Source organism: Streptomyces sp. CB01201 (assembly GCF_002803085.1).
Classification (GTDB): Bacteria; Actinomycetota; Actinomycetes; order Streptomycetales; family Streptomycetaceae; genus Streptomyces; species Streptomyces hundungensis.
Genome location: NZ_NNBJ01000003.1, coordinates 1 through 213,742 on the forward strand (window position 1 = coordinate 1; position 213,742 = coordinate 213,742).

Genomic DNA, 213,742 nt, shown 5'->3' on the forward strand with positions numbered 1-213,742 from the left:
GCTTCCCTTCGGTATTTCGTGTTCCCGACTCTATCAGACTCTTTCGTGTCCGATTCCCCGTCGGAATGGGGTTCGCTTCGAGATCTTCGCTTTCGCGTTTCCCTTTCGGCGTGACCACTACTTTAGCGGGTTTCCCCGGCCATTCATAATCGAGTCATTCGAGTTCGAATTAAGGCATGCCGAAATTCGCACCCGTTGGGGTTCGATCGTAGGTAGTGGATGGCCGCTTGGGGATGCTGAACAGCAGGGCCCGTCTCAAGCGGCTCGGGCTACGTTAGGCCTCGCTTGAGGCCGAGTCAAGTTCGGCGTTTGCGGGGCTGATGCGCGCGGTAGGGGCTGACCGTCGGGTCGTCCGAGATCCAGAAGCGCCACGGGTGCGGGGCGCCATCCCCGCCCACCCCGGTGCGCGGGCCGCTGCGCACCTGGTCGGGCGGCACGGGAGTACCCGTAAGCACGGAGAGAGGGGCGTCGGGGCCGGCGCAGGCGTCCGTGCCGTTCAGGGCGCGGCCCACGTCGAGCGCGGTGGCCAGGCGGGCCGGACCCTTGGCCAGTTCTTTGTCGTGCCGGGCCGAGAGTCGACGCTTGCGGGCCAGTTCCGCGCCCACCCGGACCTCGCCCGCCCTCAGCAGCACCCCGCTCGCCCGGCCTTCGGGGCCGCACACCAGATTGAGGCAGTGCCACATTCCGTACGTGAAGTAGACGTACGCGTGTCCGGGCGGCCCGAACATCACGTCGTTGCGGGGTGTGCGGCCGCGGAAGGCGTGGGAGCCCGGGTCGTTCGGGCCGTCATAGGCCTCGACCTCCGTCAGGCGCAGTTCGAGGGGGCCGTCGTCGGTGAGGCGGACGAGCGTGCGGCCGAGGAGGTCCGGTGCGACCTCCAGGACCGGCCGGTCGAAGAAGTTCCGGGTGAGTGGCGTACGTTCGGTGCCCGCGATCATGGCGTCCGAGGGTAGTGGACGGGCGGGTGGAACCGGGTGGGCCGGTTGCGCGTTCGTAGGGGTCGAGGTCGAGAAGACGTCGAGAAGACGCAGACGTAGGCATCGGCCTGGGCGATCGGCCTGGGCGTGGATGACGTGGTCGTCCGTGGGGACAGCGGACAGGGACATAGGGGAAGGACTGGCATGGGGTTCAAGCGGCTGCTGGCGAGCTTGGGGGCCGGCGGGGCGTCGGTGGAGACCGAGCTCACGGAGACCAATGTGGTGCCGGGTGGAGTCGTCCAGGGCGAGGTGCGGATCCAGGGCGGGTCGGTCGATCAGCAGGTCGAGGGCCTCTCGGTCGGCTTGCAGGCGCGGGTCGAGGTCGAGGGCGGTGAGCACGAGCACAAGCAGGACATCGAGTTCACGAAGCTGAGGCTGGGCGGTGCCTTCGAGGTGAAGGCGGGTGCGGTGCACGTGGTGCCGTTCGGCCTGGAGATCCCCTGGGAGACGCCGGTCACGACGATCGACGGGCAGCAGCTGCGGGGCATGCACATCGGGGTGACGACGGAGCTGGAGATCGCCCGGGCGGTGGATTCGGGTGATCTGGACCGGATCCAGGTGCATCCGCTGCCCGCGCAGCAGGCGATCCTGGATGCGTTCGTCCGGCTGGGGTTCCGCTTCAAGAGCGCGGACATGGAGAAGGGGCAAATCCGCGGGACGCGGCAGCGGCTGCCCTTCTACCAGGAGATCGAGTTCTATCCGCCGTCGCAGTACCGGGGTCTGAACCAGGTGGAGCTGTCGTTCGTCGCGGACGACCGTGAGATGGACGTGGTCCTGGAGATGGACAAGAAGCCGGGCCTGTTCAGCGAGGGCAGCGACTCCTACCGCTCGTTCCGGGTCGGTCTGAACGATTTCCACGGGACGGACTGGTCCGGGTACGTCAACGAGTGGCTGGCCGAGGTCGGCGGGCGGCGGGCCTGGTTCTGAGCGCGGACCGCCTAGGCTCGGGCGTACCAGTTGCCGACGAATCAGGAGGTGCCGACGTGAGCGAGCTCAAGAGGCCGCCGCTTCCCCATGACTTCCACCCCGAGGTGCCGTCGTTCACGGTGGTGAGCGAGGACGTCGAGCCGGGTGCCGTGCTCAAGGACGCGCAGGTCTATGCGGCCGGGAACACCTCGCCGCAGCTGCGGTGGGAGGGTTTCCCGGCCGGTACGAAGAGCTTCGCGGTGACGTGCTTCGACCCGGACGCGCCGACGGGCAGCGGGTTCTGGCACTGGTCGGTGTTCGATATCCCGGCGTCGGTGACGGAGCTGCCGGCGGGTGCGGGCAGCGGGAAGTTCGAGGGGCTGCCGGCCGGCGCGGTGCAGGTGCGCAACGACTACGGGTCGAAGGACTTCGGCGGCGCCGCGCCGCCCGCCGGGGAGACGCACCGGTACGTGTTCACGGTGTACGCGGTCGACAGCGAGAAGCTCGGTCCGGACGCGGAGGCGTCGCCCGCCGTGGTGGGTTTCAATCTGCGCTTCCACACGCTCGGGCGTGCCCAGCTCATCGGTGAGTACACGGCTCCCGCGGAGAGCTGAGCGTTCGTTTTCCGTTTGCCCTGCCCTGGTCTTGGAGAGATCAGGGCAGGGCATTTTTCTGTTGTCGGTCCGGGTTCACCGCCGGGGCGGGCGCGGATATTGCGTTGTCCATCGTGGCGAGCCCGGCCAGAGTTGATCCCAGCCCGCGTCGGTGGGCCGGCACTACGGAGGTGGGCAGGATGCGGGACACGCTGGTACTCAACGCGAGCTTCGAGCCGCTGTCGACGGTGACGCTCAACCGTGCCGTGGTGCTGGTGCTCCAGGACAAGGCCGTGGTCGAGCAGTCCCATCCCGAGCTGCGGATGCGTGCGGCGACGATGGACATACCGGTGCCGCGGGTGATCCGGCTGTGCAGATATGTCCGGGTGCCCTTCCGAAGACAGGCTCCGTGGTCGAGACGGGGGGTGCTGATCAGGGACCAGCACCGGTGCGCGTACTGCGGGCGGCGCGCGACGACCGTGGACCACGTGGTGCCGCGGGCTCAGGGCGGCCGGGACGGGTGGCTGAACACGGTGGCGTCCTGCGCCGAGGACAATCACCGCAAGGCGGACCGGACGCCGGAGGAGGCGGGGATGCCGTTGCTGCGGCAGCCGTTCGTGCCGTCGCCCGCCGATGCGATGCTGCTCGCGATGGCGGTCGGGGACCGCTCGGAGCTGCCGGAGTGGCTGTCCACGGGGGCGGTGCCGGCGGCGTAGGGGACGCTCCGGCAGGAGTGGCGTAGTACGGGGTCGACTTGTTCGCGGGAAGCCCGCCTTCGGATCGAAGGCGGGCTTCGTGGTGTGTCTATGGGGCGTACTGCCGTTATTTGAGGGTGAGTTGGAGGATCGCGACGATGCCGACGACGATGATCACGCCGCGCAGTACCGCGGGCTTGAGGCGGCGGCCGACCTTGGCGCCGATCTGGCCTCCTATGGTCGAGCCGACGGCGATGAGCAGGACGGCGGTCCAGTTGAACTCGGCGACGAAGAGGAAGAAGACCGCCGCGATGCCGTTGACGAGAGCGCCGAGGATGTTCTTGACGGCGTTGATGCGTTGCAGGCTCTCGGAGAGGAGCAGGCCCATCAGGGAGAGGTAGAGCACTCCTTGTGCGGCGCCGAAGTAGCCGCCGTACATGCTGGCGAGGAAGAGGCCGACGAGGAGGGCGGGGCCGCCTTCGGGGTGGGCTTCGGTGCCCTGGGCCTCGCGGCGGCGCTTGATGGCGGCGGCCAGGCGCGGCTGGAACAGGACGAGGACGAGGGCCAGGCCGACCAGGACGGGGACGATGGCGTCGAACGACGAGGAGGGCAGGGCGAGCAGCAGGGCCGCTCCGGCGAGCCCGCCGGCGAGGCCGACGCCGCCGAGGCGCAGGACGCGGCGGGTCTGGCCGCGCAGTTCGTGGCGGTAGCCGATGGCACCGCTGATGGAGCCGGGGACCAGGCCGAGGGCGTTGGAGACATTGGCGGTGATCGGCGGCAGGCCGGTCGCCAGGAGCACGGGGAAGGTGAGCAGCGTGCCGGATCCGACGATCGTGTTGATGGTGCCGGCGCCGATTCCGGCCGCGAAGACGGCGAGTGCTTCCCAGATGGACAAGGCCATCTCCTTACACGTTCAGTGAGTCGCCTCCCCGCCATGGAGGTCGAGGGGCCGCACTGATCATGCATGAACCGTGTACGGGGCAGTCAACTGGCCCCATACCACGGGTCGTTCTGGGTGGCCGGCCTGGTGCGCGGATGGCCGGGTCGGGTGTGGCCCGGCCGCGCGGGGGTCCTGGTCCGGGTCGTGCGGGTCAATCGACGGGGGGTTCCTCGCGGCGCTCGACGGCGCCGTTGCCCTTGTTGCCGGTGTTGAAGCCGGGCATGCCGCCGCCGAGGTTGCCGAAGGCGCCGGAGAGGCCCTTGAGGGCGTCACCGATCTCGCTGGGCACGATCCAGAGCTTGTTGGCGTCGCCTTCGGCGATCTTCGGGAGCATCTGGAGGTACTGGTAGGAGAGCAGCTTCTGGTCGGGGTCTCCGGCGTGGATGGACTCGAAGACGGTGCGGATGGCCTGGGCTTCGCCCTCGGCGCGCAGGGCGGCGGCCTTGGCCTCACCTTCGGCGCGCAGGATCGCGGACTGCTTCTCGCCTTCGGCGCGCAGGATCTCCGACTGCCGTACACCTTCGGCCTGGAGGATCGCGGCGCGCTTGTCGCGGTCGGCGCGCATCTGCTTCTCCATCGAGTCCTGGATGGAGGTGGGCGGCTCGATCGCCTTGAGCTCGACGCGGTTGACGCGGATGCCCCACTTGCCGGTGGCTTCGTCGAGGACGCCGCGGAGGGCCGCGTTGATCTCCTCGCGGGAGGTCAGGGTCCGCTCCAGGTCCATGCCGCCGATGATGTTGCGGAGGGTGGTGACGGTGAGCTGCTCGATCGCCTGGATGTAGCTGGCGACTTCGTAGGTGGCGGCGCGGGCGTCGGTCACCTGGTAGTAGATGACGGTGTCGATGTTGACGACCAGGTTGTCCTGGGTGATCACCGGCTGGGGCGGGAAGGGGACGACCTGTTCGCGGAGGTCGATCCGGTTGCGGATCGAGTCGATGAACGGGACGACGATGTTCAGGCCCGCGTTCAGTGTCCGGGTGTAGCGGCCGAAGCGCTCCACGATGGCGGCGCTGGCCTGTGGGATCACCTGGATGGTCTTGATCAGGGCGATGAAGACCAGCACCACCAGAATGATCAGGACGATGATGATCGGTTGCATCGCTTATCCCCGTGCCCTTCTTGCTCTCGGATGCTCCGGAAAGCGTTGGCGTTTACCGGACTTGATGATCCTGGCATGGTTCACATGACGATGGCAGTGGCTCCGTCGATCTCGACGACGTCGACCTGGTGTCCGGGCTCGTACACGGAGTCCGTGTCGAGTGCGCGGGCCGACCAGACCTCGCCGGCGAGTTTGATCCGGCCGCCTTCGGCGTCGACCCGTTCCAGGACGGTGGCTTGACGGCCCTTCAACGCCTCGGTGCCGGTGGCGAGTTGGGGGCGGCCGACGCTGTGGCGGGCGGCGATGGGGCGTACGACGGCGATGAGGGCGACGGAGACGGCGATGAACAGGAGGACCTGTCCGACGGGTCCGAGGCCGAGGCCGGCGCCGATGGCGGCGGCGCCCGCGCCGGCCGCCATCATGCCGAACTCCGGCATGGCGGTCAGCACCAGGGGGATGCCCAGTGCCACCGCGGCCATCAGCCACCACACCCACGCCTCGATGTTCACCAGGTCATGGTAGGTCGGGGCGTCCCCCGACCGACAGGGCGCGAAGGCCCTGACTAGCTCATCGGGAGCCCGGTGGCCGTGTAGCGGTCGCCGCGGTGCTCGACGAGGAGGGGCAGGCCGAAGCAGAGGGAGAGGTTGCGGGAGGTGAGTTCGGTCTCCATGGGGCCGGCGGCGAGGACCTTGCCCTGGCGGATCATGAGGACGTGGGTGAAGCCGGGGGCGATCTCCTCGACGTGGTGGGTGACCATGATCATCGAGGGCGCGTACGGGTCGCGGGCGAGCCGGCCGAGGCGGCGGACCAGGTCCTCGCGGCCGCCGAGGTCGAGGCCGGCGGCGGGCTCGTCGAGGAGGAGGAGTTCGGGGTCGGTCATCATGGCGCGGGCGATGAGGGTGCGCTTGCGCTCGCCCTCGGAGAGGGTGCCGAACTTGCGGTCGAGGAAGTCCGTCATGCCGAGCCGGTCGAGGAAGGCGCGGGCGCGGTCCTCGTCGACGGCGTCGTACTGCTCCTGCCAGGTGGCGGTCATGCCGTAGGCGGCGGTGAGGACGGTCTGCAGGACGGTCTGGCGCTTGGGGAGCTTGTCGGCCATGGCGACGCCGGCCACGCCGATGCGCGGGCGCAGCTCGAAGACGTCGACCCGGCCGAGCTGTTCGCCGAGGATCCGGGTGGTGCCGGTGCTCGGGAAGAGGTAGCTGGAGGCGATGTTGAGGAGGGTGGTCTTGCCTGCGCCGTTGGGTCCGAGGATGACCCAGCGCTCGCCTTCCTTGACCGACCAGGAGACGTCGTCCACCAGAGCGCGTCCGTCGCGGACCACGGATACGTCCACCAGCTCCAGTACATCGCTCATGAGCGCGTTGTCTCCCCATGCCATCGTCTTGAGTTCGCGAGTGCGTTCCGGGACGCGCCGGTGGGCGCGGTCCCCAGGGAAAACCTACGCCACTGGCGAAGTGATCCCGCCTCTAGGTCCGGTCGCAGGGTTTCCCTAGGCTGGAGTCCATGTTCTCGGAACCACGTTCAGGTCGGCTGGCCGCTTGGGGAAATGCCCTGTTGGCCGGAAATGTCTCACCGGACGACGCGGCGCTCGCAATCGTCGGGGACGATGCGGTGCACCGCGTCGAGGGGCTGCCGGGCGAGTCCGCGCCCGTGGGGCTCACCTTCGCGCTCGGGCGGCTGCGCACGCTCGGGGTGAGCGGGTGGCGGCTCGCGCTCCCGGTGGCCGGGCATCCGCTGGGGCTCAGCGGTCCGGCGGAGTTCAACGCGCGGGCGCTGGAGGCCGAGGAGGCCGTGGTCGGGTTCGGGGCGCCGTACGGCCTGGTGCCCGAGGTGTACGAGGCCGGGCCCGCCGGGGACGTGCACGTGGAGGTCGTGTGGCACTGCCTCGCGGTGCGTGAGGCGCCGCCCGCGGACGTGCCCTCGCTCGGCGAGGCGGAGCGCGAGCTCGCGGAGGGGCTGCGGGACGCGACGGCCGCGCTGACCCGGCTCGACGTGGCGGGTTCGGGTCCGGCGGCGGCCGCCGCGATCGACGCGTACCGCTCGCGGGTCGAGGGCCCCGACGAGGAGGTGCTGGCACCGGGGTATCCGCCGCGTGCGGTACGGGTGTTGGAGCTGGCCCGGCGGGTGGCGCTGCTGGTGTCGCTCGCGTACGAGAACGGGCACGGGGGCGCGGTGAGCGCTTCCGAGATCGCGGCGCGGGGCGAGGTGCTGCGGCCGGTGGAGCGGGTGGCGCGGCGGGCCCGGGTCGCGGCGTACAACGCGTATGTGGAGGAGCGGCAGCGGGGCTGAGCCCGGGAAGCGGGGCGGGAAAGGGGACGGCCCCCGGGTGGGACCCGGGGGCCGGAGGTCACCGCGTGGGCGCGGTCAGAAGTTGGAGCTCTGGTTCCCGAAGACCGGGTTGAGGACGCCGATCACGCTGACCGCGTTGCCCGTGGCGTTCACCGGCACGTGCACCGGAACCTGGACCAGGTTGCCGGAGACGGCGCCCGGGGAGTTCTGGGCCTTGCCGTCGGCGTCGGCCCCGCCGTGGGCGGAGGCTGCACCGGTCGCGGCGGCGAGGGCGCCTCCGGCGAGCACGGTGACGGCGAGAGCCTTGTTGAGCTTCATGTTCTGGATCCTCCTGGTCGTCGCCGCGGCCGGGCCGGCGCGGCATGCCATGGAGAACGCCGGGTCGCCCCGGGGGGTGCGCTATGTGGGTGACATCCACACGACGGTATGAATCTTCTACCGGACCCTGACGGTCCGCTTTCCTGTTCGGTTCGCCGTTCGGTTCGCCGCGTTTCAGCCGGTCACACCGTGCCGCACGGCCCACAGGGCGGCCTGGGTGCGGTCGGCGAGGTCGAGTTTCATCAGGATGTTCGAGACGTGGGTCTTGACGGTCTTCTCGGACAGGACGAGGTGGCGGGCGATCTCCCGGTTGGAGCGGCCGTCGGCGATCAGCGCCAGGACCTCCTTCTCGCGTTCGGTCAGGGTCGTGCCGCGCCCGGTGCCGCCGTATCCCTCGTCCTGGCTGAGCAGGGCGCCGGCGACCTCGGGCTGGAGCAGCACATGGCCGGCGTGCACCGAGCGGATGGCTCCGGCCAGCGCGTCGGGGTCGACGTCCTTGTACACGTAGCCGGAGGCGCCGGCGCGCAGGGCCGGGACGACCGTGCGCTGCTCGGTGAAGCTGGTGACGACGAGGACCTTCGCCGGGTTGGCGAGCTCGCGGAGCTTGCGCAGGGCCTCGATGCCGTCCATGCCCGGCATCTTGACGTCCATCAGGACGACGTCCGGCTTCAGCTCCTGGGCGCGGGCGACGCCCTCGGCGCCGTCGGAGGCCTCCCCCACCACCTCTATGTCGTCCTGTACCTCCAGGAACGTACGCAGTCCTCGGCGGACCACCTGGTGGTCGTCCACGAGCAGGACCCTGATCACCTTGTCAGCCACCGGGGACCTCCATCTCGATCGTGGCGCCCTCGCCGGGTGCCGATTGCACGGTGAGCCGGCCGCCGACTCCGCTCGCCCGGTGCCGCATCGAGACCAGGCCGAGGTGGCGGCCCGCGCGGCGGACCAGGCCCGGATCGAAGCCCCGGCCGTCGTCACCGATCCGCAGGAGGGCGCCCTGGCCGCTGCGCTCCAGGACCACCTCGACGCGGCCGGCCCCGGAGTGGCGAAGGGCGTTGTGGAGGGCTTCCTGGGCGACGCGCAGCAGGGCCTCCTCCTGGGCCGGGGGCAGGGCGCGCACGCCCCGGTTGGCGAAGGTGACGCGGGCCGCGTGCGCCCGGTCGAGGACCTGGATCTGGGTGCGCAGGGTGTGCACCAGGCCGTCCTCCTCCAGGGCGGCGGGCCTCAACTCCACGACGGCGGCGCGGAGTTCGTCGGCGGCCTCGGCGGCGAGGGAGGCGACCTGCTGGAGCTCGCCCTTGGCGCGGGCCGGGTCGCGGTCGATCAGTGCGGTGGCGGCCTGGGCGGTGAGGCGGAGCGAGAAGAGCTTCTGGCTGACCGCGTCGTGCAGTTCGTGGGCGAGCCGGGAGCGCTCCTCGGCGATGGTCAGCTCGCGGCTGCGCTCGTAGAGGCGGGCGTTGGTGAGGGCGATCGCGGCGTGCTGGGCGAGCAGCCGCAGCAGTTCCTCGTCGTGCTCGGTGAAGCCGCAGCCGCCGCCGGGGCGGGGCCGGGGGCAGCGCTTGTTGGCGAGGAAGAGGGCGCCGAGCGTCTCGTCGCCGTCGCGGATCGGCATGCCGAGGAAGTCGGACATGTCGGGGTGGGCGGCGGGCCAGCCTTCGAAGCGGGGGTCCTTGCGGACGTCGTCGAGGCGCTCGGCCTTCTCCTCGTGGAGCATCGCGGCGAGGATGCCGTGCTGGCGCGGCAGCGGTCCGATGGCCCGCCACTGCTCGTCGCTGACGCCGTCGACCACGAACTGGGCGAAGCCGCCGTGGTCGTCGGGGACGCCGAGCGCGGCGTACTCCGCGTCCAGGAGTTCGCGCGCGGACGCGGTGATCGTCTTGAGGACGTCCCCGACCTCCAGGTGCCTGCTCATGGCGAGCAGGGCGGTGCTCACGGCGGCGAGGCCCGCGCTCGGGGACGGGCTCTGACCTGCTCCGGCGGGATCGGCGGGACGGCTCATGTGGTCACCGTACCGGCGGGGTGCGACAGCGCGCCTCGGCCTGTGGACGGCCACCGCCTAGGGCGGGCGGCCTAGGCCGGAGTGCCCCTGAGGGGCCGCCGGCCCTAGGGCGAAGTGCCTTCCCGGGCCGGGCCCCGCGTCCGAGGCGGCGCGGCTGCGCCCGGAGCCACGCTGAATCCGTCGACGCGTGCGGCGGCCGACCGGTCGGCGGACGGTCCGGGAGAACGGGCCGCCCCGCACGCGGCGCGAGGCGACAGCACCTCGGGCAGAGCCCGACGGACGGAACAGAGGGGTCGGACATCATGCCGGTTGCGATCATCACGGGGGCCTCGAAGGGGCTCGGCAGGGCATTGGCCGAAGGGCTCGCGGAGCGTGGCTGGGACCTGGTCCTGGACGCCCGGACGGCGCCCGTACTGAAGGAGGCGGCGCGCGGCCTCGAACCGTACGGCACGAAGGTCGTGGCGCTGCCCGGGGACGTCACCGACGCCGGGCACCGGGCGGATCTGGTGGCCGCGGCGCGGGAGCTCGGCGGGCTCGATCTGCTGGTGAACAACGCCTCCGCGCTGGGCGCCGAGCCGCTGGTGGCGCTCGCGGAGCTGGGCCTCGCGGGGCTGCGGGCGGCCCTGGAGACCAATGTGGTCGCGGCGCTCGGGCTCGTGCAGGAGGGGCTCGGGCTGCTGCGGGCGGCCCCGGCGGGTGCGGTGGTCGCGGTCAGTTCGGACGCGGCGGCCGAGGCGTACGGGACGTGGGGCGGGTACGGGGCGTCGAAGGCGGCCCTGGACCAGCTGGCCGCGGTGCTCGCCGTGGAGGAGCCGGGCCTGCGGGTGTGGGCGGTGGACCCGGGCGACATGCGCACCGATCTGTACGCGGCGGCGGTGCCGGACGACGACTCGGGGCGGCCCGAGCCGTCGGCGGTGGTGCCGGGGTTCCTGCGGCTGCTCGACGAGCGCCCGCCGAGCGGCCGGTACGGCGCTCCCGCGCTGGTGGCCGGCCGGGAGGCCGGTGGCGTGGACGGCCAGGCGCAGGCCGGTCCCCCCGGTGATCGCGCGCAGACCGATCTCGGGGGCGGCCGCGGGGAGGCCGGGCGATGACGGCGCCCCTGAGGGTGCGGGTGCCGGACGGCCTGCTCGCCTCGGTGCCCGCGGAGGTGCGCGGGGCGGGGCGCGACGACGTGCGCCTGATGGTGTCGCGCGGCACGGAGGTCTCCCACCACGCCTTCCGCGATCTGGCCGGGCAGCTGCGGGCCGGTGACGTCCTGGTGGTCAACACCTCGCAGACGCTGCCCGCCGCGGTCGACGGGGCGGTGGCGGGGGCGCCGGTGGTGGTGCACTTCTCGACGCTGGGCGCGGACGGACGCTGGGCGGTGGAGCTGCGCACACCCACGGCGTCCGGGAGCACCGAGCGGCGCACCGGGGACCGGGCCGAAACGGCCGTGGCGCTGCCCGGCGGACAGCGCCTGGTGCTCGACGAGGCGCTGAGCCCGGACCGGCTGTGGTGGGCGCGGGTGTCGGCCCGGGACGTGCCGGGCCTGATGCGCCGGTACGGGCGGCCCATCCGGTACTCCTACACCGAGCGGGACCAGCCGCTGGCGGCCTACCAGACGGTGTTCGCGCTGCCCGCGCCCGACGGGCTCGGCTCGGCGGAGATGCCGAGTGCGGCACGGCCCTTCACGGCCGGGCTCGTCGCGGATCTGGTGCGGCGGGGCGTGCGGTTCGCGCCGGTCACGCTGCATACGGGGGTGGCATCGGCGGAGGCCCACGAGCCGCCGTACCCGGAGCGCTTCGAGGTGCCGCGGTCGACGGCGCTGTTGGTGAACGCGGCGCGGGCGGGTCGGGGAAGGGGCGTGCGCGGTGCTTCCGCGCAGGGGCGGCGGGAGACGGGTGGGCGGATCGTGGCCGTAGGGACCACGGCGGTGCGGGCCCTGGAGTCGGCGGCCGGGCCCGACGGGGTGGTGCGGGAGGCTGCCGGGTTCACGGATCTCGTGGTGACGCCGCGGCGCGGGGTGCGGGTGGTGGACGGGCTCCTGACGGGGCTGCACGAGCCGGAGGCCTCGCATCTGCTGATGCTGGAGGCGATCGCGGGGCGCGAGGCGCTGGCCGTCGCCTACGACCAGGCGCTGAGCCGGCTCTACCTGTGGCACGAGTTCGGGGACGTCCATCTCCTCCTCCCGGAGGAGAACCCTCACACTGCGCATTGCTCCAGCAACGTCTGGTGATTCTGTTACCTGCCCGATGTGAGCCCGAGCATAGGACGCACATCACTTACGAAGCCGGCTAGTGGATGGATAAAGGGCGTGTGAGCCCGTCGGGAGTGGGTACGAGGCGCCTTTTGTCGGCTCCTGATCCACTACCCGGCTTCGTATGTAGCAGCTTTGCCACGAGATTTTGCGGCCGCTAACAATGGCTCTCGTCGCACAGCGCTGCGGCCAACCGCCGCGGCGCTTCACTGCGCCGTCCCCAGTCATTCGGAAGAGGTCCAACAGCCATGCCCGAGTCCAGCAACCCTGGTCACAGTCGTCTGCCCCAGACGCACAAGATCTCGATTGCCGGTGTCGCCGTCCTCGGCGCCGCCGCTCTCGCCCTCTCGGTCTTCCCCGGGACGGGTCAGTCGGGCAACGCCGCGACCATAGCCGCCGAGCCCGCCGCCTTCTCGGCGACCGTCGCCAGCGCCAAGACGGTCTCGCAGAACGTCGCCAAGCAGCACGTGACCGCGGACAAGCAGGCCCAGGTCGCCGCGAAGGCCAAGGCCGCCGCGGACGCCAAGGCGAAGGCCGAGGCCGAGGCGAAGAAGCGCGACGAGGCCGCCGCCGCGAGCCGCGCCGCCGCCCGCAAGCCGGTCTACGCCAACAACCTCGACGGCTGGATCCGCCAGTCCCTCGACATCATGAAGAGCAAGGGCATCCCGGGCACCTACGACGGTCTGCACCGCAACATCATGCGCGAGTCGACCGGCAACCCGAACGCCATCAACGGCTGGGACATCAACGCCATCAACGGCATCCCGTCGAAGGGCCTGCTCCAGGTCATCCAGCCGACGTTCAACGCCTACCACGTGCCCGGCACCTCGTGGAACATCTACGACCCGGTCGCCAACATCACGGCCGCCGCCAACTACGCGGCCGACAAGTACGGCTCGATGGACAACGTCAACAGCGCCTACTGATCCCTTTCGGGGGCTGGGCACCAGGGCCGGTGAGCGAAGTGCCAGGGCCGGTGAGCGAAGAAGGGCGGCACCCCGTGCGGGGTGCCGCCCTTCGCCGTGACCGGGTCCGGTCAGCGGCCGGTCACTTGCGCATGACCTCGGGCTCGTGGCGGCGCAGCAGGCGTGCGACGACGAAGCCGAGCGCGATGCCGATCACCAGGAGCACCGAGATGTCGGTGAACCACTGCGTGGCGTCGTGCTTCCACAGCGGGTCGAGGTTGGTCGGATCGCTCTGGTCCATCGGCGCCATCAGGTGCGAGAGGTCGAGCGTCGTGCCGACGCCCGCGATGGCCCAGCGCGACGGCATCAGCCAGGCGAACTGCTCCAGGCCGAGCGAGTCGTAGACCTTGAACAGGATGCCGGTGAAGACGACCTGGACGATGGCGAACATGACCAGGAGCGGCATGGTCTTCTCGGAGGTCTTCACCAGCGCCGAGATGATCAGGCCGAACATCATCGAGGTGAAGCCGAGCGCGATCACGACCAGGCACATCTCGACCGCGGGCGGCATCACCAGGCCCTCGGCGGGCAGCTTGCGGGTCGAGAAGCCGATGACGCAGAGGATCACGCCCTGGAAGGCCGTGATGACGCCGAGCACCAGGATCTTGGACATCAGGTACGCCGAGCGGGACAGGCCGGTGGCCCGTTCCCGTTCGTAGATGACCCGTTCCTTGATCAGTTCTCGTACGGAGTTGGCCGCGCCGGAGAAGCACATGCCGACCGCGAGGATCAGCATGATCGTGCCGGCGTCGCCGTTGAACCGGGACGGCGGGGTGGGCGGCGCGAGGCCGAACTTCGCCGGGATGACCACGCTGACCGAGCCGATCACCGCCGGCAGGGCCACCGACAGGGCGAGGAAGCCCTTGTCGGAGGCGATGACGGAGACGTAGCGGCGCATCAGCGTCCACAGCTGGGAGACCCAGCCCTGCGGCTTCGGCGGCTTGATCGCCTGGGCCGGCGGCATCTGCACCGACTGCGGGGCGACGGCGTCGATGTCCGCGGCGTACATCTGGTAGTGCTGCGAGCCCTTCCAGCGGCCCGCCCAGTCGTAGTCGCGGTAGCTCTCGAAGGCGGAGAAGACATCGGCCCAGGTGCCGTAGCCGAAGAAGTTCAGCGCCTCCTCGGGCGGCCCGAAGTAGGCGACCGAACCGCCCGGGGCCATCACGAGCAGCTTGTCGCAGATCGCGAGCTCGGCCACCGAGTGGGTGACGACCAGGACGGTGCGGCCGTCGTCGGCGAGACCGCGCAGGAGCTGCATGACGTCGCGGTCCATGCCCGGGTCGAGGCCCGAGGTGGGCTCGTCGAGGAAGATCAGCGACGGCTTGGTCAGGAGTTCAAGGGCCACCGAGACCCGCTTGCGCTGGCCACCGGAGAGGGAGGTGACCTTCTTCTCCTTGTGGATGTCCAGCTTGAGCTCGCGCAGCACCTCGTCGATGCGCTGCTGGCGCTCGCTCTCGGTGGTGTCGGCGGGGAAGCGCAGCTTGGCCGCGTACTTCAGCGCCTTCTTGACGGTCAGCTCCTTGTGCAGGATGTCGTCCTGCGGGACCAGGCCGATGCGCTGGCGCAGCTCGGCGAACTGCTTGTAGAGGTTGCGGTTGTCGTAGAGGACGTCGCCCTTGTTGGCGGGCCGGTAGCCGGTGAGCGCCTTGAGCAGGGTCGACTTTCCGGAGCCCGAGGGGCCGATGACCGCGATGAGGGACTTCTCGGGGACGCCGAAGGAGACGTCCTTGAGGATGTCCTTGCCGCCGTCGACCGTGACGGTCAGATGGCGGGCGGAGAAGGAGACGTCACCGGTGTCGACGAACTCTTCGAGCCGGTCGCCGACGATGCGGAAGGTGGAGTGGCCGACGCCGACGATGTCCTGCGGGCCGAGCAGGACGCTGCCGCCCTTGGCGATCGGCTGGCCGTTGACGTAGGTGCCGTTGTGGGATCCGAGGTCGCGGATCTCCATCCGGCCGTCCGGCGTCGCGTGGAACTCGGCGTGGTGGCGCGAGACCTGGAGGTCGGAGACGACCAGTTCGTTCTCCAGGGCACGGCCGATGCGCATGACGCGGCCGAGCGCGACCTGGTGGAACGTGGTCGGGCTGCGGTCGCCGTAGGCGGGCGCGGCCCCCGCCGGGCCGCCCTGCTGCGGGAACTGCGGCTGCTGGGGCGGCGGTTGCTGCCACTGCTGCTGCGGGACCTGCGCCTGCTGGGGTTGCTGGGGCTGCTGCGGCTGGGACCAACCGCCCTGCTGGGGCGGGGTCTGCTGGGGTTGGGGTTGGACGGGGGCGGCCTGCGCCTGCTGGGCGGAGGGCTGTGCGTAGGCGGCCGCGGCGGCGCCGGTCAGATTCAGCCGCGGGCCGTCGGTCGCGTTGCCGAGGTGGACCGAGGAGCCGGGGCCGATGTCCATCTGGTGGATCCGCTGGCCCCGCACATAGGTGCCGTTGGTCGATCCGTGGTCCTCGATGACCCAACTCCGGCCGCTCCAGCTGAGCGTGGCGTGCCGCCACGAGACTCTGGCGTCGTCGACCACGAGGTCACCTTGCGGATCACGCCCGAGGGTGTAGGACCTGGACGGATCGAGCGTCCAGGTGCTGCCATTCAATTCCAGTACGAGTTCCGGCACTCCAGCCCCACTTGTCGTCCCCCGAAAGACCTCCGCACCGGAGGCCTGTGACTCCCGACACAGGGAGTCTAGGGATGGTGAACATCGTGGGGAACTATTTCAGGCCCAGGCTCGTATCCGAAACCCGGGCCTTGTGAATTACCGGCACAGACCGTGCACAGTACGGTCCCGTTCCTGCAACAGGCCCTGAGGGCCTGCCCGTTGACGGGTGCCAAACACGCCCCGAGAGTAGTAAGAACCCATGAGTGCGTATGGATCATGATGTCCACGCATAAATGATCTGGCTCCGGATGAAAACGCGCTCTCGGTAGGGAATGGGGCAAGTCGGCTCGTATCGGGGGGCTCTGATGGGCAGGGGCGGCACCGTGTTCCGGGGCGCGATCCGCTGGGGCGATGTCGCGCTCGCCTCGATCGCGTCGGTGAGCTGGGCCGTGGTCGCGATGGCGGGCACGGCCGCGCTGGGGCTGCATCTGCTGGGGGCGGACGCGGCGGGCTCGCTCGGTCCGATGACGGCGGCCGTGGTGGTGCTCGGTGCGGGCGGCTCGGTCACCCCGTCCGGCGATGTCTCGGCGTTCGGCCTGAGCGGCGCCGAGGCGCGGACGAACGTCGATTTCACGCCACTGGGTGTCGGTCTGGCGGGTGCCCTGCTGCTCGCCCTCTTCTTCCTGCGCTCACTGCGGGCGGCCGGGGCCACGGTCCCCGGCGCCGAACTGGCGGCGCGCGCGGCCGCGGTGGCGGCGCTCTTCGTCGCCGTCGTCGCCGGTCTCTCCTGGGCCGGGCACGACCTCGTCACGCTGGACGGCACCCGGCTGGGCCCGAGCGGGGCGGACGGGCCGGCGGTGCCGGGCGTCCCCGGCCTCGGGGACATCGCCGGACTGCTGCCGGGCCGGCTCGCCGGCCTCGCGGGCGCCAGGGCGCGGGTCGGCTTCGGCGTGGACACGGGGCACTCGCTGGCGGGCGCGGCGTGCTGGGTGGCGGCGGTCCTGGTGGTCGCCCTCCTCGCCTCGCGCCGCACACCGCTGCCGCGCGCCTGGTCGGCGCTGCACCGGGCGGTACGCCCCGCCGTGTCCGCCGTGGTGACGGTGGTCCTGGTGGCGGTGGCGGCGGGGCTCGCGGCGGCGGCGTACGCGGCGGCCGGGGACGCCCGTCCCGCGCGGATCGCGGGCGCGGCGCTGCTCGGGGCGCCCAACGCGGTGGGGCCGGCGATCCCGCTGGGCCTGTTCGTGCCGTGGAGCGGGCATGCCACCGGCGCGCTCGCCACCGTGCTCCCCGATCCGGTCGGACGGCTGCTGAGCACCGGCTCCGACCGGCCCCTGACCCTGGGGCGGCTCGCCCAACTCGACCAGCGGGTCTGGCTGTTGGCGGTCGCGGCGGCCTGCCTGATGCTGTGCGCGGGGGTGCTGGTCGCGGTCCGGACTCCGGTGGGCGGGCATCCGGGGGGCGCCTTCACGGGGCGGTGCGCGCTGTCGCTGGCCGCCGTGGGCGCGGTGGCGCTGCCCCTTCTGGTGTGGCTCACCGAGGTGTCCGCGAACGCCTCCCTTTCGGTGCTGGGCTTCGACACGTTCGGGGCGGGTCTGGAGCTGCACGGCGACGCGGGCCTCGCTTTGCCGCTCGGCGCCGCGTGGGGCGCTGCGGCGGGCGCCCTGGGCGCGCTGCTCGCCCGGCGGTCGGGGGCGGCGGGGCGCGGCGCGGCAACGCTGGCGAGGCTGAGCCGGGCCGGGGCGGCCGGGCCCCGCGCGGCGACGCCGGGCGAGGTACCGGCGGCAGCCGACGAGCGCGTACCGAGGCAGGCCCACTCGCCCGCGCTGCCCGACCGCGCACCGGGGCCGAACCACTCGCCCGCACCGCCCGACGGCCGCGCACCCGGGCCGAACCTCCCGCCCGCACCACCCGACGACCGCGCACCGGACCCGCACCACCCGATGCCAGAGGGCGCGCCCACGCCGCCCGGCGAGCGGGTACCGGGGCCGTATCGCCCCGCGCCGCCCCACCGCCCGCCGAACCCGGACACCAACCCGTATCTGAAGCTGCCCCCGGACCTGCACGGCTCCCCCACCCTGCCGGAGGGGCCCCGGCGGCGGCCCCGGCCCCGGGCGCGTCCCGAGGAGGGGCCGCCTCCCCCGCCCGGTACGCCGAGGGGGCGCGGCTGAACCGGGCGGGCTGGGGCGGGGCCGCACGGGGGCGGCCCTGTCCGCTGGGCGGGACGCCGTGCGGCCCGGGCGCCGCGTGCCGATACGGTGGGATCACCATGACGCCATCGCCCCTGCCCCCCGCCGGCCAGGGCTCCGACGCCGGTCAGAGCTCTGACGTACCGACCCTCCTCGTCAAGATCTTCGGCAAGGACCGCCCCGGCATCACCGCCGGACTCTTCGACACCCTCGCCGCCTACGCCGTCGACGTCGTCGACATCGAGCAGGTGGTCTCCCGTGGCCGGCTCGTGCTGTGCGCACTGGTCACCGAACCGACCGTGGCCTCCCAGGGCGAGCTGCGCGCCACTGTGCACAGCTGGGCCGAGTCGCTCCGCCTGGAGGCCGAGATCATCTCCGGCACCGGTGACAACAGACCGCGCGGCAGCGGCCGTTCACATGTCACCGTGCTCGGCCACCCGCTGACCGCGGAGTCCACGGCGGCCATAGCGGCCCGTATCGCCGGCACCGGCGGCAACATCGACCGTATCTTCCGGCTCGCCAAGTACCCGGTCACGGCAGTGGAGTTCGCGGTGTCGGGCGTCGAGACGGCGCCCCTGCGCACCGCGCTCGCGACGGAGGCCGCGGCCCAGGGCGTGGACGTGGCCGTCGTCTCGGCGGGGCTGCACCGGCGGGCCCAGCGGCTCGTGGTGATGGACGTGGACTCCACGCTCATCCAGGACGAGGTGATCGAGCTCTTCGCCGCGCACGCCGGCTGCGAGGCCGAGGTCGCCGAGGTCACCGCCCGCGCGATGCGCGGCGAGCTGGACTTCGAGCAGTCGCTGCACGCCCGGGTGGCGCTGCTGCGGGGCCTGGACGCCTCGGTCGTGGACAAGGTGCGGGCCGAGGTCCGCCTCACCCCGGGCGCCCGCACCCTGATCCGCACGCTCAAGGCGCTCGGCTATCAAGTGGGCGTGGTGTCGGGCGGGTTCACCCAGGTGACCGACGACCTCAAGGACCGGCTCGGGCTCGACTTCGCCTCCGCCAACACCCTGGAGATCGAGGACGGGAAGTTCACCGGCCGGGTCACGGGCGAGATCGTGGACCGGGCCGGCAAGGCCCGGCTGCTGCGCAGATTCGCGGCCGAGGCGGGGGTGCCGCTGGCTCAGACGGTGGCGATCGGCGACGGCGCCAACGACCTCGACATGCTGAACGCCGCTGGTCTCGGCGTCGCCTTCAACGCCAAGCCGGTCGTGCGCGAGGCCGCACACACCGCGGTGAACGTGCCCTTCCTCGACACCGTGCTCTATCTGCTCGGCATCACCCGGGAAGAGGTCGAGGCGGCCGACGGCCTCCTCGACTGAGAACCGCCGTACCGAGACGGGCGTACCGGAGCCGTAGCGGGACGCACCTACGGGAAAGGCCCCGGCGCGCGGTGTGCGCCGGGGCCTTCGTCGCGTACGGGACAGGGGGCGAGCCGTCAGTCGTGCGGGGCCCAGAAGTCGACGAGCGTGGCGACGCCGTGCTCCACGGACTTCCAGGAGCCGTTGAAGCTGAGCACGGCGATGGACGAGGTGGGGAAGCCACTGCGGTTCATCCGCGAGAGCGCGTCGCCGTCGGCGTCGCCCGCGAGCGCGTCGGCCATGGCGTGCATCCCCGGGTTGTGACCGATGAGCAGCAGATCACCGACGTCTTCGGGGGTCTCGTTGACCAGCGCGATCAGCTCGCCGAGGGACGCCTCGTACATCCGCTCCTCGTACACCGTGCGCGGGCGCTGCGACAGTTCGTGGACGGCGAGCTTCCAGGTCTCGCGGGTCCTGACGGCGCTGGAGCACAGGGCGAGGTCCGGGGCGATGCCGGTCGCGGCCAGTCGGCGGCCGGCGGCGGGGGCGTCCGCCCTGCCCCGTTCGGCGAGCGGCCGGTCGTGGTCGGACACCTCGGGCCAGTCGGCTTTCGCGTGCCGGAGAAGGACGATCCTGTGCGGTGTATCGACGCTCATGGTTCCCAGCTTCGCATGAATCGCGCCACCGGGCGCAGGGTGTTGAAGGCTCGGCCGGAGGGGTGAGGCGCGTGCTCGGGGAGCCGGGCCGGGGTCAGCGCGCCAGGCTGTGCTGGATGCGGTCGACGAGGTGGGTGAGGGTGCCGTCGCCGGTGGCGGCGTGGGCGTCGCCCGAGCCGATGACGAGGGCGAGGAGCACGAAGAACGCGACGGCGGGCAGCACGACGCCCCACCACGGCAGCTTGAAGTCGACGCCACCGGCGCCCTGTTGGGGGGACCTGGGGTGGGTGTGGGCCGACATGACCGCCTCCGTGAGGTGCTGGGTTCGGGCTCCGCGGGCGGACGGGGTGTCCGTCGCGGTACCTCAGAACCTACGGATGCGAGGGGGGTCGTCCCATCCGGTGACCCACCCACTTGACCCTGACCCTGACCCCCTAGGGGATGGGGGGCCAGCACCACCACGGCCCGGCCGGGCCGTGGTCAGGGGGAGGCGAGCGTCGCGATGACGGCGACCACGACCGTGACGGCGAGCATCGCGCCGAGCACGAGCAGGAGCTTCTTGTGGCTGTTCTGCGGATTGGGTTCGAGCACTGGCATGCGGTCAGTGTCGCATCCCGGTTTGGTCCGCTATCGCCGGGCCCCGGCCTCGTCCTCGATCGTACGGTCGCGCCCGGCCAGGATCCCGACGACGATCTGCGGGACCATCAGGCCCGCCATCAGGGCGATGGGCAGGTCCCAGCCGCCGCTGCGGTCGTGCAGCACGCCGACCAGGAGGGGGCCGGGTATGGAGAGCAGATAGCCGACGCACTGGGCGAAGGCCGACAGGCGCACCACGCCCGCATGGCTCCGGGACCGCTTGCTGATCATCGTCAGGGCGAGCGGGAAGGCGCAGTTGGAGACGCCGAGCAGCAGCGCCCAGGCCCAGGCGCCGGAGGCCGGCGCGAGGTAGAGCCCGGCGTAGCCGGCCAGGCCGCAGGCGCCGAGTGCGACCACGATCGGGCCCTGGCTGCGCAGCCGGTTGACGAGCCACGGGATGACGAAGCCGAGCGGCACGCCCATGACCATGGTGATGGACAGGAGCAGCCCGGCGGTGCCGGCCGAGACGCCCGCGTCGCGGAAGATCGTCGGCATCCAGCCCATGGTGATGTAGGCGCCGGTGGCTTGGAGGCCGAAGAAGCAGGCGAGGGCCCAGGCGGTGCCGCTGCGGGTGATGCGCAGGGCGGGGGCCGCCTCGTCCGTGGCGCCGATGGCCGGGCCCGCGCTGCCGGAGCGGTCGCGGGTCAGCGGGATCCAGACCGCCACGGCGACGACGGCGAGCAGCGCCCAGATGCCGAGGCCCTGGCGCCAGCTGCCGCCGAGCGCGTCGGTGAGGGGCACGGTGGTGACGGCGGCGAGCGAGGTTCCTGCGGCGAGCGCCATCGAGTAGAGCCCGGTCATCGAGCCGACCCGGTCCGGGAAGTACCGCTTGACGATGACCGGCATCAGGACGTTGCTGAGGGCTATGCCCATCAGGGCGAGCGCGCTGGCCGCGAGGAAGGTGACGGTGCCGCCCGCGAAGGAGCGCAGGAGCAGGCCCGCCGTGATGGCGGCCATGCCCGCGAAGACGACGGCGCCGGGGCCGAAGCGGCGGGCCAGGCGCGGCGCCATGATGCCGAAGACGGCGAAGCAGAACGCGGGCACCGAGGTGAGGACGCCGGCGATGCCGCCGCTCATGTGCAGCCCGCCGGTGACCTCCTTCATCAGCGAGCCGAGGCTGGTGATCGCGGGGCGCAGGTTGACCGCGGCGAGCACCAGCGCGAGCGGCACGAGCCAGCGCGTCCACGTCGGCACCCGGGCCGCGCCGGCGGGTGCGGGGGCTTCGGGGGGCGCGGCGGGGACGGTGGGCGCGGGGCTCAGCGTGGTGGTCTCTTCGTCGGGCATGATGCCATCATAGAATCATGGGATGATTGGTTGTCCAATCGATGCAGGTTAGTTTTCCGGTATCCCACCCCCTCTCGGACTGGAGCACCATGACGCTCAGCTCTCCCCGGCGATCCGCCCTCGCCGACCAGGTGATCGCGCAGTTGCGCAACCAGATCACCTCGGGCGAGTGGCCGGTGGGCTCACGCATCCCCACCGAGCCCGAGCTGGTGGAGCAGCTCGGGGTGGCGCGCAACACGGTCCGCGAGGCGGTCCGGGCCCTCGCCCACAACGGGCTGCTCGACATCCGCCAGGGCTCGGGCACCTATGTCGTGGCGACGAGCGAGCTGGCCGGGGTGATGCACCGCCGCTTCGCCGACGCCGATCCCCGCCATGTGGCCGAGCTGCGCTCCACACTGGAGTCGTCGGCGGCCAAGCTGGCCGCCGAGCGGCGCACCGAGCGCGAGCTCAAGCAGCTCGACGCACTCCTGGAGCGGCGCGAAGAGGCCTGGGCCTCGGGTGACCGGGAGGCGTTCGTGGCGGCGGACGCGACGCTGCACCTCGCGGTCGTGGCCGCCTCGCACAACGACGTACTGACCGAGCTGTACGCGGACCTCGGTCATCTGCTGCGCGACTGGCTGCGGGACGACGTGGCTCTGGAGATGACGCCGGAGAACCACATGGACCACGCCCGGATGGTCGACGCGATCCGGCTCGGGGACGCGCAGACGGCCGCGTCCGAGGCCGCGGCCCATGCCTTCATCTGCCTGCCGGACCGCCTCGAAGCCCACTGAGCGCGGCGCCGTCGGTCCTCACCGCGCCGCCGAGCGCGGTGCCGTCGGTCCTCACCGTGCCTTCTGGTGGCTCACCCACACCGCGCGCACGTCCTTCCAGCACCGGTCGGTGAGCCGCACGGTCTGCCCCGGGCCCACCCCCACCGCGGCCGCGTCCGCGTCCAGGTCCCACCAGTTGGCGCAGTCGGTGTGCAGCCGCACCAAGTCGGTGTCCGGGTAGGGGTTGTGGCAGTACGCGGTCACCTGCGAGCCGTGCACGGAGGTGTGGCACGCGGCGCCGAACGGCTCGGGCGCGGGGGCCGCGGGCGGGGCCTCGGGGGCGGTGGCCGCCCGCACCACGGAAGGCGCCGCGAACCCGGCCGCCGCCAGCAGCAGGACGAACAGCAGGGCCAGCGCCCGCCGCTGTCCGACCCTCAGCGGGTGCGCGAGCGGCGGGCGCCGGACCCCGCGCGGGCCCCCCTCGTCCGGGGGACGTGCTCGCGAGGCAGCCACACCCCCACCTCCTCCCCGACCGATCGCCCGACATGTCCGTTTCGATCAGTCTGCGGGGAAGTCGCGGCGCACGCACGGCGGCCGCCCGCCGGAAGGCTCCGGTGGGCGGCCGCGGAACGAGCTGTGCGGGGTCAGGCACCCACGGCGTGCAGACCGCCGTCGACGTGGATGATCTCGCCCGTGGTCTTCGGGAACCAGTCCGAAAGGAGCGCGACGACGCCCTTGCCGGCCGGCTCGGGGTCCGACACGTTCCACTCCATCGGGGAGCGCTGGTTCCACACGTCCGCGAGCTCGCCGAAGCCCGGGATGGACTTGGCGGCCATGGAGCCGATCGGGCCCGCCGAGATCAGGTTGCAGCGGATGTCGTCCTTGCCCAGGTCGCGGGCCATGTACCGGGAGGTCGCCTCCAGGGCGGCCTTGGCCGGGCCCATCCAGTCGTACTGCGGCCAGGCGTACTGCGCGTCGAAGGTGAGACCGACGACCGCACTGCCCGGCGCGAGCAGCTCGCGCAGCGACATGGTGAGCGACTTCAGCGAGAACGCCGAGACGTGCATGGCGGTGGCCACCGACTCGAACGGCGTGTTGAGGAAGTTGCCGCCGAGCGCGTCCTGCGGGGCGAAGCCGATGGAGTGCACGATGCCGTCGAGGCCGCCGAGCTCCTCCTTGACCAGGCCGGCGATCCGGTCCAGGTGCTCCTGGTTGGTCACGTCCAGCTCAAGGACCTTGGCGGGCTTGGGGAGCTTCTTGGCGATGCGCTCGGTCAGGGTCGGCCGCGGGAAGGCGGTCAGGATGACCTCGGCGCCCTGCTCCTGAGCCAGCTTCGCGGTGTGGAAGGCGATGGAGGACTCCATCAGCACACCGGTGATCAGGATGCGCTTGCCCTCAAGAATTCCGCTCATGGTGATCAGTGACCCATGCCCAATCCGCCGTCAACCGGGATGACGGCTCCAGTGATGTACGAGGCGTCGTCCGAGGCGAGGAACTTCACCGCGGCGGCGATCTCCTCGGGCTGCGCGTAGCGGCCCAGCGGCACCTGGGACACGATGCCCGCGCGCTGCTCCTCGGTGAGCACCTTGGTCATGTCGGTGTCGACGAAACCGGGTGCCACGACGTTGAAGGTGATGTTCCGGGACCCGAGCTCACGCGCGAGGGACCGGGCGAAGCCCACCAGACCGGCCTTGGAGGCGGCGTAGTTGGCCTGCCCCGCCGAGCCGAGCAGCCCCACGACGGAGGAGATCAGCACCACGCGGCCCTTCTTGGCCCGCAGCATCGCACGGTTGGCGCGCTTGACCACGCGGAAGGTGCCGGTGAGGTTGGTGTCGAGGACGGAGGTGAAGTCGTCCTCGGACATGCGCATCAGGAGCTGGTCCTTGGTGACGCCGGCGTTGGCGATCAGGACCTCGACGGGACCGTGCTTGTCCTCGATCTCCTTGTAGGCCTGCTCCACCTGCTCGGTGTCCGTGATGTCGCACTTGACGGCGAGGACGCCCAGCTCGGTCAGGGCGGCCGGCGGCTCCCCGGTGCGGTACGTGATCGCGACCTTGTCGCCGCTGTCGGCAAAAGCGCGGGCGATGGCGAGGCCGATGCCCCGGTTACCTCCGGTGATGAGAACCGAGCGGCTCAACGGATCACCCTTTCGATAGGCGGATTCGTACTCCACGCAAACTATCGGTACCGCCCGACTTACGAGGAATCGGGCCCTGACAGTGGCGTGGAACGAGCGCTGTCGGGTCCCTACAGAAAGGCCGTAGTCATGAGGCCGGTCGGCGCGACATGATCGGGGGCGACCGGTCTCGTACGACAGGGGAGACAGCTGTGCCATCAGGGACCCATTCCATCGACGACGCCTTCACGGCGCTGCCGCTGCGCGCACTCGCCGACGCGGCGCTCGCGCGGGCCCGCGCGCTCGGCGCCGATCATGCCGACTTCCGCTTCGAGCGGGTGCGCAGCGCCGCCTGGCGGCTGCGGGACGCGCGGCCCGCCGGCTCCTCCGACACCACCGACCTCGGCTACGCGGTGCGCGTGGTGCACGGCGGAGCCTGGGGGTTCGCCTCGGGCGTCGACCTCTCGATGGACGCGGCGGCCAAGGTCGCCTCCCGGGCGGTGGCCATGGCCAAGCTGTCCGCTCAGGTCATCAAGGCAGCCGGGTCGAACGAGCGGGTGGAGCTCGCGGACGAGCCGGTCCACTCCGAGAAGACCTGGGTCTCGTCGTACGAGGTCGATCCCTTCGGCGTGCCGGACGAGGACAAGAGCGCGCTGCTCGCCGACTGGAGCGCGCGGCTGCTCGGCGCGGCCGGGGTCGAGCACGTGGACGCGTCGCTGCTGACGGTGCACGAGAACAAGTTCTACGCGGACACCGCGGGCACCGTGACCACCCAGCAGCGGGTGCGGCTGCACCCCCAGCTCACCGCGATCGCGGTGGACCGCACCACCGGCGAGTTCGACTCGATGCGCACCCTGGCGCCGCCGGCCGGGCGCGGCTGGGAGTACCTGACCGGGACCGGCTGGGACTGGGACGCGGAGCTGGAGGAGATCCCGGCGCTTCTGGCCGAGAAGATGCGGGCCCCCCGCGTCGAGGGCGGCCGCTACGACCTGGTGGTGGACCCGTCCAACCTGTGGCTGACCATCCACGAGTCGATCGGCCACGCCACCGAGCTGGACCGCGCGCTGGGCTACGAGGCGGCGTACGCGGGCACCTCGTTCGCCACGTTCGACCAGCTGGGGAAGCTGGCGTACGGCTCACCGGTGATGAACGTGACCGGCGACCGGACCGCGGAGCACGGGCTCGCCACGATCGGCTACGACGACGAGGGGGTGGCGGCGCAGTCCTGGGACCTGGTGAAGGACGGCACCCTGGTGGGCTATCAACTCGACCGCCGCATCGCGAAGTTGACCGGTCTGGGCCGTTCCAACGGCTGCGCCTTCGCCGACTCCTCCGGGCACGTCCCGGTCCAGCGGATGGCGAACGTCTCGCTCCAGCCGGACCCGGGCGGGCTCTCCACGGAGGATCTGATCGGCGGGGTCGAGCGCGGCATCTACGTGGTAGGCGACCGCTCGTGGTCGATCGACATGCAGCGCTACAACTTCCAGTTCACCGGCCAGCGCTTCTTCCGCATCGAGAACGGGCGCCTGGCGGGCCAGCTCCGCGATGTCGCCTACCAGGCGACCACCACCGACTTCTGGGGCTCCATGGAGAAGGTCGGCGGCCCCCAGACGTATGTCCTGGGCGGCGCCTTCAACTGCGGCAAGGCCCAGCCGGGCCAGATCGCCGCGGTCTCCCACGGCTGCCCCTCCGCCCTGTTCCGCGGCGTCAACATCCTCAACACCACGCAGGAGGCGGGTCGATGAAGCACGGGTCCCAGCACAGCGCCCCCGGCCGGGGGTCCGGGGGGCGTCCCCCGGGTCAGCACAGTCTCAACACCACGCAGGAGGCGGGTCGATGAGCTCGCGTACGACCGTCAAGCCGCACGAGATCGTCGAGCGGGCCCTGGAGCTGTCCACCGCGGACGGCTGTGTGGTCATCGCCGACGAGCAGTCCTCGGCCAATCTGCGCTGGGCCGGCAACGCGCTGACCACCAACGGCGTGACCCGGGGACGCACCCTCACCGTGATCGCCACGGTGGACGGCGCCCAGGGCACCGCCTCCGGTGTCGTCTCGCGTTCGGCCGTCACCGCCGACGACCTGGAGTCCCTGGTGCGGGCCGCGGAGTCGGCCGCGCGCGGGGCCGGCCCCGCGGAGGACGCCCAGCCGCTGGTCACCGGCGTCCCGGTGGCGGCGGACTTCACGGACGCCCCCGCCGAGACGACCTCCGCCGTGTTCACCGACTTCGCGCCCGCCCTCGGCGAGGCCTTCGCGCGGGCCCGGGCCGGCGGGCGCGAGCTGTACGGCTTCGCCAACCACGAACTGAGCTCCACCTACCTGGGTACGTCCACGGGGCTGCGGCTGCGCCACGACCAGCCCAACGGCACCCTGGAACTCAACGCCAAGTCCCCGGACCGGACCCGCTCGGCATGGGCGGGGCGGGCGACGGCGGACTTCAAGGACGTCGACCCGGGCGCGCTCGACGAGGAGCTGGCCCGCCGCCTCGGCTGGGCCGAGCGCCGCATCGACCTGCCCGCCGGGCGGTACGAGACCCTGCTGCCGCCGACCGCGGTGGCCGATCTGCTGATCTACCAGATCTGGTCGGCCGCGGCCCGGGACGCCGCCGAGGGCCGGACCGTGTTCTCGAAGCAGGGCGGCGGCACCCGCCTCGGCGACACCCTCTCGCCGCTCCCGCTCACACTGCGCAGCGACCCGAACGAGCCGGGCCTGGAGTACGCGCCGTTCCAGGTGGCGCACTCCTCGGGCGACACGGAGTCGGTGTTCGACAACGGGCTCCCGCTGACCGCGACCGACTGGATCCGCGGGGGCCGGCTGGAGAACCTGGTCACCACCCGGCACAGCGCCGCCCTGACCGGCCTGCCGCTCGCCCCCTCCCCCGGCAACCTGATCCTGGACGCCGGCGGCGGGCGCACCCTGGACGAGATGGTCGCCGCCACCGAGCGCGGGCTGCTCCTGACGTGCCTGTGGTACATCCGCGAGGTGGACCCGGCCACGCTGCTCCTGACCGGTCTGACCCGCGACGGGGTGTATCTCGTGGAGAACGGCGAGGTGGTCGGCGAGGTGAACAACTTCCGGTTCAACGAGTCGCCGGTCGACCTGCTCTCGCGGGCCACCGAGGCGGGCCGCACCGGCAAGACCCTGCCGCGGGAGTGGAACGACTACTTCACCCGGACCGCGATGCCCGCGCTGCGCGTCCCCGACTTCAACATGAGCTCGGTCAGCCAGGGTGTGTGACCCGCCTAGACTGGCGTTCCCACCCCCATCACCACAAGGAGACCCGGAACCGTGACGGACATCGTCGACGAGCTGAAGTGGCGCGGGCTTTTCTCGCTGTCCACTGACGAGGACGCATTGCGCAAGGCTCTCGCGGACGGTCCCGTCACGTTCTATTGCGGCTTCGACCCGACCGCGGCCAGCCTGCACGTCGGGCACCTGGTGCAGGTCCTCACCGTCCGCCGGCTCCAGCAGGCCGGGCACCGGCCGCTGGCGCTCGTGGGCGGCGCGACCGGTCAGATCGGTGACCCGCGCCCGACCGCCGAGCGCACCCTGAACGACCCGGAGACGGTCGCGAACTGGGTGAACCGGCTGCGGAGCCAGATCGAGCCGTACCTGTCCTTCGAGGGCGAGAACGCGGCCGTGATGGTCAACAACCTGGACTGGACCGCGGGCATGTCCGCGATCGAGTTCCTGCGGGACATCGGCAAGCACTTCCGGGTCAACAAGATGCTCACCAAGGACTCGGTGGCCCGCCGCCTGGAGTCCGAACAGGGCATCAGCTACACGGAGTTCAGCTACCAGCTGCTCCAGGGCATGGACTTCCTGGAGCTGTACCGGCGCTACGGCTGCACCCTCCAGCAGGGCGGCAGCGACCAGTGGGGCAACCTCACCGCCGGGCTGGACCTGATCCACCGCCTGGAGCCGGACGCCGAGGTGCACTGCCTGGCGACGCCGCTGATGGTCAAGGCGGACGGCACCAAGTTCGGCAAGACCGAGGGCGGGGCGGTGTGGCTCGACCCGGAGATGACCACGCCGTACGCGTTCTACCAGTTCTGGCTGAACGTGGACGACCGGGACATCTCGACGTACATGCGCATCCTCTCCTTCCAGTCCCGCGAGGAGCTGGAGGAGATCGAGAAGCTCACCGAGGAGCGCCCGCAGGCGCGGGCCGCCCAGCGGGCGCTCGCCGAGGAGCTGACCACCCTGGTGCACGGCGCGGACCAGTGCGCGGCCGTCATCGACGCGTCCAAGGCGCTGTTCGGCCAGGGCGAGCTGGCCGAGCTCGACGAGGCGACGCTGGCCGCCGCCCTGTCCGAGCTGCCGAACGCGAAGGTGACCGAGCTCGGCCCGGTCACCGACCTGTTCGCCGAGGTGGGCCTGGTGGCCAGCAAGTCGGCGGCCCGCCGCACCGTGAAGGAGGGCGGCGCCTACGTGAACAACGTGAAGGTGACGGCCGAGGACGCGGTGGCCACGGCGGAGGAACTCCTGCACGGGCGCTGGCTGGTGCTGCGCCGGGGCAAGAAGAACCTGGCGGCCGTCGAGGTCGTCGGCGCCTGACCGTTCACGGCACCAAGGGGCGCCTGACCGTTCCCGGCACATGGGCGCCCTGACCGCCGACAGCACAAAAAAGAGGGCGGCTCCTTCGCGGAGCCGCCCTCTTCGTGCTGCCGTCAGGCTCTCTGCCTGTTGCCCCGCACCGCCATGTAGAGCATGTCGCCCAGGAAGACGATGACGACGGCGGCCGCGATCTGGAGTCCGTGCCGGCCCCAGTCGATGCCCTTGGTCTCGGCGATCCCGATCGCGCGGGCGATCGAGTTGCCGACCACGCCGCCGATGATGCCGAAGATGGTGGTCAGCCAGAGCGGACTGTGCTGCTTGCCGGGAATGATCGCCTTGGCGATGAGACCGAGCACGAATCCCACGATGATGGCCCACAACCAGCCCATGGCTGCCTCCTTGTACGGCTCGACGTGAGCAGGTTCAGCCAGTGTCGGCCCGTCCTCGGTACGGCGCATGTCGGATACGTCCATACGTGGTGGGTACTGGGGCATCCGCGCAGGTTGAAGCCGCCCCGGTCTCGAACCCGGCGGACCCTCGGCGTACGGTGATAGCAGTCCGGGCCGGGGAGAGCCCGCCGTGGAATTCGGGTGGTGGAACGTGATGCGGAAGCAGAGCAGCGGCCAGGTCTTCCGGATCACCGGAGCCCGCCGGTCGCTCGACGAGGACGTCCGGGGCCGGCAGCGGCGCTATGTGATCTCGATGTCGATCCGCACCCTGTCGGTGGTGCTGACCGCGGTGCTGTGGAACGTCGAGCGTCCTGTCGCGATTGTGACGCTGGTGCTCGGCGCGCTGCTGCCCTATGTGGCGGTCGTGTTCGCCAACGCGGGCCGGGAGAACGTGACTTCGCTGCCCTCCACCTTCATTCCCGCACCCGTCCGGCCGGCGCTCGGCGCGGCCCCCGTGGGCGGCCCCGCGGAATCCCCGGCGGAGGCCGGAGACGGTGACCCGCAGTGGCGTGCGCACGAGCACGGCTGATTCGTCACCGTCCGCGAAGCTCAAGAAAACCTCAGATCAATCATGAAGTTCCGGTGCACCACACCGGGTCCCCCATGACATACTTCGTAAGCGCTCCGCATCCCCCGTCGGAGCGACGGACCGACGCCGGGCAGCTCCCCCCGTGGCTGCTCGGCGTCGCCTTTGTACGGGGCAGTGGGCCGCTTCGCACCAGGCCGCATGCCGCACAATTGTCTCTGTGAGTGACGAGACCAGCGACGAGACCCCCATCTGTTCCGCCAAGGGCTGCCGTGCCGACGCCGTGTGGGTGCTGGCGTGGAACAACCCGAAGATCCACACGCCGGAGCGCCGCAAGACCTGGCTCGCGTGCGACGAGCACCGCGAGCACCTGTCCCAATTCCTGGGCGTGCGGGGGTTCTTGAAGGACGTGGTGACGCTCGCCGAGTGGGAGTCGTCAGCCGCCGATCGCTGACATCGGGCGGTCGGGCTGGAGGAAGGAGGGGTCGTCGAGGCCGGAGCCGGCCTTCTTGCCCCACATCGCCAGCTTCCACAGGCGGGCGATCTCCTCGTCCCCGGCGTCCGAGCGCAGGGCCGCGCGCAGGTCGGACTCCTCGCGGGCGAACAGGCAGGTGCGCACCTGGCCGTCGGCGGTGAGCCGGGTCCGGTCGCAGGAGCCGCAGAACGGGCGGGTCACCGAGGCGATGACGCCCACGGTGTGCGGGCCCCCGTCGACCACCCAGCGCTCGGCGGGCGCGGAGCCCCGCTCGTCCTCCCCCTCGGGCGTCAGCGTGAAGCGCGTACGCAGCGAGGCCAGGATGTCACCGGCGGTGATCATGCCGTCGCGCTTCCAGCCGTGCTGGGCGTCGAGCGGCATCTGCTCGATGAAGCGGAGCTCGTAGTCGTGCTCGACGGCCCAGGCCAGCAGGTCGGGGGCCTCGTCGCCGTTGAGGCCCGGCATCAGGACGGTGTTGACCTTGACCGGGGTCAGACCCGCCTCGCGGGCGGCCTGCATGCCCTCGATGACGTCCTTGTGGCGGTCGCGCCGGGTGAGCGTCTTGAAGACCTCGGGCCGCAGGGTGTCCAGGGAGACGTTGACGCGGTCGAGGCCGGCCGCCTTCAGGGCACCGGCGGTGCGCTTGAGGCCGATGCCGTTGGTGGTGATCGACATCCGGGGGCGGGGCTCCAGGGCGGCGCAGCGCTCGACGATTCCGACCAGTCCGGGCCGCAGCAGCGGCTCGCCGCCGGTGAAGCGGACCTCGGTGATGCCGAGGTCCGTGACGGCGATGCGGATGAGGCGGACGATCTCGTCGTCGGTCAGCAGATCCGGCTTGGCCAGCCACTGCAGGCCCTCTTCCGGCATGCAGTAGGTGCACCGCAGGTTGCACCGGTCGGTGAGCGAGACGCGCAGGTCGGTGGCCACCCGGCCGTAGGTGTCGATGAGCACTTGTGGGCCCCCTCCCCTGTCCGTCGATGTTCGCCCGGAGTTCGGTCGAACGTCTGCCGCATGTGTATACACCCGAGCCTACGCGAGACCTGTGACAACGGGAGGGGCCGATTGTCACGAGGTGCGGCGAGGCCGTGTCGTAGGGTCCTACGACACGGCCTCGGCCATCCGCCGTGCGGATGTACGTCGCGGGCGGCCCTCAGTGGGCGCCGATGCCCGTCAGGGACTTGACCTCCAGCTCCGCGTACTTGCCCCGGTCGGGCTCCTCCTTGGAGAGCAGCGATCCGATCCAGCCGAGCAGGAAGCCCAGCGGGATCGAGATGAGGCCCGGGTTCTCCAGCGGGAACCAGTGGAAGTCGACGCCCTTGAACATGGACGTCTTCGGGTTGCCGGACACGACGGGCGAGAACAGCACCAGGAACACCGAGCTGAACAGGCCGCCGTAGATCGACCAGAGGGCGCCCTGGGTGGTGAAGCGCTTCCAGAACAGGCTGTAAAGGATGGTCGGCAGGTTCGCGGAGGCGGCCACCGCGAAGGCCAGCGCGACGAGCCCGGCCACGTTCATGTCGCGGGCGAAGGCGCCGAGCAGGATCGCGACCGCGCCGATGAAGACGGTGGCCCAGCGCGCGGCCCGCATCTCCTCCTTCTCGGTCGCCTTCCCCTTGCGGATCACATTGGCGTAGATGTCGTGCGCGAAGGAGGACGACGAGGCGAGGGTGAGGCCGGCGACGACGGCGAGGATGGTCGCGAAGGCGACCGCCGAGATCACCGCGAGCAGAGTCGCGCCGCCGGTGGTGCCGACGCCGCCGCCGAGGTATTCGGCGAGCTGCGGGGCCGCGGTGTTGCCCGCCGGGTTCTGCGCCTTGATGGCCGCGGGCCCGACCAGGGCCGCCGCGCCGAAGCCGAGGGCGATCGTCATCAGGTAGAAGGCGCCGATGATGCCGATCGCCCAGTTCACCGACTTCCGGGCGGCCTTGGCGGTGGGCACCGTGTAGAAGCGGATCAGGATGTGCGGCAGGCCGGCGGTGCCGAGCACCAGGGCGATGCCGAGCGAGAGGAAGTCCAGCTTGGAGGTGCCGTTCACGCCGTACTTCAGGCCCGGCTCCAGGAACGCCGCGCCCTTGCCGCTCTTCTCGGCGGCGCTGCCGAGCAGGTCGGAGACGTTGAAGTGGAACTTGAGCAGCACCAGGAAGGTCATGAGGAGCGCGCCCGCGATGAGCAGCACGGCCTTGACCATCTGCACCCAGGTGGTGCCCTTCATGCCGCCGATGGTGACGTACACGATCATCAGGACGCCGACGAGGGCGACGATGAGGATCTTGCCGGCGTCGGTGGTGATGCCGAGCAGCAGCGAGACGAGGACACCGGCGCCGGCCATCTGCGCCAGCAGATAGAAGATCGACACGACGATGGTGGAGGCGCCGGCCGCGGTGCGCACGGGCCGCTGCCTCATCCGGTAGGCGAGCACGTCGCCCATCGTGTAGCGGCCGGAGTTGCGCAGCGGTTCGGCGACGAGCAGGAGCGCCACCAGCCAGGCGACCAGGAAGCCGATGGAGTAGAGGAAGCCGTCGTAGCCGAACAGGGCGATGGCTCCGGCGATGCCGAGGAAGGACGCGGCGGACATGTAGTCGCCGGAGACCGCGAGGCCGTTCTGGAACGCGGTGAACTGACGGCCGCCCGCGTAGAAGTCGGAGGCGTTCTTGGTCTGCCGGCCGGCCCAGACGGTGATGGCGAGGGTGGCGGCGACGAACACCGCGAACAGGGTGATGATCAGGGGCCGGTGCTCGGTGGTCGAGGCGGCCGCGGCGAGCGGGACGAGGACGGGGCTCATACGTCGGCCTCCATACGGGACTTGATGGCCTCGGCCTTGGGGTCGAGCTTCGCCGCGGCGTGCCGCGAGTAGAACCAGGCGATGAGGAACGTGGTCAGGAACTGGGCGAGGCCGAAGACGAAGGCCACGTTGATGTTGCCGATGACCTTGGTGCCCATGAAGCCGCCCGCGTAGTTGGACAGCAGCACGTACAGCAGGTACCAGATGATGAAGGCGATGGTCAGCGGGAAGGCGAACGAGCGGTGGGCGCGGCGGAGTTCAGCGAATTCCGCGCTCTGCTGCTCCGCGACGAATGCCTCGGTGCTGGGCTGGACTGGGCCGGGGGCCGCCCCGGCTTCGGGCGGCGGCGCGTCGGTGGCCACGGAATCTCCTCGCGATGCGGAAGCGGATCCGGATGGTGCGGATGCGGACGGTGCGGATGCGGATGGTGCGGACAGTGCGGATGCGGACGGTGGTGGGGACGGGGATGCGGCGGGCACGGACAGGTCGGACATGGGGTCTCCGCCGGGGATGGGATGCGGTCCCCCTGACAACGGCACGGGGCGCGGGCCGTCTCGGTTCAGTCCGGCCGTTTTTCTCCTTGGCGGATCCCGGACGGGCGCGTGGCGCGTTCCGTGCTCCCCCTGGCGCGAACCGCGTGACTTTCCGCGCGAACTCGGCGGAAGGCGTTGATCCGCCGAGTTGATCGGCGATAGCTTCACTGCTCCTCCTTCCGTTTCCTCCTTCCGTTACGTACCGAGAGTTCCGCCAACCCCATGGAGACCCCATGCCGTTGCACATCTCCCGTACGCGCCGCGGCGTCGCGGCCTCGGCGGGCCTGGCCACCGCCGTCGCGCTCGCGCTGCTCCCCGGCACCGCTTCGGCCGCCCCCACCGCTGCCGGAGCCACCCCCGCGAAGGCGGCGGCGACCGCCGGTCCCGAGCTGAGCTACATCGTCAACGTCCGCCCCGGGCAGGGGAATTCGGCCCGGGTCCAGAGAGCCGTGGCGCAGGCGGGCGGCTCGGTGCTCCAGGCGTACGACCGGATAGGCGTGCTCGTCGTGCACTCCGCGAACCCGGACTTCGCCAAGACGATCCGCACGGTGCGGGGCGTCGACTCGGCGGGCGCGACCCGCACCGCGCCACTGCCCGCGCAGTCCACCACCGATGTGGGCAGCCCGAAGCACCTCACCGCCGAGGACCTCAAGGCCGCCTCCGCCAAGGCGGCGCCGGGCGAGGATCCGCTGGAGCCGCTCCAGTGGGACCTGAAGGCGATCAAGGCGGACAAGGCGCACGAGAAGACGCTGGGCAGCTCCAAGGTCACGGTCGGCGTGATCGACACGGGCGTGGACGACACCCACCCCGACATCGCGCCCAACTTCGACCGGGCCAAGTCGGTCAGCTGCATCACCGGCAAGCCGGACACCACGGACGGCGCCTGGCGCCCGTTCACCACCGGCGGCTCCCCGCACGGCACCCATGTCGCGGGCGAGATCGCGGGCGCCAAGAACGGCGTGGGCATCACCGGGGTGGCGCCCGGGGTGAAGGTCGCGGCCATCAAGGTGTCCACGCAGGGCGGCAGCTTCTTCTACACCGAGGCCGTGGTCTGCGGCTTCATGTGGGCGGCCGAGCACCACATCGACGTGACGAACAACAGCTATTACACCGACCCGTGGTACTTCAACTGCAAGAACGACCCCGACCAGAAGGCACTGATCGAGGCGATCACCCGGGCCTCGAAGTACGCCGAGTCCAAGGGCACGGTGAACGTGGCCGCGGCCGGCAACGAGAACTACGACTTCGCGTCCGACTCGATCACCGACCCCGCGAGCCCCAACGACACCACCCCGGGCAGCCGGGTGATCGACCCGCACCAGTGCCTGGACATCCCGACCCAGCTGCCGGGTGTGGTAACGGTCGCGTCGACCGGCGCCAAGGGCATCAAGTCGTCGTTCTCCAACTACGGGCTCGGGGTCATCGACATCGCCGCCCCGGGCGGCGACTCGACCGCGTACCAGCCGCCGCAGGCCCCGGCCACCAGCGGTCTCATCCTCGGGCCGGTGCCCGGCGGCACGTGGGCGTACATGGCCGGAACGTCCATGGCGACGCCCCATGTGGTGGGCGTGGCGGCCCTGTTGAAGTCGACGCACCCGCATGCGTCGGCGTTCCAGATCAAGGCGCTGCTCGCGCTCCAGGCGGACCGGACCCCGTGCACCACGCCGTACGACATCAACGGTGACGGGAAGGCGGACGCGGTCTGCCAGGGCGGCAGGTTCTACAACGGCTTCTACGGGGCGGGCATCACCAACGCCCTCAACGCCGTGCAGTAACAAGTGGATCAAGGCAGTTGAAGGGGGCCGCCCGCATCGCGGACGGCCCCCTTCGGTGTGCTGTGGCCCGTTACGGCTTGACGAGGACCTTGAGAGCGGTGCGGTCGTCCATCGCCCGGTAGCCGTCGGGCACGCCCTCGATGCCGACCGTGCGGTCGAAGACCGGGGACGGGTCGATGGTGCCGTCGAGGACGTCGGCGAGCAGCTCGGGGATGTAGGTGCGCACGGGGGCGACGCCGCCGCGCAGCGCGATGTTGCGGTCGAACATGACGCCGAGGTCGAGCCCGGTGCCGCTGCCGTGCGGGACGCCGACGTAGCCGATGGCGCCGCCGTCGCGGGTGATGTCGACGGCGGTGCGCATGGACTGCTCGGTGCCGACGGCCTCGATGACGGCGTGCGCGCCCTGGCCGCGGGTCAGCTCGCGCACCGCGGCCACGGCGGCCTCGCCGCGCTCGGCGACGACATCGGTGGCGCCGAAGAGCTTCGCGATGTCGGTACGGACCTGGTGGCGGCCGAGCGCGATGATCCGCTCCGCGCCGAGCCGCTTGGCGGCGAGCACCCCGCACAGGCCGACGGCGCCGTCCCCGACGACGGCGACGGTCGAGCCGGTCCTGACGCCGGCGCCGATGGCCGCGTGGTGGCCGGTGCCCATGACGTCGGACAGCGCGAGCAGCGCGGTGAGCAGGCGGTCGTCGGAGGCGGCTTCGGCGGGGAGCTTGACGAGGGTGCCGTCGGCGAACGGCACGCGGACGGCTTCGCCCTGGCCGCCGTCGGAGCCGACCGAGCCCCAGAACCCGCCCTGCGGGCAGGAGGTGGTCAGGCCCTCGGAGCAGAAGTCGCAGGTGCCGTCGGACCAGACGAAGGGCGCCACGACGAGGTCGCCCTTGCGCAGTCCGCGCACCTCGGAGCCCGCCTCCTCGACGATGCCGAGGAACTCGTGGCCGATGCGCTGGCCGGGCTGTCGGGCGGACTCGCCGCGGTAGGCCCACAGGTCACTGCCGCAGATGCAGGCCCGCAGGACCCGGACGACCGCGTCGGTGGACACCTGGATGCGGGGGTCCGGCACCTCCTCCACCCGGATGTCGTGGGGGGCGTGGATGACGGTGGCGCGCATGCTACGGGTCCTTGCCGGTCAGGGGGTGGTTCGGGACTCCTCACGGTACGCCTGTGCGAGAAGTGCCTGCGCCCCGAGATAGGTCAGCATGATCCAGAAGTCGGGGCGGGGCGGCTGCGGCCAGTTCGCGACGCCGGTGGCGATGAGGGTGTCGGAGAGCAGGAACAGGGCGCCGCCGAGGCCGACGATCGGTCCGAGCCGGGAGGAGCGGTAGGCCATCGCGGTGAGCAGCAGGCTGTACCCGGCGACCGGGATCCGCAGCCCGGCGGGCAGGTCCGGCCAGAGCGCGGCGACGGTGGCCAGGAGTGCGATCCCGTACGCGGCGCCGAGCCCGGGGTGGGTGCGGCCGCGCCCGAACAGGACGAGGTAGCAGACGTGCCCGGCGGCGAAGCAGCCCATGCCGAGCAGGAAGGCGGCATCGGCTCCGGAGAGCAGGAACACGTCGCCGCCCCAGCCGCACAGCAGCGCGGCGATGAGCAGTCGCGGGCCGCCCCGCGTGTACACGTGCGCGGCGAGCAGGGGCATGAGGAGCGGCTTGGCGATCAGGTGCCCGGGGTGCCACCCGGCGAGCAGCGCGATCAGGTCGAGGGCGCCGGCGGCCGCGAAGGCGAGGAGGAGCGGGGCGGCCGCGGCGGGGTGCCGCGCGCCCGTGCTCAGCGGTGGCCCGAGCGGCACGGCGTCCGCGCGCGGTCGCGTCATACGGCGCGCTCCGCCACGGCGGCGCCCCCGGCGACCGGCTCGGTGGCGGTCGCGTCGGCGGTGGCCGGCTCGGTGGCGAGTGCCGGGGTGGCCGTCGCCGCTGATGCCGCCAGCGCCGCCGCCACCACTGCCCGCGGCTGCCAGCCCGGGCCGCGGAAGATCCGGCCGGCCCGCTCCGGCCAGGTGCGGGCGGCGCGTACGTCGCGGGCGATGGCGGCGTATTCGTGGGTGGCGACGCGCAGCGGGTTGTAGGTGGCGATGTTCTTGGTGAGCCCGAACACGGGCCGTTCGGTCTCGGCGGTGAACGAGCCGAACATCCGGTCCCAGATGATCAGGATGCCGCCGAAGTTCCGGTCGAGGTAGCCGCCCTGCGAGGCGTGGTGCACCCGGTGGTGGGAGGGCGTGTTGAGGACGAACTCGAAGGGCCGGGGCAGCTTCCCGACCCGCTCGGTGTGCACCCAGAACTGGTAGACGAGGTTCGCCGAGGAGCAGAACGCGAGCACCGCCGGGTGCACGCCGAGCGCGATGAGCGGCACGTAGAAGGGCCACACGGTCCAGCTCGTCCAGGGCTGGCGCAGCGCGGTGGTGAGGTTGAACTTGCGGCTGGAGTGGTGCACCACATGACAGGCCCACAGGATCCGGATCACATGGTGGCCGCGGTGCGACCAGTAGTAGAAGAAGTCCTGCCCGAGCAGCATCAGCGGCACGGTCCACCACAGGACCGGGATCGCGAGCGGGGTGAGGGCGTAGACCGCCGTGTAGAGGGCGACGATCGGAATCTTCCACAACGCGTCGAAGACCAGGCTGCCGAGCCCCATGCCGACGCTGGTGGCGGCGTCCTTCGTCTCGTACCCGGCGGCGTCCTCGTCCGGATGGAGCCGGTAGCTGACCATCTCGACGACGGTGAGCAGCACGAAGGCGGGTATCGACCACAGCACGACATCGGGCAGGTTCGGCGACATGTCTGCACCGTAGGGGCGGGGCGGCGGCCCCGGCTAGATGTTGTTACCGACAAGTATGCGAGACGCGTTGTCAGCAGGCTTTGGTGAGTTCTGCCAATCCGAGCGAGCGGGCGCGGCGTACGATCGCTGGCACCGGTGCGCTCTGGGGGAGGCAACTGCGGTGCCAGGCTTGGAAGTTGTGGTGGTACGTCTCGCGAGCACGGTGGTCTCGACGGTCGCGAAGTCGATCCTGGCCCCCCGGCCGGGCGCGGGCCTGGTGACGGGGCCGCTGCGCCCCCTGCCGAAGCCGGCCTCGCCGGACCGCCTCGCGAAGGTGCTCGGCCACCGCTTGGACGAGGCGTATGCCACCCTCCCCGAGCACGAGCGGACGGCGGCCGCCGACGCGGTACGGGACTCCTTCGCGGCTGCGGGGACGCTGGACGCGGACCGCCTCTTCGCGCTCGGCCTCGCCCCCGAGCGCCTGGCCGCCGAACTGCGCCGCCCGCACCCCGGCCCCGGCGAGGCCCTCTACGAGGAGCTTCTGGCCCTCTGCTGCGCCCATGTCCTGGAGCAGCTCACGGCGCACCCCGCGTTCGCGGCGCGGGCCGCGGTCGAGCAGACCAGGGCGGCGGACGCGGCACGGGAGCTGATCGAGGACGTACGCGACCGGGTGGGCCCGCACCCCGAGGCGGCCGCCCTCGCCTTCGAGGAGAGGTACGCGCGGTACGTGGCCCAGGCGCACGGCCGGCTCGAACTGTTCGGCCTCACCCTCGGGCGCTCCGCGAGCGAATGGCCACTCGACACGGCGTACATCAGCCTGACCGTCAGCGGCGAGCCCCGTCAGGCGATGGGACTGCCCGACACCGGGGCCGCGACGGTGAGCGTGGAGCAGGCACTGGCCGGCACCGACCGGCTGCTCCTGCGCGGCGCGGCGGGCTCGGGCAAGTCCACGCTGATCCAGTGGCTGGCGCTGAACTCCGCCCGCCGGACCTTCGGCCCCGAACTGGCCGACTGGAACAGGTGCGTTCCCTTCGTACTGCGCCTGCGGGCGTTCACCGCGGCCGAGTCACTGCCGATGCCGGAGGACTTCCTGCGCTCTGCCGGGGTGCCGTTCGCTCCCCCGCCCGGCTGGACCGAATCCCTCCTGTCCGCAGGCCGGGCGCTGGTCCTGGTGGACGGCGTGGACGAGGTGCCGCTGCGCCTGCGGGCCCGCACGGAGACCTGGCTGAAGTCCCTGGTGACCGCGTTCCCCCGGGCCCGGTACGTGGTGACGACCCGGCCCTCGGCGGTCTCGGAGGACTGGCTGGCGGGCCGGGGGTTCGTCGCGCACTCGCTGCTGCCGATGGAGCGGGAGGACGTGCGCGCGTTCGTGGCGCACTGGCACGGCTCGGCGCGGCTCGGCTGCCCGTCGCCCGAGGAACGCGCCCGCCTCGACGCCTACGAGGCCGCCCTCCTGAGCGCGGTGACCTCCCGCCGCGATCTGGGGCGGCTCGCCACCAACCCGCTGATGTGCGCGCTGCTGTGCGCCCTGAACCGGGACCGCCGCATGCAACTGCCGCGCGCCCGCAAGGAGTTGTACGACGCGGCGCTGGACATGCTGCTCGTGCGCCGGGACACCGAGCGGGAGATCACCGGCGTCGAGGGCGTCACCCTCACCCGCGACGAGCAGACGGCCCTGCTCCAGCGGCTCGCGTACTGGCTGATCCGCAACGGGCTCGCGGAGGCGGACCGGGACGAGGCCGCCGCGATGGTGACGGAGTGGCTCGCCGCGATGCCGCAGGTGACGGGCGAGCCCGGCCAGGTCTTCGCCCACCTCCTCATCCGCAGCGGGCTGCTGCGCGAGCCGGTCCCGGGCGCGGTCGGGTTCGTGCACCGCACCTTCCAGGACTACCTGGGCGCGAAGGCGGCGGTGGAGGACCGGGACTTCGGGGTCCTCGTACGCAACGCGCACGACGACACGTGGGACGACGTGGTGCGGATGGCCGTGGGGCACGCGCGGGTCGACGAACGGGCCCGGCTGTTGCGCCAGTTGCTCCGCCGAGCCGACCACGCGCCGCGCCTGCGGCACCGCCTGGTCCTGCTGGCCGCGGCCTGCCTTGAGCACGCGCCGGAACTCGACCCCGCGGTGCGGGCCGATGTGGAGGCGCGGGCGCGGGAGTTGATGCCGCCGCGCACGTGGGGCGAGGCGGAGGCCCTGGCCAAGGTGGGGCCGCTGGTGCTTGAGCTGCTTCCCGGGCCGGGCGAGCTGAACGAGAGGGAGGCAGCCGCCGTCGTGCGGACCGCCGGGATCATCGGCGGAGATGCGGCGCTGGAGGTCCTGAAGGGGTTCGGTGCGGAGGAACGCTCCATGGTCCGGGCTCAACTCAGCCTCTTCTGGGACAGGTTCGACGCAGCGAGGTACGCGACCGAAGTGCTCGGCAGGTCGGCCGGGTGGGACAACGTCTACCTCAACGTGCGGACCGAGGAGCAACGGGCGCAGCTGGGGCGGCTGCACGGGATGAGGCTGATCACCCTGGAGGGCGACCAGCCCCTCGCGGATGACGTGCTCTCCCTCCCGAACCTCATCCACCTGGTGCTCGTGTCGAACAATGCCGTCGCCGATCTGAGCCCGCTGAGCCGACTGCCCGCCCTGGAGCGGGTAGGACTCGACACCTGCCGGGAGGTCCGGGACATCGGGCCGCTCTGCGACCTTCCCGGGATGCGTTCCCTGTCCCTGCTCAATCTCGGCCCCGGTCTGTCCCTCGCGCCGCTGTCCCGGCTCGGCCGTCTGACGGGCCTGATGCTGGGAACTCCCGGCGAGACGCGCAGCCTCGCCGAACTCCCGCCCCTGGAAGGGCTTGCCGTCCTCGGGCTGTACCGCCGGTCCGAAGGGATCAGCCTGGACGGCATCGAACGATGGCCGCATCTGCACACACTGACCATCACGGGCGTGACCCAGGCGAAGGGGCTCGCCCGGACGCCCGTGCCGCAGGAGCTGATGTCGCTCCAGGTCCTCGACCACCCGGACCTGAACGTGTCGGACCTGACTCGGCACTCCGGCCTGAAGTCACTCCAGCTCAGCGGGTGCCACCTGGTGGGCGGCCTCGCGGCCCTGCGTGAACTGCCGGAGCTGCGCCATGTGAGCTTCTACAACTGCACGGGCCAGGTCGATCTCAGCGCACTCGCCCTGCTGGACAGACTCCGCATCCGCACCCAGCTCACCCCGGTGCGAGGAGCCGAACAGATCCCGCCCGAACGCCTGCAACAGGACTGACCCTCACACCCCCACCGCCCCCAGCAGCACCCCCGCCGCATAGGTGACCCCCATCGCCACCGCACCCCCACCCACGTTCCGCCAGATCGCGCGGCCCGCCGGGGCCGAGCCGAGGCGGGCGCTGCCCCAGCCGGTGAGGGCGAGTGCGGCCAGGACCGAGCCGACCGTCACGTAGAGGCGGACGGCGGCGGGGGGCAGCACGATCGCGAGGAGGGGGAGCAGCGCGCCCGCCGTGAAGGCGAGGAAGCTGGCCCAGGCCGCGTGCCAGGGGTTGGTGAGTTCGTCGGGGTCGATGCCGAGCTCGACGCTGGCGTGGGCGCGCAGCGCATCGCGTTCGGTGAGCTGGAGCGCCGCCTCGCGGGCCACCTCCTCACTGAGGCCGCGGTCGGCCAACAGGCCGGTCAGCTCGGCGAGTTCGGCCTCGGGTGACTCCTTCAGCTCGCGCCGTTCCTGGGCGAGCGCGGCCTTCTCGGAGTCCCGCTGGGTGGAGACGGAGACGTACTCGCCGGCCGCCATGGACATGGAGCCGGCGAGCAGTCCGGCCAGGCCCGCCGTCAGGAGGGCCGAGCGGGAGTCCGTCGCCCCGGCCACGCCGACGACGAGACCGGCGGTGGAGACGATCCCGTCGTTGGCGCCGAGGACCGCGGCCCGCAGCCAGTTGAGCCGCGAGCCGAGCGCCCCGCTGTGCGCCTCGTCGTGCTGGTCGGTTGAGCTCATGCGGGGCAGGGTCTCACCCCGCCCCTCACCACACGCGCACCGACCCACCCAGCGCGAACGCCGGGCTGGACGCCTCGGCCGGGATCTCCTTCAGCGGCTCGGCGACCTCCGCCACCGTGGGGCCGACCCGGGCCGCGACCTCGTCCAGGAAGGGGAGGTCGAAGCCGTAGACGCGGGCCGCGTTGCCGCCGACCATCGCCGCGACCTCGTCGCTCGGCAGGCCCGCGTAGGCGATGCGCAGGCCCTCCCGGGAGAAGGGGGTGGTGCCCTCGTCGTGCGGGTAGTCGCTGCCCCACATGATCTTGTCGAGACCGATCCGGTCCCGCAGCGGCACCTCGTGCGGCCGCATGAAGCTGGCGCCGACGAAGCAGTTGTCCCGCCACACCTGCGAGGGGCCGCGGCCCATGGACTCGGCCAGGCCCGTGCCGAACTTGGACTCGGCCGTGGAGGCCTTCGTCGCGGCCGCCATCAGACGCCCGTGGTAGTAGTCCAGCATGTCCAGGACGCCCGGGATCCAGCCCGAACCCTGCTCGGTGAGGACGAGCTTGAGGGAGGGGTGGCGGTCGAAGGCGCCGCCGAAGATCAGGTGCCACAGCGCCCGGTGCGAGAACCACGTGGTCTCCACCATGAAGACCGCCCGCGCCGCCGGCTCCTCCCCCAGCGGCGGGGAGGCGGACCCGCCGTGGTGGTTGACCGGTACGTCGAGTTCGGCACAGACCGCCCAGATCGGGTCGTACGCACCGGAGTACAGCTCGGGGATTCCGGAGCCCGGCGGGGCGCCCGGCAGCATGATGCCGCCGGTCAGGCCCGCCTCCTTGGCCCGGCGGATCTCGCGCACCGCCTCCTGGACGTCGTTCAGGAGGATCTGCGCGACGCCCGCCCGGCGGCCCGGAGCCTCGGCGCAGAAGTCCGCGAGCCAGCGGTTGTGGGCGCGCAGGCCCGCCCAGCGCTGCTCGAACTCCTCGCGGGTGGGCGCGGGAGCCATGAGGGAGGCGGAGGGGAAGAACGGCGGGATCGTGTTGGGGAAGACGACCTCCGCGACGATGCCGTCCTCCTCCAACTCGGCAAGCCGGCGCGCCGAGTTCCAGTTGCGGTCGGCGGTGTCGGCCATCAGGTCCTCGTACGGATTGACGTAGGTGGCCGCCCATGCGTCGAAGGCGTCGTGGTACTTCGACTCCAGGTAGGGCCGGTAGTCCAGGAGGTCGGCCCCGGCGTGGCAGTCCGCCGAGACGACGGTGTAGCGCTCGGCGGTCACCGGTCCACCCCCAGGACGGGGAAGTCGTGTTCGGTCAGCCAGTGGCGGCCCACCTCGCGCGAGCGCGCCCAGGACGCCTCGACGGTCAACTGGTCGTCGGGCTGGCCCAGTTCGGCCGGTGTCGGACCGATCCGGCGGGCGATCGGCGCCAGCTTCGCGGTGTCGAAACCGAAGACCTCGGCCGCCGCGAGGCCGAGCATCCGCCGGGTCTCGCTCACCGGGATGTCGTGGAAGGTGTTCTTCAGCCACTCACGGGTGTTCGGCCACGTCCCCTCCGGGTGCGGGAAGTCCGAGCCCCACAGGATGTTGTCGACGCCGATCTCGTAGCGCTGGGCCAGCTCGCGCCGCTTGGTGTTGGTGGCGCAGATGAAGATCTGCCGGTCCAGGTAGTCGCTCGGCGGCCGTTTCAGCTCGGCGAACGGCGAGAGCTTCTTGCCGCCGTGGGCGCCGAGGTAGAGGCGGTCCATGAACCACAGCAGGTTCGGCAGCCACCAGCAACCGGACTCCGCCACACCGAACTTGAGGCCGGGATGCCGCTCGAAGACGCCCGACCACAGCAGGAACCACAGGGGGCGGGCGGGCCACCACGTCACCTCGGACACATAGATGCCCAGGTGGTCGCCGTACTCGTGGCGCGGCGCCGCGCCCGAGTGGGTCACCAGCGGCATCCCGGTCTCGGCGGCGGCCGCCCAGACGGGGTCGTAGCGGCGGTCGTGGTAGGGGGCCCGGTCCACCCACATCGAGGGGATCATGAGGGCGCCGAGCCCGGACTCCTTGGCCCGGTGGATCTCGGCGACGACCCGGTCGACCTCGCCCGTGACGGGCAGCAGGGCGACCCCGCAGTGCCGTTCGGGGTTCTGTCCGACGAACTCGGCGAGCCAGCGGTTGTGCGCCTGCGCGCCCGCCATGCCGAGGTCGGGGTCCTGGTCGCCGGAGAGGCCGAGGCCCACGCCGAAGGGGGCGGCGGTGCGGCTGTCGACGGCGTCCGCGTCGGGGAAGACGACCTCGGCGGCCACTCCGTCCCCGTCGAGTTCCTTGAGGCGCTGCACCGCGTCCCAACCCCCGCGCAGGCCCTGCTCGTTGTCGCTGAACCAGCGGTCGGCGAAGGCCTCGTTGCGTACGCCGAGCCGGGTCATCTCCTCGCGGCGGCGGTCGCGCCCCGCGAGGAACTCGTCGAACTCCCGGTGGAAGCGGGCGTCCAGGTAGGGCCGGTACTCCTCGGTGGGGAGCCCGGCGTGGCAGTCGGAGGAGATGATCAGGTACGGGTCGTTCTGCGCCGATGCGCGTGCTGCGTTCTGTGCTGTCATCGCACGTCCCTCGTCAGTCCAGAATGAAGCTTTCCAGGTACGCCGGGTTCGCCCGGTCGAGCATCGACTGCGAACGGGCTCTGATCTGCCGGTCGCTGTGCTCGCTCGCCGGCAGCATCCAGAACCGGTCGGCGCGGATCCCGTCGACGACCTCGGCCGCCACGGCCTCGACCGGGGTGAACTCGATCTCGTGGCCGGCCGCCCTCATGGCCGCCTCCCACTGGTCGAGGCTGCGGTAGGGGGTCTTGCGCGGCCGCTCCTTGGCGAAGCGCTCGGGCCGGTTGCGGTGCGACTCCCACAGGCCGGTGCGCAGCATGTGCGGCCCGGGGAAGAGCACCGAGGCGCCGATCGGGACGCCCTCCGCCTTCAGGTGGGCGTACAGGGACTCGGTCATGGTCACGACGGCCGACTTGGTGACGGCGTACACGGAGGCGGTCGGCAGCGGGGCGATGCCGCCGTCGCCGGAGGAGGTGTTGACGATCCGGCCGGGCCCGCCGCCCGCGATCATCCGGGGCACGAAGGCCTGGATGCCGTGGAAGACGCCCCACACATTGACCGCGAAGGCCCACTTCCAGTCGTTGGCCTCGTGCTCCCACATCCGGCCCTCGGCGCCCGAGCCGACCCCGGCGTTGTTGCACAGCACGTGCACCGCCCCGAAGCGCTCGTACGCGGCGTCCGCCAGCGCGAGCACCGAGTCCCGCTCGCTGACGTCGACGGTCCGGGCCAGCACCTCGGCCCCGTCCTCGCGCAGCTGCCCCGCCGCCTTCTCCAGGGCGCCCTCCTCGACGTCGGCGAGGACGACCTTCAGCCCCTCGGCGGCGAACCGCCGGGCCATCGCGAGCCCGATCCCGCTCGCCGCGCCGGTGACCACGGCGACCTGCCCCTGCCCGAGCTCCATGGTCAGACGCTCCCCTCGGGCGGCCCGTCGAGGATCTGCTGGGGGTCGTCGTAGCGCTGGTGGATGTAGGGCAACAGGGCCTGGGCGCTGACCCGTTCGGCCACCGTGCCCTTCTGGTCGGTGGTCTTCTCGCCGATGGTGATCTCCACCAGGCGGCGCACCGGCAGGTCGGCGACGGGGTCGTACATCGACTCGCGCAGCACCACATCGCCGGTGATCTTCTCCAGTTTGCGCACCTTCTCGTTGCGTACGCAGTGGACGAGGACGGGGTCGGCGTCGAAGCCCGCGCCGTCGACGGCCGGCAGGAACTTGAAGTAGAAGTCGGTCTTGCGCGTCGGCTCGGGCAGCGGCAGCGGCCCGTCGACAGCGCCCCGCACCTCGACGAACGCGATGCCGTGCCGGGCGAGCGAGGCCCGCACGACCAGGCCGTCGCGCTCGACGTCCACCTCGCCGAGCTTCTTCGGCTCGCCGAACACCTCGCGCCCGCCGATCAGGGCCCGCTCGTGGGTCATCGGCATGACCAGCGGATACCAGCCCTCCTGCCCGTCGTGCACGGCGGCGACCGCCACCGAGCCCGCGCCGAGCGGATAGCCGGGCAGGTCGACCTTGCTGATGTTGGCCCGCACCAGCGGGCGTTCGGCGGGCTTGAGCGGCGGCGGCAGGACGGCCGCGACCGCGTCGGGGTCGCTCTCCCAGACCGCCACCACACCGGTCGACCAGATGTCCGGGAGCTTGGCGCTCGCGGTGCGCGCGGCCTGGATCTCGGCCTCGGTGCGCGCCCCGTACCGTACGCGTGCCATGTCGTACCACCCTTCGCAGGCTGTTCTCTTCCGGGGGTCTGTAACACAGTTACACCGAGCGCGATGAAGGGTAAAGAGCCGTGCACCCACCTGAATTGATGGAGCATCAGATATGGCGCGTACGTCACTCACCCGCGAGGAGGTCCTGATCGCGGCCGGATCCCTGGTCAGGCAGCACGGGCCGGCCGCCCTCACGATGCGGGGGCTCGCCGCCGAGCTCGGCACCGCGGTCACCTCGATCTACTGGCATGTCGGCAACCGCGAGTCGCTCCTGGACGCGCTCGTCGAGCGGACCGTCGCGGAGCTGGGCGAGATCCGGCCGCACGGGCGCACCCCGGCGGCACGCGTGCTCTCGGTGGCCCGCGCCCTGCGCCGCGAGCTGCGTGCGCGCCCGCACCTGATCGCGATGGTGCACGAACGCGGTCTGACCGACCGGATGTTCCTGCCCGCCCAGCAGGCCCTGGTCCACGAGGTGCACGCGGCGGGCCTGCGCGGCGCCCGCGCGGCGCAGGCGGTACGGGCCATCCAGTTCCAGGTGGTCGGTCACGTCCTGATCGAGCGCAACCGTGAACGGGCCCCCGTCCAGCGCCCGGCGGAGGAGGAGCTGTGGGACCCCGGCACGGCCGAACAGGACCCGGCGCTCGCACGCGCGCTGGCGGGGGCGGTGGACCAGGACCGGCTGTTCACCGACTCGGTACGGGCGCTCGTGGCGGGACTGCTCCCGGGGGACCCGGACCGATCGCTCCGCGGCGCGGACCGGGCGGCCCCCGAGGACCCCAAAGGGATTGACAGCACGGCAGGTTGACAGCTTCCGACCGCCGGTGACCGCGACCGCCGGGCCCGGCGTCCGACCGGCCCCGGCCCGGACTGTCAGTGAGGCCCCGTATTCTCTGTGACCATGCTCGACGACCTGACGACAGCAGCGACGTGGCCGGCCGCCTACCCGCAGGGGTACGCGGTCGTCGACGTGGAGACCACCGGACTCGCTCGCGACGACCGGATAATCTCGGCTGCCGTCTACCGCCTCGACGCCCAGGGCAATGTCGAGGACCACTGGTACACGCTGGTCAATCCCGAGCGCGACCCCGGCCCGGTGTGGATCCACGGGCTGAGCAGCGATGTGCTCGAAGGCGCCCCGCTCTTCCCGGAGATCGCCGACGAGTTCGCGGCGCGGCTCGACGGGCGGGTCCTGGTCGCGCATAACGCGATCTTCGACTGGCAGATGATCGCGCGCGAGTACGCACGGGCCAGGAGCACCGCGCCGGTCCGTCAGCGGTTGTGCACCATCGCCCTTTCGAAGGAACTGGCCCTGCCCCTGCCCAACCACAAACTGGAGTCGCTCGCCGCGCACTACGGCGTCGTGCAGCAGCGCGCCCACCACGCGCTCGACGACGCGCGGGTGCTGGCCGAGGCGTTCCGGCCGAGCCTGCACGCGGCGGCGGCCGGCGGGGTGCGCCTGCCGCTGCTCGAATGCCGGCCGCTCACCGAGTGGACGGACACCCCGGCCACCCCCCGCATCGGCTACCAGGCCTCCTACCGCGGCGGCTCGGGGACATGGCGGGCCTCGCGCAAGCGCCCCGCCTGCCCGTACCCCAACCCGGGGCGCTACGAGCCGGACCGGCCCCTGAAGCAGGGCATGCGGGTGGCGTTCTCCGGGGACACCTCCGTCGACCGCGAGCTCCTGGAGGACCGGGCCGTCGAGGCGGGCCTGCACGTGGCGACGAGCGTGTCGCGGCTCACCAGCCTGCTCGTCACCAACGACCCCGACTCGGCCACGTCCAAGACCGTCAAGGCGAAGTCCTTCGGCACCCCGGTCGTCGACGAGGCGGCCTTCACCCAGCTGCTGCGGGATGTGACACCGGCAGACGGGTGAGTGCCGGGGCGCGGCGCCCACCGCGTGCGCCGGTCAGCCTCCACCCTGTGGCGCATGGCACGTTGCGAGGTCTGCGGAAACGACTACGGGATGTCCTTCGAGGTGCACGCGCAGGGCGCGGTGCATGTCTTCGACTGCTTCTCGTGCGCCATCCACCGCATGGCGCCCATCTGTGAACACTGCCGGGTCCAGATCATCGGCCAGGGGGTCGAGGTCGAGGGCTCGTGGTTCTGCGGAGCGCACTGCGCCCGCGCGGAGGGAAAGGCGGGCATCGTCGACAAGGTCTGACCCCCCTCCCCGGCCGACCCCTTCCCCGGCGGTTCGCCGCCACCCCACCCGGCGCACCCCGTGACCCGAGTTGTACGGTCATGGGGTGTACCGCTTCCTGTTGTCCCGGCAGTGGGTGCTCGTCACCCTTCTGGCCCTCGCTCTCATCCCCACGATGATCGAGCTGGGTTTCTGGCAGCTGCACCGGCACGAGCACAAGGTCGCCCAGAACTCGCTGATCGCCGACAACCTCAAGGCCGAGCCGGTCCCGGTGACCGACCTCACCTCCCCCGGCCACACCGTCCCGCGCGCGGACTACTGGCGCCAGGTCACCGCGACCGGCAGCTACGACACCGCGCACGAGGTCGTCGTACGGCGCAGGACCGCGGCCGACGGCCGGGTCGGCTACCACGTGCTCACCCCGTTCGTCCTGGCCGGCGGCGGCCCCACCGTGATGGTCAACCGGGGCTGGATCGCCGACAACGGCAACCAGACGGACTTCCCGAAGATCCCGGCACCGCCCGTCGGCAAGGTCACCGTGACCGGCCGTCTGATGGCCGACCAGACGACCGCGGCCAGCGGCATCAAGGACGTCAAGGGCCTGCCGCCCCGCCAGGTCATGCTGATCAACAGCGCCGAGCAGGCCAAGGCGCTCGACCGCACGGTGCTCGGCGGCTACATCGAGCAGACCGCGCCCGAGTCGCCCGACAACTCCCCCGAGCTGATCCCGGCCCCCGACGACAGCTCGATCGGCCCGCACATGGCGTACGCCGTCCAGTGGTGGCTGTTCTCGGCCGCGGTTCCGGTCGGCTGGTTCATCCTCGTACGGCGCGAGAAGCAGGACCGCGAGGCCGCGGCGGCCGAGCCCGCCGCCGCGCCCGAGCCCGTGACCGCCGCGTAGCGGTCCACGGTGGTCCGGCGATCTTCCTCTGCTTAGCAATTTGCGCGGCCGGGAACACGCCTTGGCGTGACCCAACGTACTCAGCGCATCGAGGACTACGCCCTCATCGGCGATCTCCAGACCGCCGCCCTGGTCGGCCTCGACGGATCCATCGACTGGCTCTGCCTGCCCCGCTTCGACTCCGCCGCCTGTTTCGCGGCGATGCTCGGCGACGACAACAACGGCCACTGGCGGATCGCCCCGGCCGAGGCAGGCCCCTCGGGGCGGTGCGAGCGGCGCGCCTATCTGGATGATTCGCTCGTCCTGGAGACCTACTGGGAGACCGGCACCGGCACGGTGAAGGTCATCGACTTCATGCCGCAGCGCGACAAGGCCCCCGATGTCACGCGCATCGTGGAGGGCGTCAGCGGCACCGTCGAGATGGGCTCGGTGCTCCGGCTGCGCTTCGACTACGGCAACGTGGTGCCCTGGATAAGGCGTTCCGACGGCCACCGGGTGGCGATCGCGGGCCCCGACTCGGTGTGGCTGCGCAGCGAACCCGAGGTCAAAACGTGGGGCCAGGACATGAGCACCCGCTCCTCGTTCACGGTCCACGAGGGGGAGAAGGTCGCCTTCGTCCTCACCTGGCACCCCTCGCACGAGCCCCGTCCCGACCTCATCGACCCGTACGAGGCCCTGGAGCAGTCCCTCGCCGACTGGCGGGAGTGGGCGGCCCGCTGCCAGTACGAGGGGCCCTACCGGGACGCCGTGATCCGCTCCCTGATCACGCTCAAGGCGCTCACCTTCGCCCCCACCGGCGGCATCGTGGCGGCCCCCACCACCTCGCTCCCGGAGGAGATCGGCGGCATCCGCAACTGGGACTACCGGTACTGCTGGCTGCGGGACTCCACCCTCACGCTCGAAGCACTGCTCTCGGCCGGCTATCTGGAGGAGGCCGCGCAGTGGCGGAACTGGCTGCTGCGCGCCGTCGCCGGGGATCCGGCCGACCTCCAGATCATGTACGGCCTGTCCGGCGAGCGCCGCCTGCCCGAGGTCGAACTCCCTTGGCTGAAGGGCCACTTGGGGTCGGCGCCGGTACGGATCGGCAACGCGGCGGTCGAGCAGCTCCAGCTCGATGTGTACGGAGAGGTCATCGACTCGCTCTATCTGGCGCGCGAGGCGGGCCTCAAGAGCGAGACCCACGCCTGGAACCTCCAGCTCAGCCTGCTCGACTTCCTGGAGGCGCGCTGGCGCGAGCCGGACGAGGGCCTGTGGGAGGTACGCGGGCCGCGCCGGCACTTCGTGCACTCCAAGGTGATGGCGTGGGTGGCCGCGGACCGCGCGGTGCGCACGCTGGAGTCCGACCCGGAGCTGCGCGGGGACGCCGGGCGCTGGCGCCGGATGCGCGACGAGGTGCACAAGGAGGTGTGCGAGAAGGGCTTCGACCCGGTCCGCAACACCTTCACCCAGGCGTACGGCTCCGAGGAGCTGGACGCGGCGACCCTGCTCATCCCCCGGGTCGGCTTCCTGCCGCCGGACGACCCGCGGGTGATCGGCACGGTCGACGCGATCCACGCCGAGCTCGGCGGCAGTGGCTTCGTACGCCGCTACACCACGGACGCCGCGACGGTGGACGGGCTGCCCGGCGCCGAGGGCACCTTCCTGGTGTGCTCCTTCTGGATGGCGGACGCGCTGCGCCTGACCGGCCGGGTGAAGGAGGCGCGGGAACTGTTCGAGCGGCTCCTGACGCTCCGCAACGACGTCGGGCTGCTCGCCGAGGAGTACGACCCGTCGGCCGACCGCCAGCTCGGCAACTTCCCGCAGGCCTTCAGCCACATCGGCCTGGTCGCCACCGCCTGCGCACTGGAGCCGGGCTGCGGGAACGAGGCAGGATAGCCACCATGGATCTTGGACTGAAGGACCGTGTGTACGTCGTCACCGGGGCCTCGCGGGGCCTCGGCCTCGCGTCCGCCCGCGCGCTCGTCGCGGACGGCGCGAAGGCCGTCATCACCGGCCGCGACGAGAAGACGCTGGCCGACGCCGCCGCCGAACTCGGCCCCGGCGCGTTCCCGGTGACCTCCGACAACGCCGACCCGGAGGCGGCGGCCCGCCTGATCGCCGCCGCCCGCGAGCACTTCGGGCGCTTCGACGGCGTGCTGATCAGCGTGGGCGGCCCGGCGCCGGGCTTCGTCGCGGACAACACCGACGAGCAGTGGCAGTCGGCGTTCGAGTCGGTGTTCCTCGGCGCGGTACGCCTCGCGCGGGCGGCGGCAGCCGAACTGGAGGAGGGCGGGGTGATCGGCTTCGTCCTGTCCGGCTCCGTCCACGAGCCGATCCCCGGCCTGACCATCTCCAACGGCCTGCGCCCGGGCCTCGCGGGCTTCGCCAAGTCGCTGGCGGACGAGCTCGGGCCGCGCGGCATCCGCGTGGTGGGCCTGCTGCCGTCCCGTATCGACACGGACCGGGTGCGGCAGCTCGACGAGCTGTCCGGTGACGCGGAGGCGACGCGGGCGGCGAACGAGGCCCGCATTCCGCTGCGCCGCTATGGCACGCCGGAGGAGTTCGGGGGCGCCGCCGCGTTTCTGCTCTCGCCGGCGGCGTCGTATCTGACCGGCGTCATGCTGCCGGTCGACGGCGGCGCGCGCCACGGCTTCTGACCCGCCCCGGGGCAGGGGGCTGGGGCTGGGCGCGGGGCGGCGGCGCCCCGCCCCCACCCCCCTACAACCGGGGCCCGTTGAGCCAGTCCGCGCAGTTCCCCGCGCCCCTAAACCCTCATACGGCTGCGGACCGTAGGGGCCGTTCGCGCAGTTCCCCGCGCCCCCAAAACCCGTCTCCGGCCGCACCACCGTGCGTGGTTGCTCGCGCAGTTCCTCGCGCCCCTAAAGCCTCATACGGCTGCGGACCGTAGGGGCCGTTCGCGCAGTTCCCCGCGCCCCAAAACCCGTCTCCGGCTGCACCGCCGTGCGTGGTTGCTCGCGCAGTTCCTCGCGCCCCTAAAGCCTCATACGGCTGCGGACCGTAGGGGTCGTTCGCGCAGTTCCCCGCGCCCCCAAAACCCGTCTCCGGCTGCACCGCCGTGCGTGGTTGCTCGCGCCCCTGTAGGTGATCCGGAACCCGAAAGCATTGGTGCGGGCCCGCATCGGGGCATTTCAGCCCGTCATGGGGGTCCCCCTGGACCTCAAGGCCTTGGGGGAGTTTGAGGACGAGCGCCCTTAAGGCGCGAACGGGGTCTGGGGCGGAGCCCCAGGGTCACTTCAACCCCCGGAGGGTTGGGGGAAGGGGCGGGGTGGGGAAAGGCCTCCGGGGTCTGGGGCGGAGCCCCAAGGGGAGCTCGGCCGGCCGCACGACCCTGGTCACGTCACGCGGTGCGCCCGGTGTTTGACGGCGCGGAGACGAACCTCCGCAGGGAGCACGGACAGCCCCGCCGAGTCCCGGGCATGCGCCAGGGACTCGGACTCCAGCCGGCCGAGTGCCACCGCGGGCTGCGCGTGCGGCTCCAGAAGAAGGGCCACCCGCGCGGCCGGCGCGGAACGACGCCCCGTCAGGGCCACCTGCGCCCGGGCCACCCCGTCCAGCTCCTCCGCCTCGCCCGCCAGGGCGGACTCCAGCGCCCGCCCCCGCAGCACAGCCCCCTTCCCGTCCCCCGAGTCCACCAGGATCTCGGCGAGCCGGGCCCGGCGCAGCTGGGCGAGCAGCCACCACAGGGCGAGCAGCACGACCAGCGCGAGGGCGGCGATGACCGCCGGCCACCACCAGCCCTGGTCGTGCCAGTGGAAGCGGCGGGACCGGCTCAGCAGGACGTCGTGCTTGGTGCCCCAGGGCCACCAGGACGGCACGCCGAGGCCGAGCCCGACGGCCAGCACCGCCCCGCCCACGAGGAGCAGCACAAGACCCACGAGGCCCAGCACCACCCGGTTGACCGTCCTCAGCATGGTTCAGCCCTTCCGTACCGAACGGCTCACATGGACCGCGAGCCCGGGCGGCCCGGCAAGGCCGAGTTCCCGGATGCCCGCACCCAGCGCCGCGTCCAAGTCGGCCCGTACGTCGTCGAGTTCGCGGAAGTGCGACAGGGCCTTCACCACCACGCGCCTGCGGCCCAGGCGGACCCGCGCCGACTGGATGCCGGACACCTCCATCGCCCGGTCGCGCAGCACGAGGGCCGCCGCGGCCCGGTCGAGCCCGGCGCGCACGGCCGAGGAGCGGCGCCGCATCGGCAGGATGCCGCGCAGGCCGGGGGTGAGTGCGAGCACGATCAGCCAGAGGCCGAGCAGTGCGACGACCGCGGCGCCGGCGAGCACCGCCACGTCGTCGACGGAGTGCTGCGCGAGCCAGTCGGCGAGCCCGGACCGCCAGCGCATGGCCGAGTGGTGGGCGCGGACTGCGGCGATGTCGTAGAGGAAGATGCCGGCCGCGGCGAGGATCAGGAGTGCGCAGAGCCCCGCGGGCACCCGGCGCACCGACCAGAAGCGGCCCGCCCTGCCGCCGTCGCCCTCGGCGAGGACCGGCACGGCGTCGTAGTCGGCGGCCGAGGCCGACTGGTCGAGCCCGGGATCGGCGGCCGCGTGGGGGCCGTGCTCGATCACGGGAAGTCGCTGTGTGCTGTGCTCGCCCTCGTACGGCCCGCTCATCGGATCCTCCCCCGGTCCGCCGCGCCCTCGGCGTGCAGACGCTCGATCTGCACGGCCACTTCGGGCACCTCCATGCCCGCCAACGCCCTTACCCGCTCGGCCACTTGGCGACGCACCGCGCCGCACTGGCCGCCCAGGTCCCCGGGGTAGCCGAGTTCGAGGCTGATGCGTACGCGGGCGGAGTCCTGATGGACGGTCACGGTGGCACGGGGCGGGGCACCGTCGTCGGGGACCCGGTCGAGGGCCTCTCTGGCCGCCTGTGCGGCGATCTTCGCGACGACCCGGTCGGCGATCCGGGTGGCGCCGCGCCGGGCGGGCTCGATCTGTTCGGCCACCGCCATCGGTCAGCGCCGCCGGTCGCCGCGGTCGCGGGGGCGGAAGAAGTCGCCCGGTTCGAGATCGCCGTCCACGAAACGGCCGACCACGAAGCCGATCGCGCCTAGCGCCGCGACCAGCAGGAAGGCTCCGAACCCACCGAAGTATCCGGCGAAACCAAGTGCCATGCCGGCCATCAGGCCAACCACCGCCATGCTCATGCCGAACTCCTCGGTCCGCTGAGTCGGGATCAGTTCCAAGTCGAGATCAATTGCCGATCGGCGCCGCCGCTACTGGAGCCTGGACTCCGGCTCGTCGTCCTCCTCGTCGGGCAGCTTCACGTCACTGACCGCGATGTTGACCTCGACGACCTCAAGGCCGGTCATGCGCTCCACCGCGGAGATCACGTTCTCCCGCACGTCCCGGGCGACCTCGGCGATGGATACGCCGTACTCGACGACGATTTCGAGGTCGAGCGCGGTCTGCACCTCGCCCACCTCCGCCTTCACGCCGCGGGAGACGCCCGACTTGCCGCCGCCGGGCACCCGGTCTCTGACCGCGCCGAAGGTACGGGAGAGGCCGCTGCCCATGGCGTGGACACCGATGACGTCTCGCGCCGCGAGGCCCGCGATCTTCTCCACGACGCCGTCGGCGATCGTGGTGCGGCCGCGGCCGCCCGCGTCCGCGCCGCCGCGCTTGGTGACGGACGTCTTCTTCGCCTGCTCGGCGGATTCGCCGGCCGACTCGTTCCCGGGTGCACCGGGCCGGTTGCGCTGTGCGCTCGTGTCGCTCATGACCGTTCGTCCCTTCGCCCTTGGACTCCATTGCCCACATTAAGTGCGCTTGCCCCGACTCGCGCCCGGGATGCGGCAGGCTGGGGTCATGACGGGTGACGCATGGAGTGCCGCGGTACGCCGCCGGCTGGGCCTGGGCCGACTGCTCGCGCTGGGCGGTCCGCGGGACGGATCGTGGATCACCGAACGGGCCGCGGTCGCGGTCCTGGGGGCCGCGGCGGCCACCCTGCCGGGCCTCGCGACGACATCACTGAGGCTGGGCCCGGCGGACCCGGAGGCCAGGGCGGAGCCGCTGGTTCCGGCCCCGCCGAGCGCCCTGGCGCCGGTCCCGCTGCGGGTGACGGCGCGGCTCGCGGCGCTCGGCGGACTCCCGCTGCCGGAGCTGGCGGTGGCGCTGCGGGAGGTGCTGTTCACCACGGCGGACGAACGCCTCGGCCTGATCGTGTCGGACGTCGATCTCCAGGTGGCGGAGCTGCTCGACGCCCTTCCGGAACCCCCGGATGGCGGTCCCCCGGCCGGCCCAGCCGAGCCGCCCGCGACGGCCGCCGCGGCGGCCGCCCTCGCCACCCCCGGAGTGGCCCATCTGACGGCCGAGCTGGGCGCCCCGGTGCATGAGGCGGACGGCCATGTCCGCGTGGAGCTGGCCACTACGGGCCACCCCCTGGAGGTGGCCCGAGCGGTGCGCGCGGCGGTGGCCCGGGCGGTGCCGGGGGCGGATTCGGTCGGGGTGCTCGTCACGTGGGCCGGCCCCTAGGGCCGGTCCGGGCCCGCCGGGCCCGCCCGGGGGTCAGTCGGAGAGGCCGGCCAGGTCGCGCAGGCGGCGGGCCTGCGCGGCGCGCTCGGCGCGGCGCTGCTCCTCGTAGTCCCGCCCGGGCGCACCGCGCAGCAGGGCCTTCGTCTCGACCACGGCGTCCCGCGGCGCGGCGAGGAGCGCCCCCGCCAAGTCCCGTACGGCGGAATCGAGTTCATCGGCGGGCACGGCAAGGTTGGCCAGGCCGACGCGCTCGGCCTCGTCGGCTCCCACGAACCGTCCGGTCGCGCAGATTTCGAGCGCGCGGGCGTATCCGACGAGCCCGACCAGCGGGTGCGTGCCGGTGAGGTCGGGGACGAGTCCGAGGCTGGTCTCGCGCATGGCGAACTGCACGTCCTGCGCGACGACCCGGAGGTCGCAGGCGAGGGCGAGCTGGAAACCGGCACCGATCGCGTGCCCCTGGACGGCCGCGATCGACACGATGTCGTTGCGGCGCCACCAGGTGAACGCCTCCTGGTACTCGGCGATGACCCCGTCGAGCTCGTCGTCGGAGCCGCGCGCGAGATCGAGGAAGGAGGGCTCGCCGTCGAAGCCCTCGGGGGTGAAGGCCTGGCGGTCGAGGCCGGCGGAGAAGGACTTGCCCTCGCCGCGCAGCACAACGACGCGAACGCTGCCCGGGATTGACCGTCCGGCCTCCGCCAACGCCCGCCACAGAGCGGGAGACTGGGCGTTGCGCTTGGCCGGATTGGTCAGGGTCACCGTGGCGACCGCGTCGTCGACGGAGAGCCGTACGCCATCCTTGTCGAATACCTCATGTACGGATACGGGCGTAGCCATGGGGCGCCTCCGGGTCAGTGGCCGTCATCGAGCGACCGCCTCGGCGGTCGCTAAGTGACTGCACAGTAACCACCCGGTCGACCGCACGGCCGACCGGGTGGCCACCAGGGGACCCGGGGGGCCACAGGTGCCGTCCGGAACGCCTCGGTCAGGCCGAGGTGGCCTTCTTGCCCCGCGTCGCTCCGCCGCGTCCACGGAGAGTGACCCCGGACTCGCTGAGCATCCGGTGTACGAATCCGTAGGACCGGCCGGTTTCCTCGGCCAGCGCCCGGATGCTCGCACCGGAGTCGTACTTCTTCTTCAGGTCTGCCGCGAGCTTGTCGCGCGCGGCGCCGGTTACCCGGCTGCCCTTCTTCAGAGTCTCGGCCACCCGTGCCTCCTCATGGGAAGTGCGCTCTGGACTTCTCATGATCACCCCTTCCCGGCTTCCTGGCCACCCATTCGGCAAGGTCCGTCCAACAAGCTTGGACTCACCAGGCGTGAGGAAGCCGGCCGGAATATCGCATTCCGGCTGGCCACGCACATATCCCGGCCCGAAAGTCGAGACGAAGCGCCAGGTCAGCGCTGTGTTCCGGGTCACATACGGGAAAAGGCCCGTCCCACGAGGGACGGACCTTGATCCCGCACCCGACACTCCGGGGTACGAGACGCTCTCACTCAGATTGAGGATCACGCGTAGGCCGAATGATCCAGCGGCAGTGGATCAACGGATGGATCATGCACCGATGACGCCCCGGCCCGTTCGCGCGGCCGGTCAGGCGAGGGCGACCAGGTCCGCGTAGTCCGGGCCCCACAGGTCCTCGACGCCGTCCGGCAGCAGGATGATCCGCTCCGGCTGGAGCGCCTCGACGGCGCCCTCGTCGTGGGTGACCAGGACGACCGCGCCCTTGTACGTACGCAGTGCGCCGAGGATCTCCTCACGGCTCGCGGGGTCCAGGTTGTTGGTGGGCTCGTCGAGCAGCAGCACGTTGGCGGACGACACGACGAGCGTGGCGAGCGCGAGACGCGTCTTCTCGCCGCCGGAGAGGACCCCGGCGGGCTTGTCGACGTCGTCACCGGAGAACAGGAACGAGCCGAGCGTCTTGCGCACCTCGACGAGATCGAGGTCCGGCGCGGACGAGCGCATGTTCTCCAGGACCGTGCGGTCCGGGTCGAGCGTCTCGTGCTCCTGCGCGTAGTACCCCATCTTCAGGCCGTGGCCCGGGGTGACCTCGCCGGTGTCCGGCTTCTCGGCCCCGGCGAGCAGCCGGAGAAGCGTCGTCTTGCCGGCGCCGTTGAGGCCGAGGATGACGACCCGCGAGCCCTTGTCGATGGCCAGGTCGACGTCGGTGAAGATCTCCAGCGAGCCGTACGACTTGGAGAGGCCCTCGGCGGTCAGCGGCGTCTTGCCGCAGGGCGCGGGCTCGGGGAAGCGCAGCTTGGCGACCTTGTCGGAGACGCGGACCGCCTCAAGGCCGGAGAGCAGGCGCTCGGCGCGCTTGGCCATGTTCTGCGCGGCGACGGTCTTGGTGGCCTTGGCGCGCATCTTGTCGGCCTGCGAGTTGAGGGCCGCGGCCTTCTTCTCGGCGTTCTGGCGCTCGCGCTTGCGGCGCTTCTCGTCCGCCTCGCGCTGCTGCTGGTAGAGCTTCCAGCCCATGTTGTAGACGTCGATGTGGGAGCGGTTGGCGTCCAGGTAGAACACCTTGTTGACGACCGTCTCGACGAGGTCGACGTCGTGGGAGATCACGATGAAGCCGCCGCGGTACGTCTTGAGGTAGTCCCGCAGCCAGACGATCGAGTCGGCGTCGAGGTGGTTGGTCGGCTCGTCCAGGAGCAGGGTGTCGGCGTCCGAGAACAGGATGCGGGCGAGTTCGATGCGGCGGCGCTGGCCACCGGAGAGCGTGTGCAGCGGCTGGCCGAGCACCCGGTCGGGCAGGCCGAGCGCGGCGGCGATGGTGGCGGCCTCGGCCTCGGCGGCGTAACCGCCCTTGGTGAGGAACTCGGTCTCCAGGCGCTCGTACTTCTTCATCGCCTTCTCCCGCGTGGCGCCCTTGCCGTTCGCCATGCGGTCCTCGTTCTCGCGCATCTTGCGCAGCACCTCGTCGAGGCCGCGGGCGGAGAGGATGCGGTCGCGGGCGAGCACGTCGAGGTCGCCGGTGCGCGGGTCCTGCGGCAGATAGCCGACCTCGCCCGAGCGCGTGATGGTGCCGGCGGCCGGGATGCCCTCGCCGGCCAGGCACTTGGTGAGGGTGGTCTTGCCCGCTCCGTTGCGGCCGACCAGGCCGATGCGGTCGCCCTTGGCGACGCGGAAGGATGCGGACTCGATGAGGACTCGGGCGCCGGCGCGCAGCTCGATGCCGGTGGCGGTGATCACGGAAAGACTCCAGGGCGGAATGGACGGCGGACAGGACGGGGTCGCGGAGGTCGACGCCGCCTAATGCACAAGGAGAATTGCCATGGGGTCAATTCTAACTGGGTCGCGCAACCCGGTTTCCGCCACGGTCCGAGCGCCCCTCACCTGGGAGGTCGTTGCCCAGCGGGGTGCGCCCCGGGGTGATCTTGCCGAGCCCGTCGACCGCGGTCAGTTCCTGGCTCCACGCCTGGTTCCGGGCGTCCCGGCCCCGGCAGGGCTGCGCGAGCAGCAGCACCCCGCGCAGGTGCGCGGTGCGCGCGGGATCGAACGCACAGCCCTGCTTCGCGGGCAGCAGCCAGCGCAGATCCCCGTCGTCGGCACGGAAGGCGCTGACGCGTTCGGGGGTGACGACGGCCAGCATGCGGGCGTCCGCGTCGAGCGGCTGGAGCACTCCGGCGGCGCGGTCGGGCCGCCCGGCCAGCCAGGCGCCGAGGCCGGGCACCGCCCGGTGCCAGCGGACCCGGCGCGGGCCGGTGTCGGTCACCATGCCGTCGGTCCACAGGGCGAAGGCGTGGCCGGGTGCCCGGTACAGGGCGAGCGGCCTGCTGCCGCGTCTGCGGTACGTCCAGCGCCGGGCGCCGGTGTCCCGGTCGTACGCCTCGACGGCCGCGCCCCGGACGCGTACCGCGGCGGGGGCGGCAGGGGGTGCGGCAAAGCGGGCGAAGCGGTCGCCGTACGGGGTCCGGTCGGCGTGGTGGGCGGCGGTGACCAGCGGGAGAGCGAGTACGGCGGCGACGGCGGTCAGCGCGAGACGGGTCCGGTCCATGACGCGCCGAGCGTATCGGCCGACGTAACAAAACGGGCGTAGCGCAATGAACCGATTGATACTCGGGGTGACTTTCCCGATACTCGGGGTCACCTTGAGCGGGCTGCGCCGTGGCGGCCCGGGCGGAGCAGAGGGTGGTGGGGCCATGCAGTTCGACGACGACGCCGATCTGGACACGTCCGAGGTCAAGGACGTGCGCAGCAGCCGGATCCCGGGCGGCCGGGCCACCGTCGGAGGCGGCATCGTCGGCGTCATCGCGCTGCTCCTCGGCCTGTTCTTCGGGGTGGGCCCCGAACAGCTCGGGCTCTCCTCGGGCGACACCACGCCGGGCGCGACCTCCTCGTCGCAGGCGCAGGTGAACCAGAGCTGCCGCACCGGCTCGGACGCCAACACCAAGGAGGACTGCCGGATCGTCGCGGTGGTCAACAGCGTGCAGGACTACTGGAGCCAGGAGTTCCCGCGGCGCGGCGGCCGGTACTCCCCCGCCTCGACGGTCTTCTTCACCGGCCGGGTCAACACGGCCTGCGGGACGGCGACTTCGGCGGTCGGGCCCTTCTACTGTCCGGGCGACCGGCAGGTCTATCTGGACCTCGGGTTCTTCGACGAGCTGCGCACCAAGTTCGGCTCCAGCGGCGGCCCCTTCGCGCAGGCCTATGTGGTGGCGCACGAGTACGGCCATCACATCCAGAATCTGATGGGCACCCTGCAGAAGTCGCAGGACGGGCGGCAGGGCGCCGGCAGCAACGCGGTGAAGGTGGAGCTCCAGGCCGACTGCTACGCCGGGGTGTGGGCGCACCACGCGACGACGACCCCGGACAAGGCCACCGGGCGGCCGCTCATCTCGAAGCTCACCGACCAGGACATCAAGGACGGCCTCGACGCGGCGGCCGCGGTCGGCGACGACCGGATCCAGGAGAAGTTCCAGGGCCGGGTCACCCCGGAGACCTGGACGCACGGCTCGGCGCAGCAGCGCCAGCAGTGGTTCTACACCGGGTACCAGACGGGCGACATGGCCCGCTGCAACACCTTCGCGTCCCGCTGAATCGGCCTGTCGAGTCCGGCCCGTCCCAGAAGGAGTGATCGGCATGAGCATGTATCCGACGATCCTGTACGACGACGCGAAGGCGGCGATCCGCCGGCTCAAGAACGCCTTCGGCTTCACCGAGGTGTGCGTGTACGAGGACGAGGACGGCAGGGTGGCGCACGCCGAACTGTCCTACGGGACGGGCCTGGTGATGGTCGGCTCCCGGGGGCGCGCGGGCGTCTTCGCCGAGGCCATGGCGAACGGCGGCCCGGTCGGGGTCTATGTGGTGGTCGGCGATGTGGACGCGCACCACGCCCGCGCCGCGGAGCAGGGCATGGAGATCCTCATGGAGCCCGCGGACCAGGACTACGGCTCGCGGAACTACACGGCGCGGGACACGGAGGGCAACGTGTGGAGCTTCGGCACGTATGCGCCGGGCGGCGGGGAATGACGCCCTCCCGCCACCAGCGCCGGTGCCTCAACGAAGCCGGAGCGGGGCTCACGCCCCTCAACCCCCTGTCGGCTGCGGACCGCGGGTGGCTCGTCGCGCCCACCGCGGCGGAGCCGCGCAAAGGACACGGCCCCGCGCCCCTGCCCCTCGGAGGGCGCTACACGGACCCGGTGTGGACCTGGAAGGCCGCGCGGCGTACCGCCTTGGCCAGGGCCGGGTCGGGGTGGGCGGCGGCAAGCGCCACCAGGACCTGGACCGTGCGCGGATGCCCGACGGCCCGTACCTCGTCGAGCAGCGCGGGGACCGTGCCCTGCACCGCCGAGTCGAGGTGGCGCACCAGGAGTTCGCTCTCGCCGTGGTCGGCCACCGCGGCGGCCGTGTCGACCCACAGCCAGGTGGACTCCTCCCGGGTGAGCACGCCGAGCACGTCCTCGGGATCGCCGCCGTCGTACTCGGCGAGCCACAGCAGGGCGTAGGGGCGGAGGCACGTTTCCGTCACGGCGGCGCGCACCCCGGCCTCGGCGGGCGGCCCCACGACCCGCAGCGCCTCGAAGGCGAGCCCGCGCAGCAGCGCGTCGTCGCCCCGGGCCACGTCGAGGAGCTCGGTGACGGCGCTGCCGACGGTGCGCGCGGCGGTCCACGCGCGGTACTCGGCGCGGGCCGGGCCGGGGGTGAGCCCCGCGCAGCCGCGCAGCATGTCCTCGGCGGGCTGCTCGATGTTGCCGGCCGGGCTCTGCGCGGCGACGCAGATCTGCTCCAGCTTGACCCAGACCGCCCAGTTGCCCAGCGGGGTCAAGGTGGCCTGGTCCTCGCCGAGGACGAGCGCGCCGACCGCGGCGAGGCCCGCCAGCGCCCAGTCGAGGAGGTGGGGAAGCAGCGGCGGCAGCGAGACGGGGTCGGGCTGGGGCCCGTAGGGCACCTCGCAGCGCTCCTCGCGCAGCTCGGCGACCCGCTGTTCGAGCAGGTCGAGCAGGGCCGGCACGAGGACCGGCCCGTTGGAGAGCTGGAGCAGGGAGAGCACCTGGGGGACGGCCTCGACGACCTCGGCGACCGCGGTGGGGGCGATGTCGGGCGCGGGGTGGACGAGGGACCAGGCGTCGAAGAGGGCGACCCAGCCGCGCAGGACCGCCGCGTCGTCGCGGTCCCAGGCGCGCAGCCGCCAGCCCGGCCGCACGGTGGCGCCGTGCAGTTCGACGAGCCCCGCGAGCCGGGCCCGGTCCCAGCCGGCCCGCACCTGAGAGGCCGTCAGGCCCAGTGCGGCGGCCGCCCGCTCGGTGACCGGCGCGGGCAGCGGTCCCGGCCGGCCGGGGCCGGGGGCGCCGGCGCGGGCACGCTCGGCGTCGGTCCAGCGGGCGACGCGTACGGCGTCGGCGAGCACCGCCCTGGCCTGGCGGGCCAGTTCGGCCTCGGCCGGGGTGCCCGCGGGCGGCCGCGGGGCCGGCCGGGTGCGCCGGTCGGTCGCGGCCCTGCGGGCGGCGGCAAGGGGTCGGGCTTGCATCGGGTGCGGAGCGCGGACAAGCCGCAGTCTGGAGTCGCGCGGCAACTTCTCTTCAGGCTTCCGGGACGTCACGCATGCAGTCTTCCCGGTCACTGCCCGAAAGCCCAAACGGAACCGGCCGTCGAAGACCCGCCAAGGGCGCCGGGGGCGGCCGGGCATCGAGGGACCGCCGCCACGGTGAGCGAGCCCCGGCCCTGCCGCGACGGGCAACCGGAATGAGCCGCGACCGGCCGGAACGGACCGCCGGAACCGAGCGGTGGCCGGGAGTCGCCCCGCGCGACCAACACGGCCCGGTGACCGCCCGAACGCGCAAGCGGAACCAGCCGTGCCGCAGCGCGGGACTGACGGAGTGTCACATGAGGGGGGTCAGGAACCGGCGCAGGGTTTCTTCGTATCCGGCCGGGTCCGCGTTCCACATCGAGCCGTGCGGGGCGCCCGGCACCGGATGCAGGGTGATCAGTTCCGGCCGCCGGTCGGCCAGTTCGCGCGAGGGACCCCAGGGGGCGAGGGTGTCGTCGGGGCCGTGCAGGAGCAGGGTCGGCACCCGCAGCGCCTTGGGGTCGACGCCTTCCTGGAGCCGGTCGCCGTGGCGGCCGGTGCGGCCCTGGGCCGCCCGGACCGCGAGCGGCAGCAGCGGACCCGGGGTGCGGCGGGCCGAGGCGAGGGCCTTGAGCGTGAACTCCCAGTCCAGGACCGGCGAGTCGAGCACGATTCCGGCGATCCGCTCGCGCAGCGCCGAGTGCGTTGCGGCGTGCAGGGCCATGGTGGCGCCGGTGGACCAGCCGTGCAGGATGACGCGCTGGGCCCCGGAGCGCAGGGCGTAGCGGATCGCCGCGTCCAGATCGCGCCACTCGGAGTCGCCGAGGTGGCCGAGCCCGTCCGGCGAGCGGGGCGCCCCCTCGTCGCCGCGGTAGGAGGGGATGAGGACCGGAAGGCGCTGGCCGCGCAGGAACTCCACGATGTTGAGGGGGTGTTCGCGGGTGGTGCCGAGCCCGTGCACGGCGATCACCCAGGTCGGGCGCTCGCCTGGCACCAACCAGGCGGGCAGCGGCCCGAGTTCGGCCGGGATCTCGACGTCCCGGTGCTCGATGCCGAGGGCGGTGTTCGGAGTGCCCCGGTGCGTCTGCGGGGTGAGCCGCAGCCGGTCTCCCGGGGTGAGGGCGCCGTGGGTGACCCGTTCCAGGCGGCGCACCACCGTGTCCGCGGTGTGCGGGGCGCCGTCGAGGACGGGCCCGACCACGGCGTGGACGCCGTCGCCGACGAGCCCGTAGGTGCCGGGGCGCAGCGCGGCGAGCGAGCGGGTCAGGGTGACCCGGCCGGGCTCCAGGGCGTGCACGGTCAACGGGGGGTCGGCGGGCAGCGGGCTGCCCGGCGCCGCCTTGAGCGCGGCGTCGCTGGCGATGCGTCCGGCGACGACCGCTGCCGCCCCGACGCCGAGGAGTGTGGTGACGGCCGCTGCCGTCTTCGTAGCGGGGCGCACGCGTTCAGTCTCGGGGCGGGGCGGCGGTGATGCCAGTGGGCGTGGCCCATCGGTGCGGCGGGCCCCTGGGCGTGCGGCTCCGGGGCCGCTAGGGCTGTCCGTAGCCGCGCAGCTTCTCGCCCACCTCGTCGAGCTGGCCCGGGGTGAGGAGCGAGGGGGTGCGGCCGGGCAGCGCGGCGGCGGTGAGCCAGAGGCGGCACATCCACTCCAGCTGCGCGGTGCGGTCGTAGGCCTGGGCGAGGGAGGTGCCGTAGGTGACCGTGCCGTGGTTCTGGAGCAGGCATCCGGTGCGGCCCTCCAGGGCGCGCAGCATGTTCGCGGCCAACTCCTCGCTGCCGTACAGGGCGTACTCGGCGACCCGGACCGGGCCGCCGAGCGCGGCCGCCATGTAGTGGACCAGCGGCAGCTCGGGGACCAGGGTGGAGACGGCGGTGGCGTGCACGGCGTGGGTGTGGACGACGGCCCGGGCGTCGGTGCCCCGGTACACGGCGAGGTGCATCGGGATCTCGCTGGTGGGCCGCAGCGTGCCGAGGACCTGGCGGCCTTCGAGGTCGACGGCGACCGTGTCGGCGGGGCCGAGCCGGTCGTAGGGGACGCCGGTCGGGGTGACCAGGATCAGTTCGCCGACCCGTACCGACACATTGCCCGAGGTGCCGACGACCAGTCCCTCGGCGGCGGTTCGCCTCGCGGTGTCGATCAGTTCGGCCCAAGCCGCGGCCGTCGCCGCCTCGTCGTCGCTCATGCGGGCGATCCTGCCAGCCGAAGGCGCCCGTACGGCGGATCGGGCGGTGATCTTGGACTAGCCTCTGGGTGCTTTGTTCCGTACACCGGGTTTTCGGGGGAATGCATGACTAGCGGCCGTAATCCACTGCTTCGTCGGGTCCGGTCGCGGGTCGCGCTCGCGGGATCCCTGGCCGCGCTCGTCCTCGGCTGTGCGGCGCTCGCGGCCCCGCCCGGGGCGGCGGCCGAGACCAGGCCCGCGGGCCACGACGTCTCCTCGCACCAGGGACGCGTCGACTGGACGGCCGCCCGGAGCCTCGGCGCCTCCTTCGTCTATGTGAAGGCGACCGAGGCGACGACGTACCGCAATCCCTACTTCGGCCAGCAGTACGACGGCGCCCGGAGGGCGGGCCTGATCCGGGGCGCCTATCACTTCGCGGTTCCCGGCCAATCCTCCGGGCGGGACCAGGCCGACTACTTCGTGAGCAACGGCGGCGGCTGGTCGGGCGACGGCTGGACGCTGCCGCCGGCGGTGGACCTGGAGCACAACCCGTACGGCAAGGGCGCCAAGGACACCAAGGACGGCAGCTCCGCCAGGTGCTACGGGCTGAGCCCGGCCGCGATGACCGAGTGGATCGCCGGGTTCAGCGACGAGGTGCGGCTGCGCACCGGCCGCCGGCCGGTGATCTACACGACCGCGGCCTGGTGGAACGACTGCACCGGCCGCAGCCGCGCCTTCGGCCCGACCCACGCCCTGTGGCTGGCCCGGTACGCCACCACGCCGGGCGCGCTGCCCGCGGGCTGGTCGTACTGGACCCTCTGGCAGTACGCGAACGGCAGCGGGACCCTGCCGGGTGACCAGAATCTCTTCAATGGGACTTTTGCGCAGTTGAAGCGGTTCGCGGCCGGGCGCTGAACGGGCCCCGGCCGTCGGCGGGGAGCGAGAAGCGGCCACGGTCACCACTGCGCCCGCCCCAGTTCACCTTCCGTTCACTCAGGTTACTTACGTTCGTCCCGCCACTGACGTCGAACGATTGCCTGGGTAAATGGAACACATCACGCTGCTGCTCGCGATTGTGGTCGTGACAGCTCTCGTGTTCGATTTCACGAACGGTTTCCACGACACCGCCAACGCGATGGCCACCACCATCTCGACCGGCGCCCTGAAGCCCAAGACGGCGGTCGCCATGTCCGCCGCGCTCAACCTGGTCGGCGCGTTCCTGTCAGTGGAGGTCGCCAAGACGATCTCCGGCGGGATCATCGACGAGAAAGGCATCAGAACCGAGGTCATCTTCGCGGCCCTGGTCGGTGCCATCCTCTGGAACCTCCTGACCTGGCTGCTCGGACTGCCCTCCAGCTCCTCGCACGCCCTGTTCGGCGGCCTCATCGGCGCCGCGGTCATGTCGGCCGGCTGGGGCTCGGTCAACGGCTCCACCGTCGTCACCAAGGTGCTGCTCCCCGCCGTCGCTGCCCCGATCGTCGCGGGTGTCGCCGCGATGCTGGCCACCAAGCTCACGTACCGGATCAACCGGAACACCGACCCGAAGGCCACCGCCAAGGGCTACCGGGCCGGCCAGATCGCCTCGGCCGGGCTCGTCTCGCTCGCCCACGGCACCAACGACGCCCAGAAGACGATGGGCATCATCACCCTCGCCCTGGTCACCGGCGGTGTGCTGCACCCGGGCGCGAACCCCCCGCTGTGGGTCATCGTCTCGGCCGGTCTGGCCATCGCGATGGGCACCTACCTCGGCGGCTGGCGCATCATCCGCACCATGGGCAAGGGCCTGACCGAGCTGCGCCCGCCGCAGGGCTTCGCCGCCCAGACCGGTGCCGCCACCGTCATCCTGGCCTCCTCGCACATCGGCTTCTCGCTCTCCACCACCCAGGTCTGCTCCGGCTCCGTCATGGGCGCGGGCCTCGGCCGCAAGGGCGGCGTGGTGCGCTGGTCCACCGCGAGCCGCATGGCCGTCGCCTGGGTCCTCACGCTTCCGGCCGCCGGTCTGGTCGGCGCGGGCGCCGAGTTCCTCACCCAGCAGGGCACTTGGGGCATCGCCGCCGTCGCGATCCTCCTGATCGCCGGCTCGGGCGTCATCTGGAAGCTGTCGCGCCGCCAGCCGGTCGACCACCACAACGTCACTTCCGACGCGATCGACGAGACTCCCGTGGCCGAGCCCGCCGGTGTCATCACCACCGCGATCGCCGCCGTCACCCCGCCGCCCACCACCGGCATCGCCGCGGCGGCCGCCGACCTCAAGGCCACGATCCAGTCCCCGGCCCCGGTGGCCCCCGTCGACCCGCCCACCCCGGCGACGGTCTGACCCCGCGCTCCGGCACAGCTAAGGAATCCTCATGCACATCGACTGGGCAGCTCTCGGCTCCGTCTTCGGCGTCAGCCTCGCGGTGACCGTCGGCCTGGTGGGCCTGTTCACCCTCGGCATCGTCGGCCTCACCAAGCGGGAGGCCGCGGCCTCCGGCACCGCGGGCAACGTGGCGATGGCCCGCACCGGCGCCTACGCCTGCTTCGCGCTCTGCGCGGCGGCCGTGGCGTACGGGATCTATCTGATCGTCGCCTGACGCCCGCGTGCCGCGCCGTGCGCCCCCAGCGCACCGCGCCGCCCGCCCCGCACGCACCACCCGGACCGCCCCGTGGCACCCGCCGCGGGGCGGTCCCACGTGATGCCGGGCACTCTCACGCACCGCAGGTCAACAGCAAGTTGACGGGTGTTCTCGCAGCGTGGTGGACTGCACCGGCCAGCTACGGCGGCAGAAGAGGAAGCCGGTGCGAATCCGGCGCGGTCCCGCCACTGTCACCGGGGAGCGATCCCCGCGAAGCCAGGAACTCTCACCGCCGGTCACGTCGTACCAGGGCGCGGACACCCTGAGTGAGGACACACCGCCATGCGCGCCTGCCCGTCGAGATCTTCCGGCCCCTTCCGCGACGCCACGGCGCGCTGACCATGCGGGCCGATCGCACCTTCGCCTACGGCGCCGCCGCCGGGCTCCTCGGCGACCTGCTGCTCGGCGACCCCCGCCGCGGCCATCCGGTCGCCGCCTTCGGCCGGGCCGCCGCCGCCGTCGAACGCGCCCTGTGGCGCGACGACCGCGGCCGGGGCGCGCTGCACACCCTGGTGTGCGCGGGCGGCGCCGCCGCTGCCGCCGCCCTCGCCTCCCGTGCCGTACGCGGCCGCCCCGCCGCATCCGTCGCGCTGACCGCGGCCGCCACCTGGACGGTGATCGGCGGCACCTCGCTCGGCCGTGAGGCGCGCGCCATCGGCGGCGCGTTGGCCGCGGGCGACATCGAGGTGGCCCGGGAGCGCCTGCCCCATCTGTGCGGACGCGACCCGCAGTCCCTGGACGCCGACGGCGTCGCGCGGGCGGTCGTCGAATCGGTCGCCGAGAACACCTCGGACGCGGTGGTCGGCGCCCTGGTGTGGGGTGCGCTCGCGGGCGTGCCCGGCCTCGTGGGCTTCCGGGCGGTCAACACCCTGGATGCGATGGTCGGGCACAAGTCGCCCCGCTACCGCCGCTACGGCTGGGCCTCGGCGCGCCTGGACGATGTGATGGGCTGGCCCGGCGCCCGCCTCACCGCCGTCCTCGCGACGCTGGCGGGCCCCGATCCCCGGGGTGCGGCACGGGCCTGGCGGGCGGACGCCGTCCGGCACCCGAGCCCCAACGCGGGCCCGGTGGAAGCCGCGTTCGCCGGGGCGCTCGGGGTACGGCTCGGCGGCACGCTCTCGTACGCGGGGCGCGTCGAGCACCGGCCGGTCCTGAACGCGCCGGGGCGGGCCGTCGACGTCGCGGACATCGAACGGGCGGTACGGCTCTCGCGCACGGTGGGCTGGCTGACGCTGGCCACCGCCGTGGCGGCGCGGGCCGCTGTGAGGAAGGGACGTACATGGGTGGCGGGCTGCTGATCGCGGGCACGACATCGGACGCCGGCAAGAGCGTCGTCACGGCCGGGATCTGCCGCTGGCTGGTGCGCCGGGGCGTCAAGGTCGCGCCCTTCAAGGGCCAGAACATGTCGCTGAACTCGTTCGTGACGCGCGAGGGCGCGGAGATCGGCCGGGCCCAGGCGATGCAGGCACAGGCGGCCCGGGTGGAGCCGACCGCGCTCATGAACCCGGTGCTGCTCAAGCCGGGCAGCGACCGCTCAAGCCAGGTCGTGTTCATGGGCCGGCCGGTGGGCGAGATGAGCGCCCGGGGCTTCTTCGGCGGGTCCGGCGGGACGGCCACCGGGACGGCCCTGAGCGGAGGGCGCCAACAGGCGCTCCTGGAGCCGGTGTTGGACTGCCTCGCGCAGCTTCGCAGCACGTACGACGCGGTGATCTGCGAGGGGGCGGGCAGCCCTGCCGAGATCAATCTGCGCCGCACCGACATCGTCAACATGGGCATAGCGCGGGCCGCGAAGCTGCCGGTGGTCGTGGTCGGCGACATCGACCGGGGCGGGGTCTTCGCCTCGTTCTTCGGGACGACGGCGCTGCTGAGCCCCGAGGACCAGGCGCTGGTCGCCGGGTACGTCGTCAACAAGTTCCGGGGCGATGTGACGCTCCTTGAGCCCGGCATCGAGATGCTGCGCGGCCTCACCGGGCGGCACACCTACGGGATCCTGCCGTACGCCCACGGCCTGGGCATCGACGAGGAGGACGGGCTGCGCGTCTCGATGCGCGGGGCCGTGCGGGAGTCGGTGGTGACGCCGCCGTTCGGCCAGGACGTGCTGCGGGTCGCGGTGTGCGCGGTGCCGCTGATGTCCAACTTCACCGACGTGGACGCGCTCGCGGCCGAACCCGGCGTGGTCGTGCGGTTCGTGGACCGGCCGGAGGAACTCACCGACGCCGACCTGGTGATCGTGCCCGGTACCCGCGGCACCGTCCGCGCCCTGGAGTGGCTGCGTGAGCGCGGCCTCGCGGCAGAGCTTTCCCGCCGGGCCGCCGAGGGCCGCCCGGTGCTCGGCATCTGCGGCGGGTTCCAGTTGCTCGGCGAGCACATCGAGGACGACGTCGAGTCGAAGGCGGGCACGGTGGCGGGCCTCGGGCTGCTGCCCGTACGGGTGCGGTTCGCCGCCGAGAAGACCCTGGCGCGGCCGGTCGGCGAGGCCCTCGGCGAGCGGGTCGAGGGGTACGAGATCCACCACGGGGTGGCCCAAGTCCTCGGTGGTGAAGCGTTCTTGGACGGGTGCCGGGTGGGCTCGGTGTGGGGGACGCACTGGCACGGCTCCCTGGAGAGCGACGCGTTCCGGCGCCGGTTCCTCGAACAGGTCGCGCGCGACGCGGGCCGCCGGTTCACGCCCGCGCCCGACACCTCGTTCGGGGTGCTGCGCGAGGAACAGCTCGACCGGCTCGGCGACCTGATCGAGGAACACGCCGACACCGACGCCCTGTTGCGGCTGATCGAGCAGGGCCCGCCCGCCGGGCTGCCCTTCATCCCGCCGGGGGCCCCGTGACCCGGCCCGCCCGCCACCGCCCCGTGGGCGCCGTGACCCGGTCCGCCCCGCACCGCCCCGTGGGAACCAGGAACACCCTCGCGGGCCCCCGGCGTACAGCACTACTCGAAGGAGAGACCAGCACATGAGCACCCGGTATCCGTTCACCGCCGTCGTCGGCATGGACGACCTGCGCCTCGCGCTGCTCCTGAACGCCGTCAGCCCGGCGGTGGGCGGGGTCCTCGTCCGGGGCGAGAAGGGCACCGCCAAGAGCACCGCCGTGCGGGCGCTCGCGGATCTGCTGCCCGCGGTGGCGGTCGTCGCGGGCTGCCGGTTCAGCTGCGACCCGGCCGCGCCGGACCCCGAGTGCCCGGACGGGCCGCACGAGAGCGGCCCCGGCACGGCCCGCGCGGCCCGCATGGTCGAGCTTCCCGTCGGCGCGTCCGAGGACCGCCTGGTGGGCGCCCTCGACATCGAGCGGGCGCTGGGCGAGGGCGTGAAGTCCTTCGAGCCGGGGCTGCTCGCGGACGCCCATCGCGGCATCCTGTACGTCGACGAGGTCAACCTGCTGCACGACCACCTCATCGACCTCCTCCTCGACGCCGCCGCCATGGGCTCGTCCTATGTCGAGCGCGAGGGCGTCTCGGTACGGCACGCGGCCCGCTTCCTGCTCGTCGGCACGATGAACCCCGAAGAGGGCGAGCTGCGGCCGCAGTTGCTCGACCGGTTCGGCCTGACCGTGGAGGTCGCCGCCTCGCGCGAGCCCGAGCAGCGGGTCGAGGTGGTGCGCCGCCGTCTCGCCTACGACGACGACCCGGCCGGCTTCGCCGCGCGCTGGGCCGAGGACGAGGGCGCACTGCGCCAACGGATCGTCGCCGCACGGGAGTTGCTGCCGTCCGTCACGCTCGGGGACGCGGTGCTGCTCCAGATCGCCGCGACCTGCGCCGCGTTCGAGGTCGACGGCATGCGCGCCGACATCGTGATGGCCCGCACCGCGACCGCGCTCGCCGCGTGGGCGGGCCGCACCGAGGTGACGAGCGACGACGTCCGCCAGGCCGCGCTGCTCGCGCTGCCGCACCGGCGCCGGCGCAACCCCTTCGACGCGCCGGGCCTCGACCAGGACAAGCTCGACGAGACCCTTGAGCAGTTCAAGGACGAGCAGTCCACGAGCGAGCGGTCCAAGGACGAGGACGACGATCCCGACCCGGGCCCCGAGGGCCCCGGCGGCGGTGGGGGCGGCGGGGTGCCCCCGCAGGGCGACTCCCCCGAGAACCCCGCCGAATCGCCTGAATCACCCGAGTCCTCGGACGCGTCCGAGTCCTCCGAGTCCTCCGAGTCCACGGAGCCGTCCGCCGCGCCCGCCCCGGGCGGACCCGGCGAGCGGGCCGCGGTGAAGGCCGCCGAACCGTTCCGTACGAAGATGCTGAGCGTGCCCGGTCTGGGCGAGGGGGCCGCGGGCCGGCGCTCGCGGGCCCGCACCGACCACGGCCGCACCACCGGCTCGCGCCGGCCCCAAGGGGCGCTCACCAAGCTGCACTTGGCGGCGACCGTACAGGCCGCGGCCCCGCACCAGCGGGCGCGCGGGCGCTCCGGGCGGGGTCTCGTGGTGCGCCGGGACGATCTGCGCCAGGCCACCCGCGAGGGGCGCGAGGGCAACCTCGTGCTGTTCGTGGTGGACGCGTCCGGGTCGATGGCGGCGCGGCAGCGGATGAGCGCGGTCAAGGGCGCGGTGCTCTCGCTGCTGCTCGACGCCTACCAGCGCCGCGACAAGGTCGGCCTGGTCACCTTCCGCGGCAAGGACGCCGAGCTCGCGCTGCCGCCCACCTCGTCGGTGGACGCGGCCGCGGCCCGGCTCGAAACGCTGCCGACCGGCGGGCGCACCCCGCTCGCGGCGGGGCTGCTCAAGGCCCATGACGTGCTGCGGGTGGAGCGGCTGCGCGATCCCTCGCGCCGGCCGCTGCTCGTGGTGGTCACCGACGGCCGGGCCACCGGCGGCCCCGAGCCGGTGGCGCTCGGCGCCCGCGCGGCCCGGCTGCACGCCGGCGAGGGCACCGCCTCGGTGGTCGTGGACTGCGAGTCGGGGATGGTCCGGCTCGGGCTCGCCGGGGAGCTCGCACGCGAACTCGGCGGCACCGCCGTCACGTTGGACGAGCTGCGGGCGGATTCCATCGCCGGTCTCGTCAAGGACGCAACCGCACCTTCGAGGAGGGCCGCTTAATGCCGCAGGGACAGGTCAGTGTCGTACCCGAAGACGGTCTGACGACCCGTCAGCGTCGCAACAGGCACCTGGTCATGGTGCACACGGGCGTCGGCAAGGGGAAGTCGACGGCCGCGTTCGGCATGGCGCTGCGCGCTTGGAACCAGGGCTGGCCGGTCGGGGTCTTCCAGTTCGTGAAGTCGGCGAAGTGGAAGGTCGGCGAGGAGAACGCGCTGAAGGTCCTCGGGGCCTCCGGCGAGGGCGGCCCGGTGGACTGGCACAAGATGGGCGAGGGCTGGTCCTGGATCCAGCGCGAGACCGCCGAGGGCGAGCCCACCCACGAGGAGAAGGCGCGGGAGGGCTGGGAGCAGGTCAAGCGCGACCTGGCCGCCGAGACGTACAAGTTCTACGTGCTCGACGAGTTCGCCTATCTGCTGCACTGGGGCTGGGTGGACGTCGAGGAGGTCGTCGCGGTCCTGCGCGACCGGCCCGGCACCCAGCACGTGGTCATCACCGGCCGCAACGCCCCCGAGCAGTTGGTGGAGTTCGCGGATCTGGTCACCGACATGTCCAAGGTCAAGCATCCGATGGACGCCGGCCAGAAGGGCCAGCGGGGCATCGAGTGGTAGCACGTCTCGTCATCGCTGCCCCGGCGTCGGGCAGCGGCAAGACCACCGTGGCGACGGGCCTGATGGCCGCGTTCGCGCGGTCCGGGCTCACCGTGTCCCCGCACAAGGTGGGCCCCGACTACATCGACCCCGGCTACCACTCGCTCGCCACCGGGCGGCCGGGCCGCAACCTCGACGCGTACATGTGCGGGCCGGAGCTGATGGCCCCGCTGTTCGCGCACGGCGCGCGCGGCTGCGACCTCGCCGTGGTCGAGGGCGTGATGGGTCTGTACGACGGGGCCAGCGGCCTCGGTGAACTCGCCTCCACCGCCCAGGTGTCCAAGCTGCTGCGCGCCCCGGTGGTGCTCGTCGTGGACGCCTCCTCGCAGTCGCGGTCGGTGGCCGCGCTCGTGCACGGCTTCGCTTCGTGGGACCCCGGGGTGCGGATCGGCGGGGTGATCCTCAACAAGGTCGGCTCGGACCGGCACGAGGCGCTGCTCCGGGAGGCCATGGAGGACGTGGGCATCCCCGTCCTGGGCGCCCTGCGTCGCGCGCCCCAGGTGGACACCCCCTCCCGCCACCTGGGCCTGGTCCCGGTCGCGGAACGCCGCGCGGACGCGGTGGACGCGGTGGCGGCGATGGGGGAACAGGTGCGGGCGGGCTGCGATCTGCCCGGGCTCCTGGCTCTGGCTCGCAGCGCGCCGCGGCTGGCTGGCGAGCCGTGGGATCCTGCTGCCGCGCTCCCGCGACCCGGCGGCCAGGACGCAGTCCAGCCCCCGCGGCTTTCGGGGGGCGCAGGCCCGGGGGCAGAGCCCGCGGTTCCGGACGGGGCCGGGCGGGCAAGAGGCTCCGCGCAGCGGCCCGTCATCGCCGTCGCCGGGGGCTCCGCGTTCACCTTCTCCTACGCCGAACACCCCGAACTGCTCGCCGCGGCAGGCGCGGAGGTCGTCGCCTTCGACCCGCTCAAGGACGAGCAACTCCCGCCCGGGACCGGCGGGTTGGTCATAGGCGGCGGGTTTCCCGAGGTGTACGCGGCCGAGCTGTCGGCCAACGAGCGGCTCCGCAAGGCCGTGGCCGAGCTGGCCCGGTCGGGGGCGCCGGTCGCGGCCGAGTGCGCGGGGCTGCTGTATCTGGCGCGCTCGCTCGACGGGCAGCCCATGTGCGGGGTACTGGACGCAGACGCGCGGATGTCGGGTCGGCTCACCCTCGGCTATCGCGAGGCCGTCGCGGTACGGGACAACAGCCTGGCCGTCGCCGGAACGCGGCTGCGCGGCCACGAGTTCCACCGCACCGTGATCGAGCCGGGCTCCGGGGCCGACCCGGCGTGGGGCGTGGTGCACCCGGAGCGCCGCGTCGAGGGTTTCGTGCAGGGGGGTGTGCACGCCAGCTATCTGCACACGCACTGGGCGGCCCGCCCCGAGGTGGCGGGCCGGTTCGCCGAGGGCTGCGCCCCGTGACGTACTCAGCCGGCGATGCCCACCACCAGCCAGATGAAGCCCACGCCCGCGACGGTGCAGAGCAGCGTCGACAGGGCGGGGTGCTCGTGGTGGGCCTCGGGGAGGATCTCGGCGGCGGCCAGATAAAGGAGCACGCCGCCGAAGAACCCCAGATAGCTGCCGAGCAGCTGCTCCGGAAGGGTGAAGAGCAGGGTCGAGGCGGCACCCGCCATCGGGGCCAGCGCATCGGCGAACAGCATCGCGAGCGCCTTGCGCTTCTCGTTCCCGTACAGGCTCGTGATCGTGTACGTGTTGAAGCCGTCGGCGAAGTCGTGGGTGATGACGGCGAGGGCCACCGCGAGGCCCATTCCGGCGCCCACCTGGAAGGCCGCGCCGATCGCGATGCCGTCCATCAGGCTGTGCCCGACCATCGCGGCGGCGACGGTGACGCCGACCTGCGGCGCCCGGTGCTCGCCCGCGCCGTGGGCGGCCTGGCGCACCGCGAGCACACGCTCGACGACGTGCGCGAACAGGAAGCCGCCGACGAACAGGAGCAGCGCGCGGGGCACCCCGAAGAGGTCCTCGCCGGCCGCGTCCAGGGCCTCCGGCAGCAGGTCGAGCCCGACCACGCCGAGCATGAGTCCGCCCGCGAGCCCGAGCACCAGATGGCGCTGGTCGGTGACCCGCTGGGCGGTCCAGCCGCCGACCAGGGTCATCAGGAACGCGCCGAGCGCGACGAATACCGCCATGCGCCCCTGCTTACCGACACGGCCCGCACTCCGCACGTCCACGCCGGGGCCCGTCGCCGCCCCCGGGCGGCCTGAGAGGACCCTGCCATGGCCCACGACGTCTCCCGGGAATGCGGGGCTCCCCTGGTGGTGGGCGTCGGCGCCTCACTGGGCGTCCCGGCGGACGAGGTGCTCGCGCTGATCGGGGCCGCCCTCGCGGAGGCGGGCCCGGATCCCGGCACCGTCGTCGAACTGGCCACCGTGGACGCCAAGGCGCACGAGCCCGGGCTCATCGGGGCGGCGGCCGTGCTCGGGGTGCCGCTCGTCGGGTACCCGGTCGGGGAACTGGCCGGGGTGCAGGTGCCGCACGGCTCGGACGTGGTCCTCGCCGCGGTCGGCACCCCGTCCGTGGCGGAGGCCGCCGCCCTGGCCGGAGGCGGTCAACTGGTCGTCCCCAAGCGGAAGTCGAGCCCCGCGGGCCGTGCCGCCATGGCGACGTGTGCGATCGTACGTCGGCCCCGCCTCCGGCCGATCGCCGGGGGCGGGGACGGACCCCCCACAAGGAGCGAGGAAGCCATGACCATCCCCACCACCGACGCCCCGCACGATCTGCGCCACCACGGTGACGCCGAGGTCCGCGACGACGGCGGCGCGCTGATCGATCTCGCGGTCAATGTCCGCACCGGCACTCCCCCCGCCTGGCTGCGCGAGCGGATCGCCGACTCGCTGACCGGGCTCGCCGCCTATCCGGACGGGCGCCCGGCGCGTGCGGCGGTGGCCGCGCGGCACGGTCTCGCGGTGGAGCGGGTGCTCCTGACGGCGGGCGCGGCGGAGGCGTTCGTACTGCTCGCCAGAGCGCTGACGTTCCGTCACGCAGTCGTGGTGCACCCGCAGTTCACCGAGCCGGAGGCCGCCCTGCGGGACGCGGGGCACGAGGTGCGGCGGATACTGCTGCGGGCGGAGGACGGCTTCCGGCTCGATCCCGCGGCCGTGCCCGAGGAGGCGGACCTGGTGGTGGTCGGCAATCCGACCAACCCCACCTCCGTACTGCACCCGGCCGCGGTACTGGCTCAACTGGCGCGCCCCGGGCGGACGTTGGTGGTGGACGAGGCGTTCATGGACGCGGTGCCGGGTGAACGCGAGGCACTGGCCGGCCGTACCGATCTGCCCGGTCTGGTCGTCCTGCGCAGCCTGACCAAGACCTGGGGCCTGGCGGGGCTGCGGATCGGCTATGTGCTGGCCGAGCCGGACACGGTCGCGGCCCTCCAGCGGGCCCAGCCGCTGTGGCCGGTGTCGACGCCCGCGCTGGTCGCGGCGGGCGCCTGCATGGAGCCCCGGGCCCTCGCGGAGGCCGAGGCCGCCGCGGTGCGGATCGCCGAGGACCGGGCCCATCTCCTGGCGGGGCTGGCCGAGTTCGAGGAGGTGCGCGCGGTGGAGGCGGCGGCGGGGCCGTTCGTCCTGGTACGGATCGAGGGCGCGGCGCAGGTGCGCGCCCGGCTGCGCACGCTGGGTTTCGCGGCGCGGCGCGGTGACACGTTCCCCGGGCTCGGCACGGACTGGCTGCGTCTGGCGGTGCGGGACCGCCCCACCACCAACCGCTTCCTCCAGGCCCTGGATCAGGCCCTGACCCTCACCCACCCCTGAGCACCCCGCAAGCCCCCTGGGGCTCCGCCCCAGACCCCGGGAGCTGCCCCACCCCGCCCCTTCCCGCAACCCTCCGGGGGCTGAAGTGCCCCTGGGACCCTGGGGGCTCCGCCCCCAGACCCCCGTTCGCGCCTCAAGGGCGCTCGTCCTCAATCTCCCCCAAGGCCTTAAGGGCCAGGGGGGACCCCCATGACGGGCTGACATGCCCGATGCGGGCCAGCACCAAGGCCTTTAGGGGCGCGGGGAACTGCGCGAGAAGCGACCGCGGTCCGCAGACCGAGACGGGGTTGGGGGCGCGGGGAACTGCGCGACCAGCCACGCACGGTCCGCAGCCGGGCACACCACCCCCGGAGGCCACGCGGCGGAGCCGCAGAGTGTCACAGCGGGAAGGGGCGGGGCGGGGTGGGAACCCCACGCGAGCAGCCCCGCACGGCCCGCGGCCGACAACGCGTCAGGGGGCCCGGGGGTGCAGCCCCAGGCCCCTCGGCCGCCCGGGGCGGTCAGGCGCGGCCCCGGGCCCGCGCACGGGTCAGGACGAGCGCCCCCGCCCCACCCACGAGCAGCACCGCCGCACCCCCCGCCAGGTAGGGCGTGGCCGAACTCCCCCCGGTCTCGGCCAACTTCGTGTCGGCGACGTTCTGGGTCTTCACCGCCGTCTCGACGGGCCCCTTGTCCGGGGCGGTCGGGACGGCCGGCGCGCTCGCCTGCGGCTTGGCGGGGGCCGCCTTCGGCGTACGGCAGGTCGCCTCGGCGAGGGTGACCTCCCCCTTCACGTCGGCGACGTTCAGGTGGAGCGGATTGACCGAGATCTTCAACTGGAGGGCGACGGCCGCGGCGGTGCGCGAGGTGGTGGTGGCCCGGGACAGGTCCAGGGACACCTCGCCGACCCCGGGCACGTCCACCCGCGTCGTGCCGCCCGCGGACAGCGTGATCTTCCGCCCGAGCACGGTGACCGCACCGAGCACATTGGACTTGGCGACCGGCGCGCGGCCCGCCTCGCACACCGCGCTCGACGTCACCTCGCCCACCTCGATGAGCGAGAGCAGCGGCAGGCCCGGCAGGTGCAACCGGGCGTTGACCAGGCGCGTCGAGCCCTCCGCCCGCTTCTCGTCGACGCTCGCCTTCGCCGTGGCCACATCCGCCCTCAGGACATCGACGGGCCGGCCGCCCGCCACCCCGTCGAGCTTCACGGTCAGCGCGGTCTTCTCGGCGCCGGCCGGCGCCTGCACCTCGTTGAGCGTGGCCTTCAGTGGTACGTCGACCGCCTTGTTGAGCAGGGACACATCGAGCCCGGTACGCAGCACGACGGCGCTCGCCCGGCCCCCGCCGTCGCCCTCGACCCCGGTGGCGTGCGCGGGCGCGGCCAGCAGCAGCGGCCCCGCGACGAGCGCCGTGCAGGCCGCGATCGTGGCGGCGCGGCGGCCGGCCGGACCGTTCGCGGGCAGGCGGAAGTTGTTGCTGTTCAAAATGGTGGAACCCCCACAGGAGACATGGCTGGCCGGCCGCCCGCCACGGGGACTCGTGGGACTCCTGCGAATCGAGGGGCGCGCCGGCGACTTGGGACACCGGAATCTTTACGCACTGAGAGTGAACTGACCGTCACACGGCGCCAGTTCACCCCAAAGGGTGGTTTCCGTGCCCATATTCGATTCGCCGGTCCCCAGCACCCCCTCCCGTCACCCCCGCCTCCGCCCCGCACCCCGTACGCCGCCCCAGCACCCCGGCGCACACATGAAGAGATTCAACGACCCGACGGCCCCCGGCGTCACGCCCGGTCAACCCGGTGGTGTGCAGCGGAAGCGCCGCGGACTCCCCTCCGCGGAGGCCGAGTCGGCCGGCCGGACGGCGCCCTCGGCGCACGGCCGACGTCCTCAGCCCACGATCCGCCCGTTGAGCACGATGCGGCTCGGCGCGGCCAGTACGCGGACGTCGGCGCGCGGGTCCTCGGCGTAGACGACCAGGTCGGCCGGGGCGCCCTCCTCCAGGGCGGGGCGGCCGAGCCAGGCGCGGGCACCCCAGGCCGTCGCCGAGAGGGCGTCGAGGGCGGGGATGCCCGCCTTGACGAGTTCGGCGACCTCGGCGGCGACCAGGCCGTGGGCGAGCGAGCCGCCCGCGTCCGTGCCGACGAAGACGGGCACCCCGGCGTCGTAGGCCGAGCGCACGGTGTCGTAGCGGCGCTCGTACAACCGCCGCATGTGGGCGGCCCAGTTGGGGAACTTCGCCGCGCCGCCGTCGGCCATGTGCGGGAACGTGGCGATGTTGACCAGCGTCGGCACGATCGCCACGCCCCGCTCGGCGAACAGCGGAATGGTGTCCTCGGTCAGGCCGGTGGCGTGCTCGATGCAGTCGATGCCCGCCTCGACGAGGTCCCGCAGCGAGTCCTCGGCGAAGCAGTGCGCGGTGACACGGGCGCCGAGCCGGTGGGCCTCGGCGATCGCGGCCTCCACCTCGCCGCGCGGCCAGCAGGCGGCCAGGTCCCCGGCGTCCCGGTCGATCCAGTCGCCGACCAGCTTGACCCAGCCGTCCCCGCGCCGCGCCTCGCGTCCGACGTAGGCGACCAGATCGCCGGGCTCGATCTCGTGCGCGTAGTTGCGGATGTAGCGGCGGGTGCGGGCGATGTGCCGGCCCGCCCGGATGATCTTCGGCAGGTCCTCGCGGGCGTCGATCCAGCGGGTGTCGGAGGGCGAGCCCGCGTCGCGCACCAGGAGCGTCCCGGCGTCGCGGTCGGTGAGGGCCTGCTTCTCGCTCACCTCGTCGGGCACCGGACCGTGCTGGTCCAGGCCCACATGGCAGTGCGCGTCGACCAGGCCCGGCAGCACCCAGCCGCTGACGGTGACCGCCTCGCCCGGGGGCCGCTCGTAGGTGATCCGCCCGTCGACCGCCCACAGCTCGTCCCGTACGTCCTCGGGCCCCGCGAGGACGCGCCCCTTCACATGCAGCACCATGCGATCGCTCATGGTCAGCACTGTACGAGGCGCTGGGTAGTCTCCATCCAGAGGATCGAACACCCGAACCGATCCCCGGCGCGACTCCCGCCGCGACCCCCGAGCTGATCGAAGAAGGCATCGCCGTGACACACCCGCTCCTGGACCTGGCCCCGCTGACCGCCGACCACTTCGCGGCGATCGAGCGACGGGTGGCCGCCCTGCTCGCCACCGAGCAGGACGTGGTGATCATGCAGGGCGAGGCGCTGCTCCCCCTGGAGGGCTGCATCCGGGGCGCCGCCCGCCCCGGCTCCACCGCGCTCAACGTGGTGACCGGCCCCTACGGGCAGACCTTCGGCAACTGGCTGCGCGACTGCGGGGCCGAGGTCGTCGACCTGGAGGTGCCCTTCCACGCGGCGGTCACCGCGGAGCAGATCGACCGGGCGCTCACCGACCACCCGGAGATCGACTTCGTCTCGCTGGTGCACGCGGAGGCGGCGACCGGCAACACGAACCCGGTCGCGGAGATCGGCGAGGTGGTGCGCCGGCACGGCGCCCTGTTCATGCTGGACGCGGTCGCCTCGGTGGCCGCCGAGCCGCTGCTCCCGGACGTCTGGGGCGTGGACCTGTGCGTGATCGGCGCGCAGAAGGCGATGGGCGGCCCGGCCGGCGTCTCGGCCGTCTCGGTCAGCGCCCGCGCCTGGGAGCGCATCGCGGCCAACACGAGCGCCCCGCGCCGCTCCTACCTCTCGCTCCTGGACTGGAAGCAGCGCTGGATCGACGGCGGCCGCAAGGCCCTGCTGCACGCGCCCGCGCAGCTGGAGATGCTGGCCCTTGAGGCGTGCGTGGAGCGCATCGAGTCCGAGGGCCTGGACGCCGTGATGGCCCGGCACGCCTCGGCCGCCGCGGCGACCCGCGCCGGCGCCCTGGCACTGGGCGGCGGTCTCGCCCCGTATGTGCACGAGGCCGCCGATGCCGCCCCGGTGGCCACGACGCTGCGCACCCCCGAGGGCGTCGACGCCGCCGAGCTGGTGGCCAAGGCGCTCGCCGCGGACCCCTCGCTGCCCCTGATCGCCGGCGGCGGGGCACTGGCCTCCACGATGGTCCGGGTCAACCACTACGGCGTGGACGCCACGCGGGGCGTCGTGCAGTCCTCGCTCGCGGCGCTGGGCGCGGCACTCGGCGAGTACGGGATCGCCGTGGACCTGGAGGCGGCCCGCAAGGCCGTTTCCGCCAGTTGGTGACACTTCCCCGCGATCCCCCGATGCGTTGAACTACGCGTTAAAGCGCAACTGAATTCCATAGAAATTCCACAGAACGGGAAGCTGCTTATTCACCGCAGCTTCCCGTTTTCTTATGCCCCACCTTCCCGGGCTCAAACGCAAAAGTTTCAACAAGGTTCCGAGCCTGTCACAACGGTGTGATCGACTCCACAACCCCGACCTTTTGTCCGGTAATTACCGGACAAACCGGTTCGCGCACATGCTCGCGTGATAACACAGCCGACCTCTGTGCGCACCCCCTCACGGGAATGCAATTTCAATTTCCGGTCGGTAAATTCCCTCGGCATGACCGCCGCGCAAACAGCAGTCCGAATCGAAAGCCCACGAGTGGAGGACGGAGCCGCGATCTGGCGCATTGCCCGTGACTCCGAGGTGCTCGACCTCAACTCCTCGTACAGCTATCTGCTCTGGTGCCGCGACTTCGCCAGGACGTCCGCGGTGGCCCGGGACGACGACGGCACGCCCATCGCGTTCATCACCGGCTACGTACGGCCCGACCGTCCGGGCACGCTGGTGATCTGGCAGGTCGCCGTCGACCACGCCCACCGCGGCCACGGGCTCGCGGGGCTGCTGCTCGAAGCGCTGACGGCGAGGGTGTCCTCCTCGCACGGGACCACGTGCCTGGAGACGACGGTGTCGCCGGACAACACCCCGTCCGACCGGCTCTTCACCTCGTTCGCCAAGCGCCGCGGCGCCGCCCTAGACCGAGAACTGCTCTTCGACGCGGGCCTTTTCCCCGATGACGGGCATCAGCCCGAAGTCCTCTACCGCATCGGCCCCCTCCACCCCCAGGGAGAATCGCTGTGACCATCACCCCGCCCGCCCTGAGTGTCTTCGAATCCCTCGAATCGGAGGTACGCAGCTACTGCCGCGGCTGGCCCGCCGTGTTCGACCGCGCGCAGGGTGCCCGCCTCACCGACGAGGACGGCCACAGCTATCTGGACTTCTTCGCCGGGGCCGGCTCACTCAATTACGGGCACAACAACCCCGTACTGAAACGGGCGCTGCTCGACTACATCGAGCGGGACGGCATCACACACGGCCTGGACATGGCGACGACCGCGAAACGGGCCTTCCTGGAGACGTTCCAGAACGTGATCCTGCGCCCGCGCGACCTGCCGTACAAGGTGATGTTCCCGGGCCCGACCGGCACCAACGCCGTCGAGGCCGCGCTGAAGCTGGCCCGCAAGGTGAAGGGCCGCGAGTCGATCGTCTCCTTCACCAACGCCTTCCACGGCATGTCGCTCGGCTCGCTCGCCGTCACCGGCAACGCCTTCAAGCGGGCCGGGGCCGGCATCCCGCTGGTGCACGGCACCCCGATGCCGTTCGACAACTACCTCGACGGCCAGGTGCCGGACTTCCTGTGGTTCGAGCGGCTCCTGGAGGACCAAGGCTCGGGTCTCAACAAGCCGGCCGCCGTGATCGTGGAGACCGTGCAGGGCGAGGGCGGCATCAACGTGGCCCGGCCCGAGTGGCTGCGTGCGCTCGCCGACCTGTGCCGCCGCCGCGACATGCTGCTCATCGTCGACGACATCCAGATGGGCTGCGGCCGCACCGGCGCCTTCTTCTCCTTCGAGGAGGCGGGCATCGTGCCGGACATCGTCACCGTCTCCAAGTCGATCAGCGGCTACGGACTCCCGCTGTCGCTCTGCCTGTTCAAGGGCGAGCTCGACGTCTGGGAGCCCGGCGAGCACAACGGCACCTTCCGAGGCAACAACCCGGCGTTCGTCACCGCGACCGCCGCGCTTGAGGCGTACTGGGCCGATGCCGGCCAGATGGAGAAGCACACCCTGGCGCGCAGCGAGCAGATCGAGCAGGCCCTGCTCGCGCTGTGCACCGAGCACAGCGCGCTCGGCGCCAGTTACCGCGGCCGCGGGATGGTGTGGGGCCTGGAGTTCGCCGACCCCGCCCGCGCCTCCGAGGTCTGCGCCCGCGCCTTCGAGCTGGGGCTGCTCCTGGAGACCTCCGGCCCCAAGAGCGAGGTGGTCAAGCTGCTTCCGTCGCTGACCATCACGCACGAGGAGCTGGACGAGGGCCTGCGGTCGCTGGCCCGCGCGGTCGCGGCGACGGTCTGACCCGCTCGCCCGGCCGACGCCCGCACCCGCAGGCCGACACACAAGCGCAGCCAGGAACGCAGACACACAGCTGCACAGCTAGACAGAAAGTGAGCAACTCACCGTGATTGTCCGCTCGTTCAAGGACATCGAGAACACCGACCGGCATGTGAAGGCCGCCTCCGGTACCTGGGAGAGCAAGCGGATCGTCCTCGCGAAGGAAAAGGTCGGCTTCTCCCTGCACGAGACCGTCCTGTACGCGGGCACCGAGACCTCCATGTGGTACGCCAACCACATCGAGGCGGTCCTGTGCACCGAGGGCGAGGCCGAGCTCACCAACGAGGAGACCGGCGAGACCCACTGGATCGAGCCGGGCACGATGTATCTCCTGAACGGTCACGAGCGCCACACCCTGCGCCCCAAGACCGACTTCCGCTGTGTCTGCGTCTTCAACCCGCCCGTCACCGGACGGGAGGACCACGACGAGAACGGCGTCTACCCGCTGCTGACCGAACCCGAGGAGGGCTGACCATGACCGCCCAGGATCTCTACCCCACCCGTGGCTCCGCCGAGGTGATCACGCCCCGCCAGGACCCGGTCGTCTGGGGACCGTCCGCCGGACTCGAATCCTTCGAGCAGGACGGCTTCCTCGCGATCGAGGACCTGCTCTCGGACGACGAAGTGGCGCTCTACCGCTCGGAATTGGAGCGTTTGATCGCCGATCCTTCCGTACGTGCCGACGAGCGGTCGATCATCGAACCGCAGTCGCAGTCCGTGCGGTCGGTCTTCGAGGTGCACCGGATCAGTGAGATCTTCGCGCGTCTGGTGCGCGACGAGCGGGTCGTGGGCACGGCCCGCCGGATCCTCGGCTCGGACGTGTACGTCCACCAGTCGCGGATCAACGTGAAGCCGGGCTTCGGTGCCTCCGGCTTCTACTGGCACTCGGACTTCGAGACCTGGCACGCCGAGGACGGTCTGCCGCGGATGCGGACGGTGTCGGTCTCGATCGCGCTGACCGAGAACCACGACACCAACGGCGGGCTGATGATCATGCCCGGCTCGCACCTGGACTTCCTCGGCTGCGAGGGCGCCACCCCGAAGGACAACTACAAGAAGTCCCTTCAGATGCAGGACGCGGGCACCCCGTCCGACGAGGCGCTCACCAAGATGGCCGACCGGCACGGCATCAAGCTGTTCACCGGCCGGGCCGGCTCGGCGACCTGGTTCGACTGCAACGCGATGCACGGTTCCGGGGACAACATCACCCCGTTCCCGCGCAGCAACGTGTTCATCGTCTTCAACAGCGTGGAGAACGCGGCCGAGGAACCCTTCGCCGCCCCCATCCGCCGCCCGGAATTCATCGGGGCGCGGGACTTCACGCCGGTGCGGTAGAGCCCGTCCGGCCGGGGGTCCGGGGGTTGCCCCCGGAAAACACAGCATCGGGGCGCGGGACTTCACGCCGGTGCGGTAGAGCCCCTCCGGCCGAGGGTCCGGGGGTTGCCCCCGGAAAACACAGCATCGGGGCGCGGGACTTCACGCCGGTGCGATAGCCGCAGCGATAGCCGCAGAAGTAGCGCGCAGGCCGCGCGATGGCCAAGGGCCCGGGGGCTCCCCCACTGCTCCCGGGCCGGGGACCGTACCAACGCCTCCATCCCCACAGAGATCGTTGGTACGGTCCCTCCATGTCCATGGTCGATGAACCTTCCCGAACTCCCGTCACCGGCGCCGATGTCGAGCACGCCGTGCGGCTGTCCGTGACCGCGCTGCGCGCCGGGCTCACGGCGGACTGGAGCGTGCCGGCCGGCACGCTGGAGTGGGACTGCTGGGAGACCGTCGAGCACCTCTCGGACGACCTGTTCGCCTACGCCGTACAGATCGGCCCCGCCCAGCCCCCGCTGGACGGCGAGGTGCCGTACCTGTGGGAGGCCAGGCGTCCCGGCGGCCCCCGGAACTCCGTGCACGCGGACCGCGCCGCCGGGCCTGCCGGACTCCTTCAGACGCTGGAGGCGAGCGGCGCCCTGCTCACCGCGATGGTGCGCACCACCCCGCCCGAGGTGCGGGCGTACCACGGCTTCGGCATCTCGGACCCCGAAGGGTTCGGCGCGATGGGCATCGTGGAGACGCTGCTGCACACGCACGACGTGGCCGAGGGGCTCGGCCTGGCCTGGACTCCGCCGGCCGGTCTGTGCGAGCGGGTGCTGGCCCGGCTCTTCCGGGACGTGCCGAAGGACCCGGACCGCTGGCGGGTACTGCTGTGGGCCACCGGCCGGGCGGATCTGCCGGGGCGGACCCGTCCGGACAAGTGGCGCTGGTACGGCGAGCCGCTCAGCTCGGGCGCAGCCACACCCTGAGCGGCCCGGTCGGGGCGAACCCCGCGCGCAGGGCGGCTGCCAGGTCGTCGCCGCTCTCGTAGCCGACGACCTCACGGCCCGGCCACAGCCGGGCGACGGTGGCGAGGCAGCCGGCCCAGGCCGCGTCCTGGTCGCCGTCGACGGCGTACAGGTTGGAGATTCCCACGACGTCCCCGCTCCGGCTGGCGACGGCACCCGCGGTCGCCTCTCCTCGCTCGTCGTAGTCCACCAGGAAGGTGTGACCGGGGTCGGCGAGCAGCGCGGGCGGGAAGAGGCCCTCGCTCCCGCCGTCGGACCACGCCCGCTCCCAGGCGGTCAACTCGCCCTCGCCGTCGACGAGTTGCCAGCTCCTGCCGGAGGCCTCGGGGGGCGTGTGATGGATCCACCGCGCCTCGAAGAGGACCTCGAAGCCGTCGTCGCCCAGATCGAGCGTTGCGAAGCTGTCCTTCACCGAGGCGCCGGGGGCGGTGAGGTCGATGCGGCCGAGGATGTCACCGGGCGAGGCCTCGGGGGTGAGCGTCACGGCGTCGGGATAGTAGAGCGGGGTGCGGCGCGGGCTGGTCCAGGCGTACGGGCCCGCGTCCCCCGTGATGCCGTGTGCGCGGCAGAGGGCGGCACACCAGTCGGCGTTGTTGCGGGCGGCGGCGCGCGCCTGCGGGGTCGGGTGGCTGCTCGTGGTCACGGCCCGATCCTGCCTTGCCCGGCCGGGCCGCGACCAGCGGATTTCACGCGTCGAGCGGGGCGGTGCGCGGGGCGTCGAGCGGGGCGTCGAGCGGGGCGTCCGCGTCGAGCGTCGGGTAGTCGAGGTAGCCGCGGTCGTCGCCGCCGAAGAAGGTCGACGGGTCGGGGGCGTTGAAGGGGCCGCCCGCGCGCAGCCGGGCCGGCAGGTCCGGGTTGGCGAGGAAGAGCGCGCCGTAGGAGATGAGGTCGGCGGTGCCGTCCTCGATCAGGGTGAGCGCGTCCGGCCCGGTGGGTCCTTCGGTGGCCGCGTTGAGGACGAACACGCCGGAGAACGCCTTGCGCAGCCGGAGCGTCAACTCGCGCTGCTGCGGGGCGACTTCGAGGACGTGCAGATAGGCGAGGCCGAGGGGTTCGAGGGCGGCCACCAGGGCGGTGTAGACCGGCTCGGGCTCGGGCTCCACGGTGCCGTTGTACGGGTTGCCGGGCGAGAGGCGGATCGCGGTGCGCTCGGGGCCGATCGCGGCGGCCACGGCCTTCGTCACCTCGACGGCGAACCGGATGTGCCCCTCGACGGACCCGCCCCAGCCGTCCTCACGCACATTGGAGTTGGGCGCGAGGAACTGGTGGATGAGGTAGCCGTTGGCGCCGTGCAGTTCGACACCGTCGAAGCCGGCCTCGATCGCGTTGCGCGCGGCGGCCGCGAAGTCGCCGATGGTGACCTGGATCTGGTCCTCGCTGAGCGCCTGCGGGGTGATGAAGGGCTTGGGCCCCTCGTGCGTGAAGACCTGCCCCTCGGCGGCCACCGCGGACGGGCCCACGTTGATCAGGTCGCCGGGCAGCAGGTCGGGGTGCCCGATCCGGCCCGCGTGCATCAGCTGGGCGAAGATCCGGCCGCCCTTGGCGTGCACCGCGTCGGTGACCTTGCGCCAGGCCGCGATCTGCTCGTCGCTGTGCAGGCCCGGGGTGTCGGGGTAGCCCTGTCCGACCACGGAGGGCTGGACGCCCTCGGTGATCAGCAGCCCGGCGGAGGCGCGCTGGGCGTAGTACTCGGCGGTCGACGCGGTGGGCGAGTTGCCCGGTCCGGTGGCGCGGCTGCGCGTCATGGGGGCCAGGGCGATGCGGTTGGTGAGCGGGGTGCCGGCCAGGTCGATCGAGTCGAAAGCGGTGGTCACAGCGGCCTCCAGGGAGACAGGAAGGGAGACGGAGGAAGGGCGGGAGGGGGCTGGAAGGCCCATCCGACGGTTTATGTGGTCGGCCAAGTATCGGCGCCGAAAACCACTGTAACGCATTACTTGGCCGACCAAGGTAATCTGGTCGCATGACCTCCGACGACCCCGTCTGTACCGACCACCCCCATCTGCCGAGCGCGGCCCGCGGCGGCCCGTTCAGCCATGCGGTCTCCCGGGTGGCCCGGCTGCACCGCATCGCCGCGGGCCGTCAGCTGCGCTCCATCGGGCTCTACCCGGGGCAGGAGCTCCTGATGATGCACCTGTGGGACGCGGGGGCGGCGCGCCAGTCCGAGCTGATCAAGCTCCTTGAGCTCGACCCGTCGACGGTCACCAAGATGCTCCAGCGCCTGGAGCAGGCCGGCTATGTGCGGCGCAGCCCCGACCCGAAGGACCGGCGCGCCTCGCTGGTCGAGGCCACCGACGACGGCTGCGTACTGCACGAGCGCGTGAAGCGGGCCTGGACGGACCTGGAGGAGCAGACCCTCGCGGGCCTGGACGCGGACGAACGGGCCGCGCTGGCAAGGCTGTTGGGGAAGGTGGAGGCCAACCTGTGCCGCTCGGCGGGCACCCCGGCCGACTGCGGGGGCGCGCCGCCCCGCGCGAGCGAGCCGTCCTGCGCGAGCGAGCCGTCCTGCGGGGAGTGACGGCGCGCGTCCGGCCGGTGCGCGAACTCCCCCGGCCGGACGGGCACTTCAGCGAGTGGGCAGCAGATCGAGGAGCCGGTCCACATCCTCGGCCGAGCTGTACAGGTGGAAGGCCGCGCGCAGATTCCCGGCGCGGTTGGAGAGCTCGACGCCCGCGCGGCTCAGCTCCTCCTGATGGCGGCCGAGGCCCGGAACCGCCACGATCGCCGAGCCGGGCGCGGTCACCGGCTCGTAGCCGAGCGGAGCGAGGCCGTCCCGGAAGCGGTCGGCGAGCGCGGTGTTGTGGGCGTGGATGCGCTCGATGCCCAGCTCCTCGACGAGGGCCAGGGAGTGCCGGCCTCCGGTGTACGAGAACAGGGCCGGGCTCTCGTCGAACCGCCGTGCGGAACGGGCGAGTTCGTCGATGGGGCCGTAGCAGGCGTCCCAGGGCTGCTCCCCCGCAACCCAGCCGGCGAAGATCGGGTTCAGGTCGCCGAGGTCGTCGGGGACGGTGAGGAAGGCGACCCCGCGCGGGGCGGTCAGCCATTTGAAGCCGACCGTCACGGTGTAGTCGTACGCCCCCGCGTCCACCGGGTACCAACCCGCACCCTGGGACACGTCGATCAGCGTCCGGGCGCCGTGGGCGCGGGCGGCCGCGCGGATCGCGGCGAGGTCCGCGATGCGCCCGTCGGCGGACTGCACCGCACTGACCGCGACCAGGGCCGTGCCGGGCCGCACCGCCTCGGCGAGCCGCTCCAGCGGAACGGTGCGCACCTTCAGGTCGCGGCGCATGTGGAACGGGTTCACCACGGAGCTGAAGTCGGCCTCGGCGACGAGGACTTCGCCGCCCTCGGGCAGGGAGGCGGCGACGAGACCGGTGTAGACGGCGACGGAGGCGCCGGTCGCCACCCGCCGCACGGGCACGCCGACGAGCCGGGCGTAGGTGGCGCGGGCCGCCTCCACATCGCCGAACATGTCGGTGGGCCGGCCCGCCGCCGATGCGGCCACGGCTTCACCCATGGCCGCCACGGTCCGGGCCGGCAGCAGCCCGGTGCTCGCGGTGTTGAGGTAGGTGGTCTGCGGCGCGAACTCGCCGCGCGCGAGGGAGTCCAGTTCCATGGCTCCACCCTGAATCCCCGACAACCCCAAGTCAATTGGGCAAAATCGTCGGATACCCCTAAGCGATGCTTATGAAAAGCGCCCAGGGGCCGGGCCGACGGGACGGATCAGCGCGGAACCTCGCACCCTTCCGGCCCACAGGCCTCCGCGTCGCCCTCGACGGTCTTGAGGGCCGGTACCGGGGTGCGCTCCCGCCAGGCCTGCTCCAGGGCCTGGGTGAAGACCTCGGCGGGCTGGCCGCCGGAGATGCCGTACTTGCGGTCGATCACGAAGAACGGGACGGCGTTGGCGCCGAGCTCGGCCGCCTCGCGCTCATCGGCGCGCACCTCGTCGGCGTATGCGCTCTCGTCGGCGAGGACCGCACGGACCTCGGCCTCTTCCAGCCCCGCCTCGACCGCGATGGCGGCCAGGGCCTCGGCGTCGAAGACGGAACGCTCCTCGGCGAAGTTGGCCCGGTAGGCCAGGTCGAGCAGCTCGCTCTGGCGCCCGCGCGCCTTCGCCAGGTGCAGGACGCGGTGGATGTCGAAGGTGTTCCCGTGGTCACGCCCGTCGGCGAGGTAGCCGAGGCCTTCGGCGTGCGCGTTGGCGGCGACATTGGCCTCCATGGCACGGGCCTCCTCCAGGGTGCGCCCGTACTTCTTGGCCAGCATCGGAATCACCGGGTCGACATCGCCCTTGGGCCGGTTCGGGTCGAGCTCGAAGGAGCGGTGGACCACCTCGATGTCGTCCCCGTGGGCGAACTCCGCCAGGCCCTTCTCGAACCGGGCCTTGCCGATGTAGCACCACGGGCAGGCGATGTCGCTCCAGATCTCGACGCGCATGTCACTTCTCTCAGTTTGTTGAAGGTCGTACGTTCCCCGTCAACGCGTGCACCTTCCGCCCCATTCCCGCTCGGCCCGCGGCACGGTTCGGGCCCTGTCGCGAGCCTGCCCCGCTCGGGCCGCCGCAGGGATCAGGCCGCCACCGTGAGCCTGCTGAAGGTGGCCCGGTAGGCGGTCGGGGTCAGGCCGGTGCGGCGGACGAGATGGGCGCGCAGGGAGTCGGCGGTGCCCAGGCCACTGGCCGTGGCGATCCGGTCCATGGGCAGGCCGGTCGTCTCCAGGAGTTCCTTGGCCCGCTCGATGCGCTGGTGGAGGAGCCATTGCAGCGGGCTCACGCCGCTCTCGGCGTGGAAGCGCCGGGTCAGGGTGCGCACGCTGACGCCCGCGTGCCGGGCCAGGTCGGTCAGGGTGAGCGGCTTGTCGAGGTTGCGCATCGCCCAGCCGCGGGTGTCCGCGCAGACCTCCCCGCGCTCGGCGGGCAGCGGGGTCTGGGTGAACTGGGTCTGACCGCCCGGCCGCACCGGCGCGACCAGCGCACCGCGGGCCACCGCGTTGGCGACGGCGGCGCCGTAGTCGGTGCGGATGATGTGCAGGCACAGGTCGATCCCGGCGGCGTATCCGGAGGACGTCATCACATTGCCGTCCTGGACATACAGGACGTCGCCCTTGAGATCGAGCGCCGGATAGCGCCTGCGCAGCTCCTCGGCCAGCTCCCAGTACGTGGTGGCGCTGCGCCCGTCCAGCAGCCCGGCCTCGGCCAGCACGAAGGCGCCGCTGCAGATGGACGCGACGCGCCCGCCCGCCGCCGCGGCGCGGCCGACCGCGGCCACCGTGCGGGGGTCCGGCTCGTAGCGCTCCCCGGTGCCCGCGACGAGGACCGTGTCGGCGCCCTCGACCGCCTCCAGACCCCGGCCCACGTACAGATCGAGCCCGCCCGTCGTGGCGATCGGGCCGGGCTCGGGGGTGCACACGATCACCTCGTAGCCGGGACCGCCGTCCACCTCGACCTTCCCGAACAGCAGCTCCGGGATGGCGAGGTTGAACATCGAGACGGGCGAGGGCGCGATGACGGCGACCCGGTGCAGCGGCATGGCCAGAACCTCCGGACGTATGGCATTCGGGCCACTACTGTACGCGTCGCGCACTCGCCAAGCTGGGGGCATGCCAGCGAACACCGCACTCCAAACCACGCCCGCCGAAGGCCAGTTGGCCCACGAGCCGTCCGGCGGCCCCTCCCCCGCCCTCACCCTGACCGCCGCCCTGCTCGGCTTCGCCCTGATCACCTTGGACGCCTCCGTGGTGAACGTCGCGCTGCCCGCCATCGGCGGCGACCTCGGCGGCGGCATGTCCGGGCTCCAGTGGGTGGTGGACGCCTACACGCTCACCTTCGCCGCGCTGATGCTGTCGACCGGCGCCTTCGCCGACCGGATCGGCTCGGCGAAGGCGTACGCGCTCGGCACGGTCGTCTTCACCCTGGCCTCGGCGGCCTGCGGCCTGGCCCCCGGCCTCGGCGTGCTGATCGGCGCCCGGGTCGTGCAGGGCGCGGCGGCCGCGGTGGTGCTGCCCGCCTCGCTCGCCCTGGTGCGCCAGGCCTACCCGGACCCGGAGCGCCGGGCCAGGGCGGTGGCGATGTGGGCGGCCGGGGGTTCGGTGGCGGTCGCGCTCGGCCCGGTCGCGGGCGGCGCGCTGACCACCGCCTGGGGCTGGCGGGGCATCTTCTTCATCAACCTGCCGCTCGGCCTCGCGGCCCTCGCCCTCACCGCCCGCGCCCCGCGCACCGGGCGCCGCCCCGCACCGCTCGACCTGCCGGGCCAGCTGACGGCCGTGGTGGCACTGTCCGCACTCGCCTTCGCGGTGATCGAGCAGGGTGCGGTACGCGTGGTGGCGGGCGGGCTCGCGGTCGCCGCGGGGCTCGCGTTCTGGCTCGTCGAGCGGCGTGTGGCGCACCCGGTGGTGCCGCTCGGCCTCTTCCGCCGCCGGACCGTGGCCGTCGCGATGGGCGCGGGCGCGGCGGCCAGCGTCGCGTTCTACGGGGTGGTGTTCGTCTTCAGCCTGTACTTCCAGCGGGTGCGGGGCGAGTCCGCGCTGACGGCGGGGCTGATGTTCCTGCCGATGACGGTACTGATCCCGGTCATGAACGTGCTGTCCGGAAGGCTCTCGAACCGCTTCGGCCCGCGTGTGCCCCTGCTCGTCGGCCAACTCACGGCCCTGGTTGGCCTGTTGGTGCTGCTGCTCGCCGACGAGCACACGCCGACGCTGCTCACCGCGTTCCTGATGGTGCCGCTCGCCCTCGGCTGCGGCATCTCGGTGCCCGCGCTCACCGCCGCGATGATGGAGGCGCTGCCGCGGGAGCGGGCGGGGTTGGCGGCGGGGGTGCTGAACGCCGGCCGGCAGGTCGCGGGTGCGCTCAGCATCGCGGTGTTCGGCTCCCTCGTCGCGGGCTCCGCGGGCTTCGTTCCCGGCCTGCGGCTCGGCCTGCTCCTTGCGGCGGCGCTGTTCGCGGTGGCGGCGGTGGGAACGGTGCGGCTTCCCCGTGGGGGCTTGGGGGGCTGAGGCGCCCTGGGGCCCCGCCCCGGACCCCGTTCGCGCCTTGAGGGCGCTCGTCCTCAAGCGCCGGACAGGCTGAAGGTGCCTGTGCCGAGGGGCGCGGGATCGTGACCTGCGAAACTCCGCCGCGTGGGCGCGAACGGGCCCACGGTCCGCAGCCGATCGACGCCGCACTTCAGCCCCTCCGGCGTTTGAGGAGCGGGGTCTGGGGCGGAGCCCCAGCGCCCCCGTCACGTGCCGTCGCGCAGATCGTCCGGCGCGTACCCCCGGAACTCGACGGAGTCGAAGGCCACCGCGCACCCCTCACCCGTGGGCGACTGCGCGAGGAACCCCACCCGGGCCACCGCGCTCTCCTGCGCCGTGCCGAGCGCGAAGACCCGTACGAACACCCAGCGTTCGCCGTCCACGGACGCGTGGAAGGCGAACGCCTTGCCCGTCCGGGTGACCCGGAGCCAGACGCTGTCCCCCTCCACCTCCCAGGAGTTCGCGTCGTCCGAGAGCCCCCGGGTGACGACCGTGCAGATGGTGGGCCGCCGCGGCGAGAGCTCCAGGCAGAGTTTGGCCCACTGCCGCTCCCCGACATGGACGTAGAGCACACCCGCGTCGAAGGGCGCCTCGAAGCCGACGGTGGCCCGCGCGATCAGCTGGAAGTCGCCCGCGGGGGCGGCCCCCAGCAGCCGGGGCGCGTCGGAGGCGGGCTCCAGGCCCTCCCCGGCGGGCGGCACGAACCGGTCCTGGCGGGCCCCGGCCCGTACCGACAGGACGCCGTCGTCGTACGTCCAGTCCGCCTCGGGCCCGAACGGCTCCAGCGGGAAGGGGAGTTCGGGCAGGCGCACGGTCATGCGGGGGTTCCGTTCACTCGGCGGGGCAGGCCCAGCGGGTTGTCGTCGCGCAGCTCCGGCGGCAGCAGGGCCGCGGGGGTGCTCTGGTACGTGACCGGCCTCAGCCAGCGCTCGATGGCGGTGGCGCCGACCGAGGTCGAGGTGGAGGTGGCCGCAGGGTAGGGGCCGCCGTGGTGCTGGGCCGGGGCCACCGCGACCCCGGTGGGCCAGCCGTCCACCAGCACTCGGCCCGCCAACTGGGTCAGTTCCCGCAGGAGTTGTCCCCCAGCCCCCTCCCCTTCCGCCTCCGCCGCGGAGAGCTGGAGCGTGGCCGTGAGGTTGCCCGGCAGCCGCGAGAGCACCTCGCCGACCTCGGACTCGTCGGCGTAGCGGGCCACGACGGTGACCGGCCCGAAGCACTCCTCCAGGAGCAGATCGTGCGCGCCCGGCGCCGCGAGCGAAGCGGCCGGGACGGTCAAGTAGCCCCCGCTTACCGTGTGTTCGCCGCCCGCGCCGGCCGTGACCGGCGCCTCGACGCCGGGCAGCGCGGCCCGCTCGGCGACCCCGGCGACGAACGCGTCCCGCATCCGGTGGTCGAGCATGACCCCCGCGTCGGTGTCGCAGACGGCCGCGGTCAGCGACTTGAGCAGGGCGTCGCCCGCCGTGCCCGCCGGGACCAGGACGAAGCCGGGCTTGGTGCAGAACTGGCCGACACCCATGGTCATCGAAGCGCCGAGCCCCGCCCCGATCGCCTCGCCGCGCTCCTCGGCGGCGGCCCGCGTCACCACGACCGGGTTGAGCGAGCCGAGCTCACCGTGGAAGGGGATGGGCACGGGCCGCGCCGCCGCCGCGTCGAACAGGGCTCGCCCGCCGCGCACGGAACCGGTGAACCCGGCGGCCGAGACCAGCGGGTGGCGGACCAGCTCGACGCCGGCGGTGAAGCCGTGCACCAGGACCACGACGTCCTCGGGCAGCCCGGCCCGGACGGCGGCCCGGCGCAGCAGCGAGACACACAGCTCGGAGGTTGCCGGGTGGTCGGGGTGCGCCTTGACGACGACCGGGCAGCCGGCCGCGAGGGCGCTCGCCGTGTCGCCGCCGGGCACGGAGAAGGCGAGCGGGAAGTTGGAGGCCGCGTAGACCGCGACCACACCGAGCGGGATCTTGACGCGCCGGAGGTCGGGCCACGGCGGGGTGCGGGACGGGTCCGCGTGGTCGATCCGTATGTCGAGGAAGGAGCCCTCCTCGACGGCCTCCGCGAATGCCCTCAACTGGGCCGTGGTGCGGGCGAGTTCGCCGGTGAGCCGGACCGGCCCCAGGGCGGTCTCGGCGTCGGCGGCCTCCACGACGTGCTCGGCGGAGGCATCCAGCAGGTCGGCCGCGGCCCGCAGGAACCCGGCGCGTACGCTCAGGTCGGCCAGCGCTCCCCGGGTGGCCCGGGCGGCCCGGACCGCTTGGTCGACCTCTTCGGGCGTGGCTTCGACCGCAACCTCTTCGCGCGGCTTCCCCGTTCGGGGGTCGACACTCCAGACTGGTGCTGCTGCGCTCACCGCAAGTCCTTCCGCTGCCCGGTCCGCCACTGCTCGGTCCGCTCCTGCCGCCCATCAGAACTTGTTCGGTATTCTGAACAGAGTTCCCGATGCTGAATATGCTGGGACTCTATTAACGGGTGTTCCGCCTTGGCAAGAAGCCAGGGCGAGAAGGAGCGGGGTGCTGGGATGTCGGCTGCCGATTCAGGTGGAGCACAGGTCAAGTCCGCGGTGCGCACGGTCGAGTTGCTTGAGTATTTCGCAGGCCGTCCCGGAATGCACTCCCTCGCCGCGGTCCAGGAGGCGGTCGGCTACCCCAAGTCCAGCCTGTACATGCTGCTCCGCACGCTGGTGGAGCTCGGCTGGGTGGAGACGGACGCCACGGGCACCCGGTACGGCATCGGCGTACGGGCTCTCCTCGTGGGCACCTCCTACATCGACGGCGACGAGGTGGTGGCGGCGGCCCGCCCCACCCTGGACCGCCTCTCGGACGACACCACCGAGACGATCCACCTCGCGCGGCTCGACGGCACGAACGTGGTCTACCTCGCCACCCGCCAGTCCCAGCACTATCTGCGCCCCTTCACCCGGGTCGGGCGGCGCCTGCCCGCCCACTCGACCTCGCTCGGCAAGGCGCTGCTCGCCACGCACAGCGACGAGCAGGTGCGCAAGCTCCTGCCGGAGACGCTCCAGCAGCTCACCGAGCACACCATCACGGACCGCGAGAAGCTCATCGAGGAGCTGCACCTCGTCCGCGAGCAGGGCTACGCCGTGGACCGCGAGGAGAACACGCTGGGCCTGCGCTGCTTCGGCGTCGCGATCCCGTACCGCACCCCGGCCCGTGACGCGATCAGCTGCTCGGTACCGGTGGCCCGACTCACCCCCGCGCACGAACAGATGGTGAAGGACGCCCTGTTCGACGCGAGAGACCGCCTGACCCTGGCCACCCGCCGCCTCTGACACCCGGGCCCCTGGGGGCGCGCGCCCGTGACAGGTGCGCGGCTCCCCCGCGTCGACCGCGACCAACAAGTCCCGGTCCGCCTACGGGGCGCGAGGAACCGCGCGAGCAACCACCCACAGCCCGAGGCCAAAAACGGGGCAAGGGGCGCGAGGAACCGCGCGAGCAACCACCCACAGCCCGAGGCCAAAAACGGGGCAAGGGGCGCGAGGAACCGCGCGAGCAACCACCCACAGCCCGAGGCCAAAGACGGGCGAGGGGCGCGAGGAACTGCGCGAGCAACCAGCCACGGCCCGCAGCCGAACGGCGACGGCATCGGGGCCCGGGGCGAAGCCCCGCCCCGCCAACCCCGCAACCCTGCACCCCGCACCCTGCACCCCGCACCCCGCACCCCGCACCCCGCACCCCGCACCCCGGCGGAGCCTCCCCCGCACGGCGGAGCCGGATCGCCGCCCAGCAGGACGCGCCGAGGGACACCCCCACGGGAGCGTGAGGGCATGACCCTCACCACCCCCACCCGGCGGCGGCCCCGCACAGCCCTCCGCGCCGTGGCCATCACCGCCTGCCTCCCCTACCTCTGCCTGAAGGCCGCCTGGATCGCGGGCAGTCACCTGGGCATCCCGGACCACAGCGTGCTGCTGGCCCACCGAGCCCACATCGCGACAGCCAACACCGCATCGATCCTCCTCGACTCGTGCGTGGTCGTCCTCGCGTACCTGCTGACCCGCCCCTGGGGCCTGCGCGTGCAGGCGTGGCTGCTCGCGCTCCCGATGTGGATCGCCACCGGCCTGCTCGCCCCCGTCATGACCGGCTATCCCCTCCAACTCCTGCTCCACACGGTCGGGTCGACCGCGAAACCCGCCGCCCCCAGCACCGACCCGTTCCTCGACACATGGGTCTTCGCGGTCGTCTACACCGGCTTCATCGTCCAGGGCCTGGCCCTCGGCACCCTGTTCACGCTGTACGCCCGCGACCGCTGGGGACACCTGCTGCGCGGCCGGATCGGCGAACTCCCCCCGGCCACGGCGGGGCCGCGCCGAGCGGCCGTCACGGTGGCGGCCCTCTCACTGCTGCCCGCCGGGGCGCACCTGCTCTGGGCGACGGGTTCGGGACGCGGCCTGAGTCCGGCCCTGGCCGAGGGGCGGAGCGCCGACCAGTACGTACTGGAAGCCGTCTTCGCGGTGTTCGCCCTGATGGGCGCGGCGGGTGCGCTGATGACCGCCTTCCGGCTGCGCCGCTCACTGCCACTGCGGCTTCCCCTGGCCCTGGCGTGGCTGGGCTCGGGCGCCACCGCCTGCTGGGGCGGCTGGCTGTGGCTCTCCGCGCTGACGACGACGGGCGGTGCCGGCGAAGGGCCCACCCTCACGATGGGCCTCACCTACGCTGTGCAGATGATCACCGGCACGCTGGTCGTCGTGATGGGCACCCACTTCTTCACCGAGCGCGGGCGCGAGCGCGATCGCGCCGGGATCCGCCCCCCGGTCCACCCTTCGGTCGACCCCCCGGTCCGCAAGCCGTGATGCGCGCACTGCTGGGCGCCCGGGCCCGGCACCGCTGGATCCATCTGGTCATCGGCGGCGCCCTGTTGATGCCGTACTTCCTGGTCGGCTCGGTCGTCGTCGGCGGCACCGCACACGGCGCCGGCTCCTTCGACTCCTTCCCGCTCGCACTCGTCACGTTCGCCCTCGCGCTGCCCCTGGCCGCCGCGTCCGGCCTGGTGCCCATCGCCCGGCCGCTGCTCGTGCTCGGTGTCCGCGCGCTGTGCGGGGTGGATCCGGTGGCGCTCGCCGACGGGCCCGCGCGCTCCTGGGACGCCCGGCTGCGGACCTCTGCCTGGTACACCCTGCATGTCGCCCTCGGCGGGATCCTGAGCGGGGCGAGCCTCGTGCTGCCGCCGTTCACGGTGTTCCTGATCGCGCTGCCCGTCTTCCCGGGCCTGCGTCACAGCGTCTACAGCACGGGCGGCCCGCTGGCCACCGACTGGGGGATCGCCCTCGCCCCGGCCGCCGGGATCGCGATGCTGCTGGCCCTCGCGGCCTGTTCGGCGGCGGCCGGCGCACTGCTCGCCCGGCTCGCGCCCCTACTCCTCGGCCCGACGCCCGTGGACCGCCTCGCCGCCGCCGAACAGCGCGCGGCGGAACTCGCGGTGCGCAACCGCCTCGCCCGCGAGCTGCACGACTCGGTGGGCCACGCCCTGAGCGCGGTCACCCTCCAGGCGAGCGCGGCGCGGCGGGTCCTGGACTCGAATCCCGAGTTCGTCCGCGAGGCCCTGGCCGCCATCGAGGAGACCACCCGGCGCACGGTGGATGAACTCGATTCCGTACTGGGCCTGTTGCGTCAGGACGACGACCCCGACGCCCCCGATCCCACCACCCCGGATCTCGCCGCCCTGGAGGGTCTGCTGGCACGCACGGGCCTCGACGTCGGGTACGCCCTGGAGGGCGACGCATCCCGCCTGCCCGAACTCGTCTCGCGCGAGGCGTACCGGATCGTCCAGGAGGGGCTGAGCAACGCCCTTCGCCACGGCGGGAGTTCACCGGTAACTCTGCAAGTAGCCGTGAGAGAAGGAGAGTTGACGATAACCATGGAGAACTCCTTGTCCGGCGCGGAGCCGGCGGTGCGTCCCGGCGGCGGGCGCGGGCTGCGCGGCATGGCCGAGCGGGCCGCGCTGCTCGGGGGCCAGGCATCTGCCGGCCCGCACGACGGCGCCTGGAGGCTCAGCGCGCGGCTGCCGATCGGCGGTGCCCGATGAGCGACGCGATCCGGGTGGTGGTGGCCGACGACGAGCGGATGGTCCGTACGGCGCTGCGGGTGATCCTGGACGCCGAGCCGGGCATCGAGGTCGTCGGCGAGGCCACCACGGGAGCGGAGGCGGTGTCGGTCGTGCGTGACAGGCTGCCCGGCGTCGTCCTGATGGACGTCCGGATGCCCGGGATCGACGGTATCCGCGCGACCGAGCAGATCCTGGCCACCCTGGCCGCACCGCCGAGGATCGTGGTGGTCACGACCTTCGAGAACGACAGCCATGTGTACGACGCGCTGCGCGCGGGCGCCGCCGGGTTCCTGCTCAAGCGGGGCGCCGCCGAGGAGCTGATCCAGGCGGTCCGCCTGGTCGCCCGCAGCGACTCGCTGCTCTTCCCCGCGCAGATCCGTGAACTGGCCGCCCGCCACGCGCCCGCACACGCCACGGCCCATCCCTGGACGGCCCGGCTCACCGAGCGCGAGGCGCAGGTGCTGCGCCTGATGGCGACGGGCCGCACCAACGCGGAGATCGCCGAGCGGTTGGGCGTCGGTCCGGCCACGGTCAAGACGCACGTCGCCTCCGTCCTCGCCAAGACGGGCACCCGCGACCGCACCCAGGCGGTGATCGCGGCGTACGAGTCGGGCTTCGTACGCCCCCGGTGAGGGCCTTCGTAGGGCCCCGGTCACGGCCTTTCGTGCGACCCCGCCGCCGGTTCTCCCTACGGCCGATGAAGGTTTCCTGAGAAACCCGGACAAGTGGAACTCCACACTCTGCCCCGTCCGTCTTGCGTACGGGATGAACAAGACAATCAGGCGCGCCTCGGTCTTCTGTCTGCTGATGGTGCTCGCCCTCCTCGGTCGAGCCACCTATGTGCAGTTCTACAAAGGCCAGGCCCTCGCGGACGACAAGCTGAACCGGCGGAACACCATCGCGGAGTACTCGCAGCCGCTCGGGGACATCATCGTGGCCGGCTCCCCGGTCACCGGATCGGAAAGGACGAAGAGCGGCGACCTCGCCTACCAGCGCAGCTACAAGGACGGACCGATGTACGCGCCCGTCACCGGCTTCGCCTCGCAGGTGTTCGGGTCGACCCAGCTGGAGGGGATCTACGCCAAGATCTTCGACGGCAGCGACCCGCGCATGCAGAACCCTCTCGACGCGCTCACCCGGCAGCGGGCGCCCGGCGGGGACGTGCTGACCACCATCGACCCCGCGGTGCAGAAGGCCGGTTACCAGGCGCTCGGCAACAAGGAGGGCGCGGCCGTCGCGATGGACCCGAAGACCGGCCGCATCCTCGGCATGGTCTCCACGCCGTCGTACGACCCGTCGAAGATCGCGGGTTCGTCCTCGGCGGCGGGCGACGCGTGGAAGCAGCTGTCCGAGGACAAGAGCCAGCCGATGCTCAACCGGGCGCTGCGCCAGCCGCTGGCGCCGGGCTCCACGTTCAAGCTGGTGGTGGCCTCGGCGGCGCTTGAGAACGGGCTCTATCCGGACATCGACGCGAAGACCGACAGCCCCAATCCGTACCGGATGCCGGGCACGACGACGGACCTGCGCAACGAGTCGGCGTCGGCGCCCTGCGAGAACGCCTCGATCCGTACCGCGCTCGAATACTCCTGCAACAACGTCTTCGGCAAGATGGCCGTGGACCTGGGCCAGGACAAGGTGCGGGCGATGGCCGAGAAGTTCGGCTTCAACGACTCCGCGCTGGACGTGCCGGTGCGCGCCTCGGCGAGTGTGTACCCGAAGAACATGAACAAGTCGTCGACCGCGTTGTCCGGCATCGGCCAGTTCGATGTGACGGCGACCCCGATGCAGATGGCGATGGTGTCCGCGGCCATAGCGAACGACGGGGTGATGTCTTCGCCGCACATGGTGTCCAAGGTGACGGACTCCAAGGGGAGCACGCTCCAGTCCTACTCGGACTCGGACGGCAAGCGGATCATGTCGTCGAAGACGGCCCAGCAGATGCACGACGCGATGATCTCGGTGGTCACGGACGGCACCGGCTCCAACGCGAAGATCGGCGGCCTGGAGGTCGGCGCGAAGACGGGTACGGCCCAGCACGGAGTGGACAACTCCAAGACCCCGTACGCCTGGTTCACCGCGTTCGCCAAGGACCCGAAGACCGGCAAGCAGGTCGCGGTGGCCGTGGTCATCCAGGACTCCGACGCCGAGCGCTCCGAGGTCAGCGGCAACGGCCTGGCGGGCCCGGTCGCCCAGGCGATGATGAAGGCGGCGCTGGCTTCGCAGTGAGGCGAGGGGCCCGGTCCGGGGCGCGCGCCCCGGACCGGAGGGGTCCTTACGGCAGGAAGTACATCGGGTTCGGGAGCTTGTACGTGTTGTCGGCGTGGCCGCCCGAGAGGTCGGTGTACTGGTCGCCGAGGTTGGCCACGATGCGGTAGCCGAGCGACTCGATGTGCTGGCGGGTGCCGGCCTTGTAATCGACCGTCGAGCAGGTCCAGGTGGGCTTGGCACAGCTCAGGTAGGCCGGCGGGTTGGCCTTGTCCTTGAGGAAGAAGTGGGCGGGGTCGACCGGCACGTCGTAGCCGGCCCCGGTCAGGTTGACGGCGCTCGCGGTGCGCTGCGAGGCATCGCGTCCGGTGAGGAAGAAGACGGTGACGCCGTTCTTGGCGGCGTAGTTGACGAGGTCCGGCATGCCGAACACGGCGATCGACTTCGCGCTCCGTACGTACGCGTCGAACGCGGCGGCGTTGTAGGCGAAGCCGTTCTTCTTCTCGTAGTCGTAGGTGAGCAGCGTGGTGTCGTCGACGTCGAGCACGATGGCGGGCTTACGGCCGTCCCGCCCCGGGTGCTCGGCGGCGTGCTTGATCTGCCGCTTGGCGCGGGCCTCGATGTCCGCGACCTGCTGGGCGTAGTTGCTCCTGGGCGACGCCTGGAAGTTCCCCGAGGCGTCGGCCGTGCCGCCGTAGTACGCGTTGATCTTGTCCTCGACCTTGGTGATGTTGGGGATCTCGCGGTCCGACTTGGGCACGGAGTTGTCGGCGGAGGCCGCGCCGACGCCATAGGCGGCGACGCCGGTGAGGGCGAGGGCGGCGGTGGTGGCGGCGGCTTTAGTGAGAATGCGCATGGGCGCTTGTCTACGCGCATCACACGCGTCCCGCCAGGGCGGATGCGGGAATCTTTGCCGCACCGTGTCCTACCGGGGGTAGCCGGACCGACCAAGTCTGCCCGTGCCACGGGCTTTCAGGGGCGCGGGGAACTGCGGGAGCAACCACGTACGGTCCCCAGCCGGACCAAGGGTCCCGGGGCGCAGCACCCGGCAGCCCCCCGCCCCCGGGGCGGGGGTTACCCCGCCACGCCCGCCCTGCGCACCGCCTCAAGGTCCGCGTCCGACGCCAACCCCGCGTGGTAGAGCCGGAGTTCCGTCGCCCCCAACGCCACCGCCCACGCCGCGTCATCCGCCAACGACAGGGGCCGACCCCCCATCCCCGACACCACCGTGAGGTTCGCGGCAACCACGGCCCCCTCGCACCCCACCGCCACGAACGGCTCAAGCAGCTCCGGCCCGCCCGTGCACGGCACCACCACCCCATCGGCCAAGCCGAGGACGTGCTCGGCGTCCACCCCCGCGTTCGCCCCGCTCCGCCACGCCCGGGGGTCCGCGTGCAGCAGCACCTGGAACTCCGCGCCGCCCCGGCCCCGCACCGCCGCCACGGCCGCCTCCTGGAGCGCCCGCGCCGCCCCCGCACGGAAGCCCAGCGTCGCAGCGAGCAGCTCGGTGCCGGACGCGCCGACCGTCCCGCCCCGCCACACCGGCTCCAGCGCCCCCCGCACCCGTGCCCTCAACTCACCATCGTCCAGGCCGAGTTCCGCGTAGCCCTGTGCGCACGAGGGGCAGAAGCAGAGCGACATCAGGTACTGCGCGGTGTCGTCGAGGGCCACGCCCGCGAGCTTGTCGTGGGCGTGCAGATGCGCGAGGCCGTACCAGCCGCACGACTCCAGCTCGGTGCCGAGCGCCCCCGGCCGCACCGCCGCCTCCGCCGCGAGGGCGGCGAGGAACGCGCGCACCCGGGGCTGCGCGATGCACGGCGCCCACGGGTAGCGGTCACCGTAGGCGTTGACGACGGAGGTCCCGGGGTGCTCGGCGCCGAGCCGGGAGTTGTGGGCGAGCACCACCCAGGAGTGGATGTCGAGCCCGGCCGCCGCAAGGGCATCCGCGGCCCGGCCGAACGCGTCGCCCGGCGCCCAGGAGCCGGCCGCGTACGGGCTCAACTCCCGCCCCCGCCAATACAGTTCGCTCGGCGGATACAGCACCGAGGCATACTCGGCGGTGACGATGCGATGCTTCGGGTGACGGGGCGTCAGGGCCCGGGTCGAGTGGTAGGCGGAGGCGAGCGTCACCTGACGGACGCCGAGGTCGGCGATGCGGGTCGGGGCGTCGGGATCCCCGAGGACGTCCCAGGGGTACAGGAAAGCGGAAGTCTTCACTCGCCCACCCCGGGCACACCCGCACCGGACGCACCCGCACCGGCACCGGCACCGGACGCTCCCCCGGCTTCGCCTCCGGCGAGCAGCGCCCGCCCGCGCTCGATCAGGACGGCCAGCCGCTTGACATGGCCGGCTTCGGGCTCGCTCAAGGGCGGGCGGACTCCGCCGACGTCCAGGCCACCCAGCCGCACCCCCGCCTTGACCAGCGAGACGGCGTACCCCCGCCCCTGGTTGCGCAGTTCGACCAGCGGCACGAAGAAGCCGTCGAGCAGGCGGTTGGCCAGCGCGTCGTCACCGGATTCGAGAGCCCGGTGGAAGGCGAGCGCGATGTCGGGCGCGAAGCAGAAGACGGCGGAGGAGTACCGGGTGATGCCGATGCCCCGGTAGGCGAGGCCCGTGAGTTCGGCGGTGGGCAGCCCGTTGAAGTACAACGGATTCAGGCCCGCCGACCGTACGGCGCTGACGATCCGCTGCATCAGATCGAGGTCGCCCAGACCGTCCTTGAACCCGATGATCCCGTCGACGCGGGCGAGCGCGACGGCGGTTTCGGGCGTGAGCACGGCGTTGTCGCGCTGGTAGACGATGACGTCGAGCGAGGTCGCCGCCGCCAGCTCGGAGTAGTGGTCGATCAGGCCGGCCTGATCGGCGACGACGAGATAGGGCGGCATCGCGAGCAGCCCGTCGGCCCCGGCCTCCTCCGCGAGCCGGGCGTACTGGACGGCGAGCGCGGTCCCGTACCCCGCGCCCGCGACCACCGGCACGCGCCCTGCGCTCTCCTCCACCGCCGCGGCGACGCACGCCCGGAACTCCTGCGGGGTCAGGGCGTGGAACTCCCCCGTGCCGCAGCAGGCGAACACGGCGGCCGCACCGGCCTCGATGCCGCCCTGCACATGAGCACGGAAGACGTCGAGGTCGAGACCGCCGTCCGGCCCGTACGCGGTCACGGGGAAGAACAGCGGTCCGCCCACGTGGGTGAGTCGGGCGGCGAGCGGGGCTGAGGTCACGGGCTGCTCCCTGGGCGAGGACCGTCGGGCCGAAACCGTCGCGCGGCGCTGCGCGGCGCGGCGTCCGGCAGTACACGACGTGCACAATTCTGACTACTGTCCATATCTCTGAACTCCTCCAAACTAAGCCCGCGCCCCGGCGACGGTCAAGGTCAACAGCCTTGGCGGACGGGCGGATTGAGGCCCCCGGCGCGACACTTGACTCAGCACGCCCCGGCTCCTTAGCGTGTCCATGCATGTGAATGTTGTCCATGGATGTATGGCTCGGGCGGTTGCGCCGCCCCCGACCCGAGTGCCGTCCGGACGGCCCCGCACCCCGAGGAGAGCCCATGCCCAGCCCCCGCACCCTCCTGCTCACCGGCGCCGCCGGGGGGCTCGGCACCCTGATGCGGGGGCTGCTCCCGTCGTACGGATACGAGCTGCGGCTCCTGGACGCACTGCCCGTCCCCGGCGAGCCGGACGCGATCACCGCCGACCTCGCCGACAGGGGCGCTCTGCGCGAGGCGGTTCGCGGGGTCGACGCGGTGCTCCATCTGGCGGGGATCTCGCTGGAATCGTCCTTCGACAAAATCCTCCGGGCCAACATCGAGGGCACGTACAACCTCTACGAGGCCGCGCGCGAGGAGGGCGTGCGCCGGATCGTGTTCGCCTCCTCCAACCACGCGGTCGGCTTCACGCCCCGCCCGCAGGCCGCGGACCCGCTGATTCCGATCGGTGTCCCCCACCGCCCCGACACGTTCTACGGCCTGTCCAAGGCCTTCGGCGAGGACCTGGCCCAGTTCTACTGGGACAAGCACGGTCTGGAGAGCGTCTCGGTCCGCATCGGCTCGTGCTTCCCGGAGCCCACGTCCGTACGGATGCTGTCGATCTGGCTGAGCCCGGACGACGCGGCGCGGCTGTTCGACGCCGTGCTGACGGCCGAGGGCGTCGGGCACACCGTCGTGTACGGGTCGTCCGCCAACACCCGCCTGTGGTGGGACCTCTCGTCGGCGCGGGCGCTCGGCTACGAGCCGCACGACGACTCCGAGCAGTACGCCGACAAGCTCGTCGCCGAGCAGGGCGAACTCGACCCGGCCAAGCCGGCGGGCGCCCGCCTCGGCGGCGAGTTCACCACCAATCCGCCGATCTGGCCGCACTGACGCGGGGGGGGCGGCCGGGGGGGGCGTGGGTCGGGGTTCATCGTTCGTCGAAGCTGGCCGAGGCTGGCCGAGGCTGGCCGAGGCTGGCCGAGGCTGGCCGAGGCTGGCCGAGGCTGGCCGAGGCTGGCCGAGGCTGGCCGAGGTTCGTCGAGGTTCGTCGAGGTTCAAGGAACCGTAAAGCTGCGCCGCTCGTTTCCGGGGCATGACCGCAATGACCCCCGGCTCGAACCTCCCGCTCCCGACCACCCGTGTGACGGTCGACGTGGCCGCCCCCGTGCGGCTCGACGTCTCGGGCCTGCTGCTCACCGCAGACGGCAAGGTCCGCTCGGACGACGACTTCATCTTCTACAACCAGCCGCAGGGCCCCGGCGTGACCTACCGCTCGGGCGGCGGCACCGCGCCCGACGCGATCGTGGTGGACACCGCGGCCGTGCCGCCCGGCATCGAGAAGATCGTGGTGACCGCGAGCCCGGACGCGGCGGGCCAGACGTTCCAGGGCATCGAGCCCACGGCCACCCTGCGCAACGGGGACGACGGCGGAGTGATCGCCTCGTTCACACCGCCCCAACTGGGCAGCGAGACGGCTTTGGTGGTCATGGAGATCTATCTGCGCGGCGGTGCCTGGAAGGCCCGCGCGGTGGGTCAGGGATACGCGAACGGCCTCGCCGGGATCGCCACCGACTTCGGGGTCTCGGTCGAGGAGCAGCCCGCGGCGGCCCCGGCCGCCCCTCCGACGCCGGCCGCCCCGCCGGCCGACCCCCGTCTCGCCGCCCCCGCCCCGGCCCCGGTAGCCCCTGCGGCACCGGCAGCCCCGGCCGCGCCCGCCCCCGTGGGCGCCGGAAAGATCAACCTGGACAAGGGCCGGGTCAACCTCCAGAAGAACCAGACGGTGTCCCTGGTCAAGGGCGGTCGTCCGCTGCTCTCCCAGGTGAAGATGGGCCTGGGCTGGGAGCCCGCCTTCCGCGGCAAGGACATCGACCTGGACGCCTCGGTGATCGCCTACGGCCCGCAGCGCAACCATCTGGACAGCTGCTACTTCGGCAAGCTCTCCATCCTGGGCGGCGCGATCAAGCACTCCGGGGACAACCTGACGGGCGAGGGCGCGGGCGACGACGAGGTGATCGTGGTCGACCTCGGCCGCATCCCGGCGGAGGCCACGGGCCTGGTCTTCACCGTGAACTCGTTCTCCGGCCAGAAGTTCACGGAGGTCGCCAAGGCGTACTGCCGTCTGATCGACGCGACGAGCGGCGAGGAGCTGGTCCGTTTCGACCTGACGAGCGCGGAGCCGCAGACGGGGGTCATGATGGCCAAATTGATCCGGCAGTTCTCCGGCGAGTGGGAGATGACGGCGCTCGGCTCCTTCGTGAAGTCCCGTACGGCGCGGGGCATGGTGAAGCCGGGAGCGGAGGCGCTGTAGCTGTCTGCTGGTCAGCGGCCCGGGGCGCGTGATGCGCGGCAGTGTGGCAGGTGACCGCCTCTCCGGACGCGACCTGGGCCGGAGAGGCCCCCGCCCTCCCGGCGCGGCCCCGTGCGCATGGGTAACCTGCCGTCGACCTATGACCTGAGCTGCGCGGTTACCGTCGCGGAGTGCGACAGGCCGGGTCGCCGTTCAGGTGCTTCCAGTTGTCGGGGCGGGCCCCGCTCGCCGAGGCCCACGCACCCGCTTGGCTCGCGGGGACGGCGACGCCCACGATGGGCCGGTCGCAGTAGATGCAGAACTTGGTGCCGCTCACACCTAGCGTCATGACGCCTGGTCCAGCCGGACGGTGTGCTGTGCGGTGAGGCGGTACAGCGGCCTGATGCCACGGTCCCCGGCGCAGCCCTCGTGGGCGTACACCGGGCTGGCGGAGCCGCTCGTCGGGGCGGACAGGCGCACGCAGCGGTCCGCCCCTGCCTTCCCGCAGTACGCGCACTCGTGGGGTGCGATTGCAGGCTTGTCGCTCATGCCGACCGTCCTCGGGATCGCGGTTGATCAGGTACGGAATCCAGGATGGCGGGCCGGCAAGCGTCCAACGCTCACGATTTTCGTGAGCGTTGGCAGGTCAGGATATGAGCGTCAGCGGCCGATCCAGGCGGCCATGTGGCCGAGGCTCTCGGAGGTCCGGCGCGAGAGGTGTACCAGGCCTTTGATCGTCTCGCGGGCGCCCGGGTGGTAGCGGGTCTGCTCCGGGGCGGCGTGCCGGGCTTCGACGAGGGAGGCGAGTGCCGCTTCGGTGCGGCCGGTCTCCATTTCGGAGCGGGCTTGGTCGATCAGGAAGTGCGAGCGGCGGGAAGTCGCCAGAGTGGGCGGCAACTTGGGCCCGATCCTCTTGGCCAGTTCGACAGCGTCGTCGTACCGCCGCATCTCCACCGCCGCCGACATGCGGTGCAGGGCCACGTTGGCCGGGCCGAAGGACAGCCAGTGCACGTCGGAGGCGTCCCCGACCCGCCGGGCGTGGTCGGCCGCCTCGGCCAAGTGGGTCTCGACGGCATGGCTGTCGTCGGCCCGGGCGGCGATGACCGAAGCACCGAGATGCAGTTGGCCGGCCACGGCGACGCTTTCCCGGGTGACTTCGGCGGCGCCGAGGGTGCTGTGGCCGGAACTGATGAGGCGCTGTCCGATGCTGTAGTCGCCCTCACGGAAGTACACGAGGGCGCGCATGTACTGGCGCAGGCTGTCGAGGCAGGGGTCGGAGGCGCGTTGCGCGGCCCAGCCGAGCCGGTCCAGGGCTACTGAACTCAGGTCGTAGTAACCGAGCTTGACGGTGATGTCGTGGGCGGTGCGGTACGTCGAGGCGAGCGCATGCCACAGTTCGGTCGACGGAGCCCGCCAAGCCGCCGTGGTGAGCTCCGCGATCAGGCCGGGCAGCCGGCCGGCGGCCCTACGGAGGCGGGTCGCTCTGACGTCGGCGCACAACTGGTCCGCCGCCTCCAGCAGCTTGGCCGCGGGGCTCGCGACGATGACGTCGTCGGCGCCCAGGTCGTACAGGTCGAGGGCTTCGCGGATGGGCCGGACCAGCACGGCCAGGCGGTCTTGCTGGAGTTCGGTCACGTAAGGCTGTCCTGTCAGCACGGTGACGTCGATCCGGAGGGCGTGCGCGACAGCCGCCAAGAGGTCGACGGTTGCCGGTTTGGCGCCGCATTCGACCTGGTTGAGGAGGCTGTACGAGTAGGGGATCCTCTCGGCCAGTTGTTTCTGGGTGAGGCGGGCCAGCTTCCGCTGCTGTTTGATGCGGTTGCCGGTGTGGTCGTCGTCCAGTCTCGGCATAGTGGCTCCGTTCCCTGCTCGTCATGTGGAACGGTACGCGCGCGGGCCCCGCCCGAGGCCTGATCCGCCCCCGATTCCCCACGTTCGGGGGCCCGTTGCATGTGATCCACTGGTGACATGACGACGCAACGGACCTTGTATCTGTTCTGCTCGGCCGCACCACCGGCGTTCGATGTCGCCCACGTCATCGAGCAGGCCCAGGCCGAAGGCTGGGACGTGTGCCTGGGGTTGACGCCGACGGCCGCATCCTGGCTGGAGGAGAGCCTGTCGGGGCTGGCCACCCTGACGGGGCATCCTGTGCGCAGCCAGTACAAGAGGCCGGGTGAGCCGGACGTCTGGCCGCCCGCAGACGTCATCCTGGTCGCGCCGGCCACGTTCAACACGATCAACGCCTGGGCGCTCGGACTGACTTCGAACTTCGTGGTGGGCGTCGTCGCCGAGGGCATCGGCAAGCGGATTCCGACGGTGACGATGCCGTGCGTGAACGCGGCCTACGTGCGGCATCCGCAGTTCGAGCAGTCGGTGGCGGTGCTGCGCGGGGCCGGGGTGACGGTGCTGTACGGGGAAGGCGGGTTCGTGCCGAACCAGCCGGGCGAGCGCCGGCCGGAGGGCTATCCGTGGCGGATCGCGCTGGATGCGGCAGAGTCGATTGTCAGTGCCCCGCAGTAGCCTAGGTACATGCCTCGTACACCTGCCACTCCTGGCCCCGCGCGCCCCGCTGCGGTGATCAACGCGCAGATTCGCGGGCTCGTCGATGGCGGCGGGCTCGGGTCCGACGAATATCTGGAGCTGCTGGTGGAGTGGGCTGTGGCGGTGCGCCCGGAGGGCCTGCGCGGGGACGTGACCGAGGCGGCTTGAGATCGCGCCGGAAGGCTGCATCTGACCGCGGTACATGATGTCCAGCTCGTCGTCGGGTTTCACCGACTCGTCGCTCCGGGCGATCGGTACGGCAGGGGCGCGGGAAACCGCGCGAGCAACCCCACACGGTTCGCGGCCGGACACGAGCCCGGGGCGCGGGGCGCGGGGCGCGGGGAACCGCGCGAGAATCGCCCGGCCGCAGAGGCCCAACCTGTCGGAACCCCACAACACCCCCCGGACAAATCGCTGCACCCGCCCCCTCCCCACCCCGCCCCATCCCCTGGCAGGGTCGAGGTATGAGCGATCTTGCAGAAGTACTCGTCACCGGCCTCGGCGCGATCACCCCGCTCGGCGCGAATGCGGGCTCCACCTGGGCGGGAATGCTGGAGGGGGCCTCCGGGGTCACGCTGATCGAGGAGGAGTGGGCGGCCGGGTCGCCGGTCCGGGTGGCGGCCGGGCTATCCGTGGACCCGCTGTCGATGCTCGCTCGCGTAGAGGCCCGCAAGCTTGACCGTTGTGAACAACTCGCGATGATCGCCTCCCGCGAGGCCTGGCGGGACGCGGGCGCCCCCGAGGTCGCCCCGGAGCGGCTCGCCGTGGTGATCGGCACCGGTACCGGCGGCGTACTGACCACGCTCGGCCAGGACGACACGTTCGAGCGGAGCGGAGCCCGGCGGCTCTCGCCGTACGCCGTGCCGATGCTCATGCCGAACGGCCCCGCCGCCTGGGTGTCGATGGAGCTCGGCGCGCAGGGCGGGGCCCGTACCCCGGTCAGCGCCTGTGCGTCCGGCGCCGAGGCCATCGCGATGGGCCTGGACCTGATCCGGGCGGGGCGCGCCGACGTAGTGGTGGCCGGCGGCACCGAGGCGTGTCTGCACCCCTTCACCATCGCCGCGTTCGCGCAGATGAAGGCCCTCTCGCCCCAGGACGGCGACCCCGCCGCGGTGTCCCGGCCCTTCGACGCGGACCGCAGCGGGTTCGTGATGGGCGAGGGCGCGGGCCTGGTCGTCCTGGAGCGGGCCGAGTTCGCGCGGGCGCGGGGAGCCCGCGTGTACGGCTCGGTGGCGGGCGCGGCGGTGACGTCCAGCGCGGACCACATCACGGCGTCGGACGTGGCCGGCCAGGTCCGGGCGATCGAATCGGCGCTGCGGGACGCGCAGTTGGGCCCGTCGGACATCGGCGTGGTGCACGCGCACGCCACCTCCACGCCGTCGGGCGACCTCGCCGAGGCGGAGGCGGTGGCCAAGGCGATCGGTACGCATCCGGTGGTCACGGCGACCAAGTCGATGACCGGGCACATGCTGGGCGCGTCCGGCGCGGTGGGCGCGATCGCGGCGCTGCTCGCCCTGCGCGACGGCACCGCACCCGCCACTCGCAACCTGGACCGCCTCGACCCGGCGATCTCCCTCGACGTGGTGGCGGGCGAGAACCGCCGGGGCTCCTGGGACGCGGCGCTCGCCAACTCCTTCGGGTTCGGCGGGCACAACGTGAGCCTGGTGCTCGGCCGCGCCTGACGCTCCGGCCGCCCCGCCCCTGCGGCCGGCGGCCCCGAGGAGTGGCCCCGGACACACCCAGGGGCCCTGTACGACCCCGGCCCCCTGAGCAGAAGCATCAGGAGGCCGGGGAAGGGCTACATCAGGGGGGCCGGGGAAGGGCAACCCGCGGGCGAGACGGGGAAGACGATCCGCGGGCGAGGCCGGAAGGCAACCCGCACGCGAGGCCGGAAGGCAACCCGCACGCGGGCGGGATCAGACGCGGGAGCGGGCCTTGAAGGCCGCCTTGCGCGCTTCCTTGGCCGTGGACTTGTCGGGGTGGAGGCGGCCCATCGCCTCCAGGACGTCCGCGGTGGCGGGGTGCTCGACGCGCCAGGCCGCGTCGAAGAAGCCGCTGTGCTGGCCGACCAGGCCCTCGACGAGTTCCTGGAGTTCCTCCAGGTCGCCCTCCACCGCGAGTTGGGCGGCGATGGTGTCGATGGCCAGCCAGAAGATCATCGTCTCGGAGGGCGGCGGCACGTCGGCGGCCCCGCGCTCGGCGAGCCAGACCCGGGCCAGACCGCCGAGTTCGGGGTCGGGCAGGACCTCGCGTACGGCGGGTTCGGCGGAGGCGCCGGTGAGCGCGAGCGCCTGCTGGCAGTGCAGCCGGCGCAGCGGGCCGCCCGCGTCGTCACCCCGGGCCGCGGCGAGCAACTCGCTTGCCGCATCGGCCGGTTGACGCCGGGCCAGCCACTGCTCGGTCTCGGCGCGGGCCGAGAGCTCGGGGAAGTAGGCGATGCCGTCGAGCAGCGCGTCGGCGCCCTTGTCGGCCAGGTCGCCGACGGCCGGCGCGTCCACCCCGGCCTCCAGCATCCGGGCACGGACACCGTAGAGGCCGAGCGGGGTCAGCCGGACCATGCCGTAGCGGGCCACGTCCTCGTCGTCGACGGGCGGGGCCGGCTCGTCGCCGACGTCGGCCATCAGGGCCTCGTCGACGGGCTCGTACTCGACCAGGCCGATCGGCTCCAGGAGCCGGAACTGGTCGTCGAGCCGCATCATCGCGTCGGAGACCTGCTCCAGGATGTCGTCGGTGGGCTCGCCCATGTCGTCGGGGACGATCATCGAGGCGGCGAGCGCGGGCAGCGGCACCGGCCCCTCGGGGGCGCCGCCCTCGCTGACGGTGAGCAGGTAGAGGTTGCCGAGGACGCCCTCCAGGAAGTCGGCCTCCTCCTCCGGGTCCCACTCCAGGCGCTCGAAGTCGATCTCGCCGTCCTCGCCGACCAGGTCGGCGAAGTCGTCGATCATAGGGGCGGTGGCATCGGCGAAGACCACGTCGAAGGCGTCCAGCCAGATGGCGAGCACATCGGAGGGCGATCCGGCGGTGAGCACGCCGAGGTTCTCGCCCACGGAGGCGGTGCCCGTGCCGTCCTCGTCCTCATCGCCGGAGGCCTCGGGGGCGTCCTGGACATCGACGAGGCCGGTGTCGACCGCGACCCGCCAGGCCTCGCTCGCGTACGCCGGGCCGTCCTGGTCGTCGGCCAGCCCGAGTTCGGCGGCGGCCGCGGGCAGCTGCTCCTCGACGAGTTCGCCGCCCGCGCCGACCCGGGTGTCGGGTCCGGCCCAGCGGGCGAGCCGCACGGCGCGGGCGATGAGCGGGGCGGACAGCGCGTCCCGGGCCAGCTCCGCCTCGGAGTTCAGCCGAACCGGCGGCAGGGTGGGGCGGTCTCCGGACATCTGGGGGTACTCCTCGGCCGTACGGTCTGGGTGCTCGGGTCGCGCTGGGTCCGCGGTGTCGAGCGGCACCCAGCGTAGACGCATTTCACCGGGTTTCGCTGCGCCGCCCGTACGCACCCGGCCCGCGCACCGTTCGGCACGCTCCGGCCCCGCCGCCTCCCACCGGCCTCCCCCAGGGGTTCATCTACCCGTCGGTAGCCGTCTACCCGTCACCTCTTGACAACTCCCCTTGCCAGACAAGAGATTGACGCGCGTAGAACCGCACCGCCACATGCACGCCCCTTTCCCTCATCACCCTCGGAGTACCTGAATGCCCGTTCCCAGAACCGCCGCCGTGTCCGCCGTGGTCGCCGCCGCACTCGCCGCCGGCCTGGTCTGTGCCGCCTCCTCGCAGGCCGCCCCCGCCGCCCCCGTGCCGGCGAAGATCCACGACATCCAGGGCACCACCCGGATATCCCCGCTGGCGGGCCAGCAGGTCACCGGCGTGACCGGGGTCGTCACCGGGGTGCGCACCTACGGGTCCTCCAAGGGCTTCTGGTTCCAGGACACCCAGCCCGACAAGAACCCCGCGACCAGCGAGGGCGTCTTCGTCTTCACCGGCTCCAACCCGACGGTCGCGGTGGGCGACGCGGTGGAGGTCTCGGCAACCGTCACCGAGTACGTGCCCGGCGGAGCGGCCTCGGGCAACCAGTCGGTGACCGAGCTGTCGAAGCCGACCGTCACGGTCGTCTCCTCGGGCAACGCCGTGCCCGCCCCGGTCGTCATCACCGCCCGCTCGGTGCCCGACCGCTACACGCCGAACGGCGACCCGGCGGCCGGCAACAGCGTCAACGGACTGACTCTCCAGCCGAAGAAGTACGCCACGGACTACTACGAGTCCCTGGAGGGCATGAACGTCCGCATCGGCACCTCGCGGGTGGTCGGCGCCACGGACCCGTACTCCGAGCTGTGGGTCACGGTGAAGCCGCAGGAGAACCGCACGGCGCGCGGCGGTTCGCTGTACTCCTCGTACCACGACCAGAACACCGGGCGGCTCCAGATCCAGAGCCTGATCCCGACGGCGCAGCAGCCCTTCCCCACCGCGAACGTCGGCGACACCCTGACCGGCAGCACCGAAGGCCCCCTGGACTTCAACCAGTTCGGCGGCTACACGATCACCGCGCGCACGCTCGGCACGGTCAAGGACAACGGTCTCAAGCGCGAGGTGACCCGCAAGCAGCGCACCGGCGAGCTGGCGGTGGCCACGTACAACGTGGAGAACCTGGACCCGACCGACCCGCAGTCCAAGTTCGACGCGCTGGCGCAGGGCGTGGTGACCAACCTCGCCTCGCCGGACATCGTGGCCCTGGAGGAGATCCAGGACAACAACGGCGCGAAGAACGACGGCACGGTGGACGCCTCGGCGACCGTGAAGAAGTTCACGGACGCGATCGTCGCGGCGGGCGGCCCTGCCTACCAGTGGCGTTCGATCGACCCGGAGAACAACAAGGACGGCGGCGAGCCCGGCGGCAACATCCGCCAGGGCTTCCTGTTCAACCCGGCGCGGGTCTCCTTCACCGACCGGCCCGGCGGGGACTACAAGACCGCCGTCGGCGTCACCGGCACCAAGGGCCACCCGGCCCTGACGCTCTCCCCCGGCCGGATCGACCCGTCCAACGCGGCCTGGGCGGACAGCCGCAAGCCGCTGGCCGGCGAGTTCGTGTTCAAGGGGAAGACGGTCTTCGTGATCGCGAACCACTTCGCTTCCAAGGGCGGCGACGAGAGCCTGGTCTCGCAGCACCAGCCGGTGCCGCGCTCCTCGGAGGCCAAGCGGCTCCAGCAGGCGCAGGCCGTCAACGCCTTCGTGAAGCAGCTGCTCGCGGTCGACAAGCACGCGGACGTCCTGGCCGTCGGCGACATCAACGACTTCGACTTCTCGGGCACGACCAAGGCCCTGGAGGACGGCGGCGCGCTGCGCTCGGCCTACCGCACGCTGCCCAAGAAGGAGCGCTACTCCTACGTCTACCAGGGCAACACCCAGGTCCTCGACCAGGTCCTGACCAGCCCCGCGATCCGTGGCTTCGACTACGACAGCGTGCACATCAACGCGGAGTTCGCGAACCAGACCAGCGACCACGACCCGCAGATCATCCGCTTCCACCCGTAGCGGTACGCGCCCGGGCGGGCGGTCGGTCGGTCGTCAGGCAGCACGACGACCGCCCGCCCGGGCCGGGAGGCGGCGACCGGGAGACGGCCGCCGGGCGAAGACGGCCAACGTCCGCTCCCCGGGCGGACGTTGATAGCGTCCGGATCATGACAACCACGAGTCCGAACGACGCCGCCTCCGTGATCCCCGCCGACCACGAGGACCTGCTGACCCGCCCCCTCTTCGTGCACCTCGCGACCAAGGGCCCGAACGGCTCTCCGCACGTGAACCCCGTCTGGCAGCAGTGGGACGGCGAGTTCCTGCGCTTCACCACGACGACCACGCGCCGCAAGTACAAGAACGTCGTCGCCGATCCCCAGGTCTCCCTCTCGGTCAACGACCCCGACCAGCCCTACCGCTATCTGGAGGTCCGGGGCACGGTCGAGCGGATCGAGCCCGATCCGACGGGCGCGTTCTTCGACGTCCTGGCCAAGCGGTACGGCCTGGAGTACGAGCGCCCGTTGGACGACGCCGAGCGCCGGGTGGTCCTGGTCGTACGCCCGGAGCGCACCACCTCGTAGCACTCCGGGCGGGCCGGGGGCTCACGCCAGGTTCCGGCCGCCGACGCGTGCGGTGTCGTTCGGCCGCGGCCGCCGGAGATCATGCCATGGCCGGGCCCGGCTCCCCGCACACTGGTGTCCCCCGGGAACCGAACGGCAGAGCGGAGTGGTGCGATGGACCGCGCGGCCTTCAGTCGCAGGACCTTCCTCGGAGCGGCCGGAGCGGCCGGAGCGGTCGCCGCGGCGGGAGCGGCGGGCTGTGCGCCCGGCGAGCACGCGGGCGGCGGTGAAGCCTCCCGCTCGCCCGCCCCGAAGCCGCCGGCGAAGGAGAACGACCGCCCCGGCGACGCGGGTTGGCGCCTCACCCGGCGGGGCGCCGAGCACGAGGTGGAGGGCTACGCGGACCGTACGAGCGTGGCGTCCGGCGACCCGTTCCGCCTCCATGTGCACACCACCGCGAAGACGTTCCGCGCCGAGGCGTTCCGGATGGGCTGGTACGGCGGGACACTGGCCCGCAAGGTGTGGGAATCGGGGCCGCTGAAGGGCACGCGTCAGCCGGCCGCGAAGGTCGAGCCGACGACGTACACGGTGTCGGCCGACTGGCCGGCCACCACCGAAGTCTCCACCAAGGACTGGCCCGAGGGCTCCTATCTGATCCGCCTCACCGCGGACAGCGGCGGCCAGCGCTACGTTCCGGTCACCGTGAGGTCGGCCGCCACCCAAGACCGGGTGGTGATCGTCAACGCGGTCGCGACCTGGCAGGCGTACAACGAGTGGGGCGGGCACAGCCTCTACAACGGGCCGACCGGCGACGACGCGGACCGCTCGCGCGCGGTGAGCTGCGACCGCCCCTACCACGAGGACGGCGACGGCCTGTTCCTCACGTACGAGCAGCCGGTGGTGGCGCTCGCGGAGAGGCTGGGCCTGCCCCTGGCGTACGTGACGAACATGGACATCGACGAGGACCCGCACCTGCTCGACGGAGCAACTGCCGTGCTCTCCCTGGGACATGACGAATACTGGACGCAGCCGATGCGGGACCGGGTGACGGCGGCGCGCGACCGGGGCACGAACGTGGCCTTCCTCGGCGCGAACGCCTGCTTCCGCCGGATACGCCTGGAGAAGACCGCGCTCGGCGGGCGGCGGCTGATCGTCTGCTACAAGAACGACTGGCCCAGGGACCCGGGCCGCCGCGAGGGCGAACCCCCGACGACCAACTTCCGCGAGCCGCCGCACGCCCAGCCGGAGAACTCCCTGACCGGAACGCTGTACGAGTCGAACCCGACCACCGCCGACTATGTGGTCACCTCGCCCGGCCACTGGCTCTTCGAGGGCACGGGCGTGCGGCAGGGCTCCGAGTTCCCCGGCCTGGTGGGCACGGAGTACGACCGGGCGAACGGGATCGGGACGACCCCGCGCCCGATGGAGGTCATATCCCACTCGCCGCTCACCTGCCGAGGGATCCGCTCGTTCGCCAACTCCGCCTATTACACGGTGAGTTCGGGGGCCGGCGTGTTCAACACGGGCACGATGCGGTGGGTGCAGTCGACGGCGGGCCGGGGCGGGCACGGCATCGACGCGACGACGGCGACGTTCACGACGAGGGTGACCGAGAACCTGCTGCGTGTCTTCGCCGCGGGGCCGGCCGGGCGCACGCACCCGGCGAAGGACAACCTCGACACGTTCCACCCGTACGCCGGGGACCCGACCTGGTCGAAGCGGAACCTGTGGTGACCCCCGGCAATCCCTAAGCGATACTAAAGGGATCTGGAACCCAATCTAAGTAGACGTAAACCGTCATGGACGGCAACACTTCTGCGGCATGACGACATCACGCCCACCCGGCCCGCCGCCGCGCCCGTTCGGACGCGCCCTGTGCGCCATGGTCACGCCGTTCACCCCGTCGTACGAACTCGACCTCCCGGCCGCGCAGGAGCTGGCCGTGCGCCTGGTGGACGGCGGGTGCGACGGGCTGGTCCTGAACGGCACGACCGGGGAGTCGCCGACGACCTCCGACGAGGAGAAGACCGCGCTCGTACGGGCCGTGGCGGAGGCGGTCGGCGACCGGGCCGCGGTCGTGGCGGGGGTGGGCAGCGCGTCCACCGCCCACACCGTCGCACTGGCCCGCGCGGCCGAACAGGCGGGCGCGGACGGCCTGTTGGTGGTGACCCCCTACTACAGCCGGCCTCCGCAGGCCGCCGTGGAGGCGCACTTCCGTACGGTGGCCGACGCGACGGGGCTGCCGGTGATGCTGTACGACATCCCCGGCCGCACGGGGACGCGGATCGAGGTGGACACGATGCTGAGGCTCGCGGAGCACGGGCGCATCGTGGCGGTGAAGGACTGCGCGTACGACGTGCTGGGCTCGACCAAGGTCATGGGCCGTACGTCGCTCGCGTACTACTCGGGGTGCGAGGAGCTGAACCTTCCGCTGTACGCGGTGGGCGGGGCGGGGTACGTGAGCACGGTGGCGAACGTGGCGCCGCGGGCGATGCGGGGGGTGCTGGACGCGTACGACGCGGGTGCGGTGGCCGAGGCGGCCCGCCTCAACCAACTCGCCCTGCCCCTGGTCGAGTTGATGATGGCCTCGGGCCTGCCGGGTGCCGTCACGGCGAAGGCGCTCCTGAACCTCCCGGTCCGGGGGCCCTTGCAACGACCGAGCGAGGAGACTACCGCCCGCCTCCGCTCAGCCCTGTCCGCCCTGGCGGGGTGACCCAGGGCCCGCCCTGGCGGGGTGACCCCGAGCCCCGGTTTTTGTCCCCTCCCCGCCCCTTCCCGCAACCCTCCGGGGGTGAAAAGGGGCGTGAGGCTCTCCGGGGCTCTGCCCCGGGGCCCCGGGCCCTCTGGCTCGGCTGCGGGACATGCGTGGCTGGTCGCGCAGTTCCTCGCGCCCCTGAAAAGACGTCTTTGGGCTGCGGACCGTGCCCGCTTCTCGCGCAGTTCCCCGCGCCCCTGAAGGCGTCGGCGCCGGCCCGCGCCGGAGACCCCCAGCCCGTCCGGCGTTTGAGGACGAGCGCCCTTAAGGCGCGACGGGGGTGCAGGGGGCGGAGCCCCGCGGGGGTGCAGGGGGCGGAGCCCCGCGGGGGTGCAGGGGGCGGAGCCCCGCGGGGGTGCAGGGGGCGGAGCCCCGCGGGGGTGCAGGGGGCGGAGCCCCGCGGGGGTGCAGGGGGCGGAGCCCCGCGGGGGTGCAGGGGGCGGAGCCCCGCGGGGGTGCAGGGGGCGGAGCCCCGCGGGGGTGCAGGGGGCGGAGCCCCGCGGGGGTGCAGGGGGCGGAGCCCCCTGCGGGGGTCCGAGGGGCGCAGCCCCTCAAGGGGGTCTGGGGCGCAGCCCCAGGGGCCGAACCCTTCAACCCCGCCGCACGGGCGGGCGGGTGGGCAAACCCCCCGGGGTCCGGGGCGGAGCCCCAGGGGGAGCCGGAACCCGCCAACCCCGAGCAACGGGCGGGAGGGTGGGCAAACCCCCCGGGGTCCGGGGCAGCGCCCCGGTGACCCCGGGCTTCCGGGCGACCCCGGCTAGTTGTGGGCGTGCAGAACCTCGTTCAGGCCACCCCACACCGCGTTGTTCGGCCGCGCCTCGACCGCCCCCGTGACCGAGTTCCGCCGGAACAGGATGTTGGACGCCCCCGACAGCTCGCGCGCCTTGACGATCTGCCCGTCGGGCATGGTGACCCGGGTCCCGGCAGTGACGTAGAGCCCCGCCTCCACGACGCACTCGTCGCCGAGCGCGATCCCCACGCCCGCCTCGGCCCCCACCAGGCACCGCTCGCCGATGACGATGCGGACGTTGCCACCGCCGGACAGCGTGCCCATCGTGGACGCGCCACCGCCGATGTCGGAGCCGTCACCGACGACGACGCCGGCCGAGATGCGGCCTTCGACCATGGACGTGCCGAGCGTGCCCGCGTTGAAGTTCACGAAGCCCTCGTGCATGACCGTGGTGCCCTCGGCGAGGTGCGCCCCGAGACGTACCCGGTCCGCGTCGGCGATGCGTACGCCCTTGGGCGCGACGTAGTCCGTCATGCGCGGGAACTTGTCGACGGACGTCACCTGAAGGTGCAGCCCCTCGGCACGGGCGTTGAGGCGGACGGTCTCCAGGTCGTCGACGGCGACCGGGCCGAGCGAGGTCCAGGCGACGTTCGCGAGCAGCCCGAACAGGCCGTCCAGGTTCTGGCCGTGCGGCTTCACGAGCCGGTGCGAGAGGAGGTGGAGACGCAGGTAGGCGTCGTGCGCGTCGAGCGGCTTGTCCTCCAGGGAGGCGATGACCGTACGGACGGCGACGACCTCGACCCCGCGGCGCTCGTCGACGCCGACGGCCTTGAGCGCACCCGCGCCCAGGAGTTCGGCGGCGCGCTCGGCGGAGAGGCGCTCGGTGCCGGCCGGGCCGGGCTCGGCGACGGCCACGAGCTCGGGGGCGGGGAACCAGGTGTCCAGGATGGTGCCGTCGGCGGCGATGGTGGCGAGTCCGGCGGCCGCGGCGCCGGTCGTAGCAGTAGCAGTCGTGTCGGTCATGACCCAAAACCTAACCGGCCACCGCCCGCCGGGGCGAACCGGTCTCAAGTGACGGGCCCGTGTCCCGCCCGGCGCCCCCGTCGGGCAGCCGCCTCGCCCACAGCACGGCGAGGCCCGCAAGCGCTGCGAGCACGGCGCACAGCGGCCAGAGCAGCCCGGGCGCGGCGGTGTAGAGCGCCCCGCCGAGCGGCGGGGCGAGCACCTGGCCGCTGATGGAGGCGCCCGCGTACAGGCTCTGGAATCGGCCCTGGGCGTGGGCGGGCGCCTGGTCGGCGACGTACGCGGTGGCGGTGGTCTTGTAGAGGATCTCCCCGAAGGTCAGCGACACCATCAGGGCGACGGCCGCGCCGAGCGAGGCGCCGGGCACCAGGGCCAGGTATCCGAGCCCGACCAGGAGCAGCCCGGCACCGATCACCGACAGCGGGGCGCGCTTGCGCAGGGCGTGTGCGGCGGGCAGTTCCAGGCAGAGGATGACGCCGCCGTTGATGGCGATGAGCCAGCCGTACACCCCGGCGTCGAAGCCGCGGTCGCCGAGGAAGACGGGCAGGGTCGAGTACTGCTGGCGGTAGACGAGGTCGACGCAGACGATCGCCACGAGCAGCACCAGGACGGCGGGCCGCGCCCGCAGTTCGGCGCCCAACCTCGGTGCCCCGGCGGCGCGTGACGGCCGGGGCGCCTGGGCGGCGCCGCGGCCGGGCAGCACCCGCGCCGCGTACACCGCGAAGAGCAGGGTCGCGACGCCGTCGGCGGCGAAGAGCCAGCCGTAGGAGAACCGGGCGGCGACCAGCGCCCCGAGCGGTGGACCGATGGTGAATCCGGCGTTGCTCGCGAAGCGCATGACGGCGAAGCCCTGGCGGCGGCTGCCCTCGGCGACACCGACCGCGATCAGCGCGGAGTTGGCGGATCTGACCACACCGGCCGCGTACTGGGCGAGCGGCAGCGCGACGCAGAGCGCGGCGGTCGGCAGCAGCACGATCACGCACAGGATGCTGCCGCTCACGGCGGCGCCCGCGAGCAGTGCGCGGCGGTGGCCGTAGGCGTCGCCGAACCAGCCGCCGCTGAAGTTCCCGGCCACCAGGCCGACGCCGCCGATGCCGCTGAGCAGGCCCGCCTGGGCGACGGTGAGGCCGCGCGGGCCCGTCAGCCAGACGAAGAGATAGATGAAGGTGAAGCTGACGACCGCGTTGAAGAAGATGCCGCAGCACAGCAGTCGCACGCTTCTTGGCACTGCGCGCAGTGTGTTCACTCCGCCCCCCCGAGCTCGAAACCTGAACCGGTTGTGGTGGTCCGGCCTTCGCCTTCGGCCGGAACCCCGGGGGATCCCGGCTCCCTCAAGGGGTCCCCCAGCCGGAACCCCGAGTGGGTTCCTTATGGGAACTGACTATGTCAGTATGGTCCCCGCAGGTCAACGGGGTTGCCCGGCGGGCCGGGTCCGGTCCGCCGGGCCGAATGCGGCCCGCCGGGTGGGCGCGAAAGGATGGGGCCATGCCTCAACGCACCCGACTCGACGACGAGCACTGCGCCATCGCCCAGGCCCTGGACGTGGTGGGCGACTGGTGGACCCTGCTGATCGTGCGCGACACGGCACGCGGGGTGCACCGCTTCGACGCGCTCCAGCGGGAGCTCGGCATGTCCCGCAAGGTTCTCGCCGAACGCCTGAAGCTGCTCGTGGAGTGCGGGGTGCTGGCGCGCGAGCCGTACCAGGAGCGGCCGGTGCGGTACGAGTACCGGCTCACCCCGCGCGGTCGCGCCCTGCTGCCCGTACTGATCGCACTCCAGGACTGGGGAGACACCTGGGTGCTGGGAGAGGGAGAGACGATGGCCACCTCGACGGAGACCTCGGGCGAGACGGAGCGGGTGCGGGAGCTGGTCGGCACCCGGCTGCCGGAGCTTCGACTACCGGATTTCGACGGGGAGTTGAGGGATCCCGTCGCGTCCTCGACGCCGTACACGGTGCTGTACTGCTTCCCCGGCGCCTATGCCCGCGCCGAGTCGTATCCGCCGGGCTGGGCCGGGATCCCCGGCGCGCGCGGCTGCACCCTGGAGTCCTGCACCTACCGGGACCAGCTGGCACGGTTCACGGCGGCGGGTGCGAGCGTGCACGGGGTGTCGACCCAACGCCCGGACGAACAAAGGGCATTCGCGGACAAGGAGGCCCTGCGCTTCCCGCTGCTCTCGGACGCGGACCTCGGCCTGACGGCGGCGTTGCGGCTGCCGACCTTCCGCACGGCCGGGGTGAGCCGGCTCAAACGGCTGACGCTGGTGGTCGACCGGGACCGTACGGTGATCGAGGCGATCTATCCGATCACCGACATCGAGGAGAGCGTGCGGGCCGCGCTCGCCGCGGTGCGCCGGGCGGCGGACGCCTGAGCCACGCGCTCGGGGCCCGGCCTAGCCCCTGAGCCACGCGCTCGGCGGCCCGGCCCGGCCCGGTGAGCCTCTCAGTGAGCCGCGCCGCCGAGGTTGAGCAGGACCACGCCTCCGATGATGAACGCGATCCCGGCCAGCTTGGCGGCGGTCATCGCCTCACCCATGAACACCATGCCGACGGCCGCGATGACGGCCGTGCCCGCGCCGGACCAGATCGCGTACGCGGTGCCCACGGACATCGACTTCAGCGTCAGCGACAGCAGGTAGAAGGCGAGCAGGTAGCCGGCGCCGGTGAGCAGCGAGGGCCACAGCCGCGTGAAGCCCTCGCTGTACTTCAGCGCGGACGTGGCGACGATCTCCGAGCCGATGGCACAGGCGAGCAGGACATAGGGCATGCACACCAGGATATCCGTGGATGCGTACGCCCGTACACATCGCGGCGGGCGGGGCTATCGCAGGAGCCGGGCGAGCAGGTCCCGGGCCTGGGACTCGTCGTACGGGCCGCCGGTGAGCAGGGCCTGGAGGCAGATGCCGTCCATCACGGCGACGAGCCCGCGCGCGGTGACCGGATCGGTGTGCCGGGCGAGCAGTTCGGCGACGGAGTCGGTCCACTCCGCGGCGACGGGCCGCAGCGCGGGGCGGCGCAGGGCGGCAAGGTAGAGCTCGTACTCCAGCTCGGCACGGGCCCGGTCGCCGGTCAGCCACTCGCCCATCAGCCGGGCCAGCTCGACGGCCAGGTCCGCGCCGGGTTCGTCGAGCCGTACGCAGTCGCGCACCGCCGTGGCGAAGCCCTCGTTGGCCTGCCGCAGCGCCGCGACGAGCAGCTCGTCCAGTGTCTTGAAGTGGTAGGTCGTCGATCCCAGCGGCACATCGGCCTCGGCCGCGACCGTGCGGTGGCTGAGCCCGGCGATGCCGCGCGCGGCGACGACCCGGATCGCCGCGTCGATGATCCGCCGACGCCGGTCGGGGTCGTAGCGGCGGCCCATCACCGGCCCCCGCGCGTGCCGGCGGCCGGTGTTCCGACGACGGTTGTCGCGGCCTGGTCACAGAGCATGCCCCCGACCGTACCCGCAGGTCGCGCGGGACTACCGTAAGGCGATCGATCAGGGGACGGGACGTACGGAGACGTACGGGAAGTGCGAGGTTGTGGTGTCGCAGGACATGGGGTGGGGCCCGGGGGCCCAGGGCGGGCCGCCGGGACCGCCGGCGGGACCGCCGGCGGGACCGCCGCCGGGCTGGGGGCCGGGGTGGGGGCCGGGCTGGGGCGGTGGCTGGATGCCGCCGCCGCCGAAGCCGGGCGTGATCCCGCTCCGGCCGCTGAGCGTCGGCGACATGCTGAGCGGCTCCTTCAACACCCTCGGCCGCCACTGGAAGCAGATCTTCGGCATGGCCCTCGTGGCCTACGGTCTTGCGGCACTGCTGTTCGGCGGGGCGATCGCGATCGCGGTCTCCGTCGTGTACGACCACTTCGACCCCGTCTTCCACCACGACTACGGCGTGGAGCCGGCGCGCTCCGACGTGGCGCCGCTGGTGATCGCCGGGGCGGTCCTCTTCGTCGTGTCGATGACGCTGTGGGTGCTGTCGCTGGCGCTGATGTACGCGGCGGTCCCCGCGGTGCTCCAGGACGCGGTACTGGGGCGCCGCAGCAGCTTCGGCGCGGTGTGGCGCAGGGCCTGGTCCCGGTTCCCGGCCGTGCTCGGCACCCTGATGATCCAGATGGCGGCGATGCTGGTCGCGTCGTTCCTGCTCGCCGCCCTGGTGGTGACGACGGTCCTGGCGAGCTCGGGCTCCGGCCACCGCGCCCCGCCGGTCGCCCTCGTCGTGCTGTTCATCGTGGGCTTCTTCGGCCTGGTCCCGGTCGGCATCTGGCTGTGGGTGCGCTTCGCCTTCGCTCCGGCGGCCGCGGTCCTGGAGAACCAGGGGCCCGTCGAGGCGCTGCGGCGTTCGGCCCGCCTGGTGGCGAACGCCTGGTGGCGCACCTTCGGCATCCTGATGCTGATCGGCATGATCAGCGGGGCGATCGGCTACTTCGTGCAACTGGCGCTCGGCTACGGCGGGATCTTCGCGGCCATGCCGCTCGCCATGGCCGACGACTCGGACGGCGCCAAGGTCGCCGCCGTCGTCGTCATGGTGGTGCTCTATCTGATCGGCACGGTGATCAGCCAGTTCCTGTCGGCCACGCTGCCGCAGCTCGGCGCCGGCCTGCTCTACATCGACCAGCGCATCCGCCGGGAGAACCTGGCTCCCTCGCTCGTGGAGGCGGCCGGAGTCCCGCCGGTACCGACCGGCCCCGCGGACACCCGGTGGTAGCGACGGCAGCCCACTCGGCCGTCCATGCAGCCGCCGGCTGAGCCACTGGCTCAGCCGGTCACTCAGCCGCTCACTCAGCCGGTCACGGTGAACCAGGTGGCCCGGGACTTCTTCCACTCGGCGTGGGAGAGGTCCTTGGCCTCGGTGCCGTCGCCGTAGAGGTCGGCGGATCCGTCGTCGGTGATGAACTGCGCCCTGGCCCCGGCCTGGTTCAGGTCCGGCACGTCCACCACGGCCTCCCAGCCGCCCGGGTCGCTGGTCGGCAGGTCGGCCCGCTTGACGGGGGCGTGTCCGGCGACGCCGTCCCAGGAGTAGACCGCGTACGGGTCGGAGTTGTCGTCCGCGGCCCACGACCCGGCGACGATCAGATACTGGTCGGCGGCGTTCTTGCGGATGTCACGGATGCTGAGCCCGCCGAGGTCCAGCTGGATCGCGGAGCCGAACACCGGCTTGGCGCCGCTGCCCAGCACCTTGTCGAAGTTGGTGACGGGCACGATGAGCGCCTTGCCGCCGTTCGCCGGCGGCACAAGGGGTGCCCGGAAGCCGATGTAGGCGGTGCTGGTGGAGCCCGGCGCGAACTCCAGACCCTCCACGTTGAACCCGTCGATCTGCTTGGGCACTTGGCCGTTCGCGGTCCCGGCCGCGAACCCGAAGCGGTCCCCGTTGGAGTGGTCCCAGGCCACGAGGTCGTCCCGCAGCTTCTTGTAGGAGCCGCCGAGCGCGAGCTGGGTGGTGGCGCCCGAGCCGGTGACGGTGGTGGTGAAGACGGTGTTGCGGTCGGCCTTGTACTCGCCGTCCTTGTTGTTGCCGAGTGAGCCGGTCCAGTAGATGGTGTTGCCGACGCGGGCCGCGCCCTCGATGTCGATCTCCTTGGACACGCCGAGCTTGGAGCTGAAGTCCCAGGTCTTCACGGGCGCGCCGGAGGCCGAACGGTCGTACAGGCGCAGCGTGTTGGACTCGTCGTCGGCCACGACGGCATAGCCGCCGCCGACGTCCACGGCGGCCGAGGCGTCGCTGGAGCCGGTGAGGTAGCGGGTGTCGGCGGCGTTCCGCACGGCGGCCGAGGCCGCGTAGTGCAGCGTCTTGGTGGCGGTCTTGCCGCCGAGCCCGGTCACCTTGATGGTGAGGTCCGTGTAGCCCTGCGCGTGCGCGGTCACGGAGAGCCGGCGGCTGCCACCGCTCCCGGTGACGCCGACGTCGCCGGTCCCGGCCACCGAGCCCTTGCTGCTGGCGGAGGCGGCCACGGTGAGCGCCGAGGCGTCGGCCCCGCTCTGCGCGACGGTCACGTCGACCACGGGGTCGCCGGTGGAGCCGACGGCCCCCGACAGGTAGGAGGCCGAGAGCGCGATGGTCGGCGTACCGTAACTCGCGGCGTGCGCCAGGGAGTTGGGGCTCAGAACGGCCAGCGTGAGAACGCCGGACGCGGCCATGACGATCCTGGCACGGCGGGGCGATGGGCGGTGCGGCACGGGGGTGGCCTCTCGTCGGCGGGGGTGTCGACGAGTAGGTTCCGGTCACCGCGCCAATTACGGGCGTACGCCACGGATACACCGGGCGAACGTCAGTCGATCAGGCTCCGCTTGGGCCGCAGCACACAGAACTCGTTGCCCTCGGGGTCCGCGAGCACCACGAAGGTCACGTCCGGCCCCTGCCCCACGTCCACCCGCCGCGCCCCGAGCCCGATGATCCGCTCGACCTCGGCGGCGTGGTCATCGGGGTTGAGGTCGAGGTGCAGCCGGTTCTTGACGCTCTTGCGCTCGGGCACCGGCAGGAAACACATCCCCGGATACGCCGTCTCGTCCGCCCCGATGACGATCTCCTCCGGGTCCTCGAACAGGACCTTCCAGTCCAGGACTTGACACCAGAAGCGGGCCAGGGCGGGCAGATCATGGGCATCGACGGCAAGGTGGTACATGGAAACGGCCATACCCGCAGTCTGCACCAGCCGATGAGCGGGCGCGCGCGCACTCCCGACGCCATCCGGACCGGGCGGACCTCCCGGAACGCCGCCTCATCCGCCTGACCGGCGCCCTGTGACACGCCGAAGCCCCCGGCACCGATGGCACCGGGGGCTTCGACCGACAACGGGGGCTCAGACGTTGAAGCCCAGGGCGCGCAGCTGCTCGCGGCCGTCGTCGGTGATCTTGTCGGGGCCCCACGGCGGCATCCAGACCCAGTTGATCTTCAGTTCGCTGGCGATGCCGTCGGTCGCGGACTTCGCCTGGTCCTCGATCACATCGGTCAGCGGGCAGGCCGCCGACGTCAGGGTCATGTCCAGCGTGACGACGTTAGAGTCGTCGATGTGGATGCCGTAGATCAGGCCGAGGTTGACGACGTCGATGCCCAGCTCGGGGTCGACGACGTCGTACAGCGCCTCGCGGATCTCTTCTTCGGTCGCCGGCTTGATCGCCGCCTGTGCGTTCTCGGTCATGCCGTCTTCCTTTCGGCGACGTCACCCAGAGCCTGGGCCGTCGCGTCCTTCCACGCCATCCAGCTCAGCAGAGCACACTTGACGCGGGCGGGGTACTTGGAGACGCCGGCGAAGGCCACCGCGTCCTCCAGGACCTCCTCCATCGCGTCGTCCGGCTCCAGCTGGCCCTTCGACTGCATCAGCTCCAGGAAGGTCTCCTGGATCCGCTGCGCCTCGGTCAGGTCCTTGCCGACCAGGAGGTCGTTGAGGACCGAGGCGCTGGCCTGGCTGATGGAGCAGCCCTGGCCCTCGTACGAGACGTCCTCGATGCGCGAACCGTCGTACTTCACCCGCAGGGTGATCTCGTCACCACACGTCGGGTTCACGTGGTGCACCTCGGCGTCACCGTCCCGCAAGCCCCGGCCGTGCGGGTGCTTGTAGTGGTCCAGGATGACGTCCTGGTACATCGAATCAAGCTTCACAGTGACTTACCTCGCGTCCTCGCGTCCTCTGGCGTGACGTGCCCTACGGGCCGGGGGTCCGGGGGGTGTCCCCCGGGAAAGCACAGCACGTCGGTAACCCCTAGCCGAAGAAGTTTCGTACGTGCTCCAGACCGTCCACCAGGGCGTCGACCTCGGCGGGCGTGGAGTACAGATAGAAAGACGCTCGCGTGGTCGCGGGAATTCCGTAGCGCAGGCAGACCGGGCGCGCGCAGTGGTGGCCGACGCGGACCGCGATGCCCTCCTCGTCGAGGACCTGGCCCACGTCGTGCGGGTGGATGTCACCGAGCGTGAAGGAGATAGCCGCCCCGCGGTCCTCGGCCGTGGTGGGGCCGATGATCCGCAGGTCGGGCACCTCAAGGAGGCGCTGGACCGCGTACTCCGTGATCGCGTGCTCATGCGCGGCGATCTTGTCCATGCCGATCGACGACAGGTAGTCCACGGCCGCGCCCAGGCCCACGGCCTGCGCGATCGGGGGCGTGCCCGCCTCGAACTTGTGCGGCGCCGGGGCGTAGGTGGAGGAGTGCATCGAGACCGTCTCGATCATCTCGCCGCCGCCCAGGAACGGCGGCAGGTCCTCCAGGAGCTCCTGGCGGCCCCACAGGACGCCGATGCCGGTCGGGCCGCACATCTTGTGGCCGGTGAAGGCCACGAAGTCGGCCTGCAGCGCCTGCACGTCGAGCGGCATGTGCGGGGCGGCCTGCGAGGCGTCGATGCAGACCAGCGCGCCGACCTGCTGCGCACGGCGGACGATCGCCTCGACCGGGTTCTGGGTGCCGAGCAGGTTGGAGACCAGCGTGAAGGAGACGATCTTCGTCTTCTCGGTGATGATCTCGTTGATGTTCGACAGGTCGAGCCGGCCGTCGTCGGTCAGGCCGAACCACTTCAGCTTCGCGCCGGTGCGCTGCGAGAGCAGCTGCCACGGAACGATGTTGGAGTGGTGCTCCATCTCCGTGATGACGATCTCGGTCTCGCTGTCCACGCGGTAGGGCTCGTCGGCCCAACCCAGCATGTTGGCAACGAGGTTGAGCGACTCCGAGGCGTTCTTGGTGAAGATGACCTCGTCGCGGCTCGGCGCGTTGATGAACCGGGCGACCTTGTCACGGGCGCCCTCGTACAGCGCCGTGGCCTCCTCGGCGACCAGGTACACGCCGCGGTGCACATTGGCGTTGTGCTGCTCGTAGTACTCGTTGAGCGCGTCGAGCACCTGGCGCGGCTTCTGCGAAGTCGCGGCGCTGTCGAGGTAGACGATCTTCTTCCCGTCGTGGACCACACGGTCCAGCAAGGGGAAGTCCTTGCGGATCGCCTCGTCCAGGAGAGCGGACTTGGTGAGGAGGCCCGGCAGCTGTGTCACTCGGAAGCGCCACCCTTCGTGTACGACGCGTAGCCCTCGGCCTCAAGCTTGTCGGCCAGCTCGGCGCCGCCGGACTCGACGATGCGGCCGGCCGCGAAGACGTGGACGTAGTCGGGCTTGATGTAGCGCAGGATGCGCGTGTAGTGGGTCACCAGGAGGGTGCCGACCTCGCCGTTCTCACGGACGCGGTTGATGCCCTCGGAAACCTGGCGCAGCGCGTCGACGTCGAGGCCGGAGTCGGTCTCGTCGAGGATCGCGATCTTCGGCTTGAGGAGCTCCAGCTGGAGGATCTCGTGGCGCTTCTTCTCACCGCCGGAGAAGCCCTCGTTGACGTTGCGCTCGGCGAAGGCCGGGTCCATCTGGAGCTGCTCCATCGCGGACTTGACCTCCTTCACCCAGGTGCGCAGCTTGGGCGCCTCGCCGCGGATCGCGGTGGCCGAGGTGCGCAGGAAGTTGGAGACCGAGACACCGGGGACCTCGACCGGGTACTGCATGGCGAGGAACACGCCGGCGCGGGCGCGCTCGTCGACGGACATCTCCAGGACGTCCTCGCCGTCGAGCGTGACGGTGCCGCTGGTGATCGTGTACTTGGGGTGCCCGGCCAGCGAGTACGCCAGGGTGGACTTGCCGGAGCCGTTGGGGCCCATGATGGCGTGGGTCTCGCCCTGCTTCACGGTCAGGTCGACGCCCTTGAGGATCTCCTTCGTACCGTTCTCGGTGTCGACGGAGACGTGCAGGTCGCGGATTTCAAGCGTTGCCATGGGGAACTCAGGACTCCTGGGTGACGGAGACGAGCACATCGTCCCCTTGGATCTGTACGGGGTATACGGGCACGGGGCGCGTCGCGGGGAGGCCGGACGGCTTGCCGGTGCGGAGGTCGAAGCTGGAGCCGTGCAGCCAGCACTCGATGGCGCAGTCCTCGACCTCGCCCTCCGAGAGCGACACGTTCGCGTGCGAGCAGATGTCGTTGATCGCGAACACCTCGCCCTCGGTCTTGACGAGGGACACCGGCGTGCCGTCGATCTCCACCCGCTTGGGGGTGTCGCTCTCCAGCTCGCTCAGCGCACAGGCTTTGACGAAGGCCATCAGACGGAAGCCTCCAGCTCCGTCTCGATCTTGGCGAGCAGGCGCTCCTCGACGTCCGGCAGACCGATCTGCTGGACGAGCTCCGCGAAGAAGCCGCGCACGACCAGGCGCCGGGCCTCGGACGCCGGGATGCCGCGGGACATCAGGTAGAAGAGCTGCTCGTCGTCGAAGCGGCCGGTGGCGGACGCGTGACCGGCGCCGGCGATCTCGCCGGTCTCGATCTCCAGGTTCGGCACCGAGTCGACGCGGGCGCCGTCGGTCAGAACCAGGTTGCGGTTCATCTCGTAGGTGTCCGTGCCCTCGGCCGCGGCCTGGATGAGGACGTCCCCGATCCACACGGCGTGCGCGTCGTCGCCCTGGAGGGCGCCCTTGTACACGGCGTTGGACTTGCAGTGCGGGGTGTTGTGGTCGACCAGGAGGCGGTGCTCCTGGTGCTGGCCCTTGTCGGTGAAGTACAGGCCGAACAGCTCGGCCTCACCGCCGGTGCCCGCGTAGGCGACCCGCGGGTGCAGCCGCACCAGGTCGCCGCCGAAGGTGACCACGAAGGACTTGAAGGTGGCGTCGCGGCCGATCAGCGCGTTGTGCTGGGCGACGTGGACGGCCTTGTCGTCCCAGTCCTGCACGGAGACGACGGTCAGCTTGGCGCCGTCACCGAGGACATAGTCGACGTTGGCAGCGAGCACCGCGTCACCGGTGTGGTCGATGACCACGACGGCCTCGGCGAACGCGCCGAGCTCGACGACCTGGTGGCCGTAGGCCACGCCGCCCTCGCCGTGCACGGCGATCCGGATCGGCTCGGTGAGCACGGTGTCCTTGGGGACGGTCACGACCGAGGCCTTGTCGAAGGACGAGTACGCCTGGGCCGCGACGCGGTCCGCCGGCGTGCCGGCCCGGCCGAGCCGGGCGTCCTCGCGCCCGACGGTCTCGACGAGGACGCCCTCGGGTGCCTCGACGGCGACCTTCACACCGTCACCGGTGGCGACGGCGGTGCCGTCGTGCAGCCCGCGCAGCCGCTCCAGCGGCGTGAACCGCCACTCCTCCTCGCGGCCGTGCGGGACCGGGAAGTCACCGACGTCGAAGGACGGGGGGGCGCTCATGCGGGTGGCGACGGTCGACTCGGCGGCCACCGCGATGGATCCGGCCGTGGTCGAACCGACCGGGATGTTCTGGGCCTCAGCCATGGCTGTCGTAGTGCTCTCTTCCTGAATCAGAATCTGCTCAACTGCCGGACGGGGGACGGTCGTTATCCGACCGAGCCCTCCATCTGCAGCTCGATCAGCCGGTTGAGCTCAAGGGCGTACTCCATGGGGAGCTCCTTGGCGATCGGCTCGACGAAGCCGCGCACGATCATGGCCATCGCCTCGAACTCGGTCAGACCGCGGCTCATCAGGTAGAAGAGCTGGTCCTCGGAGACCTTGGAGACGGTCGCCTCGTGGCCCATGGACACGTCGTCCTCGCGGACGTCCACGTAGGGGTACGTGTCCGAGCGGGAGATCGTGTCGACGAGCAGCGCGTCGCAGAGCACGTTCGACTTGGAGCCGTGGGCACCCTCGCCGATCTCGACGAGACCGCGGTAGGAGGTGCGGCCGCCGCCTCGCGCCACCGACTTGGAGACGATGTTCGAGGAGGTGTTCGGCGCCATGTGGACCATCTTGGAGCCGGCGTCCTGGTGCTGGCCCTCGCCCGCGAAGGCGATGGAGAGCGTCTCGCCCTTGGCGTGCTCGCCCATCAGGTAGACGGCCGGGTACTTCATCGTCACCTTGGAGCCGATGTTGCCGTCGACCCACTCCATGGTCGCGCCCTCGTACGCCACGGCACGCTTGGTGACCAGGTTGTAGACGTTGTTCGACCAGTTCTGGATGGTCGTGTAGCGGCAGCGGCCGCCCTTCTTGACAATGATCTCGACCACGGCGCTGTGCAGCGAGTCCGAGGAGTAGATCGGGGCGGTGCAGCCCTCGACGTAGTGGACGTACGCGTCCTCGTCGACGATGATCAGCGTCCGCTCGAACTGGCCCATGTTCTCCGTGTTGATGCGGAAGTAGGCCTGGAGCGGGATGTCGACGTGGACGCCCTTGGGCACGTAGATGAACGAGCCGCCGGACCACACCGCGCTGTTCAGCGAGGCGAACTTGTTGTCGCCGACCGGGATGACCGTGCCGAAGTACTCCTGGAAGAGCTCGGGGTGCTCCTTCAGGGCGGTGTCGGTGTCGAGGAAGATGACGCCCTGCTCCTCCAGGTCCTCACGGATCTGGTGGTAGACGACCTCGGACTCGTACTGGGCCGCGACACCGGCCACCAGGCGCTGCTTCTCCGCCTCGGGGATGCCGAGCTTGTCGTACGTGTTCTTGATGTCCTCGGGCAGGTCCTCCCAGGACTCCGCCTGCTTCTCCGTGGAGCGCACGAAGTACTTGATGTTGTCGAAGTCGATGCCCGAGAGGTCCGAGCCCCAGTTCGGCATGGGCTTCTTGTCGAACAGGCGCAGGCCCTTGAGGCGCAGCTTCAGCATCCACTCCGGCTCGGACTTCTTCTGCGAGATGTCGCGGACGACAGCCTCGGAGAGTCCGCGCTTGGCAGCGGCGCCGGCCGCGTCGGAGTCGGCCCAGCCGAATTCGTACGTACCCAGGCCCTCAAGTTCGGGGTGGGCAGTCTCCGTGGGGAGCGTCATGCGGGGTTCCTCCCGGCTGTGCTTGCAGATGCTTGCTGATGTGTGGTCTGTGGTGGCGTGCCGTGCGGGATGAACGTGGTGCAGACGCCGTCGCCGTGGGCGATCGTCGCCAGGCGCTGCACATGCGTTCCCAGGAGGCGGGAGAAGAACTCCGTCTCCGCCTCGCACAGCTGCGGGTACCGCTCGGCGGCGTGGGCGACCGGGCAGTGGTGCTGGCACAGCTGCTCACCCCGCTGCGGAAGGGGCGCGCTGCGCGCCGTAGCAGCGTACCCGTCGGCGCTCAGGGCCTTGGCCAGCGCCTGGGTCCGCTCTTCCGGCGCCACGGCTTCGATCGCGTCCCGGTACGTCCCGGCCTGAGCCTCGATGCGGGCCCGTGCGAACGCCGCGACGGCCTCTTCGCCGGCCGCGCCGCCGCCCGCGGACTGCTCGATCCAGTGCAGGGCGTCGACGGCGAGCTTGTCGTAGGACTGCTCGAAGGCGTCCCGCCCGCAGTCGGTGAGCGCGAAGACCTTGGCCGGACGGCCGCGGGTGCGCGCTCCGTAGACGCGCTGTTCGCGCGGCACGACGACCTCGTCGGCCACCAACGCGTCGAGGTGGCGGCGGACCGCGGCCTGGGTGAGGCCGAGGCGGTTCGCGAGGTCCAGCGCGGTCGAGGGCCCGTGGTCCAGGATCGACCGCGCGACCCGGTTGCGGGTGGACCGCTCACCGGTCGCGAGTTCCTCCTGGGGAGCCTCGCCGATGTTTTTCACAACGCCATTGTTGCGTAATTCCTCAGAGCCTGACAACCCACGTCGCGATCAACGGCCGGTGCGGTGCATCACTTAGGCAAACCTAAGCTGACCTGCGGAAACGATCTTTGATCGATCAGAGCGATGGCGCTTTCCCGTAATTGGCTGGCCCCCGGAGCGAGCCTCCGACAGACTCGTCAGCTATGCCCACACCCCCTGTGACCGGCCCTTTGTGCACCCGCGACTCACTCGCCGCCGACCTGCGCGCGCTGGGGGTGCGGACCGGCGAGACGCTCCTCGTGCACTCCCCCCTGAAGTCGCTCGGCTGGGTCCCCGGAGGCGCCGTCGCGGTCGTCCAGGCTTTTCTCGACACACTGGGCGAAACGGGCACACTCGTGGTCCCCACGCACTGCGGCGACAATTCCGACCCCGCGCACTGGATGCGGCCCCCGGTGCCCGAGGAGTGGTGGGAGACGATCCGGGCCGCGATCCCCGCCTACGACCCGCGGATCACGCCGAGCAGGGGCGTCGGGGTGATTCCCGAGACCGTGCGCACCTGGCCGGGGGCCCTGCGCAGCGCCCATCCGCAGGCTCCCTTCGCCGCGATCGGCCCGGGCGCGTCGCGGATCACCGAGGGCCACGCCGTCGACTGCATGCTCGGCGAGCGCAGCCCCCTGGCCCGACTGGAGGAGAACGGGGCCCGGGTGCTGCTGCTCGGCGCGGGCTACGACTCGTGCACGTCCTTCCACCTCGCGGAATACCGGGTGCCGGGGCCGGTGGCGGACGTGTCGTTCGCGCTGAGTACCCCGCGGGGCCGGCAGTGGGTCACGGTGCGGGACACCGACGTCGACAGCGACCGCTTCGACGAGCTGGGCGCGGACTTCGAGCGGGACCGGGACAAGGTCGTCGTGCGCGGCACGGTCGGCGGGGCCCGCTGCCGCCTGTTCCCGGTGGCGGAGGCGGTCGCCTACGCCGAGCGCTGGCTGCCCGTGCACCGGCCGTACGAGGGGTGAGTCCGCTCAGGCCCGGCGGGCTCGGGGTGTGGCGGGGCGGGTGTTCGCTCAGGCCCGGCGTGCCCCGCTGGTGAACCAGTACGTCCCGGCCACCAGGACCCCGCCCCCGACGATGTTGCCCGGGACGGTGAACGCCAGGTTCCGCAGCAGTTCGCCGAACGAGGCGCTGCCCTCGAAGAGGCCGAGGCTGAACAGGGCCATGTTCGCCACGCAGTGCTCGAAGCCCACCGCCACGAACACCAGGACCGGCAGCCACAGCACGAAGACCTTGGCGCCGTCCCCCTTGGCCCGCGAGAACATCCAGATGCCGAGGCAGACCAGCATGTTGCAGAGCACGGCCCGCCAGAAGAGCTGGCCGCCGTCCAGGGCGTTCTTGGCGTCCAGCATCTCGGTGAGCATCGCGCGGGCCGAGCCGGACGAGGTGACCCCGGAGGCGTGGACCATCGCACCGAAGGCCAGCGCGCCGGCCAGATTCCCGGCCAGTGAGAGGGCCCAGCTCGCCACCAGGTCGCGCGGCCCGGTACGCCCCGAGAGGGCGCCCATCAGCATCACCATCACGTTGGACGTGAACAGCTGGGCCCCGGCGAACATCACGATCGTCAGGGCGATCGGGAAGACCGCCCCTTCGAGCAGCCGGGTCGCGGCCGAGTGCTTGGCGACGAACGGCGAGATCGCGACGAGCAGCAACACCTCGCCGACGCCGATGTAGGCGCCGGCCAGCATCGCGGAGACGAAGTAGCGCGGCGGATTCCCCAGGTCGTGCGCCTTGTGGGCGGCCTGACCCGAGGTCTGTTCGACGTTCTCCGCGAGGGTTATCACCCTTCGACGCTACGGTCACCGAAGGGCCGCGACCGCCCGAAAAGGTCACCACCGCCAGGACCCGGGCCCCCGCGCCGGGGGGACCTTGGACCCGGCCTAGACTTGCGGGTCATGAAGAGCGAGCCCGCCCTCCCGTCTCCCGGCCGCCGCCCCTCAGGGAGACCCAGCGGGTCGCACCCCGTCGTCGAGGTCAGCGGCCTGGTCAAGCGGTACGGGCCCAAAACCGCCGTGGACGGCCTGGACCTCACGGTCGGCGCGGGCACCGTGACCGCCGTCCTCGGGCCCAACGGCGCCGGCAAGACCACCACGATCGAGACCTGCGAGGGCTACCGCCGGCCCGACGCGGGCACCGTCCGCGTCCTCGGCCTGGACCCGGTCGCCGACGCGGCGCGGCTCAAGCCCCGTATCGGCGTGATGCTCCAGTCCGGCGGCGTCTACTCCGGCGCCCGCGCCGACGAGATGCTGCGCCACATGGCGAAGCTGCATGCCCACCCGCTGGACGTGCCCGCCCTCATCGAGCGCCTGGGTCTTGGCAGTTGCGGGCGTACGACCTACCGCCGGCTCTCCGGCGGCCAGCAGCAGCGCCTCGCGCTCGCGATGGCCGTCGTCGGCCGGCCCGAACTGGTCTTCCTGGACGAGCCGACCGCGGGCCTCGACCCGCAGGCCCGCCGGGCCACCTGGGACCTGGTGCGCGAACTGCGCGCCGACGGCGTCTCGGTGGTCCTCACCACGCACTTCATGGACGAGGCCGAGGCCCTCGCGGACGACGTGGCCATCGTGGACGCGGGCAAGGTCGTCGCCCAGGGCTCCCCCGAGCAGCTGTGCCGGGGCGGCGCCGAGAACACCCTGCGCTTCACCGGCCGCCCGGGCCTCGACCTCGGCTCCCTCCTCAAGGCCCTGCCGGACGGCACCGCCGCGGCCGAGCTGACCCCGGGTGCCTACCGCATCACCGGCACCATCGACCCCCAGCTCCTCGCCACGGTCACCACCTGGTGTGCCCAGCACGGAGTGATGCCGGACGGCATCTCGGTCGAGCGCCACACGCTTGAGGACGTCTTTCTGGAGCTCACCGGCAGGGAGTTGCGCGCATGAGCGCTGGTACGTATGCACCGAAGCCGGGTGCGGCCCCGCTCGGGCGGATGATCGGGGCGCAGACCGCCCTGGAGACGCGGATGCTGCTGCGCAACGGGGAGCAGCTGCTGCTCACCGTGATCATCCCGAGCCTGCTGCTCGTGCTCTTCTCCACCGTCGACATCATCGACACCGGCAAGGGGAAGTCCGTCGACTTCCTGGCGCCGGGCATCCTCGCGCTCGCCGTGATGTCGACCGCGTTCACGGGCCAGGCCATCGCGACCGGCTTCGAGCGGCGCTACGGGGTGCTCAAGCGGCTCGGGGCCTCGCCGCTGCCGCGCTGGGCGCTGATGACGTCCAAGACGCTGGCCGTGCTCGTCACCGAGGTGCTCCAGGTCGTCCTGCTCACCGTGATCGCCTTCGCGCTCGGCTGGTCCCCGCACGGCAACCCGCTCGCGGTGCTGCTCCTGCTGGTGCTGGGCACCGCCGCGTTCTCGGGGCTCGGGCTGCTGATGGCCGGCACCCTCAAGGCCGAGGCGACGCTGGCCGCCGCCAACCTGGTGTTCCTGCTGCTCCTCGTGGCCGGCGGGGTGATCGTGCCGATGGACAAGTTCCCCGGCGGGGTCCAGTCCGTACTGAACCTGCTGCCCATCTCGGCCCTCTCCGGCGGGCTGCGGGACGTGCTCCAGGAGGGTGCGTCGATGCCGTGGGGCAACCTCGCGATCCTCGCGGTGTGGGCGGTGCTCGGCCTCGGCAGCGCGGCGAAGTTCTTCCGTTGGGAGTGAGCCGCGAGCCGGGCCGGAAGTGACCTTCGTCCCGGTCCGGCCCGGTGGGCCCCCCTCGTGAAAACATGCACAAACGGGCGCCTACGATAGGGCCCATGCCGAAATGGACCCGGGCCGATCTGGCCGAGGCGGCGCGCAATCCGCTCGCCTACATCGCCGAGCGCTGGACGCCCACGCAACGGACCGTGGAACGCGCCGCGCTCATCGCCGTCGTCATGGCCGTCGTCATCGTCGTGACCGGCGGCGCCGTCCGGCTCACGGGTTCCGGGCTCGGCTGCCCGACCTGGCCCCGGTGCACCGACCAGAGCCTGACGCCGACCGACGCGATGGGCTTCCACGGCATCATCGAGTTCGGCAACCGCATGCTGACGTACGTGCTGTGCGCGGCCGTCGGCTGGACGATCATCACGGCCCGCGCCGCCAAGCCCGTCCGGCGCTCGGTGACCCGGCTCGGCTGGGCCCAGTTCTGGATCGTCATGGGCAACGCGGTGCTCGGCGGCATCGTCGTCCTGGTCGGCCTCAACCCGTACACGGTGGCCGCGCACTTCCTGCTCTCCACCGCCCTGCTGGCGGTGGCCGTGCTGACCTGGCAGCGCGCCCGCGAGGGCGACGGGGCCCCAAGGCCCTTGGTGGGCAAGGCAGTTGTGCAGCTGACCTGGCTCCTGGTGGCCGCCGCGGGCACGCTGATCGCAGTCGGCACCATCGTCACCGGCTCGGGCCGGCACGCGGGCGACACCAGCGAGGTGTACCGCATCCCGCTGGACTGGACGATGATCACGCAGCTGCACGCGGACCTCGCCTGGGTCGTGGTGGCCCTCGCCGTCGCGCTCTGGTTCGTCCTGAAGGCCGTCGACGCCCCGGCCGGGCCGCGCGCCCGCGCCCGTGACCTGTTCCTGGTGCTGCTGGGCCAGGGCGTGATCGGCTACGTCCAGTACTTCACCAAGACGCCGGAGATCCTGGTCGGTCTGCACATGTTCGGCTCGTGCCTGGTGTGGATCGCCGTGCTGCGCGTCCTGCTCGCGCTGCGTGAGCGTCCCGACGCCAGCGCCGAGGTCCCGGCCCCGGCGGACGCCGCCCTAGCGAGCGCCTGACAGTCCGTAGACGCGGCGGGCATTGTCCGCCGCGATCATCCCGGCGACCCGCTGCGCGTCCGCGCGCGACCAGGCGCCGGCGCCCACCCAGCCGCCGAGCACCCGGCCGAGCGCCTCCGCGAAGAGCCGCGCGCCCACCACATGCAGCTCGGGAAGGCCGCGCGCGCCGCTGGAGTAGAGCAGCTTCCCGAACGGGGCCAGCTCCAGGATCTCCGCGAGCACGGCCGCGGCCCGCGCCCCCGTACGCACCAGGGCGGGCCCCACATCGGCGTACACATGCGGGTGGACGCTCGCCAGGTGGGCGGTCTGGCGGTGGTACGGATAGCCGTGCAGCAGGACCAGATCGGTGCCGAGCCCGGCCGTCGCGGTCGCGAATCCGGCCAGTGACATCGGGTCGGCCATCCCCACCTGGAGTTGCAGCGGGCGCCCGGCCGCGACCGCGCTCCACAGCAGATGGCGCAGGAGCACGGGGTCCTCAAGGCGGCCGTGCTTGCGCCGGCCCGCCAGCCATCGCCCGGCCGCCCCGCGCACCTCCCCCGGCCCCGGCGGCTCCGGGTCGAGCCCCTCGCGCACACCGGTCACCGAGGCGAACGCGACGGCGGAGTGGGCCGCGGTGTGCACGGCCTCGGCGAGGTTGGCGAGGAAGGACTCGACGGTGCCCGAGGTGTCGGCGACCTGCTCGGCGAGGAGTTCGAGGCGGACGATCTCGTGGGCGTCGGCGGCGCCGGCCGCGGCGATCTCGTGCGGGGCCGTGAGGTCACCGGGCAGCCCGGTGTCCACCAGATAGGTGGAGATCCCGGAACCCCTCAACAGACGCCTGCCCGACTCCAGTACGCCGAGTTCACGACGGCGGGCCAGATAGCGGGCCGGGGCGCAGTGCGGCTCCAGGTCCAGGAGCGGGGGACACCAGCGGCGTACCGCGAAGCCGGTCTGGGTGTCGAAGAACGTGGTGCCGGGCGCGGGCAGGGTTCCGGTGCGGCCGAGCGCCGTCTCGAAGGTGCCGAGGCCCAGCTCGGTGCGCAGCACGCCGTGGCAGTACTGGTCCACCAGCTTCGGGGTGTCGATCATCCGGGGCTCCCTGCGGTGGAGGTGCTGGTACCCCTCCTAACGGGTGAGCCCCGGATCGGTGTTGCTCGGCGCCCGCTCAGCTGTTCTTCGGACCGCCGAGCTGAATGCCGGCCATCCGGCTCCACTCGTAGCGGCCGGTCTTCACCTTGGCCGCGAACTCCCCGTCGAAGTCCTCGTGGACGGTGATCCCGGACTTCTCGACGGCGCTCCGGGCGATGGCGTGGCTCGGGGCCACCAGGTCGCCCCAGCCGCCGTCCTCGCCGACCAGGACGATGCGTGCGCCCTTCTCGCCGAGGTACGCGATCTGGCCCTCCGCTCCGCCGTGCTCCTTGGCGAAGGAGCCGATCTGCCGGGCCAGCCGGGCCGCCCGCTTCCCGTCCCGGGCGGCCCGCTTCTCGTCGGCCTGGGTGTCTGCGTCAACCTGGGTGTCTGCCATGCCGCGATGCTACTAGCGGGTAGCCCCGGGAGCGAGAAGAGGGGCCAGTGGCTTGCGCCACGGCCCCTCAAGGGTGCGAACGGCTGCGGTCAGCGCAGGAACGGGTCCACCGCGACGGCGACGAAGAGCAGCGACACATAGGTGATCGACCAGTGGAACAGCCGCATCTCCTTGAGCTTGGTGCCGGTCGCCTCGGACTTGGCGCGGTTCTGCAGCGCGTGCGCCTCCCACAGCCACCAGCCGCCGGAGACCAGCGCCACCGCGGTGTAGAACCAGCCGGTGTAGCCGAGCGGGGTGAGCAGCAGCGAGACGGCCACCATCACCCAGCTGTAGATGACGATCTGACGGGCCACGACCTTGTTGGAGGCGACCACCGGCAGCATCGGCACACCGACCCGCGCGTAGTCCTCCTTGACCTTCATGGACAGCGGCCAGTAGTGCGGCGGCGTCCAGAAGAACATGACGAGGAACAGGATGATCGGCGCCCAGGACATCGAGTCGGTGACCGAGGACCAGCCGATGAGCACCGGCAGACAGCCCGCGATGCCGCCCCAGACGATGTTCTGCGAGGTCCGGCGCTTCAGGATCATCGTGTACACGACGACGTAGAAGAGCAGCGCGCCGAGCGAGAGGGCCGCCGACAGCCAGTTGACCAGGAGGCCGAACCACAGCGTCGAGATCACGGCCAGCGAGATACCGAACACCAGGCACTCGCGCGGCGAGACCATGCCGGTCACCAGCGGGCGCTGCGAGGTGCGGTCCATCAGCGCGTCGATGTCCCGGTCGATGTACATGTTCAGGGCGTTTGCACCGCCCGCCGAGAGGTATCCGCCCAGTGTGGTCGCGAAGACCAGCCACAGCGGAGGAACGCCCTGCTCGGCCAGGAACATCACCGGAATGGTGGTGATGAGAAGCAGCTCGATGATTCGTGGCTTGGTCAGCGCCACAAAGGCCTTGACGCGGGCCCCGAATGGCCGATGGCCCCCCGGGCTGGGAGTCAAGACGACCCCTGCGGGTCGGGACTCGACGGCCGTCACGCACACCCCTGACAGAGAAAATTCCCAGCAAGTCCCCGGTGATCCGGGCCGTTCCCGGACGTGAAGGCCCGGTAAAGACTTGCGCGTACCACGCCACTGTAGACGTTGCCCATACGCCGCCATCCCCGGGGGTGGGGTCGTGTTGGGGGTGGTTCGCCGAGAGGCGGATTTCACCGGTCCCCGGCACCCTGGAGGTGTCCGTCCCAACGTGCAGTCAGTCGAAAAAATGAGCGTTCCGGCAGGGGTAGGCTCGACAGCGCCCGGTGCGCCCTCAGTCACCGGGATTCGACATGTGGAGAGGAGCCCTGACTCAGGGTGAGCACCAAGCCGACCACCACAGACTTCGAGTGGACCGAGCTGGACCAGCGGGCCGTTGATACCGGCCGTGTAGTGGCCGCGGATGCCGTGCAGAAGGTCGGCAACGGCCATCCCGGTACGGCGATGAGCCTGTCCCCGGCCGCGTACACCCTTTTCCAGAAGGTGATGCGGCACGACCCGGCGGACGCCGACTGGGTCGGCCGGGACCGGTTCGTGCTGTCCGCGGGCCACTCGTCACTGACCCTCTACATCCAGCTGTACCTGGCCGGTTTCGGTCTGGAGCTGGACGACCTCAAGGCGTTCCGTACCTGGGGTTCGAAGACGCCGGGCCATCCGGAGTACGGCCACACCACCGGCGTGGAGACGACGACCGGTCCGCTGGGCCAGGGTGTCGCGAACGCGGTGGGCATGGCGATGGCCGCCCGCTACGAGCGCGGCCTGTTCGATCCGCAGGCGGCCCCCGGTACTTCCCCGTTCGACCACTTCGTGTTCGCGATCGCCGGGGACGGCTGTCTCCAGGAGGGCATCTCCGCGGAGGCGTCCTCGCTGGCCGGGCACCAGAAGCTCGGCAACCTGGTCCTGTTGTGGGACGACAACCACATCTCGATCGAGGGCGACACCGAGACCGCGGTCTCCGAGGACACCCTCAAGCGCTACGAGGCCTACGGCTGGCACGTCCAGCGTGTCGCGCCGAAGGCGGACGGCGATCTGGACCCGGCGGGCCTGTACCGGGCGGTCGAGGCCGCGAAGGCGGTGACCGACAGGCCGTCGTTCATCGCGATGCGCTCGATCATCGCCTGGCCCGCGCCGAACGCGCAGAACACCGAGGCCGCGCACGGCTCGGCGCTCGGCGACGACGAGGTGGCCGCCACCAAGCGCGTCCTGGGCTTCGACCCGGAGCAGTCCTTCGAGGTCGCGGGCGAGGTCCTCGCCCACACCCGGCGGGCCCTGGACCGGGGCCGTGAGGCCAGGGCCGCCTGGGAGAAGGCGTTCGCCGCCTGGCGCACCGCCAACCCGGAGCGCGCCGCCGGTTTCGACCGCATCAGCGCGGGCGAGCTGCCCGAGGGCTGGCAGGCGCACCTGCCGGTGTTCGAGACGGGCAAGGCGGTCGCGACCCGGGCCGCGTCCGGCAAGGTCCTCCAGGCGCTCGGCGCGGTCCTGCCCGAGCTGTGGGGCGGCTCCGCCGACCTGGCCGGGTCGAACAACACCACGATCGACAAGACGTCGTCGTTCCTGCCGGCCGGGAACCCGCTGCCCGGCGCCGACCCGTACGGCCGCACCGTGCACTACGGCATCCGCGAGCACTCCATGGCCGCGGAGATGAACGGCATCGCGCTGCACGGCCACACCCGCATCTACGGCGGCACGTTCCTGGTGTTCTCCGACTACATGCGCAACGCGGTGCGCCTGTCCGCGCTGATGCACCTGCCGGTCACCTATGTGTGGACGCACGACTCGGTCGGTCTGGGCGAGGACGGCCCCACCCACCAGCCGGTCGAGCACCTGGCGTCGCTGCGCGCGATCCCCGGCCTGAACGTGGTCCGCCCCGCCGACGCCAACGAGACCGCCATCGCCTGGCGCGAGGTCCTCAAGCGCTACACCAAGGAGTTCGGCAAGGGCGCCCCGCACGGCCTCGTGCTGACCCGCCAGGGCGTGCCGACCTACGACATCAACGAGGACGCCGCCAAGGGCGGCTACGTCCTCCTCGACGCCGAGGGCGACACCCCGCAGGTCGTCCTCATCGCCACCGGTTCCGAGGTCCAGCTCGCCGTCGGCGCCCGCGAGGAACTCCAGGCCGCCGGCATCCCCACCCGCGTGGTCTCCATGCCCTGCGTCGAATGGTTCGACGAGCAGGACCAGGCCTACAAGGACAGCGTCCTGCCGCCGTCGGTCAAGGCGCGCGTCGCGGTCGAGGCCGGCATCGGCCTGACCTGGCACCGCTTCGTCGGCGACACCGGCCGCATCGTCTCCCTCGAACACTTCGGCGCCTCCGCCGACGGCAAGGTCCTCTTCAACGAATTCGGCTTCACCGCCGAACACGTCACCGCCGCCGCCCGGGAATCGATCGCAGCCGCAGCACGCTGACGCCGGTATACGAACTAGTAGGAGATGCATTTCTCATGACAGACGCACTCAAGCGCCTCTCCGACGAAGGCGTCGCGATCTGGCTCGACGACCTGTCGCGCAAGCGCATCACGTCCGGCAACCTGGCCGAGCTGATCGACCAGTCGCACGTGGTGGGTGTCACGACCAACCCGTCGATCTTCCAGAAGGCGATCAGCGAGGGTGACGGCTACGACACCCAGCTCACCGACCTCGCGGCCCGCAAGGTGACCGTCGAAGAGGCCATCCGCATGATCACGACGGCTGACGTGAGGGACGCCGCCGACATCCTGCGCCCGGTCTTCGACGCCACGGACGGCCAGGACGGCCGGGTCTCCATCGAGGTCGACCCGCGGCTGGCGCACAACACCCGGGCGACCGTCGCCGAGGCCAAGCAGCTGGCCTGGCTGGTGGACCGCCCCAACACGCTCATCAAGATCCCGGCCACCAAGGCGGGTCTGCCGGCGATCACCGAGACCATCGGTCTCGGCATCAGCGTCAACGTCACGCTGATCTTCTCGCTTGAGCGCTACCGCGAGGTCATGGACGCCTACCTCTCCGGCCTGGAGAAGGCCAAGGAGCGCGGCCTGGACCTCTCGAAGATCCACTCCGTGGCGTCCTTCTTCGTGTCCCGCGTGGACACCGAGATCGACAAGCGCATCGACGCCCTGGGCACCGACGAGGCCAAGGCCGCCCGCGGCAAGGCCGGCCTGGCCAACGCGCGGCTCGCCTACGAGGCGTACGAGGAGGTCTTCTCCTCCGACCGCTGGAACGCCCTGGACAAGGCGCACGCCAACAAGCAGCGCCCGCTGTGGGCCTCGACCGGCGTCAAGGACAAGGCGTACAAGGACACCCTGTACGTGGACGACCTGGTCGCCCCGAACACGGTGAACACCATGCCGGAGGCCACTCTGGAGGCCGCCGCCGACCACGGCCGGATCACCGGTGACACGGTGACCGGCACCTACGAGCAGGCCCGCGCCGAACTCGACGCCGTCGAGAAGCTCGGGATCTCGTACGACGAGGTCGTACAGCTGCTTGAGGACGAAGGCGTCGAGAAGTTCGAGAGCGCCTGGAACGACCTGCTCAAGTCCACCGAGGCGGAGCTCAAGCGCCTCGCACCCTCGGAGGCGTAGACCTTGTCAAGCAGCAATCCGCTGCGTGACGCCGCAGACCGACGGCTCCCGCGCATCGCGGGGCCGTCGGGCCTGGTGATCTTTGGCGTCACGGGCGATTTGTCCCGTAAAAAGTTGATGCCCGCCGTCTACGACCTCGCCAACCGGGGTCTGCTGCCGCCGGGCTTCTCCCTGATCGGCTTCGCCCGCCGCGAGTGGCAGGACGAGGACTTCGCCCAAGAGGTCCACGACGCGGTCAAGGCACACGCCCGTACGCCGTTCCGCGAAGAGGTCTGGCAGCAGCTCATCCAGGGGATGCGCTTCGTCCAGGGCGACTTCGACGACGACGACGCGTTCGAGACGCTGAAGTCGACGATCGAGGAGCTCGACAAGGCACAGGGCACGGGCGGCAACTTCGCCTTCTACCTGTCGGTGCCGCCGAAGTTCTTCCCCAAGGTCGTCCAGCAGCTCAAGAAGCACGGGCTCGCCGACCAGAAGGCCGGCTCCTGGCGCCGCGCGGTCATCGAGAAGCCCTTCGGCCACGACCTGGTCTCCGCGGAGGAGCTCAACCAGGTCGTGCACGAGGTCTTCCCGCCCAACGAGGTCTTCCGGATCGACCACTACCTGGGCAAGGAGACCGTTCAGAACATCCTGGCCCTGCGGTTCGCGAACACCATGTTCGAGCCGCTGTGGAACCGCTCCTACGTCGACCACGTGCAGATCACGATGGCCGAGGACATCGGCATCGGCGGCCGGGCCGGCTACTACGACGGCATCGGCGCGGCCCGTGACGTCATCCAGAACCACCTGCTCCAGCTGATGGCGCTGACCGCGATGGAGGAGCCCGCCTCCTTCGACGCGGACGCGCTCGCGGCCGAGAAGACCAAGGTGCTGGGTGCCGTGCGGCTGCCCAAGGACCTCGGCAAGGACACGGTCCGCGCGCAGTACGCGGCCGGGTGGCAGGGCGGCGAGAAGGCCGTCGGCTACCTCCAGGAAGACGGCATCGACCCCAAGTCGAAGACCGACACCTACGCCGCGATCAAGCTGGGGATCGACAACCGCCGCTGGGCGGGCGTCCCGTTCTACCTGCGCACCGGCAAGCGGCTCGGCCGGCGCGTCACGGAGATCGCGGTGGTCTTCCAGCGCGCCCCGCACTCCCCCTTCGACCACACCGCGACGGAGGAGCTGGGCCAGAACGCCCTGGTCATCCGGGTGCAGCCGGACGAGGGTGTGACCGTGCGCTTCGGCTCCAAGGTGCCGGGCACCTCGATGGAGGTCCGGGACGTCTCCATGGACTTCGCCTATGGCGAGTCCTTCACGGAGTCGAGCCCCGAGGCCTACGAGCGCCTCATCCTGGACGTCCTGCTCGGTGACTCCAACCTCTTCCCGCGGGTGGAGGAGGTCGAGCTGTCCTGGAAGATCCTCGACCCGATCGAGCAGTACTGGGACAAGCACGGCAAGCCCGCCCAGTACCCCTCGGGGACCTGGGGTCCTGCCGAGGCGGACGAAATGCTCGCACGAGACGGACGGAGCTGGCGTCGGCCATGAAGATCGACCTTACGGACACCACTGCCAGCAAGATCAACAAGGCGCTCGTGCAGGGCCGCCGCGCGGTCGGCACCCCGGCCGTCGGCATGGTGCTCACCCTCGTCATCGTCACCGACGAGGAGAACGCCTACGACGCCCTGCGCGCCGCCGGCGACGCCTCGCGCGAGCACCCCTCGCGCACGCTCGTCGTCATCAAGCGCGTCTCGCGCTCGCCCCGCGACCGCACGGGCTCCCGCCTCGACGCAGAGGTACGGGTCGGCGCGGACGCGGGCACCGGCGAGACGGTGATCCTCCGGCTGTACGGCGAGGTGCTCAACCACGCCCAGTCGGTGGTCCTGCCGCTGCTCCTGCCGGACGCCCCGGTCGTCGCCTGGTGGCCGGTGAACGCGCCGACCGACCCGGCCAAGGACCCGCTGGGCTCGCTCGCCCAGCGCCGGGTGACCGACACCTACGCGGCCGAGCAGCCCATCCAGGAGCTGACCGCCCGCGCCGAGGCCTACACTCCCGGCGACACCGACCTGTCGTGGACCCGCATCACGCCGTGGCGCTCGATGCTGGCCGCGGCCCTCGACCAGGTCGCCTGCAAGGTGACGGCCGTCGAGGTGGAGGGCGAGGAGTTCAACCCGAGCTGCGAACTGCTCGGGATGTGGCTCGCCGACCGGCTCGACGTGCCGGTCAAGCGCTCCCTCTCCTCGGGCCCGGGTCTGACGGCCGTACGCATGGAGACGGACGGCGGCCCGATCGTCCTGGACCGCGCCGACGGCTCGCTCGCCACGCTGTCCATGCGGGGCCAGCCGGACCGCGCGGTGGCGCTGAAGCGCCGCGAGACCGCCGAACTCATCGCGGAGGAGCTGCGCCGCCTCGACCCGGACGACACCTACGCCTCGGCGCTGAAGTACGGCGTCGACAAGCTCGGTGAGGGCGTCGAGGAGAAGACCGCGCCGAACGCCAAGGACGGCTCCGGGAACGCCGACGGCGTGGAGGCCGGGCCGGCCCCCGCGAAGAAGGCGGCCCCGGCGAAGAAGGCAGCGGCCAAGTGAGCACGCCGCAACTCGTGGTCCACCGCGACAAGGAGCTGATGGCCCAGGCCGCGGCGGCGCGGCTGATCACGAAGGTCGTCGACGCGCAGGCCGCTCGCGGCACCGCGTCGGTGGTCCTCACCGGCGGCCGCAACGGCAACGGGCTGCTCGCGGCCCTGGCCTCCTCGCCGGCCCGGGACGCGATCGACTGGTCGCGCCTGGACCTGTGGTGGGGCGACGAGCGTTTCGTGCCCGAGGACGACCCGGAGCGGAACTACACCCAGGCCCGCGAGGCGCTGCTCGACGCGGTGCCGCTCGACCCGAAGCGGGTGCACGCGATGCCCGCCGCGGGCGGGGCCTACGGCAACGACGCGGACGCGGCGGCCGCCGCCTACGCGGCGGAGCTGGCGGAGGTGGCCGGTCCCGAGGACCACGGGCCGGTCCCGACGTTCGACGTGCTGATGCTGGGCGTGGGTCCGGACACCCATGTGGCGTCCCTCTTCCCGGAGTTGCCCGCGGTGCGGGAGACCGAGCGGACGGTCGTCGGGGTGCACGGCGCTCCGAAGCCGCCGCCCACCCGTATCTCGCTCACCCTCCCGGCGATCCGGGCGGCCCGCGAGGTGTGGCTGCTCGCGGCCGGCGAGGACAAGGCGCACGCGGCGAAGATAGCCCTGTCGGGCGCGGGCGAGGTGCAGGCCCCGGCGGCCGGCGCCTACGGCCGGTCCCGGACGCTGTGGCTCCTGGACGCGGCCGCCGCGTCCGAGCTGCCGCGCTCGCTGTATCCGCCGGCGTCCGCCTGACGCCGTGAAAGGACCGGCCCGGTCCGCCCCTTCGGGGGTGGACCGGGCCGGTCTTCTTTTCTGCGTGCGCGGGCCCGCTGGGACGCGGGCCCGCGCTCAGGGTGTCAACGCCCGCGCAGCGCGCGGTACTTGGCGACGAGCGCCTTGCTCGACCCGTCCAGGCCCGGTACGTCCGCACCCTCGGTCAGGGCGGGCTCGACGCGCTTGGCGAGGACCTTGCCGAGCTCGACGCCCCACTGGTCGAAGGAGTCGATGTTCCAGATGGCGCCCTGGACGAACACCTTGTGCTCGTAAAGGGCGATCAGCTGGCCGAGGACCGAGGGGGTCAACTCCTTGGCCAGGATCGTGGTGGTGGGGTGGTTGCCCTTGAACGTCTTGTGCGGGACGAGTTCTTCGGCCACGCCCTCGGCTCGCACCTCGTCGGGCGTCTTGCCGAAGGCCAGGGCCTGTGTCTGCGCGAAGAAGTTGGCCATCAGGAGGTCGTGCTGGGCGACCAGGCCCGGCTGGAGGTCGGCGACCGGCTCGGCGAAGCCGATGAAGTCGGCGGGGATGACCTTGGTGCCCTGGTGGATCAACTGGTAGTACGCGTGCTGCCCGTTGGTGCCCGGGGTGCCCCACACGACCGGGCCGGTCTCCCAGTCGACCGGGTTGCCGTCGCGGTCCACGGACTTGCCGTTGGACTCCATGTCGAGCTGCTGGAGGTAGGCGGTGAACTTGGACAGGTAGTGCGAGTACGGCAGCACCGCGTGCGACTGGGCGTCGAAGAACGCCCCGTACCAGACGCCCAACAGGCCCAGCAGGAACGGCACGTTGGACTCGGCGGGGGCGGTGCGGAAGTGCTCGTCGACGAGGTGGAAGCCGTCGAGCATCTCGCGGAACCGCTCCGGGCCGACCGCGATCATCAGGGAGAGGCCGATGGCCGAGTCGAAGGAGTAACGGCCGCCGACCCAGTCCCAGAAGCCGAACATGTTGGCCGTGTCGATGCCGAACTCGGCGACCTTGTCGGCGTTGGTCGACAGGGCCACGAAGTGCTTGGCGACGGCGTCCTGATCGGCCTTCAGCTCGGTGAGCAGCCAGTTGCGCGCCGACGTGGCGTTGGTGATGGTCTCGATGGTGGTGAAGGTCTTGGACGCGATGATGAACAGCGTCTCGGCCGCGTCCAGGTCACGGACGGCCTCGTGGAGGTCGGCGCCGTCCACGTTGGAGACGAAGCGGACCGTCAACTCCCGGTCGGTGAACGACTTCAGAGCCTCGTACGCCATCGCCGGACCGAGGTCGGAGCCGCCGATGCCGATGTTGACGATGTTCTTGATGGGCTTGCCGGTGTGTCCGGTCCACTGCCCCGAACGGATCTTCTCGGAGAACCCGGCCATCTTGTCGAGCACCTCGTGGACGCCCGGCACCACGTTCTCACCGTCGACCTCGATCACCGCGTCCCTGGGGGCGCGCAGCGCGGTGTGCAGGACCGCGCGGTCCTCGGTGACGTTGATCTTCTCACCGCGGAACATCGCGTCCCGCAGTCCGGCGACATCGGCGGCCGCGGCCAGCTCGCGCAGCAGCGCGAGGGTCTCGTCGGTCACCAGGTGCTTGGAGTAGTCGAGATAGAGATCGCCGACCCGCAGGGTGTATGCGGTGCCGCGGCCGGGCTCGGCGGCGAACAGCTCACGCAGATGGGTGTCGCCCAACTGCTCCCGGTGCTTGCCCAGTGCGGTCCACTCGGGCATCTGGTTGAGCCTGGTACGGCTTCCTGTGTTCATCTCCGACATCAGCCCACTTCTCTCGTACTTGCGTACCTGCCCCGCTGCCCCTCCAACCTAATTGATCAGGCGGCGCGGGCAGGAATCAGCGCGGCGACGGCGGCCAGGAACAAGCCGGACGCCAGCAGCGCCGGGGTGTTCAGGCCCCAGGCCCCGGCCGCCGCGCCGCCCATGAGGGCGCCGAGCGGGGCGCCCGCGACGGCCACCGTCCGGAACGCCGCGCTCACCCGTCCCAGCATCGCCGCCGGCGCGCGCTCCTGCACCAGCGTCGCCAGGTTCACGTTCCACACCATGCCGAGCACACCGAACAGGGCCATGGCGGCGACCGTCGCCCCCAGCGCGCGCACGCTGCCGATGGCCACCAGGCAGCCGGCCTGGACGGCCCCGGCGAGCAGCACGCTGCGTATCCGACCGAGCCGCCGCACCAGGGGCCGGGCGAGCAGGCCGCCGGCCGCGCTGCCGGCCCCGTACGCCGTGACGGTCGCGGCATAGCCGCTCTGCCCGGCGCCCAGCCAGCCGGTGACGTCGAGGACGAGGGTGGCGATGAGGGCGCCCATGCCGATGTTGCAGACGGTGGTGGCCACGCACAGCCCGCGCAGGACCCGGTCGGCCCACATGGCCCGAAGCCCCTCGGCCACCTCGGCCCGCAGGGTGGCCCCCGGCTTCCTGGCGGCCCGCTCCGGAGCCGTGGGCCGCAGCGAGGCGACCAGGGCGGCGGCCAGGACGTAGCTGGCCGCGTCCACCCCGTAGGGAGCCGCCAGCGACACCGCGAGCAGCACCGGCACCAGCGGGGCCGCGAGGAAGCTGCCCGCTATCTGCTGGCCGGTCATCACCCGGGCGTTGGCACTGCCGAGGGCGGCGCTGGGCACGAGGGAGGGAAGCAGGGCGGTCGCCGCGTTGTCGAAGAGGGTGCCCAGGGCGGTCAGCACGAAGGCCAGCGCCATCAGCAGCGGCAGGGAGGCGTGGCCGGTACCCACGGCCACGGCGAAGGCGGCGACCAGGGCGGCGCGGACCAGGTCCACCGCCCACATGGCGCGGCGCTGGTCGACCCGGTCGGCGAGCGCGCCGCCGAGCAGTCCGAACAGGATCCACGGCACGTATCCGCAGGCGGTGACGAGCGCGATGAGGAAGGGGTCGGAGGTGAGGGTGACGGCGAGCAGGGGCAGCGCGGCGGTGCGCAGCGCGTCACCGAAACGGCTGACGACGGCGGCCGTCCACAGTCGGCCGAATCCCCCGCGCCAGGCGGGCTTCGTCCCCGACAAGCCCTCTACGGCCGGCACTGCTGCCACAACTCCCCCTCGTGATCGGCTGCTTCACAAGGTAGAGGGCGCCACTGACAAACGCCGGTGAGCTGCGGTTCCGTCCCTCGGCGCGCGGCCGGGGCGGTGCGGGACCCCGGATGCACCGAAGGGCCCTGCGGGGGAACCGAGTTCACCCTGTGGGCCCTTCAACTGTCAGATCTCGCCCCGCAGCTTGGCGAGTGCCTCGGCGAGAATCGCCTCTCCGTCCGCGTCGCTGCGCCGTTCGCGTACGTACGCGAGGTGCGTCTTGTACGGCTCGGTGCGCGGCGGGTCCGGCGGGTTGTCCCGGTCCTGTCCTGCGGGGAATCCGCAGCGCGGGCAGTCCCACGTCTCCGGAACCTGTGCGTCACTGGCGAAGCTCGGCTGCGTCTCGTGCCCGTTCGAGCACCAGAAGGAGATGCGGAGGCGCGGCGCGGACTCGCCCCGCTCGGCCTCGCCCATCGGCCCCGCTCCGACCCGGCTTCCCCGGATCGCGTTGCCACTTGCCACGGTCGTAACTCCCTGCGTGATGGTGCTCGAAGATGCCCCAGTCTACGTAAGGCCCAACGCGCGTCCAGTGATTGGAGTTACACCCCACCCCCGAAACGCCCCACAACGACGCCTACTTGAGCTTCATCAGCAGACCAAGTACGACAATGCACGCGAACCACAACAGACCGACCACGATGGTGATGCGGTCGAGGTTGCGTTCGGCGACCGAGGAACCGCCGACGGAGGACTGCATGCCACCGCCGAACATGTCGGAGAGGCCGCCGCCCTTTCCCTTGTGCATCAGCACCAGCAGCATCAGCAGCAGGCTGAAGACGATCAGGGCAATCGAGAACCCGACAATCACGGCTGGACCAACTTCCTAGGACTGATATGGCGACGGGGGCCGGGGGGACATTCCACAATCCCTGTCCCGGCCCCCGCAAGGGTACGACGGATCCGCGCTACCGCATACTTACTGGTCGCGGAAGCGGACGATCTTGACGAACTCGTCGGCGTCCAGCGCGGCACCGCCGACGAGAGCGCCGTCGACGTCCGGCTGGGCCATGATCGCGGCGACGTTCCCGGACTTCACCGAGCCGCCGTACTGGATGCGCACCTTGTCGGCGAGCTCCTGCGAGTACAGCTCGGCCAGGCGCGCGCGGATCGCTCCGCACACCTCCTGGGCGTCCTCGGGCGTGGCGACCTCGCCGGTGCCGATCGCCCATACGGGCTCGTACGCGATCACGATGGACTCGGCCTGCTCGGCCGGGACGTCCTTGAGGCCGCCGTCGAGCTGGGCGAGCGTGTACGGAACCTGCTCGCCGGCCTTGCGGACGTCCAGGCCCTCGCCGATGCAGAGGATCGGGGTCAGGCCGTGCTGGTAGGCGGCCTTCACCTTGGCGTTGCAGATCTCGTCGGTCTCGGCGTGGTACTGCCGGCGCTCGGAGTGGCCCACGGCGACGTAGGCGCACTTGAGCTTGGCCAGCATCGGGCCCGAGATCTCACCGGTGTAGGCACCGGACTCGTGCGCCGAGATGTCCTGGGCGCCGTACTTGATCTTGAGCTTGTCGCCGTCGACGAGGGTCTGCACGGAGCGCAGGTCGACGAAGGGCGGCAGGACCGCGACCTCGACGGCCTCGTAGTCCTTGTCGGCGAGCGCGAAGGCGAGCTTCTGGACGTGCGCGATGGCCTCAAGGTGGTTGAGGTTCATCTTCCAGTTGCCCGCCATCAGCGGGGTACGGGTGCTCACGGGTGTTCAGTCCTCCAGTGCGGCGAGGCCGGGAAGCGTCTTGCCTTCGAGGTATTCGAGGCTGGCGCCGCCACCGGTCGAGATGTGGCCGAACTTCGACTCGTCGAAGCCCAGGTTGCGGACGGCGGCGGCGGAGTCGCCACCACCGACCACGGTGAAGCCCTTGCTGTCGAGCAGCGCCTGCGCGACGGCGCTGGTGCCGCCGGCGTAGTCGGGGTGCTCGGCGACGCCGACCGGTCCGTTCCAGAACACGGTCTCGGCGTCGGTGATCTTCGAGGCGAACAGCTCGCGGGACTTGGGGCCGATGTCCAGGCCCTCCTCGTCCGCGGGGATCTTGTCCGCGTCGACGGTCTGGAAGGTCGCCGGGGCCTTGGTCTTCAGGTCCGGGAAGTCCTTGGAGACCAGCACGTCGACCGGCAGGACCAGCTCGACGCCGCTCTTCTCGGCGCGCTCCATGTACTCCTTGACGACCGGGATCTGGTCCTCCTGGAGCAGCGAGATGCCGACCTCGTAGCCCTTGGCCTTCAGGAAGGTGTAGGCCATGCCGCCGCCGATGAGCAGGCGGTCGGCCTTGCCGAGCAGCTCGTCGATGACGGCGAGCTTGTCGGAGACCTTGGCGCCGCCGAGTACGACGGTGTAGGGGCGCTTGACGTCCTCGGTCAGCTTCTTGAGGACGCCGACCTCGGTGGCGATGAGGTAGCCGGCGTAGTGCGGCAGGCGTGCCGGGAGGTCGAAGACGGAGGCGTGCTTGCGGTGCACGGCTCCGAAGCCGTCGCCCACGTACACGTCGGCGAGGGCGGCGAGCTGGTCGGCGAACTCGCCGCGCTCGGCGTCGTCCTTGGCCGTCTCACCGGCGTTGAAGCGCAGGTTCTCGATGACCGCGACCTGGCCGGGCTGGAGCCCGTTCACCGCGTCGTGGGCGGCGGGGCCGACGGTGTCCTGGGCGAACGCGACCGGGGCGTCCAGGAGTTCACCGAGCCGCTCGGCGGCGGGGAGCAGCGAGAACTGCGGGTCCGGGGCGCCCTTGGGGCGGCCCAGGTGCGAGGCCACGACGACCTTGGCGTCGGCGGCGACGAGCGCCTTGATGGTCGGCAGCACGGCGCGGATGCGGCCGTCGTCGGTGATGAGGCCTTCTGCCAGCGGCACGTTGAGGTCGGCGCGGACGAATACCCGCTTGCCCGCGACCCCTTCGGCGAGAAGTTCGTCGATCGTCTTCATTGAGAGGTGACTCCTTGGGAGGTACGTGACGGACGGTCTGGACAGGCGACAGGGCCCGTACAGCGCGTCGTTGCGCTGCCCGAGCCCTGTAGCTCACATCAGATGCCTACCGGACCGAGGTCAGAGCTGGCCGCCGACGAAGACGGTCAGGTCGACGAGGCGGTTGGAGTAGCCCCACTCGTTGTCGTACCAGCCGAGGATCTTCACCGTCTTGCCCTCCTGGACCATGGTCAGGGAGGAGTCGAAGGTGCAGGAGGCCGGGTCGCCCACGATGTCCGAGGACACGATCGGGTCCTCGGTGTAGTACAGGATGCCCTTGAGGTCGCCGTCGCCGGCGGCCTTCTTGAACGCGGCGTTGACCTCGTCCTTGGTGACCTCGCGCTGCAGCTCCACGACCAGGTCGGTGGCCGAGCCCGTCGGGACCGGCACGCGCATCGCGATGCCGTCGAGCTTGCCCTTGAGCTGCGGCAGGACCAGGGCGGTCGCCTTGGCGGCACCGGTCGTGGTCGGGATGATGTTCTCGGCGGCGGCGCGGGCGCGGCGCAGATCCGAGTGCGGGAAGTCCAGGATCCGCTGGTCGTTGGTGTACGCGTGGACCGTCGTCATCAGGCCCTTGACGATGCCGAAGTTCTCGTCCAGGACCTTGGCCATCGGCGCCACACAGTTGGTGGTGCAGGAGGCGTTGGAGATGACGTGGTGGTTGGCCGCGTCGTACTTGTCCTGGTTGACGCCCATCACGATCGTGATGTCCTCGTCCTTGGCCGGAGCCGAGATGAGGACCTTCTTGGCGCCACCGGCGATGTGCTTCTCGGCGTCGGCCTTCTTGGTGAAGATGCCGGTCGACTCGATGACGATGTCGACGCCCAGCTGGCCCCAGGGGATGTCGGCCGGGTTGCGCTCGGAGAGCACCTTGATGGTGTGCCCGTCGACGGTGATGGTGTCGGCGGTGTGGGTGACCTCGGCCTTGAGGCGACCCAGAATGGTGTCGTACTTCAGCAGGTGCGCAGTGGTCGCGGTGTCACCAAGGTCGTTGACAGCCACGATCTCGATGTCTGCACCCTGCTCAAGGAGCGCCCGGAAGTAGTTGCGCCCGATGCGGCCGAAGCCGTTGATGCCTACGCGGATCGTCACGAACCGATCTCCTCGTTAGGTACGCCGGGTTTCTCGACGCCGGCGAGTTGTATGGGATGTCCCCGACCGGTTACGACCCTACCTCCCCAGGGCCTCGGAAGTGACATCGAGCGCGTCCGGATGGTTCCGAAATGCCGCCCGGAACGGCCCGGTGGCCCGTACCTACCTGCGGGTACGGGCCACCGGGGACCTTCGGCCCCACTACGGGGCGTCAGCGGTGCAGTGCGCTGAGCGCCTTGCCCAGGACCTGCTTGCGGTCGGCGGCGGAGGGCACGTTCTCCAGGCCGAAGCCGAGCAGGACGGTGTCCCGGGTGGCGACGGCGGCCGAGGAGTGGAACAGCGCCTGGGAGCGGGCCCAGTCGCCGCTGTTGCCGGGGCTGCCGGCCGGCGCTCCGGGCACGCTCCAGGGGCCGAGCGAGGTCTCGAAGCCCTCGGCCCCCGACGCGGTGCCGCCGACGACGAGCCGGGTGTCGTCGACGAACGCGCCGAGGCCTCCGGTGCCCGGGTCGGAGACGTAGGAGACGGCGATCTCGACCTGCTTGCCCGCATAGGCGCCGAGGTCGACGGACACCTGCTGCCAGCCGTCGGAGGAGCCGGTGAAGCGGTTCCAGGCGCCGCTGCTGCCGGTCGCCGCGCAGGCGGGCGAGCCGAGCGTGAGGTAGTGCGCGAGGAAGGGGTGCTCCTTGAGGAGGTAGCCCTGCTCGCACTGGCTGGGCACGCTGGTGGTGCTGCCCCCGTTGGCGTCCGGCAGGGTGGTCCAGTCGTCCTGGCCGACGGTGTGGGCCTCGACGATCACCTGGTCGTAGCCGGGCTCGGTGTCGTAGCTGAGCTGGAAGTCCAGGCTCGGCCGGTCGGCGGCCGTCGTCCGCGACAGATCGACGGTGCGGGCGAGCCGCATGTAGGCGTCGTCGCGGTGCTGGGCCGCGGCGAACCAGGAGCCCTCGGCGGGCTCGAAGGGGGTGCGCACCCCGGGGTAGTCGCCCGCGGAGGCGCTCGTGAACTGCGGGAACTGCTGGGGCTTGAGGGTGTCCGAGGTGATCGTGTACGCCCCGGCCGCGGTCAGCGGGCTGCCCGGGCCCGCGGCGAGCGAGGCCTTGGCACCCGCGAGCTTGCCGGTCCCGGCGAACGCGGGCGGGGACTTGAGCCCGGCCTTGTTGTAGGCGCCGAGGTAGTACTGCGAGAAGTCGTCGGACAGGGCGCCGCCGAGATCGACGCTGCCGCCGGCCTGTGCTCCGGCGTTGACGAGCTTGCCGCCCTCGTTGAGGAAGTCCCGTACCGCGAACGTCGTGGCGGCCGTGGGCCGCGCGGTGCCGGTGTACCAGACGACGTTCCTGAAGTGGCTGAGCACCCCGAGCGCGCTCGGGGTGCCCTGGGTCGCCACGTCCCAGACGGCCGCCTTCCTGCCGTTGTCGGCCAGCGCCTTGGTGTAGAGCGCAGCGTTCTTGGCCGCACTCGTGCCTCCCTCGTCGGCCAGCACCAGGGTGTCCCCCTTGGGCCGCTGGGCCACGGTGTACGTGAACGGGGTGCTGGAGGTCTTCCTGCCCGCGGCGGTCCGCCCGGTGAACCACACCTGGACCTGGTCACCGGCGTGCGTGTCCTCGACCTTGGCTCGGTACTGGTCGAAGCGGATGTTGTCCTGTCCGCCGTAGACCTCGCCGCCCTTCCAGGGCCTGAGCTCCTCGGTCTGCGTACGGCCGTTGTTGACGCGGTAGTTGAGGGTCTTGTCGCGCACCGACTTGCGTGCGGTGACGGCGACCTGCTGGTCGTCGTCCCGCGCGTAGGAGGTGGCGAAGGTGTCCGGCGTGAAGTCCGGGGCGTCGATGCCGACCGAGGAGGAGGGCCGGTCGGGGTGGGCCGAGGTCTCGGCGACGGAGAGCGCGAAGGGGATGTTCTTCTCGAACTCGCCCTGGATCAGCTTCTCGCTGTCGGGGAAGTTGAAGTCCGAGGGGCAGTCCGCCGCGTTCCACTGGTCGTTCGGGTCCACGTTGGAGGCGGTGGTGCACGTCGACATCTCCGGGGTGAACATCATCGTGCCGTTGACGTTCGCCGCGTGCCCGTCGGCCTCGCCGTTGGTGGTGTACAGCGCGGAGGAGACCTCGGAGAGGTAGCCGGGGATGGCCGGCTTGTCGGGAGTGCCCGCGAGCGCCTTGTAGATGACGTCGTCCGGGGTCGGCGTGGCGACCTGCCAGCCCACGCCGTACAGCAACAGCTCCGCCGCGGAGTGGTAGTTGATCGCGTAGTTGAAGTGGACCCGCTTCTCGAAGGAGTCCAGCGCCTTGGTCTCGGGCTCACTGCCCGCGCTCGGTCCGCGGTAGGTCTCGTTCGACGGGTCGTCGGACGAACCCTCGTTGTCGTAGCCCCACTTGTAGGGGAAGTTGCGGTTCGGGTCGACGCCGTCGACGGACGTGATCTTCCCGTCGCCGTTGTTGTCGCGGAGGTTCTTGCGCCACAGCCGGTTGCCGGGCGTGAAGGTGTAGTCGTAGCCGTCCGGGTTGGCGGAGAGCACGAACCACAGCTCGGTGGAGTCCACGATCTTGGTGATCCGCGGGTCCTTGCCGTAGTTGTCGAGGTAGTAGTGCATCAGCCGCCGGGTCATCTCCGGGGTGATCCACTCCCGGGCGTGCTGGTTGGACAGGTACAGCGTGGCGGGCTTGGAGCCGTCCCTGGACTTGTTCGCGCCCTTGGTCAGCTTCAGGGCGAGGATGTCCTGGCCGTTCGTGGTCTTCCCGATCGACTCGACCTTGGTGAGGCCCGGGTTGGCCCTGCCGGTGTCGAGGATCTCCTGCTTCAGCCCGTTCTTGCCGCTGTACGGGCGGAACACCCCGTCACCCGCGGCCTTGAGCCGGTTCTGGGCCTGCGCGGAGACCTTCCGCTCGGACAGGGTCACGCCCTTGCCGCGCAGGGCGGCGGCCTGGGCCTTGGTGAGGTAGAGCTCGACTCCCGCCGAGCCCGTGGCCGGCAGTTCGGCGCCTAGTTCCTGGGCGTCGGCGCCGGCCTCCAGGAGCAGCGGCAGCTGCGCCCGGCTGACCTGGGCGTTCCAGACGACGATGCCCTCGCCGTCCGCTCCGCCCTGACTGGCCTGGGCGACCGGTGCCGCCACGAGCCCGGCCGTCAGCAGTGATGCAGCGGCGAGGATCGCTCTCGCTCTGCGTCTCATAAGCCCCCCTTGCTGTTGTCTGCCACGAAAGTGGACCGACGCCAGGCTCATGACACTTCATGATCATGTCAATACCGCGCCGCCCCCGACCCCTGCGCGCACGCGTCTGCGGGAAAACGGAACCGGCGCCCACCAAGTGGGCGCCGGTTCAAGGAAGTTGGTGGCGATTCGGCCTCAGCCGACCAGGCCGTCCGCCATCTCCTCGGTCAGGTTGGACTCGGTGCCGGGGATCCCCAGGTCCTGGGCCCGCTTGTCGGCCATCGCGAGCAGCCGGCGGATCCGGCCCGCGACCGCGTCCTTGGTCAGCGGCGGGTCGGCGAGCGCGCCCAGCTCCTCCAGGGATGCCTGCTTGTGCTCCATGCGCAGCCGGCCCGCCGCCGCGAGGTGCTCGGGCACCTCCTCGCCGAGGATCTCCAGGGCTCGCTGGACGCGGGCTCCGGCGGCGACCGCGGCCCGCGCCGAGCGGCGCAGGTTGGCGTCGTCGAAGTTGGCGAGGCGGTTGGCGGTGGCCCGGACCTCGCGGCGCATCCGCCGCTCCTCCCAGGCCAGCACCGACTCGTGCGCGCCGAGGCGGGTGAGCAGCGCACCGATCGCGTCACCGTCGCGGACGACCACCCGGTCCACACCGCGGACCTCGCGTGCCTTGGCCGCGATCTGGAGCCGCCGGGCGGCACCGACCAGGGCGAGGGCCGCCTCCGGGCCCGGGCAGGTCACCTCAAGGGACGAGGAGCGGCCCGGCTCGGTCAGCGAGCCGTGCGCCAGGAAGGCGCCGCGCCAGGCGGCCTCGGCGTCACAGGTGGCCCCCGAGACCACCTGGGGCGGCAGGCCGCGGATGGGCCGGCCGCGGCCGTCGACGAGACCGGTCTGGCGAGCGAGCTGATCGCCGCCCGCCACCACCCGTACGACGAACCGTGAGCCTCTGCGCAGGCCGCCCGGAGCCATCACGATCAGCTCGGAGCTGTGCCCGAAGATCTCCAGAATGTCCCGCTTGAGCCGACGTGCCGCCATCGCGGTGTCCAGCTCCGCCTCGATCACAATGCGGCCGCTCACCAGGTGCAGCCCGCCCGCGAATCGAAGAATCGCCGAGACCTCCGCCTTCCGACAGCAGGTCCGGGTGACGGGCAGCCGGGAAATCTCGTCCTTCACCGCCGGCGTCATCGCCATGGGCCGATCCTTCCATGCATCCGAAAAATACGGTCGTACGCGGCGGCCAACAGCTCCGGATCGTGCTTCGGAGAACCATCGGGCCTGGCCACGGGCGCCAGCTCGACCTCGGCTCCGAGCCGTTTCGCGGCGTCGGTCAGGCTCCCCCGGTCGGGCACGGCGGCCTCGTCGGCCAGCACCACGTCGAAGGCGAGTTTAGGGGCGTGTCGTCCCAAAACCTCCAAATGACGCTGCGGAGAGAAGCCATCGGTTTCACCCGGTTGTGGCGCGAGGTTCAGCGAGAGGACCTTGCGGGCCTTGGTCTCGATGAGCGCGTCGAGCAGTTCGGGCACCATCAGATGCGGGATGACGGACGAGAACCAGGAGCCGGGACCGAGCACCACCCAGTCCGCGTCGAGGACCGCGGCGACCGCTTCGGGGACGGCCGGCGGGTCGTGCGGGACCAGCTGCACGGACAGCACCTCGCCGGGCGTGAGCGCCACCGTCGCCTGGCCGCGCACGGTGTCCACGTCCTCCGGGCGCGCCGGGTCGTGCCCCCGTACGAGGGCCTCAAGCTCCAGCGGCACGGCCGACATCGGCAGCACCCGGCCCTGGGCGCCGAGCAGCTTGCCGACCAGGTCCAGGGCCTGCACATGGTCGCCCAGCTGTTCCCACAGGGCGACGATCAGGAGGTTGCCCACCGCGTGCTCGTGCAGGTCGCCCTTGGACTGGAAGCGGTGCTGGATGACCCGGGACCAGGTCTGGCCCCAGTCGTCGTCGCCGCACAGCGCGGCCAGCGCCTTGCGCAGGTCGCCCGGCGGCAGCACGCCCAGCTCGTCGCGGAGGCGGCCGCTGGAGCCGCCGTCGTCGGCCACGGTGACGACGGCCGTCAGATCGCCGGTGATCCGGCGCAGCGCGGCCAGCGAGGCCGACAGGCCCATGCCGCCGCCGAGCGCGACGACCTTGGGCTGGGCGCCCCGCTTGCGGCCGGTGCGCAGCACCGGTCCGGCGGTGCGCCGGCGGTACACCTTCACTCGCGCCCCATGTCCCGGTGTACGACGACGGTCTCGATCCCCTCGGAGGCGAGGCGGGCGGCGAGCTTCTCGGACATGGCGACCGAGCGGTGCTTGCCGCCGGTGCAGCCCACTGCGATCGTCACGTACCGCTTGCCCTCGCGGCGGTAGCCCGTCGCGATCAGCTGGAGCAGCTCGCTGTACTGGTCGAGGAACTCCTTGGCGCCCGGCTGGTTGAAGACATAGCCCGACACCTCCTCGTTGAGGCCGGTGAAGGGACGCAGCTCCGGCACCCAGTGCGGGTTCGGCAGGAAGCGGCAGTCGACCACCAGGTCCGCGTCGACCGGCAGGCCGTACTTGTAGCCGAACGACATCACCGTGGCCCGCAGCTCCGGCTCCTCGTCGCCCGCGAACTGGGCGTCCATCTTGGCGCGCAGCTCGTGGACGTTGAGGCTGGAGGTGTCGATCACCAGGTCGGCGTCGCCGCGCAGCTCGCGCAGCAGCTCGCGCTCGGCGGCGATGCCGTCGACGATCCGGCCGTCGCCCTGGAGCGGGTGCGGCCGGCGCACCGACTCGAAGCGGCGCACCAGCGTGTCGTCGGAGGACTCCAGGAAGACGACCCGCCGGGTGACCTCCTTGGCGTCGAGGTCGGCGAGCGACTCGCGCAGGTTGTCGAAGAACCTGCGGCCGCGTACGTCGACGACGACGGCGATGCGGGCCACGTTGCCCTGGGAGCGGGCGCCGAGCTCCACCATGGTGGGGATCAGCGCGGGCGGCAGGTTGTCGACGACGAACCAGCCGAGGTCCTCCAGGCACTTGGCGGCGGTGCTGCGCCCGGCGCCCGACATTCCGGAGATGATCACCAGCTCGGGGATGGGCGCATCGGCCCCGCCGGCCTCGATCGTCGTGCCCGTACTCACGTGTGCTCCCGCTTCTCGGTCTTCGTCGTGCTGGTCGGTCATGTCGTGCTGCCCCCGTCGTCCTCTTCCATGATCTCTCCTGTCGCCGTGTTGACGGCGGGTGCGGCCGGGACCGCTTCGGCGAGGGCCGCGGCAACGGTCTCGGCCGTCTTGCGGCCTATGCCGGGGACCTCGCAGATCTCGTCGATTGTCGCCGACCGGAGCTTCTTCACCGAGCCGAAATGCTTGATCAGAGCCTGTTTGCGGGTGTCGCCGAGGCCGGGCACGGCATCCAGCGGGCCCGCCTTGAAGCGCTTCGTCCGTTTGGCCCTCTGGTAGGTGATGGCGAAGCGGTGGGCCTCGTCACGCACCCGCTGGAGCAGATAGAGCCCCTCACTGGAGCGGGGCAGCACCACCGGGTCGTCCTCCTCGGGCACCCAGACCTCTTCCAGGCGCTTGGCGAGCCCGCACACCGCGATGTCGTCGATGCCCAGCTCGTCCAGGGCCCGCTTGGCCGCGGCGACCTGCGGCTGGCCGCCGTCGACGACGAGCAGCTGCGGGGGGTAGGCGAAGCGCTTGGGCCGCCCGTCCTCCTCCTGGAACGCGGACACCTCCCCGGACACCGGTCCGGACAGGCCGTCGTCGCCTCGGCCGGGTACGGGGGCGGGTGCGGCGGCCGCGGTGGCTGCGGGCGCGGGTACGAGGGCTGCGGGCGCGGACGGGCCGTGCTCCTGGCCGAGCGGCCCGGCGGACTCCTGGCCGAGCGGCCCGGCGGACTCCTGGCCGGGGGCCCCATCGGGCTCTCCGGGGGCCTCCCCGGGCACCTGGCCGGCGGCCTCCCCGGTCACCGGGCCGTCCTCCTCGCCCCACTCCCCCGTGCGCGCCTGCTCGGCGAGATAGCGCTTGAAGCGGCGGCTGATGACCTCGTGCATCGACCGGACGTCGTCCTGGCCCTCGAAGCCCTTGATCTGGAAGCGCCGGTATTCGCTCTTGCGGGCCAGGCCGTCCTCGAAGACCACCATGGACGCCACCACGTCGTCGCCCTGGAGGTGGGAGATGTCGAAGCACTCGATGCGCAGCGGCGCGCTGTCCAGCTCCAGGGCGGAGGCGATCTCCTCCAGGGCCCGCGAGCGTGTCGTCAGGTCGGAGGCGCGCTTGGTCTTGTGCAGCGTGAGGGCCTGCTGGGCGTTGCGTGCGACCGTCACCATCAGGGCCTTCTTGTCGCCGCGCTGCGGAATGCGCAGCGAGACATTGGAGCCGCGCCGGCTCGCCAGCCAGCCGCTCACCGCGTCGGCGTCCTCGGGCAGCGCCGGGACGAGGACCTCCTTCGGCACCGAGTCGCCCGTCTCCTCGCCGTACAGCTGCTGGAGCGCGTGCTCGACCAGGCCCGCGGTGTCGACCGCCTCGACCTTGTCGGTGACCCAGCCGCGCTGGCCGCGGACCCGGCCGCCGCGCACGTGGAAGATCTGGACGGCCGCCTCCAGCTCGTCCTCCGCGACCGCGATGAGGTCGGCGTCGGTGGCGTCGTTGAAGACGATCGCGTTCTTCTCCAGGGCCTTCTTGAGCGCCCCCAGGTCGTCGCGCAGCCGGGCCGCCCGCTCGTACTCCATGTCCTCGGCCGCGGCCATCATCTGCTGCTCGATGCGGCGCAGGTACGCGCCGGTGCGGCCGGCCATGAAGTCGCAGAAGTCCTCGGCCAGTTCGCGGTGTTCCTCGGGGGTGACGCAGGCGACACAGGGGGCCGCGCACTTGCCGATGTAGCCGAGCAGACAGGGCCGGCCGATCTGCGCCGAGCGCTTGAACACGCCCGCGGAACAGGTGCGTACCGGGAAGACGCGGAGCATCAGGTCGACCGTCTCGCGGATCGCCCAGGCGTGCCCGTACGGGCCGAAGTAGCGCACGCCCTTCTTCTTGGCGCCCCGCATGACCTGGACCCGGGGGAACTCCTCGTTCATCGTCACCGCGAGGTAGGGATAGCTCTTGTCGTCGCGGTACTTGACGTTGAAGCGGGGGTCGAACTCCTTGATCCAGGAGTATTCGAGCTGGAGCGCCTCGACTTCGGTGGCCACGACGGTCCACTCCACGGCCGCGGCCGTGGTGACCATGGTGGCGGTGCGCGGGTGCAGACTCGTCAACGGCTGGAAGTAGTTGGCGAGCCGCTGCCGCAGGGACTTCGCCTTCCCGACGTAGATCACCCGGCGGTGCTCGTCGCGGAATTTGTAGACCCCCGGCGAGTCGGGGATCTGTCCCGGCTTGGGGCGGTAGCTGGAGGGGTCTGCCATGGCCACCACCCTACTGGCGGGCGCTGACAACGCGGCGTCCCCGGGGCGTCCCCCCGCCAAACCCTGGGGCTCCGTCCCGGACCCCGTTCGCGCCTTGAGGGCGCTCGTCCTCAAACTCCCCCAAGGCCTTAAGGGCCAGGGGACCCCCATGACGGGCTGAAGATGCCCGGGGCGGGCCGGCCCAAGGCATTCGGGGTCACCTACAGGGGCGCGGGGAACTGCGCGAACGACCACGCACGGTGGACGGACGAAAACGGGGTTGTCAGGGGCGCGGGGAACTGCGCGAACGACCCCCGCGATCCACGGACGAAGTCGGCTTCAGGGGGCGCGGGGAACTGCGCGACGGGTCAGGCCGGGGCTGGGGGTGGCAGGGGCCGGAGCCCGGGAGGCGAGCCGGTGCGGGGAGGTGGCATGGGGACCCCGCACCGGCCCGAGGGCTAGCCCCGCGCGGCCGCGCGGCGGCGCCGCACGGCCGCCCCCGTCAGCCCGAGCACAAGCAGCGCGCCCCCGCCCGCCACGGCGGCGGTCACCATCGGGGCGCCGTCGTCGTGCCGGGCGGCCGCGACGGCCGCGGCCTGGGCCGCCTGGGCCCGGGTCTCCGCCGGCGTCTCGGCGTAGCCGCCCGCCTTGCCCGAGCGGTCGTACGCCGAGCCGGGCAGCTTGTCCCCGTACGCCGTGGCGACGCGCTTCTGATAGGCCGCGAGCGTGGTGCCGCCCGCGCCGACCGCCTTGACGGCGTCCTCGTCGAGGGGCAGCACCGTGCTGCCCTTCTCCACGTACCAGGCGTTGATCTGCGGCTCCTGGAACACGGTGCCGCCGGGGAGCTTCGCGGCGCCGGCCGCCGCGTAGCGGGTCTCGTCGTCTCCGGTGGCTATGTTGACCACCTGCCAGGACGAGCCCTGCTTGACCGTCCACAGCGAGGCCTTCTGGCCGTCCGAGGAGACGGCCGTGGAGGCGAGGTATTCCAGCTGTGCGACGGGGGCGCCCGGCTTCCCCGCGACGAAGCCCGGGGAGAGCGTGTAGACGGGCACGGCGTCGCCCTGGATGTGCGGGGCGGCCGCCTTGAGCGCGACCTTGCCGTCCCGCGCGAAGAAGCGGGAGAGCGTGTCGAGGGTGGCGGGAGCGGACGCGGCCCGGCCGGCCGCGGCCCTGGAGTCGGCGGAGGCGAGCGGCGCTTGGTCGGCGAACGCGCCCGGGGCCGCGAGGCCGACGAGCGCCGCGGCGACGACGGCGGGTACGACGGCCGTGGGTGCGAGGCGGGTCAACTTCATCGTCGTCACGCCCCGATCCGGTACAGCGAGTGGGTCCAGGAGAAGGAGTTGTTGCTGACGTACCAGTCGTGCGAGGCCCAGTTGTAGCGGGTGCTGGAGGGCCACGGGTCGCCCCAGTACACCCAGCTGCTGGCGTCGTCGTAGCCGTACAGGACGTGCATGTGACCGCCGCCGCTGGACCACTGGATGCGGGTCTCGATCGGGCGGTTGCTGTTGATCTCGGTCTGCACGGTCGAATAGCGCAGCCAACCGGTCACATAGGAGCCCGAGTTGATGCCGGCCCAGTTCAGGGCGTTCTGCACATTGCCCAGGTCCGCCTGCCAGTTGGGGCAGTCGTAGCCCTGCGCCCGGCCGAAGGCCGCGTTGCAGAACTGGTTCTGGGTGTAGTTGCGGCCGAACCAGGTGGCGATGGTGTTTCCGCTGCCGGCCCAGCACCAGTTGTCCTTCTGCTGGGACTGCATGGTGATGTTGAGCCGCTTGGAGCTCGCCGCGGCGGCTGCGGCGGGCACCGGCTTGTCGTTGTGCGGGGCGGCGGTGGCCGTTGCCGTGGGGGCGGCAAACAGGGCCGCCACCACGAGGGTGAGGGCGGACAGCCGTCTCTTCTTGCTGCGCATCGCGTTCCTCCCATGGCGGGGTGGGGGGGTTGGGGATGGTGGAGGACCGCGTCCGGACGCTTGTGATCGAGCATCGGCCGTTGTCGAGAACAGGTCAACGCGCTTCAATGCGGGGTGAGCCGCGGGTGTGAACGCAGTGGCCGGAGTGTGAACAACTCCTTCCCCGCCACCAGGTTTTCCCCGACCTGTCGCCGCCCCGCGTCCACCCCCCACCGTGAACGTTCACTGAGGAGTCCCCCATGCTCCACTCCGAGGCCGACCTGAAGCAGGCGCTGCACACCGGCCCCTTCCACCTGGCGCTGCGCGCCGCGCTCTCCGTACGGGGCCTGCCGCTCCAGCGGGTCCAGCACCATCTCGCCGGGCGCGGCATCAAAGTCGGTGTCACCAGCCTGAGTTACTGGCAGCAGGGCGCGCGCCGGCCGCAGCGCCCGGAGTCGCTGCGCGCGGTGCGCGGGCTCGAAGAGGTGCTGGGCCTGCCCGCGAACTCCCTGCTGCGGCTGCTCGACGACGCCACGGTGGCCGATGTCGAGCGGCCCGCCGGTCGCTCGTACCGCTCGCTCGTCGAGGCGTCGGGAGTGGTGGAGCAGCTGATCGCCGGCCTGGAGACGCCGGTCGACGGCGGTCTGCACACCGTCGGGCACCACGAACGCATCCGCATCGGCGCGGCCCGGGAACTGCGCGGCCGCGACTCGCAGCACGTCGTACGGGCCCATCGCGACGGCGTCGACCGCTATCTCGCCATCCACCGCGGGGACGCCGGCTGCGATCCGGCCCGGGTCGAGGTGCGCGCGGGCGAGAACTGCCGCACCGGCCGGATCCGCTGGGACGCCACCACCGGCGTCCTGGTCGCCGAGCTGCTCTTCGACACCAGGCTGCGGGCCGGCGAAACCTACCTGTTCGGGTACGGCTTCGAGGACGGCACGGGCGGCCCCAGCCGGGAGTACGTACGCGGCTTCGCCTTCGCCGGCGGACAGTACGTACTCCAGGTGCGGTTCGACGAACAGGCCCTGCCGGCCCGCTGCCGCCGCTTCGCGCAGACCTCCACGGGCGCCACCCGCTCAGGCCGCAGCGACCTCACCCTCAGCGGCCGGCACCGCTCGGTGCACCTGGTGGAGCAGGGGGTGCGGCCGGGGATCCTGGGGATCGACTGGGACTGGGAGTGAGTCCCGGCGGATGGGGTGCGGGACGGGACGGAGGAGTCACGCACGCGTCGGGCGGAGGCGTTACGCGCGCGTCGGGCGGAGGGGATACGCGTGCCTCAGACGGAGGGGTTACGCGTCGGGGCCCGCCACCAGCTGGCCGTCCTTGAGCTTCACCGGCACCGAGGGCAGCGGCACGGTGGCCGGGCCCTGCACGGGCTTGCCGGTCATCACATTGAAGCGGCTGCCGTGGCAGGGGCAGTTCGCGTGGCCGTCCTCGATCTTCTCCAGGAGACAGCCGGCGTGCGTGCACTGGGCGCTGAACGCCTTGTACTCGCCCTTCGCCGGGCAGCACACCATGACGCGCTGCTCGCGGTAGAGCTTGGCGCCGCCGACGGGCACGGCGTCGGGCGTGCCGAGCGGTTCGGGGGCGGTGGGGGTGGGCGTCTCGGCGTGGCCGAGCTTGGAGTCGGTGGAGCAGGCGGCCACGCCGACCCCTGCGGCCCCGGCGAGGGCGGCGCCTTTCAGCACGGTACGACGGGCGGCGGGCTGGCCGGTCATGGGCTGTCTCCACTGATCACTGGTCTTGTCCGGGGTTCGGCCGTCCGCACGCCGAGCCGGCCGCGGCAACCGACCCGGGTTGCGTCATCGACGATACCGGCGCAGATCGGCCACCCCGCGCCGGGGCTCGTCCTGCGGCCGGCTGCCCGCGCGGGCGTGGGATGGGTTACGTTCTGGGCCGTGATCGTCGTCGCCGGAGAGTCCCTCATCGACCTGGTCCCACAGCATCCCGAGGATCCGCTGGGGCCGCTCGCGCCACGGCCCGGGGGCGGCCCGTACAACACCGCGGTGGCCCTGGGCCGGCTCGGCTCGGGGGCCGCGTTCTGCTCACGGGTCTCCGCGGACGGCTTCGGCGAGGCCCTCCTGGGCGGGCTGCGCGCGGCCGGGGTGGACACGTCCCTGGTGCAGCGCGGCCCGGAGCCCACGACGCTCGCCGTGGCGACGCTGGGGCCGGACGGCTCGGCGGGCTACGGCTTCTACGCGGACGGCACCGCGGACCGCCTCTTCACTCTGCCCCCTCAACTCCCGCCCGGGACAACGGCGTTGGCGCTCGGCACCTGCTCCCTGGTCCTGGAACCGGGCGCGACCGCCTACGAGGCACTGCTGCGCAGGGAGTCGTCGCGGGGACTGCTCACCCTCCTCGACCCCAACATCCGCCCCGCCCTGATCCCCGACCCCGATGCCTACCGGGCCCGCTTCCGCGGCTGGCTGCCGTACGTCTCCCTCCTGAAGCTCTCGGAGGAGGACGCCCGGTGGCTGGGCGGCACGCCCGAGGAGTGGCTGGCGGCGGGCCCGGCGGCAGTGGTCGTGACGCGCGGCTCGTCGGGCCTGACGGCGTACACGGCGGACGGCGCGGTGCACGCGGTGGCCGCCGAGCGGGTGGAGGTCGTGGACACGATCGGGGCGGGCGACACGGTGAACGCGGCGCTGCTGCACCACGTTCCGTCCGTGTCCGCCCTGGCGACGGCGGACTGGCCCCGGGTCCTTCGGTACGCGGCGAAGGCGGCGGCTCTGACCTGCGCACGGGAGGGGGCGCAGCCCCCCACGTCCGCGCAGTTGGAGCTACCCACCTGACCGCCCTCTGCCACGGCCCGGCTCCCCTGGGCGGCGGCCAGTGCGCGACTGCGCCGGCCGTGGGGTGGGTCTGGCGCGGGCACGACGTGGGTTTTGCGCAGTTCCCCGCGCCCCCGGTGGGTCCGCTTTCGGGCACCGGTCGTGCGTACCCGCTCGCGCAGTTCCCCGCGCCCCTGATCGGATCCGCTTTCGGGCGCCGGTCGTGCGTGCCCGCTCGCGCAGTTCCCCGCGCCCCTGTAGGCGGCCCCGGATGACTTGGTGCTGGCCCGGGCAGGCATCCCCAGCCCGTCATGGGGGTCCCCCCCTTGGCCCTTAAGGCCTTGGGGAGTTTGAGGACGAGCGCCCTTAAGGCGCGATCGGGGTCTGGGGCGGAGCCCCAGGACAGCACCCCGCCCCCTCCCGCCCCCGGAGGGTTTAGGGAAGGGGCGGGGAGGGGCACAACTCAGCCCTTGCGAGCCCGGGTCGCCTTCTTCGCCGGCGCAGCCTTCTTCGCGGCGGCCGCCGAAACCGCCTTCCGTGCGGCCGGCACGGCCTTGCTGGCCGCTACCGCCTTCTTGGCCGGCGCCCGCTTCGCGGACTTCCGCCCCGGCGAAGACGCCGCGTCACTGATCCGGTCCGCCCCCAGAATGTCCCGCAGGAACTTCCCGGTGTGGCTGGCCGGCTCGGAGGCGACCTCCTCGGGCGTGCCCTCCGCGATGACCAGGCCACCCCCGTTGCCGCCCTCGGGACCCATGTCGATCACCCAGTCCGCCGTCTTGATGACGTCCAGATTGTGCTCGATCACGATCACCGAGTTGCCCTTGTCGACCAGGCCCGAAAGCACCTTGATCAGCTTCGAGATGTCCTCGAAGTGCAACCCCGTGGTGGGCTCGTCCAGGACGTACACCGTGCGGCCCGTGGACCGCTTCTGAAGCTCCGAGGCGAGCTTCACTCGCTGCGCCTCACCACCCGAAAGCGTCGGCGCGGACTGCCCGAGGCGGACGTACCCGAGCCCGACCTCGTTCAGCGTCCGCAGATGACGGGCGATCGTCGGAACGGCCTCGAAGAACTCCAGGCCCTCCTCGATCGGCATGTCCAGGACCTCGGCGATGGACTTGCCCTTGTAGTGGACCTCCAGGGTCTCCCGGTTGTAGCGCGCCCCGTGGCAGACCTCGCACGGGACGTACACGTCCGGCAGGAAGTTCATCTCGATCTTGATCGTGCCGTCGCCCGAGCAGTTCTCGCAGCGGCCGCCCTTGACGTTGAAGGAGAAGCGGCCCGGCAGATAGCCGCGGACCTTCGCCTCCATCGTCTCGGCGAACAGCCTGCGGACGTGGTCGAAGACGCCCGTGTACGTCGCCGGGTTGGACCGGGGGGTCCGGCCGATCGGCGACTGGTCGACATGTACGACCTTGTCGACGAGGTCGTCGCCGTCCACCCGGGTGTGCCGGCCGGGCACGCTGCGCGCCCCGTTCAGCTCGCGCGCCAGGTGCGTGTACAGGATGTCGTTGACCAGCGTCGACTTGCCCGAGCCCGAGACGCCCGTGACGGCGGTCAGTACGCCGAGCGGGAACGAGACGTCGATGTCCTGGAGGTTGTTCTCCTTCGCGCCGTGCACGGTGAGCCGGCGCTTGGGGTCGACAGGGCGGCGCACATCGGGCAGCGGGATGGACCGCTTGCCCGCCAGGTACTGCCCGGTCATCGACTCCTTGTTGCTGAGCAGCTGCTTCAACGGGCCGCTGTGGACGACCTTTCCGCCGTGCTCGCCGGCGCCGGGGCCGATGTCGACGACCCAGTCGGCCACCTTGATGGTGTCCTCGTCGTGCTCGACGACGATCAGGGTGTTGCCCATGTCGCGCAGCCGGACCAGCGTCTCGATCAGCCGGTGGTTGTCGCGCTGGTGCAGTCCGATCGAGGGCTCGTCCAGGACGTAGAGCACGCCGACCAGGCCGGAGCCGATCTGGGTGGCGAGCCGGATGCGCTGGGCCTCGCCGCCGGAGAGCGTGCCGGCCGCGCGGTTGAGCGAGAGGTAGTCGAGGCCGACGTCGACCAGGAACTTCAGCCGCTCGTTGACCTCCTTCAGGACCCGCTCGGCGATCTTCTTGTCGCGGCTGTTGAGCTTGAGCTTGGCCAGGAAGTCCGCGCAGTCGCTGATCGACATCGCGGCGACCTCGGCGATGGACCGCTCCATCACGGTGACCGCGAGGACCAGGGGCTTCAGGCGCGTGCCTTCACAGGTCGGGCAGGGCACCTCGCGCATATAGCCCTCGAAGCGCTCGCGCGCCCCGTCGGTCTCGGCCTCGGAGTGGCGCCGCTTGACGAACGGCACCGCGCCCTCGAATGCGGTGGTGTACGCCCGCTCGCGTCCGTACCGGTTGCGGTAACGGACCTCGATCTGGGTCTTGTGGCCGTACAGGAGCGCCTTCTTGGCGCGCTGCGGAAGGCCGGCCCAGGGAATGTCGGTGCGGAAGCCCAGCTCGCCGGCGAGCGCCCCCACCAGACGGGCGAAGTAGTCCTTGGTGTGGCCGAGCGACCACGGCGAGACGGCGCCCTCGTCGAGGGACTTGTCCTCGTCCGGGATGATCAGGTCGGGGTCGACCTCCATCCGCGTGCCGATGCCGGTGCAGTCGGGGCAGGCGCCGAACGGCGAGTTGAAGGAGAAGGAGCGCGGCTCCAGCTCCTCGAAGGACAGGTCGTCGTACGGGCAGTACAGGTGCTCCGAGTACATCCGCTCGCGCTCGGGGTCGTCGGCCGCCAGGTCGACGAAGTCGAGCACGACCATGCCCCCGGACAGGCCGAGCGCGGTCTCCACCGAGTCGGTGAGGCGGCGCTTGGCGCCGTCCTTCACCGTCAGGCGGTCGATGACCACCTCGATGGTGTGCTTCTCCTGCTTCTTCAGCTTGGGCGGCTCGGCGAGCTGGATGGTCTCGCCGTCGACCCGGGCCCGGCTGTAGCCCTTGGTCTGGAGGTCGGCGAACAGGTCGACGAACTCGCCCTTGCGCTCACGGACCAGCGGCGAGAGCACCTGGAACCGGCTGCCCTCGGGCAGGTCGAGCACCTTGTCGACGATGGCCTGCGGCGACTGGCGCGAGATGGGCCGGCGGCACTCGGGGCAGTGCGGCTTGCCGATGCGCGCGAACAGCAGGCGCAGGTAGTCGTAGACCTCGGTGATGGTGCCGACCGTCGAGCGCGGGTTGCGCGAGGTCGACTTCTGGTCGATGGAGACCGCGGGCGACAGGCCCTCGATGAAGTCGACGTCCGGCTTGTCCATCTGGCCGAGGAACTGCCGGGCGTACGAGGACAGCGACTCGACGTACCTGCGCTGGCCCTCCGCGAAGATCGTGTCGAAGGCGAGCGAGGACTTGCCCGACCCGGAAAGACCCGTGAAGACGATGAGGGAGTCGCGCGGCAGGTCGAGCGAGACGTTCTTGAGGTTGTGCTCGCGCGCGCCACGGACGATGAGACGGTCGGCCACGCCGGTCCGCACCTTTCATAGGGAGAGGGAGCTTGCAGGACCCCCACCCAGAGTAGGGGGGCCGCCGCGGTGATGTCGTTGATTCTTGGATGAACCGGACAGGTTCCCCAACGCTTCCGAGTGGGAACCCATTCCCGAGCGTATAGCACGTGCATTCGATTTACGGACTCGTCCAGCCACCTTCACCCGGACGAGTGGCGGGGCTATCGTCGGCGCCATGATGGATCACGCGCGCGACCTGGCCTCTGTACGCGAAGCCACCGAACGGCTGCTCACCGCAGCCGCCGCACTGGACAACGCCTCCGTGGCCGAGCCGTCACGGCTGCCCGGCTGGAGCCGCGGCCATGTGCTCGCCCATATCGCACGGAACGCGGACGCGCTCGTCAACGTGCTGGCCGGGCGGCCCATGTATGCGAGCGCCGAGACCCGGGACGCCGACATCGACCGCGACGCGCCCCGCCCGCTGGACGTCCAGCTCGCGGACGTACGCGACAGCGCGGCCGGTTTCCAGGCGGAGGGCGAGCGGCCCGCCGACTGGTCCCGCACGGTCGAGCTGCGCAACGGCGTGACGGACGCCGCGGCCCGGGTGCCCTTCCGCCGGCTCGTCGAGGTCGAGCTGCACCATGTGGACCTCGGGGTCGGCTATGAACTCGAAGACCTCCCCGAGGATTTCGTCCGCCGCGAGACCGACTTCCTCGCCGAGCGGTTCGCCGGCCACAAGGACCTGCCGTCGCTCGCCCTGAGCGACGACGCCGGCCGGAGCTGGACCACTGGCGGCGGCGCCGACGGCAGCCCCGTACACGTGAGCGGCCCCGCCGCGGATCTGGTCGGCTGGCTCGCCGGACGCCGCGACGGCGCGGCCCTGAAGACGACCGGCGGGGCGCTGCCCGCCCTGCCCCCGCTGTGACCCCGGCGCTAGGGTGAGCCCATGACGTACAGCGGAGCGGTGAAGGCCGGCGGTCCCGCCGATGTGCACGAGTTGACGGATCTGATGATCTCCAAGGTGGAGGTCGGCGCGATGGGCAACAACGCCTATCTGTTGCGCTGCCGCGCCACCGGCGAGCAACTCCTCATCGACGCGGCCGCCGATCCGGCGACGCTGCTCACGCTGATCGGTGACGACGGCATCGCGTCCGTCGTCACCACGCACCGCCACGGCGACCACTGGCAGGCGCTCGCCGAGGTGGTCGCGGCGACGGGCGCGCGCACCTACGCGGGGCGTTACGACGCCGAGGGCATTCCCGTGCCGACCGATGTGCCGGTCGAGGACGGCGAGACGATCAGGGTCGGCCGCGTCGAGCTCACCGCGCGCCACCTCGTCGGCCACACCCCGGGCTCGATCGCCCTCGTCTACGACGACCCGCACGGGCACCCCCATGTATTCACCGGCGACTGCCTCTTCCCCGGCGGCGTGGGCAACACCTGGAAGGACCCCGAGGCCTTCGCGAGCCTCATCCGCGATGTCGAGACCAAGCTCTTCGACGCCCTGCCGGACGAGACCTGGGTCTATCCCGGCCACGGCAACGACACCACCCTCGGCGACGAGCGCCCGCATCTGCCCGAGTGGCACGCGCGCGGCTGGTAGCCACCGGCCGGCGGCGGGCTCCGCCGCCGGTCCCGCCTGGGGAGCCGGCCCGTTCGGGGCGTCGAAGATGTCCATGCCCCGATGGTGGCACCCGCCACTGACAACCGGCCGCGCGCGCGTGCTCCCGCCCGCCGCCCACCGAACCCCCGCGCGCCCCCGTAACGCATGATCACCCCGGGTAGTTGGCGCGGCATGAGCACCACCACAGCACCGCAGTCCCCCGCTCCCCCCTCGATGCTCCGCCTCGCGGCCGCCTCGCTCGCCGGCACCGCGATCGAGTTCTACGACTTCTTCGTCTACGGGACGGCCGCCGCCCTGGTCCTGGGCCCGCTGTTCTTCCCCACGTTCTCCGCGCTCGCGGGCACCCTGGCCGCCTTCGGCACCTTCGGGGCCGGTTTCCTGGCCCGACCGCTCGGCTCGGTCGTCTTCGGGCACATCGGCGACCGCTACGGGCGCCGCCCGGTCATGTTCGCCTCGCTCGCACTGACCGGCCTCGCGACGGTGGCGGTGGGCTGTGTGCCCTCGTACGCCTCGATCGGCATCACGGCACCCGTGCTGCTCCTGGTGCTTCGCTTCCTGCAAGGTCTGGGGCTCGGCGGCGAATGGGGCGGGGCGGTGCTGCTCACGGCCGAGCACGCGCCCGCCCACCGGCGCGGACTGTGGACGAGCTTTCCGCAGATCGGCCCGTCCCTCGGCTTCCTGCTGGCCAACGGGATCGTCCTCGCCCTGTCGGCCGGTCTGACCGACGCCCAGTTCCGCGACTGGGGGTGGCGGGTACCGTTCTGGGGCGCCGGGCTGCTCGCGCTCGGCGGCCTGCTGCTGCGCACCTCGCTCGCCGAGACCCCGCAGTTCCACGAGATGGGCGAGCCGGTCAGGCTGCCACTGCTCGAAGTGGCGCGCGGGCACTGGCGGTTGGTGCTGCTGACCGCGGGCGCCCTCGCGATCGGGTACGCCGTCTTCTACGCGGTGTCGACCTGGTCGCTCGCGTACGCGACCGAACGGCTCGGCGTCGACCGCACCGTGATGCTGACCTGCGTCATGGCCGCCGTCGCGATCATGGGCGCCCTGACCCCGGCGGCGGCGCTGCTCGGCGACCGTTACGGGCGCCGGCCGCTGTGCCTGGTGGGCTGCGCCGCCACGGTGGTGTGGATGTTCCCGATGATCGCGCTGCTCGGTACCGCCCAGCCTCTGCTGATGTTCGCCGGATTCCTCGGCGCGATGCTGGCGTTCATCTCCATGTTCGCGGTGATCGCGGCGTATCTGCCGGAGCTGTACGAACCGCGGGTGCGGTGCACCGGAGCCGCCGTCGGCTACAACCTGGGCGGTGTCGTGGGCGGCGCCCTCACCCCGATCGTGGCCACGGCGCTGTCGCGCGGCGAGGGCCCGCCCTGGGGTGTCGCCGCGTATCTCACCGGCATCGGGCTGCTGAGCCTGGCCTGTTTCGCACTGCTCCCCGAGACCCGGCCGGCGCCGGTGGCGCAGCCGGGACCCGGGGCGGAGCCGGAGGCGGCCCCGGTATAGGGGGCCGCCCCGCTGCCAGTCAGGCGCCGATGCTGTCCTTCTGGGGCTGCTCGGCCGCCGCCTGCTTCTTCGCGGCGATGAGGCTGGTGATGGTGGTGATGACCAGCACACCGCAGATGACGCCCAGCGAGACGGGGATGGAGATCTCCGGAACGTTCACCCCGTTCTCGTGCAGGGCGTGCAGCACCAGCTTCACGCCGATGAAGCCGAGGATCACCGACAGGCCGTAACTGAGGTGGACCAGCTTCTTGAGCAGTCCGCCGATCAGGAAGTACAGCTGACGCAGACCCATCAGGGCGAAGGCATTGGCGGTGAAGACGATGTACGGGTCCTGGGTGAGGCCGAAGATCGCGGGGATCGAGTCCATCGCGAACAGCACATCGGTCGTGCCGATGGCGAGCATGACGACCATCAACGGCGTCATGATCTTCTTGCCGTTGTTCCGTACGAAGAGCTTGGTGCCGTGGTACTTGTCGGCGACGCCGAACTTCTTCTCGACGGACTTCAGCAGGCGGTTCTCCTCGAACTCCTCCTCCTCGTCACCGGAGCGCGCCTCCTGGATGAGCTTCCAGGCCGTGTAGATGAGGAACGCGCCGAAGATGTAGAAGACCCAGGAGAAGTTGGCGATCACCGCGGCACCGGCCGCGATGAAGATCGCTCGCAGCACGAGGGCGATCAACACGCCGAAGAGCAACACCCGTTGCTGGAGGTGCGAGGGCACCGAGAACTTCGCCATGATCAGGATGAAGACGAAGAGGTTGTCGACGCTGAGCGACTTCTCGGTGATGAAGCCGGCGAAGAACTCGCCCGACGCCTGGCTGTTGCCGAAGAACAACAGGCCGAGGCCGAAGAGCGCGGCCAGCACGATCCAGACCACGGTCCAGACGCCGGCTTCCTTGACCGACACGTCATGGGGCTTGCGCCCGATGAAGAAGTCGGCCGCGATCAGGGCACACAGACCAAGAATGGTCAGCACCCACAGAGTCATTGAAACGTCCACTGCGCCTCCGGCGTCGTACGGCTACTGATCAGCGTCGTCGCTGCCGGAGGTCTCTTCCACCCGGGCGCCTTCCCTCGCGCCGCGGGCCGGCGCCCCGGGACCCGTCCCGTGGGTCCGTATTGACGGGAACGCCGCAGTCGGGAGTACTCCCCTCCGCTGAGAGGAAGCCTACCCGAACAACCAAGAAATGGTAAAGAGATTGGTAAAGGAGAACCAAAAGGCCAGGTCGGGGGCGTCCGTTCTGGTCCTGACAGCCGAGTGGCCGCGGCAGGCGGGCCTCAGTGCGGCCAGGCCGCGCGCGCCTCGCCGACCCGGCCGAGGACCTGCTCCAGGACCCGGCTGCCGGGCGGCGTGAGAGGCGGCTCGTACGTCCAGGCGTGCCCCACCCAGGGGTCGGCCAGGTGGTCGTCGGGGACCGGCGTCAGGCGCAGCAGCGAGCGCCACAGCGGCTGGAGGACGGGCCCGTACTCGCTGGCCTCCTCGCGGTCGGCCACCATCAGCAGATGTACGCCGACCGAGGGCCCCTCGTCCGCGAGGTAGCGCAGCTGGTTGAGGGCCCGGTCGTCGAAGCCGTGCGGAAAGTCGTTGACGATGAGCAGCTGCTCGGCGGTGTCCATGCCGGGCGGCAGCGCGTCGGCGCCCGCCCCGGCCCGCACCGCCATCTGGACCAGGTCCACCCGCTCGGTGAGCCCGGCGAGCATCGCGGACACTCCGGCCGCGCCCGCCGCGGGCGGTGCGGCGAGCACCCCGGCCCGGGTGAGCGGGGCGAGCCGGCCGGCGGCCGAGCCGGCCGGGTCGATGACGTGGACGGCGAACTCATGGGCCGGATAGACCGCGAGCAGCCGGGCCGCGACCGCCACCGCGGTGTCGACCGCGAGGCCCTTGACCCGGTCGGGGTCCAGGAAAACGGCCTCGTCGGAGCCGCCGCGCCCGGAGTCGATCCACAGACCTCGTTCCAGGGGCAGCCTGATCAGCATCGGAATGCGCAGCTCCGGCTGCTCGGGCAACGTCAGTTCGCCGATGCGCAGGGCCATCGGAAGCTCCATCGGCACCCGGTAGGCGTGCCACACCGGGTTGTCCCAGCGGGCGTACGCCGGCGGCAGCGCCGGCTCGACCACCTCGGACTCGGCGGCCAGCTGGGCGAGATCGCGGTCGAGCACCTCCCTGGCCCGGCCGACGAGTTCCTCCCGTTTGGCGTGGGCCTCCTCGCGCGCCCGGTCCCCGGCCTGTCCCATCCGGCCGCGCGGATCGGACAGGGCGCGGTCCAGCTCCTGCTCCATCCGCGAGTCCGCGAAGTCGACGGCGCTGCGGTAGGCGGCGACCGTCCTGGCCAGGTCCTCGAACATGCCCCACACCTGGTTGTAGAGCCGCTCGTCCATCGACCAGCCGGAGGCGTCGCCCGCGACGGGCGGCGCGGGCTCACCGGGTGCCGCGGGCGGCGCGACCGGGGCGGGCGCCGGGGGCGCGCCGGTCCGGCGCCGGGGGTGCGCGTAGTTGATCGGACCGCCGTCGCCGACCGGCTGAGGGGGCACCGCGGCGGGCGGTTCGGCGTCGGCCGCGTCGGCGCCGCCGGGCGCCCCGGGCGCGGGCGTACGCACCCTCGCGTCGTCGCTCGTACGCTGCGGGGGCGCCGCGACCGAGCGGGAGGCGCCGAGCGCGATGGCGTCCTGGATGGTGGCGGCGAGGCGCCCGGCCTCGGGCAGGCCCTGGTCGGCGAGGAGATCGGCGAGGCCGCCCGCGTACCCCTGGCCGATGGCGCGGATCTTCCAGGCGCCCTGACGGCGGTAGAGCTCCAGGGCCACGACGGCCGTCTCGGCGCCGAGGCCGGTGAGGGTGAAGGTGGCGATCTCGGTGCCGTCGAGTGCGGTGACGGCGACGAAGGGGGCGGCCACCGCGGCGAACCGGCTGGGGCCCGCCGTGCCGTGCGGCAGCGCGAGCAGCACATGGACCCGGTGCACGCCCTCGCCCAGGGCCTCCAGATCCACCGCGAGGCGGTGGTCGGCCGCGGCCTGCCGGGAGACTTCGAGACCGGGCAGGGTCGGTGAGCCGGGGTGGGCGACCCGCTCCGCCCCGTGCACCCGGCCCTGCTCGTCGCCGAGGGTGGCGCCGGCCACGACCGGGGTGCCGGCCGACACCCGGATCTCCAGTCGCGTCCCGGGCAGGGGGTGGTTCTGTCCCCGTACCAGCTCGGCCGTCATCGCCTCTGTCCCCTCGTCGAGTTGATGGTGGTGCGTATGCCGCGGACGCGGTTGCGTCGCAGCTCCCGACGGCGTCGTGCCTCCGGGAGCTGCGGTGCTGCGTTTTCGGTGCTTCGGTGCTTCGGTGTCCGGTGCTGCGGACCGCGGTACTCGGTGCTGCGGACCGCGGTCCAGGCACCGCCGTGTCCGGTACCGGACGTACGGTCAGAGGTGCGGCAGGATCGCGGGCATCAGGTCCTGGAAGGTGCGGCCGTTGGCGGCGTTGCCGATGGCGGTCATCTGCCAACCGGCGCCCGCGCGGTGCACCTTGGCCATGATCTGCGCCGTGTACTGGCCGCCGCCGTCCAGCGTGTAGCGGGCCAGCTCCTGGCCGTTGGTCTCGTCGACCAGGCGGCAGAACGCGTTCTGCACCTCCTGGAACGTCTGGCCGGTGAACGAGTTCACCGTGAAGACGATCTGGTCGATGTGCACCGGCACGCGCGAGAGGTCGACCAGGATCGACTCGTCGTCGCCGCCCTGCCCGGCGCCGCCCACGAGGTTGTCACCGGTGTGCCGGACCGAGCCGTCGTCGCTGACGAGGTGGCGGAAGAAGACCACGTCGACGGGCTGCTTGTCGGCGAAGAGCACCGCCGACGCGTCCAGGTCGATCTCCTGCGTCCGCTTGCCGAACAGGCCCCGGCGCGGAGCCGCCTGCCAGCCGAGCCCCATCCGCACCGCGGTCAGGGTGCCGCCACCCTGCTTCTCCAGGCTGATGGCCTGACCCTTGGACAGATTGACCGTCACGCGCTGTCCCCTCCCCATGTGTCGTTCTTGACATGCTTTGCGTTGTTGTACGTTCTCTCGCCCGACCCTACGCAGTCGCGCGGGCCGCGCGCCCGCGCCGGGGCCATTTTGTGTCGGTGTTGCAACACACCGCACACGCACGGCCCCGGCCCCCCGCGCGGACGCCTCAGGCGAGGCCCGCCTCCTTCATCTGGCGGAGCTCCTTCTTCAGCTCACCGACCTCGTCGCGCAACCGGGCCGCCACCTCGAACTGGAGATCCGCGGCAGCGGCGCGCATCCGGTCGGTCATCTCCTCGATGATTCCCGCCAGTTCGGCCGCCGGCCGGTCCGTGAGCTCCTGCTTGGCGCCCTTGGCCGCCTTGGTGCTCTTGGCCGCCTTGCCGCCGAGCGAGGGCACCGGGGCCTTCGCCGCCTTGCCCTCCTTGCCCTGGCGGTATCCGGTGCCCAGCAGCTCCTCGGTGTCGACCTCCTCGCGCGCGATGCTCGCGGCGATGTCGCTGATCTTCTTGCGGAGGGGCTGCGGGTCGATCCCCTTCTCCTTGTTGTACGCGATCTGCTTCTCGCGGCGCCGGTTGGTCTCCTCGATGGCCTTCTCCATCGCCGGGGTGACGCGGTCCGCATACATGTGGACCTGGCCGGAGACGTTTCGCGCCGCACGGCCGATGGTCTGGATCAGGGAGGTGCCCGAACGCAGGAAGCCCTCCTTGTCGGCGTCGAGGATCGCCACCAGCGAGACCTCGGGCAGGTCGAGGCCCTCACGCAGCAGGTTGATGCCGACCAGGACGTCGTACTCGCCGGCCCGCAGTTCGCGCAGCAGCTCGATGCGGCGCAGGGTGTCGACGTCACTGTGCAAGTACCGCACCTGGATGCCCAGTTCGAGGAAGTAGTCCGTGAGGTCCTCGGCCATCTTCTTGGTCAGGGTGGTGACCAGGACGCGCTCGTCCTTCTCGGTGCGCTGACGGATCTCGTGCACCAGGTCGTCGATCTGGCCCTCGGTGGGCTTGACCACGACCTCCGGGTCGACCAGGCCGGTCGGGCGGATGATCTGCTCCACGAAGCCGTCGCCGCGCGAGAGCTCGTACTTGCCGGGGGTGGCCGACAGATAGACGGTCTGGCCGATGCGGCCGAGGAACTCCTCCCACTTCAGCGGCCGGTTGTCCAGCGCCGAGGGCAGCCGGAAGCCGTGGTCGACCAGGGTGCGCTTGCGCGAGGCGTCGCCCTCGTACATCGCGCCGATCTGCGGCACGGTCACATGCGACTCGTCGAGGACCAGCAGGAAGTCCTCGGGGAAGTAGTCGATCAGGGTGTTGGGCGCGGTGCCGGGGTCACGGCCGTCGAAGTGCATCGAGTAGTTCTCGACGCCGGAGCAGCTGCCGATCTGGCGGAGCATCTCCAGGTCGTAGGTGGTGCGCATGCGCAGCCGCTGGGCCTCCAGGAGCTTGCCCTGCTTCTCCAGCTCGGCCAGGCGCTGCTCCAGCTCCTTCTCGATGCCGTTGACGGCCTTCTCCATGCGCTCCGGACCCGCCACATAGTGGCTCGCGGGGAAGACGTACAGCGACTGGTCCTCGCTGATGATCTCGCCGGTGATCGGGTGGAGGGTGGACAGGGCCTCGATCTCGTCCCCGAACATCTCGATGCGGACGGCCAGTTCCTCGTAGACCGGGAAGATCTCGATGGTGTCGCCGCGCACCCGGAAGGTGCCGCGGGCGAACGCCATGTCGTTGCGGGTGTACTGGATGTCGACGAAGCGGCGAAGGAGCTGGTCGCGGTCGATCTCCTCGCCGACCTTGAGCGGCACCATGCGGTCGACGTACTCCTGCGGCGTGCCGAGGCCGTAGATGCAGGAGACGGACGCGACGACGATCACGTCCCGCCGGGTGAGCAGCGAGTTGGTCGCCGAGTGGCGCAGGCGCTCGACCTCCTCGTTGATCGAGGAGTCCTTCTCGATGTAGGTGTCCGACTGCGGGACGTACGCCTCGGGCTGGTAGTAGTCGTAGTACGACACGAAGTACTCGACGGCGTTGTTGGGCAGCAGCTCGCGGAACTCGTTGGCCAGCTGGGCGGCCAGCGTCTTGTTCGGCGCCATGACGAGCGTGGGGCGCTGGAGCTTCTCGATCATCCAGGCCGTCGTCGCCGACTTTCCGGTGCCGGTCGCGCCGAGCAGGACGACATCCTTCTCACCTGCACGGATGCGCTTCTCCAGCTCGGCGATGGCCGCCGGCTGGTCACCGCTGGGCTGGTAGGGACTGACGACCTCGAAGGGCGCCACCGTACGTTCGATCTTGGAAACGGGCCGCATGCAACCACCGTACGACCCGCCACTGACAACCGCGGTCCGATCGGGGTCCGCTCACCAGTCGTGCGGCGAGGCGGAGCCCTCGCGCGGGGGCTCGGACGCCGCCCAGCTGGTGGGCTCGGGGAAGGACGGGCGGTGCCGGGGCGCCGGGATCGCGCGCGGCGGGCGCTTCTCCCAGTCCGGCTTGCCCATCACCACCAGCGGGTCGAACATCACGACGACCCCGGCCAGGACCAGGAAGGCGATGGGACCGATCAGCATGGGCGCGAGCAGCGCGGCGGACGACTCCCCGCCGGCCGGCGGCGGCGCACCGGCGGCGCCGCTGTGCAGCTGGACGCTGAGCGCGGCCATCCCCGTGTAGTGCATGCCGCTGACGGCGACGCCCATGACGAGGCTGGCGGCCAGGCTGGCGAGGAAGCCGCGCACCGAGACGGCCGCCCACAGGGCGGTGGTGGCGGCCACCACCGCGATCACCACCGAGACGCTGACGACGACGGTGTTGTACTGGAACTCGCCGTTCATCCTGATCCCGGCCATGCCCAGGTAGTGCATGGTGGCGACACCGAGTCCGGTGATGGTGCCGCCGGTGACCAGCGCCATGGGGGTGGCGCCCCGGTAGCCGACGATGAAGACGCCGATGCCCACCATCACGATCGCGACGGCCAGGCTGGCGAACGTGATGCCCCGGTCGTAGCCGAACGGCACCTCGTGGACCGAGAAGCCCATCATCGCGATGAAGTGCATGGTCCAGATGCCCGACCCTATGGACGTGGCGCCGAGCGCCAGCCAGGCAGCCTTGAAGGAGCGCCCGGCCCGCAGGGATCTTGCGGTGCAGCGCAGCCCCAGTGCTCCCCCGAGGCAGGCCATGATGAACGCCGCCACCGGCGTCACCAGGCCGTAGCTGAATCCGTCTACCGTCCCGTGCATACTCGTGTGCCCTTCACCCCGTGCCGACTGAAGAGGCCCTACTCCTGGTGCGACCCTGGCTCGGGGCGACATTAGGGCTCGCTGCGCGACAGGCAAACATTTTCCGGGCAATTTATCGACTCCGGGTACGCGTGGCCCTGCCATCCGAGCGGATCCGTCAGGACCGGCACCCCGCCGTCGGACCGCCGGGAGCCCCCGGGAGCCGCCGGGCACACGGCGTTGTCAGTGGGCGGTCGTACGGTGGTCGGCATGAGCAGCACTGCGCAGTTCGTCGAGTGGACCGTCGTCGGGAGCGACATCGGCCCGCTGTTCCTGGCCGCGACCGGCCAGGGCCTGGTCAACGTGGTGTTCCACGCCGAGGATCCGGTGTGCGAGCGGGCCGTGGGCGCCCTCGCCACCCGGTTCGGCGCCGAGCCGGCCCCGGCCGTGCCCGGCCGTCCGGGCCCCCTGGAGGAGCCCATACGCCAGGTCGAGGCCTACTTCGACGGCACACTGCGCGCGTTCACGCTGCCGCTGGACTGGTCGCTCTCGTCCGGGTTCAACCGCCAGGTCCTGCGCGAACTCGCGGCGGGCGTGCCGTACGGGACGGTGGTGGGCTACGGCGACCTCGCGGACCGGGTCGGCCAGCCCGGGGCGGCGCAAGCCGTCGGCGCGGCCATGGGGTCGAACCCGCTGCCCGTGGTGGTTCCCTGCCACCGTGTGGTGGAGAGCCACGGCGGGCTCGGCGGATTCGGCGGCGGTCTTGAGACCAAGCGGCAACTGCTCGCGCTCGAAGGAGTGCTTCCGCGACCGCTGTTCTGAGCCACCGCGCTCCCCCGGCCCGCCCGGCCCGCCCGTTTCCAGCGGCGGTACGGGCTGGCACACTGCGCCGGTGACCACACTCCCCGACGCCGCGGGTACCGGCCGTGCGGTGCCCGACGCGGCGGCACTTCCCGCGATACGGCGCCGCACAACCGCCGTGCTCATCGCGAGCCAGATACTCGGCGGCCTCGCCAACGCCACCGGGATCGCGCTGGCCGCGGTGCTGGCCGCCGAGATCAGTGGCAGTCAGGCCCTGTCGGGGCTCGCCTCCGCCGCCATGGTGGCCGGCCCCGCGCTCCTCGCGATGCCGCTGGCCGCCCTGATGACCCGGCGCGGGCGCCGCCCCGGTCTGGTGCTCGCCTATCTCCTCGGGGCGGCCGGAGCCGCGGTCGTGGTCACCGGCGCCGTGCTCGGCAGTTTTCCGCTGCTGCTGTGCGGCATGGCCGTGTTCGGCGCGGGCTCCCTCGGCAACCTCCAGGCCCGGTACGCCGCGGCCGACCTCGCGGAGCCGGCCCGGCGGGCCCGGGCGATCTCCACCGTGGTGTGGGCGACGACGATCGGCGCGGTGCTCGGTCCCAACATCGCCGCCCCCGCGGGCCACAGCGTCACCCGCTTCGGCATACCGGCGGCCGCGGGCCCGTTCGTCTGGGCGGCCGGGGTGTTCCTGCTCTCCGCCGTGCTGGTCGCCGTACTGCTGCGGCCGGATCCGCTGCTGACCGCCCGCGCCCTGGACGGCAGCGCGGCGCACTCCGCGGCGGCGCGTTCGCTGCGGGCCGGGGTGAGCGCGGTCAGGCGGTCGCCGCGGGCCCGACTGGCACTCGTCACGGTCGCCGTGTCCCACACCGCCATGGTGTCGATCATGTCGATGACACCGGTCGCCCTCACCCGGCACGGCGCGGACATCCAGCTGATCGGGCTCGTCATCAGCGTCCACATCGCGGGGATGTACGCGTTCTCGCCCGTGATGGGCTGGCTCGCCGACCGTTTGGGGCGGCTCTCGGTGATCGGCCTCGCGGCCGGACTGCTCTGCTGCGCCGCCCTGTTGGCGGGCACAGCGGGCACGAGTCACGGCCAGACCATGGCCGGGCTCTTCCTGCTCGGCCTCGGCTGGTCCGCGGGGCTCGTCTCCGGCTCGGCCCTGCTGACCGACTCGGTGCCGGGGCCCGCGCGGGCCGCCGTGCAGGGCCTGTGCGATCTGACCATGAACGTGGCGGCGGGTCTCGGCGGGCTCACGGCCGGCCTGATCGTGGCCCGCGCCGGCTACGGCTGGCTGAACGCAGCCGGTGCCGCGCTGCTGTTGCCGATGGCGGGCCTCGCCCTCTTCACGTCACGACGACACGGCACGAGGGAGAACGCCCGGCCGGCCACCGCGGAGTGATCAACGCGGATCCGTGAATCCATGGACCCGTGAAATCCATGAACCCGTGAATCCATGGAGCCGTGCACCCGTGCACCCGTGCACCCGTGCAGCCGTGCAGCAGCTGCGCCCCGGTCGCTACAGGCTGATGTGGTACGCCTTGCGGAGCGTCTCGTGGACGGTCCATGTGGTGCGGTCGCCCGCGCGCAGCACACACGCGTCACCGGGGCCGACCTCCAGGGTGTCGCCGCCCGCCACGTCGATGGTGGCACGCCCGCTGACGACCACGAACAACTCGTCGGCCTCGGTGTCGGTCACCACGCCCGGTGTGATCTGCCAGATGCCTCGGATCTGCTTCCCGTCCGCCGACTCCCACAGCACCTTCCCCGTCACCTCCGGAGCGCCGGACACGATCTGCTCCGGGTCCAGCGGCTCCGGCTCCAGCTCGGCGTCGGGGATGCGTACGGCGAAGGAGGCGGGTCCGGCCGGCTCCCGGTCCTGAGCCTCCCGGTCCTGAGACTGGGGGCTCGTGGGTGCGGGGCTCGTGGGTGCGGCGGCGGTGGCATGGTCCGTGGTGCTCATGACGGGTCAATCTAGCCGCGACCGGCACTGCGGTGGACCGACAGGACGACCAGGCCGCCGGGGCCCGGCACGACAGTCTGTCCAGCACGGCCGCCCGCCCGGTGCGCGACCGCCGAACCCGCCCCCCCGCAACGTGGAGTTGCGCGACGTTTACCCGGCGTCCGGGCGTGCCAGGGATGGGGCATGCCCTTTGACGACGTACCTGATGAGACCACGGTGTCGGAAGAAGTACGGACGGCTCTCGACGAGGGGCGGCCGGTCGTCGCCCTGGAGTCGACGATCATCTCGCACGGGCTGCCCCGGCCGCGCAATCTGCGCGTGGCCCGCGAACTGGAGGGGCTGGTGCGCGACCGGGGCGCCGTGCCCGCGACCGTCGCGGTCCTCGACGGGCGGCCCCTGGTGGGCCTGGACAAGGCGCAGTTGGAGCGGGTCGCCAACGAGGAGCTGCGCAAGCTCGGGCACCGCGATCTGCCGATGGCGCTGGCCACCGGGGCGAGCGGGGCCACCACCGTCTCGGCCACCGCGTTCCTGGCCGCACGGGCGGGCCTGCGCGTCTTCGCGACCGGCGGGCTCGGCGGCGTACACCGGGAGTGGACCGAGACGCAGGACGAGTCGGCGGATCTGCGCCTGCTGGCGCGGGCACCCCTCGCGGTGGTGTGCGCGGGCGTGAAGTCGATCCTCGATGTGCCGGCCACGTTGCAGCGCCTGGAGACGCTCGGGGTCTCGGTCGTCGGCTACCGCACGGAACACTTCCCCGGGTTCTATCTGTCCAGCTCCGGCGAGCCGGTCGACTGGACGGTCCGTACGCCCGGAGAGGCGGCCGGCGTGCTGCGGGCGCACCGCTCGCTCGGCCTTGAAGCGGCGGTGATCGTGGCCAACCCGGTCCCGGAGGCCGAGCAGCTCGACCCCCGGCTGCACGACGAGGTGCTCGCATCGGGCCTCGCCGCCTGCCGCGCGGCCGGCGTCACGGGCCAGGCGGTCACGCCCTTCCTGCTGAACTACCTGGTCGAGCACACGGACGGGGCCTCCCTTGAGGCGAACGTGGCGGCGGTACGCGGCAACGTCCGGCTCGCGGCGGACATCGCGGCGGCGCTGTGAGCGGAGCCGGGAACTGTCGGCGCGGGGACGGGGACGGTGTGCACAGTGACGGGGGCGGTGGGAGCGGTACCGACGGCAGCCCCGGGGGTGATCCCGGTGGCCTCAGGGGTGGCGGGCTCCTGGTCGTCGGGGACGTGGTCACCGATGTGGTCGCCCGCCACCGCGGCCCCCTCGCGCCCGCCACGGACACACCGGCCGACATCCGTACGGTGCCGGGCGGCGCGGGTGCCAACGCGGCCTGCTGGGCGGCCCGTTCGGGCTGTGCGGACGTACGGCTGCTCGCCCGGGTCGGCCAGGACTCGGCCGCCTGGCACGACCTGAGTCTGCGCCGCTCCGGCGTGCGCCCTCTGCTGATCACGGATGCCGACGCGCCCACCGCGACCGTGATCTCCCTCGTCGACACCGCCACGGCGGAGCGCACCTTCCTGACCGACAGCGGCGCCGTCCACCGGATGAGCCCCGCCGACTGGTCGCCCGACCTGCTCGACGGCGTCGCCCATCTGCACCTCTCGGGCTATCTGCTCTTCGCCGACCCGTGTCGGCAACTCGCGCTCACGGCACGGGAGTCGGCCCGATCGGCCGGTATCACCGTGAGCCTGGATCCGGCGTCGACCGGGTTCATCGGCGCCCTGGGCATCGAGGAGTTCCTGGCCCTGGCCGAGGGGATCGACGTACTGCTCCCCAACGCCGCCGAGGCGGCGTTCCTCACCGGCCTGCCCGAACCGGCGGACGCGGCGGTCAAGTTGAGCCGGCGGTTCCCGATGGTCACCGTCACGCTGGGCGCCGCCGGGGCGCTGGTGGCCGTGGGCGGCGAGGTCGTCGCGCGGACGGCCGCGCCGGAGGTGCGGGCCCTGGACTCCACCGGCGCCGGCGACGCCTTCACCGGTGGCTTCCTCGCCGCCCGTCTGCGCGGCGCGGCCACGGCGGAGGCCGCCGAGGCGGGGTGCCGGGCGGGGGCGTGCGCGGTGGGGGTGGTGGGAGGTCGTCCGGGGGCGGGCCGACCCCCTCACGCCTCACCCCGTCCCCAGGCCGGATGACGAGGGTCGTCGACCCGCACCACGACATCGGCCGCCTCGCTCGGCCGCACCTCCGCCTCGTACCGCTCGAAGGCCGTCAGCGTCCAGCGGGCACCCTCCTCGGTCCGGCGGCGCAGGGCGGGCGGTGACAGGCGCAGGTGGACGGTGAGGTCGAATGGGAACCAGTGGCCCAGGAGCAGCGGCCCGTGCACCAGCAGCACCCCGCCCTCCGGGAGGGTTTCGTACGGGCTCCGGGTCGCCCGGTCGGTCGCGGGGTCCCACAGGTCGGGCAGCACCCGGCCCGTGCCGCCGGGGTCCAGCGGCCCGAAGACCTCCCGCCACAGGGCTCCGGTGTCGAACCAGCCGTCGTAGTACGTGTCCGGGTCCTGGCGCCCGAATTCGAAGCGCAGCGACGCGGGCCGCAGGAAGCCCTCGGTGGAGAGGTCGAGGACCGGTCGGCCGCGCGCCCTGAGGGCCTCGGCGATGCGCCGGGACAGTTCCTCGGGGTGCGCGGCGGGCGCCCCGTCCACCCCGATGCGCAGCCAGGAGCCGTCGTCGGACGGCTTGAGGTCCATGGTCCGTTCGGCGAGGGCGTCCGCCAGCCGTTCCCAGGTGATCGCTTCGAATCGCACGCCCTCCATCATGCGCGGTGGCCGGAACGACGCGTCGACGAGACCGTCCGTCGGCGAGCGGAGCCGCCCCCGGACAGGAGCGGGCCCGGAGGCGTAGCCGGCCCCCGGGCCCTGAGTGATGCCACCGCGATTGCACACGCCGGTCCGCTTGAGAACCCAGGTCAGTCTCAAGCCGTCGCGTCCTGCCTTTGGACCACCGCGGATCGATGGGGAATGCGAGTGCAGCTCCGCGGGCCGGACTCGAACCGGCAATTCGACGCACATGTGCCTGGGCCGGTCGGTTCCGGCGATCGGTGGCGCATGCTGAGTCTGGAGCGAGAGTCTGAGATTGATGGCGGACACGTGATTCGCGGCCGCACCGTCACGACGAGCTTCAGTTTCAGCTTTGCGCTCCTGGCGCACCCGGCCGTGCTGGGCACGACCGGGAGTTGTGGGTTGTCGCGTACGTACACGTCGAGGCGCGCTCACGCACGCGACAAAGCGTGATCACGCACACGTCAGGGCGTGCTCATCCGAAAAGGTAGCCGAATACGGCGTCGCCCACCCGCTGATCGGTGACGTCGATGCCGTTGGCCTCCTCGCGCGCGAACTTGACCGCCTGCTGCAACTTCTCCACACGGGATACGAGTTCGTTGACGCGGCGGGCGGGCAGCGCGCCCGAGAACTTCACGGTCGTCCAGTAGCCGACAGGCACGTCCTCGTAGTACACCTCGACCTGCGCCGGGTGCTTGTCGGTCGCTTCGGCCTTGACGTGGTTGCGCGGCACCTTCTTCGTGCGCAGCGTCCGTACCGGCTCGGTCTTCCAGGAGTCGGTGGACGGGTCCTGGACCCATGCTTCGGCGGCGTCGAGCACCGGGAGACGGCGCACGAAGGCGTTGATGTCCGTCAGCTGCTTCTCCAGGAAGAGCAGGTACGAGACGGGCGCGGCGGCCACGAGGACCCGCCCGTCGACGGTGATGTCGGCGCGCGCCTCGCAGTTCGCCCAGTCCTTGGTGGCGGTCACGTCGAACAGGCGGGTCAGCGTGGCGGCGGTGTCCCGCAGGACGTCCTCGGACCTGACCTGCACCCGGGTGGACTCGGGCGGGAGCTGCTCGCCCTCTTCGTCCTTGGGCTGATAGGTACGGGAGATTCCCGCCAGCAACGCGGGCTTCTGCAAACCGTGCTGAGCAGCCGTCAGGTCCTGGTGGGACTTCGACTTGATTCCCTTTTCGACTGCGATGATTTGATTGAGTTTCGCCACGTGGGGAAACGTAGCAATCCCCATCCTCCTTGTTCCACAGGTTATTGCGCGGGGAATCAGACAAAGGTCGGCCAAGACAGGGGTACTTGCGCAAGGAGGGCGGGCCCATTCTCGTCATACAGCCCCGGCATCACCATCGCTGCACCGGATGCGGGCGCGCCCCGCTGCGGCATCTCGTCCTGGAGTCGGGGTCGCCGCTGTGTCTCGACTGCGCGGATCTGGGCCATCTGGTGTTCCTGCCGCGCGGCGACACCGCGCTCACCCGCCGGGCCCGGGCGGGCAGTTCGCTCTCCGCCATCGTGGTGCGCCGCGATCGGCGCCGGCGGCGCTATGAGCGCCAGGGCGTCTTCGTCGAGGAGGCCGCGCTCGCCGCGGCGGAAGCGGCCTGCCTGGCCGACGCGGAGGCGCGGGCCCGTCGGCGGGCCCGGGACGCCGAGCGCCGGGCCGCCGAGGACGTACGGTTCACGGCGGCTCTGACCGCCGAGATCCTGCGCCTGTTTCCCGGCTGTCCGGCCGGGCGGGCCCGTGACATCGCCGAGCACGCCTCGGTGCGGGGCAGCGGCCGGGTGGGCCGGTCGGCTGCGGGCCGCGCGCTGGACGCGGCGGCGGTGACGGCCGCGGTGCGGGCGTCCGTGCGCCATCTGGACACGGAGTACGACGCGCTGCTCATGGCGCGCGTCCCGCACGGCAGGGCACGGGCGCGGGTGGCCGCCGCGATCGACGCGGTGCTGGCGGCCTGGGCCGCGGGTGAGCCCTGCGAGCCGCCCGCCGCGGGGCCGGACGACGCCTGCGAACCGCCCGCCGCGGGGCCGGACGACGCCTGCGAACCGCCCGCCGCGGGGCCGGGCGACGCCTGCGAACCGCCCGCCGCGGGGCCGGGCGACGCCTGCGAGCCGCCCGCCGCGGGTCGGGCCAGTCCTGCGAGCCGCCCGCCTCAGGGCCGAGCGAGGTAGCCTCCAGGGTCGCGGAACGGCAGCCTCCTCTTGCGTAAGAATTCCATTCACTCACAGTTCTTTCGCATAGAACGATTCCCTTACGGGGGTTGGGCAGGGCAGGATGGCTGCGCTCGACCCAAGCCGCCCGTCCCCCGCCGCCCCAGGCGGGCCCATGCCCCAGGCGAGGTAACAGCCGATGCCGAAGCCGGCCACCGTGGAATCCGACCCATCCGAACTGCTTGCCCCGTCACTCGACGAGGCCCCCCTGCGCCCGTTCCACCTGCGGGTGACGGCGACCACGTTCGGGGCGAACTTCTCCGACGGATACGCGCTCGGCATGATCGGCGCGGTCCTCGCCACCCTCACCGACGCCCGGCACCTCTCCGGCGTCTGGCAGGGCCTGCTCGGCGCCTCGGCACTGATCGGGCTCTTCTTCGGCAGCATCGTGCTCGGCCGGGTCGGCGACATCATCGGCCGCCAGAAGCTGTACATCTACAACTTCGTCCTGATCACCGTCGCCTCCGCCCTCCAGCTCTGGGCGCGCGACCCGGCCCTGCTCTTCACCCTGCGCGTGCTGATCGGCTTCGGGCTCGGCGCGGACTACGCGGTCGGCCCGACGATGCTGTCCGAGTTCGCACCCCGCAGGCTGCGGGGCGTGCTCCTCGGTTCCCTCACCGTGATGTGGACCGTCGGCTACGTCATCGCCGGCATCCTCGGCACCTACCTCGGCAAGTCCGAGGGGGCCGCCTATCTGCTGCTCGCCTCCGGTGCGGTGCCGGCGCTCCTGGTGCTGCTGCTCCGCTTCGGTACGCCGGAGTCGCCGAGCTGGCTGATCAGCCAGGGCCGGATCGACGAGGCCCGGGCCATCGCCCGCACGTATCTGAAGGCGGAGCTGGGCGCGGCCGAGGCCGCCCCGCCCGAGCGGCGCACCAGCACGACAGCGGCCTACCGCGAGCTCTTCTCGCCGGGCCAGGCGAAGCGGACCTGGTTCGGCACGGTCTTCTACAGCGCCCAGGTACTGCCGTACTTCGCGATCTACACCTTCATGCCGACCATCCTGGCCGCCCTGCACGTCCCCGATCCGGACCTGCAGAACCTGCTCCTGAACCTCTTCCTGCTCGGCGGCGGTGTCATCGGCCTCTGGTTCCTCCAGAAGACCGGCCGCCGCCCCTTGACGATCGTCACGTTCGGCATCATGACGGCGGCACTCGCGCTGATGGGCGCCTTCGCCCATGCCTCGACGATCGCCCTCATGGTGCCGTTCCTCGTCTACACCTTCGTGATGGCCGGCGCATCGAACCTCACCCAGGTGTATCCCGCCGAGCTCTACCCCACGCATCTGCGCGCCACCGGCGTCGGGTTCCTCAACGGCACCAGCCGCATCGCGTCGGCAGTCGGCACGTTCATCCTGCCGGTGAGCCTGGAGCACCTCGGCCTGAGCGGCTCGATGTACTGGCTGGCGGCCGTACTGCTCGCCGGCCTGCTGGTGTCGCTGGCGTGGGCCCCGGAGACGCGCGAGTCGGTGACGACGTCAGGAGGCTGAGCGGCCTGCCACGAAGCGGCCCACGTCCGGCAGTCCGGCAGGTCACGGCGGCAGGTCACGGCGCGGCCCACCCACACCCCCCATCCCCACATCCACGGGCCGGGCCGGGCATCCCGCGGCGAGCGGATGCCCCGCCTCCGCAACTGCCGTTCCCCACAAGGAACTTGAGCCGGTCCCATGGGGTATCCCTGCCCCATGACATCTGCGCCGGACCGCCCCCTGCTGCTCCTCGACGTGGACGGCCCCCTCAACCCCTACGCGGCCCGCCTGCCCCATCTGCGCGGCTACCGCACCCACCGGCTCCACCCCTCGGTCTGGCTCTCCCGCCAGACCCCGGGCTCACGCCCGCACCGGCTCGGCCTGCGGGTCCGCCTCAACCCGGCGCACGGCCCCCGGCTGCGTTCGCTGCCGTACGAACTGGCCTGGGCCACCACGTGGATGAACGAGGCCAACGAGATGATCGCCCCCGCCATCGGCCTCCCCGCGGACCTCCCCTTCATCGCCTGGCCCGAGCTGTTCGCCACCGACCCCGACGGCCTGTACTGGAAGACCAGACCCCTGCTGGAATGGGCCGCCGGCCGCCCCTTCGCCTGGGTCGACGACATGATCACCGACCTGGACGAGACGTATGTACGCGACCACCACGACGCCCGCGCCCTGATGGTGCGCATCCACCCCCGACGCGGCCTGCGCGAGGCCGACTTCCAACGGCTGACGCGGTGGGCGGCCGGGGCATAGGGGTAGCAGCCCGCAAGGGCAACCCCTGCCCCTTGGCATCCTTGCGCCTTTGCTTCTTCCTCCGGGCGGCAACCGCATCTGGGAGTAGGCTGCATTCCGCGCTCTTGGGGAGAGCATTAACTTTCCGTGAACAGAGGGCAGTTCGGCCATGCCCGTACAGCCCTCCATCCCGTGGGGGGATCTCATGCACGAAATGGTCAAGGGTGCCAACGTGGGCCTGGCCGCGCTCAGCGAGAACGCCGACTCCGTCATCGTGAGTCTGAGCTGGAGCAGCCCGACCGGCGAGGGCGATGCCGATGTCTCCGTGCTGCTGCTCGGCGCCGGCGGCAAGGTACGGGACAACGGGGATTTCTACTTCTACAACAACCCGGCCGCCGCCGACGGCACGGTTCAACTCCTCGGCCCGGCCCCGACCGAGAACGGCAACGAGGACAGAATTCGGCTCGATCTGACTGCCATTCCTGACGAGATCGGCCGTGTCGTCATCGCCGCCAGTCGTCATCAGCGGGCCCATTTCGGCGAGTTGGAGAACATTGGAGTCAGCCTGACGGACGGTTCGGGCGAGGAGATGCTGCGCTTCTCCATCACCGACGCCGAGACGGAGAGCGCCTTCGTCTTCGGTGAGATCTATCGTCGCGAGGACGCGTGGAAATTCCGCGCTATCGGCCAGGGCTACGACTCCGGCCTCGCCGGTCTCGCCACCGACTACGGCATCGAGATCGACGAGGACGACGACCAGGACAGCGAGGCGGAGCACCCTCAGGATCGAGCACCGGGCTTCCCCGACGCCATGGACACGGGTGGCCACACCTCTGCCGTCGTCGAAACGGCCGTCACAACCGGCGCTTCCGACACCACAGTTGAGGGCCCGGCGGCCGCACGCGCCGCGGCTCTCGCCTCGGTGCCCGTGCAGCGCTCAGCCGAACCGGGCGCTGCCGAGCAGGCCACCGCGCCGCCCGCACGCCGGCTCCGTACGGCCAAGAAGAAGGTCACTCTGCCGAAGGCACCCAGGCCTTCGCTCGCCGAAAACGACTCCTGGCGCAGTGCCCGGTTGTTCCCCGCGTCGTCCCTCAAGAGCGACCGGGAGCGCGAAATGCGGGCCACGTCCGTACTGCTCGCCGTGATGACCCAGGTGCCCGAATTCGGGCGGCGTCTCACCGCCGCCTTCGGCGCGCCCGCCGGGCGGATGGAGACCTTCACCGAGGTGTCGCTTCCGCACGGCGACACCCCGAAGCGGCCGGATGGTGTCATCCGCGTGGAGCGCGCGGGGAAGCTGTGGACGGCCCTCGTCGAGACCAAGACCAACGGCAACTCCCTCAAGAGCGAGCAGATCCAGGCCTATATGGACATCGCTGCCCGCCGGGGCTACGAGGCGGTCATCACTCTCTCCAATGACGTTGCTTTGGAGGGGAGTTCACTGGTCGAGGTGAAGACCGACGGGCGGCGCAAGCACAAAGTCGCGCTGTGGCATCTGTCCTGGGCCGAGGTGACTCACCAGGCGCAGCTCCTCATCCGGCACGAGGGCGTACGCAACGAGGCGCACGCCTGGCTCCTCCAGGAGTTGCTGCACTATCTCCAGCACGACAACTCCGGCTGTCACGGCTTCCAGAACATGGGCCCCGCGTGGGTCCCGGTGCGCAACGGGATCGACGAGGAGACCCTGTCTCCGGGGGATCCGCGAACCGTGCAGGTCGTCGAGAGCTGGGAGCGGCTGATCCGCCAGGTCTGCCTGCGGCTCGGCGGGGAACTGGGCACGAAGGTGGTGCCCGTGCAGCGGGCCAGGCGCGGCACCGATCCGCAGTCGCGTCGGGTCGAACTGGCTGCCCGGCTCTGCGTGGACGGACAGTTGCGTGCCGAGATCCGAATCGAGGGGGCGCCCGGCACCGTGGGTGTCGTCGCCGATCTGCGGATGGGACGGCTCAGGACGTCCATCGAGATCGCCGCGCCCGAGCAGGGATACCCACTGAGCTGGGCGAAGAAGCTGATGAAACAGCTGAGTGAGGCGCCGGCCGATCTTCATGTGGAGACCCTTCTCGAAGGGGAGACGGTCGGTCCGCGCGGCACCCTGGAGAAGCTGCGCCCCGAGCCCGGTGACCTGCTGCCTAAGGGGGCCGAACGGATCTCCGGGTTCCGGCTTTCGCTTTCCAAAAGTGTGGGCAGTACGCGCGGCAATGCCGAGACCGGGTTCATCCGCGGGGTGGACGCGGCCGTCGACCTCTTCCACTCCAGCGTGGTCACTCGGCTGGAGCCGCCGCGCCCGGCGCAGCGCCCCAGGGCGGCCGGTGCTTCCGCCTGACGCGCCACGCTCCATCCGGCCCCTTGGCTCCCCGGCTCCGGCCCCGTGCCCTCAAGCCCCGAGCCGGGCCGTGAGGGCGCCCACCGGGTCCGGGTCGGGGGTGCCGCGGGGCCACCAGTCGTCCCGGCCGGGGTCGGACTCGTAGCCGTACCAGAGGCCGTCGCGGCCGTAGCGGAGCTGGGTGGTGGGGGTGGAGAGGCGGTTGCGGCTGGGGCGGAAGTCGGGGAAGCCGGCGGCGGTCAGCGCGGGGCGGGCCCGGTCGAAGGGGCCGGCCGGGGGGTCCCAGGGGGCTTCGAGGACGGCGAGGGCCGCCGAGCCGCCCTGGCGCCAGGCGGCCACCGCGCGGGCGAGGTCGCCGGGGGTGCGGTCGGTGGCCCGGGTCAGTGAGGTGTAGAGGGCGCGGGTCGCCGAGGTGAGGCCGGAGCCGGGGTGCGCGGCGGCGAGGCGGACCGCGTCCTGCCAGGTGGAGAGGGGGGCGATCGGGTCCTCTCCGGTGGCCAGGAGGGCGTGGGCGCGCAGGGACGCCTCGGTGGCCAGGAGGTCGAGGGACAGCGGGTCGGGGCCGCCGTGCACCTCGGGGAAGGCGGGCGGATGGCCCGGCCGGGCCGGGGTGGGGAAGGGCGGCGGGAGCGGTGGGAGGGTGCGCGGCTGGACCGCCGTGCGGGCCTGGACGGTGGGGAGTCGGGGCGGCGGGGCGGCCCGTTCCACGGCCATGCGGGCGGCGTTGCGCCGGGTGAGCGCGGCGAGGACCTCCTGCTCGCCCCGCCCGCGCATGAGGAGCAGCACGAACGGGTCCTCGTCAAGGAGGCGTGCGGCCTGGTAGCAGAGCGCCGCCGCGTGCTTGCAGGGGTAGCCGTCGTCGGGGCACGAGCAGTCGGGGATCAGATCACCGTAGGCGGGCAGCAGGGCCGCCTCGTCGGCCAGCGCGTGCGGCAGGTCCTTGTCGAGGAGGGCCGCGATGTGCGCGGGCTCCTGGGCCGCACTGTCGAGGAAGTCCTCCCATGCCTGGTCGGGCAGGGTGCGCAGCCTCAGCTCGGTGCGGTAGGGGCGGGGCCGGGAGCCGTGGACGTAGGCGGTGATACGGCCCGGGGTGACGGTGATCGCGTCGACCTGGCCGGCTTCGGCGTAGGCGCGGCCGCGTGCCAACCGGGCCGCGTCCAGGGCGAGTTCCTCCAGGGCTCCCACCCAGGCGTCGCCCCACCAGGTACCCGTGCGCTCCGAGCGGGCGCCGAGTGCGGGGTAGGTGCGGCGGCGGTCGTCGTGGCGCGGGGTGCGCACCGGCGGGCGGGGGTTCACGGGGCCCTCCGCAGGGAGATCAGGTCGGCCAGTTCACGGTCGGTGAGTTCGGTCAGGGCGCTCTCGCCGGAGCCCAGGACCGCCTCGGCAAGGCGGCGCTTCTGCTCCAGCATGTCCGCGATGCGGTCCTCGACGGTGCCTTCCGCGATCAGTCGGTGGACCTGGACGGGCTGGGTCTGGCCGATGCGGTAGGCACGGTCGGTGGCCTGTTCCTCGACGGCCGGGTTCCACCAGCGGTCGTAGTGGATGACATGGCCGGCGCGGGTGAGGTTGAGGCCGGTGCCGGCGGCCTTGAGGGACAGGATGAAGACGGGGACCTCACCGCTCTGGAAGACGTCGACCAGGCGGTCCCGCTCGGCCACCGGGGTTCCGCCGTGCAGCAGTTGGGCGGGCACGCCGCGGGCCGCGAGATGGGTGGAGAGCAGCCTGGCCATCGCGACGTACTGGGTGAACACGAGGACCGAGCCGTCCTCGCTGAGGATGGTGTCCACCAGTTCGTCGAGCAGGGCCAGTTTCCCCGAGCGGGCGGCCAGGCGCGGGGCGTCCTCCTTCAGGTACTGGGCGGGGTGGTCGCAGATCTGCTTCAGGGCGGTGAGCAGCTTCATGATCTGGGCGCGGCGGGCGATGCCCTCGGACGCCTCGACGGCGGCCATGACCTCGCGGACCACCGCCTCGTAGAGGGCGGCCTGTTCGCGGGTGAGGGCGACCGGGTGGTCGGTCTCGGTCTTCGGGGGCAGTTCGGGCACGATGCCCGGATCGGACTTCTTCCGGCGCAGCAGGAAGGGCCGGACCAGCCGGGACAGGCGCTCGGCCGCGTCGTCGTCCTCGCCGTTCTCCACCAGGCGGGCGTGCCGGGCCCGGAACGCCTTGAGGGGGCCGAGCAGCCCGGGCGTCGTCCAGTCGAGCAGCGCCCACAGCTCGGAGAGGTTGTTCTCCACCGGGGTGCCGGTGAGCGCGACCCTGGCCGGGGCGGGGATGGTGCGCAGCGCCTTGGCGGTCGCCGAGAACGGGTTCTTGACGTGCTGCGCCTCGTCGGCGACCACCATGTTCCAGCGGTGCGCGGCCAGTTGGGGGGCGCTGCCGCGCATGGTGCCGTACGTGGTGAGGACGAAGCCGCCCTCGCTGCCCGCCAGGCTGCGGCTGCTGCCGTGGAAGCGGCGCACCGGGACTCCGGGGGCGAACCGGGCGATCTCGCGCTGCCAGTTGCCGAGCAGTGAGGCCGGACAGATCACCAGGGTCGGTTCGGTGCGGGCGCGGCGCAGATGCAGGGCGATGACGGTGATGGTCTTGCCGAGGCCCATGTCGTCGGCGAGGCAGCCGCCGAGGCCCATCGCCGTCATCATCTCCAGCCAGGCCAGGCCGCGCAGTTGGTAGTCACGCAGGGTCGCGTCCAGACCGGGCGGCTGCTCGGCGGCGGCGGGGCCTTCCAGGAGCCGGTCGCGGAGCAGCGCGAGGGCCCCGGCCGGGACCGCCTCGACCGTCTCGCCGTCGACCTCCGCCGTGCCGGTGAGGGCGACGGACAGCGCGTCCACCGGGTCAAGGAGGCCCAGGTCGCGCTTTCTGGCCTTGCGGACGAGCTCGGGGTCGGCCACCACCCACTGGTCGCGCAGCCGCACGATCGGGCGGTGGGATTCGGCGAGCACGTCCATCTCGGCGTTGGTGAGCGGCTCGTCGCCGAGCGCCAACTGCCAGTTGAAGGAGAGCAGTTCCCCGGCGTCGAAGAAGGACGTGCCGTCGGTCGCCGAGCCGGGCGCCGGGCGTACGACGGCCGTGGCGGTGAGGGTGCGGGCCAGCTCGCGCGGCCAGTGGACGGTGACGCCGGCCGCGGCCAGGCGCGCCGATGCCTCGCCGAGCAGCTCGTACAGCTCGGTCTCGGTCAGTGGCAGCACATCGGGGACGGCTCGTTCCAGGAGCAGCCCGAGCGGCGCCCAGACGCGGGCGGCCCGGCGCAGAGCGAGCAGCGCATCGATCCGGGCGCGCGGACCGAACGCCTCAACTACCGCTCCCGCGTGTCCTGTTGATGCCCCTGAGCGACCGGCCCCGCTCGCGGACGCGGATCCGGGCCGGTCCTCGTGCCCGTCGTCCGACCACAGGCGGGAGGCGTCGACCACCAGGGTCGGGTCGGCCAGGCTGTGCACCTGGACGATCGCGGAGCCGGCGCGCCGCGCCTCGCCCTCGTCGTCGGACGCCGTGTCGAACAGCTCGAACCCCGACAGGTCCAGGCGCAGCGAGACCCGGACACCCGCGTCCATCCCGGCGGCGGCCTCCGCGGCCCAGGCGCGGGCGGACGGCAGATATTGGGCGGTGGCGGCCGCGAAGGGCGCGCCGGCGGCATGGGCGGCGGCCGGGGTGCGCGGCAGGCTGTCGGCGACCGCGTCGAGGAAGGCCCTCACCAGGGCTTCGGGGTCCGGGAGTTGAAGGGCGCCGCGGCCGGGGACGGGCACCCCGTACGCCTCGTACGGCATGGCCGCGGCGATGGCCCGCAGCTGGGCGATGTCGTCGGCGTCCAGCGGGCCGGCCCGCCAGGCGTCGTGGTGGGTGGAGGTGAGCCCGGGCAGCAGCCTCCCGCGCGCGACGAGGTGTAGCGCGTGCAGCGCGGCGGCGCCCCAGCAGGCGGCCGCCGGGTGGGCGGCCCGGTGGTGGCGGGCCCGCACGAGGGCGGGGAGGGCTTCGGTGACGGGCAGGAGGAGCGCGGCGACCTTGCGGCTGCGGGCGCCCCCGCCGTGGCGGCGCACGATGGTCAGCTCGGTCACTTCGGCACCGGGCGGGCCCGGGGGCAGGGGTCCCTGCTCCGGGTCCCAGAAGGCGACCTTGCCCTCGCGGGGCAGCCCGGCGGGCAGGAACACGGCGGCGGCGGACAGCGCGGGCCACTGTGCCTCGCTCGCCGTTTCGTGCGGATGCTCCGGGCCCCTGCCGGGCCCGGAGAGCCGGTGGGTGCCGGGCAGGGGATCGCGGCGGGCGGGCGCGGGGCCGCGCGCGGCCACCGGCGCCCGCTCCTCGGGGTGCCGCATCGGTGTCGGCCGGTTCACCGCCGGTCACCTCCCTCGTCCGCTCGGTCGTGGTCCGCCGCGTGGTCCGCGACTGATCTACGACCTTACGGGCGAGGTCTGACAATGGGCCCCACGGCCTCGGCGCATCCCCTCCCACACGGACCCCACGGCCTCAGCGCACCCCCTCCCACAAGGCACGTTCCTCGGCACGGGGATCGTTCTCGACGCCCGGCACGGTGTCGAAGACCTGCGTCGTGCGGGTGTCGCGGTCGTACGCCGCCCAGCCCGGCTCGCCCGTCTTCGCGAAGGCCACCCAGGCGCCGTGCAGGGCGTCCGCCAGGGACTGCGGGGGCTCCTCGCCGAGGATCGGAGCGTAGGTCGGGTCGTCGAGCCGGTCGAAGACGTAGCCGAGTTCGGAGGCGTGGCAGGCGCCGAGCCGGCCGCCGAGGGCCGGGGAGCGGTGGGCGAACTCGTACACGTACGAGCCGGGCACGGACTCGGCGAGGCGCAGCGCGGGGATCCGGTAGAACCAGTCGGTGGTGACGGCGTCGAAGAGCTCGCCGGGCAGCGCGTCCGGGCGGCGTTCCGCGTACACGGGCAGTGCCTTGTCGGGGTCGAGCCCGTACGCGGCGGTCGCCGCGCGCAGCTTGGCCTGCGACAGCACGTCGAGGCGCTCGGTCGGCACGAGGAACAACCGGTACTCCTCGCGGTTGCTGCCGGCGAGGATGTCCACGCCGCAGTCGGCCGGGGGCAGCGGCAGCTCGTCGAGGACGGGCTCGAACGGCATCATGTTGAGCGCGGCCTCACCCCACAGCGCCGGGTCGGGCCGGGCCCCGATCTCCCCGCGCAGGTCGGCCTGGGCGGGCAGCAGCTCGTCCAGGGGGACCTCGGCGAACTCCTCCGCCGTCGTGCCGATGCCGAGCTTCTCGGCGAGCCGCGCGGTGATCAGCTCGGCGGAGGCGGGCCGCAGGAAGTGGTGGGCGGCGCCGCTCTGGAGGATCGCGCGCCGGAACAGGCCGCGGGCGCGGGGCATCGACAGGAGCGCGCCGATGCTCATGGCACCCGCCGATTCGCCGAACACGGTCACCTGACCGGGGTCGCCGCCAAAAGCCTCGATGTTGTCGCGGACCCATTCCAGGGCGGCGATCTGGTCGAGCAGGCCGCGGTTGTCGGGCCGGTCGGGCAGCCGCAGGAAACCGTCGGCGCCGAGCCGGTAGTTGATGCTGACGTACACCACGCCGTCACGTGCGAAGGTGCTTCCGTCGTACGCGGACGCCGATCCGGAGCCGTTGGCGAAGGCTCCGCCGTGGATCCACACCATCACCGGAAGGCCGGTGCTCGGAGCCGGGTGGGGGGTCCAGATGTTGAGGTTGAGGCAGTCCTCGCCCTGGGGTCCCTCGTCCGGGATGAGCTCGTCGAAGGGCGGCGCGTAGGGCGCTCTCGGCACGCTCGGACCATAGGAGAACGCATCGCGCACCCCGTCCCAGGAGGCGGCGGGCCCCGGTGCGCGAAAGCGTGCCTCCCCGAAGGGGGGCGCGGCGAACGGGATGCCGAGGAAGGCGGCCACGTCGTCGGCGACGAGTCTGCCGCGGACCGCGCCGTGGCGGGTCGTACGGATGGGTTCCATCAGGTGCGTGCGCCTTCCGACAGGGTTTCGAGCAGTGCCGCGCCGAATTCCCGGGGACGTTCGACATGGACCGCATGCCCGGCTCCGGGCACCGCAATCTCTCGTACCCTGCCGCCGGCCCGCGCGTAAAGACCCAGCGCGTGACGGGTCTGGGCGAGCATCGGCTGGGCGGGGGTGCCGTCCCAGCCGGGCAGGGCGCCGATCGACCCTAGATGGGCGAGGTCGAACAGGGAGGTGTCGGAGACGATGACGTCGTCCTCGCCCCGGATCCAGGTCACCGGTGGCAGCACGGGCAGCGTGTGCAGGTCGTCGGCCCGGAAGTGCGTCGGGGCAAGGCAGTTGAGGACGCCCCGGCTGCCGGGGGCCACTCCGGGCCAGGTGTCGCTCGTCGTGCTGTCGCCGGGGTAGTGGTCGACGCCGATCCGGGTCGTGAGCATGGAGGCGACCAGTTCGTCCTCGCGGGCGGGGCGCGCCGGGGGTTTGACGTAGCAAGTGGCAAGGACCTGTCGGGGCGAGAGCGGGGAGCCCTCGCCCCGGTCGCCCGCGCGCAGGAGCCGTACGAAGTCGGGATTGGCGGTGCCGCCTCCGGAGCCGGCCCCGTCGGGCGCGTTGAGCAGGCCTTCCTCGCCATGGGTGCCCCCGAAGCCGTACGGCGAGACCGGGTTGACGAGGGTGAGCGAAGCTATGGTGGACGGCCGGTCGCGCAGGTACTGCATCACCACCCCGCCCCCCATGGACCAGCCCACCAGATGTGCGCGCGCCACATGCAGGGCGTCGAGCAGCGCCGCGAGGTCGTCCGCGTAGTCGCGCAGGCCCCGGGTCGCGTCCACCGGCAGCGGGTCGCTGCCGCCGAAGCCGCGCAGGTCGACCGCGATCGGCCGGTAGTGCTCGGGCAGCGCGAGCAGGGTGTCCTGCCAGAACACCGAGGACGAGACGTTGCCGTGGACGAACACGACGGTCTCGCGCGGGCCCTCGGAGCCCGGCTGCGGCTCGACTTCCAGGATCTGCTGGGTGAGTCGGGCCGTGGCGACTCGGCGGGAGTGCGGGGTGCGCATCGATGATTCCTCGGGTCCTCAGGGGAGTGCGAGCCAGGCGGCGACCTGGGCGGAGGATGTGCTGTTCCAGCCGAGTTCGAGGTGGTTGGCGGTCGCCACGGTGGCGGTGGCGCCCACGGTGGCGATGCCGGTGGTGTCGAGCGCGCTGGAGAGGAAGACGACTCCGTCGCTGGGGCCCCGGTTCTCATTGACGATGCCGACGACGTTCGGGGTGGCGCCGGCCAGCAGATAGGTGGTGACGGACGCGGGCACCCCGGCCCGCTGCAAAGGCGCCACCAGCGATCCGCTGTCAACCGCCTTCTGGATGCCGTCTCCCGCCGTGTAGAAGCCCTGGCCGCCGTAGTAGGTGGTGTACCAGTCCTGGGCGGACTGGTCGACACCGTAGACCGAGTCCCAGCGGGCCAGCATCTGGCGCTGCCCCGGATAGTCGTCGTAGCCCGCGGAAGGCGTCATGGAGTACTCGGGGTGCGCGGTGTACGTGCCGTAGCAGGTCATCCTGGAGTGCGGGGAGGGCGCGTTGATCTTGCCGCCGCACTCGGGCCAGATGGAGAAGTCGTGCGCCCAGCCGTGCGCGTACGGGTAGTCGTAGCCGCCGTTGGGGCCGCCGAGCGTGATCAGCCTCCGTACGTCACCGGCGTACGCCCGCCCCCAGGAGGGCTTGAGGGACGACACATAGGCGCGCGCCGACATCTCGCCCTTGCTCCAGCCGACCAGGTCGACCTTGGTGACGCCGAGCTTGGCCTTGATGGCGGCGACCGCGTCGCCGACGGCCTGCGCCTGCATGAGGTTGTCGCCCTGCTTGTGGGCGAAGCCGATGGCGAAGACGCGCTGTCCGCGCGCCGACAGGTACTGCATCAGGCCGGTGGACGGGCAGGACAGGGCGCCGCAGCCGTAGCCGCCGGACTCCCCCGGGTTGGCCCACGCCCGGTCCGCGGTGTCGTTGGCGCCGTGCACGAGCAGCACGGGGACCGTCTTGGCGCCGGTGTTCCAGCCGGGCGCCGAGTACAGCAGGAAGCGGTCCGACGCCGGGCGCGCGACCCCGCCGAAGTACGTCACGCGGACGCCGTCCTGGTCGCCGCGCCCGTCGGGCGGATACCCCTCGGCGGCACCCGCCGCGAAGCCGGGGGTGGTGTCGCGGAAGCGCTCGACCTTCTCCCAGCCGTTCGTGACGCTGCCCGCCCCGTAGCTCGCCTCCAGGGAGAGATGGGCGGGATAGGCGGCGGGGCCGGCCGCGCTCGCGGTGCCACCCCCGCCGAGCAGCCCGGCCACCACCGCCACGACGGCGGCGACCACTCCCCACCCGGCACGCTGTCCATGGCGCACGTCCTGGTCCCCCTCTGCTTCGACGACACCGCGGTCACCGCGGTACTCAACTGCGACGGACAGTGTGCGGACAACCCGCCCCCGTCCGCCTAGACGCTAGGCACTGCGCGGCCGCCGCAGTGATGTGTGCGGACCACACAAGGCGGAGGAGAGATGTGGGTCCCTGGTCCTGCCGCCCGAGCGGCCATCGGCCAGCCACCGGGGCCACCGCACCAGGACCGCCGGCGAAGGGCGGGGTCCCGGCGGCCGGTCGCCCGGGCGGGCTAGCCCGGCGCCGCAGCGGATGCCGGAAGCCGGGGCACGGGGCAGGCTGACGACACTGACCGCCGCAGTCATGCCGTACAGACGAGGACCGCTCATGTCCGTGCCCGCGTCCCAGTCCCCCGCCCCGACCTCGCGCCGCCGTCGCCAGCGGCGCCTCGCGGCCGGGGCCGTGCTGCTCGTCCTCGCCACCACGGCCTGCTCCAGCCTCGGGCGGACGGCCGTCGGCACCATCTCCTACGCGATCGGCCCCGAGACGTCGGTGACGCTGACCAGCCCTAAGGTGCGCGGCTGCCACCGGCTTCCGCCGTCCGGCACGACCCAGGTCTACAACAACACGCTGGTCGACATGGTCATGTACCGGACGCCCAACTGCACCGGCAAGGACACCGTCTACCTCGGCAGCAGGCTCGCCAACAATGTGGCCCCCAGGGCCCTGCCGTGGCGCAGCTACAGCTTCGTGCACTGAGCCGTTCCGCTCCGGTACGAAGGCGGCGGCGGGCCTGTTCCGGCCCGCCGTTCCTACAGCTCGAACCATCCGTGGCCCACGTACCAGTGGCCGCCGTCCAGCAGGTGGCGGGCGACCGCGCGCTGCAAGCCGGTGCGCTGCGGAAGCCGGTCCACGGGCAGCTCCGGATCGCCGAAGACGAAACCGACGGGCTCGCCGTCGGCCGGCTCGTCATCTCTGTAGGCGGTACGGAACAAACGCTGGAAGCGGAGAATGTTGGAGCTTTCCGGAAGATGGTCGCGCAGCTGCTCGTCGAGCAGCCAGGAGTGGCAGGCGGCCACCCGGTAGCGCTCTTCGGGGAAGTGGCGGGCGAAGAACGTACGGGCCCGCGCGAGGGAATCGGCGCACGCCTCGGGTGTCAACGGGCCCCGGTAGTCAGGGATGTGCAGGTGCAGACAGGGGTCGCCGGGCCGCACGTCGAGGCCCGCTTCCCGCATGGCCGCACTCGTACGCTCGCCCAGCCGTGCGCGCTGGAACTGGAGCCGGCCGAGCTGGTAGATCTCCCCGCGGAAGTGCAGCCGCAGCCAGCCCGGCACGGCCAGACCGCCCCTCCCCCGGCGCCGGTGGTGCAGCGCGATGTGCCGCCCGAGGTCGGCGAGCGTACGACGCGCGATGTCCTCGGGGATGCCGTGCTCGCGGTGGTAGGCCCGGGTGTACGGGAGGGCGGCGACGGCCGTGTACACCGGGAACCAGCGCGCCAGGTCGGCGTCCAACTCCTCGGGAAGGGGCGGTAGTTCCGGGCGGATACCAACGGTGCCGAGGTCCTGGACGAGGAGGCGCGCGGATCGCTCCAGGAGTTCACCGAGGGCCGGATCGGCGGTGAACCGAGCGGCCAGCGCGGTCAGTTCGTTGATGTCCTGGTGCGGTACGGCGAGGTCGAGCAGCGTCTCGGGGAGGTCGTCGAGGAGCGGCATGCGCGCCACACTAGCCACCCCACCCTTCACGTGCCGCCCCTTTCCGGACGCGCCCCCGACGCGCACCGGGCCGCCACGCACGCCGGGCCGCCACCCGCCTCAGGGCACCAGACACATCAGGGCACCAGCCACGCCAGGGCGTCACGGATCCGATGCCCCGTGCGGCTTTCACGCCCGTTTCAGTGGGTACACCCCCTATAGAGGCGATCATCATGCTGCGTACCGGTAACGAACCGATCACCGCCCGCAGCCCCCTGCGGATGCGGTTCTGGCTGAGCATCTGGGGCCTGGTCTGGACCCTGGGCGGCACCGTGGGCTTCGCGCTGGAAGGGCGACCGGGGTGGATGGCGGCGTGCGCGGCGCTTGCGGCGGTGATCGCCGTCGACCTGGTCATGATCATCCGCCATATCCGGCAGGGCCCGCACTATCAGCCGGGCCGCGATGTCCCTCCGTACGAGCCACCTCGCACGCGGATGCCGTGAGGGGCAGCCAAGGCCTCCTCGCGTGACGCGTCGGGACGCGCGCTACGCGCCGCCGGTGCTTGTCTCGTCGTCGAACCGGGCCGCCGCGAGGTACTCGGGCTTCGGGTCCAGCGCCGCCGCCAGGCGGAAGTGCCGCTTGGCCTGGTCGGGGCGGGCCTCGCGCTCAAAGGTGCGGGCCAGCGCGAAGTGGGCGAAGGCGTTGTCGGGCTCGCGTTCCAGGACGAGCTGGAACTCCAGCTCCGCGGAACGGAGTTGGGCCGCGGCGAAGAAGGCGCGGGCCCTCAGCAGACGTGCCGCCGTGTTCTCGGGGTGGGCCGCGATGACCGAGTCGAGGAGCTTCACGGCACCACGCGGGTCCCGGGCGGCCAGGAGTTGCTCGGCCGCGCGGTAGTCGATGACGTGTGTCTCGGGGGTGCTTTCGGCCACGTGCCTGTCCTTTCCCTCGCTGCGCGATGACAACGCCATGCCCAGCTCCGGTATTCCGTACGCATCCGAACGCGATCGCGCGGGCACGAGATCGCGCCCGCCGTACGGTTCAGAGCGCGGCGGCCGCAAGGGTCAGGCCGAGCAGCACGATCGCTCCGCCCGCGGCCATGAACACCCGGTCCACGGCGGTGCGTTCACGGCCGAGGAGGACGACGGTACGCGGATCCTCGGGGTCGTAGGACAGCCGCACACTGCTGCCCGGCGGGAGCGGCTCGTGGCGGCTCGGCGGGACCGGGGACGGCAGTTCGAGCACGTGTCCATCGGCCGTCTCGAACTGGAGCAGCGGACGCGCCGAACCCTGCGGCGCCGCTTTCACCAGCGCCCACGCGTGCGCTCCGGCCCGCTCGGCACGCCGGGTCTCCCGCAGCCCGTAAGCCCCGGCGAGCAGCGCCACCAGACCGCCGATCACCGTAAAACCCGCCAGTACGAAGAGCACGGTCGGATCGTAATCCGCGCCGGCCGCGCACGGCGGGCCAAGTCGGCGAAACCCAGCTTGATGAGGGAATTCCTACGGTTCGTTTACGCGCCGGGCCCGCGAGGCCGCCGGACCGGCCGCCTTTCTGCCCCGGCCCGCGAGGGCGCTTCGGACCGGGCAGCTCTGCGGCCGGGCCCGTGAGGGCCGCCGGACGGGCGGCGCCTGTGCCGCTCCCCTAGCGGCCCGCCCGCGCCAGCAGCTCCGTCCACACCTTGCGGACCTGTGGTTCCAGCGCTGCCAGCGGGCCGTCGTTGTCGATGACCAGGTCGGCCACGGCCAGGCGCTGCTCGCGGTCGGCCTGGGCAGCCATACGGGCGTCCGCCTCCTGGGGCGTCATGCCGCGCAGGCGCACGAGCCGGTCGCGCTGGGTCTGGGGGGTCGCGTCGACGACCACCACCAGGTCGTACAGCGGCGCCAGGCCGTTCTCCGCGAGGAGGGGGACGTCGTGGATGACCACGGAGTCGGGTCCCGCGGCCGCTTCGAGCTCCGCGGAACGCGCGCCGACCAGCGGGTGCACGATGGTGTTCAGCGTCGCCAGCTTGTCCGGGTCGGAGAACACGATGGCACCGAGACCGGGGCGGTCGAGGGTTCCGTCCGCGGTCAGGATGGCGGGGCCGAACGCCTCGACCACCGCCGCCAGGCCCGGAGTTCCGGGCTCGACGACCTCGCGCGCGATCCTGTCCGCGTCGATCAGTACGGCTCCGTAGGAGACGAGCAGCCGTGACACTTCGCTCTTGCCGGCGCCGATACCGCCGGTCAGGCCCACCTTCAGCATGAGCGGAAGCTTAGGCGCCCGGCCCCACGCGGCGCCCGCCCCCTCGGAAGGCGGCCGACCCCTCGGAAGGCGGCCGACCGCTCCGAGGGCGGCCGGCCCCGCGCCCCGGTGACCGGGGTTGTCTTACGCGTCGCCCTCGCGCTCCGCGAGGAAGCGCTCGAACTCGCGGCCCAGCTCTTCCGCCGACGGCAGATCCGCCGGCTCGGCGACCAGGTTGCCGCGGGATTCGGCTCCCGCGATCGCGTCGTACTGGTGCTCAAGGCCCTGCACCAGGCTGACGAGTTCCTCGTCGCCCTCGCCGATCTGACGCTCGATCTCGGTCTGGGTGCGCTGCGCCTCGGTACGGAGGCCGTGGGCAACACTGGGCAGCACCAGGCCGGTTGCCGCGGTGACGGCCTCCAGGGCGGTCAGCGCCGCGTCCGGATAGGCCGAGCGGGCCACATAGTGCGGCACGTGCGCCGCAACGCCCAGGACGTCGTGCCCCGACTCCATGAGCCGGTACTCGATCAGGGACTCGGCGCTGCCGGGCACCTGCGCCTCGTCGAACGGCGAACGGTGGCCGGGCATCAGGTCCGTGCGGTTGCCGTGCGGGGTGATGCCCACGGGGCGGGTGTGCGGCACGCCCATGGGGATGCCGTGGAAGTTGACCGAGAGGCGGACGCCGAGCCGCTCGACGATCTGGCGGACAGCGAGCGCGAAACGCTCCCATTCGACGTCCGGTTCGGGGCCCGACATCAGCAGGAAGGGGGCACCCGTGGCGTCCTGCACCAGGCGCACCTCCAGGGCGGGCACCTCGAAGTCCGTCCAGCGGTCGCGCCGGAACGTCAGCAGGGGGCGGCGGGCGCGGTAGTCGACGAGCCGATCGTGGTCGAAGCGGGCCACCACCTGGTGCGGCAGCGTGTCAAGCAGCTTCTCCACGATCTGCTCGCCGGTCTCACCCGCGTCGATGTAGCCGTCGAAGTGGTACAGCATGACCAGGCCGGCCGACTCCTGCGCGAGCGCCATGTCGACGACGGCGAGGCCCTTCGGCTCCCATTCGTACAAACTCTGCGGATCAAGCACGATTACCGCTCCTCCTCGTGTTCACCAGGAAGAACGACCGCCGGGACCCGGGCATTCCCGGCCACGCCGCATTCGCCGAAAGCCGTGCCCGCAGCACGTTCAACCGGCATGGCCCACCAGCGGAGTTGAGCAAGCGGCCCCCGGCACAGCCCGGCCGCCCCGACGGGGCGCGGCCCCTCATGAAGGCATGAAGTAAGGCCCGCCCCCTATGGGGAGCGGGCCTTACTTTCAGCTATCTACCAGCTGGGGTCGGAGCGTCAGCTCTGACCGCCCGCCAGCTTCTCGCGCAGGGCAGCCAGCGCCTCGTCCGACGCCAGGGCGCCGGAGTTGTCGTCCGACTCCGAGGAGTACGAACCGCCGGAGACGCCCGCCGGGGCACCGGCCGGAGCGGCAGCGCCCTCGGCAGCGGCGGCCTCGTCGGCCTCGCGGGACTTGATGACCTGGGCCTGGTGCTGCTCGAAGCGCGACTGCGCCTCGGCGTACTGACCCTCCCACGCCTCGCGCTGGGTCTCGTAACCCTCAAGCCAGTCGTTGGTCTCGGGGTCGAAGCCCTCGGGGTAGATGTAGTTGCCCTGGTCGTCGTAGGACGCGGCCATGCCGTACAGGGTCGGGTCGAACTCGACCGACGCCGGGTCGGCACCGAAGGACTCGTTGGCCTGCTTCAGGGACAGCGAGATCCGGCGACGCTCAAGGTCGATGTCGATGACCTTGACGAAGATCTCGTCGTTGACCTGGACGACCTGCTCCGGGATCTCCACGTGGCGCTCGGCCAGCTCGGAGATGTGGACCAGGCCCTCGATGCCCTCGTCGACGCGCACGAACGCACCGAACGGAACGAGCTTGGTGACCTTACCGGGGACAACCTGCCCGATCTGGTGCGTACGGGCGAACTGCTGCCACGGGTCTTCCTGGGTCGCCTTCAGCGACAGGGAGACGCGCTCGCGGTCCATGTCGACGTCGAGGACCTCGACGGTGACTTCCTGGCCGACCTCGACAACCTCGGACGGGTGGTCGATGTGCTTCCAGGACAGCTCGGAGACGTGGACGAGACCGTCGACGCCACCCAGGTCCACGAAGGCACCGAAGTTGACGATCGAGGAAACGACGCCGGAGCGGACCTGACCCTTCTGCAGGGTGGTGAGGAACGTCTGGCGAACCTCGGACTGGGTCTGCTCAAGCCAGGCACGGCGGGACAGGACCACGTTGTTGCGGTTCTTGTCCAGCTCGATGATCTTCGCCTCAAGCTCCTTGCCCACGTAGGGCTGGAGGTCGCGGACGCGACGCATCTCGACGAGGGAGGCCGGCAGGAAGCCGCGGAGGCCGATGTCGAGGATGAGACCACCCTTGACGACCTCGATGACGGTACCGGTGACGATGCCGTCTTCTTCCTTGATCTTCTCGATGGTGCCCCAGGCACGCTCGTACTGAGCGCGCTTCTTCGAGAGGATCAGGCGGCCTTCCTTGTCCTCCTTCTGGAGAACCAGGGCCTCGATCTCGTCGCCGACCTTGACGACCTCGTTCGGGTCGACGTCGTGCTTGATCGAGAGCTCGCGGCTCGGGATCACACCTTCGGTCTTGTAACCGATGTCGAGCAGGACCTCGTCCCGGTCGACCTTCACGATGACGCCGTCGACGATGTCGCCGTCGTTGAAGTACTTGATCGTCTCGTCGATCGCGGCGAGGAAGGCTTCCTCGTTACCGATGTCGTTGACCGCAACCTGCGGAGTGGTGGCGGTGGTCTCGGTGCTGCTCGTCATGTGGGAAAGGGCTCCGGTTACGGACAGAAAGTCGTAGGTACTGCCACGCCGAGAGCCCGTATCGCCTCTGCAGAAGCCGGACAGCCTGGGAAGCGCCGATCCGGGTCGGTCCGGATGGCGCCTCGACAACCGAGGGGACATACAACAGATGGAAGCGCGCCTGCTACGTCTGAGGTGCGCAGGCTCGCAGCGCAACTTGTAGCATACGGGGGCAGCCGGACACGGTCAATGCGCGAAGGCGCACACCCGGGGCGGATCCCCGCATTACCGGCACAACTAAGGTTCCCCGAGGCCACGATGGGCCCCGCAGACCTCTTTCGAGAACGTTCGCGAAGACGAGGTCGCGTTCCGCGCAAACTACAACGACGGACACGATGAGCCAAGAGATCCAAGCGTACGAGTCCGAGGACGGGCCCGATTTCGAGCCGCAGGCGACCCGGCGTACCGCCGACGACACGGAGAGCAGCCGCGCCAGCCGCGGCTGGTGGGACCGCAACGCCGACGAGTACCAGACCGACCACGGAGCGTTCCTCGGCGACGACCGGTTCGTATGGGGCCCCGAGGGCCTGGACGAGGCGGACGCCCGCCTCCTCGGCCCCGCCGAGTCCCTCAAGGGCCTCGACGTCCTGGAGATCGGCGCGGGCGCGGCCCAGTGCTCGCGCTGGCTGGCCGCCCAGGGCGCCCGCCCGGTCGCCCTCGACCTCTCGCACCGCCAGCTCCAGCACGCGCTGCGCATCGACGGCGGCACGTTCCCGCTGATCGAGGCGGACGCGGGCGCCCTGCCCTTCGCTGACGCCTCCTTCGACCTGGCGTGTTCGGCCTATGGGGCCGTCCCCTTCGTCGCGGACCCGGTGAAGGTGTTCCGCGAGGTGCGCCGGGTGCTGCGGCCCGGCGGCCGCTGGATCTTCTCGGTCACCCACCCCATCCGCTGGGCCTTCCCCGACGAGCCGGGCCCCGAGGGCCTGTCGGTCGCGGCCTCCTACTTCGACCGCACGCCCTATGTCGAGCAGGACGACAGCGGCAACGCGGTCTATGTGGAGCACCACCGCACGCTGGGCGACCGGGTGCGGGACGTGGTGGCGGGCGGCTTCCGCCTGCACGACCTGGTCGAGCCGGAGTGGCCGGCCTGGAACGCCCAGGAGTGGGGCGGCTGGTCCCCGCTGCGCGGCAACCTGATCCCCGGAACCGCGATCTTCGTGTGCGTACGGGACTGACGCGCCCGCCCGAGACATTGGGCGTATAGGACTGACGCGCCAGCGCGACGGGGGCTGACGCGCGGCCCGCTCCGCGGCGGCGGCCGGGCCCGTCGCGTATTACCCGTGGTTAGTCGTACCAGCACACCGTGCCTGTGGACGGAGCGCCGCACGGCCCGGCGGGACGTACGACACTGAGCGCATGATCCGAACCGCCGCACTCGACGCTCTCCCCGTACGCGAGGCCGTGCCCGAGCTGCTCGCCGCACTCGACGGGCACGGCACCGCCGTGCTGTGCGCCCCGCCCGGCACCGGCAAGACCACCCTGGTGCCGCTCGTGCTCGCGGGGCTCGTCGGAGCCGGCCCGGTGCGCCGGGTGATAGTCGCCGAGCCGCGCAGGATCGCGGCCCGGGCCGCCGCGCGCCGGATGGCGTGGCTGCTCGGGGAGCGGACGGGGCAGCGGGTCGGCTTCACCGTGCGCGGGGAGCGTTCCGTCGGCGCCGACACCGTCGTCGAGGTCGTCACGACCGGCGTACTCCTCCAACGCCTCCAGCGCGACCAGGAGTTGAGCGGAGTCGACGTCGTCGTGCTCGACGAATGCCATGAGCGCCATCTCGACGCGGACACCGTCGCCGCCTTCCTCCTCGACGTACGGTCCGCCCTGCGCCCGGAGCTGCGCCTGCTGGCCGCGTCGGCGACGACGGACGCCGAGGGCTGGGCCCGGCTGCTCGGAGACGCGCCGGTCGTCGAGGCCGCCGGGGTCGCCCACCCCGTGGAGGTCGTGTGGGCGCCGCCCACCCAGCCGGTCCGGCCGCCGCACGGGATGCGCGTCGATCCGGCACTGCTCACCCATGTGGCCGCCACGGTGCGCCGCGCACTGGCCGAGCGGGACGGCGATGTGCTGTGCTTCCTGCCCGGCGTCGGTGAAATCGCCCGCGTGGCACGGCAGTTGGGCCCGCTGCCCGGCGTCGAGGTACTCCAGGTGCACGGCCGGGCCCCCGCCGCCGTGCAGGACGCGGTGCTCGCCGGCTCCGCCGACGGGCGGCGGGTGGTGCTCGCCACCGCGGTCGCCGAGTCCTCCCTGACCGTGCCCGGCGTGCGGGTCGTCGTGGACTGCGGGCTCGCCCGCGAACCACGGGTCGACCACGCCCGGGGGCTCGGCGCGCTGACGACGGTTCGGGCCTCGCAGGCCGCGGCCCGCCAGCGCGCGGGCCGGGCCGGGCGCGAGGCACCGGGCGCGGTCTACCGCTGCTGGACCGAGGCGGAGCACCTGCGCCTGACCCGCTTCCCGGCACCCGAGATCAAGGTCGCCGACCTGGCCGCCTTCGCCCTTCAGGCCGCCTGCTGGGGCGACCCGTCGGCGGACGGACTCGCCCTGCTCGACGCGCCGCCGGGCGGCGCGATGGCCGCGGCGCGTTCCGTCCTGACGGCGATCGGTGCGGTGGACGACCGGGGCCGCGCCACCGACCGGGGCGCCCGCATGGCCCGCCTCGGCCTGCACCCCCGGCTCGCCCGGGCGCTGCTCGACGGCGCGGCGGAGGTCGGCGGCCGCCGGGCCGCGGAAGTGGTGGCCCTGCTCAGCGAGGAGCCACCACGGGAGTACGGGGACGACTTGGCGGCGGCCTGGCGCGCCGCGCGCCGGGGCGGCGACGGGTATGCGGCCCGCTGGCTCCAGGAGGTGCGGCGCCTTGCCTCCTCCGCCGGAAACCATCCCGAGCGGGGCTCCGACGAGTCCGCCGCCGGACTCGTCGCGGCGCTCGCGTTCCCGGAACGGGTGGCACGGGCCCGCGGCGGCGGCTCCTTCCTGATGGCGTCCGGTACCGGTGCCGAGGTCGCACAGGGATCGGGCCTCGCCACGGCGGACTGGCTGGCGGTGGCCGTCGCCGACCGGCCGGTCCAGGCGGCCTCGGCCCGGGTCCGGCTCGCCGCCGTCGTCGACGAACAGACCGCCCGGCTCGCGGCGGGGCACCTGTCGACGGAGGGCGAGGAGGTGCACTGGGAGGACGGAGACGTCGTCGCCCGTCGGGTGGCGCGGCTCGGCGCGATCGAGCTGTCCGTACGCCCGCTGAAGCACCCGGACGCGACACTCGTACGGATCTCGCTGCTCGACGGCCTGGCGCGGGACGGTCTGGGCCTGCTGCGCTGGACTCGTGACGCCCAGGGGCTGAGGGAGCGGCTCGCGTTCCTGCACCGGGTGCTCGGGGAGCCCTGGCCCGATGTCTCCGACGCGGCGCTGCTCGCCCGGCCCGACGCGTGGCTGGAGCCCGAGCTGTCGCGGGCCCGGCGCCGGGCCGACCTCGGCCGGATCGAGGCGGGAGCGGCGCTCAACCGGCTGCTGCCGTGGGCGACCGGGGAGGCGGCCCGGCTCGACGAGCTGGCCCCCGAGCGCATCCAGGTGCCGAGCGGGTCACGGATACGGGTGGAGTACGGGGGTGAACAGCCGGTACTCGCCGTCAAGTTGCAGGAGATGTTCGGCCTGGACGGCACGCCGACGGTGGCCGGTGTGCCGGTGCTCGTCCATCTGCTCTCCCCCGCCGGGCGGCCCGCCGCCGTCACCGCCGACCTCGCGAACTTCTGGCGTGACGGCTACCGGGCGGTCCGCGCCGAGCTGCGCGGCCGCTATCCCAAGCATCCGTGGCCGGAGGATCCGACGGCGGCGGAGCCGACGCGCTTCACGAAGGCGCGGCTCAAACAGTGAGGGGCGGCGGCCCGGGACGAACCGGCCAGGGATCCGTGGGCGGACCCGTCCGGGACCCGGCTCAGGCGACGACGGGGTCGAGCCGCTCGGTGACCGCGGGCGGCGGGTCGCTGGGGCGGCGGCTGCGCGCCTCCAGCCAGAGCGAGAGGGCGAGCAGCACGACGGCGAGACCGAGGAATCCCCAGGGAAGGTAGGAGGTGAGCAGCAGGACCAGGACGCGGTTCTTCTTGACCAGGTCGACCGTGTAGTTGACGTAGTCGTCACGCATCTTGACGTCGCCCGCGAACACGGTGACCTTGTCCCGGCCCCCGAGGAGGGTGCCGCCGCGCATCTCCTCCTGGTTGACCTCCTCGCCGTTGACCGGGGCACCGGTGACGGGGTCGATCCAGAACTTGCGGGTGGTGGTGTACCAGAGGGAGGTGCCGGTCGTCTTCTCCAGGGTGCTGGAGTCGATGCCCGGCAGGGGCATCTTCTTCGGGTACGGGACCTTGGTCCACGGGATGGTCTGCTCGAAGTAGTAGACGTCGAGGCCGTGGAACTTCTGGGTGCCCTTGTAGTGGATGGGTGCGGAGGTGCGGGCCTGGAAGTCGAAGTACTCGTAGTCCCGCTTCTCCGTCAGGAAGGGCCACTTGAACTCGATGCCCTTGCGCTGCACGGGGTCGCCGTCGACCATCTCACCGGTGGCGTGCACGGGCGCCTGGCTGTGGGCGTCGAAGATGTAGCGCTCGGGGATCTGGGAGACCATCTTGCCGTCGGGGCCCTGGACATAGGAGAGGGTGTCCCACACCACGACGTCCTTGCCCGCGCTCTTC

At 71.8% G+C, this 213,742-nt stretch carries 195 protein-coding genes, 2 pseudogenes and 1 riboswitch; of the genes and pseudogenes, 85 read left to right on the forward strand and 112 right to left on the reverse strand.

The genetic code is table 11. The annotated features are described in order from the left end of the window. Nucleotides 1–296 precede the first annotated feature (296 nt). Entirely contained in the window at nucleotides 297–938 is a 642-nt protein-coding gene (locus CG740_RS07990; protein ID WP_100574306.1) for a DNA-3-methyladenine glycosylase, read from the reverse strand. 183 nt (nucleotides 939–1,121) lie between these two features. On the opposite strand from CG740_RS07990, the gene CG740_RS07995 reads away from it, so the two are divergent. The 3 genes from CG740_RS07995 (at nucleotide 1,122) to CG740_RS08005 (ending at nucleotide 3,192) form a co-directional block, all read left to right on the forward strand. Then, nucleotides 1,122–1,904: a sporulation protein gene (locus CG740_RS07995; RefSeq protein ID WP_100574307.1), complete on the forward strand. Its 783-nt coding sequence runs from the start codon at nucleotides 1,122–1,124 to the stop codon at nucleotides 1,902–1,904. A 56-nt stretch (nucleotides 1,905–1,960) separates the two neighbouring features. Next, nucleotides 1,961–2,497, forward strand: a complete 537-nt coding sequence (locus CG740_RS08000; RefSeq protein ID WP_100574308.1) for a YbhB/YbcL family Raf kinase inhibitor-like protein — start codon at nucleotides 1,961–1,963, stop codon at nucleotides 2,495–2,497. Between the two features lie 179 nt (nucleotides 2,498–2,676). Next, nucleotides 2,677–3,192 carry an HNH endonuclease gene (locus CG740_RS08005; RefSeq protein ID WP_100574309.1) on the forward strand — a complete coding sequence of 172 codons (516 nt, stop codon included), beginning with the start codon at nucleotides 2,677–2,679 and terminating at the stop codon, nucleotides 3,190–3,192. A gap of 106 nt (nucleotides 3,193–3,298) precedes the next feature. Here the strand turns inward: CG740_RS08005 and CG740_RS08010 are convergent, their stop codons facing one another. From CG740_RS08010 to CG740_RS08025, 4 genes are all read right to left on the reverse strand, one after another. Next, nucleotides 3,299–4,072, reverse strand: a complete 774-nt coding sequence (locus tag CG740_RS08010) for a sulfite exporter TauE/SafE family protein (protein ID WP_199846375.1) — start codon at nucleotides 4,070–4,072, stop codon at nucleotides 3,299–3,301. Nucleotides 4,073–4,262: 190 nt separating this feature from the next. Then, nucleotides 4,263–5,210, reverse strand: coding sequence for an SPFH domain-containing protein (locus tag CG740_RS08015; RefSeq protein ID WP_100574310.1), 948 nt, complete (start codon nucleotides 5,208–5,210; stop codon nucleotides 4,263–4,265). An 80-nt stretch (nucleotides 5,211–5,290) separates the two neighbouring features. Beyond that, complete coding sequence (locus CG740_RS08020) at nucleotides 5,291–5,722, reverse strand: NfeD family protein (RefSeq protein WP_100574675.1); 432 nt, start codon at nucleotides 5,720–5,722, stop codon at nucleotides 5,291–5,293. A gap of 50 nt (nucleotides 5,723–5,772) precedes the next feature. Further along, nucleotides 5,773–6,564: an ABC transporter ATP-binding protein gene (locus CG740_RS08025; protein ID WP_100574676.1), complete on the reverse strand. Its 792-nt coding sequence runs from the start codon at nucleotides 6,562–6,564 to the stop codon at nucleotides 5,773–5,775. Between the two features lie 149 nt (nucleotides 6,565–6,713). Here CG740_RS08025 and CG740_RS08030 point away from each other — a divergent pair, with 149 nt between their 5' ends. Then, nucleotides 6,714–7,499, forward strand: a complete 786-nt coding sequence (locus CG740_RS08030; RefSeq protein WP_100574311.1) for a hypothetical protein — start codon at nucleotides 6,714–6,716, stop codon at nucleotides 7,497–7,499. Between the two features lie 75 nt (nucleotides 7,500–7,574). Here CG740_RS08030 and CG740_RS08035 read toward each other — a convergent pair whose 3' ends face one another. The 3 genes from CG740_RS08035 to CG740_RS08045 all read right to left on the reverse strand — a co-directional run bounded on the left by CG740_RS08035 (nucleotide 7,575) and on the right by CG740_RS08045 (nucleotide 9,813). Further along, nucleotides 7,575–7,817, reverse strand: a complete 243-nt coding sequence (locus CG740_RS08035) for a chaplin (protein WP_100574312.1) — start codon at nucleotides 7,815–7,817, stop codon at nucleotides 7,575–7,577. A 174-nt stretch (nucleotides 7,818–7,991) separates the two neighbouring features. Next, nucleotides 7,992–8,636, reverse strand: coding sequence for a response regulator (locus CG740_RS08040; protein WP_100574313.1), 645 nt, complete (start codon nucleotides 8,634–8,636; stop codon nucleotides 7,992–7,994). After that, nucleotides 8,629–9,813, reverse strand: a complete 1,185-nt coding sequence (locus CG740_RS08045) for a GAF domain-containing sensor histidine kinase (protein WP_100574314.1) — start codon at nucleotides 9,811–9,813, stop codon at nucleotides 8,629–8,631. Before CG740_RS08045 ends, CG740_RS08040 begins: the two co-directional genes overlap by 8 nt. A 302-nt stretch (nucleotides 9,814–10,115) precedes the next feature. Between CG740_RS08045 and CG740_RS08050 the strand changes: the two are divergent. The 3 genes and pseudogenes from CG740_RS08050 to CG740_RS08060 form a co-directional block, all read left to right on the forward strand. Then, nucleotides 10,116–10,808 (forward strand): annotated as a pseudogene (locus CG740_RS08050) (SDR family NAD(P)-dependent oxidoreductase); the annotation flags it as partial. 92 nt (nucleotides 10,809–10,900) lie between these two features. After that, nucleotides 10,901–12,028, forward strand: a complete 1,128-nt coding sequence (locus CG740_RS08055; protein WP_100574316.1) for an S-adenosylmethionine:tRNA ribosyltransferase-isomerase — start codon at nucleotides 10,901–10,903, stop codon at nucleotides 12,026–12,028. 269 nt (nucleotides 12,029–12,297) lie between these two features. Beyond that, nucleotides 12,298–12,975 (forward strand): transglycosylase SLT domain-containing protein, encoded by a 678-nt coding sequence (locus tag CG740_RS08060; protein ID WP_100574317.1) that lies wholly within the window; start codon nucleotides 12,298–12,300, stop codon nucleotides 12,973–12,975. Nucleotides 12,976–13,096: 121 nt separating this feature from the next. Here CG740_RS08060 and CG740_RS08065 read toward each other — a convergent pair whose 3' ends face one another. Further along, nucleotides 13,097–15,622: an ABC transporter ATP-binding protein/permease gene (locus CG740_RS08065; protein ID WP_100574318.1), complete on the reverse strand. Its 2,526-nt coding sequence runs from the start codon at nucleotides 15,620–15,622 to the stop codon at nucleotides 13,097–13,099. Nucleotides 15,623–15,969: 347 nt separating this feature from the next. Here CG740_RS08065 and CG740_RS08070 point away from each other — a divergent pair, with 347 nt between their 5' ends. Together CG740_RS08070 and serB are read left to right on the forward strand one after the other, a co-directional pair. After that, nucleotides 15,970–17,772 (forward strand): streptophobe family protein, encoded by a 1,803-nt coding sequence (locus CG740_RS08070; RefSeq protein ID WP_100574319.1) that lies wholly within the window; start codon nucleotides 15,970–15,972, stop codon nucleotides 17,770–17,772. A gap of 98 nt (nucleotides 17,773–17,870) precedes the next feature. Then, entirely contained in the window at nucleotides 17,871–19,112 is a 1,242-nt protein-coding gene (gene serB / locus CG740_RS08075; protein WP_100574320.1) for a phosphoserine phosphatase SerB, read from the forward strand. A gap of 116 nt (nucleotides 19,113–19,228) precedes the next feature. On the opposite strand, the gene CG740_RS08080 is transcribed toward serB, so the two are convergent. The 4 genes from CG740_RS08080 to CG740_RS08090 all read right to left on the reverse strand — a co-directional run bounded on the left by CG740_RS08080 (nucleotide 19,229) and on the right by CG740_RS08090 (nucleotide 21,667). After that, entirely contained in the window at nucleotides 19,229–19,747 is a 519-nt protein-coding gene (locus tag CG740_RS08080; protein WP_100574321.1) for a SixA phosphatase family protein, read from the reverse strand. A 94-nt stretch (nucleotides 19,748–19,841) separates the two neighbouring features. Further along, nucleotides 19,842–20,048 carry a hypothetical protein gene (locus CG740_RS08085; protein ID WP_100574322.1) on the reverse strand — a complete coding sequence of 69 codons (207 nt, stop codon included), beginning with the start codon at nucleotides 20,046–20,048 and terminating at the stop codon, nucleotides 19,842–19,844. Nucleotides 20,049–20,227: 179 nt separating this feature from the next. Further along, the gene (locus CG740_RS41505) at nucleotides 20,228–20,344 is read right to left on the reverse strand and encodes an SGM_5486 family transporter-associated protein (RefSeq protein WP_261711291.1); all 117 of its coding nucleotides are present in this window, start codon (nucleotides 20,342–20,344) and stop codon (nucleotides 20,228–20,230) included. 30 nt (nucleotides 20,345–20,374) lie between these two features. After that, a complete protein-coding gene (locus CG740_RS08090) occupies nucleotides 20,375–21,667 on the reverse strand; it encodes a CynX/NimT family MFS transporter (protein WP_100574323.1) in 1,293 nt (430 codons plus the stop codon). A gap of 89 nt (nucleotides 21,668–21,756) precedes the next feature. Here CG740_RS08090 and CG740_RS08095 point away from each other — a divergent pair, with 89 nt between their 5' ends. After that, nucleotides 21,757–22,440, forward strand: a complete 684-nt coding sequence (locus CG740_RS08095; protein WP_100574324.1) for a FadR/GntR family transcriptional regulator — start codon at nucleotides 21,757–21,759, stop codon at nucleotides 22,438–22,440. Nucleotides 22,441–22,491: 51 nt separating this feature from the next. On the opposite strand, the gene CG740_RS08100 is transcribed toward CG740_RS08095, so the two are convergent. From CG740_RS08100 to fabG, 3 genes are all read right to left on the reverse strand, one after another. Next, nucleotides 22,492–22,857: a hypothetical protein gene (locus CG740_RS08100; protein WP_100574677.1), complete on the reverse strand. Its 366-nt coding sequence runs from the start codon at nucleotides 22,855–22,857 to the stop codon at nucleotides 22,492–22,494. 206 nt (nucleotides 22,858–23,063) lie between these two features. Then, nucleotides 23,064–23,831: an enoyl-ACP reductase FabI gene (gene fabI / locus CG740_RS08105; protein ID WP_100574325.1), complete on the reverse strand. Its 768-nt coding sequence runs from the start codon at nucleotides 23,829–23,831 to the stop codon at nucleotides 23,064–23,066. A gap of 5 nt (nucleotides 23,832–23,836) precedes the next feature. After that, a complete protein-coding gene (fabG, locus tag CG740_RS08110; protein WP_100574326.1) occupies nucleotides 23,837–24,556 on the reverse strand; it encodes a 3-oxoacyl-[acyl-carrier-protein] reductase in 720 nt (239 codons plus the stop codon). A gap of 212 nt (nucleotides 24,557–24,768) precedes the next feature. Between fabG and CG740_RS08115 the strand changes: the two genes are divergently transcribed. From CG740_RS08115 to tyrS, 3 genes are all read left to right on the forward strand, one after another. Next, nucleotides 24,769–26,280, forward strand: a complete 1,512-nt coding sequence (locus CG740_RS08115) for a TldD/PmbA family protein (RefSeq protein WP_100574678.1) — start codon at nucleotides 24,769–24,771, stop codon at nucleotides 26,278–26,280. Nucleotides 26,281–26,371: 91 nt separating this feature from the next. Beyond that, a complete protein-coding gene (locus CG740_RS08120) occupies nucleotides 26,372–27,769 on the forward strand; it encodes a TldD/PmbA family protein (RefSeq protein WP_100574327.1) in 1,398 nt (465 codons plus the stop codon). Nucleotides 27,770–27,820: 51 nt separating this feature from the next. Then, on the forward strand, nucleotides 27,821–29,089 hold the full coding sequence (gene tyrS, locus CG740_RS08125) for a tyrosine--tRNA ligase (protein WP_100574328.1): 1,269 nt from the start codon (nucleotides 27,821–27,823) through the stop codon (nucleotides 29,087–29,089). A 113-nt stretch (nucleotides 29,090–29,202) separates the two neighbouring features. On the opposite strand, the gene CG740_RS08130 is transcribed toward tyrS, so the two are convergent. Then, on the reverse strand, nucleotides 29,203–29,478 hold the full coding sequence (locus tag CG740_RS08130; protein WP_100574329.1) for a GlsB/YeaQ/YmgE family stress response membrane protein: 276 nt from the start codon (nucleotides 29,476–29,478) through the stop codon (nucleotides 29,203–29,205). 214 nt (nucleotides 29,479–29,692) lie between these two features. Between CG740_RS08130 and CG740_RS08135 the strand changes: the two genes are divergently transcribed. Both CG740_RS08135 and CG740_RS08140 read left to right on the forward strand, forming a co-directional pair. Beyond that, nucleotides 29,693–30,067, forward strand: a complete 375-nt coding sequence (locus CG740_RS08135; RefSeq protein ID WP_100574679.1) for a DUF3099 domain-containing protein — start codon at nucleotides 29,693–29,695, stop codon at nucleotides 30,065–30,067. Between the two features lie 217 nt (nucleotides 30,068–30,284). Continuing rightward, nucleotides 30,285–30,518: a hypothetical protein gene (locus CG740_RS08140; protein WP_100574330.1), complete on the forward strand. Its 234-nt coding sequence runs from the start codon at nucleotides 30,285–30,287 to the stop codon at nucleotides 30,516–30,518. On the opposite strand, the gene moaA is transcribed toward CG740_RS08140, so the two are convergent. From moaA to CG740_RS08155, 3 genes are all read right to left on the reverse strand, one after another. Then, the gene (gene moaA / locus CG740_RS08145; protein WP_100574331.1) at nucleotides 30,501–31,490 is read right to left on the reverse strand and encodes a GTP 3',8-cyclase MoaA; all 990 of its coding nucleotides are present in this window, start codon (nucleotides 31,488–31,490) and stop codon (nucleotides 30,501–30,503) included. The genes CG740_RS08140 and moaA overlap by 18 nt on opposite strands. Before the next feature lie 199 nt (nucleotides 31,491–31,689). Continuing rightward, complete coding sequence (locus CG740_RS08150; RefSeq protein WP_100574332.1) at nucleotides 31,690–33,321, reverse strand: solute symporter family protein; 1,632 nt, start codon at nucleotides 33,319–33,321, stop codon at nucleotides 31,690–31,692. Next, nucleotides 33,318–33,683 (reverse strand): DUF485 domain-containing protein, encoded by a 366-nt coding sequence (locus tag CG740_RS08155; RefSeq protein WP_100574333.1) that lies wholly within the window; start codon nucleotides 33,681–33,683, stop codon nucleotides 33,318–33,320. Before CG740_RS08155 ends, CG740_RS08150 begins: the two co-directional genes overlap by 4 nt. Nucleotides 33,684–34,087: 404 nt before the next feature. Between CG740_RS08155 and CG740_RS08160 the strand changes: the two genes are divergently transcribed. Continuing rightward, nucleotides 34,088–35,629: a S8 family peptidase gene (locus CG740_RS08160; protein WP_100574334.1), complete on the forward strand. Its 1,542-nt coding sequence runs from the start codon at nucleotides 34,088–34,090 to the stop codon at nucleotides 35,627–35,629. 70 nt (nucleotides 35,630–35,699) lie between these two features. On the opposite strand, the gene CG740_RS08165 is transcribed toward CG740_RS08160, so the two are convergent. From CG740_RS08165 to CG740_RS08175, 3 genes are read right to left on the reverse strand one after another with little or no spacing between them, the layout of a single operon-like run. Beyond that, nucleotides 35,700–36,743: a zinc-dependent alcohol dehydrogenase family protein gene (locus CG740_RS08165; RefSeq protein WP_100574335.1), complete on the reverse strand. Its 1,044-nt coding sequence runs from the start codon at nucleotides 36,741–36,743 to the stop codon at nucleotides 35,700–35,702. A gap of 18 nt (nucleotides 36,744–36,761) precedes the next feature. After that, nucleotides 36,762–37,442, reverse strand: a complete 681-nt coding sequence (locus CG740_RS08170; RefSeq protein ID WP_100574336.1) for a lysoplasmalogenase — start codon at nucleotides 37,440–37,442, stop codon at nucleotides 36,762–36,764. Then, nucleotides 37,439–38,404, reverse strand: a complete 966-nt coding sequence (locus tag CG740_RS08175) for a sterol desaturase family protein (protein WP_100574337.1) — start codon at nucleotides 38,402–38,404, stop codon at nucleotides 37,439–37,441. Before CG740_RS08175 ends, CG740_RS08170 begins: the two co-directional genes overlap by 4 nt. 178 nt (nucleotides 38,405–38,582) lie before the next feature. Between CG740_RS08175 and CG740_RS08180 the strand changes: the two genes are divergently transcribed. Next, nucleotides 38,583–41,636, forward strand: coding sequence for an NACHT domain-containing protein (locus CG740_RS08180; protein WP_324901078.1), 3,054 nt, complete (start codon nucleotides 38,583–38,585; stop codon nucleotides 41,634–41,636). Between the two features lie 3 nt (nucleotides 41,637–41,639). Here the strand turns inward: CG740_RS08180 and CG740_RS08185 are convergent, their stop codons facing one another. From CG740_RS08185 to CG740_RS08205, 5 genes are read right to left on the reverse strand one after another with little or no spacing between them, the layout of a single operon-like run. Next, entirely contained in the window at nucleotides 41,640–42,353 is a 714-nt protein-coding gene (locus CG740_RS08185; RefSeq protein ID WP_100574338.1) for a VIT1/CCC1 transporter family protein, read from the reverse strand. Nucleotides 42,354–42,378: 25 nt separating this feature from the next. Then, nucleotides 42,379–43,608, reverse strand: coding sequence for an amidohydrolase family protein (locus tag CG740_RS08190; RefSeq protein WP_100574339.1), 1,230 nt, complete (start codon nucleotides 43,606–43,608; stop codon nucleotides 42,379–42,381). Beyond that, nucleotides 43,605–44,915 (reverse strand): amidohydrolase family protein, encoded by a 1,311-nt coding sequence (locus CG740_RS08195; RefSeq protein ID WP_100574340.1) that lies wholly within the window; start codon nucleotides 44,913–44,915, stop codon nucleotides 43,605–43,607. Before CG740_RS08195 ends, CG740_RS08190 begins: the two co-directional genes overlap by 4 nt. A gap of 13 nt (nucleotides 44,916–44,928) precedes the next feature. Further along, nucleotides 44,929–45,813 carry an SDR family NAD(P)-dependent oxidoreductase gene (locus tag CG740_RS08200; RefSeq protein ID WP_100574341.1) on the reverse strand — a complete coding sequence of 295 codons (885 nt, stop codon included), beginning with the start codon at nucleotides 45,811–45,813 and terminating at the stop codon, nucleotides 44,929–44,931. 2 nt (nucleotides 45,814–45,815) lie between these two features. Next, nucleotides 45,816–46,613 (reverse strand): acetoacetate decarboxylase family protein, encoded by a 798-nt coding sequence (locus CG740_RS08205; RefSeq protein ID WP_100574342.1) that lies wholly within the window; start codon nucleotides 46,611–46,613, stop codon nucleotides 45,816–45,818. A 112-nt stretch (nucleotides 46,614–46,725) separates the two neighbouring features. Between CG740_RS08205 and CG740_RS08210 the strand changes: the two genes are divergently transcribed. From CG740_RS08210 to CG740_RS08235, 6 genes are all read left to right on the forward strand, one after another. Then, nucleotides 46,726–47,418 carry a TetR/AcrR family transcriptional regulator gene (locus CG740_RS08210; protein ID WP_100574343.1) on the forward strand — a complete coding sequence of 231 codons (693 nt, stop codon included), beginning with the start codon at nucleotides 46,726–46,728 and terminating at the stop codon, nucleotides 47,416–47,418. 87 nt (nucleotides 47,419–47,505) lie between these two features. Continuing rightward, nucleotides 47,506–48,486, forward strand: a complete 981-nt coding sequence (locus tag CG740_RS08215) for a DEDDh family exonuclease (protein WP_100574344.1) — start codon at nucleotides 47,506–47,508, stop codon at nucleotides 48,484–48,486. 54 nt (nucleotides 48,487–48,540) lie between these two features. Further along, a complete protein-coding gene (locus CG740_RS08220; protein ID WP_100574681.1) occupies nucleotides 48,541–48,774 on the forward strand; it encodes a hypothetical protein in 234 nt (77 codons plus the stop codon). A gap of 85 nt (nucleotides 48,775–48,859) precedes the next feature. Further along, on the forward strand, nucleotides 48,860–49,654 hold the full coding sequence (locus CG740_RS08225) for an SURF1 family cytochrome oxidase biogenesis protein (RefSeq protein WP_100574345.1): 795 nt from the start codon (nucleotides 48,860–48,862) through the stop codon (nucleotides 49,652–49,654). A gap of 66 nt (nucleotides 49,655–49,720) precedes the next feature. After that, nucleotides 49,721–51,529, forward strand: coding sequence for a glycoside hydrolase family 15 protein (locus CG740_RS08230; protein ID WP_100574346.1), 1,809 nt, complete (start codon nucleotides 49,721–49,723; stop codon nucleotides 51,527–51,529). A 5-nt stretch (nucleotides 51,530–51,534) separates the two neighbouring features. Continuing rightward, a complete protein-coding gene (locus tag CG740_RS08235; RefSeq protein ID WP_100574347.1) occupies nucleotides 51,535–52,290 on the forward strand; it encodes an SDR family oxidoreductase in 756 nt (251 codons plus the stop codon). A gap of 696 nt (nucleotides 52,291–52,986) precedes the next feature. Here CG740_RS08235 and amaP read toward each other — a convergent pair. The 5 genes from amaP to CG740_RS08260 all read right to left on the reverse strand — a co-directional run bounded on the left by amaP (nucleotide 52,987) and on the right by CG740_RS08260 (nucleotide 55,370). Continuing rightward, a complete protein-coding gene (gene amaP / locus CG740_RS08240; RefSeq protein ID WP_100574348.1) occupies nucleotides 52,987–53,565 on the reverse strand; it encodes an alkaline shock response membrane anchor protein AmaP in 579 nt (192 codons plus the stop codon). Between the two features lie 3 nt (nucleotides 53,566–53,568). Beyond that, nucleotides 53,569–54,261, reverse strand: coding sequence for a DUF6286 domain-containing protein (locus CG740_RS08245; RefSeq protein ID WP_100574349.1), 693 nt, complete (start codon nucleotides 54,259–54,261; stop codon nucleotides 53,569–53,571). Further along, the gene (locus CG740_RS08250) at nucleotides 54,258–54,602 is read right to left on the reverse strand and encodes an iron-sulfur cluster assembly protein (RefSeq protein WP_100574350.1); all 345 of its coding nucleotides are present in this window, start codon (nucleotides 54,600–54,602) and stop codon (nucleotides 54,258–54,260) included. Before CG740_RS08250 ends, CG740_RS08245 begins: the two co-directional genes overlap by 4 nt. Nucleotides 54,603–54,605: 3 nt before the next feature. Further along, nucleotides 54,606–54,797, reverse strand: a complete 192-nt coding sequence (locus CG740_RS08255) for a hypothetical protein (RefSeq protein WP_100574682.1) — start codon at nucleotides 54,795–54,797, stop codon at nucleotides 54,606–54,608. Between the two features lie 69 nt (nucleotides 54,798–54,866). Continuing rightward, on the reverse strand, nucleotides 54,867–55,370 hold the full coding sequence (locus tag CG740_RS08260) for an Asp23/Gls24 family envelope stress response protein (protein ID WP_100574351.1): 504 nt from the start codon (nucleotides 55,368–55,370) through the stop codon (nucleotides 54,867–54,869). A gap of 88 nt (nucleotides 55,371–55,458) precedes the next feature. Between CG740_RS08260 and CG740_RS08265 the strand changes: the two genes are divergently transcribed. Beyond that, nucleotides 55,459–56,124 (forward strand): hypothetical protein, encoded by a 666-nt coding sequence (locus CG740_RS08265; protein ID WP_199846377.1) that lies wholly within the window; start codon nucleotides 55,459–55,461, stop codon nucleotides 56,122–56,124. Between the two features lie 33 nt (nucleotides 56,125–56,157). Here CG740_RS08265 and CG740_RS08270 read toward each other — a convergent pair whose 3' ends face one another. The 4 genes from CG740_RS08270 to CG740_RS08285 form a co-directional block, all read right to left on the reverse strand. Next, nucleotides 56,158–56,958, reverse strand: coding sequence for an enoyl-CoA hydratase/isomerase family protein (locus CG740_RS08270; protein WP_100574353.1), 801 nt, complete (start codon nucleotides 56,956–56,958; stop codon nucleotides 56,158–56,160). A 148-nt stretch (nucleotides 56,959–57,106) separates the two neighbouring features. Further along, nucleotides 57,107–57,328, reverse strand: coding sequence for a helix-turn-helix domain-containing protein (locus CG740_RS08275; RefSeq protein WP_009337982.1), 222 nt, complete (start codon nucleotides 57,326–57,328; stop codon nucleotides 57,107–57,109). A 384-nt stretch (nucleotides 57,329–57,712) separates the two neighbouring features. Further along, nucleotides 57,713–59,311: an ABC-F family ATP-binding cassette domain-containing protein gene (locus CG740_RS08280; RefSeq protein WP_100574354.1), complete on the reverse strand. Its 1,599-nt coding sequence runs from the start codon at nucleotides 59,309–59,311 to the stop codon at nucleotides 57,713–57,715. 94 nt (nucleotides 59,312–59,405) lie between these two features. After that, complete coding sequence (locus CG740_RS08285) at nucleotides 59,406–60,116, reverse strand: hypothetical protein (RefSeq protein ID WP_100574355.1); 711 nt, start codon at nucleotides 60,114–60,116, stop codon at nucleotides 59,406–59,408. Nucleotides 60,117–60,261: 145 nt separating this feature from the next. Between CG740_RS08285 and ypfJ the strand changes: the two genes are divergently transcribed. Both ypfJ and CG740_RS08295 read left to right on the forward strand, forming a co-directional pair. After that, the gene (gene ypfJ, locus CG740_RS08290; protein ID WP_100574356.1) at nucleotides 60,262–61,158 is read left to right on the forward strand and encodes a KPN_02809 family neutral zinc metallopeptidase; all 897 of its coding nucleotides are present in this window, start codon (nucleotides 60,262–60,264) and stop codon (nucleotides 61,156–61,158) included. Between the two features lie 43 nt (nucleotides 61,159–61,201). After that, nucleotides 61,202–61,591 (forward strand): VOC family protein, encoded by a 390-nt coding sequence (locus tag CG740_RS08295; protein WP_100574357.1) that lies wholly within the window; start codon nucleotides 61,202–61,204, stop codon nucleotides 61,589–61,591. 157 nt (nucleotides 61,592–61,748) lie between these two features. On the opposite strand, the gene CG740_RS08300 is transcribed toward CG740_RS08295, so the two are convergent. From CG740_RS08300 to CG740_RS08310, 3 genes are all read right to left on the reverse strand, one after another. Beyond that, nucleotides 61,749–63,089 carry a hypothetical protein gene (locus CG740_RS08300; RefSeq protein ID WP_100574358.1) on the reverse strand — a complete coding sequence of 447 codons (1,341 nt, stop codon included), beginning with the start codon at nucleotides 63,087–63,089 and terminating at the stop codon, nucleotides 61,749–61,751. A 352-nt stretch (nucleotides 63,090–63,441) separates the two neighbouring features. Beyond that, on the reverse strand, nucleotides 63,442–64,569 hold the full coding sequence (locus CG740_RS08305; RefSeq protein WP_100574359.1) for an alpha/beta hydrolase: 1,128 nt from the start codon (nucleotides 64,567–64,569) through the stop codon (nucleotides 63,442–63,444). Nucleotides 64,570–64,657: 88 nt separating this feature from the next. Then, nucleotides 64,658–65,311, reverse strand: a complete 654-nt coding sequence (locus tag CG740_RS08310) for a class II aldolase/adducin family protein (protein ID WP_100574360.1) — start codon at nucleotides 65,309–65,311, stop codon at nucleotides 64,658–64,660. Between the two features lie 105 nt (nucleotides 65,312–65,416). On the opposite strand from CG740_RS08310, the gene CG740_RS08315 reads away from it, so the two are divergent. From CG740_RS08315 to CG740_RS08350, 8 genes are all read left to right on the forward strand, one after another. Continuing rightward, nucleotides 65,417–66,205, forward strand: coding sequence for a lysozyme (locus CG740_RS08315; RefSeq protein ID WP_100574361.1), 789 nt, complete (start codon nucleotides 65,417–65,419; stop codon nucleotides 66,203–66,205). A 130-nt stretch (nucleotides 66,206–66,335) separates the two neighbouring features. Further along, nucleotides 66,336–67,607: an inorganic phosphate transporter gene (locus tag CG740_RS08320; protein WP_100574362.1), complete on the forward strand. Its 1,272-nt coding sequence runs from the start codon at nucleotides 66,336–66,338 to the stop codon at nucleotides 67,605–67,607. Between the two features lie 31 nt (nucleotides 67,608–67,638). Continuing rightward, the gene (locus tag CG740_RS08325; protein WP_100574363.1) at nucleotides 67,639–67,863 is read left to right on the forward strand and encodes a hypothetical protein; all 225 of its coding nucleotides are present in this window, start codon (nucleotides 67,639–67,641) and stop codon (nucleotides 67,861–67,863) included. Between the two features lie 147 nt (nucleotides 67,864–68,010). Continuing rightward, a riboswitch (cobalamin riboswitch) is annotated at nucleotides 68,011–68,150 on the forward strand. A gap of 96 nt (nucleotides 68,151–68,246) precedes the next feature. Beyond that, on the forward strand, nucleotides 68,247–69,203 hold the full coding sequence (locus CG740_RS08330) for a cobalamin biosynthesis protein (protein WP_100574683.1): 957 nt from the start codon (nucleotides 68,247–68,249) through the stop codon (nucleotides 69,201–69,203). Continuing rightward, a complete protein-coding gene (locus CG740_RS08335) occupies nucleotides 69,185–70,729 on the forward strand; it encodes a cobyric acid synthase (protein ID WP_100574364.1) in 1,545 nt (514 codons plus the stop codon). The genes CG740_RS08330 and CG740_RS08335 overlap by 19 nt, the downstream gene beginning before the upstream one ends. Nucleotides 70,730–70,853: 124 nt before the next feature. After that, complete coding sequence (locus CG740_RS08340; protein WP_100574365.1) at nucleotides 70,854–72,926, forward strand: putative cobaltochelatase; 2,073 nt, start codon at nucleotides 70,854–70,856, stop codon at nucleotides 72,924–72,926. Continuing rightward, nucleotides 72,926–73,534, forward strand: coding sequence for a cob(I)yrinic acid a,c-diamide adenosyltransferase (cobO, locus tag CG740_RS08345; RefSeq protein WP_100574366.1), 609 nt, complete (start codon nucleotides 72,926–72,928; stop codon nucleotides 73,532–73,534). The genes CG740_RS08340 and cobO overlap by 1 nt, the downstream gene beginning before the upstream one ends. Beyond that, nucleotides 73,528–74,970, forward strand: coding sequence for a cobyrinate a,c-diamide synthase (locus CG740_RS08350; RefSeq protein WP_100574367.1), 1,443 nt, complete (start codon nucleotides 73,528–73,530; stop codon nucleotides 74,968–74,970). The genes cobO and CG740_RS08350 overlap by 7 nt, the downstream gene beginning before the upstream one ends. A gap of 5 nt (nucleotides 74,971–74,975) precedes the next feature. On the opposite strand, the gene CG740_RS08355 is transcribed toward CG740_RS08350, so the two are convergent. Next, complete coding sequence (locus CG740_RS08355; protein WP_100574368.1) at nucleotides 74,976–75,698, reverse strand: ZIP family metal transporter; 723 nt, start codon at nucleotides 75,696–75,698, stop codon at nucleotides 74,976–74,978. Nucleotides 75,699–75,785: 87 nt separating this feature from the next. Between CG740_RS08355 and cobC the strand changes: the two genes are divergently transcribed. After that, nucleotides 75,786–77,321, forward strand: a complete 1,536-nt coding sequence (cobC, locus tag CG740_RS08360) for an Rv2231c family pyridoxal phosphate-dependent protein CobC (protein WP_100574369.1) — start codon at nucleotides 75,786–75,788, stop codon at nucleotides 77,319–77,321. A 500-nt stretch (nucleotides 77,322–77,821) separates the two neighbouring features. On the opposite strand, the gene CG740_RS08365 is transcribed toward cobC, so the two are convergent. Next, nucleotides 77,822–78,787, reverse strand: coding sequence for an SCO1860 family LAETG-anchored protein (locus CG740_RS08365; RefSeq protein WP_442802816.1), 966 nt, complete (start codon nucleotides 78,785–78,787; stop codon nucleotides 77,822–77,824). Nucleotides 78,788–79,192: 405 nt separating this feature from the next. Next, nucleotides 79,193–80,278, reverse strand: a complete 1,086-nt coding sequence (locus CG740_RS08370) for an amidohydrolase family protein (RefSeq protein ID WP_100574684.1) — start codon at nucleotides 80,276–80,278, stop codon at nucleotides 79,193–79,195. 113 nt (nucleotides 80,279–80,391) lie between these two features. Here CG740_RS08370 and CG740_RS08375 point away from each other — a divergent pair, with 113 nt between their 5' ends. The 6 genes from CG740_RS08375 (at nucleotide 80,392) to CG740_RS08400 (ending at nucleotide 85,933) form a co-directional block, all read left to right on the forward strand. After that, nucleotides 80,392–81,489 (forward strand): pyridoxal-phosphate-dependent aminotransferase family protein, encoded by a 1,098-nt coding sequence (locus tag CG740_RS08375; protein ID WP_100574371.1) that lies wholly within the window; start codon nucleotides 80,392–80,394, stop codon nucleotides 81,487–81,489. Nucleotides 81,490–81,813: 324 nt separating this feature from the next. Next, nucleotides 81,814–82,335, forward strand: a complete 522-nt coding sequence (gene ectA / locus CG740_RS08380; RefSeq protein WP_100574372.1) for a diaminobutyrate acetyltransferase — start codon at nucleotides 81,814–81,816, stop codon at nucleotides 82,333–82,335. After that, nucleotides 82,332–83,603, forward strand: coding sequence for a diaminobutyrate--2-oxoglutarate transaminase (gene ectB, locus CG740_RS08385; protein ID WP_100574373.1), 1,272 nt, complete (start codon nucleotides 82,332–82,334; stop codon nucleotides 83,601–83,603). Before ectA ends, ectB begins: the two co-directional genes overlap by 4 nt. A gap of 103 nt (nucleotides 83,604–83,706) precedes the next feature. After that, nucleotides 83,707–84,111 carry an ectoine synthase gene (locus tag CG740_RS08390; protein ID WP_100574374.1) on the forward strand — a complete coding sequence of 135 codons (405 nt, stop codon included), beginning with the start codon at nucleotides 83,707–83,709 and terminating at the stop codon, nucleotides 84,109–84,111. Between the two features lie 2 nt (nucleotides 84,112–84,113). After that, complete coding sequence (gene thpD / locus CG740_RS08395; RefSeq protein ID WP_100574375.1) at nucleotides 84,114–84,974, forward strand: ectoine hydroxylase; 861 nt, start codon at nucleotides 84,114–84,116, stop codon at nucleotides 84,972–84,974. A 290-nt stretch (nucleotides 84,975–85,264) separates the two neighbouring features. Then, nucleotides 85,265–85,933, forward strand: a complete 669-nt coding sequence (locus tag CG740_RS08400; protein ID WP_100574376.1) for a hypothetical protein — start codon at nucleotides 85,265–85,267, stop codon at nucleotides 85,931–85,933. Here CG740_RS08400 and CG740_RS08405 read toward each other — a convergent pair. Both CG740_RS08405 and CG740_RS08410 read right to left on the reverse strand, forming a co-directional pair. Further along, nucleotides 85,908–86,615, reverse strand: a complete 708-nt coding sequence (locus CG740_RS08405) for a hypothetical protein (RefSeq protein ID WP_100574377.1) — start codon at nucleotides 86,613–86,615, stop codon at nucleotides 85,908–85,910. The genes CG740_RS08400 and CG740_RS08405 overlap by 26 nt on opposite strands. A gap of 43 nt (nucleotides 86,616–86,658) precedes the next feature. Further along, nucleotides 86,659–87,786 carry an alkene reductase gene (locus CG740_RS08410; protein ID WP_100574378.1) on the reverse strand — a complete coding sequence of 376 codons (1,128 nt, stop codon included), beginning with the start codon at nucleotides 87,784–87,786 and terminating at the stop codon, nucleotides 86,659–86,661. 146 nt (nucleotides 87,787–87,932) lie between these two features. Here CG740_RS08410 and CG740_RS08415 point away from each other — a divergent pair, with 146 nt between their 5' ends. Beyond that, nucleotides 87,933–88,487 (forward strand): MarR family winged helix-turn-helix transcriptional regulator, encoded by a 555-nt coding sequence (locus tag CG740_RS08415; RefSeq protein WP_100574379.1) that lies wholly within the window; start codon nucleotides 87,933–87,935, stop codon nucleotides 88,485–88,487. Nucleotides 88,488–88,535: 48 nt separating this feature from the next. On the opposite strand, the gene CG740_RS08420 is transcribed toward CG740_RS08415, so the two are convergent. The 3 genes from CG740_RS08420 to CG740_RS08430 all read right to left on the reverse strand — a co-directional run bounded on the left by CG740_RS08420 (nucleotide 88,536) and on the right by CG740_RS08430 (nucleotide 91,497). Continuing rightward, nucleotides 88,536–89,585 carry an aminotransferase class V-fold PLP-dependent enzyme gene (locus tag CG740_RS08420; protein ID WP_100574380.1) on the reverse strand — a complete coding sequence of 350 codons (1,050 nt, stop codon included), beginning with the start codon at nucleotides 89,583–89,585 and terminating at the stop codon, nucleotides 88,536–88,538. A 107-nt stretch (nucleotides 89,586–89,692) separates the two neighbouring features. Beyond that, on the reverse strand, nucleotides 89,693–90,406 hold the full coding sequence (locus tag CG740_RS08425) for a DsbA family oxidoreductase (RefSeq protein WP_100574381.1): 714 nt from the start codon (nucleotides 90,404–90,406) through the stop codon (nucleotides 89,693–89,695). A 131-nt stretch (nucleotides 90,407–90,537) separates the two neighbouring features. Next, a complete protein-coding gene (locus tag CG740_RS08430; protein ID WP_100574382.1) occupies nucleotides 90,538–91,497 on the reverse strand; it encodes a GlxA family transcriptional regulator in 960 nt (319 codons plus the stop codon). A 70-nt stretch (nucleotides 91,498–91,567) separates the two neighbouring features. On the opposite strand from CG740_RS08430, the gene CG740_RS08435 reads away from it, so the two are divergent. Further along, a complete protein-coding gene (locus CG740_RS08435) occupies nucleotides 91,568–92,959 on the forward strand; it encodes an MFS transporter (RefSeq protein WP_234376148.1) in 1,392 nt (463 codons plus the stop codon). 224 nt (nucleotides 92,960–93,183) lie between these two features. Here CG740_RS08435 and CG740_RS08440 read toward each other — a convergent pair whose 3' ends face one another. Continuing rightward, on the reverse strand, nucleotides 93,184–93,795 hold the full coding sequence (locus CG740_RS08440; RefSeq protein ID WP_100574383.1) for a DUF1349 domain-containing protein: 612 nt from the start codon (nucleotides 93,793–93,795) through the stop codon (nucleotides 93,184–93,186). After that, complete coding sequence (locus CG740_RS08445; protein WP_100574384.1) at nucleotides 93,792–95,321, reverse strand: aldehyde dehydrogenase (NADP(+)); 1,530 nt, start codon at nucleotides 95,319–95,321, stop codon at nucleotides 93,792–93,794. Before CG740_RS08445 ends, CG740_RS08440 begins: the two co-directional genes overlap by 4 nt. 168 nt (nucleotides 95,322–95,489) lie before the next feature. Between CG740_RS08445 and CG740_RS08450 the strand changes: the two genes are divergently transcribed. The 5 genes from CG740_RS08450 to CG740_RS08470 all read left to right on the forward strand — a co-directional run bounded on the left by CG740_RS08450 (nucleotide 95,490) and on the right by CG740_RS08470 (nucleotide 101,257). Next, complete coding sequence (locus CG740_RS08450) at nucleotides 95,490–96,260, forward strand: IclR family transcriptional regulator (RefSeq protein WP_100574385.1); 771 nt, start codon at nucleotides 95,490–95,492, stop codon at nucleotides 96,258–96,260. 495 nt (nucleotides 96,261–96,755) lie between these two features. Then, a complete protein-coding gene (locus tag CG740_RS08455; protein WP_234376149.1) occupies nucleotides 96,756–97,778 on the forward strand; it encodes a hypothetical protein in 1,023 nt (340 codons plus the stop codon). Further along, the gene (locus tag CG740_RS08460) at nucleotides 97,778–99,010 is read left to right on the forward strand and encodes a sensor histidine kinase (protein ID WP_100574386.1); all 1,233 of its coding nucleotides are present in this window, start codon (nucleotides 97,778–97,780) and stop codon (nucleotides 99,008–99,010) included. The genes CG740_RS08455 and CG740_RS08460 overlap by 1 nt, the downstream gene beginning before the upstream one ends. Continuing rightward, nucleotides 99,007–99,663, forward strand: coding sequence for a response regulator transcription factor (locus tag CG740_RS08465; protein WP_100574387.1), 657 nt, complete (start codon nucleotides 99,007–99,009; stop codon nucleotides 99,661–99,663). Before CG740_RS08460 ends, CG740_RS08465 begins: the two co-directional genes overlap by 4 nt. A 133-nt stretch (nucleotides 99,664–99,796) precedes the next feature. Continuing rightward, on the forward strand, nucleotides 99,797–101,257 hold the full coding sequence (locus CG740_RS08470) for a peptidoglycan D,D-transpeptidase FtsI family protein (protein WP_100574388.1): 1,461 nt from the start codon (nucleotides 99,797–99,799) through the stop codon (nucleotides 101,255–101,257). Between the two features lie 46 nt (nucleotides 101,258–101,303). Here CG740_RS08470 and CG740_RS08475 read toward each other — a convergent pair whose 3' ends face one another. The 3 genes from CG740_RS08475 to CG740_RS08485 all read right to left on the reverse strand — a co-directional run bounded on the left by CG740_RS08475 (nucleotide 101,304) and on the right by CG740_RS08485 (nucleotide 104,457). Further along, on the reverse strand, nucleotides 101,304–102,092 hold the full coding sequence (locus tag CG740_RS08475) for an HAD family acid phosphatase (RefSeq protein ID WP_100574389.1): 789 nt from the start codon (nucleotides 102,090–102,092) through the stop codon (nucleotides 101,304–101,306). A gap of 218 nt (nucleotides 102,093–102,310) precedes the next feature. Then, nucleotides 102,311–103,453, reverse strand: coding sequence for a hypothetical protein (locus tag CG740_RS08480; RefSeq protein ID WP_100574390.1), 1,143 nt, complete (start codon nucleotides 103,451–103,453; stop codon nucleotides 102,311–102,313). Then, on the reverse strand, nucleotides 103,450–104,457 hold the full coding sequence (locus CG740_RS08485) for a 5-dehydro-4-deoxyglucarate dehydratase (RefSeq protein WP_100574391.1): 1,008 nt from the start codon (nucleotides 104,455–104,457) through the stop codon (nucleotides 103,450–103,452). Before CG740_RS08485 ends, CG740_RS08480 begins: the two co-directional genes overlap by 4 nt. Before the next feature lie 329 nt (nucleotides 104,458–104,786). Between CG740_RS08485 and CG740_RS08490 the strand changes: the two genes are divergently transcribed. Together CG740_RS08490 and CG740_RS08495 are read left to right on the forward strand one after the other, a co-directional pair. Then, nucleotides 104,787–105,596, forward strand: coding sequence for an NAD-dependent epimerase/dehydratase family protein (locus CG740_RS08490; RefSeq protein WP_100574392.1), 810 nt, complete (start codon nucleotides 104,787–104,789; stop codon nucleotides 105,594–105,596). Between the two features lie 202 nt (nucleotides 105,597–105,798). Next, nucleotides 105,799–107,013, forward strand: coding sequence for a TerD family protein (locus CG740_RS08495; protein WP_100574393.1), 1,215 nt, complete (start codon nucleotides 105,799–105,801; stop codon nucleotides 107,011–107,013). Between the two features lie 157 nt (nucleotides 107,014–107,170). Here CG740_RS08495 and CG740_RS39580 read toward each other — a convergent pair whose 3' ends face one another. The 3 genes from CG740_RS39580 to CG740_RS08505 all read right to left on the reverse strand — a co-directional run bounded on the left by CG740_RS39580 (nucleotide 107,171) and on the right by CG740_RS08505 (nucleotide 108,843). Then, nucleotides 107,171–107,341 (reverse strand): hypothetical protein, encoded by a 171-nt coding sequence (locus CG740_RS39580; protein ID WP_159030256.1) that lies wholly within the window; start codon nucleotides 107,339–107,341, stop codon nucleotides 107,171–107,173. Further along, nucleotides 107,338–107,541, reverse strand: a complete 204-nt coding sequence (locus CG740_RS08500) for a hypothetical protein (RefSeq protein ID WP_100574394.1) — start codon at nucleotides 107,539–107,541, stop codon at nucleotides 107,338–107,340. The genes CG740_RS39580 and CG740_RS08500 overlap by 4 nt, the downstream gene beginning before the upstream one ends. Nucleotides 107,542–107,652: 111 nt before the next feature. Continuing rightward, nucleotides 107,653–108,843 (reverse strand): helix-turn-helix domain-containing protein, encoded by a 1,191-nt coding sequence (locus CG740_RS08505; protein ID WP_100574395.1) that lies wholly within the window; start codon nucleotides 108,841–108,843, stop codon nucleotides 107,653–107,655. A 117-nt stretch (nucleotides 108,844–108,960) separates the two neighbouring features. Between CG740_RS08505 and CG740_RS08510 the strand changes: the two genes are divergently transcribed. The 3 genes from CG740_RS08510 to CG740_RS08520 all read left to right on the forward strand — a co-directional run bounded on the left by CG740_RS08510 (nucleotide 108,961) and on the right by CG740_RS08520 (nucleotide 111,215). Beyond that, entirely contained in the window at nucleotides 108,961–109,512 is a 552-nt protein-coding gene (locus CG740_RS08510; RefSeq protein WP_100574396.1) for a flavoprotein, read from the forward strand. A 9-nt stretch (nucleotides 109,513–109,521) separates the two neighbouring features. Then, complete coding sequence (locus tag CG740_RS08515) at nucleotides 109,522–109,701, forward strand: hypothetical protein (RefSeq protein WP_100574397.1); 180 nt, start codon at nucleotides 109,522–109,524, stop codon at nucleotides 109,699–109,701. 296 nt (nucleotides 109,702–109,997) lie between these two features. Further along, entirely contained in the window at nucleotides 109,998–111,215 is a 1,218-nt protein-coding gene (locus tag CG740_RS08520) for a beta-ketoacyl-[acyl-carrier-protein] synthase family protein (protein ID WP_100574398.1), read from the forward strand. A 234-nt stretch (nucleotides 111,216–111,449) separates the two neighbouring features. Here the strand turns inward: CG740_RS08520 and CG740_RS08525 are convergent, their stop codons facing one another. Continuing rightward, on the reverse strand, nucleotides 111,450–112,907 hold the full coding sequence (locus CG740_RS08525; protein WP_100574399.1) for a hypothetical protein: 1,458 nt from the start codon (nucleotides 112,905–112,907) through the stop codon (nucleotides 111,450–111,452). A 310-nt stretch (nucleotides 112,908–113,217) separates the two neighbouring features. On the opposite strand from CG740_RS08525, the gene CG740_RS08530 reads away from it, so the two are divergent. From CG740_RS08530 to dapA, 4 genes are all read left to right on the forward strand, one after another. Further along, nucleotides 113,218–115,053, forward strand: coding sequence for an endonuclease/exonuclease/phosphatase family protein (locus CG740_RS08530; protein WP_100574400.1), 1,836 nt, complete (start codon nucleotides 113,218–113,220; stop codon nucleotides 115,051–115,053). Nucleotides 115,054–115,199: 146 nt separating this feature from the next. Continuing rightward, nucleotides 115,200–115,613, forward strand: coding sequence for a PPOX class F420-dependent oxidoreductase (locus CG740_RS08535; protein ID WP_100574401.1), 414 nt, complete (start codon nucleotides 115,200–115,202; stop codon nucleotides 115,611–115,613). Between the two features lie 153 nt (nucleotides 115,614–115,766). Continuing rightward, on the forward strand, nucleotides 115,767–117,326 hold the full coding sequence (locus CG740_RS08540) for a N,N-dimethylformamidase beta subunit family domain-containing protein (protein ID WP_107488359.1): 1,560 nt from the start codon (nucleotides 115,767–115,769) through the stop codon (nucleotides 117,324–117,326). An 88-nt stretch (nucleotides 117,327–117,414) separates the two neighbouring features. Beyond that, nucleotides 117,415–118,305: a 4-hydroxy-tetrahydrodipicolinate synthase gene (dapA, locus tag CG740_RS08545; RefSeq protein WP_100574402.1), complete on the forward strand. Its 891-nt coding sequence runs from the start codon at nucleotides 117,415–117,417 to the stop codon at nucleotides 118,303–118,305. A gap of 799 nt (nucleotides 118,306–119,104) precedes the next feature. Here the strand turns inward: dapA and dapD are convergent. Further along, a complete protein-coding gene (dapD, locus tag CG740_RS08550) occupies nucleotides 119,105–120,100 on the reverse strand; it encodes a 2,3,4,5-tetrahydropyridine-2,6-dicarboxylate N-succinyltransferase (protein WP_100574403.1) in 996 nt (331 codons plus the stop codon). Nucleotides 120,101–120,110: 10 nt separating this feature from the next. Then, a complete protein-coding gene (locus tag CG740_RS08555; protein ID WP_100574404.1) occupies nucleotides 120,111–121,346 on the reverse strand; it encodes an MFS transporter in 1,236 nt (411 codons plus the stop codon). Nucleotides 121,347–121,585: 239 nt separating this feature from the next. Here CG740_RS08555 and CG740_RS08560 point away from each other — a divergent pair, with 239 nt between their 5' ends. Beyond that, nucleotides 121,586–122,470 carry a winged helix-turn-helix transcriptional regulator gene (locus tag CG740_RS08560; protein WP_100574405.1) on the forward strand — a complete coding sequence of 295 codons (885 nt, stop codon included), beginning with the start codon at nucleotides 121,586–121,588 and terminating at the stop codon, nucleotides 122,468–122,470. Between the two features lie 71 nt (nucleotides 122,471–122,541). Here the strand turns inward: CG740_RS08560 and CG740_RS08565 are convergent, their stop codons facing one another. The 3 genes from CG740_RS08565 to CG740_RS40265 all read right to left on the reverse strand — a co-directional run bounded on the left by CG740_RS08565 (nucleotide 122,542) and on the right by CG740_RS40265 (nucleotide 123,804). Then, nucleotides 122,542–122,865 carry a DMT family transporter gene (locus CG740_RS08565; protein ID WP_100574406.1) on the reverse strand — a complete coding sequence of 108 codons (324 nt, stop codon included), beginning with the start codon at nucleotides 122,863–122,865 and terminating at the stop codon, nucleotides 122,542–122,544. 54 nt (nucleotides 122,866–122,919) lie between these two features. Beyond that, entirely contained in the window at nucleotides 122,920–123,456 is a 537-nt protein-coding gene (locus CG740_RS08570; protein WP_100574407.1) for a TetR/AcrR family transcriptional regulator, read from the reverse strand. Nucleotides 123,457–123,573: 117 nt separating this feature from the next. After that, nucleotides 123,574–123,804 (reverse strand): hypothetical protein, encoded by a 231-nt coding sequence (locus CG740_RS40265; RefSeq protein WP_199846378.1) that lies wholly within the window; start codon nucleotides 123,802–123,804, stop codon nucleotides 123,574–123,576. On the opposite strand from CG740_RS40265, the gene CG740_RS08575 reads away from it, so the two are divergent. Beyond that, nucleotides 123,803–124,780 carry a DUF7847 domain-containing protein gene (locus CG740_RS08575; RefSeq protein ID WP_159030257.1) on the forward strand — a complete coding sequence of 326 codons (978 nt, stop codon included), beginning with the start codon at nucleotides 123,803–123,805 and terminating at the stop codon, nucleotides 124,778–124,780. The genes CG740_RS40265 and CG740_RS08575 overlap by 2 nt on opposite strands. 74 nt (nucleotides 124,781–124,854) lie before the next feature. On the opposite strand, the gene CG740_RS08580 is transcribed toward CG740_RS08575, so the two are convergent. From CG740_RS08580 to CG740_RS08625, 10 genes are all read right to left on the reverse strand, one after another. Beyond that, nucleotides 124,855–126,210 carry a DUF3616 domain-containing protein gene (locus CG740_RS08580; RefSeq protein ID WP_100574409.1) on the reverse strand — a complete coding sequence of 452 codons (1,356 nt, stop codon included), beginning with the start codon at nucleotides 126,208–126,210 and terminating at the stop codon, nucleotides 124,855–124,857. 131 nt (nucleotides 126,211–126,341) lie between these two features. Beyond that, nucleotides 126,342–126,707 carry a VOC family protein gene (locus CG740_RS08585; RefSeq protein ID WP_100574410.1) on the reverse strand — a complete coding sequence of 122 codons (366 nt, stop codon included), beginning with the start codon at nucleotides 126,705–126,707 and terminating at the stop codon, nucleotides 126,342–126,344. A gap of 165 nt (nucleotides 126,708–126,872) precedes the next feature. Further along, nucleotides 126,873–127,211 carry a metal-sulfur cluster assembly factor gene (locus CG740_RS08590; protein WP_100574411.1) on the reverse strand — a complete coding sequence of 113 codons (339 nt, stop codon included), beginning with the start codon at nucleotides 127,209–127,211 and terminating at the stop codon, nucleotides 126,873–126,875. Then, a complete protein-coding gene (gene sufU, locus CG740_RS08595; RefSeq protein ID WP_100574412.1) occupies nucleotides 127,208–127,672 on the reverse strand; it encodes a Fe-S cluster assembly sulfur transfer protein SufU in 465 nt (154 codons plus the stop codon). The genes CG740_RS08590 and sufU overlap by 4 nt, the downstream gene beginning before the upstream one ends. Before the next feature lie 100 nt (nucleotides 127,673–127,772). Beyond that, nucleotides 127,773–129,044 (reverse strand): cysteine desulfurase, encoded by a 1,272-nt coding sequence (locus tag CG740_RS08600; protein ID WP_100574413.1) that lies wholly within the window; start codon nucleotides 129,042–129,044, stop codon nucleotides 127,773–127,775. After that, nucleotides 129,041–129,805 (reverse strand): Fe-S cluster assembly ATPase SufC, encoded by a 765-nt coding sequence (sufC, locus tag CG740_RS08605; RefSeq protein ID WP_100574414.1) that lies wholly within the window; start codon nucleotides 129,803–129,805, stop codon nucleotides 129,041–129,043. The genes CG740_RS08600 and sufC overlap by 4 nt, the downstream gene beginning before the upstream one ends. Before the next feature lie 7 nt (nucleotides 129,806–129,812). Next, entirely contained in the window at nucleotides 129,813–130,130 is a 318-nt protein-coding gene (locus CG740_RS08610; protein ID WP_100574415.1) for a bifunctional 3-phenylpropionate/cinnamic acid dioxygenase ferredoxin subunit, read from the reverse strand. Further along, nucleotides 130,130–131,311, reverse strand: coding sequence for a Fe-S cluster assembly protein SufD (gene sufD / locus CG740_RS08615; protein ID WP_100574416.1), 1,182 nt, complete (start codon nucleotides 131,309–131,311; stop codon nucleotides 130,130–130,132). Before sufD ends, CG740_RS08610 begins: the two co-directional genes overlap by 1 nt. A 62-nt stretch (nucleotides 131,312–131,373) precedes the next feature. Continuing rightward, nucleotides 131,374–132,795 (reverse strand): Fe-S cluster assembly protein SufB, encoded by a 1,422-nt coding sequence (sufB, locus tag CG740_RS08620; protein WP_100574417.1) that lies wholly within the window; start codon nucleotides 132,793–132,795, stop codon nucleotides 131,374–131,376. Beyond that, a complete protein-coding gene (locus tag CG740_RS08625; RefSeq protein WP_100574418.1) occupies nucleotides 132,792–133,544 on the reverse strand; it encodes a helix-turn-helix transcriptional regulator in 753 nt (250 codons plus the stop codon). Before CG740_RS08625 ends, sufB begins: the two co-directional genes overlap by 4 nt. A gap of 182 nt (nucleotides 133,545–133,726) precedes the next feature. Between CG740_RS08625 and CG740_RS08630 the strand changes: the two genes are divergently transcribed. Next, nucleotides 133,727–134,536 carry an aminoglycoside N(3)-acetyltransferase gene (locus CG740_RS08630; RefSeq protein WP_100574419.1) on the forward strand — a complete coding sequence of 270 codons (810 nt, stop codon included), beginning with the start codon at nucleotides 133,727–133,729 and terminating at the stop codon, nucleotides 134,534–134,536. A gap of 48 nt (nucleotides 134,537–134,584) precedes the next feature. Here CG740_RS08630 and CG740_RS08635 read toward each other — a convergent pair whose 3' ends face one another. Further along, nucleotides 134,585–135,355: a formate/nitrite transporter family protein gene (locus CG740_RS08635; protein ID WP_100574420.1), complete on the reverse strand. Its 771-nt coding sequence runs from the start codon at nucleotides 135,353–135,355 to the stop codon at nucleotides 134,585–134,587. Between the two features lie 111 nt (nucleotides 135,356–135,466). On the opposite strand from CG740_RS08635, the gene CG740_RS08640 reads away from it, so the two are divergent. The 3 genes from CG740_RS08640 to CG740_RS08650 all read left to right on the forward strand — a co-directional run bounded on the left by CG740_RS08640 (nucleotide 135,467) and on the right by CG740_RS08650 (nucleotide 138,302). After that, the gene (locus tag CG740_RS08640; RefSeq protein WP_199846379.1) at nucleotides 135,467–136,447 is read left to right on the forward strand and encodes an ABC transporter ATP-binding protein; all 981 of its coding nucleotides are present in this window, start codon (nucleotides 135,467–135,469) and stop codon (nucleotides 136,445–136,447) included. Then, complete coding sequence (locus tag CG740_RS08645) at nucleotides 136,444–137,211, forward strand: ABC transporter permease (RefSeq protein ID WP_100574421.1); 768 nt, start codon at nucleotides 136,444–136,446, stop codon at nucleotides 137,209–137,211. Before CG740_RS08640 ends, CG740_RS08645 begins: the two co-directional genes overlap by 4 nt. A 95-nt stretch (nucleotides 137,212–137,306) precedes the next feature. Beyond that, nucleotides 137,307–138,302, forward strand: a complete 996-nt coding sequence (locus CG740_RS08650; protein WP_384898736.1) for a COX15/CtaA family protein — start codon at nucleotides 137,307–137,309, stop codon at nucleotides 138,300–138,302. Here CG740_RS08650 and CG740_RS08655 read toward each other — a convergent pair. From CG740_RS08655 to CG740_RS08665, 3 genes are all read right to left on the reverse strand, one after another. Beyond that, nucleotides 138,288–139,370 (reverse strand): amidohydrolase, encoded by a 1,083-nt coding sequence (locus CG740_RS08655; protein WP_100574422.1) that lies wholly within the window; start codon nucleotides 139,368–139,370, stop codon nucleotides 138,288–138,290. The genes CG740_RS08650 and CG740_RS08655 overlap by 15 nt on opposite strands. Nucleotides 139,371–139,446: 76 nt before the next feature. Next, nucleotides 139,447–139,806: a hypothetical protein gene (locus tag CG740_RS08660; protein ID WP_100574423.1), complete on the reverse strand. Its 360-nt coding sequence runs from the start codon at nucleotides 139,804–139,806 to the stop codon at nucleotides 139,447–139,449. A gap of 89 nt (nucleotides 139,807–139,895) precedes the next feature. Continuing rightward, nucleotides 139,896–140,849, reverse strand: coding sequence for a heme o synthase (locus CG740_RS08665; protein ID WP_100574424.1), 954 nt, complete (start codon nucleotides 140,847–140,849; stop codon nucleotides 139,896–139,898). A 309-nt stretch (nucleotides 140,850–141,158) separates the two neighbouring features. On the opposite strand from CG740_RS08665, the gene tkt reads away from it, so the two are divergent. From tkt to pgl, 5 genes are read left to right on the forward strand one after another with little or no spacing between them, the layout of a single operon-like run. Next, nucleotides 141,159–143,246, forward strand: coding sequence for a transketolase (gene tkt / locus CG740_RS08670; RefSeq protein ID WP_100574425.1), 2,088 nt, complete (start codon nucleotides 141,159–141,161; stop codon nucleotides 143,244–143,246). Nucleotides 143,247–143,281: 35 nt separating this feature from the next. After that, a complete protein-coding gene (tal, locus tag CG740_RS08675) occupies nucleotides 143,282–144,400 on the forward strand; it encodes a transaldolase (protein ID WP_100574426.1) in 1,119 nt (372 codons plus the stop codon). A 3-nt stretch (nucleotides 144,401–144,403) separates the two neighbouring features. After that, on the forward strand, nucleotides 144,404–145,927 hold the full coding sequence (zwf, locus tag CG740_RS08680; protein ID WP_100574427.1) for a glucose-6-phosphate dehydrogenase: 1,524 nt from the start codon (nucleotides 144,404–144,406) through the stop codon (nucleotides 145,925–145,927). Beyond that, nucleotides 145,924–146,967, forward strand: a complete 1,044-nt coding sequence (gene opcA / locus CG740_RS08685; RefSeq protein ID WP_100574428.1) for a glucose-6-phosphate dehydrogenase assembly protein OpcA — start codon at nucleotides 145,924–145,926, stop codon at nucleotides 146,965–146,967. Before zwf ends, opcA begins: the two co-directional genes overlap by 4 nt. Then, on the forward strand, nucleotides 146,964–147,746 hold the full coding sequence (gene pgl / locus CG740_RS08690) for a 6-phosphogluconolactonase (RefSeq protein ID WP_100574429.1): 783 nt from the start codon (nucleotides 146,964–146,966) through the stop codon (nucleotides 147,744–147,746). The genes opcA and pgl overlap by 4 nt, the downstream gene beginning before the upstream one ends. 104 nt (nucleotides 147,747–147,850) lie before the next feature. On the opposite strand, the gene pgi is transcribed toward pgl, so the two are convergent. The 14 genes from pgi to CG740_RS08760 form a co-directional block, all read right to left on the reverse strand. Beyond that, nucleotides 147,851–149,503 carry a glucose-6-phosphate isomerase gene (gene pgi / locus CG740_RS08695; RefSeq protein ID WP_100574688.1) on the reverse strand — a complete coding sequence of 551 codons (1,653 nt, stop codon included), beginning with the start codon at nucleotides 149,501–149,503 and terminating at the stop codon, nucleotides 147,851–147,853. 65 nt (nucleotides 149,504–149,568) lie between these two features. Then, entirely contained in the window at nucleotides 149,569–150,783 is a 1,215-nt protein-coding gene (locus tag CG740_RS08700; protein WP_100574430.1) for an MFS transporter, read from the reverse strand. A gap of 174 nt (nucleotides 150,784–150,957) precedes the next feature. After that, the gene (locus CG740_RS08705; protein ID WP_003976875.1) at nucleotides 150,958–151,293 is read right to left on the reverse strand and encodes an RNA polymerase-binding protein RbpA; all 336 of its coding nucleotides are present in this window, start codon (nucleotides 151,291–151,293) and stop codon (nucleotides 150,958–150,960) included. 112 nt (nucleotides 151,294–151,405) lie between these two features. Beyond that, nucleotides 151,406–151,639 carry a preprotein translocase subunit SecG gene (gene secG / locus CG740_RS08710; protein WP_100574431.1) on the reverse strand — a complete coding sequence of 78 codons (234 nt, stop codon included), beginning with the start codon at nucleotides 151,637–151,639 and terminating at the stop codon, nucleotides 151,406–151,408. Between the two features lie 108 nt (nucleotides 151,640–151,747). Then, entirely contained in the window at nucleotides 151,748–152,524 is a 777-nt protein-coding gene (gene tpiA / locus CG740_RS40815; RefSeq protein WP_100574432.1) for a triose-phosphate isomerase, read from the reverse strand. A gap of 6 nt (nucleotides 152,525–152,530) precedes the next feature. Further along, complete coding sequence (locus CG740_RS40820; RefSeq protein ID WP_100574433.1) at nucleotides 152,531–153,742, reverse strand: phosphoglycerate kinase; 1,212 nt, start codon at nucleotides 153,740–153,742, stop codon at nucleotides 152,531–152,533. Nucleotides 153,743–153,862: 120 nt separating this feature from the next. After that, nucleotides 153,863–154,873, reverse strand: a complete 1,011-nt coding sequence (gene gap, locus CG740_RS08725) for a type I glyceraldehyde-3-phosphate dehydrogenase (protein ID WP_100574434.1) — start codon at nucleotides 154,871–154,873, stop codon at nucleotides 153,863–153,865. Between the two features lie 211 nt (nucleotides 154,874–155,084). Next, nucleotides 155,085–158,030, reverse strand: coding sequence for a M14 family metallopeptidase (locus CG740_RS08730; protein WP_100574435.1), 2,946 nt, complete (start codon nucleotides 158,028–158,030; stop codon nucleotides 155,085–155,087). Nucleotides 158,031–158,204: 174 nt separating this feature from the next. Further along, on the reverse strand, nucleotides 158,205–159,194 hold the full coding sequence (gene whiA, locus CG740_RS08735) for a DNA-binding protein WhiA (RefSeq protein WP_100574436.1): 990 nt from the start codon (nucleotides 159,192–159,194) through the stop codon (nucleotides 158,205–158,207). After that, a complete protein-coding gene (locus tag CG740_RS08740) occupies nucleotides 159,185–160,207 on the reverse strand; it encodes a gluconeogenesis factor YvcK family protein (protein WP_100574437.1) in 1,023 nt (340 codons plus the stop codon). Before CG740_RS08740 ends, whiA begins: the two co-directional genes overlap by 10 nt. Beyond that, the gene (gene rapZ, locus CG740_RS08745) at nucleotides 160,204–161,148 is read right to left on the reverse strand and encodes an RNase adapter RapZ (RefSeq protein WP_199846380.1); all 945 of its coding nucleotides are present in this window, start codon (nucleotides 161,146–161,148) and stop codon (nucleotides 160,204–160,206) included. Before rapZ ends, CG740_RS08740 begins: the two co-directional genes overlap by 4 nt. Beyond that, nucleotides 161,145–163,367: an excinuclease ABC subunit UvrC gene (uvrC, locus tag CG740_RS08750; protein ID WP_100574438.1), complete on the reverse strand. Its 2,223-nt coding sequence runs from the start codon at nucleotides 163,365–163,367 to the stop codon at nucleotides 161,145–161,147. The genes rapZ and uvrC overlap by 4 nt, the downstream gene beginning before the upstream one ends. Before the next feature lie 437 nt (nucleotides 163,368–163,804). Further along, the gene (locus tag CG740_RS08755; RefSeq protein WP_100574690.1) at nucleotides 163,805–164,638 is read right to left on the reverse strand and encodes a hypothetical protein; all 834 of its coding nucleotides are present in this window, start codon (nucleotides 164,636–164,638) and stop codon (nucleotides 163,805–163,807) included. 5 nt (nucleotides 164,639–164,643) lie between these two features. Further along, on the reverse strand, nucleotides 164,644–165,252 hold the full coding sequence (locus CG740_RS08760) for a papain-like cysteine protease family protein (RefSeq protein WP_100574439.1): 609 nt from the start codon (nucleotides 165,250–165,252) through the stop codon (nucleotides 164,644–164,646). 239 nt (nucleotides 165,253–165,491) lie between these two features. On the opposite strand from CG740_RS08760, the gene CG740_RS08765 reads away from it, so the two are divergent. Beyond that, the gene (locus tag CG740_RS08765; RefSeq protein WP_100574440.1) at nucleotides 165,492–166,415 is read left to right on the forward strand and encodes a hypothetical protein; all 924 of its coding nucleotides are present in this window, start codon (nucleotides 165,492–165,494) and stop codon (nucleotides 166,413–166,415) included. A 108-nt stretch (nucleotides 166,416–166,523) separates the two neighbouring features. Here CG740_RS08765 and CG740_RS08770 read toward each other — a convergent pair whose 3' ends face one another. Continuing rightward, entirely contained in the window at nucleotides 166,524–166,952 is a 429-nt protein-coding gene (locus CG740_RS08770) for a Rieske (2Fe-2S) protein (RefSeq protein WP_100574441.1), read from the reverse strand. A gap of 180 nt (nucleotides 166,953–167,132) precedes the next feature. Here CG740_RS08770 and CG740_RS08775 point away from each other — a divergent pair, with 180 nt between their 5' ends. After that, entirely contained in the window at nucleotides 167,133–168,026 is an 894-nt protein-coding gene (locus tag CG740_RS08775) for a carbohydrate kinase family protein (RefSeq protein WP_100574442.1), read from the forward strand. A 442-nt stretch (nucleotides 168,027–168,468) separates the two neighbouring features. On the opposite strand, the gene uvrA is transcribed toward CG740_RS08775, so the two are convergent. Further along, nucleotides 168,469–171,480 (reverse strand): excinuclease ABC subunit UvrA, encoded by a 3,012-nt coding sequence (uvrA, locus tag CG740_RS08780; protein ID WP_100574691.1) that lies wholly within the window; start codon nucleotides 171,478–171,480, stop codon nucleotides 168,469–168,471. A 217-nt stretch (nucleotides 171,481–171,697) separates the two neighbouring features. Between uvrA and CG740_RS08785 the strand changes: the two genes are divergently transcribed. From CG740_RS08785 to CG740_RS08795, 3 genes are all read left to right on the forward strand, one after another. Continuing rightward, nucleotides 171,698–172,387 carry a maleylpyruvate isomerase family mycothiol-dependent enzyme gene (locus CG740_RS08785; protein ID WP_100574443.1) on the forward strand — a complete coding sequence of 230 codons (690 nt, stop codon included), beginning with the start codon at nucleotides 171,698–171,700 and terminating at the stop codon, nucleotides 172,385–172,387. A 21-nt stretch (nucleotides 172,388–172,408) separates the two neighbouring features. After that, complete coding sequence (locus CG740_RS08790) at nucleotides 172,409–173,065, forward strand: MBL fold metallo-hydrolase (protein ID WP_100574444.1); 657 nt, start codon at nucleotides 172,409–172,411, stop codon at nucleotides 173,063–173,065. A gap of 234 nt (nucleotides 173,066–173,299) precedes the next feature. Then, nucleotides 173,300–174,586: an MFS transporter gene (locus CG740_RS08795; RefSeq protein ID WP_100574692.1), complete on the forward strand. Its 1,287-nt coding sequence runs from the start codon at nucleotides 173,300–173,302 to the stop codon at nucleotides 174,584–174,586. A 19-nt stretch (nucleotides 174,587–174,605) separates the two neighbouring features. Here CG740_RS08795 and CG740_RS08800 read toward each other — a convergent pair whose 3' ends face one another. The 5 genes from CG740_RS08800 to CG740_RS08820 form a co-directional block, all read right to left on the reverse strand. Beyond that, nucleotides 174,606–175,586: a TerC family protein gene (locus CG740_RS08800; RefSeq protein WP_100574445.1), complete on the reverse strand. Its 981-nt coding sequence runs from the start codon at nucleotides 175,584–175,586 to the stop codon at nucleotides 174,606–174,608. A gap of 278 nt (nucleotides 175,587–175,864) precedes the next feature. Continuing rightward, nucleotides 175,865–177,784 carry a TerD family protein gene (locus CG740_RS08805; protein ID WP_100574446.1) on the reverse strand — a complete coding sequence of 640 codons (1,920 nt, stop codon included), beginning with the start codon at nucleotides 177,782–177,784 and terminating at the stop codon, nucleotides 175,865–175,867. A 204-nt stretch (nucleotides 177,785–177,988) separates the two neighbouring features. Next, on the reverse strand, nucleotides 177,989–178,567 hold the full coding sequence (locus CG740_RS08810; RefSeq protein ID WP_100574447.1) for a TerD family protein: 579 nt from the start codon (nucleotides 178,565–178,567) through the stop codon (nucleotides 177,989–177,991). A gap of 166 nt (nucleotides 178,568–178,733) precedes the next feature. Then, the gene (gene uvrB / locus CG740_RS08815; protein WP_100574448.1) at nucleotides 178,734–180,866 is read right to left on the reverse strand and encodes an excinuclease ABC subunit UvrB; all 2,133 of its coding nucleotides are present in this window, start codon (nucleotides 180,864–180,866) and stop codon (nucleotides 178,734–178,736) included. A 51-nt stretch (nucleotides 180,867–180,917) separates the two neighbouring features. Beyond that, a complete protein-coding gene (locus tag CG740_RS08820; RefSeq protein WP_100574449.1) occupies nucleotides 180,918–181,790 on the reverse strand; it encodes an MHYT domain-containing protein in 873 nt (290 codons plus the stop codon). A 249-nt stretch (nucleotides 181,791–182,039) separates the two neighbouring features. Here CG740_RS08820 and CG740_RS08825 point away from each other — a divergent pair, with 249 nt between their 5' ends. Next, on the forward strand, nucleotides 182,040–182,591 hold the full coding sequence (locus CG740_RS08825; protein ID WP_100574450.1) for a methylated-DNA--[protein]-cysteine S-methyltransferase: 552 nt from the start codon (nucleotides 182,040–182,042) through the stop codon (nucleotides 182,589–182,591). Nucleotides 182,592–182,661: 70 nt separating this feature from the next. Further along, nucleotides 182,662–183,969: an MFS transporter gene (locus CG740_RS08830; RefSeq protein WP_199846381.1), complete on the forward strand. Its 1,308-nt coding sequence runs from the start codon at nucleotides 182,662–182,664 to the stop codon at nucleotides 183,967–183,969. A 117-nt stretch (nucleotides 183,970–184,086) separates the two neighbouring features. Here CG740_RS08830 and CG740_RS08835 read toward each other — a convergent pair whose 3' ends face one another. After that, complete coding sequence (locus tag CG740_RS08835) at nucleotides 184,087–184,530, reverse strand: cupin domain-containing protein (RefSeq protein ID WP_100574451.1); 444 nt, start codon at nucleotides 184,528–184,530, stop codon at nucleotides 184,087–184,089. A 183-nt stretch (nucleotides 184,531–184,713) separates the two neighbouring features. Here CG740_RS08835 and CG740_RS08840 point away from each other — a divergent pair, with 183 nt between their 5' ends. Both CG740_RS08840 and CG740_RS08845 read left to right on the forward strand, forming a co-directional pair. Beyond that, the gene (locus CG740_RS08840) at nucleotides 184,714–185,628 is read left to right on the forward strand and encodes a pseudouridine-5'-phosphate glycosidase (protein WP_100574452.1); all 915 of its coding nucleotides are present in this window, start codon (nucleotides 184,714–184,716) and stop codon (nucleotides 185,626–185,628) included. Between the two features lie 38 nt (nucleotides 185,629–185,666). Next, nucleotides 185,667–186,665, forward strand: a complete 999-nt coding sequence (locus CG740_RS08845) for a carbohydrate kinase family protein (protein ID WP_100574453.1) — start codon at nucleotides 185,667–185,669, stop codon at nucleotides 186,663–186,665. Here CG740_RS08845 and CG740_RS08850 read toward each other — a convergent pair. Together CG740_RS08850 and CG740_RS08855 are read right to left on the reverse strand one after the other, a co-directional pair. Further along, nucleotides 186,635–187,285, reverse strand: coding sequence for a uridine kinase (locus CG740_RS08850; protein ID WP_199846391.1), 651 nt, complete (start codon nucleotides 187,283–187,285; stop codon nucleotides 186,635–186,637). The genes CG740_RS08845 and CG740_RS08850 overlap by 31 nt on opposite strands. A 499-nt stretch (nucleotides 187,286–187,784) precedes the next feature. After that, the gene (locus tag CG740_RS08855) at nucleotides 187,785–188,516 is read right to left on the reverse strand and encodes a DUF7873 family protein (RefSeq protein WP_100574454.1); all 732 of its coding nucleotides are present in this window, start codon (nucleotides 188,514–188,516) and stop codon (nucleotides 187,785–187,787) included. Nucleotides 188,517–188,623: 107 nt separating this feature from the next. Here CG740_RS08855 and CG740_RS08860 point away from each other — a divergent pair. The 4 genes and pseudogenes from CG740_RS08860 to CG740_RS08875 form a co-directional block, all read left to right on the forward strand. Then, nucleotides 188,624–189,256, forward strand: a pseudogene (locus CG740_RS08860) (DUF2293 domain-containing protein); the annotation flags it as partial. Between the two features lie 391 nt (nucleotides 189,257–189,647). Further along, nucleotides 189,648–190,994 (forward strand): MFS transporter, encoded by a 1,347-nt coding sequence (locus CG740_RS08865; protein ID WP_100574456.1) that lies wholly within the window; start codon nucleotides 189,648–189,650, stop codon nucleotides 190,992–190,994. Nucleotides 190,995–191,189: 195 nt separating this feature from the next. Next, nucleotides 191,190–191,732: a hypothetical protein gene (locus tag CG740_RS08870; protein ID WP_100574457.1), complete on the forward strand. Its 543-nt coding sequence runs from the start codon at nucleotides 191,190–191,192 to the stop codon at nucleotides 191,730–191,732. 193 nt (nucleotides 191,733–191,925) lie between these two features. Next, the gene (locus CG740_RS08875; protein ID WP_199846392.1) at nucleotides 191,926–194,028 is read left to right on the forward strand and encodes a TerD family protein; all 2,103 of its coding nucleotides are present in this window, start codon (nucleotides 191,926–191,928) and stop codon (nucleotides 194,026–194,028) included. Nucleotides 194,029–194,079: 51 nt separating this feature from the next. Here the strand turns inward: CG740_RS08875 and CG740_RS08880 are convergent, their stop codons facing one another. From CG740_RS08880 to CG740_RS08900, 5 genes are all read right to left on the reverse strand, one after another. Then, a complete protein-coding gene (locus CG740_RS08880; protein ID WP_234376151.1) occupies nucleotides 194,080–195,324 on the reverse strand; it encodes an SWIM zinc finger family protein in 1,245 nt (414 codons plus the stop codon). Continuing rightward, nucleotides 195,321–198,335: a DEAD/DEAH box helicase gene (locus CG740_RS08885; RefSeq protein ID WP_100574458.1), complete on the reverse strand. Its 3,015-nt coding sequence runs from the start codon at nucleotides 198,333–198,335 to the stop codon at nucleotides 195,321–195,323. The genes CG740_RS08880 and CG740_RS08885 overlap by 4 nt, the downstream gene beginning before the upstream one ends. A gap of 151 nt (nucleotides 198,336–198,486) precedes the next feature. Continuing rightward, nucleotides 198,487–199,941 (reverse strand): carboxylesterase/lipase family protein, encoded by a 1,455-nt coding sequence (locus CG740_RS08890; protein WP_100574459.1) that lies wholly within the window; start codon nucleotides 199,939–199,941, stop codon nucleotides 198,487–198,489. Next, a complete protein-coding gene (locus CG740_RS08895; RefSeq protein ID WP_100574460.1) occupies nucleotides 199,941–200,996 on the reverse strand; it encodes an alpha/beta fold hydrolase in 1,056 nt (351 codons plus the stop codon). Before CG740_RS08895 ends, CG740_RS08890 begins: the two co-directional genes overlap by 1 nt. 18 nt (nucleotides 200,997–201,014) lie before the next feature. Further along, a complete protein-coding gene (locus CG740_RS08900) occupies nucleotides 201,015–202,319 on the reverse strand; it encodes an esterase/lipase family protein (RefSeq protein WP_234376152.1) in 1,305 nt (434 codons plus the stop codon). A 358-nt stretch (nucleotides 202,320–202,677) separates the two neighbouring features. Between CG740_RS08900 and CG740_RS08905 the strand changes: the two genes are divergently transcribed. Then, nucleotides 202,678–203,049: a hypothetical protein gene (locus CG740_RS08905; protein WP_100574462.1), complete on the forward strand. Its 372-nt coding sequence runs from the start codon at nucleotides 202,678–202,680 to the stop codon at nucleotides 203,047–203,049. A gap of 53 nt (nucleotides 203,050–203,102) precedes the next feature. On the opposite strand, the gene CG740_RS08910 is transcribed toward CG740_RS08905, so the two are convergent. Beyond that, complete coding sequence (locus tag CG740_RS08910; RefSeq protein WP_100574697.1) at nucleotides 203,103–204,002, reverse strand: acyltransferase domain-containing protein; 900 nt, start codon at nucleotides 204,000–204,002, stop codon at nucleotides 203,103–203,105. Nucleotides 204,003–204,214: 212 nt separating this feature from the next. On the opposite strand from CG740_RS08910, the gene CG740_RS08915 reads away from it, so the two are divergent. Beyond that, the gene (locus tag CG740_RS08915) at nucleotides 204,215–204,484 is read left to right on the forward strand and encodes a DUF6343 family protein (protein WP_100574463.1); all 270 of its coding nucleotides are present in this window, start codon (nucleotides 204,215–204,217) and stop codon (nucleotides 204,482–204,484) included. 42 nt (nucleotides 204,485–204,526) lie between these two features. On the opposite strand, the gene CG740_RS08920 is transcribed toward CG740_RS08915, so the two are convergent. The 5 genes from CG740_RS08920 to rpsA form a co-directional block, all read right to left on the reverse strand. Continuing rightward, entirely contained in the window at nucleotides 204,527–204,910 is a 384-nt protein-coding gene (locus CG740_RS08920; RefSeq protein ID WP_100574464.1) for a tetratricopeptide repeat protein, read from the reverse strand. Nucleotides 204,911–205,019: 109 nt separating this feature from the next. After that, the gene (locus CG740_RS08925) at nucleotides 205,020–205,406 is read right to left on the reverse strand and encodes a DUF3592 domain-containing protein (RefSeq protein WP_100574465.1); all 387 of its coding nucleotides are present in this window, start codon (nucleotides 205,404–205,406) and stop codon (nucleotides 205,020–205,022) included. 214 nt (nucleotides 205,407–205,620) lie between these two features. Further along, nucleotides 205,621–206,220: a dephospho-CoA kinase gene (gene coaE, locus CG740_RS08930; protein WP_100574466.1), complete on the reverse strand. Its 600-nt coding sequence runs from the start codon at nucleotides 206,218–206,220 to the stop codon at nucleotides 205,621–205,623. Between the two features lie 123 nt (nucleotides 206,221–206,343). Then, on the reverse strand, nucleotides 206,344–207,282 hold the full coding sequence (locus tag CG740_RS08935; RefSeq protein ID WP_100574467.1) for a PAC2 family protein: 939 nt from the start codon (nucleotides 207,280–207,282) through the stop codon (nucleotides 206,344–206,346). A gap of 257 nt (nucleotides 207,283–207,539) precedes the next feature. Further along, nucleotides 207,540–209,039: a 30S ribosomal protein S1 gene (gene rpsA / locus CG740_RS08940; protein ID WP_100574468.1), complete on the reverse strand. Its 1,500-nt coding sequence runs from the start codon at nucleotides 209,037–209,039 to the stop codon at nucleotides 207,540–207,542. 374 nt (nucleotides 209,040–209,413) lie between these two features. Here rpsA and CG740_RS08945 point away from each other — a divergent pair, with 374 nt between their 5' ends. Then, complete coding sequence (locus CG740_RS08945) at nucleotides 209,414–210,253, forward strand: class I SAM-dependent methyltransferase (protein ID WP_100574469.1); 840 nt, start codon at nucleotides 209,414–209,416, stop codon at nucleotides 210,251–210,253. Nucleotides 210,254–210,434: 181 nt separating this feature from the next. Further along, nucleotides 210,435–212,930: an ATP-dependent helicase HrpB gene (hrpB, locus tag CG740_RS08950; protein ID WP_100574470.1), complete on the forward strand. Its 2,496-nt coding sequence runs from the start codon at nucleotides 210,435–210,437 to the stop codon at nucleotides 212,928–212,930. Between the two features lie 61 nt (nucleotides 212,931–212,991). Here hrpB and CG740_RS08955 read toward each other — a convergent pair. After that, nucleotides 212,992–213,742, reverse strand: a 751-nt coding sequence (locus CG740_RS08955; RefSeq protein WP_234376153.1) for a DUF3068 domain-containing protein, incomplete at its 5' end; no start/stop codon positions are given.

Excerpts from the sequence above, each read along its gene's own strand:
- CG740_RS41505 (WP_261711291.1), bottom strand. The coding sequence starts at position 20,344 with ATGCCAGTGCTCGAACCCAATCCGCAGAACAGCCACAAGAAGCTCCTG.
- CG740_RS08440 (WP_100574383.1), bottom strand. The coding sequence starts at position 93,795 with ATGACCGTGCGCCTGCCCGAACTCCCCTTCCCGCTGGAGCCGTTCGGG.
- CG740_RS08160 (WP_100574334.1), top strand. The coding sequence starts at position 34,088 with ATGCCGTTGCACATCTCCCGTACGCGCCGCGGCGTCGCGGCCTCGGCG.
- fabI (WP_100574325.1), bottom strand. The coding sequence starts at position 23,831 with ATGAGCGGAATTCTTGAGGGCAAGCGCATCCTGATCACCGGTGTGCTG.
- thpD (WP_100574375.1), top strand. The coding sequence starts at position 84,114 with ATGACCGCCCAGGATCTCTACCCCACCCGTGGCTCCGCCGAGGTGATC.
- CG740_RS08130 (WP_100574329.1), bottom strand. The coding sequence starts at position 29,478 with ATGGGCTGGTTGTGGGCCATCATCGTGGGATTCGTGCTCGGTCTCATC.
- CG740_RS07990 (WP_100574306.1), bottom strand. The coding sequence starts at position 938 with ATGATCGCGGGCACCGAACGTACGCCACTCACCCGGAACTTCTTCGAC.
- CG740_RS08645 (WP_100574421.1), top strand. The coding sequence starts at position 136,444 with ATGAGCGCTGGTACGTATGCACCGAAGCCGGGTGCGGCCCCGCTCGGG.
- CG740_RS07995 (WP_100574307.1), top strand. The coding sequence starts at position 1,122 with ATGGGGTTCAAGCGGCTGCTGGCGAGCTTGGGGGCCGGCGGGGCGTCG.
- CG740_RS08460 (WP_100574386.1), top strand. The coding sequence starts at position 97,778 with ATGCGCGCACTGCTGGGCGCCCGGGCCCGGCACCGCTGGATCCATCTG.
- CG740_RS08540 (WP_107488359.1), top strand. The coding sequence starts at position 115,767 with ATGGACCGCGCGGCCTTCAGTCGCAGGACCTTCCTCGGAGCGGCCGGA.
- CG740_RS08765 (WP_100574440.1), top strand. The coding sequence starts at position 165,492 with ATGCTCCACTCCGAGGCCGACCTGAAGCAGGCGCTGCACACCGGCCCC.
- CG740_RS08285 (WP_100574355.1), bottom strand. The coding sequence starts at position 60,116 with ATGGACCGGACCCGTCTCGCGCTGACCGCCGTCGCCGCCGTACTCGCT.
- CG740_RS08495 (WP_100574393.1), top strand. The coding sequence starts at position 105,799 with ATGACCGCAATGACCCCCGGCTCGAACCTCCCGCTCCCGACCACCCGT.
- CG740_RS08475 (WP_100574389.1), bottom strand. The coding sequence starts at position 102,092 with ATGCGCATTCTCACTAAAGCCGCCGCCACCACCGCCGCCCTCGCCCTC.
- CG740_RS08010 (WP_199846375.1), bottom strand. The coding sequence starts at position 4,072 with ATGGCCTTGTCCATCTGGGAAGCACTCGCCGTCTTCGCGGCCGGAATC.
- CG740_RS08585 (WP_100574410.1), bottom strand. The coding sequence starts at position 126,707 with ATGGCCGTTTCCATGTACCACCTTGCCGTCGATGCCCATGATCTGCCC.
- CG740_RS08885 (WP_100574458.1), bottom strand. The coding sequence starts at position 198,335 with ATGCGGCACCCCGAGGAGCGGGCGCCGGTGGCCGCGCGCGGCCCCGCG.
- CG740_RS08320 (WP_100574362.1), top strand. The coding sequence starts at position 66,336 with ATGGAACACATCACGCTGCTGCTCGCGATTGTGGTCGTGACAGCTCTC.
- CG740_RS08205 (WP_100574342.1), bottom strand. The coding sequence starts at position 46,613 with ATGGCACGCGTACGGTACGGGGCGCGCACCGAGGCCGAGATCCAGGCC.
- cobC (WP_100574369.1), top strand. The coding sequence starts at position 75,786 with ATGGCCCACGACGTCTCCCGGGAATGCGGGGCTCCCCTGGTGGTGGGC.
- CG740_RS08005 (WP_100574309.1), top strand. The coding sequence starts at position 2,677 with ATGCGGGACACGCTGGTACTCAACGCGAGCTTCGAGCCGCTGTCGACG.
- CG740_RS08525 (WP_100574399.1), bottom strand. The coding sequence starts at position 112,907 with ATGTCCGGAGACCGCCCCACCCTGCCGCCGGTTCGGCTGAACTCCGAG.
- CG740_RS08910 (WP_100574697.1), bottom strand. The coding sequence starts at position 204,002 with ATGCCGCTCCTCGACGACCTCCCCGAGACGCTGCTCGACCTCGCCGTA.
- CG740_RS08825 (WP_100574450.1), top strand. The coding sequence starts at position 182,040 with ATGAGCAGCACTGCGCAGTTCGTCGAGTGGACCGTCGTCGGGAGCGAC.
- CG740_RS39580 (WP_159030256.1), bottom strand. The coding sequence starts at position 107,341 with ATGACGCTAGGTGTGAGCGGCACCAAGTTCTGCATCTACTGCGACCGG.
- CG740_RS08085 (WP_100574322.1), bottom strand. The coding sequence starts at position 20,048 with ATGTCGGCCCACACCCACCCCAGGTCCCCCCAACAGGGCGCCGGTGGC.
- rpsA (WP_100574468.1), bottom strand. The coding sequence starts at position 209,039 with ATGACGAGCAGCACCGAGACCACCGCCACCACTCCGCAGGTTGCGGTC.
- CG740_RS08660 (WP_100574423.1), bottom strand. The coding sequence starts at position 139,806 with ATGGCAGACACCCAGGTTGACGCAGACACCCAGGCCGACGAGAAGCGG.
- CG740_RS08875 (WP_199846392.1), top strand. The coding sequence starts at position 191,926 with ATGGTCAAGGGTGCCAACGTGGGCCTGGCCGCGCTCAGCGAGAACGCC.
- CG740_RS08415 (WP_100574379.1), top strand. The coding sequence starts at position 87,933 with ATGACCTCCGACGACCCCGTCTGTACCGACCACCCCCATCTGCCGAGC.
- CG740_RS08170 (WP_100574336.1), bottom strand. The coding sequence starts at position 37,442 with ATGACGCGACCGCGCGCGGACGCCGTGCCGCTCGGGCCACCGCTGAGC.
- CG740_RS08730 (WP_100574435.1), bottom strand. The coding sequence starts at position 158,030 with ATGAGACGCAGAGCGAGAGCGATCCTCGCCGCTGCATCACTGCTGACG.
- CG740_RS08655 (WP_100574422.1), bottom strand. The coding sequence starts at position 139,370 with ATGATCGACACCCCGAAGCTGGTGGACCAGTACTGCCACGGCGTGCTG.
- sufD (WP_100574416.1), bottom strand. The coding sequence starts at position 131,311 with ATGGCTGAGGCCCAGAACATCCCGGTCGGTTCGACCACGGCCGGATCC.
- CG740_RS08905 (WP_100574462.1), top strand. The coding sequence starts at position 202,678 with ATGTCCGTGCCCGCGTCCCAGTCCCCCGCCCCGACCTCGCGCCGCCGT.
- CG740_RS08805 (WP_100574446.1), bottom strand. The coding sequence starts at position 177,784 with ATGACGGCCGAGCTGGTACGGGGACAGAACCACCCCCTGCCCGGGACG.
- CG740_RS08135 (WP_100574679.1), top strand. The coding sequence starts at position 29,693 with ATGCGGAAGCAGAGCAGCGGCCAGGTCTTCCGGATCACCGGAGCCCGC.
- CG740_RS08340 (WP_100574365.1), top strand. The coding sequence starts at position 70,854 with ATGAGCACCCGGTATCCGTTCACCGCCGTCGTCGGCATGGACGACCTG.
- CG740_RS08120 (WP_100574327.1), top strand. The coding sequence starts at position 26,372 with ATGAGCTCGCGTACGACCGTCAAGCCGCACGAGATCGTCGAGCGGGCC.
- CG740_RS08185 (WP_100574338.1), bottom strand. The coding sequence starts at position 42,353 with ATGAGCTCAACCGACCAGCACGACGAGGCGCACAGCGGGGCGCTCGGC.
- CG740_RS08355 (WP_100574368.1), bottom strand. The coding sequence starts at position 75,698 with ATGGCGGTATTCGTCGCGCTCGGCGCGTTCCTGATGACCCTGGTCGGC.
- pgi (WP_100574688.1), bottom strand. The coding sequence starts at position 149,503 with ATGAACACAGGAAGCCGTACCAGGCTCAACCAGATGCCCGAGTGGACC.
- CG740_RS08245 (WP_100574349.1), bottom strand. The coding sequence starts at position 54,261 with ATGAGCGGGCCGTACGAGGGCGAGCACAGCACACAGCGACTTCCCGTG.
- CG740_RS08870 (WP_100574457.1), top strand. The coding sequence starts at position 191,190 with ATGACATCTGCGCCGGACCGCCCCCTGCTGCTCCTCGACGTGGACGGC.
- ectA (WP_100574372.1), top strand. The coding sequence starts at position 81,814 with ATGACCGCCGCGCAAACAGCAGTCCGAATCGAAAGCCCACGAGTGGAG.
- CG740_RS08640 (WP_199846379.1), top strand. The coding sequence starts at position 135,467 with ATGAAGAGCGAGCCCGCCCTCCCGTCTCCCGGCCGCCGCCCCTCAGGG.
- CG740_RS08630 (WP_100574419.1), top strand. The coding sequence starts at position 133,727 with ATGCCCACACCCCCTGTGACCGGCCCTTTGTGCACCCGCGACTCACTC.
- whiA (WP_100574436.1), bottom strand. The coding sequence starts at position 159,194 with ATGGCGATGACGCCGGCGGTGAAGGACGAGATTTCCCGGCTGCCCGTC.
- CG740_RS08560 (WP_100574405.1), top strand. The coding sequence starts at position 121,586 with ATGCCTCAACGCACCCGACTCGACGACGAGCACTGCGCCATCGCCCAG.
- CG740_RS08295 (WP_100574357.1), top strand. The coding sequence starts at position 61,202 with ATGAGCATGTATCCGACGATCCTGTACGACGACGCGAAGGCGGCGATC.
- CG740_RS08575 (WP_159030257.1), top strand. The coding sequence starts at position 123,803 with ATGCTGAGCGGCTCCTTCAACACCCTCGGCCGCCACTGGAAGCAGATC.
- CG740_RS08035 (WP_100574312.1), bottom strand. The coding sequence starts at position 7,817 with ATGAAGCTCAACAAGGCTCTCGCCGTCACCGTGCTCGCCGGAGGCGCC.
- CG740_RS08755 (WP_100574690.1), bottom strand. The coding sequence starts at position 164,638 with ATGAAGTTGACCCGCCTCGCACCCACGGCCGTCGTACCCGCCGTCGTC.
- cobO (WP_100574366.1), top strand. The coding sequence starts at position 72,926 with ATGCCGCAGGGACAGGTCAGTGTCGTACCCGAAGACGGTCTGACGACC.
- CG740_RS08150 (WP_100574332.1), bottom strand. The coding sequence starts at position 33,321 with ATGAGCCCCGTCCTCGTCCCGCTCGCCGCGGCCGCCTCGACCACCGAG.
- CG740_RS08265 (WP_199846377.1), top strand. The coding sequence starts at position 55,459 with ATGACGGGTGACGCATGGAGTGCCGCGGTACGCCGCCGGCTGGGCCTG.
- CG740_RS08865 (WP_100574456.1), top strand. The coding sequence starts at position 189,648 with ATGCCGAAGCCGGCCACCGTGGAATCCGACCCATCCGAACTGCTTGCC.
- CG740_RS08055 (WP_100574316.1), top strand. The coding sequence starts at position 10,901 with ATGACGGCGCCCCTGAGGGTGCGGGTGCCGGACGGCCTGCTCGCCTCG.
- CG740_RS08610 (WP_100574415.1), bottom strand. The coding sequence starts at position 130,130 with ATGGCCTTCGTCAAAGCCTGTGCGCTGAGCGAGCTGGAGAGCGACACC.
- coaE (WP_100574466.1), bottom strand. The coding sequence starts at position 206,220 with ATGCTGAAGGTGGGCCTGACCGGCGGTATCGGCGCCGGCAAGAGCGAA.
- CG740_RS08580 (WP_100574409.1), bottom strand. The coding sequence starts at position 126,210 with ATGGCCGCGTCCGGCGTTCTCACGCTGGCCGTTCTGAGCCCCAACTCC.
- CG740_RS08310 (WP_100574360.1), bottom strand. The coding sequence starts at position 65,311 with ATGAGCGACGACGAGGCGGCGACGGCCGCGGCTTGGGCCGAACTGATC.
- CG740_RS08210 (WP_100574343.1), top strand. The coding sequence starts at position 46,726 with ATGGCGCGTACGTCACTCACCCGCGAGGAGGTCCTGATCGCGGCCGGA.
- CG740_RS08470 (WP_100574388.1), top strand. The coding sequence starts at position 99,797 with ATGAACAAGACAATCAGGCGCGCCTCGGTCTTCTGTCTGCTGATGGTG.
- CG740_RS08030 (WP_100574311.1), top strand. The coding sequence starts at position 6,714 with ATGTTCTCGGAACCACGTTCAGGTCGGCTGGCCGCTTGGGGAAATGCC.
- CG740_RS08220 (WP_100574681.1), top strand. The coding sequence starts at position 48,541 with ATGGCACGTTGCGAGGTCTGCGGAAACGACTACGGGATGTCCTTCGAG.
- CG740_RS08095 (WP_100574324.1), top strand. The coding sequence starts at position 21,757 with ATGACGCTCAGCTCTCCCCGGCGATCCGCCCTCGCCGACCAGGTGATC.
- CG740_RS08435 (WP_234376148.1), top strand. The coding sequence starts at position 91,568 with ATGCCAGCGAACACCGCACTCCAAACCACGCCCGCCGAAGGCCAGTTG.
- CG740_RS08060 (WP_100574317.1), top strand. The coding sequence starts at position 12,298 with ATGCCCGAGTCCAGCAACCCTGGTCACAGTCGTCTGCCCCAGACGCAC.
- CG740_RS08760 (WP_100574439.1), bottom strand. The coding sequence starts at position 165,252 with ATGCGCAGCAAGAAGAGACGGCTGTCCGCCCTCACCCTCGTGGTGGCG.
- CG740_RS08255 (WP_100574682.1), bottom strand. The coding sequence starts at position 54,797 with ATGAGCATGGCGGTGGTTGGCCTGATGGCCGGCATGGCACTTGGTTTC.
- CG740_RS08505 (WP_100574395.1), bottom strand. The coding sequence starts at position 108,843 with ATGCCGAGACTGGACGACGACCACACCGGCAACCGCATCAAACAGCAG.
- CG740_RS08070 (WP_100574319.1), top strand. The coding sequence starts at position 15,970 with ATGGGCAGGGGCGGCACCGTGTTCCGGGGCGCGATCCGCTGGGGCGAT.
- CG740_RS08770 (WP_100574441.1), bottom strand. The coding sequence starts at position 166,952 with ATGACCGGCCAGCCCGCCGCCCGTCGTACCGTGCTGAAAGGCGCCGCC.
- CG740_RS08315 (WP_100574361.1), top strand. The coding sequence starts at position 65,417 with ATGACTAGCGGCCGTAATCCACTGCTTCGTCGGGTCCGGTCGCGGGTC.
- CG740_RS08195 (WP_100574340.1), bottom strand. The coding sequence starts at position 44,915 with ATGACAGCACAGAACGCAGCACGCGCATCGGCGCAGAACGACCCGTAC.
- CG740_RS08490 (WP_100574392.1), top strand. The coding sequence starts at position 104,787 with ATGCCCAGCCCCCGCACCCTCCTGCTCACCGGCGCCGCCGGGGGGCTC.
- CG740_RS08895 (WP_100574460.1), bottom strand. The coding sequence starts at position 200,996 with ATGCGCACCCCGCACTCCCGCCGAGTCGCCACGGCCCGACTCACCCAG.
- CG740_RS08430 (WP_100574382.1), bottom strand. The coding sequence starts at position 91,497 with ATGCCGCTGCACCGGGTCGCCGTCATCGCGCCCTCGCCCGTCTCGATG.
- CG740_RS08915 (WP_100574463.1), top strand. The coding sequence starts at position 204,215 with ATGCTGCGTACCGGTAACGAACCGATCACCGCCCGCAGCCCCCTGCGG.
- CG740_RS08400 (WP_100574376.1), top strand. The coding sequence starts at position 85,265 with ATGTCCATGGTCGATGAACCTTCCCGAACTCCCGTCACCGGCGCCGAT.
- CG740_RS08850 (WP_199846391.1), bottom strand. The coding sequence starts at position 187,285 with ATGGAGGGCGTGCGATTCGAAGCGATCACCTGGGAACGGCTGGCGGAC.
- CG740_RS08250 (WP_100574350.1), bottom strand. The coding sequence starts at position 54,602 with ATGGCGGTGGCCGAACAGATCGAGCCCGCCCGGCGCGGCGCCACCCGG.
- CG740_RS08335 (WP_100574364.1), top strand. The coding sequence starts at position 69,185 with ATGGGTGGCGGGCTGCTGATCGCGGGCACGACATCGGACGCCGGCAAG.
- CG740_RS08535 (WP_100574401.1), top strand. The coding sequence starts at position 115,200 with ATGACAACCACGAGTCCGAACGACGCCGCCTCCGTGATCCCCGCCGAC.
- CG740_RS08590 (WP_100574411.1), bottom strand. The coding sequence starts at position 127,211 with ATGACCGAGAACGCACAGGCGGCGATCAAGCCGGCGACCGAAGAAGAG.
- CG740_RS08090 (WP_100574323.1), bottom strand. The coding sequence starts at position 21,667 with ATGCCCGACGAAGAGACCACCACGCTGAGCCCCGCGCCCACCGTCCCC.
- CG740_RS08795 (WP_100574692.1), top strand. The coding sequence starts at position 173,300 with ATGCTCCGCCTCGCGGCCGCCTCGCTCGCCGGCACCGCGATCGAGTTC.
- CG740_RS08300 (WP_100574358.1), bottom strand. The coding sequence starts at position 63,089 with ATGCAAGCCCGACCCCTTGCCGCCGCCCGCAGGGCCGCGACCGACCGG.
- CG740_RS08200 (WP_100574341.1), bottom strand. The coding sequence starts at position 45,813 with ATGGAGCTCGGGCAGGGGCAGGTCGCCGTGGTCACCGGCGCGGCGAGC.
- CG740_RS08890 (WP_100574459.1), bottom strand. The coding sequence starts at position 199,941 with ATGGAACCCATCCGTACGACCCGCCACGGCGCGGTCCGCGGCAGACTC.
- hrpB (WP_100574470.1), top strand. The coding sequence starts at position 210,435 with ATGATCCGAACCGCCGCACTCGACGCTCTCCCCGTACGCGAGGCCGTG.
- opcA (WP_100574428.1), top strand. The coding sequence starts at position 145,924 with ATGAAGATCGACCTTACGGACACCACTGCCAGCAAGATCAACAAGGCG.
- CG740_RS08835 (WP_100574451.1), bottom strand. The coding sequence starts at position 184,530 with ATGAGCACCACGGACCATGCCACCGCCGCCGCACCCACGAGCCCCGCA.
- CG740_RS08520 (WP_100574398.1), top strand. The coding sequence starts at position 109,998 with ATGAGCGATCTTGCAGAAGTACTCGTCACCGGCCTCGGCGCGATCACC.
- CG740_RS08650 (WP_384898736.1), top strand. The coding sequence starts at position 137,307 with ATGCCGAAATGGACCCGGGCCGATCTGGCCGAGGCGGCGCGCAATCCG.
- CG740_RS08515 (WP_100574397.1), top strand. The coding sequence starts at position 109,522 with ATGCCTCGTACACCTGCCACTCCTGGCCCCGCGCGCCCCGCTGCGGTG.
- CG740_RS08270 (WP_100574353.1), bottom strand. The coding sequence starts at position 56,958 with ATGGCTACGCCCGTATCCGTACATGAGGTATTCGACAAGGATGGCGTA.
- CG740_RS08370 (WP_100574684.1), bottom strand. The coding sequence starts at position 80,278 with ATGAGCGATCGCATGGTGCTGCATGTGAAGGGGCGCGTCCTCGCGGGG.
- ypfJ (WP_100574356.1), top strand. The coding sequence starts at position 60,262 with ATGCAGTTCGACGACGACGCCGATCTGGACACGTCCGAGGTCAAGGAC.
- CG740_RS08530 (WP_100574400.1), top strand. The coding sequence starts at position 113,218 with ATGCCCGTTCCCAGAACCGCCGCCGTGTCCGCCGTGGTCGCCGCCGCA.
- CG740_RS08500 (WP_100574394.1), bottom strand. The coding sequence starts at position 107,541 with ATGAGCGACAAGCCTGCAATCGCACCCCACGAGTGCGCGTACTGCGGG.
- CG740_RS40820 (WP_100574433.1), bottom strand. The coding sequence starts at position 153,742 with ATGAAGACGATCGACGAACTTCTCGCCGAAGGGGTCGCGGGCAAGCGG.
- CG740_RS08235 (WP_100574347.1), top strand. The coding sequence starts at position 51,535 with ATGGATCTTGGACTGAAGGACCGTGTGTACGTCGTCACCGGGGCCTCG.
- CG740_RS08450 (WP_100574385.1), top strand. The coding sequence starts at position 95,490 with ATGTCGGCTGCCGATTCAGGTGGAGCACAGGTCAAGTCCGCGGTGCGC.
- CG740_RS08785 (WP_100574443.1), top strand. The coding sequence starts at position 171,698 with ATGATGGATCACGCGCGCGACCTGGCCTCTGTACGCGAAGCCACCGAA.
- CG740_RS08045 (WP_100574314.1), bottom strand. The coding sequence starts at position 9,813 with ATGAGCCGTCCCGCCGATCCCGCCGGAGCAGGTCAGAGCCCGTCCCCG.
- CG740_RS08565 (WP_100574406.1), bottom strand. The coding sequence starts at position 122,865 with ATGCCCTATGTCCTGCTCGCCTGTGCCATCGGCTCGGAGATCGTCGCC.
- CG740_RS08175 (WP_100574337.1), bottom strand. The coding sequence starts at position 38,404 with ATGTCGCCGAACCTGCCCGATGTCGTGCTGTGGTCGATACCCGCCTTC.
- CG740_RS08330 (WP_100574683.1), top strand. The coding sequence starts at position 68,247 with ATGCGGGCCGATCGCACCTTCGCCTACGGCGCCGCCGCCGGGCTCCTC.
- CG740_RS08790 (WP_100574444.1), top strand. The coding sequence starts at position 172,409 with ATGACGTACAGCGGAGCGGTGAAGGCCGGCGGTCCCGCCGATGTGCAC.
- CG740_RS08510 (WP_100574396.1), top strand. The coding sequence starts at position 108,961 with ATGACGACGCAACGGACCTTGTATCTGTTCTGCTCGGCCGCACCACCG.
- dapA (WP_100574402.1), top strand. The coding sequence starts at position 117,415 with ATGACGACATCACGCCCACCCGGCCCGCCGCCGCGCCCGTTCGGACGC.
- CG740_RS08025 (WP_100574676.1), bottom strand. The coding sequence starts at position 6,564 with ATGAGCGATGTACTGGAGCTGGTGGACGTATCCGTGGTCCGCGACGGA.
- CG740_RS08945 (WP_100574469.1), top strand. The coding sequence starts at position 209,414 with ATGAGCCAAGAGATCCAAGCGTACGAGTCCGAGGACGGGCCCGATTTC.
- CG740_RS40265 (WP_199846378.1), bottom strand. The coding sequence starts at position 123,804 with ATGTCGCCGACGCTCAGCGGCCGGAGCGGGATCACGCCCGGCTTCGGC.
- rapZ (WP_199846380.1), bottom strand. The coding sequence starts at position 161,148 with ATGACCGACCAGCACGACGAAGACCGAGAAGCGGGAGCACACGTGAGT.
- CG740_RS08260 (WP_100574351.1), bottom strand. The coding sequence starts at position 55,370 with ATGAGCGACACGAGCGCACAGCGCAACCGGCCCGGTGCACCCGGGAAC.
- CG740_RS08820 (WP_100574449.1), bottom strand. The coding sequence starts at position 181,790 with ATGCACGGGACGGTAGACGGATTCAGCTACGGCCTGGTGACGCCGGTG.
- tal (WP_100574426.1), top strand. The coding sequence starts at position 143,282 with ATGACAGACGCACTCAAGCGCCTCTCCGACGAAGGCGTCGCGATCTGG.
- uvrB (WP_100574448.1), bottom strand. The coding sequence starts at position 180,866 with ATGCGGCCCGTTTCCAAGATCGAACGTACGGTGGCGCCCTTCGAGGTC.
- amaP (WP_100574348.1), bottom strand. The coding sequence starts at position 53,565 with ATGCTGAGGACGGTCAACCGGGTGGTGCTGGGCCTCGTGGGTCTTGTG.
- CG740_RS08420 (WP_100574380.1), bottom strand. The coding sequence starts at position 89,585 with ATGGAACTGGACTCCCTCGCGCGCGGCGAGTTCGCGCCGCAGACCACC.
- CG740_RS08465 (WP_100574387.1), top strand. The coding sequence starts at position 99,007 with ATGAGCGACGCGATCCGGGTGGTGGTGGCCGACGACGAGCGGATGGTC.
- CG740_RS08425 (WP_100574381.1), bottom strand. The coding sequence starts at position 90,406 with ATGCGCGTCGAGATCTGGAGCGACATCGCCTGCCCGTGGTGCTACATC.
- serB (WP_100574320.1), top strand. The coding sequence starts at position 17,871 with ATGACGCCATCGCCCCTGCCCCCCGCCGGCCAGGGCTCCGACGCCGGT.
- uvrC (WP_100574438.1), bottom strand. The coding sequence starts at position 163,367 with ATGGCAGACCCCTCCAGCTACCGCCCCAAGCCGGGACAGATCCCCGAC.
- sufC (WP_100574414.1), bottom strand. The coding sequence starts at position 129,805 with ATGGCAACGCTTGAAATCCGCGACCTGCACGTCTCCGTCGACACCGAG.
- dapD (WP_100574403.1), bottom strand. The coding sequence starts at position 120,100 with ATGACCGACACGACTGCTACTGCTACGACCGGCGCCGCGGCCGCCGGA.
- CG740_RS08080 (WP_100574321.1), bottom strand. The coding sequence starts at position 19,747 with ATGAGCGTCGATACACCGCACAGGATCGTCCTTCTCCGGCACGCGAAA.
- CG740_RS08455 (WP_234376149.1), top strand. The coding sequence starts at position 96,756 with ATGACCCTCACCACCCCCACCCGGCGGCGGCCCCGCACAGCCCTCCGC.
- sufB (WP_100574417.1), bottom strand. The coding sequence starts at position 132,795 with ATGACGCTCCCCACGGAGACTGCCCACCCCGAACTTGAGGGCCTGGGT.
- CG740_RS08165 (WP_100574335.1), bottom strand. The coding sequence starts at position 36,743 with ATGCGCGCCACCGTCATCCACGCCCCCCACGACATCCGGGTGGAGGAG.
- CG740_RS08570 (WP_100574407.1), bottom strand. The coding sequence starts at position 123,456 with ATGGGCCGCCGCTACGACCCCGACCGGCGTCGGCGGATCATCGACGCG.
- CG740_RS08840 (WP_100574452.1), top strand. The coding sequence starts at position 184,714 with ATGCCCTTTGACGACGTACCTGATGAGACCACGGTGTCGGAAGAAGTA.
- CG740_RS08325 (WP_100574363.1), top strand. The coding sequence starts at position 67,639 with ATGCACATCGACTGGGCAGCTCTCGGCTCCGTCTTCGGCGTCAGCCTC.
- CG740_RS08015 (WP_100574310.1), bottom strand. The coding sequence starts at position 5,210 with ATGCAACCGATCATCATCGTCCTGATCATTCTGGTGGTGCTGGTCTTC.